At 66.1% G+C, this 225,550-nt stretch carries 203 protein-coding genes, 4 tRNA genes, 3 pseudogenes and 1 riboswitch (2 of these 211 cut by a window edge); of the genes and pseudogenes, 116 read left to right on the forward strand and 94 right to left on the reverse strand.

Annotated elements, in window-relative coordinates:
- The 6 genes from ACFQRC_RS04160 to ACFQRC_RS04185 form a co-directional block, all read left to right on the forward strand.
- A protein-coding gene (locus ACFQRC_RS04160) for a replication-associated recombination protein A (RefSeq protein WP_379958066.1) crosses the window boundary here: on the forward strand, positions 1–1,305 show its 3' portion. The gene continues 18 nt to the left of window position 1, outside the view; the window shows 1,305 of its 1,323 coding nt (coding positions 19–1,323); its start codon lies off the left edge, out of view; it ends in the stop codon at positions 1,303–1,305.
- Entirely contained in the window at positions 1,286–2,722 is a 1,437-nt protein-coding gene (locus ACFQRC_RS04165; protein ID WP_379958068.1) for a serine hydrolase domain-containing protein, read from the forward strand. Before ACFQRC_RS04160 ends, ACFQRC_RS04165 begins: the two co-directional genes overlap by 20 nt.
- A gap of 92 nt (positions 2,723–2,814) precedes the next feature.
- The gene (locus tag ACFQRC_RS04170; protein ID WP_379958069.1) at positions 2,815–4,104 is read left to right on the forward strand and encodes a mechanosensitive ion channel; all 1,290 of its coding nucleotides are present in this window, start codon (positions 2,815–2,817) and stop codon (positions 4,102–4,104) included.
- 97 nt (positions 4,105–4,201) lie between these two features.
- Positions 4,202–5,074, forward strand: a complete 873-nt coding sequence (locus ACFQRC_RS04175) for a hypothetical protein (protein ID WP_379958071.1) — start codon at positions 4,202–4,204, stop codon at positions 5,072–5,074.
- Positions 5,075–5,091: 17 nt separating this feature from the next.
- Positions 5,092–5,167 (forward strand) — tRNA-Thr (locus ACFQRC_RS04180).
- 34 nt (positions 5,168–5,201) lie between these two features.
- Positions 5,202–6,878 (forward strand): MFS transporter, encoded by a 1,677-nt coding sequence (locus tag ACFQRC_RS04185; RefSeq protein WP_379958074.1) that lies wholly within the window; start codon positions 5,202–5,204, stop codon positions 6,876–6,878.
- A 6-nt stretch (positions 6,879–6,884) separates the two neighbouring features.
- Here the strand turns inward: ACFQRC_RS04185 and ACFQRC_RS04190 are convergent, their stop codons facing one another.
- Entirely contained in the window at positions 6,885–7,379 is a 495-nt protein-coding gene (locus ACFQRC_RS04190) for a GNAT family N-acetyltransferase (protein ID WP_379958077.1), read from the reverse strand.
- A 4-nt stretch (positions 7,380–7,383) separates the two neighbouring features.
- A complete protein-coding gene (locus ACFQRC_RS04195) occupies positions 7,384–8,541 on the reverse strand; it encodes a cell wall hydrolase (RefSeq protein WP_379958080.1) in 1,158 nt (385 codons plus the stop codon).
- 233 nt (positions 8,542–8,774) lie between these two features.
- On the opposite strand from ACFQRC_RS04195, the gene ACFQRC_RS04200 reads away from it, so the two are divergent.
- Positions 8,775–9,671 (forward strand): iron-containing redox enzyme family protein, encoded by an 897-nt coding sequence (locus ACFQRC_RS04200; protein WP_379958083.1) that lies wholly within the window; start codon positions 8,775–8,777, stop codon positions 9,669–9,671.
- 38 nt (positions 9,672–9,709) lie between these two features.
- Positions 9,710–10,807: a 2OG-Fe(II) oxygenase family protein gene (locus ACFQRC_RS04205; protein WP_379958086.1), complete on the forward strand. Its 1,098-nt coding sequence runs from the start codon at positions 9,710–9,712 to the stop codon at positions 10,805–10,807.
- A gap of 52 nt (positions 10,808–10,859) precedes the next feature.
- On the opposite strand, the gene ACFQRC_RS04210 is transcribed toward ACFQRC_RS04205, so the two are convergent.
- Together ACFQRC_RS04210 and ACFQRC_RS04215 are read right to left on the reverse strand one after the other, a co-directional pair.
- Positions 10,860–11,639, reverse strand: coding sequence for a hypothetical protein (locus tag ACFQRC_RS04210; protein ID WP_379958089.1), 780 nt, complete (start codon positions 11,637–11,639; stop codon positions 10,860–10,862).
- Between the two features lie 95 nt (positions 11,640–11,734).
- A complete protein-coding gene (locus tag ACFQRC_RS04215; protein ID WP_379958091.1) occupies positions 11,735–13,024 on the reverse strand; it encodes a S8 family serine peptidase in 1,290 nt (429 codons plus the stop codon).
- A 76-nt stretch (positions 13,025–13,100) separates the two neighbouring features.
- On the opposite strand from ACFQRC_RS04215, the gene ACFQRC_RS04220 reads away from it, so the two are divergent.
- The 3 genes from ACFQRC_RS04220 to ACFQRC_RS04230 are packed head-to-tail and all read left to right on the forward strand — an operon-like array spanning position 13,101 to position 15,155.
- Positions 13,101–13,595 (forward strand): RNA polymerase sigma factor, encoded by a 495-nt coding sequence (locus ACFQRC_RS04220; protein WP_379958093.1) that lies wholly within the window; start codon positions 13,101–13,103, stop codon positions 13,593–13,595.
- Positions 13,592–14,323 (forward strand): anti-sigma factor family protein, encoded by a 732-nt coding sequence (locus tag ACFQRC_RS04225; RefSeq protein ID WP_379958095.1) that lies wholly within the window; start codon positions 13,592–13,594, stop codon positions 14,321–14,323. Before ACFQRC_RS04220 ends, ACFQRC_RS04225 begins: the two co-directional genes overlap by 4 nt.
- A gap of 55 nt (positions 14,324–14,378) precedes the next feature.
- Complete coding sequence (locus ACFQRC_RS04230) at positions 14,379–15,155, forward strand: transporter (protein ID WP_379958097.1); 777 nt, start codon at positions 14,379–14,381, stop codon at positions 15,153–15,155.
- 89 nt (positions 15,156–15,244) lie between these two features.
- Here ACFQRC_RS04230 and ACFQRC_RS04235 read toward each other — a convergent pair whose 3' ends face one another.
- Together ACFQRC_RS04235 and ACFQRC_RS04240 are read right to left on the reverse strand one after the other, a co-directional pair.
- Positions 15,245–15,985: an alpha/beta hydrolase family protein gene (locus ACFQRC_RS04235; RefSeq protein WP_379958099.1), complete on the reverse strand. Its 741-nt coding sequence runs from the start codon at positions 15,983–15,985 to the stop codon at positions 15,245–15,247.
- Positions 15,982–17,061, reverse strand: coding sequence for a DUF3182 family protein (locus tag ACFQRC_RS04240; RefSeq protein WP_379958101.1), 1,080 nt, complete (start codon positions 17,059–17,061; stop codon positions 15,982–15,984). The genes ACFQRC_RS04235 and ACFQRC_RS04240 overlap by 4 nt, the downstream gene beginning before the upstream one ends.
- A gap of 183 nt (positions 17,062–17,244) precedes the next feature.
- Between ACFQRC_RS04240 and acs the strand changes: the two genes are divergently transcribed.
- The gene (gene acs / locus ACFQRC_RS04245) at positions 17,245–19,191 is read left to right on the forward strand and encodes an acetate--CoA ligase (protein WP_379958103.1); all 1,947 of its coding nucleotides are present in this window, start codon (positions 17,245–17,247) and stop codon (positions 19,189–19,191) included.
- 254 nt (positions 19,192–19,445) lie between these two features.
- Here acs and ACFQRC_RS04250 read toward each other — a convergent pair whose 3' ends face one another.
- From ACFQRC_RS04250 to ACFQRC_RS04270, 5 genes are all read right to left on the reverse strand, one after another.
- A complete protein-coding gene (locus tag ACFQRC_RS04250) occupies positions 19,446–19,763 on the reverse strand; it encodes a helix-turn-helix domain-containing protein (RefSeq protein ID WP_379958105.1) in 318 nt (105 codons plus the stop codon).
- 147 nt (positions 19,764–19,910) lie between these two features.
- The gene (locus ACFQRC_RS04255; protein WP_379958107.1) at positions 19,911–20,651 is read right to left on the reverse strand and encodes a glutathione S-transferase family protein; all 741 of its coding nucleotides are present in this window, start codon (positions 20,649–20,651) and stop codon (positions 19,911–19,913) included.
- Positions 20,652–20,694: 43 nt separating this feature from the next.
- On the reverse strand, positions 20,695–21,093 hold the full coding sequence (locus ACFQRC_RS04260) for a hypothetical protein (protein WP_379958110.1): 399 nt from the start codon (positions 21,091–21,093) through the stop codon (positions 20,695–20,697).
- 50 nt (positions 21,094–21,143) lie between these two features.
- A complete protein-coding gene (locus ACFQRC_RS04265) occupies positions 21,144–21,926 on the reverse strand; it encodes an SDR family NAD(P)-dependent oxidoreductase (protein ID WP_379958112.1) in 783 nt (260 codons plus the stop codon).
- Between the two features lie 26 nt (positions 21,927–21,952).
- On the reverse strand, positions 21,953–23,131 hold the full coding sequence (locus ACFQRC_RS04270) for an aromatic amino acid transaminase (protein WP_379958115.1): 1,179 nt from the start codon (positions 23,129–23,131) through the stop codon (positions 21,953–21,955).
- Between the two features lie 105 nt (positions 23,132–23,236).
- Between ACFQRC_RS04270 and ACFQRC_RS04275 the strand changes: the two genes are divergently transcribed.
- Positions 23,237–23,473 carry a DUF6356 family protein gene (locus tag ACFQRC_RS04275; RefSeq protein WP_379958118.1) on the forward strand — a complete coding sequence of 79 codons (237 nt, stop codon included), beginning with the start codon at positions 23,237–23,239 and terminating at the stop codon, positions 23,471–23,473.
- 5 nt (positions 23,474–23,478) lie between these two features.
- Here the strand turns inward: ACFQRC_RS04275 and fghA are convergent, their stop codons facing one another.
- The 5 genes from fghA to pgi form a co-directional block, all read right to left on the reverse strand.
- Positions 23,479–24,321: an S-formylglutathione hydrolase gene (gene fghA / locus ACFQRC_RS04280; protein WP_379958120.1), complete on the reverse strand. Its 843-nt coding sequence runs from the start codon at positions 24,319–24,321 to the stop codon at positions 23,479–23,481.
- Between the two features lie 97 nt (positions 24,322–24,418).
- Positions 24,419–25,531: an S-(hydroxymethyl)glutathione dehydrogenase/class III alcohol dehydrogenase gene (locus ACFQRC_RS04285; protein WP_379958122.1), complete on the reverse strand. Its 1,113-nt coding sequence runs from the start codon at positions 25,529–25,531 to the stop codon at positions 24,419–24,421.
- Positions 25,532–25,768: 237 nt separating this feature from the next.
- A complete protein-coding gene (gene hmgA, locus ACFQRC_RS04290; protein WP_379958125.1) occupies positions 25,769–27,076 on the reverse strand; it encodes a homogentisate 1,2-dioxygenase in 1,308 nt (435 codons plus the stop codon).
- Between the two features lie 98 nt (positions 27,077–27,174).
- On the reverse strand, positions 27,175–28,521 hold the full coding sequence (gene gorA / locus ACFQRC_RS04295) for a glutathione-disulfide reductase (RefSeq protein ID WP_379958127.1): 1,347 nt from the start codon (positions 28,519–28,521) through the stop codon (positions 27,175–27,177).
- A gap of 81 nt (positions 28,522–28,602) precedes the next feature.
- Positions 28,603–30,105, reverse strand: a complete 1,503-nt coding sequence (gene pgi, locus ACFQRC_RS04300; RefSeq protein WP_379958129.1) for a glucose-6-phosphate isomerase — start codon at positions 30,103–30,105, stop codon at positions 28,603–28,605.
- Positions 30,106–30,251: 146 nt separating this feature from the next.
- Here pgi and lepB point away from each other — a divergent pair, with 146 nt between their 5' ends.
- The 4 genes from lepB (at position 30,252) to era (ending at position 33,077) form a co-directional block, all read left to right on the forward strand.
- Entirely contained in the window at positions 30,252–31,097 is an 846-nt protein-coding gene (gene lepB, locus ACFQRC_RS04305) for a signal peptidase I (protein ID WP_379958131.1), read from the forward strand.
- Position 31,098: 1 nt separating this feature from the next.
- Positions 31,099–31,770 carry a ribonuclease III gene (rnc, locus tag ACFQRC_RS04310; protein WP_379958134.1) on the forward strand — a complete coding sequence of 224 codons (672 nt, stop codon included), beginning with the start codon at positions 31,099–31,101 and terminating at the stop codon, positions 31,768–31,770.
- A gap of 79 nt (positions 31,771–31,849) precedes the next feature.
- Complete coding sequence (locus ACFQRC_RS04315) at positions 31,850–32,182, forward strand: GIY-YIG nuclease family protein (RefSeq protein ID WP_379958137.1); 333 nt, start codon at positions 31,850–31,852, stop codon at positions 32,180–32,182.
- The gene (era, locus tag ACFQRC_RS04320) at positions 32,175–33,077 is read left to right on the forward strand and encodes a GTPase Era (RefSeq protein WP_379958140.1); all 903 of its coding nucleotides are present in this window, start codon (positions 32,175–32,177) and stop codon (positions 33,075–33,077) included. The genes ACFQRC_RS04315 and era overlap by 8 nt, the downstream gene beginning before the upstream one ends.
- Before the next feature lie 85 nt (positions 33,078–33,162).
- Here era and ACFQRC_RS04325 read toward each other — a convergent pair whose 3' ends face one another.
- Positions 33,163–33,864 (reverse strand): NAD-dependent deacylase, encoded by a 702-nt coding sequence (locus ACFQRC_RS04325; RefSeq protein ID WP_379958142.1) that lies wholly within the window; start codon positions 33,862–33,864, stop codon positions 33,163–33,165.
- A 488-nt stretch (positions 33,865–34,352) separates the two neighbouring features.
- Between ACFQRC_RS04325 and dapB the strand changes: the two genes are divergently transcribed.
- The 3 genes from dapB (at position 34,353) to ACFQRC_RS04340 (ending at position 35,879) form a co-directional block, all read left to right on the forward strand.
- The gene (gene dapB, locus ACFQRC_RS04330; protein WP_379958145.1) at positions 34,353–35,009 is read left to right on the forward strand and encodes a 4-hydroxy-tetrahydrodipicolinate reductase; all 657 of its coding nucleotides are present in this window, start codon (positions 34,353–34,355) and stop codon (positions 35,007–35,009) included.
- 105 nt (positions 35,010–35,114) lie between these two features.
- Complete coding sequence (gene nth / locus ACFQRC_RS04335) at positions 35,115–35,825, forward strand: endonuclease III (RefSeq protein ID WP_379958148.1); 711 nt, start codon at positions 35,115–35,117, stop codon at positions 35,823–35,825.
- Positions 35,803–35,879, forward strand: a tRNA-Arg gene (locus ACFQRC_RS04340). The genes nth and ACFQRC_RS04340 overlap by 23 nt, the downstream gene beginning before the upstream one ends.
- 564 nt (positions 35,880–36,443) lie before the next feature.
- Here ACFQRC_RS04340 and ACFQRC_RS04345 read toward each other — a convergent pair.
- From ACFQRC_RS04345 to ACFQRC_RS04375, 7 genes and pseudogenes are all read right to left on the reverse strand, one after another.
- Positions 36,444–37,733: pseudogene (locus ACFQRC_RS04345) on the reverse strand (recombinase family protein); the annotation flags it as partial.
- Between the two features lie 197 nt (positions 37,734–37,930).
- On the reverse strand, positions 37,931–39,679 hold the full coding sequence (locus ACFQRC_RS04350; RefSeq protein WP_379958150.1) for a hypothetical protein: 1,749 nt from the start codon (positions 39,677–39,679) through the stop codon (positions 37,931–37,933).
- A gap of 241 nt (positions 39,680–39,920) precedes the next feature.
- Complete coding sequence (locus ACFQRC_RS04355) at positions 39,921–40,943, reverse strand: hypothetical protein (protein ID WP_379958153.1); 1,023 nt, start codon at positions 40,941–40,943, stop codon at positions 39,921–39,923.
- A gap of 1 nt (position 40,944) precedes the next feature.
- A complete protein-coding gene (locus tag ACFQRC_RS04360) occupies positions 40,945–43,260 on the reverse strand; it encodes an AAA family ATPase (protein WP_379958156.1) in 2,316 nt (771 codons plus the stop codon).
- 189 nt (positions 43,261–43,449) lie between these two features.
- Positions 43,450–43,989, reverse strand: coding sequence for a hypothetical protein (locus tag ACFQRC_RS04365; protein ID WP_379958158.1), 540 nt, complete (start codon positions 43,987–43,989; stop codon positions 43,450–43,452).
- A 13-nt stretch (positions 43,990–44,002) separates the two neighbouring features.
- Positions 44,003–44,446, reverse strand: a complete 444-nt coding sequence (locus ACFQRC_RS04370) for an antitoxin Xre-like helix-turn-helix domain-containing protein (RefSeq protein ID WP_379958161.1) — start codon at positions 44,444–44,446, stop codon at positions 44,003–44,005.
- Positions 44,430–45,137, reverse strand: a complete 708-nt coding sequence (locus ACFQRC_RS04375; protein ID WP_379958163.1) for a DNA-binding protein — start codon at positions 45,135–45,137, stop codon at positions 44,430–44,432. Before ACFQRC_RS04375 ends, ACFQRC_RS04370 begins: the two co-directional genes overlap by 17 nt.
- Before the next feature lie 217 nt (positions 45,138–45,354).
- Here ACFQRC_RS04375 and ACFQRC_RS04380 point away from each other — a divergent pair, with 217 nt between their 5' ends.
- Together ACFQRC_RS04380 and ACFQRC_RS04385 are read left to right on the forward strand one after the other, a co-directional pair.
- A complete protein-coding gene (locus ACFQRC_RS04380) occupies positions 45,355–45,759 on the forward strand; it encodes a hypothetical protein (protein WP_379958165.1) in 405 nt (134 codons plus the stop codon).
- Positions 45,744–45,947, forward strand: a complete 204-nt coding sequence (locus ACFQRC_RS04385) for an antitoxin Xre/MbcA/ParS toxin-binding domain-containing protein (protein ID WP_379958167.1) — start codon at positions 45,744–45,746, stop codon at positions 45,945–45,947. Before ACFQRC_RS04380 ends, ACFQRC_RS04385 begins: the two co-directional genes overlap by 16 nt.
- Before the next feature lie 93 nt (positions 45,948–46,040).
- On the opposite strand, the gene ACFQRC_RS04390 is transcribed toward ACFQRC_RS04385, so the two are convergent.
- From ACFQRC_RS04390 to ACFQRC_RS04405, 4 genes are read right to left on the reverse strand one after another with little or no spacing between them, the layout of a single operon-like run.
- Entirely contained in the window at positions 46,041–47,570 is a 1,530-nt protein-coding gene (locus ACFQRC_RS04390) for a hypothetical protein (RefSeq protein ID WP_379958169.1), read from the reverse strand.
- The gene (locus tag ACFQRC_RS04395; RefSeq protein WP_379958171.1) at positions 47,551–47,781 is read right to left on the reverse strand and encodes a hypothetical protein; all 231 of its coding nucleotides are present in this window, start codon (positions 47,779–47,781) and stop codon (positions 47,551–47,553) included. Before ACFQRC_RS04395 ends, ACFQRC_RS04390 begins: the two co-directional genes overlap by 20 nt.
- The gene (locus ACFQRC_RS04400) at positions 47,774–48,022 is read right to left on the reverse strand and encodes a hypothetical protein (RefSeq protein WP_379958173.1); all 249 of its coding nucleotides are present in this window, start codon (positions 48,020–48,022) and stop codon (positions 47,774–47,776) included. The genes ACFQRC_RS04395 and ACFQRC_RS04400 overlap by 8 nt, the downstream gene beginning before the upstream one ends.
- A complete protein-coding gene (locus ACFQRC_RS04405) occupies positions 48,019–48,750 on the reverse strand; it encodes a hypothetical protein (protein ID WP_379958175.1) in 732 nt (243 codons plus the stop codon). Before ACFQRC_RS04405 ends, ACFQRC_RS04400 begins: the two co-directional genes overlap by 4 nt.
- A gap of 161 nt (positions 48,751–48,911) precedes the next feature.
- On the opposite strand from ACFQRC_RS04405, the gene ACFQRC_RS04410 reads away from it, so the two are divergent.
- The 27 genes from ACFQRC_RS04410 to ACFQRC_RS04540 all read left to right on the forward strand — a co-directional run bounded on the left by ACFQRC_RS04410 (position 48,912) and on the right by ACFQRC_RS04540 (position 87,137).
- Positions 48,912–51,536, forward strand: coding sequence for a hypothetical protein (locus ACFQRC_RS04410; RefSeq protein ID WP_379958177.1), 2,625 nt, complete (start codon positions 48,912–48,914; stop codon positions 51,534–51,536).
- Between the two features lie 121 nt (positions 51,537–51,657).
- Entirely contained in the window at positions 51,658–52,410 is a 753-nt protein-coding gene (locus ACFQRC_RS04415; protein WP_379958179.1) for a ribonuclease H-like domain-containing protein, read from the forward strand.
- A 140-nt stretch (positions 52,411–52,550) separates the two neighbouring features.
- On the forward strand, positions 52,551–52,994 hold the full coding sequence (locus ACFQRC_RS04420; RefSeq protein ID WP_379958181.1) for a hypothetical protein: 444 nt from the start codon (positions 52,551–52,553) through the stop codon (positions 52,992–52,994).
- A gap of 287 nt (positions 52,995–53,281) precedes the next feature.
- Positions 53,282–54,601, forward strand: coding sequence for a DNA cytosine methyltransferase (locus ACFQRC_RS04425; protein WP_379958183.1), 1,320 nt, complete (start codon positions 53,282–53,284; stop codon positions 54,599–54,601).
- An 88-nt stretch (positions 54,602–54,689) separates the two neighbouring features.
- Positions 54,690–56,720 carry a hypothetical protein gene (locus ACFQRC_RS04430; protein WP_379958185.1) on the forward strand — a complete coding sequence of 677 codons (2,031 nt, stop codon included), beginning with the start codon at positions 54,690–54,692 and terminating at the stop codon, positions 56,718–56,720.
- Between the two features lie 68 nt (positions 56,721–56,788).
- The gene (locus tag ACFQRC_RS04435; protein ID WP_379960395.1) at positions 56,789–58,228 is read left to right on the forward strand and encodes a hypothetical protein; all 1,440 of its coding nucleotides are present in this window, start codon (positions 56,789–56,791) and stop codon (positions 58,226–58,228) included.
- The gene (locus ACFQRC_RS04440) at positions 58,225–63,690 is read left to right on the forward strand and encodes an ATP-binding protein (protein ID WP_379958187.1); all 5,466 of its coding nucleotides are present in this window, start codon (positions 58,225–58,227) and stop codon (positions 63,688–63,690) included. Before ACFQRC_RS04435 ends, ACFQRC_RS04440 begins: the two co-directional genes overlap by 4 nt.
- A 6-nt stretch (positions 63,691–63,696) precedes the next feature.
- Positions 63,697–64,143, forward strand: coding sequence for a very short patch repair endonuclease (locus ACFQRC_RS04445; RefSeq protein WP_379958189.1), 447 nt, complete (start codon positions 63,697–63,699; stop codon positions 64,141–64,143).
- A 122-nt stretch (positions 64,144–64,265) separates the two neighbouring features.
- On the forward strand, positions 64,266–69,110 hold the full coding sequence (locus ACFQRC_RS04450; protein WP_379958191.1) for a protein NO VEIN domain-containing protein: 4,845 nt from the start codon (positions 64,266–64,268) through the stop codon (positions 69,108–69,110).
- Positions 69,110–70,828 (forward strand): UvrD-helicase domain-containing protein, encoded by a 1,719-nt coding sequence (locus ACFQRC_RS04455; protein WP_379958193.1) that lies wholly within the window; start codon positions 69,110–69,112, stop codon positions 70,826–70,828. Before ACFQRC_RS04450 ends, ACFQRC_RS04455 begins: the two co-directional genes overlap by 1 nt.
- A gap of 207 nt (positions 70,829–71,035) precedes the next feature.
- Positions 71,036–71,587 carry a hypothetical protein gene (locus ACFQRC_RS04460; protein ID WP_379958195.1) on the forward strand — a complete coding sequence of 184 codons (552 nt, stop codon included), beginning with the start codon at positions 71,036–71,038 and terminating at the stop codon, positions 71,585–71,587.
- The gene (locus ACFQRC_RS04465; RefSeq protein WP_379958197.1) at positions 71,584–72,000 is read left to right on the forward strand and encodes a hypothetical protein; all 417 of its coding nucleotides are present in this window, start codon (positions 71,584–71,586) and stop codon (positions 71,998–72,000) included. The genes ACFQRC_RS04460 and ACFQRC_RS04465 overlap by 4 nt, the downstream gene beginning before the upstream one ends.
- A gap of 244 nt (positions 72,001–72,244) precedes the next feature.
- Positions 72,245–72,769 (forward strand): hypothetical protein, encoded by a 525-nt coding sequence (locus tag ACFQRC_RS04470; RefSeq protein ID WP_379958199.1) that lies wholly within the window; start codon positions 72,245–72,247, stop codon positions 72,767–72,769.
- Positions 72,770–72,819: 50 nt separating this feature from the next.
- Positions 72,820–74,250: a hypothetical protein gene (locus ACFQRC_RS04475; RefSeq protein ID WP_379958202.1), complete on the forward strand. Its 1,431-nt coding sequence runs from the start codon at positions 72,820–72,822 to the stop codon at positions 74,248–74,250.
- Positions 74,251–74,842: 592 nt separating this feature from the next.
- A complete protein-coding gene (locus ACFQRC_RS04480) occupies positions 74,843–75,016 on the forward strand; it encodes a DUF465 domain-containing protein (RefSeq protein ID WP_379958204.1) in 174 nt (57 codons plus the stop codon).
- Between the two features lie 78 nt (positions 75,017–75,094).
- Complete coding sequence (locus ACFQRC_RS04485) at positions 75,095–75,418, forward strand: hypothetical protein (protein ID WP_379958206.1); 324 nt, start codon at positions 75,095–75,097, stop codon at positions 75,416–75,418.
- Between the two features lie 292 nt (positions 75,419–75,710).
- Entirely contained in the window at positions 75,711–76,436 is a 726-nt protein-coding gene (locus tag ACFQRC_RS04490; RefSeq protein ID WP_379958208.1) for a chorismate mutase, read from the forward strand.
- Positions 76,433–77,692, forward strand: a complete 1,260-nt coding sequence (locus ACFQRC_RS04495; protein ID WP_379958210.1) for a 3-deoxy-7-phosphoheptulonate synthase — start codon at positions 76,433–76,435, stop codon at positions 77,690–77,692. The genes ACFQRC_RS04490 and ACFQRC_RS04495 overlap by 4 nt, the downstream gene beginning before the upstream one ends.
- Complete coding sequence (gene aroA / locus ACFQRC_RS04500) at positions 77,689–79,020, forward strand: 3-phosphoshikimate 1-carboxyvinyltransferase (RefSeq protein ID WP_379958212.1); 1,332 nt, start codon at positions 77,689–77,691, stop codon at positions 79,018–79,020. The genes ACFQRC_RS04495 and aroA overlap by 4 nt, the downstream gene beginning before the upstream one ends.
- Positions 79,017–79,571, forward strand: coding sequence for a prephenate dehydratase domain-containing protein (locus ACFQRC_RS04505; protein WP_379958214.1), 555 nt, complete (start codon positions 79,017–79,019; stop codon positions 79,569–79,571). Before aroA ends, ACFQRC_RS04505 begins: the two co-directional genes overlap by 4 nt.
- On the forward strand, positions 79,572–80,630 hold the full coding sequence (gene aroC, locus ACFQRC_RS04510) for a chorismate synthase (protein WP_379958216.1): 1,059 nt from the start codon (positions 79,572–79,574) through the stop codon (positions 80,628–80,630).
- Positions 80,627–81,715, forward strand: coding sequence for a 3-dehydroquinate synthase (aroB, locus tag ACFQRC_RS04515; RefSeq protein WP_379958218.1), 1,089 nt, complete (start codon positions 80,627–80,629; stop codon positions 81,713–81,715). Before aroC ends, aroB begins: the two co-directional genes overlap by 4 nt.
- 4 nt (positions 81,716–81,719) lie before the next feature.
- Positions 81,720–82,553 (forward strand): shikimate dehydrogenase family protein, encoded by an 834-nt coding sequence (locus ACFQRC_RS04520; protein ID WP_379958220.1) that lies wholly within the window; start codon positions 81,720–81,722, stop codon positions 82,551–82,553.
- A 286-nt stretch (positions 82,554–82,839) separates the two neighbouring features.
- Positions 82,840–83,700 carry a phenylalanine 4-monooxygenase gene (phhA, locus tag ACFQRC_RS04525; RefSeq protein ID WP_379958222.1) on the forward strand — a complete coding sequence of 287 codons (861 nt, stop codon included), beginning with the start codon at positions 82,840–82,842 and terminating at the stop codon, positions 83,698–83,700.
- Positions 83,701–83,962: 262 nt separating this feature from the next.
- Positions 83,963–84,979: a 3-deoxy-7-phosphoheptulonate synthase gene (gene aroF / locus ACFQRC_RS04530; RefSeq protein ID WP_379958224.1), complete on the forward strand. Its 1,017-nt coding sequence runs from the start codon at positions 83,963–83,965 to the stop codon at positions 84,977–84,979.
- Positions 84,976–86,529: an anthranilate synthase component 1 gene (locus tag ACFQRC_RS04535; protein ID WP_379958226.1), complete on the forward strand. Its 1,554-nt coding sequence runs from the start codon at positions 84,976–84,978 to the stop codon at positions 86,527–86,529. The genes aroF and ACFQRC_RS04535 overlap by 4 nt, the downstream gene beginning before the upstream one ends.
- The gene (locus tag ACFQRC_RS04540) at positions 86,526–87,137 is read left to right on the forward strand and encodes an anthranilate synthase component II (RefSeq protein WP_379958228.1); all 612 of its coding nucleotides are present in this window, start codon (positions 86,526–86,528) and stop codon (positions 87,135–87,137) included. Before ACFQRC_RS04535 ends, ACFQRC_RS04540 begins: the two co-directional genes overlap by 4 nt.
- Here the strand turns inward: ACFQRC_RS04540 and cysI are convergent.
- From cysI to ACFQRC_RS04560, 4 genes are read right to left on the reverse strand one after another with little or no spacing between them, the layout of a single operon-like run.
- The gene (gene cysI, locus ACFQRC_RS04545) at positions 87,100–88,815 is read right to left on the reverse strand and encodes an assimilatory sulfite reductase (NADPH) hemoprotein subunit (RefSeq protein WP_379958230.1); all 1,716 of its coding nucleotides are present in this window, start codon (positions 88,813–88,815) and stop codon (positions 87,100–87,102) included. The two genes, ACFQRC_RS04540 and cysI, sit on opposite strands and share 38 nt — an antisense overlap.
- Before the next feature lie 10 nt (positions 88,816–88,825).
- Positions 88,826–90,640, reverse strand: a complete 1,815-nt coding sequence (locus ACFQRC_RS04550) for an assimilatory sulfite reductase (NADPH) flavoprotein subunit (protein WP_379958232.1) — start codon at positions 90,638–90,640, stop codon at positions 88,826–88,828.
- 24 nt (positions 90,641–90,664) lie between these two features.
- The gene (gene cysG / locus ACFQRC_RS04555) at positions 90,665–92,149 is read right to left on the reverse strand and encodes a siroheme synthase CysG (protein ID WP_379958234.1); all 1,485 of its coding nucleotides are present in this window, start codon (positions 92,147–92,149) and stop codon (positions 90,665–90,667) included.
- Positions 92,146–92,877 carry a phosphoadenylyl-sulfate reductase gene (locus ACFQRC_RS04560; RefSeq protein WP_379958236.1) on the reverse strand — a complete coding sequence of 244 codons (732 nt, stop codon included), beginning with the start codon at positions 92,875–92,877 and terminating at the stop codon, positions 92,146–92,148. Before ACFQRC_RS04560 ends, cysG begins: the two co-directional genes overlap by 4 nt.
- A 191-nt stretch (positions 92,878–93,068) precedes the next feature.
- Here ACFQRC_RS04560 and ACFQRC_RS04565 point away from each other — a divergent pair, with 191 nt between their 5' ends.
- The 8 genes from ACFQRC_RS04565 (at position 93,069) to ACFQRC_RS04600 (ending at position 104,213) form a co-directional block, all read left to right on the forward strand.
- The gene (locus ACFQRC_RS04565) at positions 93,069–93,572 is read left to right on the forward strand and encodes an Lrp/AsnC family transcriptional regulator (RefSeq protein ID WP_379958238.1); all 504 of its coding nucleotides are present in this window, start codon (positions 93,069–93,071) and stop codon (positions 93,570–93,572) included.
- A gap of 88 nt (positions 93,573–93,660) precedes the next feature.
- A riboswitch (SAM-I-IV-variant riboswitch) is annotated at positions 93,661–93,769 on the forward strand.
- A 35-nt stretch (positions 93,770–93,804) separates the two neighbouring features.
- Entirely contained in the window at positions 93,805–95,577 is a 1,773-nt protein-coding gene (locus tag ACFQRC_RS04570; RefSeq protein WP_379958240.1) for a hypothetical protein, read from the forward strand.
- Positions 95,574–96,542 (forward strand): alpha/beta fold hydrolase, encoded by a 969-nt coding sequence (locus tag ACFQRC_RS04575; RefSeq protein ID WP_379958243.1) that lies wholly within the window; start codon positions 95,574–95,576, stop codon positions 96,540–96,542. Before ACFQRC_RS04570 ends, ACFQRC_RS04575 begins: the two co-directional genes overlap by 4 nt.
- Positions 96,539–97,699, forward strand: coding sequence for a trans-sulfuration enzyme family protein (locus tag ACFQRC_RS04580; RefSeq protein WP_379958246.1), 1,161 nt, complete (start codon positions 96,539–96,541; stop codon positions 97,697–97,699). Before ACFQRC_RS04575 ends, ACFQRC_RS04580 begins: the two co-directional genes overlap by 4 nt.
- A gap of 387 nt (positions 97,700–98,086) precedes the next feature.
- Positions 98,087–100,384 carry a M10 family metallopeptidase C-terminal domain-containing protein gene (locus ACFQRC_RS04585; RefSeq protein WP_379958249.1) on the forward strand — a complete coding sequence of 766 codons (2,298 nt, stop codon included), beginning with the start codon at positions 98,087–98,089 and terminating at the stop codon, positions 100,382–100,384.
- Positions 100,385–100,555: 171 nt separating this feature from the next.
- Entirely contained in the window at positions 100,556–101,725 is a 1,170-nt protein-coding gene (locus ACFQRC_RS04590; RefSeq protein ID WP_379958251.1) for an NAD(P)/FAD-dependent oxidoreductase, read from the forward strand.
- A gap of 57 nt (positions 101,726–101,782) precedes the next feature.
- A complete protein-coding gene (locus ACFQRC_RS04595; protein WP_379958253.1) occupies positions 101,783–103,819 on the forward strand; it encodes a transglycosylase domain-containing protein in 2,037 nt (678 codons plus the stop codon).
- 19 nt (positions 103,820–103,838) lie between these two features.
- Complete coding sequence (locus ACFQRC_RS04600; protein ID WP_379958255.1) at positions 103,839–104,213, forward strand: YidH family protein; 375 nt, start codon at positions 103,839–103,841, stop codon at positions 104,211–104,213.
- A 10-nt stretch (positions 104,214–104,223) separates the two neighbouring features.
- Here the strand turns inward: ACFQRC_RS04600 and ACFQRC_RS04605 are convergent, their stop codons facing one another.
- Together ACFQRC_RS04605 and ACFQRC_RS04610 are read right to left on the reverse strand one after the other, a co-directional pair.
- On the reverse strand, positions 104,224–104,421 hold the full coding sequence (locus ACFQRC_RS04605; protein WP_379958257.1) for a hypothetical protein: 198 nt from the start codon (positions 104,419–104,421) through the stop codon (positions 104,224–104,226).
- Positions 104,422–104,480: 59 nt separating this feature from the next.
- Positions 104,481–106,799: a transketolase gene (locus ACFQRC_RS04610; RefSeq protein WP_379958259.1), complete on the reverse strand. Its 2,319-nt coding sequence runs from the start codon at positions 106,797–106,799 to the stop codon at positions 104,481–104,483.
- A gap of 281 nt (positions 106,800–107,080) precedes the next feature.
- Here ACFQRC_RS04610 and ACFQRC_RS04615 point away from each other — a divergent pair, with 281 nt between their 5' ends.
- Positions 107,081–107,410 carry a DUF6968 family protein gene (locus ACFQRC_RS04615; protein ID WP_379958261.1) on the forward strand — a complete coding sequence of 110 codons (330 nt, stop codon included), beginning with the start codon at positions 107,081–107,083 and terminating at the stop codon, positions 107,408–107,410.
- A gap of 185 nt (positions 107,411–107,595) precedes the next feature.
- On the opposite strand, the gene ACFQRC_RS04620 is transcribed toward ACFQRC_RS04615, so the two are convergent.
- The 5 genes from ACFQRC_RS04620 to ACFQRC_RS04640 all read right to left on the reverse strand — a co-directional run bounded on the left by ACFQRC_RS04620 (position 107,596) and on the right by ACFQRC_RS04640 (position 112,480).
- A complete protein-coding gene (locus ACFQRC_RS04620; protein WP_379958263.1) occupies positions 107,596–108,039 on the reverse strand; it encodes a hypothetical protein in 444 nt (147 codons plus the stop codon).
- A 211-nt stretch (positions 108,040–108,250) separates the two neighbouring features.
- Entirely contained in the window at positions 108,251–108,736 is a 486-nt protein-coding gene (locus ACFQRC_RS04625) for an MgtC/SapB family protein (RefSeq protein ID WP_379958266.1), read from the reverse strand.
- 4 nt (positions 108,737–108,740) lie between these two features.
- Entirely contained in the window at positions 108,741–110,192 is a 1,452-nt protein-coding gene (locus ACFQRC_RS04630; RefSeq protein WP_379958269.1) for a dihydrolipoamide acetyltransferase family protein, read from the reverse strand.
- A 6-nt stretch (positions 110,193–110,198) separates the two neighbouring features.
- Positions 110,199–111,212: an alpha-ketoacid dehydrogenase subunit beta gene (locus ACFQRC_RS04635; protein WP_379958271.1), complete on the reverse strand. Its 1,014-nt coding sequence runs from the start codon at positions 111,210–111,212 to the stop codon at positions 110,199–110,201.
- On the reverse strand, positions 111,212–112,480 hold the full coding sequence (locus ACFQRC_RS04640) for a 3-methyl-2-oxobutanoate dehydrogenase (2-methylpropanoyl-transferring) subunit alpha (RefSeq protein ID WP_379958274.1): 1,269 nt from the start codon (positions 112,478–112,480) through the stop codon (positions 111,212–111,214). Before ACFQRC_RS04640 ends, ACFQRC_RS04635 begins: the two co-directional genes overlap by 1 nt.
- 274 nt (positions 112,481–112,754) lie before the next feature.
- On the opposite strand from ACFQRC_RS04640, the gene ACFQRC_RS04645 reads away from it, so the two are divergent.
- The gene (locus ACFQRC_RS04645) at positions 112,755–113,258 is read left to right on the forward strand and encodes a SixA phosphatase family protein (RefSeq protein ID WP_379958277.1); all 504 of its coding nucleotides are present in this window, start codon (positions 112,755–112,757) and stop codon (positions 113,256–113,258) included.
- 82 nt (positions 113,259–113,340) lie between these two features.
- Here the strand turns inward: ACFQRC_RS04645 and ACFQRC_RS04650 are convergent, their stop codons facing one another.
- From ACFQRC_RS04650 to ACFQRC_RS04705, 12 genes are all read right to left on the reverse strand, one after another.
- Positions 113,341–113,574, reverse strand: coding sequence for a hypothetical protein (locus ACFQRC_RS04650; protein ID WP_379958279.1), 234 nt, complete (start codon positions 113,572–113,574; stop codon positions 113,341–113,343).
- Between the two features lie 26 nt (positions 113,575–113,600).
- Positions 113,601–113,948, reverse strand: coding sequence for a PspC domain-containing protein (locus tag ACFQRC_RS04655; RefSeq protein ID WP_379958282.1), 348 nt, complete (start codon positions 113,946–113,948; stop codon positions 113,601–113,603).
- Positions 113,949–113,974: 26 nt separating this feature from the next.
- Positions 113,975–114,760, reverse strand: coding sequence for a PspA/IM30 family protein (locus ACFQRC_RS04660; protein ID WP_379958284.1), 786 nt, complete (start codon positions 114,758–114,760; stop codon positions 113,975–113,977).
- Positions 114,753–114,914 carry a hypothetical protein gene (locus ACFQRC_RS04665; protein ID WP_379958287.1) on the reverse strand — a complete coding sequence of 54 codons (162 nt, stop codon included), beginning with the start codon at positions 114,912–114,914 and terminating at the stop codon, positions 114,753–114,755. The genes ACFQRC_RS04660 and ACFQRC_RS04665 overlap by 8 nt, the downstream gene beginning before the upstream one ends.
- 273 nt (positions 114,915–115,187) lie before the next feature.
- On the reverse strand, positions 115,188–115,430 hold the full coding sequence (locus tag ACFQRC_RS04670; protein ID WP_379958290.1) for a hypothetical protein: 243 nt from the start codon (positions 115,428–115,430) through the stop codon (positions 115,188–115,190).
- A gap of 74 nt (positions 115,431–115,504) precedes the next feature.
- Complete coding sequence (locus ACFQRC_RS04675) at positions 115,505–115,762, reverse strand: hypothetical protein (protein WP_379958293.1); 258 nt, start codon at positions 115,760–115,762, stop codon at positions 115,505–115,507.
- A gap of 213 nt (positions 115,763–115,975) precedes the next feature.
- Entirely contained in the window at positions 115,976–117,571 is a 1,596-nt protein-coding gene (locus tag ACFQRC_RS04680) for an AMP-binding protein (RefSeq protein WP_379958295.1), read from the reverse strand.
- Between the two features lie 135 nt (positions 117,572–117,706).
- Positions 117,707–118,099 (reverse strand): RidA family protein, encoded by a 393-nt coding sequence (locus ACFQRC_RS04685; RefSeq protein WP_379958298.1) that lies wholly within the window; start codon positions 118,097–118,099, stop codon positions 117,707–117,709.
- The gene (locus ACFQRC_RS04690; protein WP_379958301.1) at positions 118,096–119,262 is read right to left on the reverse strand and encodes an acyl-CoA dehydrogenase family protein; all 1,167 of its coding nucleotides are present in this window, start codon (positions 119,260–119,262) and stop codon (positions 118,096–118,098) included. The genes ACFQRC_RS04685 and ACFQRC_RS04690 overlap by 4 nt, the downstream gene beginning before the upstream one ends.
- Positions 119,263–119,267: 5 nt before the next feature.
- Positions 119,268–120,083: an enoyl-CoA hydratase family protein gene (locus tag ACFQRC_RS04695; RefSeq protein WP_379958303.1), complete on the reverse strand. Its 816-nt coding sequence runs from the start codon at positions 120,081–120,083 to the stop codon at positions 119,268–119,270.
- Positions 120,080–120,898 (reverse strand): SDR family NAD(P)-dependent oxidoreductase, encoded by an 819-nt coding sequence (locus ACFQRC_RS04700; protein ID WP_379958305.1) that lies wholly within the window; start codon positions 120,896–120,898, stop codon positions 120,080–120,082. The genes ACFQRC_RS04695 and ACFQRC_RS04700 overlap by 4 nt, the downstream gene beginning before the upstream one ends.
- A complete protein-coding gene (locus ACFQRC_RS04705) occupies positions 120,895–123,210 on the reverse strand; it encodes a bifunctional salicylyl-CoA 5-hydroxylase/oxidoreductase (protein WP_379958307.1) in 2,316 nt (771 codons plus the stop codon). The genes ACFQRC_RS04700 and ACFQRC_RS04705 overlap by 4 nt, the downstream gene beginning before the upstream one ends.
- Before the next feature lie 164 nt (positions 123,211–123,374).
- Here ACFQRC_RS04705 and ACFQRC_RS04710 point away from each other — a divergent pair, with 164 nt between their 5' ends.
- From ACFQRC_RS04710 to ACFQRC_RS04725, 4 genes are all read left to right on the forward strand, one after another.
- Positions 123,375–126,785: a FecR domain-containing protein gene (locus ACFQRC_RS04710; protein WP_379958309.1), complete on the forward strand. Its 3,411-nt coding sequence runs from the start codon at positions 123,375–123,377 to the stop codon at positions 126,783–126,785.
- A gap of 146 nt (positions 126,786–126,931) precedes the next feature.
- The gene (locus tag ACFQRC_RS04715) at positions 126,932–128,719 is read left to right on the forward strand and encodes a CHASE2 domain-containing protein (RefSeq protein WP_379958311.1); all 1,788 of its coding nucleotides are present in this window, start codon (positions 126,932–126,934) and stop codon (positions 128,717–128,719) included.
- 415 nt (positions 128,720–129,134) lie between these two features.
- A complete protein-coding gene (locus ACFQRC_RS04720) occupies positions 129,135–130,904 on the forward strand; it encodes a hypothetical protein (RefSeq protein ID WP_379958313.1) in 1,770 nt (589 codons plus the stop codon).
- Between the two features lie 59 nt (positions 130,905–130,963).
- Positions 130,964–132,196, forward strand: coding sequence for a PepSY domain-containing protein (locus ACFQRC_RS04725; RefSeq protein WP_379958315.1), 1,233 nt, complete (start codon positions 130,964–130,966; stop codon positions 132,194–132,196).
- A gap of 13 nt (positions 132,197–132,209) precedes the next feature.
- On the opposite strand, the gene ACFQRC_RS04730 is transcribed toward ACFQRC_RS04725, so the two are convergent.
- Positions 132,210–133,127 (reverse strand): aldose 1-epimerase, encoded by a 918-nt coding sequence (locus tag ACFQRC_RS04730; protein WP_379958318.1) that lies wholly within the window; start codon positions 133,125–133,127, stop codon positions 132,210–132,212.
- 106 nt (positions 133,128–133,233) lie between these two features.
- On the opposite strand from ACFQRC_RS04730, the gene ACFQRC_RS04735 reads away from it, so the two are divergent.
- Entirely contained in the window at positions 133,234–133,554 is a 321-nt protein-coding gene (locus ACFQRC_RS04735; protein WP_379958321.1) for a hypothetical protein, read from the forward strand.
- A gap of 29 nt (positions 133,555–133,583) precedes the next feature.
- Here ACFQRC_RS04735 and dgoD read toward each other — a convergent pair whose 3' ends face one another.
- The 3 genes from dgoD to ACFQRC_RS04750 are packed head-to-tail and all read right to left on the reverse strand — an operon-like array spanning position 133,584 to position 136,955.
- Complete coding sequence (gene dgoD / locus ACFQRC_RS04740; RefSeq protein ID WP_379958323.1) at positions 133,584–134,723, reverse strand: galactonate dehydratase; 1,140 nt, start codon at positions 134,721–134,723, stop codon at positions 133,584–133,586.
- A 20-nt stretch (positions 134,724–134,743) separates the two neighbouring features.
- Positions 134,744–136,042: a family 1 glycosylhydrolase gene (locus ACFQRC_RS04745; RefSeq protein WP_379958325.1), complete on the reverse strand. Its 1,299-nt coding sequence runs from the start codon at positions 136,040–136,042 to the stop codon at positions 134,744–134,746.
- A 43-nt stretch (positions 136,043–136,085) separates the two neighbouring features.
- Positions 136,086–136,955, reverse strand: coding sequence for an SMP-30/gluconolactonase/LRE family protein (locus ACFQRC_RS04750; RefSeq protein WP_379958327.1), 870 nt, complete (start codon positions 136,953–136,955; stop codon positions 136,086–136,088).
- An 89-nt stretch (positions 136,956–137,044) separates the two neighbouring features.
- Between ACFQRC_RS04750 and ACFQRC_RS04755 the strand changes: the two genes are divergently transcribed.
- Genes ACFQRC_RS04755 through ACFQRC_RS04765 form a run of 3 tightly spaced genes read left to right on the forward strand, consistent with a single transcriptional unit; the run spans position 137,045 to position 139,490 of the window.
- Positions 137,045–137,929 (forward strand): 2-dehydro-3-deoxygalactonokinase, encoded by an 885-nt coding sequence (locus tag ACFQRC_RS04755; RefSeq protein WP_379958329.1) that lies wholly within the window; start codon positions 137,045–137,047, stop codon positions 137,927–137,929.
- A complete protein-coding gene (locus tag ACFQRC_RS04760) occupies positions 137,929–138,558 on the forward strand; it encodes a 2-dehydro-3-deoxy-6-phosphogalactonate aldolase (protein WP_379958332.1) in 630 nt (209 codons plus the stop codon). The genes ACFQRC_RS04755 and ACFQRC_RS04760 overlap by 1 nt, the downstream gene beginning before the upstream one ends.
- On the forward strand, positions 138,555–139,490 hold the full coding sequence (locus tag ACFQRC_RS04765) for a Gfo/Idh/MocA family protein (protein WP_379958335.1): 936 nt from the start codon (positions 138,555–138,557) through the stop codon (positions 139,488–139,490). The genes ACFQRC_RS04760 and ACFQRC_RS04765 overlap by 4 nt, the downstream gene beginning before the upstream one ends.
- Here the strand turns inward: ACFQRC_RS04765 and ACFQRC_RS04770 are convergent, their stop codons facing one another.
- The 4 genes from ACFQRC_RS04770 to ACFQRC_RS04785 are packed head-to-tail and all read right to left on the reverse strand — an operon-like array spanning position 139,491 to position 144,164.
- Positions 139,491–140,699 (reverse strand): ABC transporter permease, encoded by a 1,209-nt coding sequence (locus ACFQRC_RS04770; RefSeq protein ID WP_379958337.1) that lies wholly within the window; start codon positions 140,697–140,699, stop codon positions 139,491–139,493.
- A complete protein-coding gene (locus ACFQRC_RS04775; RefSeq protein WP_379958339.1) occupies positions 140,699–141,412 on the reverse strand; it encodes an ABC transporter ATP-binding protein in 714 nt (237 codons plus the stop codon). The genes ACFQRC_RS04770 and ACFQRC_RS04775 overlap by 1 nt, the downstream gene beginning before the upstream one ends.
- A complete protein-coding gene (locus ACFQRC_RS04780; protein ID WP_379958341.1) occupies positions 141,409–142,761 on the reverse strand; it encodes an efflux RND transporter periplasmic adaptor subunit in 1,353 nt (450 codons plus the stop codon). Before ACFQRC_RS04780 ends, ACFQRC_RS04775 begins: the two co-directional genes overlap by 4 nt.
- On the reverse strand, positions 142,758–144,164 hold the full coding sequence (locus ACFQRC_RS04785; protein ID WP_379958343.1) for an efflux transporter outer membrane subunit: 1,407 nt from the start codon (positions 144,162–144,164) through the stop codon (positions 142,758–142,760). The genes ACFQRC_RS04780 and ACFQRC_RS04785 overlap by 4 nt, the downstream gene beginning before the upstream one ends.
- A gap of 191 nt (positions 144,165–144,355) precedes the next feature.
- Between ACFQRC_RS04785 and ACFQRC_RS04790 the strand changes: the two genes are divergently transcribed.
- The gene (locus tag ACFQRC_RS04790; RefSeq protein ID WP_379958345.1) at positions 144,356–145,555 is read left to right on the forward strand and encodes a M24 family metallopeptidase; all 1,200 of its coding nucleotides are present in this window, start codon (positions 144,356–144,358) and stop codon (positions 145,553–145,555) included.
- Between the two features lie 3 nt (positions 145,556–145,558).
- Here ACFQRC_RS04790 and nadC read toward each other — a convergent pair whose 3' ends face one another.
- Positions 145,559–146,404: a carboxylating nicotinate-nucleotide diphosphorylase gene (gene nadC / locus ACFQRC_RS04795; protein ID WP_379958347.1), complete on the reverse strand. Its 846-nt coding sequence runs from the start codon at positions 146,402–146,404 to the stop codon at positions 145,559–145,561.
- Positions 146,405–146,499: 95 nt separating this feature from the next.
- Here nadC and ACFQRC_RS04800 point away from each other — a divergent pair, with 95 nt between their 5' ends.
- Positions 146,500–147,393, forward strand: a complete 894-nt coding sequence (locus ACFQRC_RS04800) for a pirin family protein (RefSeq protein WP_379958350.1) — start codon at positions 146,500–146,502, stop codon at positions 147,391–147,393.
- A 196-nt stretch (positions 147,394–147,589) separates the two neighbouring features.
- Here ACFQRC_RS04800 and ACFQRC_RS04805 read toward each other — a convergent pair whose 3' ends face one another.
- Positions 147,590–149,068 carry a class I adenylate-forming enzyme family protein gene (locus ACFQRC_RS04805; RefSeq protein ID WP_379958353.1) on the reverse strand — a complete coding sequence of 493 codons (1,479 nt, stop codon included), beginning with the start codon at positions 149,066–149,068 and terminating at the stop codon, positions 147,590–147,592.
- Positions 149,068–149,682 carry a TetR/AcrR family transcriptional regulator gene (locus ACFQRC_RS04810; RefSeq protein WP_379958356.1) on the reverse strand — a complete coding sequence of 205 codons (615 nt, stop codon included), beginning with the start codon at positions 149,680–149,682 and terminating at the stop codon, positions 149,068–149,070. The genes ACFQRC_RS04805 and ACFQRC_RS04810 overlap by 1 nt, the downstream gene beginning before the upstream one ends.
- 143 nt (positions 149,683–149,825) lie before the next feature.
- Between ACFQRC_RS04810 and ACFQRC_RS04815 the strand changes: the two genes are divergently transcribed.
- Genes ACFQRC_RS04815 through ACFQRC_RS04825 form a run of 3 tightly spaced genes read left to right on the forward strand, consistent with a single transcriptional unit; the run spans position 149,826 to position 154,315 of the window.
- Positions 149,826–150,662 carry an alpha/beta fold hydrolase gene (locus ACFQRC_RS04815; RefSeq protein ID WP_379958358.1) on the forward strand — a complete coding sequence of 279 codons (837 nt, stop codon included), beginning with the start codon at positions 149,826–149,828 and terminating at the stop codon, positions 150,660–150,662.
- A 13-nt stretch (positions 150,663–150,675) separates the two neighbouring features.
- Positions 150,676–153,030 carry a TonB-dependent receptor gene (locus tag ACFQRC_RS04820; RefSeq protein WP_379958361.1) on the forward strand — a complete coding sequence of 785 codons (2,355 nt, stop codon included), beginning with the start codon at positions 150,676–150,678 and terminating at the stop codon, positions 153,028–153,030.
- A 10-nt stretch (positions 153,031–153,040) separates the two neighbouring features.
- Positions 153,041–154,315, forward strand: a complete 1,275-nt coding sequence (locus ACFQRC_RS04825) for a spinster family MFS transporter (RefSeq protein WP_379958364.1) — start codon at positions 153,041–153,043, stop codon at positions 154,313–154,315.
- A gap of 1 nt (position 154,316) precedes the next feature.
- Here ACFQRC_RS04825 and ACFQRC_RS04830 read toward each other — a convergent pair whose 3' ends face one another.
- A complete protein-coding gene (locus tag ACFQRC_RS04830) occupies positions 154,317–156,422 on the reverse strand; it encodes a response regulator (protein WP_379958367.1) in 2,106 nt (701 codons plus the stop codon).
- An 8-nt stretch (positions 156,423–156,430) separates the two neighbouring features.
- Positions 156,431–162,157 carry a HAMP domain-containing protein gene (locus ACFQRC_RS04835; RefSeq protein ID WP_379958369.1) on the reverse strand — a complete coding sequence of 1,909 codons (5,727 nt, stop codon included), beginning with the start codon at positions 162,155–162,157 and terminating at the stop codon, positions 156,431–156,433.
- A gap of 222 nt (positions 162,158–162,379) precedes the next feature.
- On the opposite strand from ACFQRC_RS04835, the gene ACFQRC_RS04840 reads away from it, so the two are divergent.
- Genes ACFQRC_RS04840 through ACFQRC_RS04850 form a run of 3 tightly spaced genes read left to right on the forward strand, consistent with a single transcriptional unit; the run spans position 162,380 to position 163,293 of the window.
- On the forward strand, positions 162,380–162,751 hold the full coding sequence (locus ACFQRC_RS04840; protein WP_379958372.1) for a hypothetical protein: 372 nt from the start codon (positions 162,380–162,382) through the stop codon (positions 162,749–162,751).
- A gap of 5 nt (positions 162,752–162,756) precedes the next feature.
- Complete coding sequence (locus ACFQRC_RS04845) at positions 162,757–163,029, forward strand: DUF5985 family protein (protein ID WP_379958375.1); 273 nt, start codon at positions 162,757–162,759, stop codon at positions 163,027–163,029.
- A 3-nt stretch (positions 163,030–163,032) separates the two neighbouring features.
- Positions 163,033–163,293 (forward strand): DUF5985 family protein, encoded by a 261-nt coding sequence (locus ACFQRC_RS04850; RefSeq protein ID WP_379958378.1) that lies wholly within the window; start codon positions 163,033–163,035, stop codon positions 163,291–163,293.
- A 127-nt stretch (positions 163,294–163,420) separates the two neighbouring features.
- Here ACFQRC_RS04850 and ACFQRC_RS04855 read toward each other — a convergent pair whose 3' ends face one another.
- From ACFQRC_RS04855 to ACFQRC_RS04865, 3 genes are all read right to left on the reverse strand, one after another.
- Positions 163,421–164,137 (reverse strand): IS6 family transposase, encoded by a 717-nt coding sequence (locus ACFQRC_RS04855; protein WP_379958380.1) that lies wholly within the window; start codon positions 164,135–164,137, stop codon positions 163,421–163,423.
- A 23-nt stretch (positions 164,138–164,160) separates the two neighbouring features.
- A complete protein-coding gene (locus ACFQRC_RS04860; protein ID WP_379958383.1) occupies positions 164,161–164,457 on the reverse strand; it encodes a hypothetical protein in 297 nt (98 codons plus the stop codon).
- A gap of 356 nt (positions 164,458–164,813) precedes the next feature.
- The gene (locus ACFQRC_RS04865) at positions 164,814–165,134 is read right to left on the reverse strand and encodes a cupin (protein ID WP_379958385.1); all 321 of its coding nucleotides are present in this window, start codon (positions 165,132–165,134) and stop codon (positions 164,814–164,816) included.
- 196 nt (positions 165,135–165,330) lie between these two features.
- Here ACFQRC_RS04865 and ACFQRC_RS04870 point away from each other — a divergent pair, with 196 nt between their 5' ends.
- From ACFQRC_RS04870 to ACFQRC_RS04880, 3 genes are all read left to right on the forward strand, one after another.
- Positions 165,331–167,604: a nitric-oxide reductase large subunit gene (locus tag ACFQRC_RS04870; protein WP_379958387.1), complete on the forward strand. Its 2,274-nt coding sequence runs from the start codon at positions 165,331–165,333 to the stop codon at positions 167,602–167,604.
- Positions 167,605–167,650: 46 nt separating this feature from the next.
- Positions 167,651–168,817, forward strand: coding sequence for an NnrS family protein (locus tag ACFQRC_RS04875; RefSeq protein ID WP_379958389.1), 1,167 nt, complete (start codon positions 167,651–167,653; stop codon positions 168,815–168,817).
- Between the two features lie 120 nt (positions 168,818–168,937).
- Complete coding sequence (locus ACFQRC_RS04880) at positions 168,938–169,378, forward strand: hypothetical protein (RefSeq protein ID WP_379958391.1); 441 nt, start codon at positions 168,938–168,940, stop codon at positions 169,376–169,378.
- A 54-nt stretch (positions 169,379–169,432) separates the two neighbouring features.
- Here the strand turns inward: ACFQRC_RS04880 and fixJ are convergent, their stop codons facing one another.
- A complete protein-coding gene (gene fixJ, locus ACFQRC_RS04885) occupies positions 169,433–170,044 on the reverse strand; it encodes a response regulator FixJ (RefSeq protein ID WP_379958393.1) in 612 nt (203 codons plus the stop codon).
- Positions 170,034–171,542: a PAS domain S-box protein gene (locus ACFQRC_RS04890; protein WP_379958395.1), complete on the reverse strand. Its 1,509-nt coding sequence runs from the start codon at positions 171,540–171,542 to the stop codon at positions 170,034–170,036. Before ACFQRC_RS04890 ends, fixJ begins: the two co-directional genes overlap by 11 nt.
- A 126-nt stretch (positions 171,543–171,668) precedes the next feature.
- Between ACFQRC_RS04890 and ACFQRC_RS04895 the strand changes: the two genes are divergently transcribed.
- The 5 genes from ACFQRC_RS04895 (at position 171,669) to ACFQRC_RS04915 (ending at position 174,518) form a co-directional block, all read left to right on the forward strand.
- Positions 171,669–172,358: an alternative oxidase gene (locus tag ACFQRC_RS04895; protein WP_379958397.1), complete on the forward strand. Its 690-nt coding sequence runs from the start codon at positions 171,669–171,671 to the stop codon at positions 172,356–172,358.
- A gap of 60 nt (positions 172,359–172,418) precedes the next feature.
- Positions 172,419–172,811 (forward strand): response regulator, encoded by a 393-nt coding sequence (locus tag ACFQRC_RS04900; RefSeq protein ID WP_379958399.1) that lies wholly within the window; start codon positions 172,419–172,421, stop codon positions 172,809–172,811.
- Positions 172,808–173,332: a GNAT family N-acetyltransferase gene (locus ACFQRC_RS04905; RefSeq protein ID WP_379958401.1), complete on the forward strand. Its 525-nt coding sequence runs from the start codon at positions 172,808–172,810 to the stop codon at positions 173,330–173,332. The genes ACFQRC_RS04900 and ACFQRC_RS04905 overlap by 4 nt, the downstream gene beginning before the upstream one ends.
- Positions 173,333–173,512: 180 nt before the next feature.
- Positions 173,513–174,103 carry a hypothetical protein gene (locus tag ACFQRC_RS04910; protein WP_379958403.1) on the forward strand — a complete coding sequence of 197 codons (591 nt, stop codon included), beginning with the start codon at positions 173,513–173,515 and terminating at the stop codon, positions 174,101–174,103.
- Positions 174,104–174,200: 97 nt separating this feature from the next.
- A complete protein-coding gene (locus tag ACFQRC_RS04915) occupies positions 174,201–174,518 on the forward strand; it encodes a hypothetical protein (RefSeq protein ID WP_379958405.1) in 318 nt (105 codons plus the stop codon).
- Between the two features lie 812 nt (positions 174,519–175,330).
- Here the strand turns inward: ACFQRC_RS04915 and ACFQRC_RS04920 are convergent.
- Both ACFQRC_RS04920 and ACFQRC_RS04925 read right to left on the reverse strand, forming a co-directional pair.
- The gene (locus tag ACFQRC_RS04920) at positions 175,331–175,741 is read right to left on the reverse strand and encodes a hypothetical protein (protein WP_379958407.1); all 411 of its coding nucleotides are present in this window, start codon (positions 175,739–175,741) and stop codon (positions 175,331–175,333) included.
- Between the two features lie 149 nt (positions 175,742–175,890).
- The gene (locus ACFQRC_RS04925) at positions 175,891–176,313 is read right to left on the reverse strand and encodes a hypothetical protein (RefSeq protein ID WP_379958409.1); all 423 of its coding nucleotides are present in this window, start codon (positions 176,311–176,313) and stop codon (positions 175,891–175,893) included.
- Positions 176,314–176,535: 222 nt separating this feature from the next.
- On the opposite strand from ACFQRC_RS04925, the gene ACFQRC_RS04930 reads away from it, so the two are divergent.
- The 4 genes from ACFQRC_RS04930 to ACFQRC_RS04945 all read left to right on the forward strand — a co-directional run bounded on the left by ACFQRC_RS04930 (position 176,536) and on the right by ACFQRC_RS04945 (position 180,956).
- Positions 176,536–177,057 carry a hypothetical protein gene (locus ACFQRC_RS04930; RefSeq protein WP_379958411.1) on the forward strand — a complete coding sequence of 174 codons (522 nt, stop codon included), beginning with the start codon at positions 176,536–176,538 and terminating at the stop codon, positions 177,055–177,057.
- A gap of 855 nt (positions 177,058–177,912) precedes the next feature.
- A complete protein-coding gene (locus tag ACFQRC_RS04935) occupies positions 177,913–179,430 on the forward strand; it encodes a calcium-binding protein (RefSeq protein WP_379958413.1) in 1,518 nt (505 codons plus the stop codon).
- A 264-nt stretch (positions 179,431–179,694) separates the two neighbouring features.
- On the forward strand, positions 179,695–179,961 hold the full coding sequence (locus tag ACFQRC_RS04940; RefSeq protein ID WP_379958416.1) for a hypothetical protein: 267 nt from the start codon (positions 179,695–179,697) through the stop codon (positions 179,959–179,961).
- Positions 179,962–180,602: 641 nt separating this feature from the next.
- Complete coding sequence (locus ACFQRC_RS04945; RefSeq protein WP_379958418.1) at positions 180,603–180,956, forward strand: YbaN family protein; 354 nt, start codon at positions 180,603–180,605, stop codon at positions 180,954–180,956.
- Between the two features lie 104 nt (positions 180,957–181,060).
- On the opposite strand, the pseudogene ACFQRC_RS04950 reads toward ACFQRC_RS04945, so the two are convergent.
- Together ACFQRC_RS04950 and ACFQRC_RS04955 are read right to left on the reverse strand one after the other, a co-directional pair.
- Positions 181,061–181,858 (reverse strand): annotated as a pseudogene (locus tag ACFQRC_RS04950) (winged helix-turn-helix domain-containing protein); the annotation flags it as partial.
- A 419-nt stretch (positions 181,859–182,277) separates the two neighbouring features.
- Positions 182,278–182,367: transfer RNA gene (locus ACFQRC_RS04955), tRNA-Ser, on the reverse strand.
- Positions 182,368–182,563: 196 nt separating this feature from the next.
- Between ACFQRC_RS04955 and hspQ the strand changes: the two genes are divergently transcribed.
- The 4 genes and pseudogenes from hspQ (at position 182,564) to ACFQRC_RS04975 (ending at position 184,664) form a co-directional block, all read left to right on the forward strand.
- The gene (gene hspQ, locus ACFQRC_RS04960; protein ID WP_379958420.1) at positions 182,564–182,944 is read left to right on the forward strand and encodes a heat shock protein HspQ; all 381 of its coding nucleotides are present in this window, start codon (positions 182,564–182,566) and stop codon (positions 182,942–182,944) included.
- Between the two features lie 148 nt (positions 182,945–183,092).
- Positions 183,093–183,497 (forward strand): annotated as a pseudogene (rplU, locus tag ACFQRC_RS04965) (50S ribosomal protein L21); the annotation flags it as partial.
- 144 nt (positions 183,498–183,641) lie between these two features.
- Positions 183,642–183,917 (forward strand): 50S ribosomal protein L27, encoded by a 276-nt coding sequence (gene rpmA, locus ACFQRC_RS04970; protein WP_379958423.1) that lies wholly within the window; start codon positions 183,642–183,644, stop codon positions 183,915–183,917.
- Between the two features lie 174 nt (positions 183,918–184,091).
- Positions 184,092–184,664, forward strand: coding sequence for a GNAT family N-acetyltransferase (locus ACFQRC_RS04975; RefSeq protein WP_379958425.1), 573 nt, complete (start codon positions 184,092–184,094; stop codon positions 184,662–184,664).
- A 3-nt stretch (positions 184,665–184,667) separates the two neighbouring features.
- Here the strand turns inward: ACFQRC_RS04975 and ACFQRC_RS04980 are convergent, their stop codons facing one another.
- Positions 184,668–185,513 (reverse strand): metal-dependent hydrolase, encoded by an 846-nt coding sequence (locus ACFQRC_RS04980; protein ID WP_379958427.1) that lies wholly within the window; start codon positions 185,511–185,513, stop codon positions 184,668–184,670.
- A gap of 136 nt (positions 185,514–185,649) precedes the next feature.
- On the opposite strand from ACFQRC_RS04980, the gene ACFQRC_RS04985 reads away from it, so the two are divergent.
- Positions 185,650–186,228, forward strand: coding sequence for a TetR family transcriptional regulator (locus ACFQRC_RS04985; RefSeq protein WP_379958430.1), 579 nt, complete (start codon positions 185,650–185,652; stop codon positions 186,226–186,228).
- On the opposite strand, the gene ACFQRC_RS04990 is transcribed toward ACFQRC_RS04985, so the two are convergent.
- Together ACFQRC_RS04990 and ACFQRC_RS04995 are read right to left on the reverse strand one after the other, a co-directional pair.
- Entirely contained in the window at positions 186,225–188,015 is a 1,791-nt protein-coding gene (locus tag ACFQRC_RS04990) for an alpha/beta fold hydrolase (RefSeq protein WP_379958432.1), read from the reverse strand. The two genes, ACFQRC_RS04985 and ACFQRC_RS04990, sit on opposite strands and share 4 nt — an antisense overlap.
- Positions 188,016–188,201: 186 nt before the next feature.
- Positions 188,202–188,435: a hypothetical protein gene (locus ACFQRC_RS04995; RefSeq protein ID WP_379958434.1), complete on the reverse strand. Its 234-nt coding sequence runs from the start codon at positions 188,433–188,435 to the stop codon at positions 188,202–188,204.
- A 59-nt stretch (positions 188,436–188,494) separates the two neighbouring features.
- Between ACFQRC_RS04995 and ACFQRC_RS05000 the strand changes: the two genes are divergently transcribed.
- The gene (locus ACFQRC_RS05000; RefSeq protein ID WP_379958436.1) at positions 188,495–189,433 is read left to right on the forward strand and encodes a LysR family transcriptional regulator; all 939 of its coding nucleotides are present in this window, start codon (positions 188,495–188,497) and stop codon (positions 189,431–189,433) included.
- Between the two features lie 3 nt (positions 189,434–189,436).
- On the opposite strand, the gene ACFQRC_RS05005 is transcribed toward ACFQRC_RS05000, so the two are convergent.
- Complete coding sequence (locus ACFQRC_RS05005; RefSeq protein WP_379958438.1) at positions 189,437–190,561, reverse strand: dipeptidase; 1,125 nt, start codon at positions 190,559–190,561, stop codon at positions 189,437–189,439.
- Between the two features lie 93 nt (positions 190,562–190,654).
- Between ACFQRC_RS05005 and cgtA the strand changes: the two genes are divergently transcribed.
- Entirely contained in the window at positions 190,655–191,686 is a 1,032-nt protein-coding gene (gene cgtA / locus ACFQRC_RS05010) for an Obg family GTPase CgtA (protein WP_379958440.1), read from the forward strand.
- On the forward strand, positions 191,683–192,606 hold the full coding sequence (locus ACFQRC_RS05015; protein ID WP_379958442.1) for an NAD-dependent epimerase/dehydratase family protein: 924 nt from the start codon (positions 191,683–191,685) through the stop codon (positions 192,604–192,606). Before cgtA ends, ACFQRC_RS05015 begins: the two co-directional genes overlap by 4 nt.
- A gap of 6 nt (positions 192,607–192,612) precedes the next feature.
- Here the strand turns inward: ACFQRC_RS05015 and ACFQRC_RS05020 are convergent, their stop codons facing one another.
- On the reverse strand, positions 192,613–193,143 hold the full coding sequence (locus tag ACFQRC_RS05020; protein WP_379958444.1) for a Pycsar system effector family protein: 531 nt from the start codon (positions 193,141–193,143) through the stop codon (positions 192,613–192,615).
- Positions 193,144–193,268: 125 nt separating this feature from the next.
- Between ACFQRC_RS05020 and ACFQRC_RS05025 the strand changes: the two genes are divergently transcribed.
- From ACFQRC_RS05025 to ACFQRC_RS05035, 3 genes are read left to right on the forward strand one after another with little or no spacing between them, the layout of a single operon-like run.
- Positions 193,269–193,517: an acyl carrier protein gene (locus ACFQRC_RS05025; protein WP_379958447.1), complete on the forward strand. Its 249-nt coding sequence runs from the start codon at positions 193,269–193,271 to the stop codon at positions 193,515–193,517.
- On the forward strand, positions 193,514–194,776 hold the full coding sequence (locus ACFQRC_RS05030; RefSeq protein ID WP_379958450.1) for an aminotransferase class I/II-fold pyridoxal phosphate-dependent enzyme: 1,263 nt from the start codon (positions 193,514–193,516) through the stop codon (positions 194,774–194,776). The genes ACFQRC_RS05025 and ACFQRC_RS05030 overlap by 4 nt, the downstream gene beginning before the upstream one ends.
- Before the next feature lie 54 nt (positions 194,777–194,830).
- On the forward strand, positions 194,831–196,840 hold the full coding sequence (locus ACFQRC_RS05035; RefSeq protein ID WP_379958453.1) for an ATP-binding protein: 2,010 nt from the start codon (positions 194,831–194,833) through the stop codon (positions 196,838–196,840).
- On the opposite strand, the gene ACFQRC_RS05040 is transcribed toward ACFQRC_RS05035, so the two are convergent.
- The 3 genes from ACFQRC_RS05040 to ACFQRC_RS05050 form a co-directional block, all read right to left on the reverse strand.
- Positions 196,797–197,702, reverse strand: coding sequence for a hypothetical protein (locus ACFQRC_RS05040; protein ID WP_379958456.1), 906 nt, complete (start codon positions 197,700–197,702; stop codon positions 196,797–196,799). The two genes, ACFQRC_RS05035 and ACFQRC_RS05040, sit on opposite strands and share 44 nt — an antisense overlap.
- 97 nt (positions 197,703–197,799) lie before the next feature.
- Complete coding sequence (locus tag ACFQRC_RS05045; protein WP_379958459.1) at positions 197,800–198,789, reverse strand: diacylglycerol/lipid kinase family protein; 990 nt, start codon at positions 198,787–198,789, stop codon at positions 197,800–197,802.
- Positions 198,790–198,791: 2 nt separating this feature from the next.
- Positions 198,792–199,295 (reverse strand): DUF2141 domain-containing protein, encoded by a 504-nt coding sequence (locus tag ACFQRC_RS05050; RefSeq protein ID WP_379958462.1) that lies wholly within the window; start codon positions 199,293–199,295, stop codon positions 198,792–198,794.
- A gap of 127 nt (positions 199,296–199,422) precedes the next feature.
- On the opposite strand from ACFQRC_RS05050, the gene lptF reads away from it, so the two are divergent.
- From lptF to ACFQRC_RS05065, 3 genes are read left to right on the forward strand one after another with little or no spacing between them, the layout of a single operon-like run.
- The gene (lptF, locus tag ACFQRC_RS05055) at positions 199,423–200,637 is read left to right on the forward strand and encodes an LPS export ABC transporter permease LptF (protein ID WP_379958465.1); all 1,215 of its coding nucleotides are present in this window, start codon (positions 199,423–199,425) and stop codon (positions 200,635–200,637) included.
- Positions 200,634–201,731: an LPS export ABC transporter permease LptG gene (lptG, locus tag ACFQRC_RS05060; protein ID WP_379958467.1), complete on the forward strand. Its 1,098-nt coding sequence runs from the start codon at positions 200,634–200,636 to the stop codon at positions 201,729–201,731. Before lptF ends, lptG begins: the two co-directional genes overlap by 4 nt.
- Complete coding sequence (locus ACFQRC_RS05065; protein ID WP_379958469.1) at positions 201,728–203,227, forward strand: lipopolysaccharide biosynthesis protein; 1,500 nt, start codon at positions 201,728–201,730, stop codon at positions 203,225–203,227. The genes lptG and ACFQRC_RS05065 overlap by 4 nt, the downstream gene beginning before the upstream one ends.
- Before the next feature lie 189 nt (positions 203,228–203,416).
- On the opposite strand, the gene ACFQRC_RS05070 is transcribed toward ACFQRC_RS05065, so the two are convergent.
- Positions 203,417–206,203, reverse strand: coding sequence for a sulfatase-like hydrolase/transferase (locus ACFQRC_RS05070; protein WP_379958471.1), 2,787 nt, complete (start codon positions 206,201–206,203; stop codon positions 203,417–203,419).
- Between the two features lie 733 nt (positions 206,204–206,936).
- On the opposite strand from ACFQRC_RS05070, the gene ACFQRC_RS05075 reads away from it, so the two are divergent.
- The 5 genes from ACFQRC_RS05075 to ACFQRC_RS05095 all read left to right on the forward strand — a co-directional run bounded on the left by ACFQRC_RS05075 (position 206,937) and on the right by ACFQRC_RS05095 (position 210,192).
- Positions 206,937–207,701 carry a sterol desaturase family protein gene (locus tag ACFQRC_RS05075; protein WP_379958473.1) on the forward strand — a complete coding sequence of 255 codons (765 nt, stop codon included), beginning with the start codon at positions 206,937–206,939 and terminating at the stop codon, positions 207,699–207,701.
- Entirely contained in the window at positions 207,698–208,846 is a 1,149-nt protein-coding gene (locus ACFQRC_RS05080; protein ID WP_379958475.1) for a hypothetical protein, read from the forward strand. The genes ACFQRC_RS05075 and ACFQRC_RS05080 overlap by 4 nt, the downstream gene beginning before the upstream one ends.
- Positions 208,847–208,931: 85 nt before the next feature.
- Entirely contained in the window at positions 208,932–209,102 is a 171-nt protein-coding gene (locus tag ACFQRC_RS05085; protein WP_379958477.1) for a hypothetical protein, read from the forward strand.
- Between the two features lie 28 nt (positions 209,103–209,130).
- Positions 209,131–209,310 carry a hypothetical protein gene (locus tag ACFQRC_RS05090; RefSeq protein ID WP_379958479.1) on the forward strand — a complete coding sequence of 60 codons (180 nt, stop codon included), beginning with the start codon at positions 209,131–209,133 and terminating at the stop codon, positions 209,308–209,310.
- A gap of 138 nt (positions 209,311–209,448) precedes the next feature.
- Positions 209,449–210,192, forward strand: coding sequence for a Crp/Fnr family transcriptional regulator (locus tag ACFQRC_RS05095; protein ID WP_379958481.1), 744 nt, complete (start codon positions 209,449–209,451; stop codon positions 210,190–210,192).
- Between the two features lie 3 nt (positions 210,193–210,195).
- On the opposite strand, the gene xth is transcribed toward ACFQRC_RS05095, so the two are convergent.
- From xth to ACFQRC_RS05110, 3 genes are read right to left on the reverse strand one after another with little or no spacing between them, the layout of a single operon-like run.
- Positions 210,196–210,975 carry an exodeoxyribonuclease III gene (xth, locus tag ACFQRC_RS05100; RefSeq protein ID WP_379958483.1) on the reverse strand — a complete coding sequence of 260 codons (780 nt, stop codon included), beginning with the start codon at positions 210,973–210,975 and terminating at the stop codon, positions 210,196–210,198.
- Between the two features lie 31 nt (positions 210,976–211,006).
- The gene (locus ACFQRC_RS05105) at positions 211,007–211,342 is read right to left on the reverse strand and encodes a HesB/IscA family protein (protein ID WP_379958486.1); all 336 of its coding nucleotides are present in this window, start codon (positions 211,340–211,342) and stop codon (positions 211,007–211,009) included.
- Positions 211,343–211,378: 36 nt separating this feature from the next.
- Positions 211,379–211,525: a hypothetical protein gene (locus ACFQRC_RS05110; RefSeq protein WP_379958488.1), complete on the reverse strand. Its 147-nt coding sequence runs from the start codon at positions 211,523–211,525 to the stop codon at positions 211,379–211,381.
- Between the two features lie 125 nt (positions 211,526–211,650).
- Between ACFQRC_RS05110 and purS the strand changes: the two genes are divergently transcribed.
- The 4 genes from purS (at position 211,651) to ACFQRC_RS05130 (ending at position 213,813) form a co-directional block, all read left to right on the forward strand.
- On the forward strand, positions 211,651–211,887 hold the full coding sequence (gene purS, locus ACFQRC_RS05115; RefSeq protein WP_379958491.1) for a phosphoribosylformylglycinamidine synthase subunit PurS: 237 nt from the start codon (positions 211,651–211,653) through the stop codon (positions 211,885–211,887).
- Positions 211,888–211,900: 13 nt separating this feature from the next.
- Entirely contained in the window at positions 211,901–212,566 is a 666-nt protein-coding gene (gene purQ / locus ACFQRC_RS05120; protein ID WP_379958494.1) for a phosphoribosylformylglycinamidine synthase subunit PurQ, read from the forward strand.
- A 69-nt stretch (positions 212,567–212,635) separates the two neighbouring features.
- Positions 212,636–213,445 carry a TrmH family RNA methyltransferase gene (locus ACFQRC_RS05125; RefSeq protein ID WP_379958496.1) on the forward strand — a complete coding sequence of 270 codons (810 nt, stop codon included), beginning with the start codon at positions 212,636–212,638 and terminating at the stop codon, positions 213,443–213,445.
- Positions 213,442–213,813, forward strand: a complete 372-nt coding sequence (locus ACFQRC_RS05130) for a reverse transcriptase-like protein (RefSeq protein ID WP_379958498.1) — start codon at positions 213,442–213,444, stop codon at positions 213,811–213,813. Before ACFQRC_RS05125 ends, ACFQRC_RS05130 begins: the two co-directional genes overlap by 4 nt.
- Positions 213,814–213,829: 16 nt before the next feature.
- Here ACFQRC_RS05130 and ACFQRC_RS05135 read toward each other — a convergent pair whose 3' ends face one another.
- The 3 genes from ACFQRC_RS05135 to ACFQRC_RS05145 form a co-directional block, all read right to left on the reverse strand.
- Complete coding sequence (locus tag ACFQRC_RS05135; RefSeq protein ID WP_379958501.1) at positions 213,830–214,324, reverse strand: response regulator; 495 nt, start codon at positions 214,322–214,324, stop codon at positions 213,830–213,832.
- A gap of 2 nt (positions 214,325–214,326) precedes the next feature.
- Positions 214,327–215,328: a sensor histidine kinase gene (locus ACFQRC_RS05140; RefSeq protein WP_379958504.1), complete on the reverse strand. Its 1,002-nt coding sequence runs from the start codon at positions 215,326–215,328 to the stop codon at positions 214,327–214,329.
- Positions 215,329–215,414: 86 nt separating this feature from the next.
- Positions 215,415–216,095 carry a queuosine precursor transporter gene (locus ACFQRC_RS05145; RefSeq protein ID WP_379958506.1) on the reverse strand — a complete coding sequence of 227 codons (681 nt, stop codon included), beginning with the start codon at positions 216,093–216,095 and terminating at the stop codon, positions 215,415–215,417.
- A 114-nt stretch (positions 216,096–216,209) separates the two neighbouring features.
- Between ACFQRC_RS05145 and ACFQRC_RS05150 the strand changes: the two genes are divergently transcribed.
- A tRNA-Arg gene (locus tag ACFQRC_RS05150) sits at positions 216,210–216,286 on the forward strand.
- Positions 216,287–216,328: 42 nt separating this feature from the next.
- Positions 216,329–217,306: a glucokinase gene (locus ACFQRC_RS05155; RefSeq protein WP_379958509.1), complete on the forward strand. Its 978-nt coding sequence runs from the start codon at positions 216,329–216,331 to the stop codon at positions 217,304–217,306.
- Between the two features lie 17 nt (positions 217,307–217,323).
- On the opposite strand, the gene ACFQRC_RS05160 is transcribed toward ACFQRC_RS05155, so the two are convergent.
- On the reverse strand, positions 217,324–218,469 hold the full coding sequence (locus tag ACFQRC_RS05160; RefSeq protein ID WP_379958512.1) for a CaiB/BaiF CoA transferase family protein: 1,146 nt from the start codon (positions 218,467–218,469) through the stop codon (positions 217,324–217,326).
- 188 nt (positions 218,470–218,657) lie between these two features.
- Between ACFQRC_RS05160 and ACFQRC_RS05165 the strand changes: the two genes are divergently transcribed.
- On the forward strand, positions 218,658–219,038 hold the full coding sequence (locus ACFQRC_RS05165) for a hypothetical protein (RefSeq protein ID WP_379958514.1): 381 nt from the start codon (positions 218,658–218,660) through the stop codon (positions 219,036–219,038).
- On the opposite strand, the gene ACFQRC_RS05170 is transcribed toward ACFQRC_RS05165, so the two are convergent.
- From ACFQRC_RS05170 to ACFQRC_RS05180, 3 genes are all read right to left on the reverse strand, one after another.
- A complete protein-coding gene (locus tag ACFQRC_RS05170; RefSeq protein WP_379958516.1) occupies positions 219,035–219,283 on the reverse strand; it encodes a DUF1153 domain-containing protein in 249 nt (82 codons plus the stop codon). The genes ACFQRC_RS05165 and ACFQRC_RS05170 overlap by 4 nt on opposite strands.
- A 126-nt stretch (positions 219,284–219,409) precedes the next feature.
- A complete protein-coding gene (locus ACFQRC_RS05175; RefSeq protein ID WP_379958518.1) occupies positions 219,410–220,201 on the reverse strand; it encodes a SapC family protein in 792 nt (263 codons plus the stop codon).
- Between the two features lie 82 nt (positions 220,202–220,283).
- The gene (locus ACFQRC_RS05180; RefSeq protein ID WP_379958521.1) at positions 220,284–221,738 is read right to left on the reverse strand and encodes an FAD-binding oxidoreductase; all 1,455 of its coding nucleotides are present in this window, start codon (positions 221,736–221,738) and stop codon (positions 220,284–220,286) included.
- 100 nt (positions 221,739–221,838) lie between these two features.
- On the opposite strand from ACFQRC_RS05180, the gene ACFQRC_RS05185 reads away from it, so the two are divergent.
- Together ACFQRC_RS05185 and ACFQRC_RS05190 are read left to right on the forward strand one after the other, a co-directional pair.
- The gene (locus ACFQRC_RS05185) at positions 221,839–222,291 is read left to right on the forward strand and encodes a hypothetical protein (RefSeq protein WP_379958524.1); all 453 of its coding nucleotides are present in this window, start codon (positions 221,839–221,841) and stop codon (positions 222,289–222,291) included.
- 85 nt (positions 222,292–222,376) lie between these two features.
- Positions 222,377–223,762, forward strand: coding sequence for a DEAD/DEAH box helicase (locus tag ACFQRC_RS05190; RefSeq protein WP_379958526.1), 1,386 nt, complete (start codon positions 222,377–222,379; stop codon positions 223,760–223,762).
- A gap of 94 nt (positions 223,763–223,856) precedes the next feature.
- Here the strand turns inward: ACFQRC_RS05190 and ACFQRC_RS05195 are convergent, their stop codons facing one another.
- Complete coding sequence (locus ACFQRC_RS05195; RefSeq protein WP_379958528.1) at positions 223,857–224,255, reverse strand: GFA family protein; 399 nt, start codon at positions 224,253–224,255, stop codon at positions 223,857–223,859.
- Between the two features lie 46 nt (positions 224,256–224,301).
- Positions 224,302–224,787, reverse strand: a complete 486-nt coding sequence (locus tag ACFQRC_RS05200; protein WP_379958530.1) for an alkaline phosphatase PhoX — start codon at positions 224,785–224,787, stop codon at positions 224,302–224,304.
- Positions 224,788–224,866: 79 nt separating this feature from the next.
- Between ACFQRC_RS05200 and purC the strand changes: the two genes are divergently transcribed.
- A protein-coding gene (gene purC / locus ACFQRC_RS05205; protein ID WP_379958532.1) for a phosphoribosylaminoimidazolesuccinocarboxamide synthase crosses the window boundary here: on the forward strand, positions 224,867–225,550 show its 5' portion. The gene runs 96 nt beyond the window's last position; only the first 684 of its 780 coding nucleotides appear in the window; its start codon is at positions 224,867–224,869; the stop codon falls past the right edge of the window.

Here is a 225,550-nt window from a genome sequence, read left to right on the forward strand (position 1 = left end):
AACGAACCGGGGCAGGCGAGCCAGCCCGACGCGCCTCCGGCGAACGCGCCGCTGGCCGACCGGCTGCGGCCGCGCGCGCTCGACGAAGTCGTGGGGCAGGATCATTTGACCGGGCCGGACGGCGCGATCGGGCGTATGGTGGCGGCAGGGAAGCTCGCCTCGATGATCCTGTGGGGGCCGCCGGGCACGGGCAAGACGACGATCGCGCGCCTGCTGGCCGCCGCGGTGGGCATGCGTTTCGTGGCGATCTCGGCGGTCTTCTCCGGCGTGGCCGACCTCAAGAAGGTGTTCGCCGAGGCGAAGGAGCATACGCGCATCGGCGCGCGGACCCTGCTGTTCGTGGACGAGATCCACCGCTTCAACCGCGCCCAACAGGATGGATTCCTTCCCTTTGTCGAGGATGGGACCGTCGTTCTGGTCGGCGCGACGACCGAGAATCCGTCGTTCGAGCTCAACGCGGCCCTGCTTTCGCGCGCGCAGGTGCTGATCCTCAACCGGCTCGACGCGAAAGCGCTGTGCCAGCTTCTCGACCGCGCCGAGGCGCTGATCGAGCGGGCCCTCCCCCTCACCCCGGAGGCGCGGGACGCGCTGGTCGCGACCGCCGACGGCGACGGGCGCTTCCTCCTCAATCAGGCGGAAACCCTGTTCTCGATCGACATCGCCGAACCGCTCGATCCGGCCGGCCTCTCGGCGCTGCTCCACCGCCGGGTCGCGGTCTACGACAAGGACCGCGAAGGGCATTACAACCTCATCTCCGCGCTCCACAAGGCGATCCGCGGCTCCGATCCGCAGGCGGCGCTCTACTATCTCGCGCGGATGCTGGTCGCGGGCGAGGAGCCGCTCTATCTGCTCCGCCGCCTGGTGCGCACGGCGTCCGAGGATATCGGCCTCGCCGACCCGCAGGCTTTGGTCCAGTGCCTCGCCGCCAAGGATGCCTATGATTTCCTCGGCTCGCCGGAGGGAGAACTCGCTTTGGTCCAGGCCTGCCTCTATCTGGCGACCGCGCCCAAATCGAACGCGATCTATGCGGCTCAGAAATCGGCCTGGCGATCGGCAAGGGACACGGGCTCGCTGATGCCGCCCAAGAACATATTGAACGCGCCCACCAGGCTCATGAAGCAGGTGGGCTACGGCAAGGGATACCAATATGATCACGATGCTCCGGAGGGCTTTTCCGGCGACAATTACTGGCCCGAGGAGATGGAGCCGCAGACCTTCTACGAACCCGTCGACCGCGGCTTCGAGAAGCGCATCGCCGAGCGCATCGCCTTCTGGGAGGAACGCCGTGCCGAAATACGAAAATGAGTTCCCGGGCGAAAGCCGGGGTCCAGTCGCGCGCCGTTTCTGGACCCCGGCTTTCGCCGGGGCACTCCTGCTGGCTGTCAGCCCCGTCTCGGCGCAAAATCCGGATCGCTACACCCGCGCGCTGGCGGCGGGATACAAGGCGTCGTTCCTGTGCAGCGACCTGTTCAATGCCGGCCAGAGCGTCGAGCAGGTCGAGCGCGACGACCTCCAACGCACCTATGCGGAGCTGGAGCCGATCATGCCGACCTTGGCCGCCGACATCGACCGCGAGGCGAAAATAGTGAGCGTTGCCTTCGACGAGGCGATGCCGCCGCGCGTCGCCGCCTGGCGGCCGCATCTCGGCTGCGCCCAGCTCCCGATCGGCGCGCGTCCGGAAACCGCTTCGTTGCTGCCCCGGCTGACGGTCGACCCCGCCATCGATCGCTCGGATCGCCTGCCCTGGCCCAATGGCGACCGCGATGCGACGGCGACCGCGAAGGGAGACGCCAGGGCGCTCGACCGGGCGATCGACGCGGCATTCGACCGGCGCACCTACGGCCAGGGCAGCGAGACGACGGCGTTGCTGATCGTGCAGGACGGCAAGATCGTCACCGAACGCTATCGCGACGATTTCGACAGGCACATGTCGCAGCGCACCTGGTCGGTCGCCAAGAGCCTCGCCGCGACCATCGTCGGCGCGGCCGTCCAGCAGGGGAAGATCAACGTCGATGCGCCCGCGCCGATCCCGGAATGGCGGGCGCCCGGCGATCCGCGCGCGGCGATCACCACCGACCAATTGCTGCGCATGGCCAGCGGCCTCCATTCCGACCATGCCGGCAACCGCACCGACGCCCTCTATTTCGGCGGCACGGCGGTGACCGAGCAGGCGGTGGCCTGGCCGCTGGAGGCGCCGCCGGGAACGCGCTGGCGCTACGCCAATAACGACACTTTGCTCGCGGTGCGCGGGCTCCAAGCGACGCTCGAAGGCGAAGACAAGCTCGCCTTCCCGATGACCGGCCTGCTGTGGCGGATCGGCATGACGCGGACCGTGCCGGAGACGGACTGGGAGGGGGGCTTCATCCTGTCCAGCCAGGTCTGGACCACGGCGCGCGATCTGGCGCGGCTCGGGCTCCTTTACCTGAACGACGGCGTCTGGAACGGCGAGCGCATCCTGCCGCCCGGCTGGGGGACCTATGTCTGGCGCCTTGGCCCGGCCCAGCCACCCGCCGGCGGATATGGTTACGGCGCCGGCTTCTGGACCTTCCCCAGGGACAGCGGGCTGCCGGGAGACGCGTACATCGCGCGCGGCAATCGCGGGCAATATCTGGTGATCGCGCCGTCCCGCCGTCTCGTCATCGTCCGGCGCGGCTATGACGGGCCGGGAACGGGCTTCGATCTCGACAGCTTCACCAGGGACATCCTCGCCGCGCTTCGCTGAAGGGACAAGGAACTAGCGCGACCTCCAGGCATTTCTTACGGTAGCGGCACGACCTGCCCGACAGGCTTTTCAGGAAAGAAGGGGGAGCGACGATGTACCGGACGGAATCCGAAACGCTTTACTGGCAGGACCAGGCGATGGAGTGGCTGCCGCGCATCCTCGGCGCCATCGCCATCCTCGTCATCGCCTGGATCCTCGCCCGCGCCGCCAAATGGGCGATCGCCAAGGTCGTCGACCGGATTCCGGCGCTCAAGCGCCATCGCGAAGCGCAGCCCGGCAAGACCGTGGGCAGCCTGATCGGCGACATCGCCTTCTGGCTGATCTTGCTGGTCGGCATCCTCCTGGCGATGCAGCCGCTGGGCCTGGGCCAAGTGCTGGACCCGGTGCGCGAGCTCACCACCAATACCTTCGCCTTCATCCCGAACCTGGTCGCCGGCGGGCTGCTTTTCTTCCTCGGCCTGGTCATCGCGAGGATCGTCCAGCGCGTCGTCGAAGGATCGCTCCTCGCGGCCAATGCGGACGGCTGGCTGCGCAAGACGGGCCTGGTGGAAAATGCGGGCATGGCGCCCGCCGCCCCCGCCGATTCGCCTCCCGTTGTGAGCAGCAAGGCATCGATCAGCCGCTCCGTCGGCCTGATCGCCTTCTTCCTCGTCATCATCCCCTTCACCATCGCCGCGCTGGAGGCGCTGCGGATCGCCTCCATTTCCGGGCCGGCAACGGAAATGCTGCGCACGATCCTGGATGCTATCCCCAACGTGGTCGGGGCCGTGATCCTGCTCGCCATCGGCTATTTCGTGGGCAAGCTCGCCAAGCAGGCGATCGAACAGATATTGCCCTCACTGGGCTTCGACCGTTCGGTCGGCGCGCTCGGTTTCTCCTCCGCCAGCACGACGCCCTCGCGCACCGTCGGCACGATCGTGATGGTCGCGATCCTGATCTTCTTCGCGATCAAGGCGGCCGAATTGCTCGATTCGGCGATCATCGCGATGATGCTGGCCCAGGTGCTGGAGCTCGGCAGCCGGGTGCTGTTCGGCGCCGGCATCATCCTCGCCGGCGTCGTCATCGCCCGCATCGTCGCCAACCTGGTCAGCGGCGCCGGGACCGAGGGCTGGCTCCCCGCCATCCTCAAATGGTCGATCATCGCTTTGGCGGTCGCCATGGGCCTGCGCTTCATGGGCCTCGCCAACGAGATCGTGATCATCGCCTTCGCCTCGATCATCGGCTCGGCGGCGGTCGCCTGCGCCCTCGCCTTCGGCCTCGGCGGCCGGCCGACCGCGCACAAGCTGCTCGAGCAATGGACCGAGGGGAACCGCGCGCCCAAGCCCCCTGCCCGCCCGCGCGCGGCCAAGCCGCCGACCGACGATCAGCCGCCTCTGGTGTAGACAGAGCCGTCACCCCGGCGAAAGCCGGGGTTTCGTGGAGAAGGGCCGTGCCTTCCTGTCCTGAAATCCCGGTTTTCGCCGGGACGACGTGGGTTACATGAACCGCTTCCAGCGCTTCGCCGCGATCGACTGGTCGGGCGCCAAGGGGCGGCGGCACAAGGGCATCGCATTGGCCGTTTGCGAGGCGGGTGACGCGGCACCCCGGCTGATCGATCGCGACAGGCCATGGTCGCGCACCGAAGTGCTCGAATGGCTGCTGGCGACGGCGGACGAGGCGCCCACCCTCTACGGCTTCGATTTCAGCTATGCGCCGCCGATCGTGGAGCGGGGCGCTTATCTGCCGGGCGACGCCGCGCCCGAAGACGCCCGATCCTTCTGGGCCTATGTCGACGCTCTTTGCGACGACGAGGATCTCGGCGCCGCCAGCTTCCTCGAGACCCACCACCGCCGCCATTTCTATTTCGGCGCGGCGGATGGGGCGAAGGCGGATTATCTCCACCACCGGGTCTGCGAGCACGCCTTCAACGCCACCGGCGGCGGCAAGGCCTCGACGCTCTATGATGCCATCGGCGCGGCGCAGGTGGCCAAAGCGAGCTTCGCCGGAATGCGCCTGCTCCATAGGCTGGAGGGCAAGGTGCCGGTCTGGCCCTTCGACTTCGCTCAGGACGGGCCGATGGATGCGCTGCCCGCCTCCGGCAGCCTGGTGGTGGAAATCTACACCCGCGTCTTCATTCGCCTCGCCGGGCTCAGCGGCCGAAAGGTGCGGACCCTGGAAGCCCTCGATCAGGCGCTCGCCGGACTCGGCAGCCGCCCGACCCTCATCGCTCATCAGCCCAATGATCACGAAACGGACGTGCTCATCGCCGCGGCCGGGTTACGGCGCATCGCCGACGATCCGAATTACTGGAACCCCCATGGCCTCACTCAGCGGATCGCCCGCACCGAGGGCTGGACCTTCGGCGTCCTATGACGCATCTGGAGCCGGACGCCGGGTTAGCTCAGCTGGTAGAGCAACCGCCTTGTAAGCGGTAGGTCGTCGGTTCGAGTCCGACACCCGGCACCATCGGTCCTGCGTTCCTCCGGCAAAATGGGTGGATATGGCGACGATTCCTGGCGCGGGCGATCCGCCCACCCCCGGCGTAAAGAAGCAGAGCAAGAAGCTCGTCATCGCCGCGTCGTCGCTCGGCACCGTCTTCGAATGGTATGATTTCTACCTGTACGGCCTGCTCGCGACGATCATCTCCGCGCAATTCTTCTCGGGCGTCAACGAGACGACCGGCTTCATCTTCGCGCTCGCGGCCTTTGCGGCGGGCTTCGCGGTGCGGCCGTTCGGTGCGATCCTGTTCGGCCGGATCGGCGATCTCGTCGGCCGCAAGAATACCTTCCTCGTCACGATGGCGATCATGGGCCTGTCGACCTTCTGCGTCGGCCTGCTTCCGAGCTACGCGTCGATGGGCGTCGCCGCGCCGGTCATGCTCGTTCTGCTCCGATTGCTGCAGGGCCTGGCGCTCGGTGGCGAATATGGCGGTGCCGCGACCTATGTCGCCGAGCATGCGCCGGACGGCAAACGCGGCCTCTACACCAGCTTCATCCAGACCACCGCGACACTCGGCCTGTTCGCGGCCTTGCTTGTCGTCATCGGCATTCGCTCGGCAATGGGCGAGGAGGCGTTCGCCGACTGGGGCTGGCGGATTCCGTTCCTTGTCTCGATCCTGCTGCTCGCCGTCTCGCTGTGGATCCGGATGCAACTCGAGGAGAGTCCCGTCTTCCGCAAGATGAAGGCGGAAGGGAAGGGATCGAAGGCGCCGCTCACCGAGGCGTTCGGGCGCTGGTCCAACCTGCGCATCGTGCTCATCGCCTTGTTCGGCGCCGTCGCCGGCCAAGCGGTGGTCTGGTATACCGGCCAGTTCTACGCGCTCTTCTTCCTCGAAAAGACGCTGCGGGTGGACGGCGCCACCGCCAATATCCTGATCGCCATCGCGCTCGCCATCGCTACGCCCGCCTTCATCCTGTTCGGCTGGCTTTCCGACAGGATCGGGCGCAAACCGATCATCCTCGCCGGCTGCGCGCTCGCGGCGCTCACCTATTTCCCTTTGTTCGAAGCGCTGTCGAAGGCCGCCAATCCGGCGCTCCACGCGGCCCAGGCCAGCGCCCCGGTCCGCGTCGTCGCCGACCCGGCCGACTGCTCGCTCCAGTTCGATCCGATCGGCCGCAACCGGTTCGACGCGCGCTCCTGCGACATCGTCAAATCCTATCTCGCCAGGGCCAGCGTCTCCTACGCCAACGTCGCCGCCGCGCCGGAGGCGGTGGCCGAGCTCCATATCGGCGACACGATCATCCACAGCGCCGATGCGGCGTCGCTTCGGGGCGCCGATCGAGCGGCGGCGATCGCCGGGTTCCAAGCGGAGGCCGGGGCGGCGCTCGCCGCCGTCGGCTATCCCGACAGAGCCGATCCGGCGGCGATCGACAAGCCGCTGGTCGTGCTCATCCTGACCATCCTCGTCCTCTACGTGACGATGGTCTACGGCCCGATGGCCGCCTTGCTGGTCGAGCTGTTTCCGACCCGCATCCGCTATACGTCGATGTCGCTGCCCTACCATATCGGCAATGGCTGGTTCGGCGGCTTCCTGCCGACCACCGCCTTCGCCATGGTCGCGGCCACCGGCGACATCTATTACGGCCTCTGGTACCCCGTCGTCGTCGCCTTGCTGACCCTGGTGGTCGGGCTGTTCTTCCTGCCCGAGACCCACCGGCGAAGCCTCGAGAATGGCTGAGGAGCGTCAGCGGAGCGCCGCGAAAGCCGGCGCATAAGAGACCGGGCCTTCGCGCGCCGGAAGCGGATCGCCTCGCAGCGACAGGGCCATCAGATTGGGGCCGGCATAAGGCGAGCCGAAGCCCCGCGCGAACGCCGCGTCGAACCCGAAACGCGTATAATAAGCGGGTTCGCCCAGCACGAACACGCCTTCCCACCCACCGGCAGCGGCCAGCGCCAACCCTTGCCGAACTAGCGCATCGCCGATCCCGCGTCGCTGCCGGTCGGGCCGCACCGCCAGGGGCGCCAAGCCGAGCGCCCGAAACGGCGCCGCTACCGCCGAGAAGAGAATATGGCCGACCACTTCGCCGTCCGCCTCCACCACCAGCGACAGGGCGCAATCCCCATCGCGCCGCAACCGATCGACCAGATCCGCCTCCGCCGCGGTCGGGAAGGCCTGCTGGAGGAGAGAGCGGATCGCAGGCGGATCGGACGGCCGTTCAGGTCGAACGTCCGCCCGCATCAGCTCAGCAGCCGACCGCCTTAGGGGCCGCACCGGCGGTCTCGCCGGCCTTCTTTACCCCGTCCAGACAGGCGGGCGGGGCGGGAGCCTCGGCGGCCTTCTTGCCCAGCGGCGCCTGCTCGTCGCCGGGCCGGTCGCCGGTCATCGCCCAGCGATAGGAGGAAGCGATCGCATCGCCGTTGCGGGTTTGCTTCGCGAGGACCGTGGCGACGCCCTCGCGGCTGGCCGGCTCGTAGCGCCGGAGCACCGCGCGCTGGAAGCTGTCGACGCTCGCCGAACCGGTCTCAGCGGCCTCCGCAGCCAGGGCGTCGGTCGTTCCCGCGACCGCCTCGGGCGGCGTCGTGGTTAGCGCCGCGAGGCGCGCCGTTCGAGCCAGATCCGGTTCGGCGCCGCCATGGCGCTCGACGAAGGCGGCGGGCTTTCCCCAGCCGCCGGACCAGCGGTAGAAGATGTGCGTGCCGATCTCGGCCGCCTTGACCAGGCTGGAGCTCCAGTAAGGCACGACCCAATTGGTGTGATAATGGGTGGCCCAGCCGACCGGCGCATAGACGTTCCCGGCCAGCGCCGCCTCGGCGACCTTGCGCGCCCGCTCCCAATAGGAGGCCATCGGCGCGCGGCGGAGCGAGCCGTCGCAGGTGAAGGTGAATTGGCAGCCGGTGGTCCGTTCCGACCCCTGATAGACGACGCCGCAGACGCTGCTCGGATAGGCCGGATGCCGCACCCGGTTCAGCACCACCTGCGCCACCGCGCGCTGGCCGTCGGTCGGCTCGGTGGCGGCCTCGTAATAGATGGCGGAGGTGAGGCATTCGAGGGCGCGCGCGCGGTCGGCCTGGCTCTGGGCGCGCGACGCGAAGGCCACGGCCGCCGGATTGGGCCCGGTCGCCAGCGGGATGGCGGCGTTGAACGCGACCGCGTCGGTCGGATCGACGCGGCGGAATTCGAGCGGCTCGGCCGTCGGCAGGACCTGCTCGCGCACCGCGCTCGACAGATCGTCGGTGACGCGGGCGGCGGCACGGCCGTCTATGCCCGACATGCCGATCACGTTCAGGCCGGCGACCAGATAGAGCGCCAGCAGCGTCGCCAGCACCAGCGTCGCCGGCCAGTGCCGCCGATCCAGCGTCGGCACGCGAAAGGCCGGCAATCGCAAATTGGCTGTCAGCATAATCGCTCCAAAAATCGGACGCTCGCGGCGGCGATCCCGCTCCCCGCGGTCGCGCGCGCCTCCCGCGGCCACCTGACATGGGGAGAACGGGCACGAAATCAAACCGGGCTCAGCCGGCGCCCATAGCAGACTTTCCTGTATCCAGGCAAAACCGCGCCCTCGCGACGGGAACAGGAACATCGTTTCCATCAAGTCGTTGGTGATGCGACTCTAATTCGACGAGACCATCCTCAATGGCGACCAATGCATTCACCCGATTACCGTCGGCGGAAGCCGGCCAGTTCTTCACGGACAGCTTGCAGCGCGGGCTGGCCCACTGGAATCACGAGCGGCTCGCGCCGGGATTCCCCCACGAGGACTGGCAGAAGACGTTGGAGCGCGACGTCAGGATGCTCCGGCTGGAAGGCGGGTTCATCGAGGCCTTGCGGGACGAGGTCGCTGACGAAGCGGCGGCGGCTCCCACCGAAGTGGATGCCTTCGTCGCTTGGTTCGAGGCGCTGCGGGACACCGGACCTGGGCAAGGCGACCCGCTCTTCCCCTGGATCGCGGAGGAAGCCGGCATCGAGCCGATCAGCTGGTTCCTGGAGCAGGAAGCAGCCGGCGAAGCCGGGTTCGACGACCTGGTCGCTTATGCGCAGGTGAAGCTCCCCACCCTCCCGAAACTGGAACTCGCCCGCAATTATTGGGACGAGATGGGCCGCGGCAATCCCAAGGGGATGCACGGGCCGATGCTCGACCATCTGGTCGAGACGCTAGCGCTGAACCCTCGCGTCGATACGACATTGTGGGAAAGCCTGGCCGTCGCCAATGCCATGACCGCGATGGCGACGACGCGCCGCTACGCCTGGCATGCGGTCGGTGCGCTCGGCGTCATCGAGCTGACCGCGCCGGGGCGCTCGGCCTGCACGGCGGCCGGGCTGAGACGCCTCGGGTTCTCGGGCAAGGAGCGGCGCTATTTCGATCTGCACGCCGTGCTCGACGTCAAGCACAGCGCCGACTGGAACCGCGAGGCGCTGCGCCCGCTGGTCGAGGAAGACCCGCGCCGCGCGACCGCCATCGCCGAGGGCGCCTTGATCCGCCTGAAATGCGGCGAACGCTGCTTCGCCCGCTATCGGGAGATGCTCTGGTAATCGCTTGCCGCGCCCGCGCCGGCGGTTAATCTGCGGCGATGACCGCGAATCTCCTCCTGCCGGGCGACCATGCGCCGTGGTTCCAGGCGCCCGCTCTGTCGGGCGCGCCGCAATATGCTTTCCAGACCGTCGCCGGCCGCCATGTCGCGATGCTGTTCCTGGGCTCCGCGAGGCTTGAAGCCTGCGCGGCGGCGCTGCGCCTGGCGCTGGAACGGCGGCGCCTATTCGACGACCACAAGGCCTGCTTCTTCGGCGTGACGCTCGACCAGGACGACGCGGCCCAGGGCCGCATCGCGCAATCGCTCCCCGGCATCCGCTTCTTCCTCGATTATGACCGGAAGGTCAGCGCGGCTTATGGCGCGTTGGGCGGACGCGGCGATGGCGATGGGGTCGAATACCGGCCCCATTGGCTGATCCTCGATCGCGCGCTGCGGGTCGTCCAGCGCTTCCCGATCGACCAGGGCGGGGAGGCGCTCGACCTGCTGGAAACCCTGGTTTCGACGCCGACGGAGGACGAATGGGCGCCGGTGCTGCTGGTGCCCAACGTGTTCGAGCCCGAGCTGTGCCGCGAGCTGATCCACCTATACGAGAGCGACGGCGGTGCCGAATCGGGGTTCATGCGCGATGTCGACGGCAAGACGACCCTGATCGTCGATGCCGCCCACAAGCAAAGGCGCGACTGCATGATCGAGGACGAGGCGCTGCGCGGCCGCCTGGTCGCGCGCATGAACCGGCGGCTGAGCCCCGCCCTCGATCGCGCCTTCCGTTTCGAGGCCACCCGCATCGAGCGCTATCTGGTCGCCTGCTACACCGCCGGTGCCGGCCATTTCCGCCCCCACCGCGACAATACCACGAAGGGCACCGCGCATCGCCAGTTCGCGGTCACCATCAACCTCAACGCCGGCGACTACGACGGCGGCGACCTGCGCTTTCCCGAATATGGCGGCCGCACCTATCGCGCGCCGACCGGCGGCGCGGTCGTCTTCTCCTGCTCCCTGCTTCACGAGGCGACCCCGGTGACGCGGGGCAAGCGCTACGCCTTCCTGCCCTTCCTCTACAATGAGGAGGCGGCCCGTATCCGCGAGGCCAACAACCCGTATCTGGGCGAGGGCGTCGGCGAGTATCGCATCGGCTGAGCGCGACGGAGCGACGCCCGGAACCGTGGTTCCGAGCCTCGCCGGCGCGAACTCACTCCTCCTGCTGCCTGCCCGCTTCCCTGCGAACCTCGCCGCGGCCCATCGCCGAGACGAGAGCGTCGCCTGAAATAGTGAAATTATCCGCCGGCAGCGCCGCGACCCGATCGCCGGCCGCGACCAGCACGGTATCGACGGCGCCGTTGGCGGTGGCGCGGACCTGCTGCACAGTGCCGATCGCCCGGCCCGCGCCGTCGCGCACGACCATGCCGGGGCTCACCGAGATCGCACCGGCGGCGTTGGCGGCGGCCGACCCGGCTGCCACGAGTGAGCCGAGGCCGGTATCGCCCGCGCCTGACGCGGCGCCCGATGCGGAGCCGGACCCGTTGCCGGCCAGAGCGTTGGCGCCGCCCGCCGCGCCGCCGGCGATATTGACGGCGTTGGCGACGGTGGAATCGACCGCATCGGTGCCGATCGCCCGGGCGCCGACGCCGGCATTGCCGGAGGCACGGCCATTGGCGCGCGCGGAGGCGTTGCCGGAGCCGAGGACGGACGAGGTGGCGCCGTCCAGCGAGCCGGCGGCGGAGCCGGACGCGCGGCCGTTCGCGTCGGCACGGCCGCGACGGGTGTCGACGTTGCGATCGAGGCGGGTGGCGGTGGAGCTTCTCGCCGTGCCGCTGGTGCTGTTGCTGACGCCGCCAAGGGTGCCGCCCAAAGTGCCGCCGAGCGACCCACCGAGATTGCCGCCGAGTCCGCCGCCGCCGAGAAGCTGCGCGGAAGCCGGCGCCGCGATCAGCGCGAACGCGGCCGAGACGGTTGCGAGCTTGAGTTTCATTTTCTGTCTCCTTGCCTTTTCGATGAGGCTTGAAAGGTCCTCACCCGGGCTAACGAGACGGCTTTCCGGTTTAATCCCGTCCGGTAAGATATTTTCTAGCGGGCAGGCGTGCGGCACTCGCCGCAGACGAGGCCTCGGCCAAAGCGCTCGTCCGGACCCTTGGGACCGAGATCCTTCGCGGTCGCGTCGAGGGCGGCGAGGGAGCCGGCCTCCGACAAGCGCCCTGCGACCAGCGGCACCGCATAGGATGTACCGCGCACCTCGCCGACGCCACCCGAAACCTCGGCGGCGGCCATGTCGGCGCCGGGGGCGGCATAATCGAGATGGAGGGCGCGGCCTGCCTCGATCAGCGCCCGGTTCCTGCCGTCGACGCCGGTGACGGCGACCACGCCCTTATAGGAGGCGGGAAAAGCGGGCGGCGCGGCTGGGCCGTCATTGCCGACGGCGGCGACGATGCGGGTGCCGCGCGCGAGCACCTTCTCGACGACCCTGGCGACGAGCGGGTTGGCGGGGCCGACGAGGCTGACGCCCACCACCGGCACGTCACGCGCGGCCATGAAGGCGAGCGCCCTGGAGAGGGCCAGCGCATTGCCGCCTTTGGGATCGCGCCCGTAGACGTCGGCGACGAGCAGGTCCGCTGTGGGAGCGGCGCCCTTTATCGGGCCGGTTCCCACGGCGAGGGAAGCGACCGCCGTGCCGTGCGCGCTGGCGGCCGGAGCGCCGGCGGCGAAACCTTTCTGCTCGACGCCTCCGCCGAGCGACGGATGCGCGCCGACGCCGCCGTCGATGATGCCGATATCGGGCCGGCCGCCGCCGCCCTGCGCCAGGGCCGGCGACGCGGCCGTCATGATGGACGTGGCACCGCTCCGCATATGGATGTGGTTGGCGGTAAAGTCGCCGCCGGGCGCCACGTCCTCCAGCCGCTCCATCGCGTCCTCGATCGACAGGCCGCGCGGCGACGCAAGCGTTACCGAGCGGATGCCGAGCCCCTGAAAATCCTCATCGGCCGCGACCGAGAAGCCCGCTTTCACGGCTGCGACCAGTACCGCCGGATGGGGGTCGATCGCGATGATCTCGCCGCGCACCGCCGGCCCCGCGTCGGTCATTTCCAGGATTTCAGGATGGGAACGCACCAGATCGCGCAGCCGTCCGGCGCGGTCCTCCGCCAGCCGCCGTGCCGCGGAACCGAGACGGTCGGCCGCGCGCGTGGCGCTGTCGAGCGCGTCGATGCCGGTCCGTCCAACCCGGTCCAGCACCGGCCCGACACCTCCCGGGAGGGCGGAGCCGACTCCCCCGTCGGGCAGCAATTGCGCGCCCGCCGCGGTTGCGCCGAGGCAGGCGAGCGCGCCCAGCGCCATTGTCCTGAGCTGTTTGCCGGGCCACATAGCGGCCGCTCCTTTGCATATTTTTCCTGTCCCGGGGATTAAACGTCTCCGGACGCCCGTTTCCTCCACGACGACAATGGAGACGCCTGTTCAGGCCTTCGAACGCGAGCTGCTGACCTTGCTGCCCCGGCTCCGCCGGTTCGCCCGCTCGCTCGCCCGCGACGCGGCCGACGCCGACGATCTCAGCCAGGTGGCGCTGGAGCGGGCGTTGAAGGCGAAGGACCAGTGGCAGCAGGGAACGAGACTGGATGCCTGGATGTACCGGATTATGCGCAATTGCTGGATCGACGAGGTGCGGGCCCGCACACGCCGCGCACAGACCTTCGCGCCCGAAGAAGCGGGCGAAACCGTCGGCGTGGCGGGCGATGCGGAGATCAAGGCCGAGATGCACGACGTGGATCGCGCCATGAGCCAGCTTCCGGACGAGCAGCGCGAGGTGATCGCGCTCGTGCTGGTCGAAGGGCTCGCCTACAAGGAAGCGGCGGCGATACTCGACATACCGATGGGCACCTTGACCTCGCGGCTGACGCGCGGCCGCCAGGCGCTCGTCCGAAGGTTGGAGGCGGCATGATGAAGATCGATGACGAAAGGCTGATGGCCTATGCCGACGGCGAGCTTGATAGCGCCGAGCGCGAAGCAGTCGAGCGGGCGCTGGCGGAGGACGCCGCGCTTCGGGAGAAGCTTGCCGAGCAGAAGCGGCTTCGGGCGACATTATCGGGACATTACGGGCCGGTCGCCGCCGAAGAGGTGCCGGATCGGTTGCTGGCGATGCTCGGCGCGAGCGGCGCCGCCAGGGACGATGTCGTCTCGCTGAGCGCGGCGCGGGAAAAAGGGCACCGGCCCGTCTGGCGCAACCTCGGCACCATCGCGGCCAGCCTGGCGGTGGGGCTGCTGGCCGGACAGCTCATCCAGCTCCAGCGTGGCGGGCAGATCGCCGTGGACGGTGGCGCGCTGATCGCCCAGGACGATTTGGCCAAAGCGCTGGATACGCAGCTCGCCTCGGCCCAGGCGTCCGATGCGGCGACGCGGATCGGCGTCAGCTTCGCCGATCGGCAGGGGCGGTTCTGCCGTTCCTTCGATGCTCCCGCCTTCGCCGGCCTGGCGTGTCAGGAGGACGGGAACTGGCACGTCATGATGACCGCACCGTCCGAGGACGGCGGCACCAGCCAATATCGGCAGGCGGGCTCGTCGGTGGTCCTTCAGGCCGCGCAGGAGATGATGGCCGCAGCGCCGCTCGACCCCGAGGCCGAGCGAACGGCGATGCAGGCCGGCTGGAATAATTCCGCCGCCGGGGATTAAACCCGCCACGCCTTCCGTTCCCCTGCCGAACGACAATCACGGCGGGAGCGACCCCATGCGCAATTCATCGATCCTTTTCGCGATTTCGGCGCTGGCGCTCGCGGCTCCGGCCATGACAGAGCCGACGGTCGAGCTTTCGACCGGGCTCGACTATCGGGAGGGCGACTATGGCACCGGCGAGAGCATCGAGACCTGGGAAGTGCCGACCAGCCTGCGCGTGCAATCGGGCCAGTTCCTCTTCAGCGCCACCCTCCCCTATCTGCGCGTCGATGCGCCCGGCAACGTGGTCGGCGGAGGCGGAGGCATCCTCGGGCTGCCGATCATCGTCGATCCCACCGAGCCGCCCGGCCGCGTTCGCCGCGAGGGCATTGGCGACCTGGAACTAGGCGCCGCCTACACCGTCCCGAGCGAGGATATCGGTCTCACTTTCTCCGGACAGGTGAAGGTGCCGACCGCCTCCACCGCCAAGCGGCTCGGCACCGGCGAGTTCGACTATGCCGTGGGCGCCGAGCTCTCCAGGAGCTTCGGCCAGGTCACGCCCTTCGTCGGCGTCGGCTACACCATGCCCGGCGACCCCGAGCAATACGACCTGGGGAACAGCCTGTCCGCCCGGGCCGGCGCGGCGGTGTGGATGGACAAGCGGGTGCGCGGCCACGTCACCTACGGCTATGCCGAGAGCATCAGCCCCCTCATCCCCGACGAACAGCAGATTTCGACCGGCATCAACGCCGGACTGTCGGACCGCCTCTCGCTCGGTCTCTATGGATCGGCCGGCCTGTCGAAAGGCTCGCCCGATGTCGGCGCCGGCGTGCGGCTGGGGACGAGCTTCTAGCCGTTATTGCGAGCGAAGCGAAGCAATCCAGTTCCGGCGCCGAACAACTGGATTGCCGCGTCGCTTCTCTCCTCGAAATGACGGCGGGACTAATCCCCCATCCGCGCGCCCAGCACCATGGTGGTGACCCAGCCGTTCAGCAGCTTGTTGTATTGGGCGCGGTCCTTGTCGGTCGACAGAGCGTGGTCGGCGCCCTTGATCATCCGGTAGGTGAGCGACCGGGCGGCGCGGAACGAGGCCGTGTAGCCGCCGACGGCGGGATGCGGGACGATCTCGTCGCATTCCGACTCCACGATCAGCACGTCGCCCTCGAATTTGGAACAGGCGCGGAGCGCGCGATTGTCGCTGTGGCTCAGCCAAGTCTGGCGGTAGGTGTTGAGATCGTCGCGATCGAGCGCCGCCTTGGGAATGTCCCAATCCTCGTCGCGGTAAAGGGCGGGGACGCGCAGCGCGAGCCAATTGACCGGCCGGAGCGAAGTGAGGATCGCCGCGAGATAGCCGCCATAGCTGCTCCCCACCACGGCGATGGCCGACTTGTCGACCGCCGGCTGGCCGGCCAGGAAATCATAGGCGGCGAGGAGGTCGGCGAGGTTCTGCCCGCGCGTCACCGTCTCGCGCTGCGGCTCCGTCGCGGCATGGCCGCGCAGGTCGAAGGTGAAGCACAGACAGCCGAGCCGCGAGATCTTGCGGGCGCGGTCGAGGTCATGCTTCTGGCTTCCACCCCAGCCGTGGACGAAAAGAATGCCGGGCACGAGCTTTTCCGGTGTCAGGATCGTGCCCTCGATCGTCTGGCCCTCCACGCCGACCGTCACCCTGCCGCCTTCGTTCATGGCGCGATCACCGCATATTTGACCATCGGACCCTCCACATCGTCCGTACCCTGGAAATAGATCGTCGCGCCGGCCGGAGGCCGGCCACTCCCGCCATAGCGCTCGACCGTGGACGCGCGCGCCTGCTCCAAACCGGTGTCGGCCAGGAACGCCTCCAGCGCCGCGATCTCGGCGCCTGTCGCGCCGCCGAGGCGCCAGCTTTGCTCCAGCACGCCCGAGCAGCGGCGGTCGCGGCAGTTGATCCCCTGCGCCACGTCGTAATTGCGGCGGGACGCGAACAAGCCGGGGAAGCATTCCAGCGCCGCCGCGTCATATTGCGACGCCTGGATCACGGCGAGCCGGATCGGCTGCGGCAGGTCGAAGTCGAGCAAGGCGTCGAAGCCGCCGCGCGCGAAGAGCAGGTCGGAGCCGCCATAGACCGCCTCGCCGCGCGCATTGGGCGTCGTGCCCTGGGTGCCGACGTAGCTCACCAGCAGATCGTCCAATCGCACCTGGCCGACGCTGTAGGTTTCGACATCGGCCAGATCCTCTTCCAGCACGAGGCCGACCTCCGACAGCCCGTCCGTGTCGAGCGCGCCGAGCCTCGCGTCGAGCTCGGTCTCGTCCCGGACCGTCACTTGACCGCGCCCGGACGTCGCCAGCACCGGCTTGAGGCGCAGCGGCCCCCGCTCGAGCAGCCGGAGCGCCGCACGCCGCGCGTCGTCCAAGGTGAAGGCGGTGAATCCCTCCACGACCGCACCCTCCATGTGCCGCGCGAAATCGTGCGACCAGCCTGGCGGAGCCTCCGCGCCCGGATCGACGAGAGGGTGGGTGATGGCCTTGGTGGCGACGAAGGCATGGGGAACGACCCCGCCGAACAGATCGCCCTCGCCGGCGATGCCGAGCGCGGACGCTTCGTCGCTCAGGATCGTATCGCTGGGCACCAGATAGAGCGGCCCCGGATAATCCCGGCCCGCATCGTGCTCGCCATCGAAGCGGAAGCCCTTCAGCGCCGCCAGCCTGCGGCCGATCTCCCGGCGGGTGGCGGCGTCGTGCTGGTGGGCGAACTCGCCCCTGCCCCGGATGTGGAGCAGCACAATGCCGCCCCGGGGCCTCGCTTGTTTGCCTCTCCACCTTGAACGCATCATGCACCGTCAATCCAGCCTCTCCTCTTCATGGGGAACAGGTCTACAATGTCCGTGGGCTCGCATTTGTGCCGTGGCCTTGCCCGGAGCGAGCCGTTACTGTTCCCTCCCCACGCGCGAACGATCAGAGGCACCATGAGCGACCGCATCTCCCCGCCGGCTTCCGCCATCCAAGGCAGCCATTGCAGCCCGGAAGAATATGAGGCGCTCTATCGCCGGTCGATTGACGAGCCGGACGCATTCTGGGCGGAGCAGGCGAGGCGGCTCGACTGGGTGAAGGCGCCGACGCGGATCGATGGGTCGTCCTTCGATCCGGTCGATATTCGGTGGTATGAGGACGGGATCCTCAACCTCTGCCACAATTGCGTCGACCGGCATTTGCCGGAGCGGGGCGACCAGGTCGCATTGCTCTGGGAGGCGGACGCGCCGGGCGTGACGAAAACCCTCACCTACCGGGAGCTCCACGCCGAAATCGTCCGCATGGCGAGCGCCTTGAAGGCGCTCGGCGTCAAGAAGGGCGACCGCGTCACCCTCTATCTGCCGATGATCCTGGAGGCGGCGGTGGCGATGCTTGCCTGCGCGCGGATCGGGGCGGTGCATTCGGTCGTATTCGGCGGATTCTCGCCCGAGGCGCTGCGGGGCCGGATCGAGGATTGCGGCAGCCGGTTCGTGATCACCGCCGATGGCGGCATGCGCGGCGGCAAGCTGGTGCCCTTGAAGGCCAATGTCGATGCCGCGCTCGACGGCCCTTCGAAAGGCTCAGGACAGGCGGTCGAAGTCGATACCGTGCTCGTCATCCGCCATTGCGGCAACGATGTCGCCACCGTCGAAGGCCGCGACCGCTGGTACGACGAGGCAGCCGCGGATGCCTCCGACGACTGCCCCTGCGAGCCGATGAACGCGGAAGACCCTTTGTTCATCCTCTACACGTCCGGCTCGACCGGCAAGCCCAAGGGCGTGCTCCACACGACCGGCGGCTATGCCGTCTGGACCGCCGCCACCTTCCACTATGTCTTCGACTATCGGCCCGGCGAAATCTTCTGGTGCACGGCCGACGTCGGCTGGGTGACCGGGCACAGCTATGTCGTCTATGGTCCTCTCGCCAACGGCGCGACCAGCGTCATGTTCGAGGGCGTCCCCAATCATCCCGATTTCAGCCGCTTCTGGGACATGGTGGAGCGGCACAAGGTCAACATCTTCTACACCGCCCCCACCGCCATCCGCGCCTTGGCGCGCGAGGGAGAGGCGCCGGTCAAGCGCCACGACCGCTCCTCCATCCGTATCCTCGGCACGGTCGGCGAACCGATCAACCCGCAGGCCTGGCTCTGGTATCACAAGGTCGTCGGCGACGAACGCTGCCCGATCGTCGACACCTGGTGGCAGACGGAGACGGGCGGCATCATGATCACCACCCTCCCCGGCGCGCACGATATGAAGCCGGGATCGGCGGGCAAGCCCTTCTTCGGCGTGGTGCCGGAGCTGGTCGACGCCGACGGCGAGGTGCTGGAGGGCGCGACGGAGGGCAATCTCTGCATGGCCCGCTCCTGGCCGGGCCAGATGCGCACCGTTCACGGCGACCACGAGCGCTTCGTCCAGACCTATTTCTCGACCTACAAGGGCAAATATTTCAGCGGCGACGGCTGCCGCCGCGACGAGGACGGCTATTATTGGATTACCGGCCGCGTCGACGACGTCCTCAACGTCTCCGGCCACCGCATGGGCACCGCCGAGGTCGAGAGCGCCCTCGTCTCCCACCCGCTCGTCGCCGAGGCGGCCGTGGTCGGCTATCCCCACGACATCAAGGGCCAGGGCATCTACTGCTACGTCACCCTCATCGCAGGCGAGGAGCCGAGCGATGCGCTCGAGGCGGAGCTCCGCGCCCACGTCCGCAAGGAAATCGGCCCGATCGCGACCCCGGAAATCATCCACTTCACCCCCGCCCTCCCCAAGACGCGGAGCGGCAAGATCATGCGCCGCATTCTCCGCAAGATAGCGGAAAATGAGTTCGGCAATCTTGGGGATACGAGCACGCTGGCGGAACCGGCGCTGGTCGACTCGCTGATCGAGGGGCGGCGGCAATAAGCTCGCACATCAGGCAGCAGTGAGGCGGAAACCACAATCACTGTTTGCGATTTCTGCGCGCACGGTCTCGAGGTTCAAGCCGCCGAACCCATTGCGGGCTCGATAGGTCATCACAAGTTCGTGCTGTCCGTTTTCATCGACCGGATAGATGAGTGTCCGCACATGCTCGAACGACTCCGGCTCTCGCAGCTGTTCACGATAATATGCTACGAATTCGGACGCGGTACTCATCTCCCCGAGCCGATTGCGCGCTCCTAAACCAGCTGCACCTCCACACGCCTCCCCACCACCGCCGCCGCCCTTTGCAGCGTCTCAAGCGTGACATTGCCATTGTCGGGGTCGAGCACGCGGTCCACTTGGGTCCGGCTGGTGTGCATCAGCCGCGCGAGGCCGCTCTTGCTGAGCCCTCGCTGCCGCATCGCTTCGCCGAGCTGCCAAACAATCACTTCCGTCCTGATCGCCTTGGCCTGCGTCTCGGCAAGCACACCTTCCTCTTCCAAGAAGCCGTCGAGCGTCGGTCCGCGGTGCCGTTTTTCGCCATTTTCAGCCTCCTTCTCGCGCGCACCGGCCATTACATTGAACCGTTCGTCCTGAGCTTGTCGAGGGACTCTCCTTTCTTTGTGCGGACGAGCAAAGACAGGGTTTCGACAGGCTCAGCCTGGACGAGGGTAGGATGCGATCTAGCCATCCCGCTTTGCGTCGCTGCTTATCTACGCCGGTCAAAGCCGCATCACGCCCTTCTTCGCCTCGCGCGTCCCCAGCGTCTCCGCCGTGAGCGGAGCGCCAGCTTCGAGGAGGGCTCGGCGGCGACCCTGTGGATCGGTGCTCCGCTGGACATCCTCGAAGGGGAGGAATGTCGCGAAGCAGGCATGGGCCAACGTCCCCTCAACGAAGGCGGCGACGCGCGGCCAGCGCTCCGCGTCCGGCTCGAAACCCGCATAGGCGCCGTTGCGGAAGAAGGTGGCGATGGCGATGTCGGCGAGGCCGATCTCGGAGCCGAAGAGGAAGCCTTCTTCGGGGAGTTGGCCCTCCAGATAATTCATCTCGCGCGGCAGGTCCTCGGCCAGCGTCCGGTCGATCCGTGCCTGGTCGCCAGCCTCGCCCCAGATGATCGGCTGGACGATCTTGGGGTAGAACAGGCCCCAGATGAAGACGTCGCCAAGGCGGGTGTCGGCATATTCCTCGAACCAGCGGGCGCGGGCGCGATCCTTCACGTCCGCCGGGAACAGGGGATGGCCCGGCATGGCCTCATCCAGATAGGCGCAGATCACCGATGAATCGCTCAGGGCCAGATCGCCGTCGATGAGCACGGGGATGCGGCGCAAGGGACTCAGCCGCTCGAATTCCTCATTGCCGTAGAAGGCGGTGATCGGGTCGATCTCATAGGCAAGTCCCTTCAGCGCCAGGCAGGCGAGGACCTTGCGGACATAGGGACTGACATAGCTGCCGATGATCTTCATGCCGCGCTCCCTCAAACCCGTCGTTCCCCGGCGATGCAGCCGTTCAGATACATTCGACACAGAGCTTTCGCCGCTTTTTCAGCCGCTCCAGCCGCCGCGCCGCTTCCGCCAGGCCCTCGACGCGGGGACCCATGTTGACCGGCACGACCTGCCCTGCCCCCTTCCCGACCGGCGGCTGATAGACGTAGATCGTGCCGCCGCTCGGCTTCGCGGCGCGCTCGTACAAATTCTCCGCCCGATCGAGGTCCTCGCGCACAAAGCGCCCCTGTTCGTACAAGATGCCGAGCGCGAGCTGGGCCTGCTTGTCGCCGCCGTCGGCCCGCTGCGCGAGCGCCTGCAACGCCGGATGGGCGGCGCCCGGCTCCTGCGGGATTCCGGAAAGGCCGCCGCCCGCACAGCCGGCAAGCGCCAGCAATCCCGCCAGCAGCCAATGCCGAACCATATGGTTAAATATAATCTCCAACCTCCTGGTTCAGCATGGTGGACGCCGCCCTAGCGCGGGGTCATTCGGATGGCGCCGTCGAGCCGCACATATTCGCCGTTGAGATAGACGTTCTCCGCCATGAATACGGCCAGTCGCGCATATTCTTCAGCCTGGCCCAGCCTTTTGGGGAAAGGCACCTGCGCGCCCAGCGCGTCCTTCACATTCTGCGGCATCATCGCCACCATCGGCGTCTCGAACACGCCGGGCAGGATGGTGTTGACCCGGATGCCCTCGTTCATCAGGTCGCGGGCGATGGGAAGCGCCATGCCGAGCACGCCGGCCTTGGACGCGGAATAAGCGGCCTGGCCGATCTGCCCGTCCTGCGCCGCGACGCTCGCGGTGTTGATGATGAGGCCCTTCTCGCCATCCTCCATAGGCTCCAGGTCGGCCATGCCGGCGGCGGAGGCGGCGAGAACGCGGAACGTGCCGATCAGGTTGATCTGGATGGCGAGCTCGAACTGGTGGATCGGGTAGCGCTTGACCGCCTTGGTCTCCTTGTCGCGCCCGACCGTCTTCACGGCGTTGGCGACGCCCGCGCAATTGACGCAGATCCGCTCCTGGCCGTGGGCCTCGCGCGCTTTGGCGAAGGCGGCGTCCACTGCCTCGTTCGACGTGACGTCGGTCTCGCAGAAGATGCCGCCGATGTCGGCCGCGACTCTCTCGCCTTTCTCCACGTCGCGATCGAACAAAGCGACCTTCACGCCCTTTGCCGCCAGCGCCCGCGCGGTGGCCTCGCCAAGGCCCGACGCCGCGCCGGTCACCACCGCCGATATTGAACCATCGAGTTTCATATTCACCTCGTGCTTGTAGGAATGTTCTAGCGCGTCACCGCGGAGAGGGCGACCGCCAGCCGCTCCGCGTCGCCGGTCTTGAGCCCGGCGATGTTGATCCGGCCGGATTGGGGCATGTGGATGGCGTGGTCGCGGCCGAGGGTCACGGTCTGCTCCTCGGTGAGCGGCAGCATCGAGAAGATGCCGCGCTGCGACTGGATATGGCGGAGCATCGAGACTTCGGACGCGAAGGCGCCAAGCTCGTCGCGAAGGCCCAGAAGGCGCCGGCGCATCGCCGCCAGCTCATCCTCCCACGAAGCGCGCAGGCGTTCGTCGGCGAGGACCTGCGCGACGGTGGCGGCGCCATGAGCAGGCGGCATGGACACGAGCGAGCGGCTGATGCGCTCCATCTGGCCCTGGACACGGTCGCGCTCGCCCGAATCGACGCACAGCGCGAAGAGGATGCCGACCCGCTCGCGATAGAGGCCGAACGCCTTGGAGCAGGAGACGGCGATGAGCGCGCGCGGAAGTGTGGCCGCGGCTTCGCGGATGATTTCGAGATCCGCTTCGAGACCGTCGCCCAATCCGTAATAAGCGGCATCGATGATCGGCACCGCGCCGCGCTCGACCAGCGCCGCGAAGAGGGAGCGCCGATCGTCACGCGACAGGTCCGCGCCGGTGGGGTTGTGGCAGGGGCCGTGGAACACGAAGAGGTCGCCGGCCTGAACGCTCTCCGCGGCCTCGGTGACGGCCTCGAGGTTGATCGCCTGCCGGTCGAAGTCGAAATAGCGATGGGTGACAAGCTCCATCCCGGCGGCGCCGGCGAGCGTGGCGTGGTTGGGCCAGCTCGGCAGGCCGAGATGCATCCGCGTCGCCGGATGGGCGGCGAAGGCGGCATCGAGCGCGATCCGGAGTGCGCCTGTGCCGCCGGTGCCCTGGATGGCGGCTAGCCGGTCGAGAGCGGGATGGCCGCGTCCGAAGACCAGTTCCGTCATCCCGCCGACGAAGCGGTCGTCGCCGTGGAGCGCCTGATAGGCCTTGCTGTCCTCCTGCGCGAGAACAGCCCCTTCCGCTTCCTTCACCGCCCGCATGATCGGCGAATGGCCGGTCTCGTCGCGATAGACGCCGACCCCGAGATCGACCTTGTCTGGGCGCGGGTCCGACCGGAACCGGGCCATGACCGCGTGCAGCGGATCGGCGAGGGGTTCTGCGAACCGATCGAACATCGTAGATGGCTTTCTCTGGATAGAAGGACGGCTTTCCGCTATGGGATCGTTACGACGGCGCGGGCAAGAGGCCTTGCGCGATTACCACGACAGAGCAGGCAAAAAATGGCGCACAATCCGTTCACCCATCATCCGCGCGAGGTCGGCGAAAGCTATGGCGAGCATCTCGCCCATGCCGGGGTTTCGGGGCTGCGGCTGGTCGGCAGCGGCATCGCCTGCCTGATCCACGCGGTCTTCCCGTTCCTGTTCGTCCACACCGCCAGCGACACGGTGAAGGACATGCACCGCGGCATCGCCAAACGGGTCGATGCCCCCAATTGGGAGCGGCACCCGATCATCTGATCGGCCTACCGCGCCAATCGCTCCGCGTGCCAGCGCAGATGATCCTCCATGAAGGTGGAGATGAAATAATAGCTGTGGTCGTAGCCTTCCCGCACCCGCAGGATGAGGGGGATGCCGGCCTTGTCGCAGGCCTCGGCGAGGAGCTCGGGCCTTAGCTGTTCGGCCAGGAAATTGTCGGCAGTGCCTTGATCGACGAGTATGTCGGGCACGCGCGCGCCGTCCTCGATCAGCGCGGCGGCGTCATAGCGGCGCCAGGCCGCGCGGTCGGAGCCCAGATACCCGGTCAGCGCCTTCTCTCCCCAAGGCACCCGCGCCGGCGCGACGATCGGCGCGAAGGCGGAGACGGACTTGAAGCGACCGGGATTCTTCAAGGCGAGGGTGAGCGCGCCATGACCGCCCATCGAATGGCCGGTGATCGCCTGGCGCGCCATGTCGGCCGGGAAATGCGCGGCGATCAGTTCGGGCAGCTCGCGCGCGACATAGCTCTCCATGCGGAAGTGCTTCGACCAGGGCGCCTCGGTCGCATCCACGTAGAAGCCCGCGCCCTTGCCGAAATCATAGCCCTCGTCGTCCGGCACGTCGTCGCCGCGCGGAGACGTGTCCGGCGCCACGAAGATCAGCCCCAGCTCCGCGCAGGCGCGGCGATATTCGCCCTTCTCGGTGACGTTGGCGTGGGTGCAGGTGAGGCCGGAGAGATACCAGACCACCGGCCTCTTCTCCCCCGCCTCGGCCTGGGGCGGCACGAAGACCGAGAAGGTCATGTCCGTGCCGGTCTCGCGGGATGGGTGGCGGTAGACGCCCTGGATGCCGCCGTGGCTGCGGTTGGTCGAAACGGTCTCCAAGGTCATCATCAACTCCGTTCGCCCCTGAGCCTGTCGAAGGGCCGTCTTTCCTTGGAAGTGGAGGGCTTCGACAAGCTCAGCCCGAACGATTCTCTTCCGCCTCTCAGTAGACAACCACCGAGCGGATGCTCTCGCCGGCGTGCATCAGGTCGAAGCCCTTGTTGATCTCTTCCAGCGTCAGCACGTGGGTGATCATCGGGTCGATGGCGATCTTGCCGTTCATGTACCAGTCGACGATCTTCGGCACATCGGTCCGCCCCCTGGCGCCGCCGAACGCCGTGCCCTTCCAGACGCGGCCCGTGACGAGCTGGAACGGCCGGGTGGCGATCTCCTTGCCGGCTTCGGCGACGCCGATGATGACGCTCTCGCCCCAGCCGCGATGGCAGCATTCGAGCGCGGTCCGCATCACTTCGGTGTTGCCGGTCGCGTCGAAACTATAGTCGGCGCCGCCATCGGTCAGCTCGACGATCCTGGCGACGGTCTCCTCGCGCGACAGGCCCTTGCTGTTGAGGAAGTCGGTCATGCCGAATTGGCGGCCCCATTCCTCGCGGTCGGGATTGATGTCGACGCCGATGATCCTGTCGGCGCCGACCATCTTCGCGCCCTGGATCACGTTGAGGCCGATGCCGCCGAGGCCGAACACGACGACATTGGCGCCCGGCTCCACCTTGGCCGTGTTCACCACCGCCCCCACGCCCGTGGTGACGCCGCAGCCGATATAACAGCTCGACTGGAACGGCGCATCCTCGCGGATTTTCGCCACGGCGATCTCGGGCAGCACGGTGAAGTTCGAGAAGGTCGAGCAGCCCATATAATGGTAGATGGTCTGACCCTTGTAGCTGAACCGGCTGGTGCCGTCGGGCATCAGGCCCTTGCCCTGGGTGGCGCGGATCGCGGTGCAGAGGTTGGTCTTGCCCGAGAGGCAGGATTTACACTGGCGGCACTCGGGCGTGTAGAGCGGGATGACGTGATCGCCCGGCTTTACGCTGGCGACGCCAGTGCCGACTTCCCGAACGATGCCGGCGCCCTCGTGGCCGAGGATCGAGGGGAAGATGCCTTCGCTGTCGAAGCCGTCGAGCGTGTAGGCGTCGGTATGACAGATGCCCGTCGCCATGATCTCGACGAGGACCTCGCCCGCCTTCGGCCCCTCCAGATCGAGCTCGACGATCTCGAGCGGCTTCCTGGCTTCGAAGGCAATTGCGGCGCGGGTCTTCATGGGTGCGGGTCTCCTGATCTCGCCTGCTCCTAGCCGCTCGTCCCGAGCGAAGTCGAGGGGCGACGATCCTCCCTGTGAGCGGAGCTCATGGGGAGGGGGACCATGCGAAGCATGGTGGAGGGGTAAGAGCACCGGGTTTGGAGGATCGCGCGCGAACAGCCAGCGGTCAGTGCAGCTACCCCTCCACCACACTTCGTGTGGTCCCCCTCCCCATCGCCTGCGGCGACAGGGAGGACTTTACGGCACTCGCGCCTTCGGAAATCCGCCCCAGGCTTCGTCATAGTCGAGCTGCATCTGCTCGCACTCCAGCGCGAACTCCGTAGGCCGAAACGGCCAGCAGCTCTCGACCATGAAGGCCAAGGTGCCCTCGATCTTGTGCGGCTTCAATTCCGCCTCGCTCGCGCCTTTCCAGCTGGCCACATCGGGGCCGTGGCCGGACATCAGGTTGTGCAGGGACATGCCGCCCGGCGCGAAACCTTCGGCCTTGGCGTCGTAGGCGCCGTGGATAAGGCCCATGCACTCGCTCATCACGTTGCGGTGGAACCAGGGCGGGCGGAACGTGTCCTCCGCCACCATCCAGCGCGGCGGGAAGATGACGAAATCGGCATTGGCGCGGCCGGGCACGTCCGACGGCGAGGTGAGCACGGTGAAGATCGACGGATCGGGGTGGTCGAAGCTGACCGTGCCGATCGTGTTGAAGCGATTGAGGTCGTATTTCCACGGTGCGAGATTGCCGTGCCAGGCCACGACGTCGAGCGGGCTGTGATCGAGCGTGGTCGTCCAGAGCGAGCCCAGGTATTTCTGGACCAGCTCGAACGCGCCCTCGCGGTCCTCATAGGCCGCGACCGGCGTCTCGAAATCGCGCGCATTGGCGAGACCGTTGGAGCCGATCGGACCCAGATCGGGCAAGCGAAACAGGCTGCCGTGATTCTCGGCGACATAGCCCCTCGCTTCTCCTTCCGGCAGCAAAGCGCGGAAGCGGACGCCGCGCGGCACGAGCGCGACCTCGCCCGGCGCGATGTCGATGCGGCCGAGTTCGGTCAGCAAAGCCAGCCGGCCTTGTTGCGGGATGAAGAGCAGTTCGCCGTCGGCGTCGACGAAGAAGCGATCCTCCATGTCGCGGTTGGCGCGGTAGATGTGGACGGCGACGCCTTCTAGCGAAGCCGGATCGCGGTTGGCGACCATGGTCACCATGCCGTCGATGAGGTCGGTCGGCCCCTCCGGCATGGAAAGCGGATCCCAGCGCAGGCGATTGGGCGCCAGAGGCGCCTCCGGATTGCCGGGGGCGAAGAGCTTTGCGCCCTCATAGCGCCTGTAGGGCGGATGCTCCGCGCTCGGCCGCATCCGATAGAGCCAGGCACGGCGATTCTCATGGCGGGGCGCGGTGAAGGCGGTGCCGGACAGTTGCTCGGCATAGAGGCCGAAGGGCGGCTTCTGCGGCGAGTTGCGGCCCACGGGCAGCGCGCCCGGCGCGGCCTCGGTGGCGAAATGGCTTCCGAAGCCGCTCATGTAACCGTCAGATGGCACGATCCCGCTCCTCGTCATCCCAGCGAAAGCTGGGATCTTACTTCCTTATCACCCTCTCCCGCGAAGAGAGGGAGATTCCAGCTTTCGCTGGAATGACGGGTGAGGTCCACCCTCCCCTACCGCATCAGCACCAGTTCCTCCGCCATCGTCGGATGCAGCGCGACCACGGCGTCGAAATCGGCCTTCTTGAGTTTCGCCTTCACCGCGATGGCGGCGGCCTGGAGGATTTCCGGCGCGTCGGGGCCGATCATGTGGAGGCCGACCACCTCGTCCGTCGTCCCGTCCACCACCAATTTGTAGAGCGAGCGCTCGTTGCGCCCGGCCAGCACATTCTTCATCGACCGGAAGTCCGACGTGTAGGTTTTCACCGTCCCCAGCCGGTCCCGCGCCTGGCCTTCGGTGAGGCCGACCCCCGCAAGTGGCGGATGGCTGAACACGGCCGACGGGATATTTTCGTAATCGACGCGCGTCGGATTGTCGCCGAAGATGGTGTCGGCGAAGGCCTGCCCTTCGCGGATCGCCACCGGAGTCAGCTGAACGCGATTGGTCACGTCGCCGACCGCATGGATGCTGTCGCAGCTCGACATATTGTCCGCATCGACGACCACCGCGCCCTTGTCGTCGATCCGGACGCCCGCATTTTCGAGCCCCAGCCCGTCGGTGTTCGGCCTTCGTCCGATGGCGAACAGTACCGCATCCGCCTCGATCGGATCGCAGCCGGTCAGATAAGCGGTGAGCGTGCCGTCCTCCGCCTTCTCGATCTTCTCGAAGGCGGCGTTGAACTTGAAGTCGATGCCCTTGGTGATCGAAATCTGGAGCAGGCGGTCGCGCAGCGCCTCCTCATATCCGCGCAGGATGATGTCGGACCGGTTCACCATCGTCACCTTGCTTCCGAATTCATGGAAGATGCCGGCGAATTCGTTGGCGATATAACCGCCGCCGGCGATGACGATGCGCTTGGGCAGCGCATCCAGGTGGAACACCTCGTTGGACGTGATGCCGTGCTCGGCTCCAGGGAAGTCGGGCACGACGGGCGTTGCGCCGGTGGCGACCAATATCCTGCCGGCGGTGACGGTCCGGCCGTCGGCAAGCGCGATCTCGTGCGGCCCGGCGACGGTCGCCCGCTGCTTGATGATCTCGACCTCGTGGCGTTCCAGATTCTCGCTGTAGAGCCCTTCCAGGCGCGTCACCTCGGTCAGCACATTGTCGCGCAGAGTCGCCCAGTTGAAGCGTGTTTCCGGCACCTCCCAGCCAAAGCGGCGGGCATCCGCCAAATCCTCGGCGAAATGGGCGCCGTAGACGAGCAGCTTCTTGGGCACGCAGCCGCGAATGACGCAGGTGCCGCCGACCTTATGCTCCTCGGCGATGGCCACCTTCGCGCCATGCGCCGCCGCGACCCGGGAAGCGCGCACGCCGCCGGAGCCCGCGCCGATGACGAAGAGGTCATAGTCGTATTTTGCCATTTTCTACCTTCCGTCATTCCAGCGGAAGCTGGAATCCCTGCTAAGTCCGTCTGGACCCCAGCTTTCGCTGGGGTGACGGCATTAGTTAGCCGCTCCCAGAGCCCGTTCGATCAGTGCCTTGGTCGACGGATCGAAATCGAAACCGTCGTCGCCGTCGATCGCCTTGGCGATCTGCTTGCCCAGCTCGACGCCGAACTGGTCAAAAGGATTGATGCCGAGCAGAACCGCGTTCACGAAGACGCGGTGCTCGTAAAAGGCGATGAGCGCGCCCAGTGTCGCCGGGTCGACGCGGTCGAGCAGGATCGTCGTCGAGGGCCGGTCGCCGGGATAGCTGCGTGCCGGATCGTCCGCCTCCTTCCCCGCCATTAAGGCCGCGCCTTGCGCGAAGCAGTTGATGAGCAATTGCCGGTGATGATCGAAAGCGAGGTCATGCTCCGGCTCGATCGCGGCGATGAACTCGACGGGGACGAGGTGCGTGCCCTGGTGGAGCAGCTGGAACACGGCATGTTGCGCATCGGTGCCGACGCCGCCCCACACGATCGGCGAGGTCGCGCGGCCGACCGGCTCGCCATCCACGGTGACGCTCTTGCCGTTCGATTCCATCTCGAGCTGCTGGAGATAGGAGGGCAGCAGCCGCAGCCTTTCGTCATAAGCGAACACGGCCCGCGTCTGGGCTGCGCGGATGTTGGCGTAGTAACGGTCCACGAACGCGGCCAGCACCGGCGCGTTATCGGTGAGCGGCGCCAGGCGGAAATGGCGGTCCATCGTCGCCGCGCCTTCGAGCAACTCCTCGAACGCCTGCCAGCCAAGCGCCAGCGCGACCGGAAATCCGATCGAGGACCATAAGGAATAGCGCCCGCCCACCGTCTCGGCGAAGGGCAGGATGCGGGTCTCGTCGATGCCGAACTCGATCGCCTGGTCCGGGCTGGCAGTGAGCGCGATGACGCGGCCATAGGGATCGGCGACGCCGCCCTGCTCCATCCACAAGAGCGCCGACTGCGCGTTGAGCATCGTCTCGCTGGTGGTGAACGTCTTGGACGCGATGACCAGCAAGGTCGTCATCGGATCGAAGCGGCCGATCGCCTCCTCCAGCGCGGCGCCGTCCACGTTGGAGACGACCGCCGTCTCGTAACGATCGCTGTCGCGGCCAAGCGCGTCGATCAGGAAATCGGGGCCGAGCGCCGACCCGCCTATGCCAATATGAAGGATGTGGCGAATGGGGCCGAACGCCTCCGCTTCGATCGCGTCGATCAGCGCCCGCATCCGCGCGTGGAAGCCTCGGGCGCGGGCGACGCTCTCCGGCGCCCCCTGCCCGCGCTCCGCGCTATGCTCGGCCGCCCGCCCCTCGGTGACGTTGACTTGCTTGCCGGAGAAGAGTGCGTCGCGGGCGCCGGCGAGATCGCGCTGCTCGGCGAGGCGTTCGAACGCCGAAAGGAGCCCGTCGCTCAGGTGCGTCTTCGAGAAATCGAAGCGGATACCGGCTTCCTCGATGCCGAGGCGGGCGAGCCGGCCGGGTTCGGATTTGAACAGGGCGGTGAGCGGCTGGGTTTCGGCCTTTTCCACGTCCGCCCACGCATCTTTCATCCACTTCACTCCCTGGTCCGTCCGCGCCTATCTAGGAGCGGGAACCGCCAGTGCCTAGGCCGCGCTCGAACCATCGAGCTACGCGGGATGAAGGATCATTGTCTGATTGCTTGACCGTTCCCGCGCCTCAAGCGAAAGCAGCCCGAATGGAGAGCAGCGAAACCATGAAGCCCGCCGACAGCGCGGCTCCCCCCGCCCGTAAAAAGGAAGGCCTGAAGGAGACCACCCGCTTCCTCCTCCTCCTCTTCCTCTTCGCGCTGATGCTGAGGAGCTTCATCGTCGCCCCGTTCAGCATTCCCTCCGGGTCGATGCTGCCGACGATGATGATCGGCGATTATCTGTTCGTCGCCAAATGGCCCTATGGCTATTCGCGCTTCAGCCTGCCGTTCGGGATCGGCGGCTTCGACGGCCGCATCCTGGGCGATGCGCCGGAGCGCGGCGACATCGCCGTCTTCCGCTATCCCGGCGGAGGCGACGACGATTATGTCAAAAGGGTGATCGGCCTTCCGGGCGACACGGTTCAGATGAGGGGCGGCGCGCTCTGGCTCAACGGCGAGGAGGTTCCTCGCGTCCGCGTCGCCGACTGGCGGATGCCGGTCACGCCGAACAGCCCCTGCCGCACGGTCGATCCGGCGATGGCGCGGATCGTGACGGACGAACATGGCAGCCGTTTCTGCGCCTTCGACCGTTATCGCGAGACGCTCCCGAATGGCCGCTCCCACTATATTCTCGACCAGATGGAGGGCGTCGCCGACGAGACGCCGGTCCAGGTCGTGCCCGAGGGCCATTATTTCATGATGGGCGACAATCGCGACGACAGCCTGGACAGCCGCTTCTCGCTCGCCGAGGAGGGGGTAGGCTTTCTCCCCGCCGATTATCTGATCGGCGAAGCGCTGATCGTCTTCTTCTCCACCGACGGCTCGGCCGAGTGGCTGAAGCCCTGGACCTGGGTCTCGGCGGCGCGGTGGGACCGGATCGGGGAGACCTATTGAGGTGAGCGCCCCGGAGAATATCCTGCGCTGGATCGCCGATGCCTTGGGGCACGAACCGAAGGACGCCGCTTTGTTCACCCGCGCGCTCACCCATTCCAGCCGTGGTGACGAACATTATGAACGGATCGAGTTTCTCGGCGACCGCGTCCTCGGCCTCGTCATGGCGACCTGGCTTTACGAATTGTTCCCGGGCGAGCCCGAGGGCAAGCTCTCCCGCCGCTTCAACGCGCTCGTCTCCGGCGAGGTCTGTGCCGAAGTGGCGCGCGAGATGGGCGTCGGCGGGCAGGCGATCCTCGGCAAGCAGGCCCGCGACGACGGCGCCGCCGACAGCGACAACGTGCTGGGCGACATCGTCGAGGCGCTGATCGGCGCCCTCTATCTGGAGGAAGGACTGGAGGCCGCCACCGCCTTCGTCCGCCGCGCCTGGGGCGAGCGCGTCAGCCTCCGCGACAAGGCGCCCCAGCACCCCAAATCGGCGCTCCAGGAATGGGCCGCCGCGCACGACCGGCGCCCGCCCGTCTACCAGCTCACCGGCCGCTCCGGCCCCCACCACGCCCCGCGCTTCATGGTCGCGGTCGAAATCGCCAATGTCGGCACCGCGAGCGCCGAAGGCCTCTCCAAACAGGAAGCCGAAACCGCGGCGGCCAAGGCCTTGCTGGAGAAACTGACGTGAGCAAAAGGTGCGCCGATTTCCGCCCCCCGCTTAGCCTGAGCTTGTCGAAGGCCTGCCCTTCTTTCACGAACGAACAACAATGACATTCTGGACCTACATGCTCCATTGCAACGCAGGGCGTTTTCACGTTGGCCACACCGATGATCTCGATCGCCGCATCGCACAGCACGAAACCGGAACACTCCCGGGCTTCACCCGCGATTACCTGCCCGTGAAACTGGTTTGGTCGGAAAGCTTCCCCACCCGCTACGAAGCCCAAACGGCGGAGCGGAAACTCAAGGGGTGGAGCAGAGCAAAGAAACTTGCGCTGATACGCGGCGATTGGGACGAGATAAGCAGGCTGGCGCGTAACAAGACGGAAGAAAAGCAGGCCTTCGACAAGCTCAGGCTAAGCGGGGAATCGGATGGTTGAGGAAAGTTCAAAATGCGGCCTCATCGCCGTGGTCGGCGCGCCCAATGCGGGCAAGTCGACCCTGGTCAATGCGCTAGTCGGCCAGAAGGTCGCGATCGTCAGCCCGAAGGCGCAGACCACACGCGTCCGCCTGATGGGCGTCGCCATCGAGGGCGAGTCCCAGCTCCTGCTGGTCGACACGCCCGGCATATTCGAGGCGCGCCGCCGGCTCGACCGGGCGATGGTCTCCGCGGCCTGGGGCGGCACCTCGGACGCCGATCTCATCGCGCTGGTGATCGACGCCAAGGCCGGCCTCACCCGCAAGACCGAGGCGCTGGTCCAGAGCCTCGCCGAACGCCGCGAGCCCAAGGTGGTGATCCTCAACAAGGTCGACGTCACGCCCAAGGAGCCACTGCTCGAGCTCGCCACCCGGCTCGACGCCGCGCTGAGCCCCGAGACGATCTTCATGGTCTCCGCCACCACCGGCGACGGCCTCGCCGGCCTCAAGTCGGCGCTGGCCGCGCGGATGCCTGAAGGCCCCTGGCATTTTCCCGAGGACCAGGTCTCCGACGCCACCGACCGCATGCTCGCCGCCGAAGTCACGCGCGAGCAGCTCTACCACCAGCTCCACGCCGAGCTTCCTTATGCGAGCGCGGTCGAGACCGAGAAATATGAAGAGCGCAAGGACGGCTCGGTCGCCATCCACCAGCAGATCCTCGTCGGCCGCCCCACCCAGCGCGCCATCGTCCTGGGCAAAGGCGGCGCGCGCCTGAAGCAGATCGGCACCGCCGCGCGCGAGGAGTTGACCCAGCTCCTGGGGCGCAAGGTCCACCTCTTCCTCCACGTCAAGGTCAAGCCGGACTGGGAGGAGGACCGGGGGCTCTACCGGGAGATCGGATTGGACTGGGTGGAGTAATCCTTCGTCATCCCAGCGAAGGCTGGGATCCAGACTGTCTTCATGTCGCCGCCGCCGCTTGGATTCAGCCTTAGCTGATGACGCCTTAGGACAACACCTCCTCAACCCACGCCGGGACCAAATCCCCCGCTCGCCCAATGCGGCTTTCGTCGAAGAACAGGCTGCCCTGGCTGGGCTCCAGGTTCATCTCCAGGGTGCGGGCGCCGAGATAGCGGACGGTCTGGACGAAGCCGGCGGCGGGATAGACGGCGCCCGACGTGCCGATCGAAACGAACAGGTCCGCCTCCCTCAACGCCGCGTCGATCTCGTCCATTCGGTACGGCATCTCGCCGAACCAGACGATGTCCGGGCGCAGCAGCCCGCTCTCCCCGCAGGCGACGCAGCTGGGCCCGTCCGCCAGCGTCTGCTCCCATGCGATCCGCCCGTCGCAGGCGAGGCACCAGGCGGATTTGAGCTCGCCGTGCATATGCAGCACCCGGCGAGCCCCTGCCCGCTCGTGCAGGTCGTCGACATTCTGCGTGACGATCAAAAGCTCGCCCGGCCATTCCGCGTCGAGCCGCGCCAGCGCCTTGTGGGCGGCGTTCGGCTCAACCGTTCCCAGCTTCGCCCGCCGCGCGTCATAAAAGGCCTGGACCAAAGCCGGATCGCGCGCGAACGCCTCGGGCGTCGCCACATCCTCGACCCGATGCCCCTCCCACAGTCCATCCGGTCCTCGGAAAGTGGCGACGCCGCTTTCGGCCGAGATGCCCGCGCCGGTGAGGATGACGATGTTCCGGATGTCCCGCATACGGCTCCTTAGCCGAGGGCTGGAATGTCGGGAATGGGTGGAAAGCTGACTCTAGCTCAGGTAAGGACACAGCCGACAACGGAGAACCTCCATGCTTGTGTCGCTTGCCAATGTCGCAATCGTTCTCGGCTTCGTGCTCTGCATCGCCACCGCGCTTGTCCTTGCGTTCAAATCGAAGTCCGAACAGCCTGACGCGTAAACGCTAGAGTCAGCTTTGGTCGAACCCAGACATGCAGCTCAGCAATCGCTTCTGCTATCCAGCACGCGCGCGATTTTCATTTTCCTACATGCGGATTTTCCGCCAAGCTGCCTGCCATGCACGCTGCGATGTCAGATAGAGGGCCACTCCTTGATTGCCGTTCAATACGCCCGCCCTTGGCTCGACTGCTGAACAGGAATGTAGGGTTTGACATGGTGACCGTGAACATTGGGAACATTGGCGTGCGGGCCCCATGCTCCGCATAGGGCTTTTGGGAGCAAGCGGGCGAATGGGGCGGGCGATCGCCGGCGCACTGGAAGTGCGTCCCGATGCCGCAATCGTCGACGACGCGCCCGACGTCTTCATCGACTTTTCGGCCCCCGACGCGCTGGAGAAGCATCTCGGCGAGGCCGTCGCGGCGGGAAAGCCGATCGTGATCGGGACCACCGGGCTTACCGCCGAGCACCAGCGGATGATCGACGACGCGGCCATGCGGACAGCCGTTCTGCAAGCGGCGAACACGTCGCTCGGCGTCAACCTTCTCGCCCATCTCGTCCGCGAAACGGCGGCGCGGCTCGGCGAGGATTGGGACATCGAGATCGTCGAGATGCACCACCGCCACAAGAAGGATGCGCCGTCGGGCACCGGGCTTCTGCTCGGCAAGGCCGCCGCCGAAGGCCGCGGGGTCGACCTCGATGCCGTCGCCGATCGCGGCCGCGACGGCATGGGCGAACGCGAGCCCGGCCGCATCGGCTTCGCCTCTCTTCGCGGCGGGTCGGTGGCCGGCGACCATCAGGTGGTCTTCGCCGGCGAAGGCGAGCGGATCGAGCTCGGCCACCGCGCCGAAAGCCGCTCCATCTTCGCCCAGGGTGCGATCCGCGCCGCCCTCTGGCTCGCGGGCAAGCCCCCGGCGCGCTACACGATGAACGATGTTTTGGGACTTTGATGACCCCAGTTTCCGCTCAGGCTGAGCTTGTCGAAGCCCTGTTTTTCTCCTTGCGCCGGAAGGCAGGACAGCCCTTCGACAAGCTCAGGGTGGGCGGGTGAGGCAATGAAGGCAGCCGAAGTCGCGGAGCTCTACCGGCGCCTCGCCGATCGCATCCCCAATCCCGAGACCGAGCTCGAATATGTGAACACCTATACCCTGCTGGTGGCGGTGGTGCTGTCGGCCCAGGCGACCGACGCCGGCGTCAACATCGCGACGCGGGAGCTGTTCAGGACAGTGCAGGGCCCTGGGGCGATGCTCGCTCTCGGCGAAGAGGGCCTCAAGCGGCACATCAGGACGATCGGCCTGTTCAACACCAAGGCGAAGAACGTCATCGCGCTCTCGCGGATTCTGGTGGAGGAGCATCGCGGGGAGATTCCCGAGGACCGCGACGCCCTTCAGAAGCTGCCCGGCGTCGGCCGCAAGACGGCGAACGTCGTGATGAACACCGCGTTCGGGCACGAGACTTTCGCCGTCGACACCCACATCTTCCGCGTCTCCAACCGCACCGGCCTCGCCCCGGGCAAGAACGTGCTGGAGGTGGAGCTCAAGCTCGACAAGGTGACCCCCCCGCCTTACCGGCGCGACGCGCACCATCTGCTGATCCTGCACGGTCGCTATGTCTGCAAGGCGCGGAAGCCCGAATGCTGGCGCTGCGTCATCGCCGATATCTGCCGCTACCGCCCCAAGACCGCGCCACCCGGCGAAGCCGCCTTGCAGGCGAAGGCAAAGCCCTCTAATCGCGGCTCTCAACGCACCCGTAGCTCAGCTGGATAGAGCGCTGCCCTCCGAAGGCAGAGGCCAGAGGTTCGAATCCTCTCGGGTGCGCCATTCCCGAACAAAAGTTGGAACTCCCGTTTTGGGAGCTCCTTCCGCCGTCAGGGCATGCTCCAGCGCGAGCTTGCTGCCGCGGATCGTGATGAGGTCACGGTCGATGACGACCTCGTCGACCAGCATTTGGACGTAACCGCGCCGGACGACGGGATCGGGATCACGAAGCTTTGTCCGCACGAGAGCCGCAAACTTCTCCAAAGCCTGGGCTGTGATTTTGTGCGTCGGTGCTTTCAGCGCCGTCTCCAGCCGACGGATATCCTGCTCGATAACCTCAAGACGGGCGTTGTGCTTCGCCATGCGGCTTGTGAAGACGGGGTGATTAGCCTTGATCTCACCGCTTTCGAGAGCCTCCAGGAGGTTGTCGATGGCAGCGTTGATCCTCGTCTTCTCGGCTTTGAGAACCTTCAGTTCCTGACGACGTTCAGCGGCCGAGGCATCCGATCGATCCAGAAGCGCCCGCAGCAACTCGCGCAGACGAGCGGGTTCGAGGATCCTGTCCTCCAAGGCGCGTATGACGCCCTCGTCGACAGCCGGCATAGAGACCAGGCGCGATCCGCAGGCGGACCTCGCCTGCGTCTTCTTCTTATCGCAGAGCAGGTATCGGTATTTTCCTCGTTTAGCGCTCTCGAGGATCATGCCCGACCCGCAACCGTCGTGTCCGCATTTGGCGATCCCGGCGAGCAGCGTGGGAGAATTCACGGTTCTGGGCGCGACGACTCGCGGGCTCCGTTGGGTTAGAAGTTGCTGGACCGTGGCGAAGTCCTCGACGGAAACGATGGGCGGCACCTCGACGGCGACCCATTCGGACTGAGGTCGCGCAACGCGCTTCCTGCTGTCGCTCCGGTTGTAATAATGGGTTCCAGAGTAGGTCGTCCGCTTGAGGATCTCGTAAATAGTGCCGGTGCGCGGCGCCACGTTCCGCATCAGGATGCCTTTGTTCTTCAGATGGGTGGCAATGGCCTTCACCCCCATCGTCTTCCCGGTGATGCGTCCGAGGTAGAGGTCGAAGATGAGCTTCACGATGGGAGCTTCGATCGGATCCGGCTCAAGCTTCTTCTTGTCCTTCTTCAGCATCCGTTCGGCGACGTAGGTTCGATAACCGAAGGGCGGCCGGGATCCATTCCAGTACCCCGCCTTAGCGTTGCCGTGCATGACTCCCTTCACCGTTTCTGCGTTCGTGGCCGAGGAGAATTCATCGAAGGTCGTGAGGATGCCGCGGAGCAGCTTCGCCTGGGGACCCTCACCCACATCCTGCGTCGCGGACACAATCCGCACACCGGCATCCTCAAGCCGGCGGAAATATGACTCAAATCCATGCGCGTCGCGGAAGAACCGGGAAAAGTTGTAGATGAGGATCACGTCAAAACGTTTTGGCTTGGCCAAACAGTCGGCGATCATGTGTTGGAAGACCGGTCTCTTGTCAGTGAGCGCCGAAGCCCCGGGCTCGACATAGGTTCGGGCGAGATCGGCGCCGTGGATGGCGCACCACTGGGCGATCCGAGACGACTGCTCGTGGATGCTAATTTGGTGACCCGCCTGACGTGACGTGGACACTCGGACGTAGGCCGCGACTCTTAACGAGCCGCCTATCAGAGTTGCCCGTTCGTCGCTCATCGCCTCATTCTCCAAGCAGCTGGAGGATTTCATGCCCCAACGCGGCATGGAGCAACTCGACCTCATCCTCCAGAACGGATATAGAACAGGGAAGCAAATTGCGCATCTGAAAATCGCCAGCCGCAGGCGCACGAGTGCTCCTCCCCTGATCAAAGGAAGCTTGTTGCCCCGATTGTGATCGCTGCTTCGCCACATAGCGCGGATGCCATCGGTTGCCTCAGATTCCGCGCAACTCATGCGCCCATTTGAGAACCAGAGAAGGCTCGTATCGGGCCCATCTCAGCCATTCGCCGTCCGGAAGGTAATCCCGGAAGCCGACGTCACTCCACGAATGCGCCGTTGACACGCCTGATATGATCATTGAACTCTACGGGCGTTTTCTTCCTCAAGACACCGGCGCGCGGCGGCCGAGATCTTCAATCCGTCGGGCACGGTTATGACTCCAGAACCTCGCGCCCGTGTCCTTCCTGCTCTATCGTGAAGCGCAGCCCGCCGACGGCCCACATGGTGGGCGGCTCCGGCAGAAAATCCTCGACCTCCGGCGTGCTGAGTTTGCGGAGCGCCTGCAATAGGTCGTCGATGACAGGCGTTTCGATCCGGGCCTCCCTCACCAGGGCAGTCGCGGCGACGAGTTGGTTCCAGTTCGCGAAAATAGTGTCGACGTCACGGACGACGGTCCTGAGCGAGTGAGCGTAGTGGCGCGTGAGCACTAGCAGGCTGGCCCGGGGCCGCTCGTTCGACGGCGGTAGCCTCAGCGTCGCGCGGACCTCAGCCGTGTCGGCGTCACCGAGCCAGTCCTTCACCTTTCCGAGCCATCCTGATACCTGCTCATTGAGCCTTGCCGTGCGCGCGAGCATAGTAGCTAGGTCGGCGCCATAGGGGTCCTGGTGCTTCAGTTGAACAAGGACCACCCGGTCTGCATGCGGCTCGAAGATTACGAGGTCGAGGTCGGTCATCACCTTGCCCGCCCGCCTCAGCTTGATGTTGCCGCGGAACTCGAGCCGGGGGATCACGCCGCTGAGCACTGACTCGACCGCCCGTTGCATGACCCCCTCGCGCGCCGCTTGAGCCCGGTCGTATTCCCTCGGGTATCGCTGCTGAAGCGAGTTTAGGAGAAACACCATGACCTCGTCCGCGTGGGATCCTGCCAGGGGCCTAATCACGTGGTCGTCGGAGCATTGGATTAGGGGGGGTATTGGCGCGCCAGGACGCTCGAGCATGCCCAGGCTGCGCCGGCTCACCGATAGCGTCTCAAAGACAGCCATGGTGGTACTCTCGTCGATCTCGACGTGGCCGGTGAACCGGGCGCCGAAATCGTTGATAAAGTTCTGTAGGCCCTCGAGGAACCCGGCTGTCTCCACTGACACCGTGAGGACGTCTTCGATTCGAATAGAAGGCCTTTTGGCCATCAAAGCTGTAACGTAGGCCCGGTGCTTCATTCCGATCGAGACGATGAAGGTCGCGGCGAGTCGGTAGTGAGCGAACGTCGCGCCGCCGAAAATTGTAGAGAAGTGGAAGGTGTCGTAACCCTTTGCGAGAAGCGCCTCACTGTAGGCGAGACCAAAATAGTAGTCGTCCAGCGTGGGATGCGCCTCGTATCCGATGAAGTGCTCGCGGAACGGGTAGACGAGTTCACCGAGAAGGCGCTTAATCTCCTTGCCCACCTTCGAGCCGACGACGGTATCGTAGCGGTCGGCGAACAGAGTCCGTTCTTGTCCACGGTAAAATCGGTCGAGTTCCCTTTCATGGAGTTCGAGGTCGACGAGACGTTCCGGAAGGATGATCCGGAAGCGGCTGCTCAAGTGCTCGATTCTGCCGCCCTTCGCGATGATGCTCTGCGCGACGCGCCGTCCGTGTTCGATCGTGGCCGCCCGCGCGATGAGGCCGAGAACGGGCAGTGAGTAGGTCAGATCCCTTCGGAACGTCAGCGTCGGGGCGTCGAACCGGTCGTGAGACTGAAGCGCCAAGCCGATGACGCGTAGCGCGCCGATGCGCATCAGGTAGGAGCGCTCGCGATCCGGGTATTCTGGCAGGCCGGGAGCCGCGATGTTCTCGAAGTCAAGGTCCAGTTCGTTGATTGCAATCCTGAGCACCATGCCAAGCTTGTCCGTCGCCACCTCCGCGGCCAGGAGCCGCTCCTCATGGTTGAGCCGACGAAAGAACTCACGGGTTGGATCGGTCATCCGGGTGGCTCCCTGTGTCGGCGTTCCGCGCCAGAACTAGCGGTCTGGAAGATACTGTTTGCAGCGCGAGTCGGACGTCGTGACGAACTGCCACGTCGCGTTCGCGCTATAGTCGGTCAACTTCATCGTTTCTCGTGGAATCATGTTCTTAGTTCAGTATTGGACACCTTGAGAGGTGCCGCTGCGGCTGCACCGATTTGAGGCCTCGTGCGACCGATCCGGTGGAGAAGTGCCGAAAGCCTCAGGCGGCGAGTTCTCGCCGGAAATCCTCTAGCCAAGCCGAGACCATGGCGGAAAATGGCGCGGCCGGCTCAGCCATTGACTTGATCTCGGCGAGGGTGCGGGCGACCACCTCGCGGAGCTTCACGACAGCCAATGCGAGCTTGTCCGCGTCGGCGGGCGCTGCCGCGATGGCCTCGAGTTGATCCGCGGTCGATGACAGGCTGACCACCATGTCGGCCATGAACTCGAGCCGCCTTAGGATCCGCGTGCGCTCCTGCACCAGCGCTAAGCGATTTAGGCCGTAGACCTGGATCGACACGGCACCCCTCGCGCTAATGCCGGCGGCCCGCGCGTGCGCCTCGACGTCGCGAGTACTGGCAGACAGGAGTGGCAGAGCATCGTCGAACTCCGCTCCCGCCGCGGCCGCGAACACCAGTCCGAGCGGTCGGTCGCGATCGATGTAATAGCGGAGGTGCTTCGCCGGACTGTCTACGCACGGATCCAGCAGGAGCGCATCCTCGGCCGCTAGCGCGGTGGCGGCATCGGCCGGTGCGGGCTCCGTTATCACGCGCGTGCCGGCGACGGGGAAGCACGTCTCCTTACCGGTGTGGATCGTCTTGAACGCATTGCGCGACGCCTCGAGCGCCGCAGTGAGGCTGGCTACTGCGATTGGGGTGGGCTGCCGCCGCCGACGGTTGCAGTCGATGCAACTGGGGAGAAGGTTCGTCCACACGGCCGCCAGCCACCAATAGCCGAGATGCGCTGGCTCGCCGTCTATGCCCTTTTTCGGCCTGAAGTGCTCGATGTCCACCGGGCCTGTCACGTCGTAGCGCGTTTCGCAATAGGCGCACTTGCCATGAAATAGCGCCTCGAGCGTTGAGCGGACATCGTCGCCTTTGTAAGCGCGCGGCGACGGAGCCTTCTTAGGTAGCGGGACAGTGGTGTAGTGCTTTCGGGCCTTCGCGAGCTCCTTCCCACCGGTCGAGTTGTCGCCAGTCAGGCTCGCGGGTGCTGGCTTCGCCGAGCGCTCGACGCTTCGCACCCTAGATACGCTCCAGTGCGGCGACGATCTTGCCCCTGGTGTCTTCCCGCAGTTTCTTAAGATCCGCCGCCCTCGTGACCTCGCGCCTGCGGAGGTACTCCTCGACGGCCTCCTGGACTAAGCGCTCGACGTCCGTCGAGCCGATGGGGAGCGACTTTGCGATCTGCTCCCTGATCGAAGCCCGTATCTGCTGGAGGCGCTGCTCCTCCGGGATGGCAAGGCGCTCGCCCGTTAGGTCTCGCGCCAGCAGGTCGCCAACCGCTGCCAGCCCGCTCTCCGTCTCAGGCGCGTCCGTCGAGAACAGCTGGAAAAGGTCCGAGGTCAATAGTTGCTCGATCGTGAGGGCGCCAATCGCGGGCAGTGTCTCGAGTTGTTCGACGAACTCAGGCAGTTCACCCCGGCCGGGATCCTCGCGTTGGATCCGCCTCAGCACAGTCACCTCCCCACCGTCGAGACCCCGCAGGCAGAGCGGATCGTGAGTCGTCACGATGAAGGTGACGTTCGGAAGCGCCTTTCGAAGCCCGCCGATGATCCGCATCTTCCAACGGGGGTGCAGGTGCGCTTCGACCTCGTCGATCAGTACGACCGCGTGTGCCTTGGCGAGCGATGCGCCTCTCCGTCCTTGCGACAGCGCTAGGCGCTGCATGACGTCGCAGACCATACTCAGGACTGACCTGAAGCCTGAGGACACTGATCGAAGCGGTGTTCTGGTCTGGAGCGGTGGCAGACCTGCGCGCTCAGTCGTCATCACGATCGTGCACCGCGACGTCACGGGATCGACCTCCAGCACATCGAATTTCTGGTCCAGCGCCAGCACCTCTCTGAGAGATCTGACCACCTCGTTGAACAGCGGGGTCTCGTGAATCGACGTCAACCACCTCTCTGGGTTCGGAAGTACGTAGTTGGACTCGAAGAGCGAGCGGATGCCGGAGGCGGCCGTTGGCACCTTCGCGGAGTCGAGGTAAAGCCTGAAGGCACCGTATGCGAAGACTGGGATGCGCGCGTGCGCCGCCACATTGTCCGACATCCCCGCGTCGCCGATCTTGAGAGACGCCGACCCGCCGTCCTCGTATTCGACCGCCACCACCGCGTCGCGTTGGCCCATCGCCGTGCCTGCCCCCATGAGGCTGGGGTCGAGCATGAACTTTGCCGCCTCCTGAGACAGGTCGGTCCGTGCAACGCTGTCGCTGAGCGCCAGCGCGATCGCTTCCAGGATCGAGCTCTTTCCAGCTGCGTTCTCGCCGATGATGACCATTGCCGCGGCGGGTGCGGTCTCCTGGTCACTCCGCGCGAGTGGCCTTGGCGGCATCGTGACCTCGAGTTCCTCAATCGCCTTGAAGTTGCGGATGTGGAAGCGAACGGGCTTGGCGGTTCCGATGGGAGTACGGGCGCTGGTACTGGACTGGCCGAGGTCTTGGTCGGGCCTCTGGAACAGGTCGTCGATCGCAGCCTCCACCTGCCGACGAAAGCCCGGTCTCTTCAGGCGGTCCTCGAAGTGGCGGCCGATGCGCCAGCGCGAGAGCGTGGGGCGGCCGCCCCCCCCGCCGCCGATCTTACGCGCGATCTGGTAGAGCAGAAGGAAGCGAGCCCCACCGTGGGGACCGTCCTCGAAATTGAATGTGTCCGGTTCTGGGCCGTCCTCGCGCAGCAGGCCTTCTATCAGGCGACCCATCGATTCAGCGCGCTCGGAGCTCAAGTCGGGCCGGTCCAAGTTGAAGTGGTGGAGGGTGGCGCCGCCCCGCTGGGAAAGCGGCCGCATGCTACCGTCCGGGAGGACGGCAAGGTGCTTGCGAAGGTCCTCCTTCGCACAAGGATCGAGGAACATCTGCTTCTCAATGATCCTTCCCCGCCACGTGCCTGTAGGCTCGTTCGCATACTGATCGATTTCCTCGAATGTCGGCAGCGCGCAGCGCCGCCCGAGTATGGGGAAGATCGACGGTTCGTATGGGTGGCAATCGGAGCATATCGAATAGATGTTCTGCCATGCGTTGGCGAGCCAGGTGTAGTAGAGGTGGCTCCGGTCGGCATCGGCGCTGGGAGCCGCGGAAGATGGTCCCGCTTCCTCTGTCGGTCTGAATCGGTAAGGCCGTGTCTCGGTCTCGCGCTCGCAGAAGGCGCATCGTTTCCGGAACAGGCGCTCCAGCCCCGACCTGAGCTCTGGCTCGTCTATCGCGAGTGAACTGAAGTAGACCTTCGTCTGTTCGACACGACCGGACCGGTCTCCGAACAGCTGCTGCAGCGCCTCTCGCGCTGATGAAGTCCTGCTGTCCGAAAGGCACGCGGGCGCCGGTTCGTCAGTTCTGTCGTAGATCTGCATCGATCCTCCCCTAACGCTAAGTTTTGCCTCTATTGTGCAGAATGTGAACGGAAATCTGCGCCACACTGAACCGAGCGGCACCCACCCCGCAATCTCCGCTCGGCGCATCCGAGCTGAACCGGCATTTCATTCTCGTGCAAGGCTGAACACTCATGTCCGCTTCCAAACCATCGAAACGCAAGCGCGAGGTCAGGTCAGACGGTTGGCGACCTTAAAATCAAACCTGTGCAAAGTGCCCTTTGCCGCAAACGTGAACTCGACCTGCAGCGCCTCCGGCGGCCAGATGGAAGCGTAGGGAAAGGCGCACCCGGTCGGGCGGTCACTCTCCGCCTCGTCGCGAGCCGCATAGGGCGCCGGCGGCGGCGCATATTTCTCGTCATCGATATTTTCGACATACAGATCATATGCGAGGACCCGCGCGCCATTAGCGACCTTGTCAGCATGCGCGGGGCCGAACTGCGCCTCGATATCGGCAACGGTGCTGGACCCGACCAGCCAGTCGATGCGCATCACGCACGTATCCCAATCCATCTGCGACAGCGGGACGGCTATGTAGGCGAGGCCATCAATGATGAGGGCTATCACCTCCTCGGCCGCGCTCCCATCATGATGCTCCTCAAGCGCGAGAAGATCGTCGAGCGGGCATTCATCATCCTGGGCGATCTGCCTCAGAATGGCATTCCGAAGCGACAGGTGATTTGCGCACGTGGGGTGTTCAAAATGCTTCATGGTATTTCTCCTTTCAAAATGTGTGTTGCGCGACCCACGCGGGCAGATCGTTGAGTGACCAGGCGAACGGCTCGGGACAAATCCCCTCGCCGGCAATGGCGTCGATCTCGGCGCAGAGCGCCTTCAGCGACGCCTTGTCGGATGTGAGGCGGGCAAGCGGCGACGGGCGTCCCAATATGCCGGGGCTACGAAGGAAGGATCCCTGAGCATCGCCATCGCGGCTGAGCTCAGACAGCATGGATCGCAGATTCCATAGATATCCCGCGCGCTCGCATGTCCCGGGCGGCAGCGGCGACCGGCGGTCAGCCACGGTGGTCGACCATGTAGCTTCGGATACACCCAGTGCGTGTGCCTGTTCGGTCATGCTCAGGCTCCACGCTGCCCCGATGTCCTTCATTGTCTTCATCACGCCTGCGCGCGACAAATGCCGCCGCGGTCGATCAGCGGCCGTGGTCATCGCGTCCTCCTCGTGTAGCTGGCGGGGATGCAGGCGTGCTCGCTAGGTCGAGCTCGGGCTGGTCGGGGATCATCGGCTGAAGCCTCGACGCCAGGGTCGCCACTTGCTCGCGCAACGCCTTGATCTCGCCCTCGGCCCTGGCCGCCTCTTGAAGCGCCGCTTTCTCGGCGGTGCGCGCGTCCTGTGCGTCCTCGAATGCTGCGGCCGCGGCCGCTTTGATGCGCTCGATTTCCGCTGCGGCGCTTCGCTGAGCTTCCGCTAGTTCGACGAGCATCGCCTCCTGAGCGGCGGTCTGGCTGCGCGCATCCGCTAGGTTATGCGTCAGCCGTTCGACCTCGATGCCAAGTTCATCGGCGGCCTCAGCGGCCTCAGCGAGCTGCGACCGCAGGTCGGCCTCTTGCTCAGCCATGCGCTCACGCTCGCCGGCAAGCGCCCGATCTGCCGAGGCCTGGGCGACGATCCACAGTTCGGCAGCAAGCGCCCGAGCCCGTTCATCGATCTCTGCGGGCGGCGGCTCACTTGGGGTACGTTTCGAATTCTGTTGGCGGTTCTTCCACTGCGACATCGCTTCCTGGATGGTGGTGAAGCTACCGCGGCCGAGCTTCTTCCTCACCGCCGCCAGGGTCGGTCTCGTTCCTTCGGCATCGAGCGCATTGGCCGCGCCCCATATCTCTTCGACTGTCAGCGCCATCTTCGCTCCCCCGACTTCAAGTTCATTCAGTGAGCAGGTCCCTGCTTCGAACCTGCCCGACACGAGCGGCATCGCACTTTCACAGGTTCATCGAACGCAACTCATTGACTGGAATTTGGCGGTTGGCGCGCACGCAGCGGCTGCGCGCGGTTCCCGACGCGCTTGCAGGTCGAGCTGGGTGAAAAGTTCCTGGTCCGGATTGCAGGAAGGAAATCGCATGGGCGAAGATGGATTCGAGGAGGGCCCCCCTCTCTTCAGGACTGAGCGGCAGCTGGACGAGCTCGAAGTGTGGCTGGCCTCGCGGGCTGGCGAGACGACAATCTTCGATGTGATTTCAAGCGGCGACGGCGAACTGCTGGCCGCATACATCCTCAAGGCCTTTCGCGCTGCGGCGAGGCAAGCTGTAATTGATCATCTCGAGCACCACGCTAAGTCGACATTTGGATACGGGGGCGCGGAAGTGGATGACGCGGCCTACCGGGTCTTTTCTGGAATCACTGATGCTTGGGACCTGTCGAGGAAGGAGCGGGTAGTCCTGCTAGGGCTTGATAACGCCGTCGAAGCTGGGCCGAGTCCAGTTCGCCTTGGCGCGACCTCTCACCAGAGGTGCTCGAGCGGCTAGCCATCCTTCTTGACATATTCCAGGCGATCAACACGCTGCTGCCGATCGGGGAGCGTGCGGATGCGTGGATGCGCAAGCCCAACCGAGCACCGCTGTTCGAAGGCCGCTCGGCCATCGACATCATGCTCGATCACGGCGTCGAGGGCATGCGGAAGCTGCGCAGCTACCTCCAGAGCCAGACTTCCTGATCCAGAGCCGCAGGAGCCGGCAATATCCTCGTTCGCCGTGGTATTCGGAGGATGTTGTATGTTGTATGATACTACAGGACTTTCGCCGTGGCCTCACGCCCAGAGTCTCCATTCCGGGTGAACGTCAAGCAGGTCAAAGGTGCGGCGCTCGCAGGGAGCGGGACCGGCATGGTCCTCAATCCGCCGCTCGCCCACCTTCTTCAGGAAGAGCTTCGCCTGTTTCATGGGTTTGCGGAAATTCGAGTCCGACCCGCTCGGGCCCAGATCATCCTCCTTACCGGCCCTTCCGGCATGCTTGATGATCAGTCGCTGGTACGCGCCCGCCAGCGTCACGACACGGCCGATGTTGGCTGCTCCAGGATGAAAGGCTGGCAAACCTGGCGACTGCGGGCTGCGGTCCCCCGACGTTCCCGGCTTCGCGCGCGCCTCGATGAACAGCCGGCTTACCCGCACGGGCGTGCCACGCTTCCTGTCCCTCAGGTATCGGTCGTACATCCCGAGATAGTATTGCTCCGCTTGGACGAAGCGCAGGAGCGCGACGAGAAGGCAGGCCGACGGGTCGAGACCACTGAACCGATAATGGGTCAGCATCTCGGGGAGCTCAGTGCCTTCTTTGATCGCGGCCCGCAGAACGTCTCCCGCCGGCGATGGCGATCGTTGGAGCCCGGGGATTGCCCCGTTCAAAGCGTGCCCGAGCGGTGCGAGCTGGTCTCTCGACATAGCGCCGAGGGCGGTCGCGGCGACATTCCAGATCCGGATCGTCGGGTTCTCCTTCCTCGGATCGGAAACGGGAGCGCCCCTGCGCTTCGGCGGAGCGGGCATCCTGATATCGTCGAGGTCTGCATCGGCGAATGGGCGGAACTTCTCGAGGGCCTCGTCCAGCGCCGACGCGGAAGTCATCAGGGCCGACTTCAGCGCTGATGCGCGAATATAGCCGTACTCACCCTCAACCCGGTCCAAGAGGCCAGGGAGCGGCTCCTGCGCGCTTTCGCGAAGATAGTAGGCCAGCCGTTGAACGTCGAAAGCACACAGCGCGAGAAGTTGGCGAACAACCAGCAACACGAGCCCCTCCTCCGACCAGTCCGAGCCATAGCATCTGTCTTCGATGACCTTGAGCGCGCTGCGGTGCATCCCCGTGAAGATGAGCCCGAACAGCCGGCGCTCATCAGCTTTGGCAGAACCCTGCAGCCGCTTCAGGCTGCGAATGTGATGATGGTACTCGGCCTTGAGGGTCCCTCCGCTCAGGCGAGCAGCGTGCTTGCTACTCCACCCTGAGAAGACATCCTCGATCAGGCCTTCATCCCGGCCGACATGGATCAGCTTTTCGATGCCAACCGCCACATCGAAGTCCCGGGCCATGACTGTGTCCCAGGACAAGGGCATTATCTTCTCGGAAAGCCATCCGGGTGGGACCCTTTCGAGCGTGACTAGCCCTGGATCAAAGATGTTGGGCTCGCTCTTGCCGTCATGAAGCTCGGCCCGGAGGTCCTCGACCAAAGCAAGCTTGTTGGCTAGGGTGGGGACCCAGCCTTGGGCCACCTTCTCCAGCACCCTGCGGGTAATATCCTCCCAGTCTACGTTGTGGGATCCACGTTTTTTCCGGTCAGGCACGCGACTGTTCACCCCATTCCTTGAGTTCGCCTTCGAGCTTCAGCAGCTCTCGAAGAGCGGTGCTCTGCAGGTCCTCGTACTCCCGGATTGCGGACTCGAAGCCCGCGATCAGCTCGTCGACTTCCCTGTCTTCCGCAAGCTCCCCATCGATCTGGGCGTACAGCGACTCGCACAGCGCACGCTTCTGATCGAGATCCTTGAGCAATTCGTTGATGTTAGACATCGCTCATGATCCCATACAGGCGGCGGATCTGATCGGAGTGACGCTCCGTCACATTCCGGAACCACACGTACGCGTCTTCAGCGCTCTCCGGCTGGGGCATGGGAAGCTGCAGCCCATAGGCGAGGTGCCGGATCAGGGTCAGCTGCATGCGCGTCGGCTTTCGATGGAGGAGCTCGCCCCGGAGCCCCGAACTCAGCGTCACTTCCGGGAAGACGCGGTGCAGGCGATTGTCGTCGGTCATGAGTCATCTCCTTTCGATTCAGGATGGGAAGGTTCGTTCCAGAAGCGCGGATTGCCGCCGACTTCATTCAGCCATTCGTAGGCGGCGCCGCGGTCGACCACCTCCGGCTCGGGAGTCCGCAGCATCCGGCAGGCCTGCCGGATCAGGTAATGTTGACCGGGGGAGACGGGCTTTCGCCGCCAAGCCGAGTTCGGGTTCCGGGCTTGCGACGTATGGTTGAAGCGCGTGACCTCGTCGTCATAGAGCTTCTTGCACCACCGCCAGCGGCGGATGACGCCCCAGGCACGGCACCATTCATAGCGGTCCTCTTCGGCGAAAATCCCGCCCATCCAGTCGATCAGCGTGGCTTCGGGCTGCCGGAGCGCTTCCTCGCATAACCAGATCAGGCCGCGGGTACCGGCGCCGAACAATCCGAGCACAGCGAGGTCATCAAGTTCGCTCGGCTCGGCGCCAAGCGCGGGGAATACGGAGCCAATCCGGTAAATCGCCGGGTCGCGGCTACCCTTCTTCTTCTCGCCCCGACGTTTGCCGTCCGCGGCCGCCAAGCGCTTCAGTTCCGCAAGCTCGCCCTCGACTTCGACCAGGCTTTCGTCGCAACGGGCGACGAGCGCGTCCAGCGCCCCCGCCAAGAAGGCGAGGCGACTGACATCGGAGGTGGCCAGCGTATGCGACATGCAGACGGCGCTAGCCCCATTCAGCAGCACCCAAACGCAACTCATGCGCTGCAATTGGAAGCGGCGCTCCCCACCATCGAATTTCCGCGCATGACCTGCGCCCCACCATCCGGCGGGTGAATAGGATCAGGGTGAATAAGGGGGGTGGTGCGCGTTAAAGCGTTGTTCGCCTGACCGGCGACAACGACCCCGTCCCACCCCCCCCAGATCCGAAGGTGAAGGAGCGCGAGCGCGGCATGGGAGTGGTTCTTCGTAGCATCGAAAAGCAGCTGCCGGAGATCGCTGCCCAGTGCGCGGAGGTGCGTCGGGAGCGCAACCGCTCCGCCCGGCGCCGGCGCCGCGAAGCGCAAGGCTGGGCGATCGAGGCCCGGCGGCTCGAGGCCCAGACAAGGGCCAAGCTCATCCGGGCGGACCGGGAGCTAGAGCGGCTGCTTCGCTTCCGAATTCGGATTCGACCCGAGGATCGGCCCAAGCTGTCCGGCCGCACCGCAAGGAAGCTCTACGATCACGCCGAACGGCTGATCGGCGGGATCATCGGGACGTCCGACGTACGCGGCAGGGACGGGCTCTACAGCCTCTACTTTGGTTGGCGGTCTCGCGGCCTTGGCGCGCAAGACGGCCGGGCCTGGCGCCCTGGCGAGGCTGCACGCTTCGTTCGCTACATCACACGCGAGACTGCGCTCGAGGCTGGCGAGGATGGCTGGTTCTCCAATATTGGCGAGGACCGGGAGGAACTCGTTGCCTTCTTCCGTGCGCTCGAGAATGTCGAGAGGGCAGATCGAGACAACGCAAACGTCTATATTTCGGTCGTCGTCCCGCTACCTTACGACCTCGACGCCGCGGGCCGGCGCAGGGTGGCCGGCCTCATCACAGACGCACTGGCCGTTCGCGGCCTGCCCTTCGTGGCGGCGCTCCACTTGCCGGACCCCGGCGGTGACCAGCGCAACTTCCACCTCCATGTCCAGCTCAGCTTGCGTCCATTCGAGCGCCATGGTCCATGCGACTGGACCTTTTCGGCGGCAAAGCAGGCGCAGCTGAACACCGGCGCCGGCATCGCCCTGATGAAGCGGCACGCCATTCGGCAGATCAATCGCGTTCTCGCGCAGCAGGGGATCGAGCGGCGATACAGCCATCGGCCGCGCACCCGCCGCGGCGAAGGTTCAGGCGAGATGAAGCGTCGACGGGGTGCTACGGCGCGCGAGAAGCGCGTCGCACTGCTCGAAGATATCCATACGCACTGGGCGAGGCTGCGCGAGCACGCCCTCAGCCTCCGGGATCATCTGAGTAGTCACGCCGAGCAATCAGCCCGGCTGTCGCAGGCCAAGGCTCGCAACGAAGGTGCCCGCCTGCGTCAGGTTGGACCTGTTCTGGAGCAGCATCGTCTGGCGGCGGGCGCGCTCGCTGTCGAATGTACCCGTCTGCGCATGCGGATGCAGCTGCGCACCTCAGCCGCAAGACTGGCCGCCTCCCTGACATGGCGGCTTCCGCAGCGCCAGCGCCTCACAGCGGCCAAGTCGCGGCGAGACAGCCGCCGCCGCGTCCTGGTCGCACAGGCGCAGGGGTTGCTCTTAGCATCCGCGGCGGGGCTCACGCTGCAGCGTGACCGGCTGGATCGTCTGCGCTCCTGGTCAGAGACCCAGCACCGCCGCAGCTGGGCGAAAGGTGCCTTGGCCCAGCATCGTGCGGCTTTGGCCGTGCTCCGCTCCCGCCTCGCTCCTGCGATAAAGCTTGCGCGCACCCGTGCAAGCGCCGTGCTGCGGGGCGACGTGCAGCACGCGAAGCCGCTGCTTGCCCGCCACCGTGTAGATTGGCTGGCCGCGAACGCCCTCTACGCGGAGATCCGGCTGCGTGTGGCCATGTCGCATTTCAGGTGTGCCGTGCACTCGGTACGAGCTGGCCTCGATGGCCATGCGCAGGAGACTACGCAGCTGCGAATTCGGGCCGCCGGCCTGAAGGCGAAACGCGACCCCGCAAGGCGAGTAGCGATCCAGACCGCGGTCGCCCAGGTCGATAGTCTCGGTTTCATTTCGCTGACGCGAGCGCCAGGCGCCAACGGCGGCTTCAACTATCGCGCGATCTATGCGCCCGCCAAGTCGGAGGACCCAGACGTGGTTGAGGCCTTCGCGACCGAGAAGCCTGTCCAGGCCGCGTACGAGAGAAAGTGGAACGCGATGATCGCGGCCTTGGACTCGCATCTCGAGCAGAACCGCGAATGCCCCTTCGAGTTCGCGCCGGATCGGATCAAGCTCAACCGGGCTGGCCTGGAGCCCGATCTGTTCGCCGCAATCTTGGCGGCGAACAACGACCGGGAGATCCAGGCCATGCTGCAGCACCACGCGACGCGGTGGGTGGAGATCGAGGCTGCGCGAGCAGCGGCACGCAAGAAGAAGGCGGCTGAGCTAGCCAAGGCCCAAGTCGAACGTGCACCGCGCGTGCAGCTCGTAATCGAGCGCATCAACGCGCCAGAGCGGCCTGGCACCTTCTCCGATCGCGCCGTCGCGGCCATCCGACAGGACGTCCGCGATCTCAGTGCTGCTCTCACCTCTGGAGAGCTGGCGCTCCAGCGCGACGGCGAGAGCTTTGTCTTCCGCTCGAATACGGCGATCCTGGCGGACGCCACCGTGAGGCTGTTCAGCACAGCCGCTGGCCGCGCCGCTGTCGAGCTGCTTCACCGGGCGGTGGCCGGCCACCAGCCTCATGCCGACGACTTAGCGGTGACCTGGACGAGACGCCCTCCAGGGAACCCGGCGACGCCCGAGACGCCGCGCGCGCAGCCGAAGCCGGCCACTGATATCAGCGCCGGACCTTGGAAGAAGCCTCAGGCCGAGATTGGAGATTGACGGGCATCGAGGTGCAAACCCGTCGATGGCGACGGCCGCGGCGAGGCGCGCCGGCGCAGCCAGACAGTGGAAAGGGAGATGTTCGGATGGCTGATGAAGCCATTCAAAGAAAGGAAAACAAGTGAAAACCATAGTTCTGGACCTGGAGACGATCCCCGATGCCGCCGCGGTGCAGCGGGCGGCCATTGAGGATGACGGAGGCTTCCCGCCTTGGCCGTTGCATGCGCTCGCCTGCGCCTCGATGCTCATCGTCGAAACCAATCTCGGGGCCGCGCCCACCTTCTCAGTTGCGTCCTACTCACGGGCGACCACGTCGGAGCGCGGCATCGTTGCGGCCGTTGAACGGGTGCTCGCCGGGGCACATCGAGTGCTGACTTTCAATGGCCGTGCCTTCGACGTGCCGGTCCTGATGGTACGCGCGGGCATTACCGGCGAGGCCGTTCCGACCATTGCCAAGCTTCACGCTCAACGCAGGTTCACGGCCGGATTGCACGTTGACCTGCTCGAGGAGGCGACCAACCACGGCGCCGCCCCGAGGATCCGCCTTAACCAGCTATGCGCCGCGTTTTCGGTGCCGTCGAAGATCGACACGGAAGGAAGCGAGGTGGCGGCTCTAGTTGCCGCCGACGAATGGGACGCCGTGACTAACTATTGCGAGCAGGACGTAGTATGCACCTACTTGGCGGCGCAGCACTGGATCGCTGCCGAGCGCGGTGATCCCGCGCTGCCGCTGGAGTGCTGGAGCCATCTCGCGTGCTGGATAAGAGGCGAACAGCCCAAGCTCCAGCACCTCTTGGCTTTCGCCTCTCCTCCCGAGACGCTGCTCGGCGGGCCCGCGCTCGGCCAGGTTGAATATTCGGAGTTGGGCTGGTGACCAAAGCACGCGCCCGCAAACCCTTTGTCTGCCAGCCAATATCAATCCAGGAGCGCGGCCGTCCTGACACTCTCGACCGGTCCAGGACTGCCCTAGCCGCCGCAGCCTACATCCGGCGGACGAGGTTCGAAAAGGCAGGGATGGAACCGGTCGACTTCGCCAAAAGGGGTGAAGACCTACTGGCCGTCATTCCGATCACCCCGCCGGCCGCTTCCGGATGGGTCCATTCGCCGTTCCTGCGCTGGAAACTGTCGGACGAAGCGTCCGATCGAACGGGCAATCCCGAAGACATTCGAGCCTGGCACGTGGTGGGCGACCTGCCGAGCGCTGCGTCACGCGGAGAGTGGTTGGATGGGTGCTATTCGTTGGTCCGCCAGCACCTGCCCTCTAACGCAGTGGCAGACGTGGCGCTGCACACTCCTCGAGACGGCAAGCCCGCGCACATGCATCTAATCGTTGCAAGCCGTGTCCCTGCATGCACGCGCTACGGTGCGGTCGCGTATGACTTGTTCCATTGCTTGGATCGTGATCTGCGGGCGGGCTGGGCGGCGTGGTGCAGGCAGCTTGATCGGGTCGCTGCGTGATACACTTTACAACTAACCAGCCTAAGCTCGCGATCGACCCAACGCCGAGAATGATTGGGACCGCCAGCCGGATCCGGCCGTCATCCCTTCAAATGGCTTCTCCGAGAACGCCTCTTCGGTATGGCCCCGCCAGGGCAATGTTGCTATCGTCTAGGGGCCTGCCGCGGCGAACGCTCGTCACGGGTGGTCGCAACGACCTGGCGATTGTCGATCTATCATCAACTGAAATATAGTAATTTGCGCCTGATCCGGCGACCGGCAGGCAAAACAGGGGTGGCTAGTCGCCGATGAAGCGTTATGGGTTTGCAGATTTGTTTGCCGGGTGCGGTGGACTTTCACTTGGCTTCTCACTGGCGGGACTGAACGGTCATTTCGCGATCGAGCGCGACGAAATGGCCTTTCGCACGTTTGCCGCGAATTTCCTCGACCGGGCCAAACCAATGCCGACGTTCGATTGGCCGTCGTGGCTGGAGCAGCGCGCCTGGGGAATTGAGGAAGTGCTCGAGAAGCACAAGGCTGACCTCGTAGCAATGCGAGGGACAATCGACGTGCTGGCAGGCGGTCCTCCGTGCCAAGGCTTTAGCTTCGCCGGCAGGCGTGTCGAGGACGACCCACGAAACCTCCTCTTCGAGAAGTACGTCGAGGTCGTGGAGGCCCTGCAACCGAAGGCGCTCGTTCTCGAAAACGTCCCTGGCATGAAGGTTGCGCATGCGCGCCGCAACGTTGTCGATCTCCATGAAAAGCGATCGGACGGCCCAAGATCATTCTATGACAAGCTCGTCGCTAGCTTGTCTGAGAAGCACTACCACGTGTCGTCAATGCTCGTGGACTCGTCCCTTTACGGGGTTCCGCAGAAGCGTTCCCGGCTGATCGCCATCGGGATTCGCAAGGACCTATTCGAGTGGCTTGATGGAGGCATCAAGCGGTTTTTCGACCTGCTCGAGGAGGCGCGCGCCGCCCAGCTCCGCGAGCTGGGACTTGGGCCGGTGATCAGTTCGTCGGAAGCTCTTTCTGACCTCGAGGTTGGCGGGCGCGCGACAGTCCCTTGCGTAGATCCTGAATCCCCCCCCCGCTTCGAAGAAGCGACATACGGAGGACCCCATTCGCCGTACCAGCGCCTCATGCACGCTGGCCATTCAGGCACGATGGATAGCATGAGGCTCGCCCGACACCGCGATGATGTCCGGGAGCGCTTCGCGCGCATCCTGCAGGAATGCAGGAAGGGCGTCCGCATGGATGACGAAAGCCGCCGCACCTATGGGCTGAAGAAGCACCGCATCTATCCCATGGACGGCGCCGAGCCCGCCCCGACCGTAACGACGCTCCCCGACGACATCCTTCACTACTCGGAACCGAGAATTCTAACCGTTCGCGAGTGCGCGCGCCTGCAGTCATTCCCGGACTGGTTTGTCTTTCGCGGCAAGTACACCACCGGTGGCGAGCGCCGGACGAAGGAATGCCCTCGCTATACGCAAGTCGGAAATGCCGTGCCGCCTTACTTGGCACGCGCGCTCGGTATTGCCCTACGCCGCCTCCTAGAGGAGGTCGAGCTAACGCAATCGATTTTCGGAAACGGCGCAACGGGGGCAACCGCTGTCGCGGTATAGGGGGGCGAATACGGTGGAAAATAGCCTAGCGCCGTTTCCGGCGCAGCTGCTCAATTGGGCTGGGAACCGGTCGGGTGGCGTTCGTCGCTTGTTCGACGCGGCGAGCGGCCGCCCTGGAGAGGCGGTATTCGAAACGAACCTGCTGCACCGCCTCCAGGCTTGGAGCAACGCGGTCGTAGAGGCGCCCGGCTCAACCCCTCGCATCTTGCTGCTTGTCGGAGGGCCGGGAAACGGCAAGACGGAAGCCATCGAATCCGTCGTCGGGTGGCTGGATCGTGCACTCGATGCTAACGGCGCCGTGCCGCAGGCTCTCCGGGGCGAATTCTTCCCGCTTGGCGGCACGCCGGTGCCGCGAATTGTGCGCATCGAAGCCGGAGCGCTTGGGTCGCCACCCCGGGAACTCGTACTATCGATTGTGCAGGATGCTTCCGCCGTCGTTGACGCCTCGGGGCGTTCGGCAGCACAAGCTCTCCTTGACGAGCTCAATTCAGTCATGGGCGGCCAGTCCCAGGAGGCCTACCTCTGCTGCGTCAACCGCGGGATCCTCGACGACGCCCTGATTGAAGCAATAGACCGAGGCTTGGATGGCGTGCGCCGGCTGCTCGAAGCGGTCACGCGAGCCGTCAGCCTCTCACCAGATGCGCCTTCCTGCTGGCCGCTCGACGGTTTCCCGGAAGTCGCCGTTTGGCCGATGGACGTCGAGTCCCTGCTTTTGCCTCTCGTCGATGACGGCGAGCCGCCGGCCCGCCGTCTCCTGCTGCGTGCGCTGGAAGAGTTGGACTGGCCGCCCGCGGGCACCTGCGCAGCAGGAATTTCCTGTCCTTTTTGCGGTAGCCGCGAGCGCCTAGCCCGCGATCGAGAGCAAGCCTCGCTCCTACAAATACTTCGTTGGTTCGAAGTCGGTACGGCCAAGCGCTGGAGCTTCCGCGACCTATTCTCGCTAGTCTCGTACCTGCTCGCAGGCCACCGGGTTTCGCCTCGCGAAGCGGGCCTGACCCCCTGCGACTGGGCCGCCAAGATGGTAGAGCTCGATCAGCAAGCTCGCCGCGGCGGGCGCCCGGCCAAGGAGCAGTCCACTGCCATCTTCCGACTGGCAGCCGCCCAATATCAGCATGCGCTCTTCCACAGATGGGACGCCGCCTCAGGGTCGGCTCTCCTCAGGGACCTTAGGGACTTGGGTTACGAGGACGACAATACGGCAATGGGGCTGCAATGGTTCCTATCGTCACGCCGGTCTCCCTACCTGCCGACGATGATCAGCGACGCCCTTGACGGGATGGCGGATCTACTCGACCCGGCGCTCACCGACCCGGACACCGAGGTTCAGGCAACGCGCAACACGCGCTTTGCCTTTCGCGAGATCGATGTGCGGTTCAGCCGGTCCGTCAATGAAGGGCTGGAATACCTCCGCCGGCTTCAGGTCCTCTCTCGCACGGAGGTGGACTTGATCGAACGGCTCGGCCGCGTGGACACGGAACTTTCTGTCGCGGCCATTCGGCGCAAACGACCCACAGCCGCGACGAACGTGCAGCGTCTGGTGCGCGACTTCGCGTGCCGGCTGGCGCGACGGGCGCTGGGGGCGCGGTGTGCCGCGGTTCGAGACGCGGAGATACTCGAGCAATTCCGACGGGTGGTGGAAGACGAAGCCGGCGACGACCTGTTCGACGTTGCCACGGAGGTCGAGCAACTGCTCAACGTCAATCAGGACTTCGAGATCTCGCTGACAACGACGTTCGGACAGCCGTTACCGCCTGCAATCCGCCGCGCCACGCTCGTGGTTCCGTCGCGCTCGGTGAAGCCGGTCGAGGAAAGGGCGCCCGGTCGCCCGGCCTCCCCCATCTGTTTCCTTCTGGTGGGCGATGGGCGGTCTGGCCAGCCGATCGCGTTGACTTACGAATTGTTCAAGGCCGTGAAGGAGCTTGAGCAGGGCATGTCGGTGGCCTCCCTGCCGCGAACGGTCCTGGCATTGCTCGACACGACGCGGGCCCGCCTGTCTGGGCCAATCGTCCGTGACCGCGCCGTGCTCGACAGGGCCCGCATACGCATCGGCCGCGGCGGCACGACAGTTGTGCAACGACGTACCGGGTTTGCAACCCGCAAGGATGGTGGAGCACGATGACCCTAGAGCGGTTTCGCGACGAACCCTGGCGGACCTCGCACCAGACATACCAGGAGTCCGCCTTGGTCATGTCTCCTGCTCCCGAATACGCGAGTTCCGAGGTGATCCTGTCGTCCCTCTACCGTCATGCGGGCTTCCAGGAGGCGAGCGAACGTACCGTTCCGCAGCGAGGACGCGACCTCGATCGGCAGGTGGAGCGCTACAGGAACCAATCGCGGAGCCCGGGCGACGCGGCTCTGGACGCCGACTCATTCCACCTACTTCTGCACTCCGTGCTCGAAAGCCCGAAGCTCCCGAACCAGTCTTCAAAGCGGTTCGTGCAAGTGACGCCGCTGGTGCCGCAAGCTGCCCTGTTCTCCGGATCGGCGCGCCTTAGCAGCAATTCCTGGCCGGCGGGCGCCCTTGTCAGGCGCATGATCTGGCTAGGATCAGCGGACCAAGAACGTGCTTCCGAGACCTGGCGCTCGCTCTCTGACGCGCTTTCGGTAACTGACGACGACGACATTTTCGCGCGCTTCCTCCAGGCCGAAATCGCTGCGTGGGTCCCGGAACCCAACTGGACGGCGTTCGAGGTCGCTGGCGAAGCGATCCTTGACCCCGATGATCGTCGCGATGCCAGCTACCCCGCACGACAGTTCGTCCGGGACATCCAGTCGATCATCTCCGCGAAGAACGCTATGACCCGGCGGCAATGGACGAGCTTGCTCGAGGCCGTCGTCCGCCTCGGGGCCGTCGCTCACGTAGCCTGGCTTTGCGATGTCCACGCCCGGACCTGGGAATGCATCCGCCAGGCCGCGACTGGCGCGGCTCCGCCGACCGCGGCCGAGGTGCGCTCCCGCGTATTCCCGCCAACCTTCACGTTCCTCTCCTATGGAGATCGCGCGCTTCCCGGGATCAAGGACCGGACGTCCGCATTCCTTCAAGCCCGTCTCGGCCTGAACGCGGTCCTTTGGGCGCTGCAGGCCGAGAACGGCGAACGACCGCGGTCGCTGTCCTCGGCCGAGGGCATCGCATCGCTCTGCGAGGAAGCACATGGAAGCCGATCGGCCCTCGAAACCCGCGGGCTCATGGAAATCCTTGCCGAGGTCGGGGAGCGCGAGACGCGGGCCTTGCTATGCAAGAAGGGAATCGGCTCGAACATCATGGAATTTGCACGCCACGTCCTCGGCCAACGCCAGGCTGCCAGCCCAATATTGCGCGGCTATGACCAAGGATATGCCTTGCGAAAGCGCGGCACGAGCAACTCGAGTCCGTGGGTCGTTGGCCTTGGGCCTGTCGCCGTGCTTGCCCTCGTTCATTGCGCCCTCGCCAGCACCACGGGGCCACGATCCGTGCATCGACTGTCGCAACATCTCGCGAGATACGGCCTAGCCGTCGACCACCGGGACATTGCCACCAACGACCTCGGCCACCAGTTGCGAATGCTTGGCTTGGTACTTGATAGCCCCGACGCGGAGAGCGGAATGTTGCTTGTCCCGCCGTTCGCGACCGCCGAGATCGTGCGATGAACCTGCTGGCATCGCACATTGCCGACCTGGTGTCGGAGAAGGTCGCCCAGGCGCTCTCGGGCGGCGAAGGGGAGGTCCGCCTCATATTCCATGGTCCGCCGCTTCCGATAATGGAGGCGGTGTTCGACCGGCTGGTCGAGGGAGTCATCGCGGCGACTGGGATACCGATCCTCCTACAGCTTCCCACACTTGTCCCGGGTGAAGCAAACCCCGCCATCGGCGTGTCCGGCCGTTGCGACGACACGCACCTCCTGAACCTGCGAAACCATCCCTCGCAGCCTACTTTCATTGCGCTAGTGCCGCCTGGACAGCACAGCATGCGATCGGTGACCTCGACGACCGACGAATTTGGAGTCGCTGCCAACAACAATGGCGGCAACGTACCCTTCGAGGATTGGTGGGCCGATGGTTTCATCCAATCGCTTGCCCGCGCGGGGGCGGGCCGGGCCGGCCTGGACGCCCGGGACGAAATCGCGGAAGCCGTAACGTTGGTCGGACGAGCAGCCGCTGCCTCGGACGAGATGGATCCCGAACGCACGCTGCGCGCGGCCGCGTGGAGAGTCCTCTCCCGGCTGTTCTCTGCCGTCCCAGGGACGAGCGACTTGCTCGCGGGCCAAAGGATCAGCTTGGCATGCGGCATGCCGCCGATGGCGGACGGTTCCATATCGTCCCGCGACCAACCGTCCGCGCTGGAGAAAATTGCAGACGCGGTCGCCGACGGGTTCGGCGCGGGGGTCCGGCGCGCCCAGGAAGGGGCGTCGGACGACGACGTGGCCCATCTCGATGCGTTCCTCGCGCACATCCGCTCGGCCTGCGATCTGCCAACGGCGTTCGAAAGGGCGACGGCCGCCTTCTATTGCCCGGCGGACGACTTGGAGCTTCCCGCGGCACCGGCTTGGTGGCGTGCCTTAACGGTCGAGAAATGGTCCGAGCTGCTAACAGAAGATGCAGCCGCTACCGGCGATATAAGGATGGAGTGCTCCAACTGGCTCCTGCCGCCGGCGAAGGGAATGCCCGTGGTCGTGGAGGCGGACGTGGCGCTTTCGTTTGAGACGGCCGGTCCGGACGCGACCGGCACCGTCGTGACGCTGGAGCGCCGCCCCGGCGGCCCTGGCGGCCCCCTCGTGGGACAGGTGCAGGTCGGAGATGGCGAGTCTGTGCTCGTGGACAATGCCCCACCGCCGCACAAGTCGCCGATCCGCTACGTGGCGTCGGCCGACGGCTTCAAGCCGGGGGCAGTGAAGGTTGTCTCCCTCGCGACTTGGCAACCTGGCATCTTCGTCGCCTGCCGCCTCGCCCGAAAGCTCACGCCCCCGCGCAAGCCTTCCCGCCGCGCGCGAGGAGCCCCGGAGTGGGAAACTAGCCTCTCGGTCCCCGGGGGCGGACGGTATGAATTGCTCGTCTTCGCGTCGCCCGGCGTCAGTGTCGATCCCGTAGCGACCGGGACTTCCGACGACGCCAGCGAACGGACGGGAGGGTCGCAAGCAATCAGCGTGCGTGCCGTGCGCGACGGCTTCCTACAGCTCGAAGTAGAGGCCGACGGCAACTACCAGGTGGACCTCACCTTCAGCCGGCAGGCACCGGACGGCTCGGTTGGCCACGAGAGGTGCCGAGTCTTCGTCGTGGTCGAGGAGGTTGCGGAGCAAGGCTGCCGCAGCGAGTTCGAACGCCTGATCCGTGCCAACCGCCGCGTCATCGAGCCGGCGGATGCAAAGCCGGTAGTACAGCTCAACAGGAGCGCCCGCACATCGAGCCTCCAGGATTGGATGCTGGCTGAGGACGCCGTGGCATGCTCGTACATGCCGCTCGTCATCGCTGACGACTACGTTGATGCATGGGTGCAGCCGGAGTGGGGCGTCGGAAACGGGCCCATCCTATCAACCGGCCGGTTCCTCCAAGATCCACGTCCCACCCCTTCGGAGTTCCAGCCCCCAGAGGGGTTCGTGGAGGCACGGCAAGCGATTGCTGCGCGCATACGCGGCGATGGCGACCAGACTGGCCTCTGTGAATCAGCGGAGTTCGGGAAATGGGTCGCAAACGACGAGGGCTTTGGCGCGCTTGTCGAGCGCTATCTCGATTCATACCAAGCGTGGCTCGCCGCGGAACCGGACGTGGCCTGTTGGGTCGACGTTGTCGCGGTCGCCTCGCTGGAAAGCGACCGGCGCACAATTTCGCGCGTGCCGGATGCCGTGCTCCTGTCCCCCCTGCACCCCGCACGGATCGCCTGGCATGCCGTCGCGCAAGGCGTCCTATATGAGGCGGACACAAGCGGTCGTCCCTGTCCGGCAGTAAGCGTCCTCGACCCGGACTGCGTGCCGGATCTCTTGACCTTGTCGTTGCGCTCGCCGGGCGGAATTGAGAAGGTCGACTTCCTCGCGGTCGAGAATGGCACCGACTACTGGTCCGTAATGTGGAACGGCGATCGGTTGGGACGCTTGCCCGCACGTTCCCGGGAGGCGCCGTTCGGCGAGGGCTTTGGAATTTCGGTCGGCGGCATTTCGGTCGGATTCAGCGCTGCACAGGTTGCGCGTGCGCTCGAAGACGTGTCCGGCTTGCTTTCCGCAAAGCCTGTCGTCGGCGTGGTGGTGGCAAGCGCAGGAGGAACGACCGACGCTTGCAATGAAGGGCTAATTAGCTGGAGCTCCGAGCGCTTCCGCCAGGCGGAGGGACGGACATCGCGCCAATCCGTCGGACCTCGGTTCGTCGACATATTCGACCATCGCGATGTCGGATCACGCCCAGACGACGCTACCATCGCGAACCTTGCCGAAGACACTCGGAACAGCGTTCGCTGGTTCGAGGGGCAGCCTTCGCGCGCCAAGCCCGACCTGGGCATCATTGCCCAGCTTGACATGTCCGAGCCAAGCGGAGCTGAGGTCGAGGGCCGCTCGCCGCTTGGACACGGGGCGCTCTTGCGACACCGCGTCAGGCGCCAGCTTCCAGGCGCTTTCCTTAGCGAAACCAGGCAGTCGGCGCCGGCCGCTCCTTCCGGCGACGTGCTCGCGGACAAGGTCGCGGCTTGCATTGGCACGATGGAAAGCCTCGGGGAGCGTCGCACCGGGATGCGGTTCGCGCCAAACGTCAACGCCGTCCGGGACATGCTGGAAACGCGCAGCACCGACTTTGTGGCGGTATCCTCGTCGGCGATCGATCCCGCCTGCTTCCTTGGCGGATGGCTGGAAGACGCGTACCTATGGGACTACGACATGCCGTCCTATTCCCATCGTGCCGGCGACACGAATGGATACTATCTTCTGTCGAAGGTAAAGCAGGCGGATCGGGAGGCCCTAGCCCGCGCGCTCGACCGGCTGCCTGGATGCTCCGACATCGAAGCGGATCGCGTGCAGGACGTACTCCTCGAAATCGCGCGGCGCGGCATCCCGACGATCCGGGGCCTCGCCGGGGACAACGCAGGTGCCACGGGGGACCTGGGTATGTTCGTCGCGGTGCGGCTGCTCCAAGACCGCTTTCGGGTCTCCAACATTGGGGAGAGCTTACTTCCCGTGGTAGCGGGCACGGAGGGAGATGCTTCCGTTTGCATCATTGTGCCCGTGGACCCGTTCCGTGGGTACCTGAACGACCTCGCAAGGACGTTGAGACAGGACCGCAAGGACACGACCCTTTCACGGCCGGACCTCCTAGTCATCGGGATTAGGCTGGTCGGAGGCGCTGTGCGTGTCCATCTCACACCAATCGAGGTCAAGTGCCGCACGGGCTCTGTCTTCCCCGCTTCGGACGTCAACGACGCGCTCGAGCAAGCTCGGACATTCGCTCGCCTCCTGGGAAGCATGCTGCCACACGAAGGCCAGCCAAAGGCGTGGGCGCTTGGCTTCCAGCACTTGCTGCTATCCATCATCGGATTTGGCATGCGCGTCTATTCGCAGCATCCCGACGTAAAGGGCCGGGAAACGCAATGGTCCGCAATCCATGAGCGCGTGGCGGCCGCGATCCTCGATCCAGCTCCCTCTGTCACGGTCGACCAGCGCGGCCGCTTGATCATCGTGGACGATAGCCCTCGAAGCGGCGCGCGGGACCGGGACGGGGACGGATTCGACGAAACGGTGACTATCGGCTCGAGCGACGCTGGGCTCGTCGTGGCAGGTGATCCGCTAGCCTTCTACGACAGCGTGCGCGCGAAGATCGGCGATTGGGGGGTGTTCCCAGCGGGCGACGAAACCGCCGCCGAGCCCCCAGCCGAGGTAATTCCTGCCCCGGTTCCTGCGGACATCCCTTCAGGGCAGGCAGTGGGCCCAAGAGACGGGCCTCAAGCGCCGGTCGAGGCGGTGGCCGCAGAGCCGGTCGACACGGCGCTGTCGGCAGCCGAGGTCGACGGGCAAGGGGTCGTGTTGCAGATCGGCGCGGCCGTCGATGGCTTCCAGCCCAAGCCGGTGACGCTGAACATCTCGGATACGCGTCTTAACCAGCTCAACATGGGCGTGGTAGGCGACCTTGGGACTGGCAAGACCCAGCTCCTGAAGTCGCTAATCCTGCAGATCTCTTCCGCGGCGCAAGCGAACCGCGGGATCAAGCCTCGCTTCCTAATCTTCGACTACAAGCGGGACTACAGCAATCCGGAGTTCGTGGAGGCTACCGGCGCTCGCGTCGTGCGACCGCACCGCCTCCCGCTCAACTTGTTTGACACCCGCACGATCGGCGATGCCGCAGCCCCCTGGCTCGATCGATTCAGGTTCTTCGCCGACGTCCTTGACAAGATCTATTCGGGCATTGGTCCCGTCCAGCGCGACAAGCTCAAGAGAGCGGTCAAATCGGCCTACGAGAGCTGCCTGCCCGGTCACCAGCCAACGCTGTACGACGTGCACTCCGCCTATGCCGAACTGCTCGACGGAAAGTCGGATTCGCCGATGGCTATCATCGATGATCTGGTGGACATGGAAGTCTTTGCCGTAAGCACGAGCGAGACGCAGCCTTTTGACGAGTTCCTGGATGGCGTCGTGGTCATTTCTCTGGACGCTCTCGGCCAGGACGACCGCAGCAAGAACATGCTAGTGGCGGTCATGCTCAACATGTTCTATGAAAACATGCTGCGAACACCGAAGCGCCCGTTCATCGGGACGGACCCGAAGCTTCGCGCCATCGACTCATACTTGCTAGTCGACGAGGCGGACAACATTATGCGGTACGAATTCGACGTTCTACGCAAATTGTTACTCCAAGGACGCGAGTTTGGCACCGGCGTCATCCTGGCATCTCAATACCTTCGACATTTCAAGGTCAACGCCACGGACTACCGGGAGCCGCTGCTGACGTGGTTCATTCACAAAGTGCCGAACATCACGCCGGTGGAACTCGCCGCGCTTGGCCTGCCTGGCGCCGCGGCTGAGCTAGCGGAGCGCATCAAGTCACTTCAGGTGCACCAATGCATGTACAAGTCTTTCGACATGCCCGGCGACATCGTGCGGGGACTTCCCTTCTTCGAGCTGACAGCCGGTAATCCGGGCTAGCAACCGGTGGTTGACACGCTGACTCCAGCAGAACGCTCGGAGCGGATGCGGCGCATCCGCTCATCGAACACCAAGCCTGAGGTACTCCTTCGCTCGGCCCTGCATGCGCGTGGCCTGCGATTTCGGCTGCACCGGCGGCAACTACCGGGCAAGCCAGACGTCGTCCTGCCGAGGCACCGGGTTGCGGTTTTCGTGCACGGCTGCTTCTGGCACCGACACGAAGGATGCAAGGTCGCCACGACGCCGAAGTCCAACACGCAATTTTGGGTCGACAAGTTCGATCGCAATGTCGCGCGCGATAAGCGTGTTCGATCCGAACTCGAGGCTGCAGGGTGGCGCGTCATTGTTTCGTGGGAATGCGAAGTCGACACGCCTGCGAAGGCCGCGGCCACTGCAGAGCGCCTCGAGACTATCATTCGCGAGGAGCCGCGAGATCTTTCGCGGAATGCCTGATCTTACCTCGGCCGCCTGCTCGGGACCGTGTGCATAACGAGGAGGCTAGCGCCCGAACGGCATCTAACGATTGCGCCGCGGTGGATGTTGAGTAACCTCCGGTGCAACAGGGGGGGCTAAGGATGGCGACGGCTTTAATTGAAGAGGAGTTCCCAGACCTTAGTTACGAAGCGGATCTCTGCGGAAATATCGAACAGGCTCTGAAGGCGCTGCAGGGTTATGGTATCATGGCCCTGGAGCTTATCCAGAACGCCGACGACGCGGGCGCCACAACGCTCCGCATCGACGCCCGGGACGAGGCTCTCGCTGTCACGAACAACGAGAGTTTCAGTCGCTGTAGCCTTGCGAAAAAGGAGTGCGACTGGTCCACTGGAGACGTCGAAGCTTCGGACGGGCGCCGCACCTGCAACTTCCATGCGATTACCAGGATGGGTGGTCGCAGCAAGCTCGGTTCCGAAGACCAGATCGGACGCTTTGGCATTGGATTCGTTTCGGTCTACCAGATCACCGACACGCCGATCGTGCGATCGGTCGGGGTCGAGTACACTCTCAACCCGCGAGAAGGACGGGCGCGCCGGCGGGCGATCGCGGCCGTCAGCGGCACAGAGTTCATCCTGCCGTGGGCCTTCGGGAATTCACCGATCCGGGAGGCGATCCACCAGAACGTTGTTCCTCACGACGTCGCAGAGAAACTGGTCGACGCAGTTTCCGCGATCCTTCCTGGGAGCGTGCTCTTTCTGCGGCACCTCAAGCGCATTGAGGTTTGTCGGGCGGGTCAACTGAAGGCGTCCGTCGACATCAACAGGACGGCGGACGGCGTCGATCTCCTCATCGGCCCCGGCAATGCCGTCCAGCGATGGGTCGTGCAGTCCCGCGATGCGCAGAATGTTGTCGAGGCTCAGAAGCTGAAAGAGCGGTTTCCGGGCCTCCACGATCTCAAACGGTCCACCACGGTGAGCGTGGCGGTGCCTGTCGACTTCGATGTCGACGAGGGCCTGCTGTACGCATACCTGCCCACGAAAAAGGCGACCGGGCTGCCACTCCACGTCAATGCCGACTTCTTCCCTCATGCGAGCAGACAGGAAATCGTCCTAGGGTCTGAGAGCCAAGAGTCCTTCTGGAACGAGGCCATGCTCGCCGGTGCCGCGGAGATCATCGGCGAGCGTTTCGAGCTGCTTAAGACGACCCTGGGGCATCGGCGCCTTTGGAAGCTCGGCGAGGCCTCGCGCGTGCTAGCCTTGAAGGACCCCGCGTTCGCCGGCTTCTGGAACGTCTTCGCCGCGACAGCGAAGTCATGCGAGAGCGTGTGGACGTTCGAAAGGGGCTGGGATAGGCCGGCGGTCGTGCGCTCCGCTTCTTTGGCTATGAGCGAAGCAGAGCAGGCTGGCCTCGCAAGTTTCGGCCTCAAAATGCTTCATCCGTCGCTTCGCGAGTACCTGAACGCCCTCAGCGTCGCCGGCGTGATGCCGCTGAAGGTCGCCGACGTCGCAATCGCCCTGACGAAGACTGGCAGGGAGGCGATCAATGCGGACAATCCAAATCTGCGGCTACTCTGGTCGGCCTTAAACGGCATGCTCGAGCCGCCGCGCGGAGGTCTTCTGGCCTCGGTCGCGAATCCGGCTGCGCCGCTCGCCGGCATTCCGTTCCTGCTCGACTGGTCGGGAGAGCCGTTGAGCCCAGGGGGAGCATGGCGGCTGCCCGATAATATCCCCGCCGTCCTGCTCGAGACAGTCGCGCCGGATCTCGCGGTGGTCCACCCGGACGTTCTTCGGCACCAAAACCTCCTGAAGCAGATCGACCGATTCAACCTCGATGCCTTTGCTCAGCTGCTAGTGCGGATGGTTCCCGATGAGGAGGCGGCGATCCTTCAGTTCGGAGCTGACGTGGATCGACTCCAGAAGGTCTATAAGCTGCTGACGCTGCTCTGGGAGCCGCAGCAACCGACACAGGCTCAGGACATCCTGTGGAACGTTCCGTTCCTACGCAAGGCGGATGGACAATTTACCACGCCTGCCCGCGCATTGCTCCCAGGAGAGTTCCGCGATCCGACCGGCTGGTTCGAATTCGTGGATGTCGCTCCGTTTCCTGTGGGCATGAACAAGTTTGCCGAGGATGTGCTCGGTATTGGGGTGATGGATTTCCCAGAATTCGTCTCAGGGCACCTAGCGGACGCGATTGGGCGCGGGGTGACGCTCGAGCAGTATCGGGTCCTGCTGGCGGAGATCGCCGACCACCGGCATCAGTTGGACGACATCCTAGACGTCCTCCGCAGTGTGCCTTTCGTTCGAAATCGTGCGGGAGAGTTTGTCCTCCCCAGCGCGTGCTATTTCTGGGACGCCGCATTCGAGGCCATGCTCGGGCGCGCTCCCGCCCGATGGGTCGACCATGCATGGCTGCCGACTGACACGGAACGGCAGAAGAAGCTCAGAGACTTCTATGAAACGAAGCTCCGAATGCCAACTCGCGTCGCGGCGGAACACATCGTCGACCGTGTCGCCCGGATCGCCATCGAGTCGACGCCCGATCTTGCGAAGAAAGAGCTCACTCCGATTTTCCGCCATCTGATCGACGTCTGGCCCCGGCTCGACGGCGCCTATCGGGATGAGCTGGCGGAGCTGGCTGACATAGCTTTCTTGCCGGGGCAGCTCGACGGAAGACCCGATGAGGAGAGCCTCTACAGCCCCGACGAGGTCTATAGGGCCGGCCGGGCGCCTGGCTTCAGCACCCAGGTTCCCGTCGTCGACCTGGCGCCGCTCCGCGAGAACCGCAGGGTCGTAAACGAGCTGCTCGAGCTGCTCGGCGTGCAGGAGGAGCCTGAAACCTCCGTAGTCGTCGATCATCTCCTCGCCTGCATGGAGTCCGCTAGGGACCCGCACCCGCTCACCTATCAGATCCTTGGCGAGCGTTGCGAAGACGGCGACGGGCTCCACGAGATCGACCGTCTGCAGGATCTCCCCTGCATCTATGATCCCTCGCTGGGCTACCTGAAAGCCAGTCGGGTATTTTGGTCCGACCCGCCGATTTCTCGCTATTGGCAACGGGCGCACGCCAAAATGTCGGAGCGGCAAACCCTGTTCAATCGTCTGGGTGTTGCCATCGCCCCAGGCCCCGCCAACTACGCCGAACTTGCCCTAGAGGTTGCGTCAGCACCGGCTTCTGGACCCGAGCTCGCGATACACATGCGCTGCATGCGCTTCCTTGCGGACGCGCTATGGAATGGCTCGGAAGGTGCCTTCGAAGCGGTGGACAAGATGGCGGGTGAGGAATCGCTCCTCACGATCTCCGGCACTCCCATCTGGCCCAGCGATGCGCTCTGGATGGACTCGGAGCAGCACCTCACGCCCTTCCGTGGCGATCTCGACGACATCGTAGTGCTGCCGCCTGCGGACTGCGACGTCGCTGCGCTGCGCAAGCTATTTCGTCGACTTGGCACGCCGGCGCTGTCCGAGAAGGCCCGTCTGGAGCTTGCTCGTGATCCGGGCGCGTCGGTGGAGCAGCACGCGACTGACGTGCTACGCGAGCGTGCGTCCTTGCTGCTGCGACTTGCGCCGACCGCGGAGGCTCGGATTGAGCTGCGCCGCCTGCTGGACCAAGTCTGGGTCCGACTAGCGCCAAACCTCCTCACCCGTGCCGAACTCATCCGAAACGGCGTCAACCACGGCTCCGATGCGGTCGAGGCCGATGCCTTTGTCGATCGCACGGAGCCTGGCATCTACCTCGCCGGCACGCGGGTAAAGTGGGTCGTGCTGGCGCGGAATGTGTTTGACGCCGTCGCGCCGCTCTGCCCGACACACGACATGCGCTCCCTGGCGGGCACGGCGATGAACATCCTACAGGCGTCGAGTCTCGAGGAGGCGCAGGAGATCATGGACGATCTCCACTACTCTGAGCGTGTCGCCGAAGAGGAGGCCGCGGGCGGTGAGGAGGCATCGCCCGACGTCGACGACTGGTGGTCGGAAGGTGAAGAGGCCGACGCCGAGGATGACGTCAGCTCGCCCGCGCAAGCCGATGGGTCGAAAAGCCCGATCGAAGCGGACGATGGGAGCGCACAATCCGACCCGTTCGCGCGCAGTGCGAAAACCGGGCGGCCGACGGACGGACCGAATACCACGACCTCAGCGGACGGAGCCGGGGCCGGCGGAGACAACGACGATCCCTATAAGTCGAAGGCCAGCAGCGGCGGCATCGGAGATGAGCCGAACGCCGGATCGGGCGCGGGCTCCGACGCAAAAGAGGGATCAGGCAGCTGGGAGCGGGGTGGCGGCCCCGCTCCCGACCCAGCCACCACCGGGAACAATGACCCGAAGTCGCGGGCCGAGCGGACCGAACGGCGGAAGAAGCGTCAATCGCGCCTGCTTTCCTACGTCGTCAGCGAGGACTATGAGTCCGTCACCCGTGACGAGGAAGAGGGTGGGGACGAGGACGACGACCGCACCGATGAGACCGGAATTGCCGCTGTGACCGCGGTCCTTACTTATGAGAGGCACCACGAGCGCGTTCCGGAGGAGATGCCGCACTACAATCCGGGCTACGACGTCATCTCGACCGATGCGGCTGGAAACCGTCGTCTGATTGAGGTGAAGGGAATTGACGGCGAGTGGAACCAGGTGGGCGTGAAGCTGAGCCGAAGGCAATTCCGGTTTGCTCAGGAGCATCCGGAGGAGTTCTGGCTCTACGTCGTCGAGCATGCGCTCGACCCGCAGAAGAGGCTCGTGCGGCCGCTGCGGAATCCCTTCACCAGGGTCGACGGCTACCTATTTGACCATGAGTGGCGGAAGGCATGCGAAGCGGTAGCGAGTTCGAAGGAGATGCTCGTGCGCGTCGGCGCGACTGTCGAGGACTGGCGCTGGGGGCGTGGGGTCATCATCGAACTCATGGGGCGGGGCCTCGCCCAGCAGTCGAAGGTCAGGTTCCCTATCCACGGCGTCAAGGCTATCCCAGTCAGCAAACTGAACATCGTCGATTGATGGCGGCCTGCTACCCTCCAATCGACCGTGCCAGCTCCCAATCGGGGGCAGAGCTACGCCTCTACCGTACGCTCGGTGAGCAGCTCGGTCCGCAGTTCACGGTGCTCCACTCGGTTGCGTGGATCGCCAAGCCCCAGGACGGCGCGCCCCGCGATGGCGAGACGGACCTGCTGGTGCTCCATCCGGTGCTGGGGGCACTCGTCATTGAGGTGAAAGGCGGTCGTATCGAGCTCGACTACCGCCAGGCACGGTGGACTTCGACGGATCGGCACGGCCAGGAACATCCGATCAAGAACCCGTTCGATCAGGCCAAGGTCGGGAAGTATGGGCTCCTCCAGAAGCTCAGGGAGAGCCAGGTATGGCAGCGGCTGCAGATCCATCGCTTTAACATCGGGCACGCTGCTTTCTTTCCGGACATCGGGAACGGTCGGAACCTGCGTGGACCCGACGCTCCCCCCGAGATCATCGGCGACAGCGAGGACATGGCCGATCTGGAGCGGTGGGTCACCGATGCGCTCAACTACTGGCGCGACACGGAGAGGGGAGGTCTCGACGAACTGGGCGCACGTGGCGTCGATCACATCGTTTCGATGTTCGCTAGGACCGTTTCCACGCGGGCGCTGCTGTCCGCAAGGATCAGGAGCGAGGAGGCGCGGCGGATTGAGCTCACCGAGCGTCAGGCGATTGTCCTCGACATGTTGCGTCGGCAGAACCGGGTGATGATCGCGGGCGGGGCGGGCACAGGCAAGACGCTGCTCGCGCGCGAGAAGGCGGTTCGGCTGGCGCAGGAAGGGATGCGCACCCTTCTCATGTGCTTCAACCGCGGACTTGCGGACCATCTTCGGGAGCAGTCGGCCGGCGTCGAGAACCTCGACGTCGCCAGCTTCCACCAAGTCTGCCACCGTTGGCTTGAACGCGCCCGGAAGGAGCTAGGCGAGGATTGCTTGGCCGAAGCCAGATCGAGGCATCCTGCGGCCGACGAATACCACCAGCTGATGCCGATTGCCCTTGCAGACGCGATCTACGGGCTCGGGCCCTCATACGACGCCATCATCGTCGACGAGGCGCAGGACTTCGGCGACGAATACTGGATGCCAGTCGAAATGCTCCTAAACAACGTCGAGAACGGCCTCCTCTACGTGTTCCTCGACGAAAATCAGGATGTCTATTCCCGATCCGGGGAGATCCCAATCAAGGGAGAATCCGTGGTGCTCGACCGGAATTGCCGCACCAGTGCCGCCATCCACCGCGCAGCATACCGGCACTATCGTGGTGCCGAGGTTCTGACATCCGACATAGAGGGCGTGCCCGTGGAGACGGTCACCGCGGGCGACATCGATCGGCAGGCGAAGTCCATCAGCGCGATCGTCACCCGTCTGGTGGCCGAGGAGCGCGTCGCGCCGCACCACATCGCCGTCCTTGTCTGCGACCATGGGGGGAAGCTCGATTACGAGCGCGCTCTGAGGAAGCACCCCTTCCCCAAGGCGGTCACGCTGGATCATCTTGAAGGTTACCGGGAAGGCTCGGTCACCGTTGATACTGTTCGCAGGTTCAAGGGCCTCGAACGTCAGGTGATCATCCTTTGGGGGTTCGATCACGCCGATCCGGAATTGGATCGCGAGACCATCTACGTCGGTATGTCACGGGCGACGTCTGCGCTGTACCTCGTCGGCACGCGCGAGGCGTGCGCGAGAATAGTCGGAACAGGGCCTGCCTGAACGGCCGTGCCCGCGTCAGAGCTGTTCAGGAAAACCGGCCATCAAGCGGATCGCCTCTAGGGCGAAAACTGTATCCCAAGTGGCTGCCTCATAGAGGAAAGAGCCAACACCGTCGATCATGTAGCTCCGCCAAGCTTGCTCCACGGGATGCTGTATTAGGCTGCCGGCACTTTGCCCGGCGCCCTCAGCTGAGCTAGGTTGGCGCCCATGCCGCAACTGAACCTGAACCTCACCCTCCAGTTGTCCGACGACGAGGCGGCCGCGATCGCCGATGCGCTCGGCTGCTCAGTGGCCGATCTCGCGCAGCATCTCGGGCCCTACGCGCCGGCGGCGCTTCGGGAGTATGCGGAGATGCTCGCTGGGCAGGCTATGACGAGCGTTACCGACCTGCGCGAGCGCCGACTTGTTGCGATGCTCCTCGCCTTGCCCGACATTCCAAGTGACGAGCGGATCGCCCGGCTCTTCAATTTGACGAGCGCCCAAGGCCGAGCGCTGCTGCGCACCACCCTTTCACGGCATCGGAACCGCCTCAAGAGCACGATGGACGTCGCGGCGCGGCGCTTCATCGCAGCGTGCCAAGGCGCGCCGGGCGCCGAGCGCGAGGCGCGGTTCCCAAATGCGGTCGTCGTCGACATGCTCAATGCACAGCTCGCCGCCGCCAGCGCGCCGCGCAGCCCAATCCGTCGCAAGGCCGGTACCTTCGACACCTATGTCGTTTCGAACGGCGCGTTTATCGAGCTGCAGGCGCTCTATCCATGAGCACTACCGAGCATCTCCCCGACGCGATCTCTGCGGCGAGCCTCGTCCTCGCCGTACTCGCGGCGCTCTACACCCTGTGGTTGCCCAACGTGTTGGCGGCGCTCGCAGTCACACCGGAGACCGATCCGGACGACCGCGGACCGCAGCGGGCTCAGGTGCGGATCGCGCTGCTCACCAAGGCGTTGCCGCTCACCTTCGCGACATCGGCTGCTGCGCTGATTCTGCTGCCGCGCGGCATCGCGATTCTTGCCGAAGTATGGGCCCACTGGCGCGACTCGAGCTTCGACGACGTCAAGGCCTTCTACGTTCTCACGCTTTCGCTCATGCTGCTACTGGCGATCGTCTCGGCAACGCAAGTCGTCGGGCTTCTTGCGAAGCGCGCCGAAATCGGCCCGCGACCCAAGCAGCCCTAACCTGCGACCGAGAGCGACCACTGAGCCTGCTCGGCAAACCATGGCCGAGATTTCGGGCCTTCGGACTGTCTAGGATTGGATAGCCCTCCGGTAAGCTCTCGCTCACGGTTGATCACCACCAAGCCTGTTCCGTGCGCGGAGGTTCCTGTTTCCTCGCAGAGGGGGGAATGATTACCGACCGCCGGTGTCTTGAAAGCACCTTCATGGGTCACAATATGTATTTTTGTGACCCATGGAGGGATGGATGGAGAAGACTGAGATACTGAAGGCGCGCGTCAGCGAGGCCTTGCAGCGGGACTTTCTCGAGATCTGCACCGCGATGGGCAAACCGCCGGCCGCGCAGCTGCGCGCACTTATCGATGACTTTGTCGCCGCAAGGCGAGATCTCTTGGAGGACGATGTGAAAATCTATCTGGACCAGCCCGACACCTATATGCACGGCGCCTATCGCGCTCGCATCACGTTGCCGCCTGCCGACGCTGCCGCGTTCAAGGGCGTGCCAATCGCCTTTCCACTGCCTAGGCTGCCTAAGCGCCGCGTCCATGCCGACGACGGCTTCTTCGTCGCCGCCAGCAACTGGGATGGCACCGGCTCGGGCTTCGACGGCGTTCTCGTCGACGGCGTGTGGCAGGGCCATATCTACAGTAACGGGATCGACGAGGACGAAAACCCCACGCCCATCGAAGACGTCGCCGAAGCGCTCAGGGAGGCCGTGACCAAGCGGATCGCTGTGCTGCGCCGCGGCGGCGGTCGCCCCTCGGCACACTGATCATGGTCTCGGACTTGCCCGTATCCTCAGCCCCTGAGGGTCCCGGGGACATGCTCCCGGTCCCGCGCGGATTGTTCGATGTCTATGCGCTGGCGCTGCCGCGCGGCCATGGCTTCGGCGAGTGGCTGCCGTTCGAAGCGTGGCAGAGTCCGGACGAAAATTCATTCGCGATCATGACGCGGCACGCTGAAGACGATAGCATCGGCCTGATTATCATGCGGCGGCGCGAGGACTCGGTCTGGACGGTCCTCCGTGAGGATCATGTACTGGGAAGCGTCGAGGCGGCGCGCGAGCGAGCACAGGCTGCCCTTGAGAACGGCGCGCCGCTGGAGCCGCTGCCTTCCGGGGTGCAGCGCCGCACGCCCTTGCACGATCTTGAAGGGCGCGAGCCGAGCAAGATCTTCAGCATGCTGTTTCAGCCGTCGCACCAAAATGTCGCTTGGCTACTCAACCAACTCTATCTTGCGCTGCCGCGGCCCGACCGGAACTGGGCGGCCGACTGCCAGACCGAGAATTTCCACACCCGGCTTTGGGAGGCGCAGCTGCTGGCGAGCTTTCGCGAACAGGGCATTCTGGTCACCCAGCCGTTCGAGTCGCCCGATTTCCGGATCGAAAACCGCGAGGGCCGCGCGGCGTGGGTCGAGGCGGTGACCGCCAATCCGCCGGTCCGTTTCGAGCCGGTCGGCGCGCGCCCGACCCGCCAGCCCGCCGAACCCGCCGAGCTGTTCTTCGGGGCAGCGGCGCTGCGCTTTGCCAAGACGATCGGCAACAAGCTCCAGCGCAATTATGCCGACCTCGAGCATGTCCAGGGCATGCCGTTCGCGATCGCGCTTGCAGATTTCCACGCGCCATCGTCGATGATGTGGAGCCGCGAGGCACTGATGGGATATCTCTACGGCATCAGCGCCGAGAAGATCGAAATCGATGGCGAACTCGTCGCGGTCGGCGGCGAAGCGACGCGGCTGCTCGGCGCGTCGGGTTTTCCGGCCGGGTTGTTCCGCACCGACGCCCAGAGCGAGCTGTCGGCGATCATCTTCACCAATGCCTGCACGCTCAGCAAGTTCAATCGGCTCGCCATCACCGCGGGCATGCCCACCCACGGACGGCGCTATGTCCGCTATGGCAAGATGTTCGACCCCGGCCCCCACGCGCTCGACGGCCGTCCCTTCTGCCTCGACGTGACGAGCGAGGAATATCGCGGCCTCTGGCCACAGGGTTATGAGCCCTGGTGCGCCGAGCTGGAAGTGTTCCACAATCCGTTCGCACGGCATCCGCTTCCGCACGCATTGTTGCCCGAGGCGACCCATTGGTTCGAGCAGGACGGCGCGATCGACAAACACGCTCATTACCCCAACTCGATCCTGTGGTCGGGCACGCTCATCCTCGATCCCCGTGACCCGATGCCGACCTATGAGACGATTCCGGCCTTCGTCGAGTACCTCGCGCGCCGCCGGATGACCCAGATGAAGAAGCCGGACTGAGATCACGTCGTCGAACTCGAAAGGATCGCCGCCGGCTCGGGTCGGGTCAGCGAGCATCTTATCAGCTCGACGATCGCCACTTAGCCGACATGTGCATCTCTTGCGCGGATCAATCACCACCAAACGGGGCGACTGGAATTCTGCAGCTGATCGCTGATCTCTGCGGGAGCCATCAAACGCGCGGGCTGCCCTGAACGACAGCTACCCTCATGCGAGGCCTGAAAGCCGCCATGCCCCAAAAGGCGCAGCGTGAGCCATTCAGGAGGCGCTTTAGCGGGGCCTTAGGTGCGCCCTCAACACGGCTCCCCGCCCGCCGCGGCCTGAGCTCCTGCAGGTAGCCGCTCTACGACTTCCCATGCGCCCGAGTTCCGTTTTTTGTCATGCTTGGCGCGCCATTCTTCAGATTGGACCCGGGGTTGAAGCCCGCGTGTCCCGTCCATACATCGGTAGAGCGGACCGGGCCCCTCTGGCGGCCGTCCTTGGGACGGTTGTGATGTCGGACCGCATCGGGTTAGCTCGATGCAGGTTCGGATGGCCAATTCCCTCCTTCTCGTAGCCGACCGGTCGATGCAACATCGATAGGAAAGAGGCTATGAACCCGTTTATCTACAGGCTGACCGTCGTCCACCACAAGCTGGACGGCGAGATCAGGCGCGAGCTCAAGAAGCGCGTCCCCGACAGCTTCCGGCTGCTCCGTCTGAAGAAGCTGAAGCTTGCCGTGAAGGATCGCCTGCACGGGCACCTGCTCAAGCCTCAAATGGCCTGACCGCCAAGCCGCTCCGGCTTCAAACCTGTTCCAATGCCGCCCGCCTTCTTCGGCCGGCGAGAGGAGAGATGAAGCAAGATGATGAAAATGATTTTCGCTGCCGTCGCGCTCGTCCCCCTCGCCGCCTGCGACGATGGCGGCGTGATTGACCAGACCATTCAGCAGGGCGTCCGGCAAAGTGCCGTCGAAGCCTGCACGGCATGGGTTCCCCAATCGGAAATCGCGATGGCGGCAGGGATCGACGGACAGCAACTATGCGCCTGCGCGGTTGATGAGGTGCTGGAAGGCAAGACCGTATCCGAGCTGCCGGAGCTGCGTCCGGACAGCGCGGAGTTTCGCGCTGCCGTAGCGCAATGTATCGGGAATATCCAACCAAGCGCCCCGGAACCTGAAACGAGCTGACCGCGCGAGGTCCGCAGGAAACGTCTTGACAGGCGCGGCTTCGGTCGCCAGCCTTTACGCCGTGGCCTAGCGCGCCACCCACGGGAGCTTCAGGCATGCGTACAGGACAGGACATTCGTCGCCCCTCCTCGCCGACGGCCGCTCCCTATTATTTTAGCTCGTTTATGGGCCGGTACGCCCGCTGAGGCGTATCGGAGTCGACCCCAGCCTTCCTGAAAATTCGAGCTGAAACGCCGCCCGCCGTCACCCCCGCGCCCTCGCGCGCGGTTCGGCCCCGGCGAAGAGACATGACATGCTACACAGTCAAGGCCTTCCAAGGCTTGTCCACGATTCCGCGCCCCTCCAGCCGACGCTGGAGGGACTGAGACACGAGATAGATCAGCTGGACGACGCTCTCCTCGACCTGATCGAGCGGAGGATCGCCGCCTCCGGCGCGATCGCGCGACTGAAGCAATCGACGTCGGAAGGACGCCTGAACCTTCGCCCGCGACGGCAGGCGGCGATCGTCGAACGGCTGGCGACGCGGGCGCGCCACACCACTCCGGAGCTCATCGCCCATGTCTGGCGCGAACTGATGTCTCACAGCCTCCAGGCGCAGGTCCGTACCGAATTCGTCATCTGCGCCTCGCGCCAGCCCGAGGCGCTGCGCGAGCGGGTTCGCGAGCGGTTCGGTTCGGCCGCGTCGATCCGGTGCGTCTCGAGCCCGGCCGACGCGCTCGACGCAGCCCGGCAATGCGAAGCGGTGGCGGTGATCGAGCATGACCCGAACAGCGACTGGTGGATCGCGCTCCGAAACTCGGATCTGCTGGCCTTCGACAGGTTCGCGGAGAACGGGCGGCTGCTGGCGATCATCGTCGGGCGGGTGGCCGATGATGACGTCAACGATGGGCCGCTTCTTGTGGTCCTGGATGAGGAGGAGATTGGCGCGCGCAGGCCTCGCGGCCATTCGATCGAGACGCTTTCCTCACAGGGGGAATTGCGGCTCTGCCTCGTTTCGAATGCGGAGGCGGTCCGATGAGCTGGAACCCTGGCAGCTGGCGCCATCGCCCCGCCGCGCAATTGCCCGCTTATCCCGACCCGGCGGCGCTCGGCCGGGTCGAGGCCCGCCTCGGCGCGTCGGCGCCGCTCGTCTGCGTCGCCGACATCCTCCATCTTCAGGCCCAGCTCGCGCACGTCTCATCCGGCCGCGCCTTCCTGCTGCAGGGTGGCGATTGCGCGGAAAGCTTCGCGGAATTCGGCTCGGACAAGGTGAGGATGACCTTCAACCTGCTGCTGCTCATGGGTGCGCTGCTTCGCGCCAGGAGCGGCCGCGAGATCGTCCACCTCGCCCGCATCGCCGGCCAGTTCGCCAAGCCGCGCTCTTCCGACACCGAGACGGCCGACGGCGTGACGCTTCCCAGCTATCGGGGAGACGCGGTCAACGCGCCGGCATTCGACGTCGCCAGCCGCACGCCCGACCCTCGGCGCCTCCTCGACGCGCATCGCCAGGCCCAGGTCACCATCGAATTGCTCAAGGCCTATGCCGCAGCCGCTTATGCCGACCTGCCGACGATCCGCCGCGCCGTCGGCGACGACGAAGCTGGTCGGCCGGTAGCCATGTTCACCAGCCATGAAGCCTTGCTGCTCAACTACGAACAGGCGCTCACTCGGTTCGACGAGGTCAGCGAGCGCTGGTGGGCGATGTCGGGGCACATGATCTGGCTCGGCGACCGAACGCGGCAGCTGGACGGCGCCCATGTCGAATATGCGAGCGGCGTCGCGAATCCGGTCGGCCTCAAATGCGGCCCGAGCCTCGGAGCCGACGAGATGCTGCGCCTGATCGACCGGCTCGATCCGGACAACAAGCCGGGAAGGTTGGTCCTGATCGGACGGTTCGGCGCCGCCCATGTGCGGCGCCACCTGCCGGCGCTGATGCGCGCGACCCGACGAGAGGGCCGTACCGCCATCTGGTCGATCGACCCGATGCACGGCAACACGCGCAGCCTGCGCGGATACAAGACGCGGCTCCTGCCCGACATCGTCGCGGAGACCGCGGCCTTCGTTGAAGTGGCGGAGGCGGAGAACGTTCATGCCGGGGGCATCCACCTGGAAATGACCGGGGCCGACGTGACCGAATGTCTCGGCGGAAGCCTTCCCATGTCCGAGGCGGATCTGCCGCGCCGCTACCTCACCCATTGCGACCCGCGCCTCAACCAGACGCAGGCGCTGGATATCGCCGCCGAGGTCGCAGGCCTGATCGGGAGGCGGACGCTGATCACGTCCGATGCGGCATGAGCATGGCGGCGACGCCCCTTCTTCGGAATCGGGCCGAGGCGTTCCCCTCGCCGGCTCTGCGCGGTGCGATCGAGGTCCCCGGGGACAAGTCGATGTCCCACCGCGCCCTCATCCTGGGGGCTCTCGCGGATGGGACGACGCGGATCGCCGGGCTGCTCGAAGGCCGGGACGTGCTCCACACGGCGGAGGCTGTACGCCGTTTCGGCGCCACCGCCGAGCGCATCGCTCCCGGCGCCTGGCATGTTACGGGCACGCGCTGGCGCTCACCCGTTATTCCGGTCGATTGCGGCAATTCGGGAACCGGGGTCCGACTGCTCATGGGCGCCGCCGCCGGCTTTTCGCTGGCGGCCCTGTTCACCGGCGACCGTTCGCTGAGCAAGCGCCCCATGGAGCGCGTCCTCGATCCGCTGCGCGCGATGGGCGCCGGCTTCGACGCCAGCGAAGGAGGGCGGCTCCCGGTCCGGCTGCGGGGCGGAACGCTCGGCGGCCTATGCTTTCGAAACGAAAGGGCGTCGGCGCAAGTGAAGTCCGCCATATTGCTCGCCGGCCTTCAGGCCCAGGGCGAGGTCGAGGTGGTGGAGCCCGTGCCGACCCGCGATCATATGGAGAATATGCTGCGCGCCTTCGGGTGCGAGGTCGAGATATGCGACGAGGCGGATGGCCGCCACATCCGGCTGGGCGGTCGGCGCGCTCTCGCCGCGACATCGGTTCGGATCCCGGGCGACCCCTCTTCCGCCGCCTTCCCGCTCGTCGCCGGCCTTCTCGTTCCGGGATCGGAGATCATCCTGCGATCGGTGATGGTCAATCCGCTCCGCGCCGGCCTGTTCGCGACCCTGGCCGAAATGGGAGCCGACCTCCGGCTCGACGATGCGCGGTCCATGTCCGGCGAGCAGGTCGCGGACATCAAAGTTCGCTTCGGTCCCCTCCACGGCGTCGTCGTCCCGGCGGAGCGGGCGCCGTCGATGATCGACGAATATCCGATCCTCGCCGTCGCCGCCGCGTTCGCGACCGGCCGGACGGTCATGCACGGACTGGCCGAGCTTCGCGTCAAGGAGAGCGACCGTCTCGCCGCGATCGTCGCCGGACTTCGCGCCTGTGGCGTCGATGCCTGGGACGAAGGCGACACGCTCATCCTCGAGGGCTGTGGCGGACCGCCTCCGGGCGGGGCCGATGTCGCCGCTCACGACGACCACCGCATCGCGATGAGCTTCCTCGTGCTGGGGCTGGCCAGCCAAAACCCCGTCTCGGTGGATTCCGCGGGGATGATCGCCACCAGCTTTCCCGGCTTCGCGATGCTGATGAGGTCGCTGGGCGCGCGGATTTCATGAGCCGGACCATCATCGCCTATCCGGGCCAGCCGGGAGCCTTCAGCCACCAGGCGTGCCTGGTCTTCCGCCCGTCCAGCGAGCCGGTCGCGCTGGCGAGCTTCGGCGCCGTCGTCGCCGCCGTGAATGGCGGCGAGACGGACCTCGGCATCCTGCCGGTCGAGAACAGCGCCGCCGGACCCGTGGCGGAAGTCCATCAGCTTCTCGCGGACGGCGGCCTCGCGACCGTCTCCGAACATGTTCTTCCGGTGCGTATGCATCTCCTCGCTCTTCGGGGCAGCCGGCTCGCGGACATCCGGATCGTCATCAGTCATCCCATGGCGCTTGCCCAGTGCGCCGGGACGCTCCGCTCACTCGCGCTTTCGGGCGAGGCAGCCGCCAACACCGCGGTCGCCGCGAAGAGGTTGGCGGCCACCACCGACCGCCACGTCGCCGTCCTGGCCTCCGAGGCCGCCGCGGAGGCTTACGGTTTGACGATCCTGCGCCGCGATGTGCATGACCAGCCGGACAACGCCACGCGCTTCCGCGTGGTGGGGCGTCCTGGTGAGGCCTGAATGAGCTACAATAGTTTCGGCCGCGTGCTGCGCTTCTCGACCTGGGGCGAGAGCCATGGGCCGGCGATCGGCGCTGTCGTCGACGGCTGCCCGCCGGGGCTCGAACTATCGGAGACCGACATCCAGCCGTGGCTCGATCGGCGCCGGCCCGGCACGTCGCGCTTCACCACCCAGCGGCGCGAGCCCGACGCGGTGCGCATCCTCTCCGGCCTGTTCGAAGGCCGCACCACCGGCACGCCGATAAGCCTGATGATCGACAATGTCGACCAGCGGTCGAAGGATTATGGCGACATCGCCGGCGCCTACCGCCCCGGCCACGCCGATCACGCCTATGACGCCAAATACGGCCTGCGCGACTGGCGCGGCGGAGGACGCAGCTCGGCCCGCGAAACGGCGGCGCGTGTGGCCGCCGGCGCGGTCGCGCGCCTCGTCATCCCGGAGGTCTCGATCCGCGCCTATGTCGTCGAGATCGGCGGCGATCCGATCGACCCGGATGCCTTCGACGACTCCGCTATCGACGCGAACCCCTTCTTCTGCCCGGACGCGGCTGCGGTCGCGCGCTGGGAGCGGCTGATCGACGACGTTCGCAAGGCTGGCTCCTCGGTCGGTGCGGTCGTCGAATGCGTCGCGACCGGCGTTCCGGCCGGCTGGGGCGCGCCGGTCTATGCCAAGCTCGATGCGGAGCTTGCCGCCGCCTGCATGTCGATCAACGCCGTCAAGGGCGTGGAGATCGGCGACGGCTTCGCGGCGGCGCGGGCGCGCGGCGAGGACAATGCCGATCCGATGCGCGCGGGCCCGACCTTCCTCGCCAACCATGCCGGCGGAGTGGCGGGCGGCATTTCCACCGGCCAGCCGGTGGTCGTCCGGGTCGCGTTCAAGCCGACCAGCTCGATCCTGACACCCGTGCCCACGATAGACCGAGAGGGCGCGGAGACCGAGATCAGCACCAAGGGGCGCCACGACCCTTGCGTCGGCATACGCGGCGTGGCCGTCGTCGAGGCGATGATGGCTTTGGTCCTCGCCGACCAGAAGCTGCTCCACCGGGCGCAATGCGGATGACCAGGGTCATTGTCGCGCTCGGCGAGCGAAGCTACGACGTCGTCATCGAGGAGGGCGCGCTGGACCGCGCCAGTGCGCATCTGGCGCCGTTCGCGCGCGATGGCCGTCTGATCGTGGTGAGCGACGAGACGGTCTGGGCCACCCAGGGGGTTCGGCTGACGCGCGGTCTCGGCGCCATCGAGGCGGTGCCGATCCTCGTCGCGCCGGGCGAAGCGAGCAAGAGTTGGGACACGCTCGCTCATGTCGTCGATCGCCTTATCGCGCTGGGCATCGAGCGGCGCGACCATGTCGTCGCCTTCGGCGGCGGCGTGATCGGCGATCTCGCGGGATTCGCCGCTTCGATCGTCAACCGCGGCTGCGGCTTCGTCCAGATACCGACCAGCCTCCTCGCTCAGGTCGACAGCTCGGTCGGCGGCAAGACCGCGATCAACGTGCCGGCCGGCAAGAATCTGGTCGGCGCCTTCCACCAGCCGGCCTTCGTGCTGATTGACCCCAATGTCCTCGCCACGCTCGACCCGCGCCAGCTGCGCGCCGGCTATGCCGAAATCGTCAAATATGCGCTGATCCAGGATGCCGGTTTCTTCGCCTGGCTGGAGGAGAATGGCGCGTCTCTACTCGCCCGCAACCCCGGCGCCCTCCATCATGCCATCGCGACAAGCGTCGCGGGCAAGGCGCGCATCGTCGCGGAGGACGAGCGGGAGACGGCGGGCAAGCGCGCGCTCCTCAACCTCGGCCACACATTCGGCCATGCGCTGGAGGCCGAGACGGGCTTTTCCGACCGCCTCCTCCATGGCGAAGCGGTCGCGGCGGGCATCGTCCTCGCCTTCGATTTCTCGGCCCACAAGGGCCTCTGCCCGGCAGGCGACGCGGAACGGGTCCGCGCGCACCTCGCGGCGGTCGGGCTTCCGACCGACATCCGGGACCTCGGCACCGGCGGACGGCGGCTCGTGGGCCAGATGATGCACGACAAGAAGAAGGAGGGCGGCCGCCTGCCCTTCATCCTCGCCCGCGGGATCGGCCGCGCCTTCCTCGACAGAAAAGTCGACCTGGATGAGGTCGAAGCCTTCCTCGACCGGCGGACCTGACGCCATGGGCAGGCCCTTCGCCGAGGTCATTGGCGATCCCGTCGCCCATTCCCGATCGCCGATGATCCACAAAGCGTGGCTGGCCGATCTCGGTATCGACGGCGATTACGGCGCCGCTCGCGTGACCCCGTCCCAGCTCGCCGATTATCTCGCCGGCCGCCGCGCCGATCCGGACTGGCGCGGATGCAACGTCACCCTGCCGCACAAGCAGGCCGTGCTTCCCCTGCTCGACCATGTCGATCCGAACGCCCGCCGGATCGGCGCCGTCAATTGCGTCTATCGGGGCGCCCAGGGGCTTCACGGGTGCAACAGCGATGTCGGCGGCGTCGCGGCCGCCCTCGATTGCGTCGATCTCAGGGGCGGCAGGGCGGCATTGATCGGCGCGGGCGGGGCGGCGCGGGCTGCGCTCGATTACCTCGCGGGACGGGAGGTGGACCGCATCGCGCTCCTCGTCCGCGATCCGGCGAAAGCGGAGGATCTTCGATCGGCGGTCGCCGGAGCGCGCGTCGAGCTTTGGCCGATGGACCGCTGCGACGGCGCCATGTCGGGTGCCCGCCTGTTGATCAACGCCAGCCCGATGGGAATGGAGGGGGCCCCCGCCATGCCGCCATCCCTGCTCGCCTGCGTCGCCGCCCACGCCCCCGGCACGACCCTGTTCGACATGGTCTACAATCCGCTGGAGACCGGCTTCCTCGCCGCCGGGCGCGCCAATGGCGCCGCCGTCGTCGACGGGCTCGCCATGCTGATCGGCCAGGCGCGGGCGGCGTTTCAACTCTTCTTCGGGCGCCCTCCCCCGGAGGATGCCGAAGCGCGCATTCGTGCCCTTCTGACCACATAAAGGCTTCATTCATCCGCCATCCGGCAGATTGTGGAGCGAACAAGTTGACACGAAATGGAAAGCCGGGTTCAAGAACCGCGATGACGCGCAACGCCGCCTTCGGCCTTCAGGCTCCCGCGACCGCATCCCGCGGCGGCGCCGGCCGCGCGTCCGCCGTCTATTTTACCTATTATCGCACCGCACGGGCGGAAACCGACTGACGCGCGCATTCTCCAGGCACGCAGATTTCGAACCCCGCCCGGTCCTCCAGGCGGGGTTTTTTCTTATGGAAGAAGGAACCACGACGATGTTGCAGACAGAGACGAGCCAGCGCGAGAAGCACGGCGCCCTAGCCTCGCCGACGCCGCCCCTCGGCGCCGCGGCCGACTGGACGGTGCCGCAGCGGTGGGAGGAGCTGACGGCCGAGGATCATTGGGTGTGGGACACATTGTTCGCGCGCCAGCAGACCCTGCTCCACGGCCGCGCGGTCGATGCGTTCGGCCAGGGGCTTGACGTCCTCCACCTCTCCCGCCCCGGCGTGCCCAATTTCGACGAGCTGAACGAGAAGCTCCAGGCCCGCACCGGCTGGACCGTCGTCGCCGTGCCCGGCCTCGTCCCCGACGACGTCTTTTTCCGGCACCTCAGCGAACGCCGCTTCCCGGCCGGCAATTTCATCCGCGCCGCCGACCAGCTCGATTATCTGGAGGAGCCGGACGTCTTCCACGACGTGTTTGGCCATGTCCCCCTCCTCGCCCAGCCCGACGTCGCCGATTTCATGCAGGCGCTCGGCCATCTCGGCCTGCAGGCGCTAGACAAGGGCGCGCTGCACCGCCTCGCCCGCCTCTATTGGTACACGGTCGAGTTCGGCCTCGCCCGCGAGAATGGCGCGCTGAAGATCTACGGCGCCGGCATCCTGTCGAGCTTTGGCGAGTCCCATTATTCGCTGGAGAGCGCCAGGCCGCACCGGCTCGATTTCGACCTCCGGCGTGTGCTCCGCACCGAATACAAGACCGATTCCTTCCAGCTTAGCTATTTCGTCATCGAGCATTTCGAGGACGTGCTGAAGCTGGTCCTCCGGAACGATCTTTCCGCGCTCTATGAGGAGCTGGACCGCCTGCCGGACCTCAGCCCCTGCACCGTCGAGGACCGGGATCTGCTTGCGGCGTGACGAGACGGCTTGACCGGGGATGCCGCGCTCGCCTAGCTCTGGGGCGATGACGACGCACGGCATCCTCGCTGTCTCCGTCGCGGCTCCGGCCGCCGCGATCGCGCGCGTCCCGGCCAATTGGTGGCGCTGGCTCTTCCTCGAAGCCGAAGGCGCGCCTGCCTAGATTGACTCCGTCTCTCGTCCGAGAGGCTTCCGATCGAACCAACCAGGCCCGCCTTTGGCGGGCTTTTTTTCGTCTCCCTCACATCCGGACCACAGGCTCATGATCATCGTCCTCAAACCCGACGCCCCCGCCGACACCGCCGACGAGATGCTCGCACGTATCTCCAAAGCGGGTCTCAAGCCGCTGCACATGCCGGGAGCCGAGCGCGTGGTCCTCGGCGCGCTCGGCGACGAGCGCGTCCTCGCCGAGCTTCACCTCGAAAGCCATCCGGCGGTCGAATCGGTGAAGCCGATCCTCGCCCCCTACAAGCTGGTCAGCCGCGAGCTTCACCCGCACGACAGCGTCGTCCGCATCGGCGCCATGGCGATCGGCGGGTCAGCTTTCCAGGTCATCGCCGGCCCCTGCGCGGTGGAGACGCACGAGCAGACCCGCGCCAGCGCGCTCGCCGCCAAAGCGGCCGGCGCGTCCGCGATCCGCGCCGGCGCGTACAAGCCGCGCACCAGCCCCTACGGCTTTTCCGGCCACGGTCCCGAAGGACTGAGAATTCTCCGCCAGGTCGGCGACGAGCTGGGCCTGCCCGTCGTCACCGAGGTGATGGACACGGCCGACGTCGAGGTCGTCGCGGCCCATGCCGACGCGCTCCAGATCGGCGCGCGCAACATGCAGAATTTCGCTTTGCTCCGCGCCGTCGGCCAGTGCGGCAAGCCGGTACTGCTGAAGCGCGGCATGTCCGCGAAAATCGAGGAGCTGCTGCTCGCCGCCGAATATCTGCTCGCCGCTGGCAATGACCAGGTGGTGCTCTGCGAGCGCGGCATCCGCACCTTCGAGACCGCGACCCGCAACACCCTCGACCTCAACGCCATCCCCTATATCAAACAGCGCTCCCATCTGCCGGTCGTCGTCGACCCGTCACACGGCACCGGCATTCGCGACCTGGTCCAGCCGATGGCGCTCGCCGCCGCCGCCTGCGGGGCTGACGGGTTGCTGATCGAGGTCCATGAGAACCCGGCCGCCGCCCTCTCCGACGGCGCCCAGTCGCTCTATCCGGATCAGTTCCAGGCGCTGATGGAGGCGCTGGCGCCGGTCGTCCGCGCGGTCGGGAGGCGGCTCGGATGACGCCGCCGCAGCTCCGCCAAGGCCAGGTGCGAGCCCTCCACCGCAGCCTGCCGGGCAGGCCGGACCCGCTCGCCCTCTATGCCACGCTGGCGGACGGGGGACGCCGCGCCGACACGGCCCTGCTGGAGCGGTCGGAAGGACCGAGCCTGCTGCTCGACCAGGCGGCGGTGCGATTCGAATGCCGAGGCCGAAACGTCCGCGCCGAGGCTCTCTCCGAATCCGGCCGACGGGTGCTGCGGACGATCGCGGCGCGGATGCCGGACCGCATCACCGCGACGACGGCCGTCCGGCTGGAGCTGACCTTTCCGGAGCCGGAGGGCGAGGACGCGGAACGGCGGCTGATGGCGCCGTCGCCGCTCGACGTTCTGCGCGCCATCCTCGGCTTCGACAATCTGTCCGGGGAGGAGGCGTTCACCCTCGCCTGCCTCGGTATCGTTGCCTTCGATCATGTCGACATGTTCGAGAGCCTGCCGGCCAATCGCGGAGACCCGCTCGGCTTTCCCGACTACGTCTTCTGGCTGGCGGAATCGCTGATTCTGTTCGAGCCCGGCGCCGCGGCCCGGGCGATCTGCGCCGCGTTCGGGGACGACGATCCGGAGGTGGCCCGCCGCGCCTATTTCGGCGCCGCCGAGCGCCTGTCCGCTCTCGTCGCGCGCTGCGCCGGAACTCTCGGCCCCATCGAGGACGAGATGCCACCGGCCTCCGCCGACCCGATCGAAGTCGATCTGGACGACGATGCTTTCGCCGCGATCGTCGCGCGGCTGAAGGGCCATATCGCAGAGGGCGACGTGTACCAGATCGTGCCGTCGCGGGCGTTCCGCGCGCCCTGCTCCGATCCGCTCGCCGCCTTCGCCGCGCTGAGGCGGCTCGACCCCAGCCCCTACCGCTTCTTCGTCGCGGCGCCGCGCCACGTCCTGTTCGGCGCCTCGCCGGAAACGTCGGTGCGGCTGTTCCGGCGGGACGGGTGGAGGACGGTCGAGGTGAAGCCGATCGCCGGCACCCGCGCGCGCGGCGCGACCGGCGACGAGGACGACCGGATGGAGGCAGAGATGCGGCTCGACGCCAAGGAGACGGCCGAGCACATGATGCTGGTCGACCTTGCCCGCAACGACGTCGCCCGGATCAGCATCGCCGGCACGAGGCGCGTCGCCCGGCTGATGACGGTGGAGCGCTACGCGAGGGTGATGCACCTCGTCTCGTCGGTCACGGGGGTGCTGAAGATCGGCCTCGACGCCTTCCACGCGCTCCAGGCCTGCCTCAACGTCGGCACCCTCACCGGCGCGCCCAAGCTACGGGCGATGGAGCTGCTCCGCGAGACCGAGGCCACGAAGCGGGGCCCCTATGGCGGCGCGGTCGGCTGGATCAACGGCGACGGCGACATGGACACGGGCGTCGTCATCCGCTCCGCCGTCGTCCAGGATGGCACCGCCTTTGTCCGCGCCGGCGCCGGCGTCGTCCACGATTCCGATCCGCGCGCCGAAGCCGAGGAGACCCGCCGCAAGGCCTCCGCGCTGCTCTCAGTGCTCACCACCACGGGCGCCGCCGTATGACCCGCGACATAGTCTTCATCGACAATCTGGATTCCTTCACCTTCAATCTGGTCGAGGCGTTCGAGCGGCTGGAGTGCCGTGTGAAGGTGCTGCGCAACAGAGTCGATCCGGCCCAGGCCTTCAAAATGGCACTGGAGCGCGAGGCGCTGATCGTCCTCTCGCCGGGGCCGGGGAGACCGGAGGATGCCGGCTGCTGTCTCGATCTCATCGCCTTGGCGAAATATCGCGTGCCGCTGCTCGGCATCTGCCTCGGCCACCAGGCCATCGTTCTGGAAGCCGGCGGACGGGTAACGCGCGCGCCCGATCCGGTCCATGGCAAGGCGAGCCTCCTGGGGCATGACGGCACCGGACCTTTCCGGAGCCTCCAGGGCCGTCTCCCGGTCGGTCGCTATCACAGCCTCTGCACCCCGGAACCGCCCGCCCGTTTCCATGTCCATGCGAGAATAGGCGGCATGGCGATGGCGATCAGTGACCCGGAGGCGCTGCAGACGGGGCTGCAATTCCACCCCGAATCCATCCTGACGCGCGGGGGCGATACGATGCTCGCCAATATATTGGCGAACGCCCGAGCTATGCCGCGGCCGGAGTCGCTGCCCGACTGCGCATGACGAAATCGCCAAAGCGCTCGTCGGTTTCGCGTTCGCGCGCATAGCGGCCGAGGAGATCCCCGAGCGTATCGAGGATGGCGACCTCGCCTATATTCTCCCGGATGAGCGTGTTGAGCCGTTCGCCGTGAAAGCCGCCGCCCACATAGAGATTGTACTTGCCGGGCGCCCGCCCGGTGAGGGCGATTTCCGCGACATAGGGCCGCGAGCAGCCGTTCGGGCAACCGCTCATCCGGATCGTGATCGGCTCGTCGAGAAGGCCGTTGGCTTCAAGGATGGCTTCGATCCGGGTGATGAGGTCCGGCAAATAGCGCTCGGCCTCGGCCATGGCGAGACCGCAGGTCGGCAACGCCACGCAGGCGATCGAATTGAGCCGGAGTCCGCTTGTCCGGTTGCTGTCGCCCAGGCCGTGCTCGGCCAGCAGCGCGTCGATCTCGCTGCGCGCTTCCGGCTCCACATCGGCGATGACGAGGCTCTGGTTCGGCGTCAGGCGGAACGCCCCCTTGTGGATGCGCGCAATCGCGCGGAGGCCGTCCATGGTCGCCCGGCCCGCCAGGTTCGAGACCCGCCCGTTCTGGATGAACAGGCCGTAGTTGAAGCGGCCGGCCCCATTTTCGCTCCAGCCGAAACGGTCGCCGTTGGAGGTGAGGCTGAACGGCCTCGCCGCCTCGAACGCGAAGCCCATGCGAGTCTCGATCTCGCTCCTGATGAAATTGAGGCCCTTGTCGTCGATCGTATATTTGAACCGCGCCCGCGCCCGGTCGGCGCGGTTGCCGTAATCGCGCTGGACCGACATCACCGCATCCGTCGTCGCGACGAGGCGATCCTTGGGTATGAAGCCGATCACGTCGCCGAGGCGGGGATAGGTATTCGGCTGATTGTCGGTGCGCCCCATGCCGCCGCCGATCGCGACGTTGAAGCCGTGGATGCCGTTCGGCCCGGATATGGCGATAAAGCCCAGATCCTGCGTGTAGACGTCGATGTCGTTCGACGGCGGGACAACGAAGCCGATCTTGAACTTCCGGGGCATGTAGGTGCGCCCGTAAAAGGGCTCCTCGGGCTCGGAAGCGGCGACCCGCTCCTCGCCGTACCAGATTTCGTGATAGCCGCGCGTCTTGGGAATGACGTGGTCGCTCACCTGCTTCGAGAGCGCGGCCACTTCGGCATGGAGGGCCGAGTCCGATACATTGGCGGTGGACATGACGCCGCGCGCATCGTCTCCGCACGCCGCGATCGTATCGAGCAACACCTCGTGCAGCCCCTGGATGGTCGGACGGATATCCTCCTTCAGAACCCAGTGGAACTGGAATGTCTGGCGCGTGGTGAGGCGGAGCGTATTGCCGCCATGCGCCCGCGCCAGCGCGTCGAGCTTCAACCACTGCTCGGGCGTGCACACGCCGCCGGGAAGGCGCACGCGTATCATGAAGGTGAAAGCGGGCTCCAGCTTCTGCCGCCGGCGCTCGTCGCGGAGGTCGCGGTCGTCCTGCTGATAGATTCCGTGGAACTTCATCAGCTTGTTGTCTTCAAAGCGGACGCCGCCGCTGAGGCGGTCGAGCAGACCCAGGGCGATGGTGCCGCGGAGCTGATCGCTGTCATGCTTCAGCCGCTCGTCGGGGCCGAGCTTGTCGAGCGGCTGCGACAGGTCCTTGCTGCGGTCGATTATCGCGGTCTGGATATTCATGGGTCTCTTCTCAATAAACGTCGCGCTGGTAGCGATGCTCGGCCTGGAGCTTGCGGACATAATCCTCGGCCGCCTGGCGCCCGAGGCCGCCCTCGCTTTCAATGATTGCCGTCAGCGCCTCGTTCACGTCCGGCGCCATCGCGGCGGCATCGCCGCAGACATAGAGGTGCGCGCCTTCCTCCAGCCAGGCGAAGAGATCGGCCGCCCTCTCCCTCATCCGGTCCTGGACATAGACCTTGCCGCCGGGGTCGCGCGAGAAGGCCACGTCCATGCGTGTGAGTAAGCCGCTCTTCAGATGGTCCTGCCATTCCGCCTGATAGAGGAAGTCACTGCGGAAATTGCGCTCGCCGAAGAACAGCCAGGAACGGCCGCCGGCGCCTCGCGCCTCGCGCTCCTGGAGAAAGGCGCGATAGGGCGCCACGCCGGTGCCGGCGCCGATCATTATGACCGGCACATCGTCCGCCGGGAGCCGGAAATGCGGATTGCTCTGGACGTAGACGGGCGAGGTCGATCCCATCTCCCCCCGGTCGGCGAGATGCGCGGACGCGACGCCGGCGCGGCCCGTCCCGTGCAGGCTGTAGCGAACCGGCGAGAGCGTCAGATGCACCTCGTCCGGCGCGAAGGCGAGGCTCGACGCGATCGAATAGAGCCTCGGCTGGAGCGGTCGCAATCCAGCAAGAAACGCGTCCGGTTCGAGTCCCGAGACCGGGAAGCGCCGCATGATATCGATCACATGATGGTCGCGGAGGAACGCGACCCTCTCGGCGCCGCGATCCTCGTCCAGAAGCTGCCCGAGCTCCGCCGATCCGCTGATCCTCGCCCATTGCTCGATGAAGCGCGGGGAGGCCTGGCCGATCTCATAGCGATCCCGCAGCGCCTCGCCGAACGTCACGGTCTCGCCTTTGACGCTGACCGTCGCCTCTTCGGCAATGCCCGCCATGGCGAGCAGTTCCGCGACGACGCCCGCATCGTTCGATGCCGCTACGCCGAGAGCGTCGCCCGGTTCGTAGATCAGGCCCGACCCGCCGAGGTCCAGCTCGATATGCCGGGTCTCCTTGGACGATTCCCGGCCGACGATGGCGATATTCTCCAGGACCGTGGCGGCGAACGGGTTGCGCTTGTCGTGGACCGCCTTGGTCGGGAACACGGACGGCGCGGGGGCGGCGGCGCCGGTCGGCTTCTCGGCGGACAGCATTTCGACCATGGCCGTCCTCCAGCCTTCGGCAGGATCGTCATAGTCGATGTCGCAATCAACCCGGTCGCGCAGCCGCTTGCCGCCGAGTTCCTCCAGCCGCCTGTCGAGGCGCTTGCCGGCCTCGCAGTAAAATTCATAGGTGGAATCGCCGAGCGCGAGCACGGCGAAGCGCAGCCCGTCCAGTTTCGGCGCCCTGCCGCTCTCGACATAGTCGAAGAAGCCGGTCGCCGGCTGCGGCGGATCGCCCTCGCCATAGGTGCTGACGACGATCAGCAGATCCTGCTCGTCCTTCAGCCGGCGCGGCTTGTAGTGCGCCATGTCGACCAGCTCCGGCGCGAGGCCTCGCGTCCTGGCTGTTTCGGCCAGCGCCTTGGCGACCTCGGTGGCGTTGCCCGTTTCGGTTCCGCAGAGGATGGTGAGCGTGCGTCCGCCCGAAGCTGGCGCCATCGCCGCGACCGGGGGCGCGAGGGATTCCACGGAAACACCCCGCAACATTCCCGCGTCGAGCCCCGCGAAATAGCCGCTTATCCAGCGCGCCTGCGCCGGGGTCAGCGTGGCGCCGAGCGCCTCGACCTGCCGCCACTGGTCGAGCGTGAGCGCGCCTTCCGCCGCCAGGATCATATGGCCCATCGGTTCGTCCCTTGCTGTTTCATCTCACGACGCCGCGACGGTTTTTCTGAACGGAATGACGCTGGAGCCGCCCGCCGATCGCGGACGGGCGACGCGGCCGATGACGACGATCACCGGCGCGCCGGGGGTCAAGGTTTCCGCGAGGGCGGGAATGTCGGATAGCGGACCCGAAACCTGCTGCTGGTCCGGGCGGGTGGCGGAGGCGATGGCGACCGCCGGCGTATCGGCCGCGAGCCCCGCCGCGAGCGCGCGCTCCACGAACCGCGCCAGCGTCTTGCGCGGCATGTAGACGATCGTGGTGGCCTTTGCGTCGGCGATGGCCGTCCAGTCGATATCGTCCGGCAGCGCGCCGTCCGAGCCGTGGCCGGTGACGAACTGGACACGCCGCGCCTGCTCGCGTTCCGTCAGCGAGAAACCGAGCGCGGCCGCGGCGCCCTGCGCCGCCGAGATGCCGGGGATGATCGACACATCGACGCCCGCTTCCAGACATGCATCGACTTCCTCGGTCGCGCGTCCGAAAATCAGGGGGTCGCCGCCCTTCAGGCGCACTACCCTCTCGCCGGCCAAAGCCAGTTCGACGATGCGCCGGTTGATGTCGGCCTGCTTGCACGAGGGGCCGTGGCCGGATTTCCCGACCGCCACCCGTCGCGCCTCGCGGCGCGCCAGTTCCAGTATGTCGGCGCCGACCAGATCGTCGTGGAGGATGATCGTCGCCGATTGCAGCGCCCGTACGGCCTTCAGGGTCAACAGCTCCGCATCGCCCGGCCCCGCGCCGACCAGGGTGACGCTGCCGCTCCGCCGCTTGGGGTCCGCCCCGTTCAGAAGGTCACCGAAATCGCGGTCCGTCGGGGCACGATCGACATGAGCCCAGGCGCGCTCGGTGAACCGCTCCCAGAAGCCGCGGCGATCCGCGAAGGCTTCGATCCTCCGCTTGACCTGCGGCCGCCACTCCCGCGCCGCTTTGGCCCAGGCGGAGAGGCCGAGCGGAAGGACGCTTTCGATGCGGGCGCGGATCGACTGGCCGAGCATCGGCGCGCCGCCATCCGTCGAAATGGCGAGGACGACCGGCGAGCGGTTGACGATGGTTCCGAACTGGAAATCGCACAGCTCGGTTTGATCGATGATGTTGACCGGCGCCCCCGCCTTGCGCGCGGCGGCGACGAAGCGGAGCGCCTCGTCCCGCTCGGCGAGGTCGGCGATCGCGAGCGTTGCGCCCTCGATGTCCGACGGGCGCCAGCGCCGCGGCAGCACCCTTACCCTGCCCGCGACGGGTTGGGCGGCAAGACCATCGAACAGCTTCGCCCCGACCTGATGCCCGGCCAACACGAGCACATCCGCCCCCGCCGCCGAGAGCAGCTCCGCCTTCCACAGCGCACCCTGCGACCCGCCGGCGACGACCGCCTTGCGGCCTTCGATCCTGTGAAAGACGGGCAGAGTAGCGAGGGGCGCGATCCGCGCCGGAACCGCCATCGGCACGCGCTCCGCCGCGGCGCCGGGCCCGGCCGTCATGCTGCTTCCCGATCGCGCGCGAGCCGGCCGCCGGCCACGACATGCAGACCGCATTCCTTCGCCTTGTCGGTTTCCCACCACCAGCGGCCGGCCCGTTCCGGCTCGCCGGGCTTCAGCGCCCGGGTGCAGGGCTCGCAGCCGATCGAGAGGAAGCCCTGCGCGTGGAGCGGATTGATCGGCACGCCCTCGGACCGGACGAACCTGACCACCCGGTCGCGCGACCAGTCGAACAATGGCGCGACCTTGACCAGCGCGCGCTCGGCATCCCAAGTCGCCAGGTCGACGCCACCGCGCTGTCCGGACTGGTCGGCACGCAGCCCCGTCACCCAGGCCCGGGCGCCGTCGAGGGCGCGGCCCAGCGGCTCGACCTTGCGGACATGGCAGCAGCCGAGTCGGGCCTCCTTGGAGTAATAGAATCCATTGATGCCCGCATCCGCAACCTGCGCCGCCAGCGCCGCTTGCTCGGGATGATAGGAGCGTATGCGGACGCCGTAGCGCTCCTCGGTTTCGGCCCACAGCTTGTAGGTGGAGGGGAAGAGGCGCCCGGTGTCGAGCGTGACCACCTCGATATCCAGGCGCCTCTCGAAGATCAGATGGGAGAGCGCCTGATCCTCGATGCCGAAGCTGGTGGTGAAGACGATGCGGCCCGGCACCGTCTGGCGGAGCGCGATCAGCCGTTCGGCGGGGTCGATGCCGGAGATTTGAGCGACATTGTTCAAAGCCGCCAAATTAGAAGTTTCTTCTACTATCACTTGCGGCTCCGCACAATTCAGCTATGGTTTCCAGGCTCGCACTTTCTCCTGTCTTCCACCAAATACGCGGCATTTACGGGCGATCAATCGCACCCGCGAGATAAAACGTTTTTTGCATCGCAACATGACATCACAGCAATATAATTCTAATTTTTGGAGTAGAGTGAGTGGATCATACCGATCTCAAGATTCTGGCCATCCTGCAGGAGGACGCGTCGGTTTCGGTGGCGGAGGTCGCGAATCGGGTGAACCTGTCGCAGACGCCATGCTGGCGGCGGATCCAGCGCCTGGAGGAATCGGGCGTCATCCAGCGCCGCGTGGCTTTGCTCGATCCGCGGGCGATCGGGCTCGATCTGACCATCTTCGTCGAGATCGAAACCGGCGACCATAGCGACGAGTGGCTGAAAGGTTTCGCGGACACGGTATCCGCGATGCCGGAGGTGATGGACATCTACCGCATGGCCGGCGATGTCGACTATCTGCTCCGCGTCACGGCGGCCAACATGGCCGCGTTCGACGATTTCTACCGGAGGCTCATCAAGGCCGTCCCGTTGAAGAACGTGACGTCGCGCTTCGCCATGGAACGGGTGAAGGCGACCACGGCCTATCCGCTGCCGAGGCTGGACGACGGGCGCGGTCTGGGCCGAAAGCGGAACGCGGAAGCGGGATAGCCCTACATCCAGCAAAAAAGCCTTGCGCGCATTCGCGAAATCCATAGGAGTGCGAGCCGAACTCCCGGCGCGCATGCGGCGGAAGCTCGAATTGCATCAAGAGTGAGCCGGTTCGGCTCACGCCAACCTGCCTTCCCGGGCAAGGTGGCGGTCCCCACGGGGACGATGCGGCCGGACCGGCAACGAAGCGGGTAGCGAGCAGCATCGTTCTTCGAGCGTCGAAGGAAGAAGGATGAAGCTGTCAATTTCCCATGATCCGCGTAGCGATGGACAGGGCGACGGAGCGATCGCGGAGCCACTCTACGTCCTGAAGTTCGGCGGCTCCGTGCTGCGCGCGATCGAGGATCTTCCGGCGGTCGCCGGCGAGCTCTACCGGCAGCGCCGCGCCGGCCGGCGCATCGTCGCGGTCGTCTCCGCCCTCGCCGGGGAAACCGACCGGCTCTTCGCCGAAGCCGCTCTTGTTGCGGGGGCCGTGAGCTGCCGCGGCGTGCCCGACCTCGTCTCGCTCGGCGAGGAAAGGACTGCGGCCCTGCTCCGTCTCGCCTGCGACCTGATCGGCCTGCCCGCGGAAATCTGCCGTGCCGAGGAGCTCGGCCTCAGGACCGAAGGGGAGCCGCTGGAATCGCATCCGGCCGGCCTGGATCATTCGGCCATCGAGGCGAAGCTCGCGGCGACCGGGCTCGTCATCGTCCCCGGCTTCGTCGGCATCGGCGCGAACGGGCAGCGCAGCCTGCTGGGTCGCGGCGGCTCCGACTTTTCGGCCGTATTCCTCGGCGGCGAGCTGGGCGCCGACCGGGTGCGCCTCTACAAGGACGTAGACGGCGTCTTCGACCGCGATCCCGCCCGCGACGCGGACGCCAGGCGGTTCACGCACATAAGCTGGGAGGATGCGCTGGAAGTCGCCCGGCCGCTCATTCAGCCGCAATCGGTGGTATATGCGGCGGGCAAGGCTCTCCCGATCGAGGTGGAAGCGATCGGCAGCAGCTATCCGACCTGCGTCGGGCCTGTCAGTTCCGAAGCCCGGCCGCTCAGCCCCGGCCGTCCGCTCAGGCTCGGCGTCGCCGGCTATGGAATCGTCGGCCAGGCGCTTGCCGCGCGGCTGCGCCACGATCCTCGTTTCGAGATCGCCGCGATCCTCGTCCGCGATCCGCGGCGCGAACGCGCCGTCCCGCCGCCCTGCTCGCTGACGACGGATGTCGGCGCGTTCGTGAGCGCGAAGTTCGACATCTTCATCGACGCCCTCTCCTGCGATCACACGGGCGCCGCGCTGTGCCGGACCTTGTTGACGCGCGGCATCCATGTCGTCAGCGCCAGCAAGCGCGTCATCAGCGGGCACCATGGACCGCTGAGCCAAGCGGCGGCGGCGAGCGATGCGCATCTTCTTTATTCGGCGACGGTCGGCGGCGGCGCGCCGGTGCTGGAGACGGTCGCGCGCGCCGCCGCGCAAGGCCCGATCGGCGAGATTGCCTGCATCCTCAACGGCACGGTCAATTTCATCCTCGATCGGCTGGCCGACGGCGTCCCGGCCGACGTCGCGCTCCGCGAAGCCCGCGATTGCGGTTTCGCCGAAGAGGATTGCGAGGCGGATCTGAACGGCGCCGATACTGCCGCCAAGCTGCGCATCGTTGCCCGCGAGGCGTTCGGAATTGACGAGACGGCGCTGGACGTGACCGTCGAAAGGCTGGATGCGGAGGCGTTCACGCGCATCGGCGCGAGCGGCGAAAGGTGGGTCCAGGTGGCGCGGCTGAAGCAGCAATCCGGAAGTCTCGAGGCGAGCGTGCGGCTCCGTCCGCTGAGCGCGGTCGATGGGCTCCGGCCGGTCTCGCGGGAGTGGAATTTCGCGGTCATCACCCTTATCGACGGACGCACCCTTAGCTGCTCGGGGCGGGGCGCGGGCGGCCCCGCCACCGCCGAAGCGATCGTCGCCGATCTCTACGATATTGTCCGCAGGCGCGACCAGGCCGCGCCAGGCACTGAAGCCCCGTCGAGGATCGCCGCGTCATGAACGCAGAGGCGCTGCGCCGGCCGGATCCACACGCGCCTCTGGTCGCGATCGAACTGGACGTTCCCCTGCCGCCCGCGCAGCGCCGCTTCGGCGCGACCATGCGGGCGACGCTGACCGGGCCGGAGGATGGGCCGGTTATCGCCGTGCTCGGCGGCATCTCGGGCAACCGCATCGTGTGCGGCCCTTCGAGCTGGTGGCCGGGCTTTGTCGGCAACGATGGCGCGGTCGCTCCCCGCGCGCACAGGGTGCTCGGTATCGACTTCATCGCCGACGAGGACGGCCGCGCCGCGCCGACCACCCTCGACCAGGCCGCCGCCCTTTGCGCCGCCCTGGACCATCTCGGCATAGCCAAGGCGCATGCGATCGTCGGCGCTTCCTATGGCGGCATGGTCGCGCTCAGCCTCGGCCAGCATTTCGCCGATCGGGTGGATCGCCTCGTCGTCGTCTCGGCCGGATCGGACGCGCACCCGGCGGCGACCGCGCTTCGCCAATTGCAGCGCCGCGTCGTCGCGCTCGGGGTGGAGAATGGCGCCGCCGCCGAGGCGCTGTCGATCGCGCGCGGTATGGCGATGCTCAGCTACCGCACCAGCGAGGAATTCGGCCGGCGCTTCCAGGGCGGCCTCGACGGCGAAGACCCGCTCGGGCCGACCGCGCCGGGCGACTATTTGCGCGCGCGCGGAACCGCGTTCCAGTCGGTCATGTCGCCGGGGCGCTTCCTCAGCCTGTCCGCGTCGATCGACCGCCATCGCGTCGATCCCGGCGCAATCAAGGCGCCGGTTCTGCTGATCGGCGCGGAATCGGACCAGCTCGTGCCGCCCGCGCAGATGGAGGCGCTCGCCGCAGCGCTCGGCGGCCCGGCGGAGCTCCACATTCTCCCCTCCCTCTACGGCCACGACATGTTCCTCAAGGATGCCGCGCGGGTCGCGGACCTGGCGCGGCCCTTCCTGCAAGGACCAGCATCATGACGAAACGGCGCGAAGCATCGACGGTGGTCGCTTCGGCGGGGATCGGGTCGGACCCCGTCTATGGCAGCCTGACGCCGCCCTTGTTCGCCTCCGACACCTTCCGCTGGCCCGATGCGGAGGAGAAACCGGCCTACGATTATTCCCGGACGGTCAATCCCAACCGCGACATGCTGGCCGAAGCGCTGGCGGAGCTGGAGGGCGCGGCCGGCGGCGTGGTCACCAATTCGGGCCAGTCGGCGGCGCTGCTCGCCTTGCTGCTCCTCCCGGCCGGATCTTTGGTCGTGGCGCCGCACGATTGTTATGGCGGCACCTACCGGCTCATCAAGGGCTTCGAGGAGCAGGGCCGGCTCACCGCCCGCTTCGTCGACATGCTCGACGATGATGCGTTCGACAACGCAATGACCGATGGTCCCGCGCTCGTCTGGATCGAAAGCCCGAGCAACCCCCTTCTTCGCATCACCGACATCGCCGACCGGGCGGCGCGGGCGAAACAGGCAGGCGCGCTGACGATTGCCGACAACACCCTGCTCACACCATGCCGCCAGCGGCCGCTGGCGCTGGGCTGCGATCTCGTCATGCATTCCACGACCAAGGCCTTGAACGGACATGGCGACCTGTTCGGTGGCGCACTGCTCGCGACCGATCCGAACCTCGTCGATAAATTGCATTGGTGGGCCAACGCCGCCGGCCTCGCCTGCTCGGCCCATGACGCCTGGCAGACCCTGCGCGGGCTGCGCACGTTGCCGCTACGCGTCGATCGCCAGGAAAGCACCGCCAGCCGCATCGCTGAGTGGCTATCGACCCATCCACGAGTCGGCGACCTCCATTATCCCGGACTGCCGTCGCATCCCGGCCACGCCCTCGCCGCCCGTCAGCAGGACGGCCCTGGTTCCATGATCGGTTTCCGGATCAAAGACGGCGATGCCGCCGCCGCTCGGTTCGTCGCAGGCCTGGAACTGGTCACCCTCGCTTCATCGCTTGGCGGTTTCGCCAGCCTGATCTGCAAACCAGCATCCATGACCCATCGCGGAATGCCGCCCGAAGCACAGAAATCCGCGGGGATTCACCGAGATTTGCTCCGGCTTTCGGTAGGACTCGAAGAGCCGGCCGACATCATCGCGGACCTCCAGCGCGGCTTTGAAGCCCCCGTTCCGTAACGGCACGGGTGCTTCAACCGCCGGAACCAAAGTTTCTTCTACAGGTTTGTTGCTCCTGACTGGCTGAATTCTTCCGGCCAGGTGCAGGAGGACTCGAATTGACTCGGGCGACTGTGGACTTGGTGTCGGACGATCAACAAAGCGGCTCCTCGCCGCTCGTCGCCGGCGCGGGACCTTGGGCCGTCCCCTCATCAGTCGATCCCCTCCACATTCCGAGTAATCGCAGCGTACCGGACAGACGGACGAGGAGCAGGATTTACCTCCTTTGATCGGAGGCTCCGCTTCCCCGAACCTGACTGACGGACAGCCACGGACCCGATCCGCGGTGCCCGGCCGTCCGTGGCTGCCTGTTCGTTCCCCAAATAATCATTCAAGGAGAGGCAGGAAATGTGTTGGGTCTGTGACAGCAAATCGTCGGTCGCCGAGACGTATTGGGCGAACAAGCTCGGGCTCATGGCCCATTTCGGCGAAAGTAGCGACAAATGGTCGGACGCCCTTCCCTTCGACGGTGTCGGCGACAAATTGGGCAGTCCCGCCCTTGACCTGCTGATCACCGTCGACACCATCCCCGGCGACACCGGGACCACCGCGACCATCGAAGTCAATGGCGAGCATATCATCTCGACCATCGATACGATCGGCGACGAGGACTATTTCCAGGTCGAATTCGAGGCCGGCAAGACCTATGAGATCGGCCAATATGCCTATATCGGCGGCCCGAGCGGCCTCCCGCTTTCGGACGCCTATATCGAAATCTACGACTCGGCCGGCAATCTGATCGTCTCCGCCGACGGTGGCGGCCCCAACACGCCCTCCGGCCTCGACGCGCTGCTCAGCTTCACCGCGGAGACGGACGGGACCTATTTCATCAACGCGCGCTCATACGACAATCTGGCGGAGAACGGCACGACCGGAGATGAAGTCGGCGATTACGAGCTGTTCGTCGATCTCGCCCCCGAGGGCGAATATGTCTACAAGCCTTATTACGACGTCGACAATCCGCTCTACGCGCTCGACTGGGGAACCCAGGTCGATGGCTCATCGCGCAATCCGGACGGCGAGGAAGGGCCGCGTGAGACCGGCAACGACTTCACCGGCGCCGCCTACAATCCCTACGGGATCGAGGGCAAAACCGTCATCACATATTACTTCGCCAAGCAGGGCGACGTCTTCATCAGCGAAGATCCGGCCAATCCGGGCTTGGAGAACATCGTCGCAGCCGGCATGCGCGACTTCGAGATCTCGGCCTTCGAGAGTGCGATGGGCGAATTCTCGGAAGTCGCCGACGTTGTGTATGTCGAGGTGGATAATCGCAATGAAGCGGACTTCATCTACATCACCTATGATGGCACGCCCAATGTCGGTGTGCTGGGCCGGATGAGCCCGCCCGACACGCAGAATGAAGGCCAGGCCGAGTTCAACCGCAATGGTCCGGGCTGGAACGCGCAGAATCTCGTGAAGGGCGGATTCTCCTGGGTGACCCTGACCCACGAGCTCGGCCACGGCATGGGCATGGCCCACCCGCACGACAATGGCGGCCGCTCGGGCATCATGCGGGGCGTCGAGGCGGAAGGCACGGCGTTCGACTATACGACCGGCGACTTCGACCTCAACCAGGGCATCTTCACGATGATGTCCTATGAGGATGGCTGGCAGACCTCGCCCTATGGCAACGCCCCGACGCAATCAGGCTACGGCTATAATGGCAGCCTGGCCGCGTTCGACATCGCCGTGATCCAGGACAAATATGGCGTCAACGAGGATACGGCGACCGGCGACGACGTCTATCGGATGAAGGACGTCAATGCGAGCGGCACCTATTATGAGTCGATCTGGGATGCGGCCGGGATCGACGTCATCTCCTATGGCGGTGCGCGCAATTCGGTGATCGACCTGCGCGATGCCACGCTCGCTTATGAGGCCGGCGGCGGCGGACGCGTGTCCTACGCTCACGGCATCTTCGGCGGATTCACGATCGCGAACAGCGTCACGATCGAGAATGCCAGGAGCGGCGCGGGCAATGACGTGCTGATCGGCAATAACGTCCGCAACGTCCTCATCGCCAACGACGGGAACGACACGCTCAACGGAATGGGCGGCGCCGACGGCCTCTATGGCGGCAATGGCGGTGATGCGCTGTTCGGCGCCAGCGGGCACGACGTGCTGTACGGCGGCGCGAACAACGACTCCCTGTTCGGCCAGAACGGCGACGATCGCCTGACCGGCGAGGACGGCAATGACACCGTACTCGGCGGCGGCGGCAATGATCGCGTCGCCGGCGGAAGCGGGAACGACGTCCTGTCGGGCAATATCGGCGACGACGCCCTTCTTGGAGAATTGGGCCGAGACGTCATAGCCGGCGGGTCCGGCGCCGACATCTTCTTCTTCGGCGACGGCGACAGCAGCTCCGTGCGGGCGGAAGGAGATGTGATCCTCGACTTCAGCAGCTCGAGCGGCGACCAGATCCACCTCGGCCGGATGGATGCCGACAGCGCGACCGGCGCGGACGACGCCTTCAGCTTCATCGGGACCGACGCCTTCTCGGGCAGCTCCGGTGAGCTGCGCTACGAAGTGATCGGCGGCAATGCCTTCGTCCAGGGCGATACGGATGGAGACGGGACGGCCGACTTCTTCATCCGGGTGGACGATGTAACGATGATGGCGGCGTCGGACTTCGCGCTCTAAGCCATCCGCGACCCCTGCCCCGCCGCGGTGGATGCGGCGTCGGCTTTTGGAAATGTCCGCTCTACCCTCGCGAAGGGCGGACATTTTTCATTGGGCCGGTACGCCGTCGCGGGTGGCGAGTGCCGGCCCCAGCCCCTATAGACCGCCGCCGGGGAAATCCGCGGAGGCGCAATGAGCAATGCCGACTTCATCGTGATCGGCGCCGGCGTGGCGGGCCTGTCGGCGGCGGCGCGGCTGGCCCGCCACGGGCGGGTCGCGGTCGTCGAGGCCGAGGATGCGATCGGCTATCATTCCTCGGGCAGAAGCGCGACATTCTCCCATTACGGCATCGGCGATGAGACGGTGCGCGGGCTCACCGCCTACAGCCGTCGGTTCTTCGAAGAGGCAGCCGCGGACTTCTCTCCCGTCCCGTTGAGCCGGCGCGCGGCGGCCCTGTTTATCGCCACCGAAGAGATGCTCGACCCGTTGGACCGCCTCCATCAAGCCATGGCGCGGTTCACCGACGATCTGAGGTTGATCGATGCACCCGGCATGAAGACGATGGTGCCTATCCTCAAGACGGGGCGGGACGGAGCGGTCGGGGGCGTCGTCGATCCGGACGGGCTGCGGCTCGACGCCGATGCGCTGCTCCAGGGCTATGCCCGGGCGGTGCGCGGCGCCGGCGGCACCGTCCACCTCGGCCATCGCATCTCGACGATCGAGAGGCAAAGCGCGGACTGGCGCGTCCGCTCGGAAGCCGGGGAGGAATGGCGCGCGCCCATCCTCGTCAACGCCGCTGGCGCCTGGGCCGATGCGGTCGCCGCCACCGCCGGGGTCCGGCCGCTCCGGCTTGAGCCCAAGCGGCGCACGATCATCGTGATCGACCCGCCGCCCGAGGCGGACGTTCGCGGCTGGCCGTTCGTCAAGACGGTCGTCGACGATTTCTATCTGTTGCCCGAAGCCGGCAAGCTGATCGCCTCTCCCGTCGACGAGGTACCGAGCGAACCCTCCGACTGCCAGCCGGAAGACTATGACATCGCGCTCGCCGCATCGAAGGTGGAGCAATATACGATTCTCCCCGTCCGACGGATCGCGCACAGCTGGGCGGGCCTCCGCTCCTTCGTCGCCGATCGAGTCCCCACGGCCGGCTTCGCCGCCGACGCTCCGGGCTTCTTCTGGCTGGCGGGACAGGGCGGCTACGGTCTCCAGACCGCGCCCGCCATGGCCGAAATCGCAGAGGCGCTGGTGACGGGTGGAAACTGGCCCTCGGGTCTGGCGGAGTTGGAAGTGACCGCTGCCACCATCCTGCCGGAGCGCCTCGATACGCAACAAATCAATTCACCCTCCGTTCGGCTGGGATAAGCAAGGGTAAGCCATGCGTTTCCAGTCCCGCCGCCTTTTCACCCCGAGTTCCGCCTGATGCTGCTCGACGATCAGCCGCTCGCGCCGCAAATGGAGCCCGTCGGGCAGGCCGTCCCGGCGCCTGCCGAGGAGGGCCGGAACGGATCGCGGCGGCGGTGGCGGGTCGCCGCCATCCTGCTCGCCGCATTGCTCCTCCTCGCCGGCTATCTCGCGGTCACGGCGCCGCTTTCCAAGTCGCTTCAGCCGATCACGGCGCCGGCCCTGACCCTGCTTTCGGCCGACGGCACGCCCATCGCCCGCCGCGGCGCGATCACCGACGCGCCGGTGACGGTCGAGGCGCTTCCCGACCATGTGGCAAATGCCTTCCTCGCCATCGAGGACCGCCGCTTCTACGACCATAGCGGCATCGACCCCTGGGGGATCGTCCGCGCCGCCGCGCGCAACGCTTTGGCGGGAGGAGTGGTCGAGGGCGGCAGCACCATCACCCAGCAACTCGCCAAGCTCGCTTTCCTGAGCTCCGACCAGACCGCGACCCGCAAGCTCCGCGAGGCGCTGATCGCGGTCTGGCTGGAGGCGTGGCTGAGCAAGGAGGAGATTCTCTCCCGCTACCTTTCCAGCGTCTATTTCGGCGACAATGTCTATGGTCTGCGCGCCGCCGCCCACCATTATTTCGATCGCCCCCCGGAAGAGCTGACTGCCGGCCAGGCGGCGATGCTGGCGGGCTTGATGAAGGCGCCGTCCCGCCTCAACCCGACCAGCAACATGGAAGGCGCGCGGGCGCGGACCCGAACCGTCCTGGGCGCGATGGTCGAGGCCGGCTTGCTGACCGAGGCCGAGGCGGCGGACGTGCCGCCGGTGAAGCTCGATCTCGGCCCGGCCAAGGACCTCCCCAAGGGCAGCTATTTCGCCGACTGGGTCTTCCCCCAGGCCCGCGCCGCCGTCGAATGGGGCTATGGCGAGCAGACGATCGAGACGACTCTCGACGACGACCTCCAGCGCCAGGCGGTGAACGCCATCCGCCGCGCCAATCTGGGCGGCGCGCAGGTCGCTTTGGTGGCGATGCGGCCGGATGGGCGGGTCGTCGCGATGATCGGCGGCAAGAATTACGGCAAGAGCCCGTTCAACCGCGCCACCCAGGCCGTCCGTCAGCCCGGCTCTTCCTTCAAGCTCTTCGTTTATCTGGCGGCGCTGAGGGCCGGCATGAATCCGGAATCCACGATCCTGGATGAACCCGTCACCATCGACGGCTGGTCGCCGGAAAATAGCGACGCGCGCTATCGCGGTTCCGTCACCTTGCGCGAGGCCTTCGCCCGATCGAGCAACGTCGCCGCCGTGCGACTGCAGGAGACTGTCGGCCGCGAGAATGTCATCGCGGCCGCGCGCGACCTCGGCATCTCGACGGAATTGAAGCCCACCCCCAGCCTCGCTTTGGGAACATCGGGGACCAGGCTGATCGAGCTGGTCGCCGCTTATGCCGCGGTCGCGAACGGCAATTACCCGGTGCGGCCGCATGGCCTTCCGGCCGCCGAGCAAGGCTGGTTCGATTCGCTGCGGGCGAGGATCAGGAAGTTCAATGCGCGGTCGACCTGGCCGATGCTGCTCGATCTCCTGTGGGCCGCCGCCAACGAAGGAACGGGACGCGCGGCGGTGCTCCGCACCGAGACGTTCGGCAAGACCGGGACGACGCAGGACAATCGCGACGCCATCTTCATCGGCTTCGCCGGCGATCTGGTGACCGGGATCTGGATCGGCAATGACGACAATAGTCCGCTGAAGGGCATTCACGGCGGCGGCATGCCGGCGCGCATCTGGCGCGACTTCATGTCCCGCGCGATCGAGACCGAGCCGGAACGGCGCGCGGCGCCGCGCCAGGCTCCGCCGCGTCGGGTCGCGCCGCCGCCCGTCACCATCCCGATCGATCCCGGGATCCAGATGGACATCGACATCGGCAACGAGGCGGTGGTCATCCGGGCCGATCCTTTCCCGCAGGACGAGGATCGCGAACCGATCGACATCCCGATCATCGCGCCGCCTCCGCCGCCGGGCGAAGACGAAGCCCCGCCGGCGGGCGACCAGCCCGAAGCGGCGCGCTGAGCGGCGCGGGAGGAGAGTCATGGCCGACGACGCGCGGGAAAAGCTAGCCGAGACCCGGACCGACATGGCCGAGGACCGGACGATCCTCGCCAACGAGCGAACCTTCGCGGGATGGATGCGCACCGGTCTCGCCGCCGTCGGCATCGGGCTGGGCTTCAACGCCCTGTTTCAGCGGATCGAGCCGGCCTGGGTGCCCAAGGCGATCGCGACTATCATCCTGGCGATCGGCATCTTCATCTTCGTGTCGGCCGAGCGGCGCGCCTGTTCGGTCATCGAGCGGCTTGAGACCCACGCGGTGAAGACCGCGCGCAAGATGAACCTCCGGCTGATCGCCGGCGGCATGGTGATCGCGGCGATGGCGCTGATCGCCGCGATCTGGACGCTGGAATCGTGACCGGCGGCTATCAGTATTTGGGGCGGTGAGTCTTACGGTTGTCGTAATATTTCTTGGCAAGATAGCCGCCGCCGATGGCGAGGCCGAGCGGCCCGAAGGCGCGGCGGATAACGGTAGGTGCCAGCGCGCCGATCAGCATCCCCTTGGCGCCTTGATGGCGGCCGGCCATTCTCTTGCCGACGGCGGCGCCGATAATTCTGCCGATCATATGTGTCTCCTTAAATCCAAAGCGTTTTGGATATAGCGAAAGACAGGCGTCAAGGTTCCTCAATCGAGGAACAGTTCGGCCGCCGCTTCGACGATCGCGTCCACGTCCAGGCGGTAATGGCGGTAAAGGTCTTCAAGGCTGCCGGTCTGGCCGAAGCGGTCGAGGCCGAGGGGGCTGATACGGTGGCCGAGGACGCCGCCGAGCCAGGAGAGCGCGGCGGGGGAGCCGTCGAGCAGGGTGACGAGGCCGGCGTCGCGCGAGAGCGGCGCGAGCAGGGTTTCGACGTGGCTCGGCTCCGCGCCCTTCCCCGCCCAGCGGCCGCTGCGACGCGCGCTCCAGCCGCGATGGAGCAGGTCGGGCGAGGTGATGGCGAGCAGGCCGAGGCCGGGGACATCGTCCTTCAGCGCCTCCCAGGCGGCGAGCGCCTCGGGAGCGATGGCGCCGCAATAAACGAGCGCCGCCTCGGCGCCCGGCGCGGGCTCGCGAAGCCAGTAGCCGCCTTGGATCGCACCGGCCTTCCAGCTGTCGTCGGTCCGCTCAACCTGGCGGATGGTGCGCGTGGTGAGGCGGAGATAGACGCTCTCGCCGTCATCGGCCTGCATGAGGCGGAAACCTTCCTCCATCAGCAGAGCCAGCTCATCGACGAAGGCCGGCTCGTAATGCCTGAGGCCCGGCTGGCCCAAGGCGATGAGCGGCGGATTGATCGACTGGTGGGCGCCGCCCTCCGGCCCCAGGGTCACGCCCGACGGTGTTGCGACCAGCATGAAGCGGGCATCCTGATAGCAAGCGTAATTGAGCGCATCGAGGCCGCGGGCGATGAACGGATCATAGACGGTGCCGATCGGGAACAGGCGCTCGCCGAAGACATCGCCGGCGAGACCCAATGCGGCCAGCATCAGGAACAGATTATTCTCGGCAATGCCAAGCTCGATATGCTGGCCGGCCTGGTGCCCGCCCCATTTCTGGGCCGAGGGAATCTTGGCGGCGGCAAAGACGTCGGCGAGTTCCGAGCGCCGGAACAGCCCGCGCTGGTTGACCCAGGCGCCGAGGTTGGTCGAGACGGTGACGTCCGGCGAGGTGGTGACGATCCGGTCGGCCAAGGCTCCGCCGGCGCGGCTGAGGTCAAGCAGGATCTTGCCGAACGCCGCCTGGGTCGATTGCTCGTCGCCCGCAGGGGCGGGAATAAAGGGGACTTCGGCCACATTCCATGGCCTCTCGCGCTTGACCTTCGCGACCCCGCTTCTCTCGACCAGCATCCGCGCGGCTTCGGCGCTGTTGTCGCCAAGGCCGGCATAAGGCTCCCATTCCTCGCCTTGCGCGATCCCCATCTTTTCACGCAACGCCGCGATCTGGCCGGGATTCATCAGGCCGGCATGATTGTCCTTGTGCCCCGCGAAGGGCAGGCCCTGGCCCTTGATCGTGTAGGCGATGAACAGCGTCGGCACATCGTCTTGCGCCGTGTCGAACGCCTCGACCAAAGCCTCCATGTCGTGGCCGCCCAGATTGGTCATCAAGGCCGCCAGCGCGTCGTCGTCGCGCGCGTCGAGGATCGGCGCGCAAGCCGGCGCGTCCTTCAGCAGCCGCTCGCGCCAGGCCGCGCCGCCGAGATAGGTGAGCGCCGCATAATCGGCGTTGCCGCACTCGTCGATCCAGCGCTTGAGCGCCTCGCCGCCCTCTTCCGTGAAGGCGGCCTCGAGCCGCTTGCCATATTTGAGCGTCACTACCCGCCAGCCGCAGCTCGCGAAAATCTCGTCGAAGCGGCTGAACATCCGGTCGGCCGTGGTCGCGTCGAGCGACTGGCGGTTATAGTCGACGATCCACCAGCAATTGCGGATGTCATGCTTGTAGGCCTCGATCAGACATTCGTAGATATTGCCTTCGTCGAGCTCGGCATCGCCCATCAAGGCCACCATCCGGCCCGCTTCCTCCGGCTGCATCAGCCCATGGGCGAGGAGATAATCCTGGATCAAGCTGGCGAAAGCGGTAATCGCGACGCCCAGGCCGACCGAGCCGGTCGAGAAATCGACGGGGATGCGGTCCTTGGTCCGGCTCGGATAGCTCTGCATCCCGCCGAAGCCGCGGAAATTCTCGAGCTGCTCGCGGGATTGCGACCCGAGCAGATAATGGATGGCGTGCAGCACCGGCCCGGCATGGGGCTTGACCGCGACCTTGTCGTTGGGGCCGAGCGCGTGGAAATAGAGCGCCGCCATGATCGCCGTCATCGACGCGCATGACGCCTGGTGGCCGCCGACCTTGAGCCCGTCGGTCGATTCGCGCAGATGATTGGCATTGTGGATCGTCCATGCCGACAGCCAGCGCAGGCGGTCGTCCAGAAGGCGAAGGGCGTCGAGATCGGCGGATCGGGTTCGGTTCAGCATGTCGGCCCCGGCTCGTAACAGCGAACGCCCCGATTTCCACCGCCAAAGTTCCCAATGTTCCCGGTGACAGGCGTCTTTTTCGGCAAGTCGCGCGCGAAGAGGGGCGCCGGCCGCCGGCGACCGGATCGGGAAAGGAGCGGCGGTGCCGGGTTGGGTGGGAAGCGCATGGCCGATCGTATCGCGGACGCACGGGTGTAGGAAAGTGGGTAGAGTGAATGGCTGCATTGACATAGCGCACATTCGGCGGCGCGCTCATAATCAGTCAGCAGGTTGCAGGAGGATTGCGTGAGCGGATTATTCGTGGAGCGCTCGTTCGAGGCTCCACATGGAAAAGTGCTGGCCCGCTTCGAACAGCCCGCCTCGCCCCCGGCGGGGAATACCGCTGTCGCTGGCGGATCATTGGGCTGGGCCAAGACCGCAGTAGAGATGCTGCGGGGATCGACAGTGTTCAAGCGCTGATGCTCGCCATGAGAACCGTTCACGCGGAACTCTCCGAAAGCCATGAATACAAGGCTGGCAAGCTCACTTACCTCGATCAGACCGACCTCGATCTGCCGCCGATGTGGGGCAGCGGATCGCTGTATGATGCAGGGCCGTCACCATCTGACTGAATGTCCGCGTCCCAGCCGTTCCAGACGCTCAACAGCTGACGTTCGATTTGGTGGAGGAGCCTGTTGCGCTGGAGCGATGTTCCGTCAGACGATGACGAACTGGATCAGAAGTTTCGAGGCAGGTTGCCGGATAGCGCCTGACACTCCGAATGTCGGCTTTCCACCGTGGGAAACGGCCATTCAGCTTATAGCTCCGGCGCATCGGATAGCCAGCCGCGACGGCGGGCGTGAATCGCGATCCAGGCAAGCAGGATCGCGCCGGCGCTGACCATGATCGGTACGGCGATACCGAAAATCTCCAGGGCGCCGCTGAAGAGGACGATCCAGCCTTCGAGCAAAAGCAAGGCGACGAGAGAGACGATGAACATGGGCGCCGCCCAGCCCTTTCGCAGCACCAGGCCGAGGCTTGCGAACAAACCGGCGAACGTGCCGATCGCGAACGCTCCGGTGATCCAGCCCGGGATCGAGGAGGCCGCCGCGCGCTCGGCTTCGGAAAGCCCCGCCATAGGATCACCGAAAACACCCACCGAACTCAGATACATCGCGACGCCGAACGCATTCCAAAGGACGGCGACCAGCCCGACGATCCGGAACCAGGGCGGTGGCGATGGGGGCAATGCAGCGGCCATGATGTTCCCTCCCTGCTGTGAGTATTAATGCTCTCCTTTGGCGTCGCAAGGCAAGCCTACATGCTGCGGCAAGGGTCCGAGTTCGACCCATTGCGCAGTCCCGCCCCCGCCAAACGGACGCTCCGGCACAGGTGCGCGAAAGCAAGCACGCGCTTCGCGCGTACCCACCCCCGGCCCCTCCCTTCCAGGGAGGGGAGAGCAAAGAGAGCGCTTATTCTTCGGGCGCGTGGAGGGTCTTGTCGCCCGCGATCTCGGCCTCCCTTTCGGGGTCCTTGAGCGGCGAGAGCAGCCACAAGGTGACCACCGTCACGAGCGAGAGCATCACGGCGACATCGTAGCTGCCGAGCCCCGCCGCTACCCCGATCGCGCCGGTGACCCAGAGGCTGGCGGCCGTCGCGGTGCCCTTGACCGAATCCTGGAGGCGGAGGATGGCGCCGCCGCCGATGAAGCCCATGCCGGTGATGAGGCCCTCGATGATCCGCGCCATCGCCTCAGGGCTGGACGCGGTGAGGGATTCGGCCGCCTGGATGAAGCCGCAGGTCGCCACGGCGACCAGCGGGAAGGTGCGCAGCCCCGCGCTCCTTTCCTCCTGCTCGCGGTTCCAGCCGATCGGAAAAGCGAGCGCGTAAGCGATGGCAAGCGCGGCCAGGTGCGGCAGGATATTGAAATTGTCCGACCCCAGGAGCTGCTCGATCATTCCCTCAGCTCAGCGACAGCAGCTTCAGCGGGCTTTCCAGCAGCTTCTTCAAGGCCTGGATGAAGCTCGCCGCGTCCCAGCCGTCGACGACGCGGTGGTCGCAGGACAGGCTGAGGTTCATCATCTTGCGGATTTCGAGATCGCCGTCGATCACGACCGGCATTTCCTTGACCTTGTTGACGGCGATGATCGCGACTTCCGGGCGGTTGATGACCGGGGTGGAGACGAGACCGCCCATCGGGCCGAGGCTGGAGATGGTGATGGTCGAGCCGGAAAGCTCCTCGCGCGTCGCCTTGCCGGCGCGGGTGGCCTCGGCGAGGCGGGCGATTTCGCGCGCCAGATCCCAGACGGTCCGGTCCTGCGAGTCGCGGATGACGGCGACGGAGAGGCCGTTGTCGGTCTGCGTCGCCATGCCCATGTGGACGGCGCCCGAGCGGTTGATGACGTTCGCCTCGTCGTCATAGCGCGCGTTGAGCATCGGGAAGTCCGGCAGCGTCCGGCACATGCCCGTGATGAGGAAGGGCAGCAAAGTAAGCTTGGGGTTCGAGCCGCGATCCGCGTTCATCATCGCGCGGGTCTGCTCCAGCGCGGTGACATTGACTTCGTCGACATAGGTGAAATGCGGGATGTGGCGCTTGGCCGCCTGCATATTCTCGGCGATCTTGCGGCGCAGGCCGACGACCTTGATGGCTTCGTCCTGGCGGCGGACGGCGCCCGCGCGGGAGACGGAGCCCCCGTTGTAGAGCAAATAGGAATCGAGGTCGGCGTGGCGGATGCGGTCGCCGGCGGCGTGCACCTGCCCCAAGTCGATGCCGAGGTCGCGGGCGCGCTGGCGGACGGCGGGGGACGCGAGGACGTGCCTCTTTCCCGCTCCGTTCGTGTCGAGCGAAGTCGAGACATCCTGTCGATGGGAGCCGAGACCTTCACCGCTTCCCGCCCTCGTCTGCGCTCGGGGGGGTGTCTCGACTTCGCTCGACACGAACGGATCTTCGTTTCTACGCTCTTCGTCCCGCCTCTCGCTTTGGCGGCGGTCGGGTTCGCCGCGGTTCGTCTCCCGCCGCTCCCCTTGACGGCGGTCGTCGCCGCGCCGCTCGTCGCCCTCGCGATAGGCGATCTCGGTGGTCGGGACGGCTTCTTCCAGCCCTTCGGTCGTATCGACCAGGCCGTCGGCGAGCGGAGCTTCTTCGCCCGTCTCCGCCGCCGCGGCGCTGTCGGCGTCGGTCTCGAACTCGACCAGCACCGCGCCGATCGCGATCTGGTCGCCGACCTCGCCCGCGATCCGCACCACCGTGCCGGCGACGGGAGACTCCATCTCCACCGTCGCCTTGTCGGTCATCATGTCGGCGAGCTGCTGGTCTTCCTCGACCCTGTCGCCGACCTTGACGTGCAAGGCGACGATCTCGGCCTCGGCGATGCCTTCGCCGATATCGGGAAGCTTGAATTCGAAGCGGGCCATGGCCGATCAGTCCTCCAATGCTTTCTTGAGCGCCAGCCCCAGGCGGACCGGCCCCGGAAAATAGGCCCATTCGAGCGAATGCGGATAGGGGGTGTCGAAGCCGGTGACGCGCTGCACCGGGGCTTCGAGATGGTAGAAGCAGCGCTCCTGGACCAGCGCGGAGAGCTCGGCCCCGAAGCCGGCGGTGCGGGTCGCTTCGTGGAAGACGACGCAGCGCCCCGTCTTCTTCACGCTTGCCTCGACCGTCTCGATGTCGACGGGGACGATGGTGCGAAGGTCGATCACCTCGGCGTCGATGCCCTCCGCCTCGGCGGTAGCGAGCGCGACATGCACCATCGTGCCGTAAGCGAGAATGGTGACGTCGCCGCCCTCGCGCACGACCGCCGCCTTGCCGAGAGGGACGGTGTAATGACCCTCGGGCACTTCGGCCGCCGGGTGCTTCGCCCAGGGCGTGACGGGGCGCTCATAATAGCCGTCGAACGGGCCGTTATAGATGCGCTTGGGCTCGAAGAAGATGACCGGGTCCGGATCCTCGATCGCGGCGATGAGCAGGCCCTTGGCGTCATAGGGGTTGGACGGGATGACCGTCTTGATGCCGCAGATATGGGCGAACAGGGCCTCGGGGCTCTGGCTGTGGGTCTGGCCGCCGAAGATGCCGCCGCCATAAGGCGAGCGCACGACGATCGGCAAAGTCCATTCGCCGGCCGTGCGGTAGCGCATCCGCCCGGCTTCGGAGACGATCTGGTCGAAAGCGGGATAGATGTAATCGGCGAACTGAATTTCGGCGATGGGCCTCAAACCATAAGCGGCCATGCCGATGGCGACGCCCATGATGCCGCCCTCGGCGATCGGGGTGTCGAACACGCGGGCCCGGCCATATTTCTTCTGGAGATGGGCGGTGGCGCGGAAGACGCCGCCGAAATAGCCGACGTCCTCGCCCATCACCACGGTGTCGGGATCGCGCTCCATCATCACGTCGTGGGCGCTGTTGATCGCCTCGATCATGTTCATCACGGGCATTACTTCTTCGCCTCCGCCTCGGCGAGCGCCTGGTCGCGCTGCTCCCTGAGGTGCCAAGGCATTTCCTCGAACACATCGTCGAACATGGACGCGATGTCCTGCGCGGCGGCATTGCCCAATGTGCCGAGCTTCTCGGCCTCCTTCTGCGCGGCGCGCACCTCGGCGCCCAATTCGGCGAGCAATTGCTCGTGACGCTCGTCATCCCATTCGCCGAGGCCGATCAGGTGGCGCTTCAGCCGCTCCAGCGGGTCACCCAACGGCCAGGCCGCGCCGGCATTTTGCGGGCGATAGGCCGACGGGTCGTCCGAGGTCGAATGGCCTTCGACGCGGTAGGTGAAGAGCTCGATCAGGGTTGGGCCGAGATTGGAGCGGGCGCGGTCGGCGGCCCAGCGCGTCGCGGCATAGACGGCGAGCGGATCGTTGCCATCGACGCGGAGGCCCGGAATGCCATAGCCGATCGCGCGGGCGGCGAAGGTGGTGAGCTCGGCGCCGGCGATGCCGGAGAAAGTCGAGATCGCCCATTGGTTGTTGACGACGTTGAGGACGACCGGCGCGCGATAGACGGCGGCGAAGGTGACGGCGTTGTGGAAGTCGCCTTCGGCCGTCGCTCCGTCGCCGATCCAGCCGGCGGCGATGCGGCTGTCGCCCTTGATCGCCGACGCCATCGCCCAGCCGACGGCCTGCGGATATTGGGTGCCGAGATTGCCCGAGATCGAGAAGAAGCCGTGGTCGCGGTCCGAATACATTATGGGGAGCTGGCGGCCCTTCAGCTTGTCGCCGCTGTTGGAATAGACCTGGCACATCATCTCGGTCAGCGGATAATCGCGCGCCACCAGCAGGCCCTGCTGGCGGTAGGTCGGGAAGCACATGTCGTCGCGGTCGAGCGCATGGGCGGCGGCGACGGCCACCGCCTCCTCGCCGGTGGATTTCATGTAGAAGCTAGTCTTGCCCTGGCGCTGGGCGCGGTACATGCGGTCGTCGTAGACGCGGACCATCGCCATGTCGCGCAGCATCCGGCGCAGGGTGTCGGCATCGAGGCGCGGATCCCAGGGGCCGACAGCCTTGCCGTCGTCGTCGAGGACGCGGACCAGGGAATAAGCGAGATCGCGCATGTCGGCCGGCGCCGTCGAGACATCCGGGCGCGGCACCGAGCCGGCGGCGGGGATGGCGACATGGCTGAAATCCACCGCGTCGCCGGGCCGCGCGTCGGGCTCGGGGACATGGAGGGCGAGCGCCGGACGGTTGCGACGCTCCTCTGATTCTAGCATCCCTGGCACCCTGTCCTTCTCGCGCGGACGCCCGTTCCCCAAGCCCGCATAGCCTTGATGTGAAGGACCATGCCGGAAAAGGCGGGTCCCGTCGACGGCCGCCCTCTAACCAATTTTTCCGGGCGATGCACCCTTTGTGACGAGCGGTTGCCCCGGAACCGGATTTGCGCGACGAAGCCGGTTGTTCCCCGGCGAAAGCCGGGGTCCAACAGCGGAGTCAGAACTGGACCCCGGCCTTCGCCGGGGAACAATATCCGCAGCAGGAGCTTCGCCGATGACCTTCGCTCGATCCGCCCTCGCCGCCTTACTCCTCCTGGCCCTGGCGGCCTGCGCCTATATGGCGCCGATCCAGGCCCCTTCCACTTATTATGTGGTGCGCCATCTTCACACGCCCGAAGGCGCCGCCGATCCGGATTTGACCGAGGAAGGGCAAAGGCATGCGCAATTGCTTGCCGACTGGTTCGAGGGGCAGGAGGCGCCGGCGACGATCTTCGTCAGCACCACCAGGCGCGCCCAGCAGACCGCCGCGCCGCTGGCGGCGAAGCTCGGGATCACGCCCCGGCTCTACGACCCGCGCGACACGCCGGGTCTCATCGCCGAAGTGATGAAGGAGCCGCCGCCGGTGCTGATCGTCGGCCACAGCAACACCGTGCCGGAGATCGTCGCGGCGCTGGGCGGCGAGCGGCCGGGGCCGCTGGTCCATGAGGATTTCGGCGACGTGTGGAAGATTTCGGGTTCGCGGCGGACGACGACGCGGAGCAAGCTGGGGACGCCGTAAGACGGGGGCGCTTGTTCCCCGGCGCAGGACTGGGTCCGGCTTCGACCGCCGGACTGGACCCCGGCTTTCGCCGGGGAACAGGTCACAGGTCGACGCAGGCGGCGATCGATTCGAGCTTGCGGATGCGCTCCTTGAGGTCGGCCATCTCGATCCGCTCGAAGGCGGGGGACCGCGCCTCGGACTGGCGGTTGCCGGCCACTTCCATCCGCTTCAGATCGAGCCAGCCCTGCCAGCCCTTGAGACCGGCCAGCAGCGCGATGGACAAGGCCACCAGGCCGAAGCTCGCCAGCGCGACCCATGTCAGCGGTTCGCTCATGTTCAATCCTCCCTCAGCTTGGCGCCTCAGCGCAGTTCCTCGATCTCGCGCGCCAGGCGGTCGTTGGAATTGACGACGTGGGTTTCGACCTCGGCCATGCGACGGTCGATGTCGCGCATGCTGGCGTTGAGCTCGTAAGTGGAGGTGCGCGGCAGACGGTAGCCCCGATCCAGATCGGCGCCATAAGGCCTCGGCTTGGCGAGCCAGGCGGCGACGCCATAGGCGATCAATGTCCACGGGAAGCCTCCGAGCAACGTCGCCGCCACCGCTCCGATGCGGAGCCATTTGGCGTTCCAGCCGGTATAATCGGCGATGCCGGCGAGCACGCCCATGACCATGCCGTTGCCGCGGTCGAGATAGAATTTCCTGCGCATGTCGATGTTCCTTCCTGCCCTGATGTCTAGGTCCGCGCGCCGGCGCGGGCGGCTTTCATGGATGCGAGCTCCGCCTCGACCCTCTCGGCCGTCCGCAGCTCCGCGATTTCTTCCTCCAGCCCCTTGGCCGGTGCGGCGAGGAGGCTCGCTGCGGCGCGGCCCTCGGCCATGTCGACGCGGCGCTCCAGCAGATCGAAGCGGGCGAACGCCTCCTCGACCCGGGGACCGGCGACCATCTCGCGGAGCCGGGCGCGCTGCTGGGCGCTTTCCAGCCGGGTGACGAACGACTTGCGCCGGCTTCGGGCTTCGCGCAGCCTGGCCTCGAGCCGGGCGACGTCCATGTCGGACGCCTGGAGCGTTGCGTCGAGCGCGGCGATCGCGGCGGCGAGCTGGGCGGCCGTGTCGGCGGCCTTCTGCTTCTCGGCGAGGGCGGCGCGGGCCAGATCCTCGCGGTCCTTCGACAGCGCCAGCCCGGCTTTCTCGGCCCAGCTCTCCTGGAGCATATCGAGCCGGGCGACGCGGCGGTGCATCTCCTTGCGATCGGCCACGATCCGGGCCGCCGAGGCGCGGGCCTCGATCAGCGTCTCTTCCATCTCGGCGATGACCAGGCGGATCATCTTGGCGGGGTCCTCCGCCTGGTCGAGAAGATCGGTCACGTTGGCGGCGATGATGTCGCGGGTCCGGGCGGCGATCCCGCTCCGGCGCGGGGCGGCGCGGGGCGGGCGGGGTGCGTGGCGGGGCGTCGGCCGGGGCGGAATGGGGGTCAATTCCTCCCGGCCGACGATGACCAGATCAGGCGCGGCGTCAGGCATTGGCCTGATCCGCGACCTGAGCCTGGGCATATTGAGCGGGCGCGGTCTCGACGGCGCGGGCCGGGCCGACGGCGGCGCCGACGGTGACGCTGGTGAGAATGAGAGCCGCCATCATGGCAGCGGCGCTGCGCTGGATTTTCTCGAGGTCAAACATTGACGGTCTCCTGAACCTTGGCTTTCCCCCACCGCATTCCGGCGGGATGAACACAAGATTACAAGAGCCGTGCCAAAGCAGGAGAATGGCGGAAATCCGAGGAAAATTCAGCGGAACTGGCGCAGGAGCACCTTGGCGCGCGCCAGGAGTTGGTGAAATTCCCCGGTATTTGGGACAGGGAGGGCGAGAAACCGTCATTCCAGCGAAAGTTGGAATCTCGTTTGTCCTTGAAGAAGGAGATTCCAGCTTTCGCTGGAATGACGGGACCCTCCCCTACTTTCCCCTGTTGTCCTCGATCTCGTCGTCGCCGGTCTCGCCGGCGGGCGCGTTGGCGTTTTCGCCGACCTTGTCCTCTCCGAGACGGCCGTGACCATGATAGGCCATGTCGCTCTGGCCGCCATGGCCCATATATCCGCCTTGGCTGGGCTTCCTGCCCTTGTGCGGATTGGGATAGGCGCCGCCTCCGGATTCGCCCGCGCCGCCCTCGCCATGAAGCTTGTCGTTCCTGTCGGTCATCATCGATCCTCGTGCCGTGCCGAAGGGCTCAACACTTCAGCAGGAGTCCCCGTTCCAGCCACGCGCACGAGCGCCTAGGCTTGCGCGCGACGGTCGATCCGTCGGCGCTCGTGCCCCGGCTTTCGCTTTGGCGCGGTGGCGTCGAGGATCTTGGCGCCGGCCATGAACACCGCGCCGGTGCAGGCCGCGAAGAAGACCCAGCCGAGGAAGCCGGGATAGACCTCCATATAATGGTAGCCGCGGCTAACGGCGCCGACGGCGATCGCGTAGATGACGGCGAAGGCCTCGAACCGGGTCTTGATGACGAACAAACGGGCCAGTTTCTTGAGCATCGTCGCCAAACCTCGCAAGAAGCGGGCCAGCGGCGGAAACACGGGCCTCGCGAGGGTCAAACGTTAAGAGTTTGTAAACCGTTCCGACGCCGGAGCGACTTTCGTGGTTAACGGGAGGGTCAATCGCACTGTCCGTCATTGCGAGCGAAGCGAAGCAATCCGGTGGGCGAGGATGGATTGCCGCGTCGCTACGCTCCTCGCAATGACGGAAGGCTATGTTTCTCGCAGCGCGTAGCGCTGGAGCTTGCCGGTGGTGGTCTTGGGGAGGGCGTCGGCGAACTCGACCTCGCGCGGATATTTATAGGGGGCGATGGCGGCCTTGACGTGGGCTTGCAGTTCGGCCGCCAGCGCCTCGCCCGGCGCATGGCCGGGGGCGGGGACGACGAAGGCCTTCACCTTCTGGCCCCGCTCCTCGCAGGGGACGCCGATCACCGCGCATTCCTGGACCGCCGGATGGGAGAGGAGCGCATTCTCCACCTCGGGCGCGGCGATGTTGTAGCCGGACGAGATGATCATGTCGTCGGAGCGGGCGAGGTACCAGAAATAGCCGTCTTCGTCCTGGCGGTAGGTGTCGCCGGTCACGTTCCAGCCGTTCACCACATAATCGGCCTGGCGCGGGTCGTCGAAATAGCGGCAGCCGGTGGGGCCCTTGACGGCGAGACGGCCGGTGCCCGTCGCCAGAGGGCGGTCGTCATCGTCCAGGACGGTAGCGGCATAGCCGGGAACGGCGCGGCCGGTGGCGCCGGGGCGGATGGCCTCGCCACTCGCGGAGATGAAGATGTGCATCATCTCGGTCGCGCCGATGCCGTCGACGATGGCGAGGCCGATCGCCTCCTTCCAGGCGCGCCAGGTAGCGGCGGGGAGATGCTCGCCGGCGGAGACGCAGGTGTGGAGGCTATTCCCCGGGGAACGCTCTCTCATCAGCCCCAATATCGCCTTGTAGGCGGTGGGGGCGGTGGCGAGGGTGGTGATCTTGTGACGCTCGATCGCGTCGAGCAGAGCGGCGGGGCTGGGCGCCTCGATGGTCACGGCGGTGCCGCCGGAGCGGAAGGGGAAGATAAGGAGCTGCCCGAGGCCGAAGGTGAAGGCGATCGGCGCGGAGCAGGCCCAGCGGTCGCCGGGCTTCGGCTTCAATATATTGGCGGCAAAGGCGTCGGCGCAGGCGAGGATGTCGCGGTGATAGTGGACGCATCCCTTGGGCTTCCCCGTGGTGCCGGAGGTGAAGGCGATAAGGGCGGGATCGTCCCGGCGGGTGTCGACGGGCGTGAAGCCGGGGGCGACCTGCTTGAGCCGCGCCTCCAGCGCGCCGGCACCGCTGTCGCCGACATAGGTCAGGAGCGAGCGGACGAGGCCGGTCTTCTCGGCGGCGGGGGTGTAGTCCTCCAGGCAGCGCGCGTCGACGATGGCGTGGCTGATTTGGGCGCGTTCCAGGATCGTCGCGATCTCGCCGGAACGGAGGATGGGCATGGTGGCGACGACCACGCCGCCGGCCTTCAAGATGCCGAGCCAGCAGGCGAACAACATGGCGTTGTTGGGCCCGCGCAGGAAGACTCGGTTGCCGGGGACGAGCCCCTCCTCCTCGACCAGCAGCCGGGCGATGCGGTCGGAGAGATCGCGCATGTCGCCGTAGGTCCAGGCTCCCGCGTCGTTTAGGACGGCAAGGGCGGCGGAGTTCGCCTTGTCGATGAGTTCGACGGCGGCGTTGAGGCGCTCCGGGTAGCGGAGTTCGGGGAGATCGAAGAGGAATTCCGGCTGCGCCCCCTGGGGCGGGAGGCGGTCGCGGACGAAGGTGTCGTGTTCGATGGTCATGCCTCTTTCCCCCCGCTCATCCTGAGGAGCCATTGAGCCTGTCGAAATGGCATCTCGAAGGACGTGCTTCGAGACGGGACGTCGGCAAGCTCAGCCGCTCCTCAGCATGAGCGGATTTGGGCAGATTCGGTAATGTCATTCCGGCACCACAGCCGTCGTTTCGATCTCGATGAGGGCATCGCGCTCGATCAGCCCGGCGACCTGGACGACGGCCATGGTCGGATAATGGCGGCCCATCAGCTCGCGGTAGACGGCGCCGATGTCGGCGAGGGCGGCGGCATAGGCGTCGCGGTCGGTGATGTACCAGGTCATGCGCACGACATGCTCGGGGCCGGCGCCGTCTTCGGCGAGGATGGCGAGCGTGTTGCTCAGCACCTGGCGGAACTGGCCGGGAATATCCCTGGCCACGAACCGCTCGGTCTCGTCCCAGCCGATGACTCCGGCGGTGAACACCATGCGGCCGCGCGCGGAAATGCCGTTGCTGTAGCCCTTCGGCCGGGGCCAACCGGGCGGGAGAAGGGTCTTCATGATCGGTAGCCTTTGAGATGGTGGCGGGCGATGACGATCTTCTGCACCTCCGACGCGCCCTCATAGATGCGGAGCGCGCGGATCTCGCGATAGAGGCGCTCGACCGGCACGCCGACGGTAACGCCGAGGCCGCCGAACAGCTGCACCGCCTTGTCGATGACGCTCTGCGCGCTGTCGGTGGCGTGGAGCTTGGCGAGCGCCGCCTCGCGGCTGTTGCGCGCGCCCTTCACGTCGCGGAGCCAGGCGGCGCGGTAGATGAGCAAGGCCGAGGTGTCGATGTCGAGCACCATCTCGGCAAGCTTCGACTGGGTGATCGGATTGTCGGCGAGCGTGCCGTGGCCGAGGCGGCGGGTGAGGGCGCGCTTCGTGGCCTCGTCGAGGGCGCGGCGGGCGAAGCCCAAGGCGGCGGCGCCGACGGTGGTACGGAAGACGTCGAGCGTCGCCATCGCCTGCGCGAAGCCCTGCCCCCGCGCGCCGAGCAGGGCCGAGGCGGGGAGCGTCATGTCCGAGAAGCGGAGCGTGGCGAGCGGGTGCGGGGCGATGACCTGGATGCGCTCGCTGTCGTCGAGGCCTTCCGTCCCGGCGTCGACGATGAACGCGGAAAGGCCCTTCGCGCCCGGCGCCTCGCCGGTGCGGGCGAAGAGGACGTAGAAATCGGCGATGCCGCCGTTAGAGATATAGGTTTTGGCGCCGGTGACGACGTAGCCGCCGTCCGCCTCATCGACGGCAGTTTCTATGGAGGCGACATCCGAGCCCGAACCGGGCTCGGTGAGGGCGAAAGCGGCGATCTTGTCGCCGCGCGCGACGGCGGGAAGATAGGCTTGCTTCTGCGTCTCGGTGCCGAACAGGGTGATGGCGCCCGAGCCGAGCCCCTGCATAGCGAAGGCGAAATCGGCCAGGCCGGAGTGCCGGGCCAGCGTCTCGCGGATGAGGGCGAGCGAGCGCACATCGAGTCTGTCGTGGACGCCGCCATGGGCTGCGGGGACGCAGTAGCGCAGCCACCCGCCTTCCCCCAGCTTGCGCACCAGCGTGCGGCAGGCGGTATCGGTGTCGTCTTCCTCGTCGTCCGACAGATGCTGTCTGCACCACGCCTCCAACTCCTCGGCCAGACGCCGGTGACCGTCTTCGAAAAAAGGCCAGTCGAGGAAGGAGCGGTCAGCCATCGCGCTCAGTCACCCTTGAATTCCGGCGTCTTCCTGGCCGCGAAGGCTTCGAAGGCGCGGCGGAAGTCGTTGGTGGCCATGCAGATGGCCTGGGCCTGGGCTTCCATCTCGATCGCCGTCTCTAGGCTCACCGCCCATTCGGAGTTGAGCTGGGTCTTGGTGATGCCGTGGGCGAAAGTGGGGCCGCGGGCCAGGCCGCGGGCCAAGGTCCGGGCTTCGTCCAACAGGCTTCCTTGTTCAACCAGGCGGTTGTGGAAGCCCCAGCGTTCGCCTTCCTCGGCGCTCATCACACGGCCGGTGAAGAGCAACTCCGATGCCCTCCCCTGGCCGATAAGGCGCGGCAGGATGGCGCAGGCGCCCATGTCGCAGCCGGCGAGGCCGACGCGGGTGAACAGGAAGGCGGTCTTGGTCTCCGGCGTGGCGAGGCGGATGTCGGAAGCCATGGCAAGGATCGCGCCGGCGCCGACGCAGACGCCGTCCAATGCGGCGACGATCGGCTGCGGGCAGGCGCGCATCGCTTTCACCAGATCGCCGGTCATGCGGGTGAAGCGGAGCAGGCCCGGCATCTCCATTTCAGTCAGCGGGCCGATGATCTCGTGGACGTCGCCGCCGGAGCTGAAATTGCCGCCGGCGCCGGTCACGACCACCGTCTTCACCTCGGGCGTGTAGACGAGTGCGCGGAACGCGTCGCGCAGCTCGGCATAGCTTTCGAAGGTGAGCGGGTTCTTGCGCTCCGGGCGGTTCAAGGTGACGGTCGCGACGCCATCGGAAAAATCCCAGCGGAAATGGCCGGGGGCGAAGGTTTCGGGATCCAGCTTCATATCTCTCCACCCGCGACGGCGATCGCCTGGCCGGTGATCGTCCGGCTCTCGGCAAGGCAAAGCCACAGCACCGCATTGGCGACCTCGACCGGATCGACGAGCCGGCCCTGCGGGTTGAACTTCGCCAGCGTCGCGCGCGCCGCCATCTCGTCGCGCCCGGTCTTCTCGCGCAGCTTGGCGACGGCGTCGGCGATGATCGCCGTGTCGGTGAAGCCGGGGCAGACGGCGTTGACCGTGACATTCGTCTTCGCCAGCTCCGCCGCCAGCGCGCGGGTGAGGCCCACGGCGCCATGCTTGGCCGCGACATAGGGTGCGGAATAGGCATAGCCCTTGACGCCCGCGGTCGAGGCGATGGTGACGATGCGGCCCGCTCCGGCTTCCAGCAGGTCGGGCAAGGCCGCCTGGCAGCATAATAGCAAGGCGTCGAGGTTGACCGCCATAGTGCGTCGCCAAAGGTCCTCGGTAACCTTGGCGAAGGGCGCGGATTCGACGGCACCGGCATTGTTGACGAGGATGGTGATGGGTCCTTGCGCGGCGCGGCCTGCGGCGAAGGCGGCTTCGACCTGGGCGCGGTCGGTGACGTCGGCGGGGACGACGGCAATGTTCGCCGGCGCAAGCCCGGGTCCAGATACGGACTCGGCCTGGGCCCCGGCTTTCGCCGGGGAGCCGAGCTGCGTTGCCACCTCCTCAAGCGGCTCGCGCCTGCGCCCTACCAAAGTCAGCTTCGCCCCCTCCCCCGCCAGCGCGCGGGCGATGGCGGCGCCGATGCCGGTGCCGCCGCCGGTGACGAGGGCGTGGTGGCCTTGCAGTCTCACGCCTTCAGCTCCGCTTCGCGCGCCATGTTGCGGGCGAGCTGGCTCATGCCGCCGAGATAGGGCGGCGGGACGTGGACGCCGCGATAATCCTGTTGGGCGGCTGCGCGCAAAGTCCACATCGGATCGACGAGGTGCGGGCGCGCCAGCGCAACCAAATCGGCGCGGCCAGCGGCGAGGATAGAGTTTACGTGGTCGGTCTCGTAGATGTTGCCGACCGCCATCGTCGACACGCGGGCTTCGTTGCGGATCTGGTCGGCGAAGGGGGTCTGGAACATGCGGCCGTAGATGGGCTTGCACTCCGCCCAGGTCTGGCCGGCGGAGACGTCGATGAGATCGGCGCCTTCTTCCCAGAAGGCGCGGGCGATCTCCACCGCCTCGTCGGGGGTGACACCCAGTTCGCCCATCCAGTCGTTCGCGGAGATGCGAACCGACATCGGCTTGTCCGCCGGCCAGGCGGCGCGCATCGCGCGGAACACTTCGAGCGGGAAGCGGAGACGGTTTTCGAGGCTGCCGCCATATTCGTCGGTACGCTTGTTGTGGAGCGGCGTGATGAAACTCGACAGGAGATAGCCGTGGGCGGCATGGAGCTCGACCATGTCGAAGCCGGCCTCCAGCCCCATCTCCACCGCGGCCACGAACTGGTCCCGCACCGCGTCCATGTCAGCGCGCGTCATGGGGATCGGTATCTGGTTGTCGGGGCTCCAGGGAACGTCGGAGGCGGCCATGACGGGCCAGTTGCCGCTCTCCAGCGGCACGTCATAGCCTTCCCAGCCGACCTTCGTTGAACCTTTCGGTCCGCTATGGCCGAGCTGGAGGCAGCATTTCGCCTTGCCGTGGCCGTGGACGAAATCGACGATGCGCTTCCACGCCGCGACATGCTCCGGCGCGTACATTCCGGTGCAGCCAGGCGTGATGCGGCCCTCGGGCGAGACGCAGGTCATCTCGGTATAGACAAGCCCCGCCCCGCCCTGGGCCCGAGTGCCGTAGTGGACCAGGTGGAAATCGTTCGGAACGCCGTCTTGCGCCGAATACATCGCCATCGGCGACACGACGACGCGGTTGGAAAGCTCCATCTCGCGCAGGCGGTAGGGCGCGAACATCGGCGGGGCGGGGTCGTTGACGGGGGTGCCGACCGCCATGGACTGGAACCAGCGCTCGACGCCTTCGAGCCATGGCTTGTCGCGCAGGCGCAGATTCTCGTGGCTGACGCGCTGGGAGCGGGTGAGCAGCGAATAAGCGAACTGGATCGGCTCGAAATGGAGGTAACGGCCCAAGGTCTCGAACCATTCGGTCGAATTGCGCGCCGAATTCTGGAGCTTCAGCACCTCCAGATTCCGCTCGGCCTGATATTCCTCCAGCGCCTTGTCGCGTGAGAGGCCCGGGCGGTTCAGCACCTCGGCGAGCTTGATCGCATCCTCCAGCGCGAGCTTGGTGCCCGAGCCGATCGAGAAATGGGCGGTGTGGGCGGCGTCGCCGAGCAGGATGAGGTTCCGGTAGGACCAGCTATCGCAGATGATGCGGCGGAACTGGAGCCATGCTTCGGGGCCCTTCAAATGGGCCGCGTTGGACATGAGGCTGTGGCCGTCCAGATATTGGGCGAAGATGCGCTCGCACAATGCGATCGCCTCCGGCTGGTCCATCCGATCCAGCCCGAGCTTCTCCCACGTCTCCGGATCCATCTCGACGATGAAGGTCGAGAGACCCGCCTGCCCCGGACCCGATCCGGGGTCGTCGAAGCGGTAGGCGTGGGCCCATATCCAGCCGGCCTCGGTTTCCTCGAAGGCGAAGGTGAAGGCGTCGAACACCTTGTTCGTGCCGAACCAGAAGAACTTGTTGCGCCGCGTCTGGATATCGACGCCGAAATGCTCTTCGTAGCGGGTGCGGATGCGGCTGTTGGCGCCGTCGGCGGCGATGACGAGGTCGTAGCCCTTCCAATCATCAAGGTCTGCGCTCGCCTCATGCTCGAAATGAAGGTTCACGCCTAGCTCGCGGGCGCGCTCTTGCAGGATGTTCAGCAGGCGCTTGCGGCCGATGCCGATGAAGCCGTGGCCCGACGAACGAATGCACTCCCCATGGATATGGACGTCGATATCGTCCCAATGGGCGAACTCGTCGCGGATCGTGGCGCCGCTCGCCGGGTCGTTCGCCATCAGATTCTCGACCGTCTGATCGGAGAATACCACGCCCCAGCCGAACGTGTCGTCTGCCCGGTTGCGCTCGAACAGGTCGACCTCGTGCGAGGGGTCCCGCAGCTTCATCGAAATGGCGAAATAAAGCCCGGCCGGTCCCCCGCCCAGGCACGCGATGCGCATCCGTGTCTCCCGCCTTTGGCTTCGACCTAAAAGCCCAGCGGCGGGGACGCAAGGGCGGCTTCGTCGCGCGGGTCGCCTGCCTCGTCAGAAAAACCTTTGCCTCTCCGATGCGACAGTCCATGCTTCGGACAGGTCGCAGGCTCGTCGGGGGGCGGGACATTGATATGAAGAGCGGGTTGAAAGCCGGCGTCGCCTTGGCCGCCATGATCGCCGGTGTCGCCGCGGAGGGCGCGCCGGTTCAGCGCGCCGCGCCGGTTTCGGGCAGGATCGTCGCCACCAAGGCCGGGGAAACGGCGGTGCTGGTGCCGGAGAATCGCGCCCGTCGCGCGGAGGCGAGGCAGGACCTCAAGGCCGGCGACGTGCTCAGGACCAATGCGGGCGGCACGCTCGCGATCGTCTTCGCCGACCAGACGCAGATCCGGCTTGGCCGCAACGCGGTGCTGGTCGTGAAGCAGGTGACCCGCGGCTCGCCGTCCTCGCTCCAATTGCAGCGCGGATCGATGTGGGCGCGGAGCCCGCGCGGGCGCTCCAACCTGTCGGTCGAGACGCCGTCGGCGACGGCGGCGATCCGCGGCACCGAATGGTCGCTCACCGCCGACGATGACAGTAGCTCGCTCAGCGTCTTTTCCGGCGAGGTCGAATTCATGAACCCGCAAGGGAGCCTGTCGGTCACGGGCGGTCAGGCGGCGCGGGCGCTGATCGGGCAGGCGCCGACCCGCGTCGTGCTCGTCAACCCGTCGGGCCGCGAGCAGATGCTCTATTTCGTGACGCTGGAGGATGGGCTCAATCTCTTCGGCGCCGTCACTCCCGCATTGTCGGACGCGCACCAGGCAGCGCTTGCCGGCCGGTGGGACGAGGCGGAAGAGCTTTATGCGTCGATCGCCGCTAGGTCGGACGGCCGCGCGAAGGCGATCGCCGACCATGGCCGCCACATCGCGGCGATGCAGCTCGGGCGCGCCGGGACGCCGCCCGCGCTCGATCCCGCCGAACCGGCATCCTATGTCGGCGGCGCCTTTCTCGCCACCTATGTCGGCGACCTCGACGGCGCGCTCGGGATTATCGACGAGGGCCTCTCCCGCCATCCCGGAGAGGCGGGACTCTACGAGCTGAAGGCGCGGGTGGCGCTGCTGCGCGGCGACGGAGCGATGGCGAGCGCGGCCGTGGCCGAAGCGCTGGCGCGCGACCCCGAGGACGCGGCCGCGCTCGCCCTGCGCGCCGAGATCAAGGCGGATTATCTGGGCCAGCCTTATTCCGCCCTGGACGACGCCGAGCAGGCGGTGCGGATCGATCCGACCCGGGGCGAATCCTTCGAGACTCTGAGCGCCATACGCCTGGAGCGAAACGCCGACCGCGAGGCGGCGCGGGCGTTGCGCCAAGCGATCGAGCGGGAGCCGCGCAAGGCCGCGCTTCGCGCCCATCACGCCGCCGCCCTCCTCCTCCAGAACCGGGTCGAGGCGGCCAAGCGCGAGATCGATCTCGCGCTGGAGATCGATCCTTCGCTCTCCATCGCGCGCACCGTGCTCGCGCAATATTATGTGCAGACCGGCCAGCCGGACAAGGCGCTGGAGGAAGTGCTCGCCGCGTCGGCCGACAACCCGTCTTACTCGCGCGCCCTCATCAAGCTGGCCGAGGTCTATTACCGCCAGGGCGACAGGGCGGCGGCCGAGCAGCAGCTCGATGCCGCCGACCGGCTCGACCCGAACAGTCCGCTGGTGCCGCTCGCCCGCGCCGCCATCGCGCTCCATTCCTATGCCGCCGCCGACGCCATCCGCGCCGCGCGCGAGGCGCTGCGCCGGTTCCAGGCGCGCGGCGGCGTCTATTCGAACCTGTCGGAGAACCGCACGACGGGAAGCTACGTCTCCCAGTCGTTCCGGTTCCTCGATCTGGAGGGTTGGGGCCGCTATTATGGCGACCGGGTGTTCGACGCCTTCACCCCTTCCTCTTATTTCGACCAGGCGCTCAACCAGACCGCCTCGCCTTTCGTCACGCAGGCCGACCCGTTCGACGTGGCGGATAGCGGGCGCAGCTTCGATTCGCAGAATGCGGAGGATCTGGAGCAGATATCGAGCTATTTGCAGGGGCTGACGCTCGATCCCCTGAGCATTTCGGGCTCAGAGGTCGATCTCCAGTTCACCAACGAGAAGTTCATCGAGGCGAAGATCGGCGGATCGGGCCTGATCGCCAGCGACTTCGCGAGGCTTACCCAGAATGCCAGCGTCTATGGCCTCACCCACGCGCCGCTGCCCCTCGCCTTCAGCGTCAATGTCGAGCGCGCGGACTTCGACAACCGGCTGATCGATTTCGCCGCTTTGAAGGAGGAGAGGGTGGAGATCTATGCGGGCGCCGAAATCACGCCCTACGACCGCGTCGTCGCCTTCGTCGGCGGCGAGAGCAGTTTCAAGGATTTCCGCGGCTTCGATCCCGCGGAAGGAATCCGCGCGACGGAGAAGGAGGACATTCGCCTCAACTTCGGATTCTACACCCACGAATTCGGCGCGCGCGACGAGCTCACCATCGGCGGCGGCTTCGGCAGCCTCGACACGATCAACAATTTCGAGACGGATGAGCCCCAGGCCCGGGGCCGTACCGAGCAGCTGGCCGACATCGAAACCCTGATGGCGAGCTACGCCAGGAGCTTCGGCCGGCTCGACCTGGAAGCGGGCATCGAAACCATCGAATATGACACGATCAACCGCGAGACATTGTTCGGCGATCCGGACCAGGTGGTGGAGATCCCGGTCACGCTTACCCAGCGCCGCATCTATGTGGACGGCCGGTTCGCGCCGCGCGGACCGTTCATCGTCCAGGCACAGCTGGCCGGCGTCCGCGACGGCATTGGCATCCCCGGCTTCGGCGGCGTCCACCAGAATAATTGGGATTATCGTTTCGGAATCGCCTACGAGCCGGCAAAGGGACACTGGCTGCGCGCCGCCGCCACCCGGCGAAGCAGCAGCGCCGTGCCGCTGACCCTGGCGCCGACCACCTCGATCGGCCTTAAGGAGAATATCGCGCCGAGCCAGTTCGGTGGCCAGTTCGACACCTATATCGCCCGCTGGGACGCCGAATGGAGCGCGCGCCTGTTCACGGCGGCCGAATATCAGCATCAGAATTTCGAGAATCTGAGCTACGATTCGCCGGACCAGGCGGCGGCCATCGAGGTCGGCCGGGCGCGGGTGGACCGGGCGAGCTTCGCCGTCAATTATTGGGCCGGCGGCAATATCGGCATCAATGCAAGCTATGCCTATGCCGAAAGCGAGCAGCGCGACCCACCGCTGCGGGGCCTGCCCATCTTCTACCTCCCGACGCATGTCGCGCGCGCGGGCGTCGCTTGGACCAGCGAGGAGCGGATAGCGGCGCGGCTCAGCGGGGTCTATGTCGCCGGATCGACCGATGCGCTGGCGCGGGACGTGCCCGATTATTTCATCGCGGACGCCGAAATCGCCTGGGAGCCGTTCGGCAAGAGAACGGCGGTGAAGCTGGTCCTGTCCAATATTTTCGACGCGGAGGCGGCGAACACGGTGGGCATCCCGGGGCGGCCGCGCACCCTGTTCGCGTCGCTGAACCTGCGGTTCTGAGAGCGACGGACCGTGACCAAACATCACCCGTTCGTGTCGAGCGAAGTCGAGACACCCTTTCGAGCGGAGCCGAGAATGAATGCCTCGGCTTCGCTCGGCTGGGCCCCTCGACTTCGCTCGGGGCGAACGGTTTACGGATTCTGACCATGTTCGCGCGGCGGATCGGTGAGCGGGGGTCGCGGGTCGCCATCGCCGCCGCGATCCTCGCTCTCCTGCTGCTCGCCAAGGCGCTGCCAGCGTGGGAGGCCCTTTCCGGCAGCGCGTTCGACATTCTTTCGACCGCCGGGCAGCCCGTTCCCGAGGAGCCGGTGGCCGTCATCGTGGCGATCGACGAACCGAGCTTTTCCGCGATCGGCCAGCCCTGGCCCTGGCCGCGCGACCTCCACGCCCGGCTCATCCGCTCGCTGAGGGCCGCGGGCGCGGAGGCGATTGTTTTCGACATCGTCTTCGCCGAGCCTTCCGATCCGGCGGCCGACGCGGCGCTGGCGGAGGCGGCCGATGCGCGGACGGTGTTCGCCGCCGACGAAACCCTGCTGGAGACGCCGCACGCCACCAGTCTCGTCAGGACCGAGCCGTTCCCGGAGCTGCTGGCCGACGGCGCCAGAGCGGGCGTGACCGCGGTGAGCCTCGACGGCGACGGCGTCGCCCGCCGCATCTCGCGATATCCCGACAGCCTGCCGCGCCGGATGCTGGAGGCGGCGGGAAGAAGGGCGGCCGAAACGGATCCCGGCGCCGAGCGGCTGATCCAATATTTCGGTCCATCCGGAAGCTACCCCCGCCTCTCTTATTATCAAGCGCTGGAGCCGAGAAAATATCTGCCGCCGGATTTCCTTCGCGGCCGCAACGTCATCATCGGCTACGCGGTCCAGGCGACAGCCGATGTGGGCGCCGGCACGGACATGTTCGAGACCGCCTATACGCGGATCAATGGCCAGCTGACGCCGGGCGTGGAAATCCAGGCGACGGTGGCGGACAATTTGCTCCACGGCCTGTCCGTCCGCCCCGCCGCGGACTGGATCGCCCTCCTGCTCCTCATCATGGGCGGCGCGCTCGGCTATGTCGTCGCCGCGCCCGCCGGGCTGGTGCGAAGGCTGACAATTGCGCTCGCAGCCGCTTTCTGCCTGGTCGTGCTGTCCTGGATCGCGCTTCGCTTCGGCCGCCTATGGGTATCGCCCGGCGAGCCCGTCATCGCCCTCGCCGCCGTCTTCGCCGGCCTCGGCGTCCGCGACTTCGCGGTCGAGCGGCGGCGGCGGCGGGAGATACAGGGGGCCTTCTCCCAATATGTCTCCCCCGCCATGGTCGAGCGGCTGGCGGCGAATCCGGAGCTGCTGAAGCTCGGCGGGGAGCGCAAGGTGATGACCATCCTGTTCGCCGACATACGTGGCTTCACCACGATATCGGAGGCGATGAAGGGCGACCCCGAAGGGCTGACGCGGGTCGTCAACGACATACTGACGCCGCTTTCCGACATCGTCATCGCCCATGGCGGGACCATCGACAAATATATGGGCGATTGCGTGATGGCCTTCTGGAACGCGCCGCTCGACGATCCCGACCATGCGGCCAACGGCGTCCGCGCGGGCATCGCGATGGTCGAGGCCCTGCCGGCGATCAACCAGGCGGTGCAGGCGCGGCTGCCGGAGCGTCACGGGGAGAAGCCGACCGTCCGGATCGGCGTCGGCGTCAATTCCGGCGAATGCGTGGTCGGCAACATGGGCTCGGCCCAGCGCTTCGATTATTCGGTGCTGGGCGACGCCGTGAACGTCGCGTCGCGCATCGAGGGGCTGTCGAAGGATTATGGCGTGCCGATGATCGTCGGCGAGGCGGCCGTTGCGCTGGCCGGCGACGCCTTCGATTTCGTCGAGCTCGACCGGATCGCGGTGCGCGGCAAGAGCGAGCCGCTGGCCATTCACGCCGTCAAGGGCCTTGCTTGACGGTATTGCGGGGAAGCCATCCCTTGCCGTCAGGCCGGCCGCTTAACTTCTTTCCCAAATCAACAAGTTGAGTTATCGTCGCGACTCGCAAAGTCGGGGGGCAGTAGAGTGAAAGACAGCGCCTACGTTCCGGCCCGGTCACAGCTTCGGCCATGAATCCCGTTTTTCGCGAGGCGAGTGAAACGGGCCGGTCGGGGACTGCCCAAGAGGGATATGATGTCGGCGCTCCCCAGTCATTAGCCCGCTCCTGTCATGAGCGACCATCAAACGCACAAGACGAGTGGCCAGCCGGATACGGTCGCTCCTGATCGAGCACGGCCGATAAGGATATCGGCGGCGGTCTTCGGCGCCGGACGCAAGAAGAGGGGTGACGATGCTTTCTCCGCCTACCCAATTGAAGGCTCCTTCACCGCTCGTGCGGCGCGCACTGGCCTTTTTGTGGTTCGGCCTTCTCGCCCTCGGCATCGTCGGCCAGGTCGGGGGATTGTGGCGCGGCCACAGCTACGTCACCGAAACGCTGCCCGCCTTCGCCATGGTCGGACTTTCGGTCGAGCAGGATGTCGAGGATGACGAGGGTTATATCTATGACGCGGTGAGCCCGGCCTCGGCCGAGACGCGGCGGCTCGGCATTCCCGCCGCCGGCTGGATCTACCAGGTGGACGGCGTCGCCACGACCGAGGTCGAGACGGAAAAGCTGGCGGAGCTGCTGGCCGGCGAGATCGGGACCAGCGTCCTGGTCGATATCGAGGCGCCGGACGGGACCGAGAAACAACACCGGCTGACCCGCTCCCAGGCCAACCGCGACGAAGCCTATTCCGAAGACGATCAATGGCTGACCCTGGGCTCGGTCATCCTCTTCGCTTTGCTGGCGATCCCCTATGCCGGGGCGGCGGCATTGCTCTGGCGGCGCCAGCCGGATCGGCCCGTCTCGATCATGCTGTCCTTCGCATTCCTCGCCTTCGCCGGATGGGGCTTCGGACCGATGCTGTTCTGGGAGTGGACCGGCCGGCTGGAGGTCTGGGCGGCGATCACGATGCTGTGGATATGCCTTCTGACCGCCGCGCTTCCCGCCTTTCCCGACGGGCGCTTCCAGCCGCGCTGGACGCGCTGGCTGCTGGTCGTCGGGCCGGTCGTGGCCGTGCTCATCCCGATGCCCTTCATCGGCGAGGAAGTGCTCCTTTCCCTGTTGACCCTGCTGTTCCTCACCATGCTCGTCATGCTGACCTTCCCGGCGCGGCGGTTCCGGCGCATGCCGCCCGGGCTCGAGCGCCAGCAGATGAAATGGGCGGCGCTGGGACTGCTCGGCGGCCCGGCGCTCTGGGTGTCGGCGGCGGTCCTCGGGGTCGTGGCCGCCACGTTGCCGCTGGGCGATTTCGCCGAGGGCCTTGCCGGAATCGTCTTCCTGCTCGTCTATCTCGGCTTCGTCCTGATCCCGGTGGGGATCATCATTTCGCTGTTGCGCTATCGCCTCAACGATGCCGATGCGGCGATCGGCAAGTCGGCGGGCTATGCGGCGATCACCTTGATGGTCGGGGCGGTGTGGGCGATCACGACGACCTGGGCGAACGGATTCATCGCCAGCAACCTGGGCGTCGTCAACACCGCCGTCGCCCCCGGGGTAAGCGCCGTCATCGCCGCCGCCGTCTTCGCGCCGCTCAACAAGAAGATCATGGGATCGATGGAACGCAAGTTCCAGCGCGCGCTGGTGCGGTTGCGGTCCCTGCCCGGCCGGCTGGCCAAATGGCAACAGGGCGACGACCCGGTCCACGTTGCCGAACGGGCGCTCGACGCCATCGTCGATGGCGTGCAGGCGAGAAAAGCGGCCCTGATAGGGATCATCGCCGACAGCCGACGGGTGCTCGCCACATACAATGTCGAGACCGACGCCTTGTGCGCCGAGCTTGATGCGCGGGACGGGGAAGCGGACGGCGGATCGTTCGCGCTCAGCGTGCCGCTCGTCGACGGGGACGAGCCGGTCGGGCTGCTTCTGCTCGGGGAACGAAGCGACGGCGCCCCCTACAGCAAGGACGAGCGCGCCGCGATCGCGCTCGTTCGCGAGCCGCTGACCGACGCCATACGGATCACCGCGCGCCGAGCCGAGAAGGACGCGGCTTTCATGACCATATTGTCGGCGATGGAGGAACGGGTGACGAGGATCGAAGGGCCGCAACGGCGGCTCGGCTGAGCAGGTACGAGTAAGCGTCAGGAAGGGGTTGGACCAGTCTGTCAGCAAGGACATGCGACATGAAGAAAACGACATTGCTCATTTCGGCGGCGATCATGCTTTCGGCCGCTCCCTTATTCGCCGCCCCCCATGCGAGGCTGGTGCTTCCGGCCGCGAAAGCGCCCGCCAATTCGATACTGAGCCCGGGCGCGGTGGCGGCCATTCTCCAAACCAAGGGCTATCGCGTCCAGTCGATGGCGCGGAAGGGCACGGCTTACTCGATCAAGGCCACCGGCAAGCACGGCAACAAGGTGCAGATGCTGGTCGACGGGCGAAGCGGCGAGATCGTCGGCCTGTCCGTCCTCGACGCGGCGACGAACCTCATCCAGGCGGTCGCGGACGCGCTCAAATCGAACAGGACGAAAAGGCATGTCGACGACCGTCATCCGTTCGGCGTGGTGGTGCCGGACCGCTACGCGCGCGACTGGGCGGTGATACCCGCTTCGGCATGGGCGAGCGGCGGACAGCGATTCATCCCGGCCCAGCGGAGCGCCTCGCCCTATCGCTACGCGGTGCCGCACCGGAGTGTCCGCCCCGGCAAGAACGGCCGCACCCACAGCACCATCCCGGCCGAAAGGATGCGCGAGCCGGTCTACGCCGTCTATGAAGCCGACGGCGCGCTGATCGATGCGGCGAACGAGGCCGACGAGCGGGCGATGCACGCCGAGATCGAAGCCGAGGATGCGCGGATGCAGTCGGAGGATCTCGCCGCCGAGAACGCCTATCTCGCCGGCCAGGTGGACGAAGCCTATGCCGATGCGTCGGAGGCCGAGGATGCGGCCTATAATGCCGAGCTCGCCGCGGAAGCCCGCGCGGAGGAAGCGGCGGGCGCGGAAGATCGCGCCGCAGCCGCCGAGGCCGAGCTCGACGCGCGCGATGCCGTCGACGCCGCCAACGAGGCCGACGCCGGCGATGATGTCGATGCAGATGACGAAGCCGTCGACGAAGCCGACGCCGACGCCGACGCCGACGACAGCTATGACGATGCCGGCGTCGCGGACGAAGCCGACGTCGAAGATTCCTATGACGAGCCCGAGGAAGACCGCGCCGACGAGGAGGTCTACGACGATGAGCCGCAAGATGTCGATGCCGCGGAAGAGGAAGCCTATGACGAGCCGGAAGACGATGGCGCCTATGAGGACGATTCCTACGACGAGCCCGAGGACGATGGCGGCTACGAGGATGATGGCGGAGATTATGACGATGGCGGCGACGGGGACGACGGTGGCTATGACGAGCCCGAGCGCCTCTAGCCGCTGACCCGTTTCAGGCCGGGCAGACGGAGAGGCGGGAGTCCAGCGCCATCTCCTCGCCCGGCCCGATGATGGCGAGCCCGAGCTCTGTCCACATTTCCTCGGGCTCGTTCAGTGCCGCGTTGGCGTGGGTGACGGGCTCGGCGACGAACAATCCGCCCGCCGGCGGCGAATAGAGCTGGAAGAAGCGGGCGGTCGGCGACGACAGCTCGATCGCGAACGACAGGCCCGGATCCGTAATCCGGGCGCTGCCGCTCCAGCCGCCGAACCCGTTGTCGAGATCCTGGCCGCAGACGAAGCGGTCGCGAAGGTCGTAGCGGCCGGTGGCGGGCACCTTGCCCACCGGGAGCACGCGGCCGTCGATCGTCCAGGCGCACTCTACCCGGGTGTCGAGCCGTGTCTCCGGCGTGCAGGGAAAATAGGGATGCTGGCCAAGGCCGCAGGGCATCGGCTCGCCCGACAGGTTGCGGCAGGACAGGCGCAGCGAAAGCCCGTCTTCGTCGAGCCGGAAATGCTGGCGCGCCTCATAGGCCCACGGCCATTCCCCGGCGGCATGGCGATAGACCAAGGTCGCGCGGTCGGATTCATGTTCCTCGGCCGTCCAGGCGGCGAGCCAGCCCTGGCCATGGAGCGGACTCGGGTCGCCCTCCATATTCGGGACGAGTGTGACTTCGCGGCCACGGAAGCGGAAGCAGCCGTTCCTGACGCGGTTGGAATAAGGAACGAGCGGGAAGCTGGCGGCCTCAAGGATGCTCGACGGGACGGCCTCCGCGCCGCGAAGGATCGGGGTTTTTCCTTTTTCGTCCGAGAGATAGTTGAACGCAGCGATACACCCCCCGACTTGCGGCGCCAGCCGGAGGTCGAGCCGCCCGCGAACGAGTTTCAGCAGGCCTCGTTCGCCGTCAGGCTGAATGTCATCAGTCGTTGACATTCATGTTTCCGAAATTCTCCTGTGGGTAAATCCAAGTTAAATGTTGCTTCGGGATTCCGGCGCAAGTTAATTTGAACGCAGGGGAATGAGTGGGACGGGGAATGTGATGAGTAGAATGGTCAAGGATTTTATCGAGATTGCCGATCATGCATCTCTCGACGAATTGATCGAGAGGCTGACGGCGGTGCGGGACAGCCTTCCGGCGGAAGCCGGCGCGCAGCTGCGGCTGCAGGGCTGCGACGTCTTCGGACGGAGCCTGTCCATCGCGTACTTCCGGCCGCAGACGGCGGAGGAGGCGGAGTGCGAGGCGCGCTACGCCGACGCCTACCGCCGGTCGCGCGAACGCGATCTGGAGCGTCTCCAGGAGGAGCTGGGCGTCGTCTGCAAGCCGCCCCGGCGCGGCGGCCAATTGCGGGCCGTGGCGTAAGCCTCTCCCCTCCCGGCAAGGGAGGGGCGTCACCATTCGGCGAAGCTTCCGTCGCGGAGGCGCCAGATCGGGTTGCGCCAGCGGTGGCGGTCCTTGTGCGCCTCGCGCACCGCCGCTTCGTCGACATCGACGCCGAGGCCGGGCCCTTCCGGAATCGGCAGGTAACCGTCGACCGCGGTCAGCGCCTCCTTGTTGGCGCAGAAATTCAGCAGATCGTGGCCGACATTATAGTGGATGCCGAGCGACATCTCCTGAAGCGCCACATTGGGGGTGCAGCCGGCGAGCTGGAGGCAGGCGGCGAGCGCGAGCGGCCCAAGCGGGCAATGCGGCGCGACGGCGACGTCATAGGCCTCGGCCATCGCCGCGATCCGGCGGCATTCCGATAGGCCGCCGGCGTGGCTCAAGTCGGGCTGGATGATATCGACCGCGCCCGAGGCGAGGAATGGCTTGAAATCCCAGCGCGAATAGAGCCGCTCGCCCAAGGCGATCGGCGTGCTGGTGAGGGCAGCGATCTGGGCCAGACCTTCCGGATTTTCCGAGAGCAGAGGCTCCTCGATGAAGAGCAGGCCCAGCGGTTCGAGCGCCTTGCCGAGCTGCTTGGCCATCGGCTTGTGCACCCGGCCGTGGAAATCGAGGCCGACGTCCATCCCTTCCGCTTGCGCCGCGCGGACGCGCTCGACCACCGCGTCGAACAATTTCGGCGTACCAAGCCAGTCGAGCTCCGCGGTGGCGTTCATCTTGACCGCCGAGAAGCCCTGCTCGCGCCGGGCGCGCGCCGCCTCACCGATCTCGTGCGGCCGGTCGCCGCCGATCCAGGCATAAGCGCGAATGCGGTCGCGCACCTTGCCGCCGAGCAATTGCCAGGCGGGCACTCCGAGCACCCTGCCCTTCAAATCCCACAGCGCCTGGTCGAGTCCCGAGAGCGCCGACATCAGCACCGCGCCGCCCCGATAGAAGCCGCCGCGATAGGCGACCTGCCAGATGTCCTCGATTCGGAAAGCGTCGTGGCCGACGAAGCGGTCGCGCAGCGCCTCGAACGCGCCGCCCACCGCCTCGGCATGGCCTTCGAGGCTGGCCTCGCCCCAGCCAACCGCGCCGTCCTCGCCCTCGACGCGGACGAACAGCCAGCGGGGCGGGACGTAGAAGGTCTCGATACGGCCGATCTTCACTGCAAACCTCCTGAACGCATCTACTCGCTGGCTTCGACATTCGCGGGTTGCGCCGAAGGCTGCCCTTTCATCGAGGCCGCATCCGCCTCCTGCCGGCGCGACTCCTCGCCGCCCCATTGCGAGGGCGGCACGATCGGCACCACCAGGCACACGCTCTGCGCGGGCAGCACGTCCCGCCAGGACTGGATAAGCTCTTTATAGGCCCGGCCGACCGCGCGGATATTGCGGTCCAGGTCGTAGAGGCCGAGCGGATTGACCCGGCCATTCTGCTCGCGCAGCGCCGTGTCCCAGTCGACCTGATCGGTCAGCGAATACCAGGTGAAACCGACGGTCGGGATACCGACATTGCGCAAGCGCAGCACGTTCGCCCATTCCTTCCACAGCCACTGGACCGATTCATCGCCGTTCGGCCCTTCGTTGAGGTTGGTTTCCGTGTGCATCACCGGCAGGCCGTAGCGGCCGTAATATTGGCGGGTGATCTCGCTATAGCCGAACACCTCACCCGACGACTCGGTATGGCCGTTGGCGTGCACGCGATGCTCGTTGGTGCGGTAATAATCGTTGCCCAGGATGCAATGCTGCTTGAGCCGGTTGTGGAGGAAAAAATCATATTCCTCCTTGGTCATGCCGTTGCCGAGCAGATATTCGTACATCTCGCTGTCGACGCGGCGGCCATAATTGAGATCGAGCGAGAGGAAACGCTGCGAGTTCATCACCTCGGCCGGACCGATGGCGGCCGGGCTGTCGGCGTGGAAATATTCCGAGGATTCGCTCTGGATGAAGATCGCATTCGGGCGTCGCTTCAATATCTCCTTCATCGCGAGCACGTTGGCCTTCACGATATGCTTGAGCGCGGTGACGAAGGAGCGCTCGCTGGTCAGTTGCTCGTTCCACCAGCCATATCGGGCCGAGAAGGTCGCGCAGATGAACATCTCGTTGACCGGCGTGTAGAGCTGGACCCAGGGGTAACGCTCGGCGAAGGCGGCGGCATAGGTCGCGAACAGCTGCGGGAAGTCGGGATTCTGGAAATTCCCGATCCAGTCCGGGACGCCGAAATGGCAAAGGTCCATGATCGGCGTGATATCGCGGCGCTTGAGATCGTTCAGCGTGAGGTCGGCGAATTCCCAATCGTAACGATCGGGGCCGAGGAAGGTTCGGTGGATCGGCGGGCCGTAGCGGAGGAAATGGATATCCATCTCCTCGACCAGGTCGAAATCCTCGCGCCAGCGTTCGTAATGGAAGCAGGCTTCCATCTGGTCGACGCGGGTGCGGCCGTTGTTGATGGTCGGGATGCTGTTCTCGATCCCGGTGCAGAACATGAAATTGGCGATCGGAACCTCCCTTGCGCGGGCGCGGCGATGGTCAGCCGGCGAAAGGCGCTTCGGCCAGCCCGGACACGCCTGCCTCCAACACAAAGAGTCCGCCCGCATAAGGTTGCATCGCGAGCGACTTTTCATCGAGGCCGATGCGCGCGGAGGTAACGAACAAACGGTCCAGGTCCGCGCCGCCGAAGGCGCAGCTGGTCGGCCGCTGGACGGGCATCCGCATTGTGCGGATACATTCGCCCGCGGGGGAGAAGCGGCGGAGGCACCAGCCGTCCCAGAAAGCGACCCACAGGCAGCCCTCGGCATCGACGGTCATGCCGTCGGGAGAGCCGTCGCCTTCGCCGAAGCGGGCGAAGACGCGCTTGTTCGACACCTCGCCGTCGTCCGAGAGATCGAAGGCATAGATGGTCTGGCGGGCGGAGTCATTGTGGTAGATCAACCGCCCGTCGGGGCTGAAGGCGGGGCCGTTGGTCACCTTGTAACCGTCGTCGATGCGCGCCCAGCCAAGGTCCGGATCGAGCCGGTAAAGCGCGCCCGAAAATTGCTTTTCCGCATCGTCCATCGTGCCGGCCCAGAAACGGCCCCGCCGGTCGGTCTTGCCGTCGTTGAAGCGATTTCCCGGGCGGTCAGGCTCGGGATCGGCAAAGGGCTCGAACCGCTCCTGCTCCAGGTCGACGAAGGCGAGGCCCCGCTCGCTTCCGGCCACGAACCCGCCTTTCGCACGCGGCGCCAGCGAGGCGATGCGGAACGGGGTGTCCCAACTCGTCAACGCCCCCTCTTTGCTCCTCCGAAAGACCAGGCGTCCCTTGACGTCGACCCAGTAAAGCGCCTGCTCGCGCGCCACCCACAATGGCCCCTCGCCAAGCACGGCCTTGCAATCGGCGACGCAGACGGGTTCTTCGGCCATGATTCTCCCCTTTCGCGCGACAACGCGCTGACATGGATTTGGGACCCAGGACGGATTGACGCGTTAAGCTTCGAGGATGCGAGGAACGGATGCGCTGGGCTGAGGGATTCATCGCCGTCGATTGGGGGACGACCAACCGCCGCGGCTATCTGATCGCGCCGGACGGCCGCCTCGTTGACGAGATGGAGGACGACCAGGGCATCCTTTCCGTGCCGCCAGGCGGTTTCCCGGAGGCGGTGGCGCAATTGCGAAGCCGGCTCGGCGACCGGCCGATGCTGATGGCGGGCATGGTCGGATCGAACCGGGGCTGGGTGGAGGCATCCTACGTCCCCTGCCCCGCCGGCCTGAGGGAGATCGCCGACAGCCTGCGCTGGGCCGAGCCCGGATGGATCGCGATCATCCCCGGCGTGTCGTACGCCAGCGGCCCGGCGGCGGACGTAATGCGGGGCGAGGAGGTGCAGATATTGGGCGCCGTCGCGCAATCCATGGTGGGTGCCGACGCGCTGGTCTGCCATCCCGGCACGCACAATAAATGGGTTCGGCTGAAGGAGGGACGGATCACGTCGTTCAGGACCGTTATGACGGGCGAATTGTTCAGCCTGATGAAGGAGCACAGCATCCTCTCCGAGCTGCTGTCGCGGCCGGTGGAAATAGGCGAGGCGTTCGCCGCCGGCGTCCGGCGCGGGCTCGACCAGGACGATCTGACGGCAGAATTATTCTCGGTGCGGGCGCGCGTCCTGCTCGGCAAGGCGGAGCGCGGCGACGCCGCTTCTTATGCGAGCGGGCTGCTGATCGGGACCGATCTTCGGATCGGGCTTCGCGGCGCGCCGGACGGCGAAATCGCGGTGATGGGAAGGCCGGAACTGACCAGGCTGTTCGCTGCCGCGCTGGAGATGGCCGGGCGCGAGCCGCGCGAGATCGATGGGGAAGAAGCGTTCCTGGCGGGCGCGCGACAATTGGCGGAGCTGATTTGATGACGGCATCGGAAGACCTGCGCGGGCGCCTCGACGAATGCCGTTTGGTGGCGATCGTTCGCGGCATAAGACCGGAAGAGGCGGGAGACATCGGCGAAGCGCTGATCGCCGCCGGCATCCGGATTATCGAGGTGCCGCTGAACTCGCCCGAACCTTTCAAGAGCATCCGCCGCCTGGCCATGGCCGTTGGAGACCGGGCACTGATCGGCGCCGGGACCGTGCTCGACCCGATCGACGTGGCGCGGGTCGCGGAGGCCGGCGGCAGGCTGATCGTCTCGCCCAATACGGACGTGGCGGTGATCGAGGCGACGGTGAGCGCGGGCCTTGCGTCCTCGCCCGGTTACTTCACGCCGTCGGAGGCCTTCACCGCGATCAAGGCGGGCGCCGATGCGCTCAAGCTGTTCCCGGCCGAAGGCGCGTCGCCGGCATTGGTGAAGGCGCAGCGGGCGGTGCTGCCGAAGGACGTGCCTTTGCTTGTCGTCGGCGGGGTCACGCCGGCGTCGATGGGGCCGTGGCTGGACGCCGGCGCCGACGGCTTCGGGCTCGGCTCCGGTATCTACAAGCCCGGGCAGTCGGCGGAGCAGGTCGGCGAGCAGGCGCGCCCCTATGTCGCGGGCCTGGGGCGATGAAGCCGCTCCGGATCGCGATCGTCGGCTATGGCAAGATCGCGCGGGACCAGCATGGTCCGGCCATCGCCGGTCTCCCTCGTTTCGCGCTGGCGGCGACGGTCAGCCGTCAGCGGAGCGGCATCGACGGCGTCCCGGCCTTCGCCAGCCACAAGGAAATGTTGCGCGAGATGGACGATCTCGACGCCGTCGCGATCACCACGCCGCCGTCGGCGCGCTACGCCATCGCCCGCGACTGCATCGCGGCGGGGCTGCACGTGCTGCTCGAAAAGCCGCCGACGGTAACCTTGAGCGAGATCGAGGACATGGCCTGTCTCGCCGAAAGCGAGGCGGTGACGCTCTTCGCCACCTGGCATGCGCGGTACAATTCGGCCGTAGCGGCGGCGGCGGCCGCGCTCGCGGGCGAGCGGATCGCGAGCATGGAGATCGTCTGGCGCGAGGACGCGCGCAAATGGCATCCCGGCCAGCAATGGATCTGGGAGCCGGGCGGCTTCGGCGTTTTCGACCCCGGCATCAACGCCTTGTCGATCGCGACGGCGATCTTCCCGGGTCCACTGTTCGTGCGCCAGGCGGAACTGCTTTACCCGGAGAACAAGCAGACGCCGATCGCGGCCAATCTGAGCCTGGCCAGCCCTTCGGCCGGCGGCGACATGCCCGTCGCTCTCGACTGGCGCCACGGCGACCGCGAAGCCTGGACCATCACGGTCCGCACCGAGACGGGGACCGAGATTGAGCTGAGCGAAGGCGGATCGCGCCTCCTCATCGACGGCGCGCCGGTGGCGGCGAAAGGGGCCGGTGAATATCCGGCCATCTACCAACGCTTCCTGGACCTGATCGACGCTCGGCAATCGGATATCGACGCGCGGCCGTTGCGCCTCGTCGCCGATGCCTTTCTGGTGGGAAAGCGGACCATCGTCGAAAGCTTCGCCGACTGACTATTCGTGGCGGAGCGCGTCGATCGGATTGAGCGACGCCGCCCGCCGCGCCGGAAAATAGCCGAAGACAATTCCGATCAGCGCCGAGAAGAAGAAGGCGACGAGGTTGATCTGCGGATCGAAGATGAAGGGCACCTGGATGAGCGGCGCCGCGACCATCGTCGCGACCAAAGCGAGAGCGAGGCCGATCAGTCCGCCCAGGCAGGCGAGCGCGACCGCCTCCACCAGAAACTGGAGCAGGACCTCGCGCGCGACCGCGCCGATGGCGAGGCGGATGCCGATCTCGCGGGTGCGCTCGGTGACCGAGACGAGCATGATGTTCATGATGCCGATGCCGCCGACCAGCAGGCTCACCGCCGCCACCGCGCCCATCACCGTGGTGAGGATGCGCGTGGTGCCGGAGAGGGTCTCGGCGATCTGCGCGGTGTCGGTGACCCGGAAATCATCCTCGCGCGGGTTGGAGACGTTGCGCCGCTCGCGCAGCAGGCTCTCGATCGAGCGCTGGACGGTGGCGGTCTCATAGCGCGGGTCGACGGAGACCATGATCGAACGCAGGTCGCGATTGCCGGTGAAACGGCGCTGCACCGCCTTGACCGGCATGATGACGGTATCGTCCTGATCGTTGCCGAAGCCGCCCTGGCCCCGCGCCGCCAGGGTGCCGATCACCTCACAGCTGACGTCCCCGATGCGGAAGCGCTCGCCGATCGGGTCGTCGCGCTGGAACAGGTTCTGGCGGACGGTATCGCCGATGATGCAGACGGAGCGGCCACTTTCCTCCTCGGCCGGGGTGAAGGTGCGGCCCGAGGCGAGCTGCCATTGCTGGGCCACGAGAAAGTCGTTGGTCGTGCCGTTGATCGTCGTCGACCAGTTGGCCGCGTTGCGGATTGCGGTCGCGCTGTGCTGGGCCTGGGGCGCGACGGCGGCGACGCCGGCGACCTGCTCCATGATCGCCTCGACATCCTCCAGGTCGAAATCGGGCGGGCGCGGTCCGCCGCCACCGCGGCCGAAGCCTTGGCCCGGGCGGATCGAGAGGATGTTGGATCCGAGGCTGCTTATCTGATCCGACACCGCCTGCGTGGCGCCGTTGCCGAGCGTCACCATCGTGACCACCGCGGCGACGCCGATGACGATGCCGAGGATGGTGAGGAACGAGCGCAGCAAATGACGCCGGATTTCGCGGATGGCGAGGACGAGGGTGGTGGCGAACATCAGGCCGCGCCCACCAAGGCGGGGCGGTGGTGACCCTCGATCCGCTCGACCAGCCCGTCCTTGAAGTGGATGATGGTGCGCGCGAAATCGGCCATCTCCGCCTCGTGGGTGACCATCAAAACGGTGATGCCGGTCTGGTTGAGCTCGGTCAGCAGCTTCATGATCTCGACCGAACGTTCGCTGTCGAGATTGCCGGTCGGCTCGTCGGCGAGCAGTACGTCGGGGCTGGTGACGATGGCGCGGGCAATGGCGACGCGCTGCTGCTGGCCGCCGGAAAGCTCGGCCGGCGTATGGTCCCACCAATCGGCGAGCCCCACCTTGTCGAGCGCGGCCATGCCGGCCTTGTGCCGCGCCGTCTTGTCCTCGCCGCGATAGAGCAAAGGCAGCTCGACATTCTCGAGCGCGGTAGTGCGGGCGAGCAGGTTGAAGCCTTGGAAGACGAAGCCGAGGTAGCGCCGCCGGAGCAGCGCCCGCTGGTCCCGGTCGAGACGTTCGACATGGTGGCCCTTGAACAGGAAGTCGCCGCTGGTCGGGACGTCGAGGCAGCCCAATATGTTCATCGTCGTCGACTTGCCCGAGCCGGACGGCCCCATCACCGCCACGAAGTCGCCCCGGTCGATGTCGAGGTCGACGCCCTTCAAGGCCTGAAAGGCTGTCGGGCCGCTGCCGAACGTCTTGGTGACGTTTCGAAGCGAGATCAGCCGCTCGCTCATTCCGCGGCCGCCAGCCTGCCCGTTATCACCTTCATGCCCGGCTCCAGCCCCTCGCCGCGCACGGCGGTCTGGCTGCCGTTGGTGGCGCCGGTCGTGACCTGGATCGGCCGGGGCTGCCCGTCCTCGCCGAGAACATGGACGGTCTGGCGGCTGCCGCGGCCGATCGAGACTTCCCGATCGCCGCCCCTGCCGCCGCGACGGCCGCGCTGCGGCACCAGGACGCTGGTGACGCCGCCTTTCTCGTTCGCGCCCGCCCGCGCCTCGCGCTCCGGCGAGAAGCGGAGCGCCGCGTTCGGAACGAGCAGCTGGTTCCTCTGCTCGGCGGTGACGATGTCGGCGGTCGCGGTCATGCCCGGCCGCAGGATGAGGTCCGGATTCTCGACCGACAGGACCGCCGTATAGGCGACGACGGCGCCCGCGGACGCGGTCGCGGTCGCGTCGGCCCCGGCATTGGCCCCGACATCGACCCGCACGATCCGGGCCGGGAAGGTCCGGCCGGGGAAGGCGTCGACCGTGAAGGTGGCGCGCTGCCCGTCCTTCACCTGGCCGACATCGGCCTCGTCGACCTTCACCTCGAGCTGCATCTGGGCAAGATCCTCGGCGATGGTGAAGAGCACCGGCGCCTGGAAGGAGGCGGCCACGGTTTGGCCGGGGTCGATCTGGCGAGCGAGGACAACGCCGGTCACGGGCGAATAGATGGTCGCCTTGGAAAGGTTGGTCTGGGCCGAGGACAAGGCGGCGCGCGCCTGCGACACCTGTGCCTGCGCGGCGCGGACGCCGGCGGCGGCGCGCTGATTCTCGGCGCGGCCCGTGTCGAGCTCGGTTTGCGAGGGCACCTTGCCGCCGGACAGGCGATAGACTTCCTCCAGCCGGTTGAGGTTCGCCCGCGCCTGCACCGCCGACGCCTGGGCCTGGGCGACCTGGGCCTGGGCCGAGGCCAGAGCCGCCTCATTCTGGACGATCGTGTCGCGGAGCCGCGCGGTGTCGAGCCGGGCGAGCGGCTGGCCCCGCACCACACGGTCATTATTGTCGACATAGACGTCGGTGACGAGGCCCGATTGCTCCGAGCCGACCTCGACCTTGTTGGTGGGCTGCAAATTGCCGGTCGCCGAGATGGTGACGGTAAGCTCGCCGCGCCGCACATCCTCGGTGACGTAGCCGCCCGCGCTCTCGCTGGCGAAACATTGCGAGAGCAGGAGGATCCCGAGCAGCACCGCCACCGCCAGGCCAATCTGAATGCCGCGCTTCCGCCACGGCCGCTCGGCTTCGGCGCCGAGGAAGGCGTCGAGTTCCGCCTGGGTCGCACTGCTCTCCGCCGTCTCCGGCTTCGGATGGGTCACGTCGTTCATGCAGCGGTTCCGGTGTCGGGAGCGAGGGGATCCCAGCCGCCGCCGAGGGCGCGGTAGAGCTGGACGAGGGCGAGCGCCTGTTCGGCGCGGCTCGAATCGACGCCGTCGCGGGCGGAAAGGAGCGAGCGCTCGGCTTCCAGCAGGGTCTGGAAATCGGTGAGGCCGGCGCGATACTGGCTGCGGGCGAGGATGGCGGTGTTGTTGGCGGCGTCGAGCGCGATGGCGAATTGTTGCTGCCGTTCTTTCGCCGCGTCGAGCGCGACCAGGCCATTCTCGACATCCTCCAGCGCGACCAGCACCGACTGCCGGTAGGTGGCGAGCGCGGCGTCGGTCGCGGCCTCCTGGGAGCGGACCTGCGACCGCAGCCGCCCGCCGTCGAACAAAGTCTGGCTGAGCCCGCCGAAGATGCCGCCGGCGATCGCGTCGACCAGGCCACCGATCGACAGAGCCGAGGCGCCGATATCGCCGGTAAGACGGAGCGCCGGATAGAGTTCGGCCTGGGCGACGCCGATCCGCGCGGTCTGCGCCGCCAGCGTCCGTTCGGCGGCGCGCACGTCGGGGCGCTGGCGGAGGGTGTCGGCGGGAATGCCGACGGCGATCGTGTCGGGACCGGCCGGGATCGGCCGGGGCGCGGCCAGCGAAGCGGTGAGCGCGCCGGGCGCCTGGCCGGTCAGCACCGCCAGGCGATAGGCAGCGGCGGCAAAATCGCTTTCGATCCCCGGAATGGAGGCGGCAGTCTGCGCCCTCTGTGCGCGCGCCTGCTCCGAATCGAGCGAGGAGACGAGCCCGGCCTGGACGCGCCAGCCGGCAATCTCCAGATTCTCGTCGGCGATGCGCAAGGTATCGCGCGCCGTCTCGAGGCGCTGCTGGGCGAGCCGCGCCTGAATGTAGTTGGTGGCGACTTCGCCGACGATCGCGACCTGCACCGCGGCGAGATCGAAGACGGCGCCTTCGGCATCGGCGCGCGACGCCTCGACGCCGCGGCTGATCCCGCCGAACAGATCGACCTCCCAACTCGCGTCGGCGCCGAGCGAGAGGTTGGTCCGGCTATTGCCGTCGCTGTCCAGATCCTGGCCGGCGCCGGCCGAGGCGCCGACATTGGGCAACCGGCCGGCGCGCGCCTGCACCACCGCTTCCCGGGCCTGACGGAGCCGGGCGGACGCGACGGCGAGATCGAGGTTGGACGCGACCGCCTGCTCGACCAGCCGGTTCAGCATCGGATCGTCGAAGACCGTCCACCATTGCGCCAGTTCCTCCGCCGATCCGGCAAGGCCCTGCTCGGCATGATAGGCGCCCGGAACACCCAGCGCGCCGGCTCCGGGCGCGGCATAATCCGGCCCCACGGTCGTGCAGGCCGAAATCGGCATCGCCAGCAGCAACAGGATGAGGGACGGCTTCTTCATGACAAAGACCCTTGGCATCGCGCGCTGAACTCCCGATGAAGCCGGAATGATGAAGAGCGCGGCAGCGACCAGAAAGCTCCGGCGACTTCGGTAGCTGAGTTGGGCGGCGATGCCGATACCGCTTTAGCCGTGTCTGGCGATGCGCCGCCATGCGACCTATCAGCCCGATAATTCACGATATGGAGAATCAGATGATGCGCGGAATAAGCGGTTCGACCGCGGCGGCTGAGCTTGAAGGGTTGCGCCCGTGGGCCGATCAGGCTGGGCCAATCTCCGTCCGCGAGCGGGAAAGGCGGATCGAGCAGGCCCGCCGTCTGATGGCGGCAAGCGGCGCCGATGCCTTGCTGATCGGCGCGGGCGCGAGCCTTCGCTATTTCGCGGGCGTTCCGTGGGGGGCGAGCGAGCGGCTCGTGGCGATGCTGCTGCCGCGCGCCGGAGATCCGATCATGATCTGTCCCAATTTCGAGCTCGGCACGCTCGAGGCCGATCTCGTCGTCCCCGCCGATATTCGTCTGTGGGAAGAGGATGAGAGCCCGTCCGCGCTGGTCGCGGACGCGTTGCGGGAGCTTGGCGCCGCCACGCTGGCGGTCGATCCGGCCATGGCCTTCCTGCTGGTCGACCGCATCCGCAAGGCCGCGCCGGGGGTGGCGCTGGTGGATGGCCCCGCCATTGTCGATGGCTGCCGGATGGTGAAGTCGCCGGCCGAGCTGGCGCTGATGCGGCAGGCCAAGGCGATGACGCTCGAGGTCCAGCGCCGCGCCGCGCTCATCCTGCGCGAGGGCATCACCGCCACCGAGGTCCGTCGCTTCATCGACGAGGCGCATCGGGCGCTGGGCGCGTCGGGCAGCAGCTTCTGCATCGTCCAATTCGGCCGCTCGACCGCCTTCCCGCACGGCCTTCCGGGCGAAAGCGTCCTCCATGAAGGCGACATGGTGCTGATCGACACGGGCTGCCTGGTCGAAGGCTATCATAGCGACATCACCCGCTCCTACGTGTTCGGTGCGGCCGACGACGAGCAACGCGGCATCTGGTCGCTGGAGCAGGAGGCGCAGCAGGCGGCGTTCGACGCGGCGCGTCCCGGCGTGCCGTGCGAAGACGTGGACGCCGCGGCGCGGCGCGTGCTGGAGCGCGCGGGCCTCGGCCCCGGCTACCGGCTGCCGGGCCTGCCCCATCGCACCGGTCACGGCATCGGCCTGTCGATCCACGAGCCGGCCTATCTGGTGAAGGGCGACCGGACGCCGCTGGCGCCGGGCATGTGCTTCTCGAACGAGCCGATGATCGTCGTTCCCGACCGCTTCGGAATAAGGCTGGAGGACCATTTCCACGTCACCGAGGAGGGCGCGGCCTGGTTCACCGAGCCTTCTCCGTCGATCGATGCGCCGTTCGGCTGACGCTCAGCCGTAATCGAGGCCGATATCGGCCGCCGGCGCCGATTGGGTGATGCGGCCGACCGAGACGTAGGTGACGCCGCTCTCGGCGATGGCGCGGATCGTGTCGAGCCGGACTCCGCCCGAGGCTTCGGTGGGCACGCGGCCGGCGACGAGCGCCACCGCCTCGAGCAATGTGTCCGGGCCCATATTGTCGAGCAGCAGCCGGTCGGCGCCGGCGGCGAGCGCGGGTTCGATCTGGTCGATCCGGTCGACCTCGACCTGGACGGGAAGCGCCAGCCCCGCCGCCTTCGCCGCGCGCACCGCCGTCGCGACGCCGCCGGCGACGGCGATATGATTGTCCTTGATGAGCAATCCGTCGTCGAGCCGCATCCGGTGGTTCTCGGCCCCGCCCATGCGGGTGGCATATTTCTCCAGCACCCTGAGGCCCGGGAGGGTCTTGCGCGTGTCGAGAAGGATGCAGCCGGTGCCGGCGATGGCGTCGACATAGGCCCGGGTCATGGTGGCGATGCCGGTGAGGTGCTGGACGCTGTTGAGCGCGGATCGCTCGGCCGAGAGCAACGCGCGGGCATTGCCCGAAAGCCGCATCAGCGCGGTGCCGGCGGACACGCGCGTTCCGTCCGCGACCAGTTGTTCGACGAAGACCTCGGGATCGAGCGCCTGGAAGAAGAGGGTCGCCATAGGCAGGCCGGCGACGGTCACCGCGTCGCGGCTCGCCATTACCGCGTCGAATCGCGCGTCGGCCGGGATCGTGGCCGCGGAGGTGACGTCGCCGCCTTCCCCCAGATCCTCGACCAGCACCTGGCGGACGAACGCGCCCAGATCGACGCCCGAAACGAAGGCTTCCGTCATGACTTCCCATCCGCTGCCCGATGAACGAAAGTGCCGGTACCACCCAGCGCCCGATCCGCAAGCCGATTGTGGGCGCGGCCAACAGGAGAGAGCGCATGATCGACCTTGTCATAGACCAGAGGCGCAAGGATCTGGGCGGGTTCGAGGTCGGGCGCGTGCTTCCTTTCGCCAAGCGGCGGATGGTCGGGCCATTCATCTTCTTCGACCATATGGGTCCGGTCGAGCTGGCGGCGGGGATTCCCCGCTCGGTCGATGTCCGGCCGCATCCGCATATCGGCCTTTCCACCGTCACCTATCTGTTCGAGGGCGAGATCATGCACCGCGACAGCGTCGGCTCGGAGCAGCCGATCCGGCCGGGCGAGGTCAATTGGATGACGGCGGGGCGCGGCATCACCCATAGCGAGCGGTTCGAGAAGGCGCGGGCGAAAGGCGGGCCGATGCACGGCATCCAGGCCTGGGTGGCGTTGCCGGAGGCGGACGAGGAGAGCGATCCCGGCTTCTGGCATCATGGCGCGACCGACCTGCCCGTGATCGAGGAGGATGGTCTGTGGGCGCGGGTGATCGCGGGCGACGCCTTCGGCCTCTCCGCCGATGTCCGTACCCATTCGCCCATGTCCTACGTCCATTGCGCGCTCCAGCCCGGCGCCCGCGTCACCGTCCCCGCCGACCATCCCGAGCGCGCCGCTTATGTCGCCATCGGGACGGTAGAGGTGCAGGGTGGCCGATTTTCGGAAGGACAGATGCTGATCTTCGCGCAGGGCGGCGCCGTCGATATCCGGGCGGTGACCCCGGCGACCTTGATGCTGCTCGGCGGCGAGCCGGTGGGTCCGCGTTTCATCGAATGGAATTTCGTGTCCTCGTCGAAGGAGCGGCTGGAGCAGGCCAAGGCCGACTGGCGCGCCGGACGCATGAAGCTCCCCGACCTCGACGACGGCGAATTCATCCCGCTTCCAGGAGATCCTCCGCCGCCCGCCAACCCGATGTCGTGAGTTTTAGTTTCGCGAAGAGACGCAGAGAGGCGCACTCAAGCAACCAACGGTTTGTCACTCCCCGTTCGCCCTGAGCTGTCGAAGGGCCTTTCTCCTTTCCGAAGTTGGGAGGAAAATTAAGGGGCTTCGACAAGCTCAGCCCGAACGGTCGCGGCTCACTGCGACCTCTCTGCCCCTCTGCGTCTCTCCGCGCACCCTATTCCGCTACGGATAAAGCGTGCTTTCTGATCTTCCCCGCCGCGGTTCGGGGGAAGTCCGAGACATATTCGAAGCTTCTTGGCACCTTGTATGCGGCCAGGCGGGCGCGGCAGAAAGCATGAAGTTCCTCCGGCGTGGGCGTCGAACCGGACGTGGTGAGGATGAAGGCCCTGGCGACCTCCCCCCAGCGCGGATCGGGCGCCGGCACCACCGCGGCCTCGGCGATGGCGGGATGAGCGGCGAGCACCTTCTCGACCTCGGCCGGATAGACGTTCTCGCCGCCCGAGATGAACATCTCCTTCCGGCGGCCGACGATATAATGGAGCCCATCGCCGTCGCGGCGGGCGAGATCGCCGGAGCGGAGCCAGCCGTCGGCGGTGAAGGCGGCGCGGGTCGCCGCTTCGTCTCCCCAATAGCCGGGCGTCACGCCGGGGCCCGAAAAGAGCAGATCGCCGACCTCGCCGTCGGCCACGTCGCGACCCTCTTCATCGACGATCCTGGCGTTGCACAATGTTCGCGCCCTGCCGACCGACCCGATCCGGTCCCACGCGTCGGCGGGATCGGCGAGAAAGGCCGTCGGCCCGGTCTCGGTCATCCCCATGCCGTTGCAGATGCGGACGCCGAGTGCGCGATAATGTTCGACCAGCGCATCGGGCAACGGCGCGCCGCCGCAGCCCCAGTGACGGACATGATCGAGCGGTGCTGCGGCGAAGCGCGGATGGTCGAGCAGCGCCTGGTAAACGGTCGGCACGGCAAAGAAGGTGTCCAGCCGCCGCCCTTCCAGCAGCCGCACCACCGGCTCCGCGTCGAAGACGCCGACGACGATCACGCGCCCGCCCGCGATCAGGGTCGGCAGGCTGTGCAGGTTGATCCCGGCGGTATGAAACAAAGGCAGGAAATTGGCCGTCGCGTCGGTCGAGGTCAGGCCGATCGCCGAACCGATATTGACGTAATTCGCCATCGCCATGCGGAAATTGTAGATCACGCCCTTGGGCCGCCCGGTCGTGCCGGACGTGTAGATGAGATACCAGATGTCCTCCGCCGGCCATTGGCCGCGCCATCGGCCGGCGGGGGCCCGCGCCACCAGGGCTTCATAATCGCGATCGAGGCCGATCGTGGGGAGCGCCAAAGCGTCGGCGGCCGCTTCGTCCTCCACGCCGGCGAAGAGGAGGGCGGGCGCGCAATCGTCGATGAGCTCGGCCAGTTCCGAAGGCGGCATCCGCCAGTTGAGCGGGACCAGGATCGCGCCCAGCTTGGCGCAGCCGAACAATATTTCGAAGAAGGCGATGCGATTGCGGCACAGGATGGCGACCCGGTCGCCCTCGCCCACCCCGCGCTCCGCCATCAGCGACGCCGCCTGCCCGGCGCGGCGATCGAGCTCCGCATAAGTGAGAAGGCGTCCGCTTTCCTCCAGCGCCACCTTGTCCGAGGAGAGTTCGCCGCGCCTGGCGATGAGGTCGGGGATGTCGGCCAGCATCAGCCGCGCTTCCTCAGGCCCTCCGACACCAGCCCGATGGCGATGTCGGCGATCTCGCCGGGCGACAAATCCTCCTCCCATATGCCGTAGCGCATGCCAAGGAAGACGCTCATTCCAATGAGGGCCCAGGCGCGCGGCTCATCCTCCCCGGCCACGATCTCGCCGCGCCGGGAGGCGGCCGCGAGGTTGCGGCGATAACCCTCGACGAAGGTCCGGTAATGTTCGCGATAGACGTCGTCGGCGACGAACTGGGCCTCCTCGATGATCCGGTAGAGCTCGCGATGCTTGCGGACGAAGGCGATGAAGGATTCCAGGCCCATCCTCTCGGCGGCGATCCGGTCGGGCGCATCCTTGACCGCTTCGGCGACATGGGCGCGTGTCGCGCGGCTCATGTCGCGGACGAGGGCGCGGAACACCTCCTCCTTGCTCTCGAAATAGGTGTAGAAGGTGCCGAGCGCGACGCCGGCGCGCTGGGTGATGCCGGTGATCGCGGCGTCGTGGTAGCCGCGCTCGCCGAATTCGAGCGCCGCCGCTTCCAGGACGCGGCGCAAGGTCTTGCGGCCGCGTTCGGTGCGCGGTGTCTTGTCGGCCGCGGCCAGCCTCAACTCCGACATGATTCCTCCCCTCCGGAGAACTTGAACCGAGTTTCACCTTTCCGCAAGCACCCCGGTAACTTGAACATTGACTCAACTTTCAGCTCATGGCATTCAGCAGGGAGGTAAGCCTCCACGATAGAGTGCGCCTGGGAGGGGTTTCGTTGCCGCATTACACCGCATTGGATGGCGCTCGCATCGCCTATGACGACATGGGCGAGGGACGGCCCTTGCTGCTGCTCCACGGGCTGATGGCGCATCGCGGCTTTTTCGAGGCCCAGCGCGACCTTGCCGGCCAGTTTCGCCTGATCGGCATCGATCTTCGTGGACACGGCGAATCGCGAGAGGCCGGCGAGGCTCCGACGGTGGATCGAATCGCCGCGGACGTAAGAGGGGTGGTCGAAGCGCTCGACCTGCGGGACGCGATCGGAATCGGCTGGTCGCTTGGCGCCTCGGTGCTCTGGCGGATGCTCGACGGGCCCGCTTCGGCCCGCTTCGCGGGCGCCGTCGTCGTCGACATGACGCCGCGGGTGATGAACGACGGCGACTGGCGGCTCGGCCTTTCCGCCGAGGCGTGCGAGGCCCGGCGGCGGGCGATCGAGGAGGATTTCCACAGCTTCGCGACCCAGGCCGGCGAGGCGATCTTCGCGCCCCGCGAGGGTGCCGAATTCGACGCCCGGGCACGCTGGGCCGGGGAGGAATTCGCCAGGAACGACCCGGCGGCGATCAGCGCCTTGTGGCGTTCGCTGATGGCCCAGGATTTCCGGCCGACGCTCGGCCGCATCGACCAGCCGACCCTGATCGCGCACGGGGCCCACAGCCATCTTTATGGATCGGACACCGCCGATTTCCTCGGCGCCGCCATTCCCCGTTCGAAGATCGTGCAATTCGACCAATCGGGCCACAGCCCGCACATCGAGCAACCCGAGCTTTTCAACCGCGCCCTGCGCGATTTCGCGGCCAGCCTTCCGCGCGTCCGCAGCAATTCGATGACAGCATAACAGGAGGATCACCATGGCTCGCAAGACGAAACTGCTCACCGCCCTCGGCATCGGCACCGCTTTCGCGGCTCTTGCCGGTCCCGCTTTCGCCCAGGACGCCGTGGCCACGCAGGAGGCGGGCGACGAATTGGTCTCCGCCGAGGAAGTGACCGAGACGACCGGCGACATCGTCGTGACGGCGCGGCGGCGCGAGGAGAATCTGCGCGACGTCCCGATCGCCGTCACCGCTTATTCGGGCGAGGCGCTCGAGGCGCAGGGCGCGATGGACATCACCGACATCGCCGACACCACGCCCAACGTCACGCTCGAAGCCTCGCGCGGCACCAATTCAACGCTCACCGCCTTCATCCGCGGCGTCGGCCAGCAGGATCCGGTCGCCGGTTTCGAGGCCGGCGTCGGCATCTATCTCGACGACGTCTATCTCAACCGGCCGCAGGCGGCGCTTCTCGACATTTACGAGGTCGAGCGGATCGAAATCCTGCGCGGGCCGCAAGGCACGCTCTACGGCCGCAACACGATCGGCGGCGCGGTCAAATATGTGACCAAGGGTCTGCCCGACGAACCGAGTTTCCGCGTCCGCGCCACGGTCGGCACCTACGATCAGGCCGACCTCGTTATCGGCGCCGCCGGGCCGCTCAGCGACAATGTCCGCGTCGGGGCAACTTTCGCGCGGCTCAGCCGCGGCGGCTTCGGCGACAATCTCACCACCGGCCTCGAAAACTACAATCGCGACATCTGGGCCGGCCGCGTCGCCGCCGAGATCGACGCCGGCGACGCCATCTCGTTCCGGGTCTCGGGCGACTATACCGAGGACCGGAGCGATCCGCGCGGCGGCCACCGGCTGATTCCGGGGCTGATCTCGGGAACGCCCGTGCTGGACGACGTATTCGATTCGCGCGGCGGGCTGCTCGATCCCAAGCAGAAGGTGAAAGCCGGCGGCGTCAACTTCCACGCCGACTTCGAGATGACCGACCACCTGACGCTCCGCAGCATCTCCGCCTATCGCGCCGACGAAAGCGGCTCGCCGATCGATTTCGACTCGCTCCCCGCGGTCGATGTGGACGTTCCCGCCGTCTACAAGAACGACCAGATTTCGCAGGAAGTCCAGCTCGTCTACGACGACGGGACGCTGGCCGGGCTGTTCGGGGCCTATTTCCTCGATGCCAATGCCGAAACCAACTTCGACGTCCGCCTTCCCGGCACGGTGACCGCGCTCACCTTCGGCGACGTCGATACCGAGACCTTCGCCATCTTCGCCGACGCCACCTACGACCTCAGCGACCAGTTCAGCGTCTCGCTCGGCGGCCGTTACACCTGGGACCAGCGGACATCGGACGTTCTCCGCCAGGTGTTCATCGGCGGTGGCTCTCCCTTCTTCGGCGGCGGCGGAACCCTGATCGCGCTCCAGTCCGATTTCACCGGGACCGCCAATTTCGAGGAATTCACGCCGCGCGCCTCGGTCAGCTTCAAGCCGACGCCGGACCACAATATCTACGCAAGCTATTCCAAGGGCTTCAAGGGCGGAGGTTTCGACCCGCGCGGGGTCAGCACCGCCGCGCCGGACCTCGACGGTGACGGCGTTCGTGAGCCCGACGAGATTTACGACTTCATGTCGTTCGAGCCGGAGACGGTGGACAGCTACGAGATCGGCTGGAAGGCGTCGCTGCTCGACCGCCGCGTCAACTTCAGCCTCGCCGCCTTCCACGCCGATTATACCAACGTGCAGGTGCCGGGATCGGTCGGCGTCGTCCTCAATGGCCAGCAGACCTTCATCGGCGTCACCACCAACGCCGGCGCGGCGCGTTTCCAGGGCATCGAGTTCGAAGGCAATGCCCGCGTCGCCGAGGATTTCGGAACACCCGGCGACTCGTTCAACTTCGCCTGGTCGCTCGGCTACATCAACGCGGACTACAAGAAGTTCATCGACGCGCGCGGCATCGACGTGGCCGACCGCCGCAACATCCAGAACACGCCCAAATGGACGGCGAGCGGCACCATCAACTACGGAACGCCGGTCGGGGGCGGTATGCTGAACCTCATCAGCACCCTCTCCTACCGGAGCAAGGTCGGCCAGTTCGAAGTCCCGACGGCGATGCTCGACCAGCCGGGCTTCGCCTTGTGGGACGCCAGCATCGTCTGGCGGGCGGATAACGACAAATGGTCGATCGGCCTCCATGGCAAGAACCTGACCGACAAGGAATATATCGTCTCGGGCTATAACTTCCTGCGGCAGAATCCGGACACCGGCGCGTTCATCCTGCCCGACGGGACGCCGGGCCTCAGCCCGACTTTGGGTGGCGAAGGCGTGCTGACGGCCTATTACGGCAACCCGCGGCAGGTGTATCTGACCGTCGGCTTGAACTTCTAAGGGGAAAAACATGGCGGGGAGCAGGGACGTGGCGGGAACGAGCGGGCGCCGCGTGCTCGCCATCCTGCTCCTCGCCTATATCTTCAACTTCATCGACCGCCAGATCATCGGCGTGCTCGCCGTGCCGATCAAGGCCGAGCTCGGCCTTTCCGATGGGCAGCTCGGTCTGATGGGCGGGATTGCGTTCGCGCTTTTCTACAGCGGACTCGCCGTGCCCATCGCCTGGCTCGCCGACCGCCGCAGCCGGGTCAACATCATCGCCTGCTCGGTCGCTTTGTGGAGCGCGTTCACCGCCGCCTGCGGCTTCGCGCAGAATTTCTGGCACCTGTTCCTCGCGCGGATGGGGGTCGGCATCGGCGAGGCGGGCGGCGTCGCGCCCTCTTACGCGCTCATCTCGGATTTCTACCCCAAAGAGCGGCGCGCGCGGGCGCTGGCACTCTTCTCGCTCGGCATTCCCATCGGCTCGGCGCTCGGCGTTTTCTTCGGCGGCTGGATCGCCAGCAATCTCGACTGGCGCTCGGCCTTCATCATCGTCGGCGTCGCGGGGCTGCCGGCCGCCTTGCTGGTCAAGCTCTGCATCCCCGAGCCGGTACGCGGCGGATTCGACACGGCCGACGGCCAGCCGAGCGAGCCCGCGCCGCCGTTTCCCGTCGTGGCGGCAAGACTCACATCGACGCCGAGCTTCTGGCTCCTCTCCTTCGGCGCGGCGTCGGGTTCGATCCTCGGCTACGGCCTCATCTTCTGGCTGCCGAGCTTCTTCAGCCGCAGCTACGGGCTTTCGCTTACCGAGGTTGGCTGGTTCTACGGTTCGATCGTGCTGGTCGGCGGCATGGCCGGAACGTGGCTCGGCGGCTGGTTCGCCGACCGGACGGGCCCCGCCAATCCCGGCGCTTATGCGCGCATTCCGGCGATCTGCTTCCTGATCGCCGCCCCGATCTTCGCCGCGGGCCTGTTCGCGCCGTCGCTGGCGGTCGGCTGGGTGCTGTTCGCGATAGGGCAGATGCTGGCGCTCGCCTGGCTCGGCCCGATCATCGCCGCCGTGCAGCATATCGTCCCGCCCAACATGCGCGCCACCGCGTCGGCGAGCTTCCTGTTCATCAACAACCTGATCGGGATCGGCTTCGGCATCTTCTTCCTCGGCTTCATGTCCGACGCCATGAACGCGACCTATGGCGACGACGCGCTCAAATATTCGATCCTCTACGGGCTCGGCTTCTACCTCTTGAGCTCCGCCCTCTATTTCCTCGCCGCCCGCCGCCTGAAGCGGGATTGGCACGAAGGCTGATTTATTCCGCGGCCGAGGCGCAAGGGCGGCGGAAGAGACCATTGATCGCCTGATTCATCTGCTCGGGCGTGAACGGCTTGTTCAACACGGGTACGTTCTCGGGCCGTCGGGCGATGGACTGGGCGTCGGCATAGCCAGTGACGATGATGCCGGGCAAACCGGGCCGCAGCTTGCGCGCGCCCTCGACCACGTCGATCCCCGAGACCAGGGGCATCGCATAATCGCAGATGATGAGGTCGAACGCGTCCGGGTCGTCGCCGAGCAGAGCGAGCAGCTCCGGGCCGTCCGACGCCTCGGTGACCTTGTGCCCGAGATCGCCGAGAATTCCCGCCGTCGCCATACGCACCCCATTATGGTCGTCGACGAGGAGGATGTTGAGCGAGCGCGCCTGCCCGTCGCGCGGGGCAATTTCCGGCGCGGTCGCCGGGGCGGCCGCGTCCTTCGAGCTTTCGGGCGCGCGCGGCAGCCAGATTTCCACGCGCGTGCCCCCGCCGACTTCGCTTTCGATGTCGATCGCCCCGCCCGATTGCTTGGCGAAACCATAGACCATGGAAAGCCCCAGGCCGGTGCCCTTGCCGATATCCTTGGTGGTGAAGAAGGGCTCGAGCACCTGCTCCATTATTTCGGGCGCGATTCCGCAGCCGGTATCGGTGACCGCGATCAACACATAATCGCCGGCGGGAATGCCGAGATCGTTGTCCATGCTGACCAGCCGGTTTTCCCCGGCAACGCAGATCTCGCCCCCCTCGGGCATCGCGTCGCGGGCATTGATGATGAGGTTCATCAGCGCGAGCTCGAGCTGGGCCTCGTCCGCATAGGCGCACCACAAGTCGTCCCCAGTCCGCCAGTCCAGCCGTACGAGGCCGCCCAAGGTGTGCGCCAGAAGGTCGCTGACCGTCTCCGACAATTTGCCGATGTCGATGCGGGCGGGTTCGAGCTGCTGACGGCGCGCGAAGGCGAGCAGCCGCCTTACCAGTTCCGATCCCTGCTCGGCGGCGTGACGGGTCATCGCCAGGATCTTGCGCTGCTCCCCGTCGAGCGCGACGCGGCGCTCGATCAGGCCGAGCCCGCCCAGGACGGCGGCAAGAAGGTTGTTGAAATCGTGCGCGATGCCGCCGGTCAGCTTGCCGATCGCGTCCATCTTGCGCGCCTGGACGAGCTGGCTCTCCAGGTCGCGGCGGTCGGTGACGTCGAGCAAGGTGCCGGCGAATTCAGTCGGCGCGCCATGGGCGTCGCGGAGCAGAACCGCCTGGTCGAGGAAATGCTTGTACTGGCCATCGGCGCATTTCCAGCGATATTCGAGAGCCATGGACCCGGTCGTGGATCGCGCTTCCAGCGCCGCCACGACGCGCGCCCGATCGTTTTCGTGCAGCCGCTCGATCCACAGGTCCGGCTGGGCCTTGAGCGCCTCGAATTCAAACCCCGTCACCGCCGCGAAATTGCCGCTGACGAACCGCGGGATGCGCGGATTGGCGCCGAACGGCTCCAGATAGAGGATGATCGGCAGCGACCGGATGATGGCCGCCTCGCGCTGCTCGACGAGGCGCAGCTCCTGCTCGGCGCGCAGCCGCTCGGCATTGGCGCGGAGGTTGGCGTCGAGGAGCGCCTGTTCCTGCCTGGCCTTGCGCTGAATCTCGCGCGTCATCACGAACAGGTCGACGAACACCGCCACCTTGGACTGGAGGACGATCGGCTCGACCGGCTTGAACACATAATCCACCGCGCCCATCGAATAGCCGCGGATGAGGTGCTCGGTCTCCTTGTTGACCGCTGACAGGAAGACGATCGGAATGCGCTTGGTCTGCTCGCGCGAACGGATGATCTGGGCGGTCTCGTAGCCGTCCATGCCCGGCATATAGACATCGAGCAGGATCACTGCGAACTCGCCTTTGAGCAGCTGCCGCAGCGCCTCCTCACCCGATGAAGCGACGACGACGTCGGCGACGTCCTCCAGCACGGTGCGGATGGCGAGCAGGTTGCGCTCGTCGTCGTCGACGACCAGCACCCGCGCGCGCGGCAGCGGCTTGGCCTCCAGCGGAACCTCGCGCAGGGCCTCCGCGTCGATGGCGGAGGACGCCTTCGCGCCTCTCCGGACGGGTCGCGCCATCGTCACCCTTATTCCGCCGCTCTCTGGGCCGCGCCGGGCGCGGCCGACGCCGCCCGGTCGCGCGAGCGCGCCACCCAGACGCGGAGCAGCGCCAGCAGCAGCTCGATGTCGACCGGCTTGGCGATATAATCGGAAGCGCCGGCGTCGAGGCACTTCTGGCGGTCGCCCTTCATCGCCTTGGCGGTGACGGCGACGAGCGGCACGTCGGCCAGCGCGGGCCGGTCGCGGATCTGCCGCATCGTCTCATATCCGTCCATCTCGGGCATCATGATGTCGATCAGCGCGACATCCACGCCGGGTGTCCGTTCCAGGATTGCGATACCCTCCCTGCCACGCTCCGCATGGAGCACTTCCACGTCATAGCTCTCCAGGACGCTCGTAAGGGAGTAGATGTTCCGAATATCGTCATCGACGATGAGAACCTTGGCGCCGGCCAACTCGGGTACGCCGCGCGTGGCCGGCGCGGCCTCGATGCCCCCCATCGACCGCTTCGCGCGCCGAAGCAGCGGCGCCAGGCGCGGCGTCAGCGAGTCGGTTCCGTCGACGACAATGACGTGGCGCGGCCCTGCCACCGGCTCGACCGCCGCCCTGATCCTGTCGCCATCGTCGCTGGCGACGATGACCAGCGGCGCCGTGCTGGAACTCCCCTGCAGGGCCTTGAGCTCGCGCAGCGCCTGATCGCCGGTGGCGGCCGCGATCAATATGCCGTCGAACTCGCTGATGTCCGGCTTGGCCTTGGCGATGCCCGAGGCGGTTTCGACTTCGATGAGCGGGTCGGCGATCGCCGCGGCGATCCGCTTGCGCTCGGCGCTGTCGCCGCCCGCGACCAGCACGCGCCGCTCGGTCCGCTCGATCTGTCCGGCGATGCCGTAGAAGACCCGCCCCAGCTCCGCATGGTCGGCCGGTTTGGCGGTGATGCCCAAAGCGCCCATGCCGGCCGCGGCCGACGCCTGGTCCGCGCCCGAAATGACGTGGATCGGGATGTGGCGGGTTTGGGGGCCGTGCTTCAGCAGGTCGAGCAAAACGAAACCGTCAATGTCCGAAAGGCCAAGATCGAGCGTGATCGCGTCCGGCTGGAGCTTGCGCGCCAGGGCCAGCGTGCCCGCCCCCGCGGTCGAGACCACCCCCTTCAGCCCCGCCTCGTGGGCGAGCTCGAGGAGGATCGCGGCGAAGGTCGTGTCGTCCTCGACGATGAGCACGAAGGGATCGTCGCCGAGCATCTCGCGGTCGTCGATCACCTCGGCGTCCGCGGCGATGCCGGCCGGGATCATGGCGCCGCTATTGTCGTAGCGCGCGGGCGTCCCGGCGGGAATGGCGGCCGCGTTGGGCGAGGTTTCCAGCGGCACGAACAAAGTGAAGGTCGAGCCCTGCCCCGGCTTCGATTGGACGCGCAGCTCGCCGCCCAGAAGGCGCGCGATCTCGCGGCTGATCGACAGGCCGAGGCCGGTGCCGCCATATTTGCGGCTGGTCGTGCCGTCGGCCTGCTGAAAGGCTTCGAAGATCAGCTTCTGCTTGTCGTCCGGGATGCCAATGCCGGTGTCGGTGACGGCGATCGCGATGACGCCCTTGGCCGTCCGCAGCGCCGGATGGTTGAGGCTCCAGCCGCTCTCGGCGCAGCTCACGCTCAGGGTCACGCCGCCATGGGCGGTGAACTTGAACGCGTTGGAAAGGAGGTTGAGCACGACCTGCTGGAGCCTCTTCTCGTCGGTCCGGATCGTCGCCGGCAGCTTGGCGTCGAAATCGACCTCGAAGGCCAGCCCCTTGTCGGCGGCGAGCTGGCGGAACGTACGGTCCATATGCTGGCGAAGGCCGCTCATCGGCATGTCGCCGAGCTCGATCGAAACCGTGCCCGATTCGATCTTCGACAGGTCGAGAATGTCGTTGATGAGGCTCAGCAGGTCCGAGCCCGCCGAGTGGATGGTGCGCGCGAACTCGGTCTGCTTCTCGTTGAGATTGCCCTGCGGGTTGTCGGCGAGCAGCTTCGACAGGATGAGCAGGGAGTTGAGCGGCGTCCTCAGCTCGTGGCTCATATTGGCAAGGAATTCGGACTTGTACTTCGACGTGACGGTCAGCTGCTCGGCCTTTTCCTCGATCGCGCGCCGAGCCATGTCGATCTCGAAATTCTTGGCCTCGACCTGGCGTTTCTCATTCTCGAGCAGCTGCGCCTTCTCCTGAAGCTCCTCGTTGGTGTTGTGCAATTCCTCCTGCTTGGTGGTGAGCTCGCTCTGGCGCGTCTGCAGCTCCTGGGTCAGTAGCTGCGACTGCTTGAGCAGGCCCTCGGTCCGCATCGTCGCGGCGATGGTGTTGAGCACGATGCCGACCGATTCCATCAACTGGTCGAGGAAGCTCTGGTGGGTCTCGTTGAACTCGTTGAACGAGGCCAGTTCGATTACCGCCTTCACATCGTCCTCGAACAAGGCGGGCATGATGTTGACGTTGGCCGGCTTGGCATGACCGAGCCCGGAGCCGATGCGGATGAAATCGCCGGGCACGTTTTGGAGGAGCATGGCCCTTTTGTCGGCCGCGCATTGGCCGACCAGCCCCTCGCGCAGCTTGAAGGCGGGTTTCAGCTCATCCATGCTCTCCGCGCCGTAGCTGGCGACGAGATCGAGGACGGTGTCGTTCTCGTCGCGGCGCGTGACGTAAAAGACGCCGTATTGGGCGTTCACCAGCGGCGCCAGCTCGGACATGATGAGGTTGGAGACGGTGGCGAGATCGCGCTCGCCCTGAAGCATCCGGCTGAAGCGCGCGAGGTTGGTCTTGAGCCAGTCCTGCTCCGCATTCTTCAAGGTCTGTTCCTTGAGGTTGCGGATCATCTCGTTGATATTGTCCTTCAAGGAGGCCATCTCGCCCGACGCCTCGACCGCGATCGAGCGGGTCAAGTCGCCCTTGGTCACCGCGGTCGCCACGTCGGCGATCGAGCGGACCTGGTTGGTGAGATTGGCAGCGAGCTGGTTGACGTTATCGGTCAAATCGCGCCACAGCCCGGCGGCGCCCGGCACGCGCGCCTGGCCGCCCAGCCGGCCTTCGATGCCGACCTCGCGGGCCATGTTGGTGACCTGATCGCCGAAGGTCGACAGCGTCTCGATCATGAAGTTGATGGTCTCGGCGAGCGCGGCGATCTCGCCCTTGGCGTCGACGGTCAGCTTGCGCTTCAGATTGCCCTGCGCGACCGCGGTGACGACGTCGGCGATGCCGCGCACCTGGTTGGTGAGGTTGGTCGCCATCAGATTAACGTTATCCGTGAGATCCTTCCACGTGCCGCCGACGCCGGGCACCTGCGCCTGACCGCCGAGCTTGCCCTCGGTGCCGACCTCGCGCGCCACGCGGGTGACTTCCGACGCGAAGCCGTTGAGCTGATCGACCATCGTGTTGATCGTGTCCTTCAGCTCCAGGATCTCGCCCTTCACGTCGACGGTGATCTTCTTCGACAGATCGCCCCTCGCCACGGCGGTGGTCACGTCGGCGATGTTGCGGACCTGGCCGGTCAGATTGTCGGCCATCAGATTGACGTTGTCGGTGAGGTCCGCCCAGGTGCCGGCGACTCCGCGCACCTGCGCCTGGCCGCCCAACTTCCCCTCGGTGCCGACCTCGCGGGCGACGCGGGTCACTTCGGACGCGAAGCCGTTGAGCTGGTCGACCATCGTGTTGATCGTATTCTTGAGCTCGAGAATCTCGCCCTTCACGTCGACGGTGATCTTCTTCGACAGATCGCCCAGCGCCACCGCGGTCGTGACTTCGGCGATGTTGCGGACCTGGCCGGTGAGGTTGGCGGCGAGCTCGTTCACATTGTCGGTCAGATCCTTCCAGGTGCCGCCGACGCCCTCGACCTTGGCCTGGCCGCCCAATTTGCCGTCCGACCCCACCTCGCGCGCCACGCGGGTCACTTCCGAGGCGAAGCTGTTGAGCTGGTCGACCATCGTGTTGATGGTATTCTTCAGCTCCAGGATTTCACCCTTCACCTCGACGGTGATCTTCTTGGAAAGATCGCCGCGCGCCACGGCGGTGGTCACCTCGGCGATGTTGCGGACCTGGCCCGTCAGATTGCCGGCCATGGCGTTCACATTGTCGGTCAGATCCTTCCAAGTGCCGGCGACGCCCTCGACCTGCGCCTGGCCGCCCAATTTGCCGTCGGTTCCGACCTCGCGCGCGACGCGGGTCACTTCCGAGGCGAAGCTGTTGAGCTGGTCCACCATCACGTTGATCGTGTCCTTGAGCTCCAATATCTCGCCCTTCACCTCGACGGTGATCTTCTTGGAAAGATCGCCGCGCGCCACCGCGGTGGTCACCTCGGCGATATTGCGCACCTGGCCGGTGAGATTGTCGGCCATCAGATTCACATTGTCGGTCAGGTCGGCCCAGGTGCCCGCGACGCCGGGCACCGTCGCCTGACCGCCGAGCTTTCCGTCCGTGCCGACCTCGCGCGCCACGCGCGTCACTTCCGAGGCGAAGCCGTTCAGCTGGTCGACCATGACGTTGATCGTGTTCTTGAGCTCGAGGATCTCGCCCTTCACGTCGACGGTGATCTTCTTGGAAAGGTCGCCGCTCGCCACGGCGGTGGTCACCTCGGCGATGTTGCGCACCTGGCCGGTCAGATTGTCGGCCATCAGATTGACGTTGTCGGTCAGATCCTTCCACGTGCCGGCGACGCCGGGCACCTGCGCCTGCCCGCCCAATTTGCCCTCGGTGCCGACCTCGCGGGCGACGCGCGTCACTTCGGAGGCGAAGCTGTTGAGCTGGTCGACCATGACGTTGATCGTGTTCTTGAGCTCGAGAATCTCGCCCTTCACGTCGACGGTGATCTTCTTGGAAAGGTCGCCGCTCGCCACCGCCGTCGTCACCTCGGCGATGTTGCGGACCTGGCCGGTCAGGTTCTCGGCCATCGAATTCACATTGTCGGTCAGGTCCTTCCAGGTGCCGGCGACGCCTTCGACCTTGGCCTGGCCGCCCAATTTGCCTTCGGTGCCGACCTCGCGCGCGACGCGCGTCACCTCCGAGGCGAACGAATTGAGCTGATCGACCATGACGTTGATGGTGTTCTTGAGCTCCAGGATTTCGCCCTTCACCTCGACCGTGATCTTCTTGGAAAGGTCTCCGCTCGCCACCGCGGTCGTCACTTCGGCGATGTTGCGGACCTGGCTGGTGAGGTTGGTCGCCATCGCGTTGACGTTGTCGGTCAGATCCTTCCACGTGCCGGCGACCCCCTTCACCGTCGCCTGACCGCCCAATTTACCCTCGGTGCCGACCTCGCGCGCGACGCGCGTCACTTCCGAGGCGAAGGAGGCGAGCTGCTCGACCATCGTGTTGACGACCTTGCCGATTCGCAGGAACTCGCCGCGGAGCGGCCGGCCGTCGATCTCGACCGTCATCGTTTGCGACAGGTCGCCCTTGGCCACCGCGCCGATGACGCGGGAAACCTCGGCGGTCGGCTGCACCATGTCCTCGATCAGATCATTGACCGCGCGCAGCTTGGCGTCCCAGCCGCCCGTCGCTCCCCGCACACGGCCGCGCTGGCCGATTTTGCCTTCCTTGCCGACCACCTTCGACAGGCGTTCCAGCTCTTCGGTCATCTGACTCTCGATCGTGACGACCTCATTGAAAAGGCTCGCGATCTCGCCGTCGAGGCCGGGATGGTCCTCGGGCAGGCGGACGCTGAAATCGCCCCGCCGAAAGCTTCGCAGCGCACTGACGAGCTGACGACGGTCGAGAAAATCGCGCGGGGTTTCAACGTTCACTTTGCGCTCCTGACTACTCTCCCCCCACCCGAATCCGAAAGCCGGCCCCCCGGCCGGCGCCGCCACCATAGCAGAGTAAGCGATTTACAAACCCGCAAAATCATATCCTTCGCTTATCATCCTTCGGGGGTTGTCATGGGCGGCTCGCGGACTAGAAGGCGCCTTGCCGGACGCAAACCGCGTCGGCGCGCCCGCCGGAGCCACAAGGAACGACCCAGCACGATGCCGTCGAGACAGGAAGTCACCAGCTTCATCCGGGCGACCTTTCGGTCGGTCTGGTCGCTGGAGCTGCTCCTGTTCCTCAAGAATCACGGCGATCGCAGCCTGTCGCGGTTTGAAATGGTCGCGGGCCTGAGGGGCAGCGACATCGTCGTCTCGCAAAGCGTCGATGCGCTGGTCGCCGCCGGCCTCGTCGCCACCGACACCGACGACGCTGCCCGATACAGCCCCGCATCCCCCGATCTGCGCCGTCTCGTCGAGGGCGCGGAGCGGATGTATGCAAAGAGTCCCGACGCGGTCAGAAGAATGATAATATCGTCGGCGAATGGGGGACTGACGGCGTTCGCGGACGCCTTCAGGCTGAGAAAGGAATAGGGGGCGTGCAGGAATTCTTTCCCGCTGCGGTCTATCTGCTCTGCTTCGCGACGAGCAGCGCCTGCGCCTATCTGCTCGCGCGCAGCTACAAGCGCACCGCCGCGCGGCTGCTGCTGTGGAGCGCGCTCTGCTTCGTGCTGCTGGCGGCGAACAATGCGCTTGTAGTGCTCGACCTGCTCGTCATCCAGAGCGTCGATTTCCGCTACTGGCGGCTGTGGACCTCGCTGGCCGCGGTGGGGGTTCTCCTGTTCGGCTTCATCTGGGACCTGGAGGACTAGGCGATGATGCTGCTGAATTTCCTCGGAGGCGCGCTCACCTTCGGCTTCCTGGTCGCCGGCCTGTTCTTCCTGCGTTTCTGGAAGCGGACCCATGACGGCCTGTTCGTCGCCTTCGCGCTGGCCTTCTGGCTGCTCGGCCTCACCCAGGCGCTGCTCACCTTGTCGAACATTCCGGTCGAGGAGCGCAGCTGGCTCTACCTCCTCCGCCTCGCCGCCTTCGCGCTTATTCTGGTCTCGATCTGGTTCAAGAACCGCCGGAGCTGACACGCCTTCGCCAGGCTAGGGCGGGTTCGCGCCGCGGAGCGCCGAGCGCGCGAAGGTGAGTGGCGGTGCTGTCAGTCTAATCGCAACTCGTCTCCGATAGACGCGGTTCTGGCTTTGTGAGCAGGTCTCAGGCCATGAGCGACTGCCACTCGGCCGGTGCGGCCGAGCGGCGTGCTTTATAGGTCTGGCGGTCAACGAGGTGGCGTTCCTGGGAGAAGTGGTTGTGCATGCTGGCATGGACCGAGGCGAACTTCTGTAACGTCTTCATTCGGCGGAACTGCTGCATCGCCCGCTCTCGTCGTCGGAACGGCAGGTGGCTGTTCTCGACCCGGTTGTTGGCCCAGCGACCGACCTCCCGCTTCTCCTCGCAGCCAAGCTCGGACATGGCTGCCTTGTACGAACGCAATCCGTCGGTGGTGATCGCCTCAGGCGAGCCGTGGCGCCTCATCGCCTTCTTCATGAACCTGAGAGCTGCCGTCTTGTCCCTGGTCCTGGTGATGTAGCTCTCGAGCACCTCGCCTTCATGATCGACGGCGCGCCAGAGGTAGACCATCTCCCCGTTAAGCTTCACGTACATCTCGTCGAGGTGCCACTTCCAGTGGCGGAAGCCGCGCATCCGGCTCACCCGCTGCCGGCGAATGTCCGCGGCGAACAATGGCCCGAACCGGTTCCACCAGTGCCGCACCGTCTCATGGCAGATGTCGATGCCGCGCTCGAACAGCAGATCCTCCACGTTCCTCAGCGACAGCGGGAACCGGACATACATCATCACCACCAGGCGGATCACCTCAGGTGACGAGTTGAAGTAGCGAAACGGGCTGGCTGGTTTCTTTGGACAAGGCATTCCCCTGCCCTGCCCTCAACTCCTTACCAGCTGGTGCATTTGCTCTGACAGCGCCCGTCGAGATGCCACTTCCAGTGGTGGAAGCCCCGCATCCGGCTCACCCGCTGCCGGCGAATGTCGGCTGCGAACATCGGCCCGAACCGGTTCCACCAGTGCCGCACCGTCTCATGGCAAATGTCGATGCCGCGCTCGAACAGCAGGTCCTCCACGTTCCTCAGCGACAGCGGGAAGCGCACATACATCATCACCACCAGGCGGATCACCTCAGGTGACGAGTTGAAATAGCGGAAGGGGCTGGCTGGCTTCTTCGGACGAGGCATTCCCCTGCCCTGCCCTCAACTCGTTACCAGTTAGTGCATTTACTCTGACAGCGCCGACCCACCCGATCAATGCGTCCCGATGCGCCGCCAGCTTGCCTCTGCCCCGCGGCCGGCCCTGCCGCGCCGGCGCCAAAGTCCCCGTCTCGGCCATCCGCCGCGCCAGCCGTACGCTCGTGCTCGCACTGACCCCGAACCGCCGCGCCGCACCGCGCCGTGAGCCGCCGCCCACGATCTCACCATAAACCCGCTCACGAAGATCTTCGGAATGCGCTCTGCCCATGATCCACCTCCAACAACCGTGAATCACAAATCAGAGCCGCTGTGAATCCTTCGATTCAGATTTCAGGCTTGATGCTCTAATCGTCGAAGAATATGGTTAGGAGCAGGCTTGAGTCCTCGAGGCCTTGGATCGAATGTGGCGCGCCTCGATCCAGGAAAAGCCAATCGCCGGCGCAAAGTTCGACGGACGGGTTCAAAACCACTCGCCCTTCCAGACAATGAAGCGTGAGATAGCCTGGCACTTCATGAGACGGAATCGTCGTTCCGGCAGGCACGATCAGGCGCACGGCTTCGAAGCGGTCGGATTTGACCAGCGCTGAGGTTTTGGTGTTCCCTAGCTCTTCGCCCAGCGGTCGAAGGTTCACGACTTCGCCCGGTTTTGCATGCGGTAACGCCATATTGGGTTTCCCTCCAGAGTCCGTTCGGGCGCGACGTTCGCCCTGAGAACGACGCGTCCGTCTGACGCGCCTTCTCAGCATCTTGCGCTAATGTGCGCACCTCCGGGTTTCTACCTAGGGGGAACCCCTGAATGTTGCGGCTGCCGCCGGTCCTCTACTCATCGCTGAATCATCCAGCACGGGGTCCGAGCAACAAATGGCATATTCGAAGAAATTGTGGCTGTGGCTCGGTGGTATATTTATCGTCTCGTTCGCGATCCTTGGGCTGATCGGACGGGAAATCTACGTCCAGGTGCCTCCCGTGCCCGCGAAAGTGGTGACGGCGAGCGGCGAGACCGTCTTCACCCGGGCCGATATCCAGACCGGACGCGAGGTCTGGCAGACGTTGGGCGGGATGCAATTGGGCTCGATCTGGGGCCATGGGGGTTATGTCGCGCCCGACTGGGGCACCGACTGGCTCCACCGCGAAGCCACCACGCTGCTCGATATCTGGGCGCGCCGCGATGGCGCGAAGGATTTCGCGAGCCTCGATCCGGAGGCGCAGGCAGCGCTGAAGGAGCGGTTGAAGCGCGACCTTCGCACCAACAGCTATGACGCGACGACGGACACGATCACCGTTTCCGACGCGCGCGCCGAGGCGATGGCGGTGGTCGGCGATCATTATGCGACGCTGTTCAGCAGCGATCCGTCACTAAAGGCGCTGCGCGTCCAATATGCGATTCCCGAACGGTCGATCATCGATGCGCGGCAGCGCGAGCAACTCGGCGCCTTCTTCTTCTGGACCGCTTGGACGAGCGTGACGGAACGACCCGGCGCCGAGATAACCTACACCAACAACTGGCCGCACGAGCCGCTGGTCGGCAACACGCCTTCGGCGTCGCTCGGCATGTGGTCGATTGCCAGCGTCCTTTTCCTGATCGCCGGCATCGGTTGGCTGCTCTGGTATCAGGCGCGGCGGGGCCATGAGGAACATGCGGTCGTCCCGGCGACCGATCCTTTCCTAGCGATGAAGCCAACCGCGTCGATGAAGGCGACGACGAAGTATTTCGTCACCGTGATTGCCATGTTTCTCGCGCAGGTGCTGCTTGGCGCGATCACCGCGCACTATGCGGTCGAGGGTCAGGAATTCTACGGTTACAATATTTCCGAGGTTATTCCCTATGCGCTGACGCGCACATGGCACACGCAGCTCGGCATCTTCTGGATCGCGGTCGCATGGTTGGCGACCGGGCTTTACGTCGCGCCGATGCTGTCCAACCATGAGCCAAAATACCAGAAGCTCGGCGTCAATCTGCTCTACGGCGCGCTTCTCGTCGTCGTGATCGGCTCGTTCGTGGGTGAATGGATGGCGATCCAGCAGAAGCTCGGCCACGGCGTGAGCTTCTGGTTCGGCCATATGGGCTATGAGTATGTCGACCTCGGCCGCTTCTGGGCGATCCTGCTGTTCATCGGGCTGATGATCTGGCTGACCCTGGTGGGCCGCGCCTTGTGGCCGGCGCTCAAAGCCAAGAGCGACAATCGTGGGCTGATCGGCATGGTCTTCCTCTCGACCGTCTGCATCGGGCTGTTCTTCGGCGCGGCGCTCACCTGGGGCCGCCACAGCCCGCTCTCGATGATCGAATATTTCCGCTGGTGGGTCGTCCACCTCTGGGTCGAAGGCTTCTTCGAGGTATTCGCCACTGCGGTGATCGCGCTGCTCTTCGCCGGGCTGGGGCTGGTGCGCGCGCGGGCTGCGAACGTCGCGGTGATCTTCTCGACCGCTGTGTTCCTCGTCGGCGGCATCCTCGGTACCCTCCACCACCTATATTTCTCTGGCACGCCGACGGCCGTCATCGCCTGGGGCGCGATGTTCTCCGCGCTCGAGGTGGTGCCGCTATCGGTGCTCGGGGTGGAGGCGTTCCACAACTACCGCATGACCAAGTCGGCGCCGTGGGTGGAGACCTACAAGTGGCCGATCTTGTTCTTCGTGGCGGTCTCGTTCTGGAATCTCATTGGAGCGGGCGTGCTCGGCTTCGCGATAAACCCGCCGATCTCGCTTTATTATATCCAGGGTCTCAACATGACGCCCGCGCATGCTCATGCCGCATTGTTCGGGGTCTACGGGATGCTCGGCATCGGCCTGATGCTGTTCTGCCTGCGCACCGCCTACCGGGCGAACGTCTGGTCGGAACGGCTGCTGAAGTCGACTTTCTGGGCTCTCAATATCGGGCTGGCCGGCATGGTCTTCCTGAGCCTTGTCCCGGCGGGCATCTACCAGGCCTATCACAGCGTCACGACAAGCTTCTGGTATGCGCGGTCGCCTGAGATCATCCACGGCACGGTTATGGAGACGCTGGTGTGGATGCGGGTGCCGGGCGACATCGTGTTCAGCATCGGCGCGGTGACCCTGGCGCTGTTCGCGCTGCGGCTGCTGATCGGACGCGGCAAGGATCAGGTCGGGATCGATGCGATCCTCGTGCCGGCGGAGTGAGGTTCGCATGGACATGAAAGCGGACCTCTCGCGCGAAGATCGCCTGATGCGGCTCCCGCCGATCATGCGCGGCGGATTTCGGCCCTTCTTTCTGGGCGGAGCGCTGTGGGCGCTGATCGTGGTCGGACTGTGGATAGGCGCGCTGTCCGGCGCCGTGACGCTGCCGACGGCGTTCGATCCGCTGGCCTGGCACCGGCACGAAATGCTGTTCGGCTATCTCGGGGCGGTCATCGCGGGCTTCCTGATGACCGCTATTCCCAACTGGACCGGACGGCTGCCGATCGCGGGGAGCAGGCTGGCGGCGCTGGCGGGCCTGTGGCTCGCCGCGCGTCTCGCGGTCCTCTTCTCGGGGGTCGTCGGGTCGGCCATCGCGCTGGCGCTCGACGTCGGCTTTCTGCTGGTCCTCGCCGCGGTCTGCGCGCGCGAAGTGATCGCTGCCAAGAACCGCAATTTTCCGATCGTCATGATCATCCTGCTGTTCGCGATCGCGAACGCGATCGACCATGCCGAGGCGCTTGGCTTCGTCGTCGGCACGGGGCTCGGCTGGCGGGCTGGCTTCGCGCTGGTGCTGATGCTGATCACGGTGATCGGCGGTCGGATCATCCCATCGTTCACACGCAACTGGCTGAGCAAGCAGGGCCTGAAAACAGGACTGCCCGGCCAGCCGGATCTGTTCGACAAACTGTGTCTGGCCGCCACCGCCATCGCGCTCGCCGGCTGGGCTATAGTTCCCGATGCGACGTCGGTCGCCGTTCTCCTGATTGCCGCCGGGGCCGTCCAGGCGGTGCGTCTTGGCCGCTGGTCCGGGCACAGGACGCTCAGCGATCCGCTCGTCCTGATCCTTCATGTAGCCTACGCTTGGCTGTCGCTCGGCCTGCTGCTGCTGGGGACGAGCATCCTTGTTCCCGCCGTTCCCGCGACTTCGGGGCTGCACGCGCTCGCGGCCGGTGCGATGGCCTCGATGACGCTGGCGGTGATGACCCGAGCGACGCTCGGCCATACCGGGCGCATCCTGCGCGCAGACCTCCCGACCGTCGCGATCTTCGTGCTCGTCACGCTTGGCGCCGCCGTTCGTGTCGCGGCGCCGTTGCTGCCGCTCGACTATATGCGCTCGATCCAGCTGGCGGGGCTGCTGTGGGGCGGCGCTTTCCTGCTGTTCGTGCTCGCCTACGGCCCCAGGCTGGTTGGGCCGCGCCCCGATGGGCGAGCGTGACCAGCCAGCGCCCCTTCCGGGATTCTACTTAGGGGAAATATCCGAATTCCGGCGCTCCGGCCTCTTCCCTAGCATCGCTCCATCAACCCGGCCGACCGGCCGCCCGAGGGAGGAATTCAGATGCGCCATGAACGGATCGCTAAGAGAGAAGGCTTCACTGAGGTCGATATCGCGGCTGTCTGGCCCGTTACGGCCCAGATCGCGCCGCTTCCTTTTCCCGACATCGAGCGGCCCGGCCACGACGAGGTTTTCATGTCGGCCCCCGCCGCCCCGGACGTGCCCGGCACGGTGGGCATAATGATCGTCACCGCCTATGCGGCGATGATCGCGGCGCTCGCGTTCACCGCCGGCGGGTCGCGCGACGCGAACTTCATGATCGCAATCAGCGCACTCTTCATCGTGATGTTTTTCACCGTCCCGCGCATCATCCTCGGGATGGAGCCGAAAGGCGGCATTCGGCCAAGCTTCGATCATTTCATGGAGCATGGCATGACACATATACCGGCCACAGCAGCGGCAAGGCGGCGCTCGTTCAGATCCTGCTCGTTCCGGTGTTCCTGACGCTGGCGGCGCTGGCCATGGGGATCATGGCCGCCATCATATTCTGATCGGCTCTCAGGCCAACCTTGCGATCATAATCATCCTGACCAGCTCCGAAAGGCTTCCCGCCTGCATCTTAGTCATGATGTTGGCGCGATAGACTTCGACGGTGCGGGCGCTGATGCCGAGATCATAGGCAATGATCTTGTTGGGACGGCCCTCGACGAGTCCTTCGAGAACATCGCGCTCGCGCTGGGAGAGGGTAGCTTTACGATCGAGATATTGATCGCGCTCCGCCTGGACCTGATCCCGGTCGCTCCGCCGGGCCAGCGCCGAGCGGATCGCGGCGAGAATCGTTTCGTCGCTGAACGGCTTCTCGATGAAGTCCGCGACGCCCGCCTTCATCGCCTGGATGGCCAGCGGAACGTCCGCGTGGCCGGTGATCACGATGATCGGATCGGTCACGCCGAGCGCCTTCAGCCTGCCGATCAGGTCGACCCCACTCATCTCGGGCATCCGGATGTCGGTGACGATGCAGCCATGATCGAGCGTCGGTACCGCCTTCAGGAATTCGATCGCGGACTCGTAGGATCGGACCTTGAGGCCCGCACAATCGATCAAGAACGCAAGCGAGTGGCGCGCCGATTCGTCATCGTCGATCACATGCACCATCGGCTCAGCCGCCATCGAACAATTCCTCCTTTGCAACGCGCCCTAGGGTGAAGCGGAAAGCGGCGCCGCTGCCGTCATTCGCCTCCACCCAGATCCTGCCGCCATGCGCCTCGACGATCGTGCGCGAGATCGAAAGCCCGACACCCATGCCGGTGCGCTTGGTCGTGATGAACGGCTGGAAAAGGCGATCGGCGACATCAAGGCTGATTCCCGGCCCGGTGTCGGCGACACTCACCAGCGCCATGTCGTCTTCGATCGCACCGATCGTCACGAGCAGATCGCGCCTGGAGCCCTCCGCCATCGCGTCGATGGCATTGCGGATCAGGTTCACCACGACCTGCTGGATCTGCACCTTGTCGGCGAGGACCAGGTCGACGTCGGCGGCGAAATCGAAGCGGACGCGAATGCCAAGCTCCTTCGCGCCGACGAGGGCGAGGGCGCTCGCTTCCTCGATCAGCTTTGGCAGGCTCTCAACACGGCGCTCGGATTCGCCGCGAGCGACGAAGTCTCGCAGCCGGCGGATAATCTCGCCGGCCCGAAGGGCTTCGTTCGCGGCGCGGTCGACGGCGTCCGCGACGCGATCGTGCGGTACGTCGTCGCGCGCGAGCAGCATCTTGCTGCCCTTGAGATAGTTGGCGATCGCTGACAGCGGTTGGTTGAGCTCGTGGGCGAGCGACGACGCCATTTCGCCGAGCGCGGTGAGGCGGGACACATGAACCAGTTCGGTCTGCAACTCCTGAAGCCGCGTCTCCGTCTGCTGCCGTTCGCTGAGGTCGCGGACGAACCCGGTAAAAAAGCCGCCCTCCACGCCGCGCACTTCGCCGACGGACAATTCCATCGGGAAGGTCGAGCCGTCCTTGCGCTCTCCGACGACGACGCGGCCAATGCCGATGATCCGCCGCTCGCCCGTGCGATGGTAACGCTCTAGATAGCCGTCATGGCCTTCGCGGTAGGGCGACGGCATCAGCATGCTGACATTCTTCCCCGCCACCTCGGCGGCGGTCCAGCCGAACAGGCGTTCGGCGGCATGGCTGAAATCACGAATAATCCCCGCGCCGTCGATCACGACCATCGCGTCCGGTATGGTCTCGAGGATCGACCTTAAATGCGCCTCGCGCCGGGCGAGATCCTTGTTGACCGACTCGGCGAGGCTTCGCGCGCGCTGAAACCACTCGCCACCGATCGTCACCGCCGTCCCGACGAACAGAAAGATCGCGGCGGCGACGAGATTGCCGAGCGTGATCTCTCCCGTCAGCGCATCGACCGCGAGGCCTGCCGTCCCGCCAAGAAGCGTAGTGAAGAGCCCCGGCCAGAGGCCGGAGAGCGCAGCTGCGAGAACCACCGCCGGCACGAACAGGATGAAGGTCGCCCGCTGGTCGAGCAACGGGTCTAGGCTCCACTGGACGAACATCGCCGCGACCACCGCAGCCAGCGCCAGCGCGTAGGCGGTGCCCTGGTCGACGCTAATCGACGGGACCGGGACATGGTTCAAGTTTGGGCTGCGGCGATCCATGTTCTCTTCTTAAGAGGCTCGCGTCGCGGACGCGACCTCCGTGATTCTACTTAGGGTGAAGACCCGAATTTCGGCCGATGGCTTCCCACCTTAGAGCGGTTCCAAGACCAAGGAGGAGATTTCATCGTGACTGCCCCATTCATCGATCTCAGCGTCCATCATGCGCCGAAGGGCTTTTCCGATCGCGTGGCGCTCGGCTTCACGAAGGTTCTGCGCTGGACCGCCGACACCTTCTTCGCCGAGCGTTATGGCCACCGCGCCGTCGTGCTGGAAACCGTCGCCGCCGTGCCCGGCATGGTCGGCGCAACGATCAACCATCTCGCCTGTCTCCGCCGCATGTGTGACGACAAGGGCTGGATCAAGACGCTCATGGACGAAGCCGAAAACGAGCGCATGCATCTGATGACCTTCATCGAGATCAGCAAACCGACCTGGTTCGAGCGCGCGGTCATCATCGGCGTCCAGTGGGTGTTCTACCTGTTCTTCTTCGCCCTCTACCTGATGAGTTCGAAGACCGCGCATCGCGTCGTCGGCTACTTCGAGGAAGAGGCGGTGATCAGCTACACCCACTATCTCGCCGAGATCGACGAAGGGAGATCGGCCAACGTGCCGGCCCCGGCCATCGCCAAGCGATATTGGGCGCTCCCCGACAACGCCACTTTGCGTGACGTGGTTCTGGTGGTGCGGGCCGACGAAGCCCACCACCGCGACGTCAACCATGGCTTCGCCAACGTGATTGCCGGGCTTCCGCAAACCGCCGTGGCGCCTTGCCCGGTGCATGTTCCCCTCGAGCCGATCTGGAAACAGGCAGCCTGACTAACCGGACTGAGGCGGCGGGCCGGACCCGCCGCTTCGCCGCCCTTCACAGGACCCATGATGTCATCTGCTTCGAAGATACTGCTCGTCGACGACGACCCAGGGGTCCGCGCATCGCTCAAATTCTCGCTTGAGCTCGAAGGATTCGCGGTCGATCCGTTCGAAAGCGGCGAAGCGCTGGCGGACATGCCAGACTTTCCCGACGCGGCTTGCCTGGTTCTGGACTATCGTCTTCCCGGTATGGATGGACTGTCGCTCCTGGCGCTCCTCCGCCGACGCGGCAGCGCTCTACCGGCCATCATCATCACTGGTAGCGTGTCGAGGGGCATTCGCGCGCAAGCGGCCCGGGCCGGCGCCATGCTCATCGAGAAGCCTCTCCTCTGCGACGCACTCACTGCGGCGATTAGACTGCTTGTTCAGAACCCCGTTACCCCCACCGGAGAAATGAAATGATCGACCAAGACTGGAGTCGCGATCTCACGACCCGCACCGGATTCCGTTTCCACGTGCGCCCGGTGGAGCCCCAGGACGAGCTCGCGCTGGCGGAGTTCTTCACCCATGTGAGCCAGGACGATTTGCGCTTTCGGTTTCTCACGGGGCTCAACGAGGTCGGGCATGACCGTCTCGTCGCAATGACGCAGGTGGATCATCGCCAGAAAGAGAATTTCCTGGCCATCGCCGACGATGGCGTGACGGTGATCGCGAGCGCGATGCTGGCCTGCGATGCCGAACTCGAAACGGGCGAGGTCGCGATCGCCATCCGTTCGGGCTACAAGCGGCGCGGCGTCAGCTGGGAATTGCTCGAGCATATCGCCCGCTACGCGGAGGCGAAGGGCGTCACGACGCTGCAATCGATCGAGAGCCGCGCCAACCATGCCGCCATCGAGCTGGAACGCGAGATGGGGTTTACGGCAAAAGGCTGCCCAGGCGATTCCACGCTCGTCCTGTTGCGGCGGACATTGGTGTTGGCTTGATCGCTCAGGCTGTTTGAGTCCGCCGTAGTTGAAATAGCGGAACGGGCTGGCTGGTTTCTTGGTGCGGGGCATTGCTCCGCCCTGCCCTCAACTCCTTACCAGCCGGTGCATTTGCACTGACAGCGCCATTGCGGACATTCCAGCGTTTCGGCAGGTTCGACTGGCACCCCGGAGGATGACATGAAGCTGCCAATCAGGAACCGCACCTCGGACCCGCTAACTCTGTTCATCGAGCCCTACTGTGACCAGCACGAGATACCGCCGGGCGGTGATGCCATCGTGACCCTCGCGGACATGGAGCCCCGCTCGCTCGATTTCCACCCGGAGAACTGGGTGTCGCTGTGGGATGAAGGTGCAAATGAAGCGATAGTGGAAGTTATCACGAAGGAGCAGAACGTCGTCATCGACGCACTCGCCTTCGCGCGCAGGTGGCTTTATCGGTTTGGCGGACGAGGCGAAGCGGCTGCGAAAGACTTAGACGCTGCTGTTGAACGCGAGGAAAAAATAATCGGCTACGTCCGTGCCCGCTTCACCGCCTACCAAGCCTTCCGTGATGGCTTCCGGTCAAAGGAGGCCCAATCGGATGGAGCCGTGCTTCCCCAATGGACGGGCAGCAAGGCTCTCGCAGCCGCATACCGGGCAGGGGGTGCGGCAGCCTATTTCAACCAGCGGACCCGCTGTGAGCCGGCACTGATTGATTTGGGGGAGCCCCCTTTTGACACTGATGTCGCGAGGCGCACGTTCGACGAGGCGGATGCAGTCATCGGCTGATGCGGCAATGTCTGCTTTCCAACCTAATCAGACGTTGGCGCTGAAGGTCTGAAAACGACCCATTGCGGACATCCGCCGCCAGCAATAGCAAACAGCAATGAGATGGCTCGCCGCATTACTGGCATCAGGGTTGCTCGCGGCGGCGCTCTACTTCCTTGCCGTGCGTGACCGAACCTTCCAAAGCTATAGCGGCGCCGAGGTGGGCATGGAGGTGGAAACCGCTCTGAGCCGCCTTGGAAGTAGTGGATACATAATGGTGTTTGGCTCTTCCGCGAGCATGGATCACCAGTGCTCGCACATGGACAGATACCTTTTGGTGCGAGGGGTCGACCCGACATATTCCCTCACGATTTCAGCGGACAGCACCTGCAAAGTCAGTGAAATCAAGCGCACGCTGCGAGGCGGTGAGCTTTGACTGCTACCGAAGGACCGCTTTCCGCCCATTGCGGACACTCAGCGGGCCACCTGCTGGTAGCTGATCTTAATCCCTGACACTTCCTCCTCCTGCTCAAAGAGGCGGGACTTGGCAGCGTAGCGTATCAGCAAGTGATCTGGCGCAAGCCATCTCATCTCTGCCCAGGGTCCTCCCCAGTCACCTGCTGCGGCGGCACCATGATCGTCGTCTGCGCGAAATGTGTTGCCGCCGCCAGAGGGTGCATCTCCCTTCTCTAACACAGAGATTTGTGTCGAGAAGCCGGTGGTAGCGCCGCAGTCTCGTTGAAACATCGTCGCGCTATGCAGCCCGTCTGGAGCATCGGCGCGGCTGATCGGGCTGTTCGTGCAGCCCTCCGAGCAACCGCTCAGAGCAACCAGTCCCGCCGCTACTATGCCAACCCGAAACACAACGTCAGGTGTAGCCGGTGCGGCTCTATGGTCAATGTCCGCTTTCCACCCAAGGCGGACGTTCGGACAGTGTGCAAAAGTAAGCAAGCGCTCGCGCACCCACCCCCTAACCCCTCCCTTGCAGGGAGGGAAAGCGAAGGGGGCGATCATTCTTCGGGCGCTTGAGCGGCCTTGTCGTCTCGCGTGATTTGTGACTCCCTTTCGGGATCCTTGACACAACAAATTCCGGGGACGCAACAAATTCCGGGGACGCAATACTTAATTTGGCCCTAACAAATTCCGGGGACGCAATACTTAATTTGGCCCTGAAGGCTCCCGGTGCGATAGCGGGGGCGGACCGGAATTACGTATTGTGTTCCTCGAAACATGGAGCTGCCGGCGGGTTTAGGCTAATTTGGGCGATACACTGAATCGAATGTCCCGTGCGTAAATCGAGCCACCGCCACCGCAAACATCATCGAAACCAATTTCGAAGTCTCCGGCAATTGCTGCCGTGTCGCTGGGCGGATGATGCTCCGGAAGCACCTTGCGAATCCCGAGTTCCAAGATCGTGGGATTGGAATGGCAAGACATGACAGTTCCACTGACGCCAAGCAGATGCACGGTCACCTTCGCGTGGCGATCCAGAACAAAGTAACCTTTATCGTCGATCTCATCCGTCATGCGGAAAGCTTCAATCTCGATGATGCCATCGCCGCGCGAGAAACCCATGAAGGTGATCGTAGCGTCGTGGAACGACGGGAAAAATCCGAACCATGCAGTCACTTCCTGCGCACCTTCGAGGCTTTCGACCAAGGCGTGGTCCACCTGCCAAGAGGCAGTCTGAGAAGGCGAATACGGCATCGGCAAACCAGTAAGGAAATTGGCACGGACGTCAAACCGGATGCATTGGAGTTCGCTAATCGAGCCGTTGTGGTCGTACCGCAAATGTCCGCTTTCCACCCTTAGCGGACCTTGATGCTCTCGATGTTTCTGGCGGCTTCGACTGCATTGGGGATCACCCACCGCTCATCGTCCCACTCGAATATCTCACCCTCGTAGATCGTCTCGTCCGGATAGCGCAGAGTATAGCTGCAAGAAACTTCCCGACGCCCGAGGGTCCGTGCCTGCCCGCAAAAGACGTTTGTGATGGATGAAGGGAGCAGCCGGTCGACGGTGATGCTATGCTCACTTGCCTCCTCGCGGGCCTGAGGATCGCTGGCGATTGCCACATCACGAGCGCGGATGGCCGAAAGGAGTTCCTCGTCCGAGGGGCATAAATCGGATGAGATGCAACGACTTAAGCTTGTGAGTACGACGAGGTAGGCAAGCACAGGCAAAGCTCCTTTAGACAGACCAAGAATATCCCGGGCAAGGTCGGATTCCACTTAGCTCCCGCCCTACCATAGCGGGCGAGGTCAACCCCGATAGGGTTAAGATGCGATGGCGAAATGAAGCCCCGCGCGACCGCAGCGGGAGGCGAGCGATGCCATCGCGAACGTCGACGCGTCTCGACGGGGTCTCTCCCGATGTCCATGAATGTCCACAATCCACCCGTTGCGGAAATTCGACCAGCAAGGCACGTTGCCGGTTTCTAACGAGGGATGTTCATGACTGCGCCCCGCCAGTTTGTAGCCGCGGTCTCCGTGCCCGAGCGACGGCGTTTATCACTGACCCATACTGGCGTTGACCGCAGCAGCTACGGGTCATTTGAATGGCTAGGTTGGGAGTTGGTGATCGAGCGGCTCAGCAATACCGGCCAAGACTTCGCCGAATGGGATGTATGGGAGGAGACGATGCTTCAAATCCTCCGCTACGAAGAGGACTACGCAGAAGAGCCCGTCGTTTGGCGCGCCCTCGACACCAATCGAGAAGTGGACCTACGCTTACTCCAGCCGACCTACGATGCAAGCATGCGCTTCGCCACGGCCTTGAAGACCGCCGTCGCCCCCAATGGCGACAAGCGCCTTTGCTTCAACCGCTACGATGATGGCCGCTACCGCTTTACGCTTGAGGAGCGGCTCCGGGATGCGGACCTTGAGGCATGGGTGCCCAAGGACTGGTCCAGCGAACATTCGCACCTTGAGGCCGCTGAACGCGCGGCGCGAAGAAGATTCGACTGGCTCGAATGATGAGCCGATGAATGTCCTCTTTCCTTCCTCTCCGCAGCGTGCGCATTCGACCCATTGCGGGCATTGAAGGTCGCCTGATAGGCTCCAGGCATGACGGACCAACCTAACCAAGTGGCTCGCGACGAGTGGCAGACGCGCCTTTACGAAGCCACCCACAGACTAAGCGTGGCCCTGCGAGAGCTGCACGACACGAACCCTTGGCCCGACCACCCGGCGCTGGAGCAGGCCGTCAGCACCCTTGCGACCGAGCTATGGGACCGCTGCTTCCCTCTGACCGAAATAAGGGCGGCCTTCGAAGCAGCGGCTGCCGATCTGCCCCGTTATGCTGCGGGCCAAGAGGTCCGACCCTAAGTTTATTTTCGGTCCATTGCAGACATTGAGCCGCAGACGTGAAGAGCGAAGCGCCTGTAATCCTATCCTCAGCGAGAGGATTTATTGCTCTCTGGATCTTCTCGCCCGCTACACCTCGCCACCGGCTTCGCCCGCCCTCATGCCCTCGAAGGGAGGACTGGCGCTGGCACATCTGTGCCTGACCCCTTGCGGCATCCAGCAACTCTCAGAGAAGAAATAAACAGGTTAGCGGAACTTGGAAGGAGATTACGCGCTTTACAACGAGCTCTACAAATTATTTGTATGGAGAGCCAAAATCAGAGCTAAATAAATCAGAACTAATTCCGACTCGCAGGCGTTGTTTATTAGTAAGTCATCCCCATATTGAATACTTAATCCGCTATCGGCTAGACGGAAATTTCACGATGCCTGACTGAAAAAACGGCGCGGCGCTCCCGCGAGTTCGTTGCGTATGCGATACGGATTGCATGCAAATCCTTGCCGCTCCGCTTAGGAGATAATGACATGGCGATCCTGACCGTTGGCCCCAATTCCACTTTCGACTCCATTGCCGACGCCATGACGGCTGCCGGACCGGGCGACACAATCCGCCTTGAGGATGGTTATTCTGACGAGCTGGCAGTTGTCACGCATAGCGGGATGATCATCACCGGCGGTTCGGATTCGACCAATATCGTCCTGCGTCTGGCGGTCGGGATTCCCGCCGTGTCTCTCGGGGGTGAAGCGCCGATACGCCTGTTCGACGCTCGCGACGGAAACGACATTGTTGGCAATGACGGCGACAACATGATTCAGGTCAGCGCGGGCGCGGATGCCGCCAGCGGGGGTCTGGGCCACGACCGGCTGGTCGTTGATTATCGTCTGGCGACTGGCGCCGTGACTGGGGACTCCACCTCCAGTTTTGCCGAGGCCGGCGGCGGCGGTCGGATGGTAACCGTCAATGGCGGGTTTGAAGATTTCACGATTTGGACGGGCTCCGGTGCCGATACGCTTACCACCGGGGATGGTGACGACATCATCCGTGCCGGGGACGGCGCCAACACCATCACCGCCGGACAGGGTGAAAATCTTATCATCGGTGGGAGCGGGACGGACACGGTCACCGCCCTCGACGGCGGCAATGTCGTGAACGCCGGTGACGGCGAAAATACCGTCACCACCGGCGCGGGCGGGGACGTTATCCAGACCGGAGTTGACGGCGATACGATCGTAGCTGGCGCCGGCAACGATCGCGTGACCGCTCGCGGCGGTGCCGACACGATCTCTGCGGGGGCAGGCGACGATCTCCTGATTGTAGACTATTCGAACGCGTTGACCGCAGTGACGGGCGGCGTCGAAAACGGTGGCATGTCCGGCTATGGCGGTCACATCGCGGATCTCGCCGGCGCAACGCTGGATTTTACCGGTGTCGAGCGATTTTGGATTCAGACCGGGTCGGGCAACGACAGTATCCGCACCGGCGACCGGAATGACAGGCTGAGCGGCGGGAGGGGAGGCGATCGCCTCGATGCGGGCGGCGGCGTCGATCAGCTTGCCGGGGAGGCTGGAGATGACGTTTTGCTGGGCCGCGAGGGCCGCGACGTGCTGGCCGGGAATGGCGGCGACGACCGGCTGTTGGGCGGCAGCGGGAATGATCGCCTGGCCGGCGGTCTCGGCGACGATCGACTCTTCGGCGGGACCGGGGAGGACCTGCTCCATGGTGGCGCCGGAAACGACAGATTCGTCTTCAACGAAGGGCTGGGCAGCCAGCAGGACCGCATCGCCGATTTCGAGGAAGCTGGCGATAATGACACCTTCCTGCTGGACGATGCGATCTTCACTGCCTTGTCCGAGGGACGGCTCGACGCCGGCCAATTCCATCTTGGCACCAGCGCCCGCGATGCAGGCGACCGGATAATTTTCGACGATGCGACGGGAGCCTTGTACTACGACGCGGACGGGACGGGCGCGATCGCGGCAGTCCATTTCGCGACGGTCGATCCCCATGCGAGCGTCACCTATACCGATTTCCAGATTATCTAACCCCTGCGCGGCGCCGATGTAGGCAAATTGCCTCGTCGGCGCACGCCCAAGACAGCGGCCAACACCTTTGGATGACCTCGTCGGCAAACCGCGATCGTGACGGGCAACTGGTGCTTACCCAACGACTGAATATTATCCGTCTGCTTCCGGGAGGATCCGCTGAGGACCGCGTCAATGCCCGCTTTCCACCCTTTCCGGACATTCGGCCGAATGTCGCCTTTCGACCCATTGCGGACATTGGCCGGCTCTTGCAGGATGGCCGAAATGGAGCCGGACACATTCTTGGAAGAGGGCGCTCGCGTCCTCGCAGAGAAGCTGGAGCCGCTTGGCTACGAGTTCGCCATTATCCAGCCGCCATTGACGGGAAGCGGTGGGCCATTCGCGTGGGCCGCCTTCAAGCATGGCAGTCGCGAGATACAGCTTTGGGCTCGTTTCCACCGGCTCGGCAGCGTCCGCTACCGGCTGGGAAACCATGAGTTCACGCATCAGGATTACATGCGGGCTTTGGGACGGGAGAGGACCGCTCATTAGCCCGGATTTGACGACGGAGATCCGTTGGGCGGTTTCAAGAGATTGCGCCACGACCTGAGCTATTGCGATGAGTTCCTGAGCGGAGACGCTGCCTCTGTCGTGGAAAGAGTTCGGGCGCTGCCAACCGGAAAATCAGGTTTTCAGGCCCTGGGCTCCTAACGTCCGCTTTCCACCCTTTCCAGACGTTCGGCCGAATGTCGCCGTTCGACCCATTGCGGACATCAACGCATCGGCGCATTATTGAAGAATGACTAGTCGCCAAGCCGACGCGGAGTGGGTGCCGAGGCAGAAGATCGCCTACGCCTGCTTTGACTGCCGCAAATCTTGGAAACATAGCCCCTCCGTAGAAGCAGTCTGTCCTCAGTGCGCCCGACCTCTCAAAGAGATGGGGCGGTCCTTCAAAGCGCCGCGACAGAGCGATCAGAAGCAATGGGAGAAGGTGCAGCGTCTCTGGGAGGGGGGCTTTCGGTTCAGCAGTCTTGGTAACGGTAATGACGGTGAGCGATTTCCTGAAAAGCTGCGCGAGGTGGATGACTTTATCAGGCGTAATCCAACCCATCCATGGCGCGTGAATGGCTGAGAGCGCAACGTCCGCTTGCCACCCATTGCAGACATTCGGCACCGTCCCGCATTGTTAGACCGTGCTCAAACCCATTTCCTCCTTTCTAGGAATCATGAGCCTCGCTCTGGGAGCCGTCGGGCTGTTCTTGCCGCTGCTCCCCACGGTACCCTTCGTTCTCTTGGCCGCCTTCTTCCTTTCAAAGGGCAGCCCTCGGCTGGAACGGTGGCTCCTTAGGCACCGTCAATTCGGCCCACCGATCAGAGCCTGGCGAGATAGCGGGAGCATCAGCCCTGCTGGCAAGCGTGGTGCCTATGCCACCTTTGCCCTCAGCGCCCTTGCCGGAATTCTACTTCTTGCGGCGCCGTGGGGCCTGCTCCCGCTTGCCGCAGCGGTGGCCGGAAGCGCCTGGATCTACAGACGCCCCGAGCAGTAAGCACCGACCGCTGGGTGGGTCTGGAGGAAGTTGCGAAGCGCGTGACGACTTGACCAAAGCAACTTGGCCAAACGCACCTGTCACCTGTTCCCGACGCGGCAGACCTAATCCTGATGCTGGACGCTCTCCAGCTTGAGCCACTGCGCCATCAATCTGAGCTCCCCCTCAAGTCGTTCCCCGGTCTCGGCTGCCGCGTCGGGCTCGAACGTTGTGGAACGCACCACAAGCCTGGACCGCTGGCGATCGGCCTTGAGGTCGACCCGCGCAACAATGCGATCGTCCATCAGGAACGGCAGGACGTAATAGCCGTGCACGCGCTTCTCCGCCGGCGTGTAGATTTCGATGCGATAACGGAACCCGAACAGGCGCTCGGTGCGAGAGCGCTCCCAGACCAACGGGTCGAATGGGGCGAGCAACGCCTGACCTCGTATGCGACGCGGTCGCCGCGCGTCGCGATGAAGGAACGTCGATTGCCTCCATCCAGCTACCTGGACGGGCAACAGCACTCCTTCTTCGACCAGCTCGGCGATTGCCGAGCGGGTGCTGTCGAGGCTGAGCCGGAAATAGTCCCGAAGGTCGGAAGCCGTGGCGATACCCAGAGCCCGGGCAGCTCTCTCAACCAATTCCCGCTGGGCATCCGGTGCAGCCGGCGTGGGGAGCGCCATGATGTCATTGGGGATCACTCGCTCGGTGAGGTCGTAGACGCGCTCGAAGCTGCCGCGGCGCGTTCGCGTGGTGATATGCCCAGCCCAGAACAGCCATTCGAGCGCAAGCTTGGTATCGCCCCATTCCCACCAACCGGCGCGGCTTTTGTTCTGCTCGAAGTCGGAAGCTGCCATCGGCCCCTCGGCACGGATGCGTGACATCGCCGCTTCCGCCTCCGTGCGGCGCTCCGCTGCGAACGCGCGGGCCCGCCCTAAGTCCCATGATCGCTCCTAGGAAGCTACCTGCTATCAATGCGAAACTCCCTGTTCCATGCAATTGGCGCCCTGTTCTGCGGGATTTGTCTCCCTGTTTTAGCGGATAACAGGAAAGTGGATTGGGTGCGATTAAGCATCGGAAAACAGGAGCTAAAATGATCACGCGTCGTTCCAAGACGTTCGATGCACCCTGTTTTGGAGCCTAATTCGGTGAAGTTTCCCTGTTACGGCGCAAAGTCACCCGTGCATCAGCCGGCGAGAGACAACTGGCGACGGGTCTCCAAAATTGCGCCTGAATTATGCGAAGCGAGCTCGGTGAAGATCGGAATCTGCACGAATTAAGGCCCACTTACAGGAGGTTGTCCATCGCAGGGTGCTCAGAGACAAGTGCTGGGGGTGAATGGCGGAGAGGGTGGGATTCGAACCCACGGTACCGTTACCGGCACAACGGTTTTCGAGACCGTCCCAATCGACCACTCTGGCACCTCTCCGCGAGACGAGGGGACACCCCGCTTGATGGGGCCGATCGACAGGGGCCGCGCTCTAGCCCAAGGATCGCGGCTTGCCAAGCCTGTCCGGGCGCCTGTCCCGCGTCCGACCGCAAGCCGGCCCCCGGCGCCCTTCCGGGTCACCCCGCGCGCGCTGCTCGCTTGCCTATCGACGGGCAAGGCCTACATGGGAGAGATGATGCCGAGACACGAATCCCTCCTTACCGACCTCGCCGCCGCCGCCAAGGCGCCCCCGGTGACCCATGCCGACTTCGCGATCGGCGACGTGGTCAAGCACCGGCTGTTCGAGTTTCGCGGAGTCATATTCGATGTCGATCCCATCTTCGCCAATAGCGAGGAATGGTATGAATCGATCCCCGAGGACGTGCGGCCGGACAGGGACCAGCCTTTCTACCACCTCCTCGCCGAAAATGCGGAATCGAGCTACGTCGCTTATGTCAGCCAGCAGAATCTGGTGCCCGACGACAGCGACGAGCCGGTCCACCATCCGGCGATCGCCGGCATCTTCGACGCTTATGCCGATGGCCGCTACCGCCTGAAGCGCGAGCACCGGCATTAAGTGGGCCGGCCGCGCGAACGCCGATTTGCGGCCCCGCTCGGTTGACAGACCACCCCCCCTTATGTAGCAGCCCGGTTTCCCGCGCGGGGCCTTTGGCCTCACGGCCATTTCCCATGCGGTCAATATTCTAGGGTAATTGGAACAAGCCATGTTCGCAGTCGTGCGCACGGGCGGCAAGCAATATCGCGTCGCCGCCGGAGACAAGATCGTAGTCGAGAAGATCGCGGGCGAAGCCGGCGACACCATTCGCTTAAGCGACGTCCTGCTCGCGGGCGAAGGCGCGGAGCTGAAGTCGACCGACGGCCTCGCCGTTTCGGCCGAGATCATCGCCCAGGCCAAGGGCGACAAGGTCATCGTCTTCAAGAAGCGCCGCCGCCACAATTACCGCCGCAAGGCCGGTCATCGCCAGCAGCACACGATCCTGAGGATCACCGCGATCGGCGACGAGAAGGCCGCGAAGAAGCCTGCGAAGAAGGAAGCGGCCGAGGCCGCTCCGGCTCCGGAGGCCAAGGAAGCCGCTCCCAAGGCGGCTCCGGCCAAGAAGGAAGCCGCGGCCGCGAAGCCCAAGGCGAAGGCCGAAGCTCCGGCCAAGCCCGAGCCGGCCGAGCCGGTGAAGAAGGCGGCGACCAAAAAGGCATCGACCAAGAAGCCCGCCGCTGATAAGAACGCGTAAAGAGATCGAAGGTAGTATTACGTCATGGCACATAAAAAAGCAGGTGGTAGCTCCCGCAACGGCCGCGACAGCGCGGGCCGGCGGCTGGGCGTGAAGAAGTTCGGCGGCGAAAGCGTCGTCGGCGGCAACATCATCGTGCGCCAGCGCGGCACCAAATATTATCCGGGCACCAACGTCGGCATGGGCAAGGACCATACCCTCTTTGCGCTTACCGACGGTCGGGTCTCGTTCCGCGACGGGAAACTCGGCCGCAAATTCGTATGCGTCGACATGCATATTAGCGCGCAAGCGGCGGAATAAAGGACGATCGATAACGGGTCGTCCTTCAAGGGGCGGCCCCAGGTTCTCACAACAGAACCGTTTTCGAGGGAGAGGGGCAGCCCCCTTCTCCCTTTTTTGTTTCTCCCTCGAAACTGTCGCCGGCCTGTCACCCGAAAGGGGCAAGGGCTCCGCGAAAAGAAGAGAGGAAGAGGCATGTTCGCGAGAACCGAGAGATTGCTGCTGCGGCCCGGCTGGGCCGAGGATGCGCCGGCTTTGGCCCGCGCGATCGGCGAGGAAGCGATCGTCCGCAACCTCGCGAGCGCGCCCTGGCCCTACGATCTCGGCCACGCCCGCGCCTTTCTCGACACCGAGCGGCGCCCGGATGAAGCGAGCTTCCTGGTCTTCCGCCGCACCGCCGGCGCGCCGCGGCTGATCGGCTCGGCCGGTCTCGGCCGCAATCCCGACGGCGCGATCGAGCTCGGCTACTGGATCTCGCGGCCGCACTGGGGCTTGGGCTACGCGACCGAGGCGGGCCGCGCGATCGTCGCCATCGCCCGCGACGCGCTCAGGCTGAAGCGGATCAGCGCCGGTCACTTCCTCGACAATCCCGCGTCCGGCCGGGTGCTGGAGAAGCTCGGCTTCACGCCGACCGGCGCCGTCGCCGACCGCTACAGCTGCGGCCGCCGCGAAGCCGCGCCCAGCAAGCTGTTCGCGCTCGATCTGTGCGCGGAGCGGAGCGAGGCTGTGCCGTTCGACCCCTGCCTGGAAATGGCGGCCGCCGCGTAGATACTAGGCCGCCACGACCCGTGCCGATCGCGCTTTCTCTTCCTGCTCGATCAGCGCGCGGTCGTCGTGGTTCCAGGGGTGGAAGCCGGGCAGGAAGAAGCTCGCCCAGACGGCGAAGACCTTGCGGAACATGCCCGGCCGCACCCAGGCAAACCAGAACAAAAGCGACCAGGCGCGGGGTCCGGTGATCCCGTCCTGGCGCAGCAGCTCCAGCGAGCCCATCGTCCGGTCGACGATGAAATTGCGGGTGACGAGCAGCATCACCTTGGCCTTGACCTTCCAGCGCTTGGAACGCGGCCAGTCGCGGGTGGCGTGGAGCCATGTGTCGTAGGCCACCCCCTTATGCTCGATCTCCTCGGTAGCATGCCAGCGCCACATCGCCGCGGTCTCCGCGTCCGCGCCGGCGAGGTGGCGCGGATCGGCGAGCAATTCGTGGGCGAGGATCGCGGTGAAATGTTCGAGCGCCATCGTCGCGGCGAGGCTGGCGACCGGCGCGCGGGCGCGGACCAGGTCGAGCCGCCATTCGACCCTCTGTTCCAGCTTCGACAGTTCGTAGCCGGCCTCCAGCCCGCGCTTGTTGAAGGCAACATGCTCGCGGCTGTGCATCACTTCCTGGGTAGTGAACGCCTTGATCTCGGCGGCGAGCTTCGGGTCCGCGCCCTCGCGGAACAGCCGCACGCTCTCGACGAAGAAGGCCTCGCCCCTAGGGAAGGTCGCGGACAATGCGTTGTAGAGCGCGGTCGCGACCGGATCGCCGCCATTCCACCAGCGATCGGTGCGGCTGCCGCGTCCGAAGCGCCGGTCGCGCGGCGTGATCGTCAGATCGGAGGGTGTCGCTTCGCGTCCCATGGCTCTCGTTTCCTTCATCGTCATCCCGGCAAAGGCCGGGATCCAGGGCGCCGGCTCCGCCGTTTTTCGCTGGACTCTGCGTTCATGGATGCCGGATCAAGCCCGGCATGGCGATCTTCAGCACGTACTTACACCAATGTCAATAACACGTGAACGCCTCAGCCCCGAGGAAAGCCGGTCGGCCGCCCTGGAGGCGGCGCGGCGGCTGCTGATCGAATCGGGGCCGCAGGCGGTGACGCTGAAGGCGGTGGGCTCGAAGATCGGCAAGACCCACGCCAATCTGCTCCACCATTTCGGCTCGGCGGCAGGGCTGCAATCGGAGCTCGCGCGCTACATCGGCGAGAGGGTCACCGCCGGCATCGCCGAGGCGGTCCAGCGCGCGCGCCAGGGCGAAGCCGATCCCCGCGAGATCGTCGACCGGACCTTCGACGCCTTCGGCCGCGAAGGCGCCGGCGCGCTCGCCGCCTGGATGATCCTTTCCGGCAACCGCGACGCGCTCGATCCGATCCTCGAATCGATCCACCATCTGGTCGACCAGCTTGGCCGGGGCCATGAAGACCGGCCGGTGCACGAAACGACCTTGTGGCTGGTGCTGGCCGCCTTGGGCGATTCGCTGCTCGGCGCGGCGATGGCCGACGCGCTCGGCCTCCCGCGAGACAAAGCGCGCGCCCTGGCCCGCGAGCAATTGATCGCGGCGGCGGACGCGAAAGCCTAGCCGCGCATCTTCACATAGGAGCCCGGCGCCGCTTCGATGATCGGCAGCTTGCCGCCGCCCGGCTCGCGCGCGGGCGCCTTGTCCGCCTTGCCGCCGTCGGTGAGCCAGGCTTGCCAGTGCGGCCACCATGAGCCGTCCTGCTTCGCCGCTCCCGCGAACCAATCCTCCGCGCTTTCGGGCATCTCCCCATTGGTCCAAAAACCGTGCTTGTTCGCGGACGGCGGGTTGATGACGCCCGCATTGTGGCCCGACCCGCCGAGCAGGAAGTCGACCGGCCCGCCGAAGCTCCGCGCCCCGTCATAGGTCGCCTGCCAGGCCGAGACATGATCGTCCTTGAGCGAAATCGCGAGCAGCGGCGTCTTCACCGCGCCCAGATCGAGCGGCACCCCGTCCAGGATCACGCCGCCCGGTTCGACCAGCTTGTTGTCGCGCAGCAATTGCCGCGCCCAATCGAGCAGGAACGCGCGGGGGATATGCGCGCCGTCGGCGAACCAGTGGAGGATGTCGGACGGCGGCGCCTCCCGGTCGAGGAGATAATGGCTGACTACCGACGACCAGATGAGATCGTTGGCCCGGACCGCGCTGAACAGGGCCTGCAGGTCCTGCGCGGCCATATAGCCCTTCTGCTCCAGATGGCGTTCCATCGCGGCCAGCTGCTCGGGCTCGCGGAAGGTCGCCCACTGGCCGAGGTCGGAAAAGTCGAACAATGTGCCGATGGTCGTCGCGGAGGCGACGCGGTCGCCCTCCCCCTTGCCGGCGAGGTAAGCGAGCGCCATCGCCACCAATGTCCCGCCCATGCAGAAGCCGAACATGTCGACGCTCGTCTCGTCGGTCGCCTGCTCGATCGCATCGAGCGCGGCGACGGGGCCGGCCTTGATATAGGCGGCCATGTCCTTGTCGGCGAGCTCGGGCCCCGGATTGACCCAGGAAATTACGAACACGCTGTGGCCCTGCTCGACCAGCCAGCGGATCAGGCTCGATTTCGGCTGGAGGTCGAGCAGATAATATTTATTCACCAGCGGAGGCACGTAGAGGATCGGCCGCTTCCAGACCTCTTTCGTCGTCGGCGCATATTGGATGAGCTGCATCAGCGCGTTCTGGTAGACGACGCTGCCGGGCGTGCCCGCCAGATCCTTGCCGAGCTCAAATTCATGACCTGTGCGGCGCTGGACGATGCCCGGCTGCGCCGCCGCGTCCGCGATCAAATTGGCGAGACCCGACAGCAGGCTCATCGACCCGGTCTCGATCGCGCGGCGGATCGCCTCGGGGTTGGTGAAGGCGAAATTGGCCGGCGAGAGCGCATTGAGATATTGCGTCGTGAAGAATTCGAGGCGGGTGCGGGTGGCCTCGTCCAGCCCCTCGGCGCCGCGCACCATCTCGACCGCGCGATTGCTGGCGAGAAGATAGGCCTGCTTCAGATAGTCGAAGACCGGCTCGTCGGACCAGGCCGGATCGTTGAATCGCCGGTCGCCGCGCTCGGGGACGATCGCCGGCTCCGCGCCGCCGCCGGCCGCGCGCGAGGTCACCGAGCCGATCAGCTTCATCCAGTCGGACGCCATGTCCTGCTGCGCCTTGAGCATCTCGGCCGGATTGGCCCACAGCCATTGGCCGAAGGCGGCGAAAGCGCGCGCCGGCGCCGCCGCGTCATAAGGGGGCGCGGCGGCGGCCGGTGCGGCGGACGCGCGCGCGAGATCGACCGCCCCCGCGACGATCCTCGACCAGGCCTGCGCCAGCTCGGCGGGATTGGGGACGGCGAGGGCCGTTTTCCAAAGGGATGGTTCGCTCATGCGCGCTTCTCGGTTGTCCATGAAACCGCTCATCCTGAGTAGGGACTGAGCCTGGCGAAGGCCCGTTATCGAAGGACCGGCTGGCGTACGTCCTTTGAGACGCCGCTTCGTCAAGCTCAGCGGCTCCTCAGGATGAGCGAGTGAGATTGATCCTGCTCAGCCAAGTCCGCCCTAGCGCACTGTTCCTCAGAGCGCGAGCAACTCCTCCACCGCCGAGCAATCGCGCGGAGAGACGAACAGGAAGGCCATCGCCCTGTCGGGGTTGCGGGTCGCCCAGCCCGGCTCGGGATCGGCGACCTCGGCATGGGCCGGCAACATCGGCGAAGGTTCGGCGCGGGGCGCGGTGGCCGGCGCGATGGTCGCCTCAACGGCACTATCCACGTCGGCCGCGAACGCAGCCGACAGCATGTCGAATGTCATCGTCGATTCCTCTTGAAGGTGATGCGGCCCTCTCTCATAGTGGCGCCGGCAAATCCATTGTGGTTGTTCCGCAACCGCTGTGCGAAAGTTCACAGACGCTGGCCGATTTCGACTGGAACAATTTGCGGAGCTTCCTCGCGATCGCGCGCAGCGGCCGGCTGACCGTCGCCGCCGCCCGTCTCCATCTCGATCACACCACTTTGTCGCGCCGCCTGGCCTCGCTCGAACAGGCGCTCCAGACCCGGCTCTTCGATCGCTGCCCGTCGGGCTATTTGCTGACCGAGGCGGGCCGCCGGCTGCTGCCGATCGCGGAGCGGATGGAGAGCCTGGCCATCGGCGCCGGCGACGCGGTCGGCGGTACCGCCCGGTCCGTCGAGGGAATCGTCCGGGTCGGCTCGCCGGAGGGCTTTGGCAGCTATTTCCTTGCGTCCCGGGTGGGCCGCCTCGCCGACCTTCATCCCCGGCTCAACCTGCAACTGATCGCGGCATCGGCGGTGTTCAGCTTGGCAAAGCGCGACGCCGACATCGTCATCGCCGTCAGCCGCCCTCCGGCCGGCCGGCTGGTCGCGAGCAAGCTGACCGACTATGATCTCGCCCTCTACGCCGCGCCCTCCTATCTCGCCGCGCATCCACCGATCGCCTCGTCCGCCGATCTGCCGAGCCATCGCTTCGTCAGCTATATCGACGACCTTCTGAATTTTCCCGAGCTCGACGTCCTCCAGCATGTCGCCCCGGCCGGAGCGACCTCGCTCGAAAGCAGCAATCTGGTGGCGCAGCTCAAGGCGACCCTTGCGGGCGCCGGCCTTTGCGTGCTGCCCGCTTTCCTCGGCGAGCAGGAGCCGGGCCTGGTCCGGGTGCTCCCGGGAGAGGTGCGGCTCAGCCGCTCGCTATGGCTGATCGTCCACCAGGATCTGAGCGAGCTCGCCCGGATCAAGGCGGTCGTCGCCTTCATCAAGGACGAAGTGCGCGCCGACCGGGACATCTTCCGGCTTGATTGAGTCCTAACCCCAAACCTCCGCGAACAGCCGCGCGAAATTTCCGCCGACGATCTTCTCGACGCGGGCGGTCGAATGGCCGCGCTTCAGGAGGTCGTCGGCCAGCGTCTCGAACCGGCGTGGCGTATTATATTCAGGCGCGAACAGCATCACGTCGGGATCCTCACCCGGGGCTGCGATGCCGGCCGCGCGGCGCTGCTCGGTGACTTCCGCCAGATGTTTGCGATAGGCGTCGAGATGGATCACCGGTGGAATAGCGCCATCGGTGCCGAGACCGACATGGTCCTCGCCCGCGACCTTCACCGCATGTTCGATATGGCGGATCACGTCGGCCGAAGTCTGCTGCCCGCTCGCCCGCAAATAGGGCATGAAATAGATGCCCATCACCCCGCCTTTGTCGGCGAGCGCGCGCAGCTCCCGGTCGGCGGTGTTGCGGGGATGATCGTGCAGAGCGCGGCAGCCGCTGTGGGTGATGGCGCAGGGGGCTTTGGAAGCGACAAGGCCGTCGGCCTGCGTGCGAGGACCGGCATGGCTCAGATCGACCAGCATCCGCCGCGTGTTGAGCGCGGCGACGAGGTCGCGGCCGAGCAGGCTCAAGCCGCCGTCATTGGGCTCCAGGCAGCCGTCGCCCATCAGGTTGCGGCGGTTATAGGTCGGCTGAACGACGCGGACGCCGAGATTGTCGAACGTCTCCAGCCGGTCGAGATCGCCCTCCAGCATGGTCGTATCCTGAAAGCCGTAGATGACGCCGACACGGCCGCTTGCCTTCGCCTCGCGGAGGTTGGCGGCGGCGCGCACCTGGAGCAGGGCCTCGGGATGGGTAGCGATCTCGCGGTCGTAATAAGAGATCGCGCCGACCGTTTCCTCGAACATGCCGGGGCCGTTGCCGACTCCGCCGACGGTCATCACCACCCCGGTGACCCCCGAAGCCTTCAAGTCCGCCAGGAAGCGCGGGAGCAAGGGCAAACCGGGCGCGTCGTTGGGGTCGAACGGCACGAGGCTCCCGCACGCATCGATCACCGTGGCGCGGTCGTAAAGCGTCGCAGCCTGGGGCGTGGCGCTCCGGACGGCCGCGAACGGCGCCAGCATGGCGGCAGCGGCGGCTCCCTTGATCAGCGTGCGTCTGTCCATTCGTTTGCCTCCCTGCCCCCATTTTGTGCCCCGTCCGGCGGGATAAGGAAACATCGGACTCAACAAATGGCCGAATCGCTGTAAAGGCCGCCCATGCATTTCCTCGATCAGGCCAAGATCTTCGTCCGCTCCGGCGCCGGCGGCCCCGGCGCCGTCAGCTTCCGGCGTGAGAAATATATCGAATATGGCGGCCCCAACGGCGGCAATGGCGGCAAGGGCGGCGACATCATCTTCGAGGCCGTGGAGGGGCTCAACACCCTCATCGACTTTCGCTACACCCAGCATTTCAAGGCACCGCGTGGGCGTGGTGGAGCCGGACAGAACCAGACCGGCGCCGGCGGCGACGATCTCGTCATCAAGGTGCCGGTGGGGACGCAGATATTGTCGGAGGACAAGGAACATGTCCTCGCCGATTTCACCGAGGCGGGGCAGAAGATAATCCTTCTGCGCGGTGGCGATGGCGGCCGCGGCAATGCCAGCTACAAGACGTCGACCAACCGCGCCCCGCGCCAGCACGGCACCGGCTGGCCCGCCGAAGAGATGTGGGTGTGGCTGCGGTTGAAGCTGCTCGCCGACGTGGGCCTGGTCGGCCTGCCCAATGCCGGCAAGTCGACCCTGCTCAACGCCGTCACCAACGCCAATGCCAAGGTCGGCGCCTATCCGTTCACCACCATCCATCCGCAGCTGGGCGTGGTCCAGCACCGTTCGCGCGAGTTCGTCATGGCCGACATTCCCGGCCTGATCGAGGGCGCGGCGGAAGGCGCCGGGATCGGCGACCGCTTCCTTGGCCATGTCGAGCGCTGCCGGGTGCTGCTCCACCTCGTCGATGCGAACAGCGAGGATGTGGCGGAAGCCTATCGCATTGTCCGCGGCGAACTCGACGCTTATGGCGCGGGGCTGGAGGACAAGCCGGAGATCGTCGCGCTCAACAAGGCGGATACGCTCGACGACGAATTGCTCGACGCGCTGACGGCCGAGCTGGAGGCCGAATGCGGGCAGAAGCCCTTCCGCCTGTCCGGCGCGACCGGCGACGGGGCCGCGCCTGTGCTGGACGCGATCGTCGGCCACCTCGCCGCACAGGCCGACGTTGGCGAGGAGCATGAGGGCGACTGGTCGCCGCTATGACGCACGGAAATAGCCGCACGCTGGCCGTCACCGGCGGCACGGGCTTCGTCGGCCGGCATCTGCTCAGGATGGCGCTCGCCGAGGGCCATGACGTCCGCGCCCTCACCCGCGGCTGGAAGCCGCCCGAGACCGGGATCGCCTGGGTCGACGGCGCGCTCGACCGCCCCGACAGCCTCGCCAAGCTCGCCGCCGACGCCGATGCGGTGATCCATATCGCCGGCCTCATTCTCGGCGACAGGAAGGCGTTCGACCAGGTCAATGTCGGCGGCACCGCGGCCATGATCGACGCGGCGCGCAAGGCCGGCGTCAGGCGCTTCATCCACATCTCCTCGCTCGCCGCGCGCGAGCCGGACCTTTCTTCCTACGGCTGGTCGAAGGCGAAATCGGAGCGGCTGGTCGCCGCGTCGGGCTTGGAATGGACGATCATCCGTCCGCCGGCCGTTTACGGACCCGGCGACCGCGAAACGCTGGAGCTGTTCAGCATGGCCCGGCGCGGCTTCGTCGCCCTGCCGCCGGCCGGCCGCTTCTCGCTGCTCCACGTGGAGGATTTGTGCCGACTTATCCTCGCCGTGATCGACGAGCCCGACACGGTGGCGGAAACCTACGAGCCGGACGACGGCGTCGAGAATGGCTGGGACCATCGTCATTTCGCGCGCTCGCTCGGTCGCGTATTCCAGAAGCGGGTGATGACGTTGTCGATGCCGAAAGCGGCGCTGAAGGCGGCGTCGCGCGTCGACCGGCTGTTCCGCCGCGACCGCGCCAAGCTCACCGCCGACCGCGTCGGTTATTTCTGCCACCCCGATTGGGTGGTGCGCGCCGAGCACCGTCCCCCCGCCGGCTTGTGGGGCCCGCGCGTTCGGACCCAGGCCGGCCTCAAGCAGACCGCCGACTGGTACCGCGCCGAGGGCTGGCTCCCCTAATGCCTCTCAGAACGGCCCGTGAATCGCATATTGGACGATGAAGGCGATGAAGCTGGCGATCAGGCCGGCGAGGAAGATGCGATAGGCATAGCCCAAAAGCCGGTACTTCTTGCGGGCGAGGACGATGCCGTTCTGATAGATGTCGCGCGCCATCGTGCGGTAGATGGCGTCCTCGCTGCGCAGCCGCCCGGTCAGCTGCTCCAGATAATCGTCCTCCTCGAGCTGGGTGAACGATCCGAAGAAGAGCAGGTTGACGCCGCCGGCGCGCTTGTAGCGCGTGGCCGGCAGCACCGCGAGTACCGCGCAGACCGCCGAGAAGAAGGCCGAGGCGCCGAGGATCAGCAGCGGAATCGGCACCATCGATCCGCGCGACTGGCCGATGGTGATGGTGAAGATGACGAAGGTCGCCGCCATCAGGATGCTCGCCTTCTGATCGGCCATGGCCGAAAGCTGGAGATGGGCGAGCTGGGTCGTCCGCACCAGATGGACGGCGTTGGCTGGATACTTCACCTCTTCGGTACGCTGATCTTCCGCCATTCTTCCCTCCGGCGACGACAGGCGACCATCGCACGACGGCCTCGCCCTTGCCAAGCATCCCGCGAAAGCCCGATTTCGGCCCTATTCGCTTGGCAGGGGGTGGCAACGGACATAAAGGGGCGCGCATGACCGACAGAGACGAGACCTTCGCCAAGGTGGCCGAATTGATCGCGCCCTTCAACAAGAAGGGCGTCGCGCTCGCCGAGACGACGACCTTCGCGGGCGACCTCGAATGGGACAGCCTGACCGTAATGGACTTCGTCGCCGCGATCGAGGACGAGTTCGACATCCTCATCACCATGAACCAGCAGGCCGAGATCGAGACCGTCGGGCAGCTCGTCGACGCCGTCGAAGAGCTCAAGAACGACGGATGACCGAGGCCGCCCGCACGCCGCACGATCCCGCCCGCGAGACCGCTGTCGGGACCGCCGCCGGAGACCTTTTCTCCAAGTTCGACCCGCTCATCGCCGAGCGCCAGGCGCTGCTCGACACCGGCGTGCGCGATCCGTTCGCGATCGTGATGGACGAGGTGCTCTCCCCCACCCTGGCGATGATCCAGGGCAAGGAGACGATCCTGCTCGGCACCTATAATTATATGGGCATGACCTTCGATCCCGACGTGATCGCGGCGGGCAAGAAGGCGCTCGACGATTATGGCTCGGGCACCACCGGCAGCCGCGTCCTCAATGGCACGTACCAGGGCCACAAGGAATGCGAGGACGCGCTCAAGGAATTTTACGGCACGAAATACGCCATGGTCTTCTCGACCGGCTACCAGGCCAATCTCGGCCTCATGTCGACCATCGCCGGCAAGGACGATTACATCATCCTCGACGCCGACAGCCATGCGTCCATCTATGACGGCTGCGCGCTCGGCAACGCCAACATCGTCCGTTTTCGCCACAACAATGTCGAGGATCTCGACAAGCGCCTCGGCCGGCTCCCCTCCGAAGGCGGCCGCCTGGTCGTGCTCGAAGGCGTCTATTCGATGCTCGGCGATATCGCGCCCCTGAAGGAGATGGTGGCGGTCGCGCGAAAGCATGGCGCCATGATCGCGGTCGACGAGGCGCACGGCATGGGCTTCTTCGGCGCCAACGGGCGAGGCGTGTTCGAGGAGGCCGGCGTCGAGGCGGACGTCGATTTCGTCGTCGGCACCTTCTCCAAATCGGTCGGCACGGTCGGCGGGTTCATCGTCTCGAACCATCCCAAGTTCGAGGTGCTGCGCCTCGTCTGCCGCCCCTATGTCTTCACCGCCTCTTTGCCGCCCTCGGTGGTGGCGACGGCGGCGACCTCGATCCGCAAGCTGATGCATGCCGGCGACAAGCGGGCGCATCTGTGGGAAAACAGCAAGCGCCTGCACAAGGGGCTGCGCGATCTCGGCTTCGACATCGCCACCAGGGAAGCCGAATCCGCGATCATCGCCATCCTCCTTCCCGATCAGGAGAAAGCGGTCGGCATGTGGCAGGCGCTGCTTGAGCAAGGCGTCTACGTCAACATGGCCCGCCCCCCCGCGACCCCGGCCGGCATGTATCTGCTGCGCTGCTCGCTCTGCGCCGAGCATACAAGCGACCAGGTCGGCCGCATCCTCGCCATGTTCGCGACCGCCGGTCGCGCCACCGGCTGCATCGCCTGAGCCTTCCCAAGTCGCTTCCAACACGCCGGGCCATCCTTTAGGATGGCAGGCACGATGGCGATGGAAGACATGGACGCCGCGCCGGACAAAGAGCATTCCGGCTCGTGGCGGCGCGGCTGGGCGAGCGCCGGCGCGATCGTCGCGACCATCGCGCTCATCCTGCTCGTCGTCATGGTCACCCTCTCCAACCGCGCCCGCGACGAGGCGCTGCGGTGGGAGCGCCACACCTATGACGTGATGCTGCTCACCCGCACCGTCGATGCCACGATGGCGCGATCCGAGGCGGCGCTCGGGCGCTTCGTCCTCGACGAGGAACAGGCCACCGGCTCGCTTTACTATAATGAATGGCGCCGCGCGGGTCGCCAGATCGGCCAGCTGCGCCGGCTGGTGCGCGAGCCGGAGCAGCGGCAGCGGGTCGAGGAGCTGAGGGCGCTCTACGACGAGCGCGGCGCGGAGCTGGCGGCGGCGGCGAGCCGAGCCGCCACCAAGCGCGACAGCGGCGGCGTCCCGCTCTTCTACCAAGCCGGCCGTTCGCCCACCGGCCCCGCCTTGCGCGCCAAGCTCGACGAGATCGCCACCAACGAGCAGCAAAGGTTGCGCGAACGAATGGCCGAGACGCGGATGTTCGACGAGGAAGCGGACAAGTTCACCGAATGGCTCGGCTGGCTGGGCGTGCTGATCGGCATCGGCGCGATCGTCCTCGGCCTGCTCGCCTATCGCGCGATCAGCGAACGCCTCGTCGCCCGGGAGGAAGCGGATACCGAATCGAACCGGGCCATGGCGCTCGAACGCGCGGTCCAGGAGCGCACCCGCGAGCTGCGCGACGCCAATGAGCGGCTCCGCGCCGAAGGCGTCGAGCGCGCCGCCGCCGAGGCCCAGCTCCGCCAGGTCCAGAAGATGGAGGCCGTAGGGCAATTGACCGGCGGCATCGCGCACGATTTCAACAATATGCTCGCGGTCGTCGTCGGCGGTCTCGATCTCGCCAGGCGCAAGCTGCGCGGCCCGAGGCGCGAGGTCGAGCTCCACCTCGACAACGCCATGGAAGGCGCGACCCGCGCCGCCGCCCTCACCCGCCGCCTGCTCGCCTTCGCCCGTTCCGAGCCGCTGCTGCCGCAAGGCATCGCGCCCGCCGCTTTGGTCGAGAACATGCTCGACCTGGTCGACCGCTCGATCGGCGAGCGGATCGCCGTCCAGACGCGCTTCGCCGAGGAACCCTGGCGGGTCTGGGCCGACCCCAACCAGCTCGAAAACGCCATCCTCAACCTGTGCGTCAACGCGCGCGACGCGATGCACGGACAGGGCGAGCTGACCATCGCCATCGAGAATGTCGGCCTGGCCGCTGGCGAGGCCGGAGAGCTGGACGCCGGCGATTATGTCCGCATCAGCGTCTCCGACACCGGCACCGGCATCGCGCCCGAGCATCTCGAGCGCGTGTTTGAGCCCTTCTTCACCACCAAGCCGGTCGGCAAGGGCACCGGCCTCGGCCTCAGCCAGATATTCGGCTTCGCCCGTCAGTCGGGCGGCGACGTCACCATCCAGTCCGCCGAAAATGCCGGCACCATTGTGTCGCTCTATCTGCCGCGTTCGCTCCGCGCCGAAAAGGAGCTCGCCATCGGCGACGGGCTTCCCGTCGAATCCGGGCAACCGCCGGCCGCGCCCGTGGGCACCTCGATCCTGGTCGTCGAGGACGATCCGCGCGTCAGCCGTTCCACCGTCAGCGCGCTGGAGGAATTGGGCTACGCCCCGACCGCCTGCGCGAGCGGCGAGGAAGCGCTCGCCTTGCTGGAGCAGGAGCCCGGCATCCAGCTGGTCATCACCGACGTGATGATGCCCGAAATGACCGGCCCCGAGCTGGTCCGCATCGTCTCCGAACGTTATCCGGGCATGGCCGTGCTGTTCGTCACCGGTTTCGTCGGCGAGACCGGCGAGACCAACGAGCTGGCCGGCCACGACATATTGCGCAAGCCGTTCACCGTCGCCGCTTTGTCGGACGCCGTCGCCGCCGCCCTCGCCCACCGCCTCAGCGGATCGCCCCGCGCCGCAGCAAGCGCGGCAGCAGGGTGAGCGCGCCGAGCAACGGCCAGCGCCGCTGCCACGACTTGATCCGGATGTCCGTGCCGGCGTGGCGGTTGATCTTCCAGGCGATGTAATCGACCCCTCCGGCGAAGGTCAGGCTCGCCTTCGCCAGCCGCGCCACGCTGAGCAGCTTGCCTTTGCGCTGGCTGCGCCGCCAGCGCCGCCGCGCCGCGTCGATCGGCGGCAAGGCGATGACCTGCTCGTCGATAATCATCTCCCCAAACCGCCGGTAGCGATCCGGATCGCCATCGACGAGGGAGTGCGCCCGACCGTCGCGCTCCGCCCGCAGCTCCGCGCCATAGGTCAGCCGAAAGCCTTCGCGGAACACCGCCAGCGGCTCGTCGCGCTCCCCCGCCGGCATTGCGGGCCGCGTCAGCGCGAACAAGGTCGGCGCCGCCTCGGCCACGCTGGCGACCGTCCGTTCCCGCGCGGCTCCATCCGCGGTCCAAACCAGCCGCGCCGGCTGGGCGAACCGCGCCCAGACCGAGACGCTTCGCGCGCGCTCGCTGCATTCACGCGCGAAATCCGCTTCGCTCAGCACCGCATATTTGGCGGCGAGGCCGTCATGCTCGAACGGGAACACATTGGGCGGCAGCAGGCGATTGGCCCGCGCCAGCCAGCTCTTCCCATAAGCGTCGGCGTAGCGCGATACGATCAGGTAGAAATCGAGCATCTGCCCGTCGAGATCGGCGGTGCGAAGGCACGATCCGTAGAAAAGAACCGCCCGTGCACCTTGCGGATATTCCGCTGCGACCGCCGCCGCCATGGCCGCCACGCGCGGGTCGACCGGCACGGCCAGCTCGGCGGCGACGAGATGATGAAGTGCGGAGGATGAAGCGATCAATTTCACACCGTCATTCCAGCGGAAGCTGGAATCTCCCTGCCTGTCTGCCAATCTTCAATACAGGAGATTCCAGCTTTCGCTGGAATGACGAGAAACAATATTGTTACGCCGCCAGCCGCAGGAACGGCACCGGCGCGGTCGGCTTGAGCACGATCGGTCGATCGGTTCGCGCCTCGAACAGCTCGCCGTCGAGGATGACGCTCGAACGGTCGCTTTCGATGCGGATCTCGTCGCCGCGCTCGAGATGGACGCCCGAGACGCCGACCCGGCCGAGCCGCCCCCTCAGCGCGGCGAGCAGGACGTGGAACAAGGTCGAGCGGCCGCGCTCGATTACCATCAGCTGCATCGCCCCGACGGGAGAATCGGCGCCGGGCATGGTGCGGTTGAGCAAAAGGCGCTGGAGCGTCGTCACCATCAGCAGGGCGAAATGGCCCTGCATCTCGCCATGCTTCAATACTGAGACCTTCACCCGCGACGGCCTTGGCGGAAGGAACGCGGCCCGGAGGCCGAAGACGATCGATACCATCACCGCCAGCATGGTGAGCGCGTGGCTGATCCCGTTGGGCAGGCCCAAAGGATAGATTTTGTGGCGGCAGTAAAGGATGATGTCGGCAAGGCCCGCGCCGCCCAGGAACATGCCGAGTACCGCCTTGCCGCCGACGCTGCCGTCGGAGAGCTGGATGAGCTCGCGGCTGACGATGTGCGGCGCCATGTCGCTGCGGGCGAGCTCCAGCACCCTCTTCAGCGCCACCAAAGGGTCGCCGCCCGAGCCGAGGTCGAGCGCGATGAGGTTGGTCTTGCCGTTGGGCAGCACCGCCACCGGCGGCGGGCCGTCCGGATAATGGGCGCCGGAGAAATGGCCGCCGCGATAGATTTCGGTCAGCGCCGCCTGGACCGTGCCGTCGCCGCCATTGATGACCAGCACCTTGGGATTGACCCGGGCGATGGTCCTCAATGCCGCGCCGATCTGGTTGACATGCTCCACCTCATAGTGGAAAATGTCCTTCTGCTCGGCGCAAAAGCTCCTCACGCTGGGAAGCACCGACCGGTTTCCGGTCGATCTCGGGTTGGAGAGGAGGGCGACGCGGGCCATGGTCAGCTGCGCTTGATCGGTCCGACGGAAAGGCCCTGCTTGTAGTTGAGGATGACGTTCACCGGCCGCACGCTGTTGCCGATGGGGATCGTCACTTCATTATATTTGGGCTTCAGGTCGAAAAGCGAGATGTTCGGGTTGCGCGAGAAGCCGCCGCCGTCGCTCATCCCGGATTTGCCGTTGCCGTCGACGTCGTGGCGGACGGCGATCGCATAATTGCCCGCCTTGGGGACGGCGACGCAGACCCGCATCGCGCCCGAACCGGTCACCGGCAGGTCGATGCGGCGCAGCCACTTGCCCTTGACGAGGAAGTCGGAATTGCCCGGATAGAGCTGGACGCGAAGGTTGCCGCCGCGGGTCTTGAAGCCGCTGACGCTGACAAGCACGGCCGGAGAGCTCGCGCCGGTCTTGCACGACGCCGCGTCGGGGCCGAGCGCGGCCTGGGCCGCGGCGGGCGCCGCGAAGGCCAAGGCGCCGGCGGCGATGGAGGACATCAGTTTGAACATGACCAGTTCGCTCCTGGAAGCTATAGCCATGCGCGTCACGCGGGCATGGCCGGGTTGTCTCAAGCCCCCTTGCGCTTCGGAATCGAATATTCATGCGGCCAAAATATGGTCATGGGGCGTCTAAAAGTTGAGCATCGGCACGCTAACCGACCGGTATCTGGCCAGATTGATCGCGGTTCCGCTGATCGCGACCCTGGTCCTGTCGGCGATGCTGCTGCTGCTCGAGAAGATGCTGCGCCTGTTCGACTTCGTCGTCAGCGAGGGCGGGCCGGTCGGCGTCGTCTGGAAGATGCTCGCCAACATGATCCCCGAATATCTGGGGCTCGGCATCCCGATCGGCCTGATGCTGGGCATATTGCTCGCCTTCCGCCGGCTCGCGCTCTCCTCGGAGCTCGACACGTTGCGCGCGGTCGGCTTGAGCTACGGCCGGCTGCTGCGCGTGCCCTATCTCTACGCGGCGGCCCTGCTCCTCCTCAATCTCGGCATCGTCGGCTTCCTCCAGCCTTACGCCACCTACGCCTATGAAGGGCTCCAGTTCGAGCTCCGTTCCGGCGCGCTCGGCGCCTCGATCAAGGTCGGCGAGTTCAACCGGCTGGGCGAGCGCATGACCCTGCGCGTCGAGCGCAGCGACAATGAGGGGCGCGACCTTTCGGGCGTGTTCGTCCGCGCCGAGACCCGCGACGGCCGCACCCTGGCGGTGACCGCCGACAAGGGCACCTTCCTCGCCACCGACGATGCCGACACGATCATCCTCCGGCTGACGGAAGGGCGGCTGGTCCACGACGCGCCCGGCTACCGCGCGCCGCGCGTGCTGACCTTCGCCCGCCACGACCTTCCGATCGACCTCCCCGCGATCGAGAGCTTCCGCGGGCGCGGCGACGACAATGACGAGCTTACCCTCCCAGAGCTGGTGCGGATCGGCGGCAGCGACGCGGTGCCCGAGGAATTGCGCGACCGGACCCGCGCCAATTTCCACTTCCGCATGGTCGAGGTGGTGATGATGCTGCTGCTGCCGCTGGTCGCGGTGGCGCTGGCGGTGCCGCCCAAGCGCAGCACGTCGGGCCTCGGCATCTTCGTCTCGATCGTGATGGTGGTGACCTATCACAAGATCAACCAATATGCCGAGCAGATGGGGGCGCAGGGGCGGATCGATCCCGTGATCGCGCTCTGGACCCCGTTCGCGATATTCGCCGCGCTCATCGTCTGGATGTACTGGACGCTCGCCCACAAGCCAGGCGGCCAGCCGATCGGGGCGCTGGAGCGCGTCTTCGCCAAGCTCGGCAAGGCGGTGCGGCGGATGCTCGGCATCGGCCGGCGGCGCGGCGCGGTGGCGGCCGAATGATCAACATCCACTTCTTCCCCTCGCGGCGGATCGCGCTCTACATGGCGAAGACCTTCGTGCTGCGCAGCATGGCCGTGCTCGTCGCCTTGGTGCTCATCCTCCAGACGCTCGACCTGCTGGGCGAATCCGGCAAGATATTGCGCCAGGCCGGCAATGGCGACAGCGACCTCTGGTATTACGTCTCGCTGCGCTTCCCCCAATTGGTGGCGCGCTTCCTGCCTTTCTCGGTGCTCCTGGGAACCCTCATCACGCTTGCGACGATGAACCAGAATAGCGAGATCGTCAGCATGAAGGCGGCCGGCATCTCGGCCCATCAGATCATCGCGCCCTTGGTGCTGGCGAGCTTCGCCATCGCCGCTTTGGCCTTCCTCTTTTCCGAGACGATCGTCACCCGCGCGACCGCCAAGCTCAACGACTGGCAGGCGGTCGACTATGGCCCGCTCGCGCCCGGCGACGGCGTCGCCGCCAACGCCTGGGTGCGCGCCGGCGACGACCTCATCCGCGCCGGGCAGGTGACCGGCGCCGGCGCCGGCACCCGCCTCCACGACGTCAGCCTCTACGACCGGGCGGGCGGAAGGCTGGTGGCGATCGTCACCGCCGAGCGCGCCCGACCGGCCGAGGGCGGATGGCGGCTGGATGAGGTCGAGCGTTTCGACGTCGTCACCACCGCCACCACCAGCGCGCCGTCGCTGGTCGCCGCCCGCGGCGTCACGCCGGACCAGTTCACCCTGGCCGACGTCAGGGCCGACGAGCAGGATATCGTCGCGCTCTCGCGCTCGATCGACGATCTCGAAGCCGCCGGGTTTCCGACCGACGCGCTGAAGGCCGGGCTGTGGCACAAGATATCGGGTCCGCTGTCGGCGGTGCTGATGCCGCTGCTCGCGGCGGTGGCGGCGTTCGGCCTCGCCCGGTCGGGCCAGCTCTTCGTCCGCGCGGTGATCGGCATGGGGCTTGGGTTCGCTTATTTCGTGGTCGACAATTTCGCCCTCGCGATGGGCAATCTCGGCGCCTATCCGCCTCTGCTCGCCGCCTGGGCGCCGTTCGCTTTGTTCCTGCTCATCGGCGAGACGGTGCTGATCCGGACCGAGGAATGACGGATATCACCCGGGGCGATGTCGCGCGCGGCGCCGGGCTCGCCGGCTTCGCCCGGGCCGGCGCCCTCATCGAGGCGCTCGCCCAGCCGCTCTTCATCTGGCTGTTCGGCCTCGCCACCTACGGCCTCTATGTGGTGTTGTGGGGCGCGATCAACTTCGTCTCCAACCTCGTCGACCTGTCGATGACGAGCGCGCTCCAGCGGATCGTCCCCGCCGCCGATTCGAACGAAGCCGCCCACGCGGCGGTGAAGCTGGCGCTTTTCGTCTCGATCCTCCCGGCCGCTTTCATCGCCGGCCTTGTGTCGCTCAACGCCGAGGCGGTCGCCGCTTTGGTCTCCGCCGCGCCCGAGGACCGCGCCACTCTGCCCCAGGCGATCCGCCTGTTTGCCTGGGCCTTGCCCTTGTGGACCTTCGTCGAGGTCGCCACCTCCGCCGCCCGCGCCCGCCGCGCCTTCGGCCCCGAGATACGCCTGCGCATCTTCTGGGAGCAGATCGCGCGCATCCTGTTCGCCTTGCTCTTCTTCGCCGCCGGTTTCCGCAACATCGGGCTGATGGCCGCGCATCTCGCGTCGCTCGCGCTCACCGCCGCTTTGTGCGTGCCCCTGCTCGGGCGCTATTACGACCTCCGCCTGATCCTTAGCGCCCGCATCGGCGGGGGCATGGCGCGTCTGTTGCTCGGCACCGGCCTCGCCTTGCTCCCCGCCAACCTCTCCCGCCGCCTGCTGATCGACGCGCCGCCGGTCATTCTCAACCTGATGCTGCCGGGCACGCGCGGCGCGGTGGCGGCCGGCCTGTTCGAGATCGCGCGCAAGATCTCGACCGTCCCGCTCGTCGTGCGCCAGGCCTTCCAATATGTGATGGCGCCTTTGTCCTCGGCCCAGGCGCGGGCCGACCGGGCGGCGATCGGCCCGCTCTACCGCTTCGCCAGCCGCGTCTCGACCGCTCTGGTCGTGCCGCTGGCCGGCCTGCTCGTCTTCGCCGGCGCCGACATATTGAGCGTCTACCGCCCGGAAGCGGCGGCCGCCCTCCCCTTGCTCTACGTGCTGGTAACGGCGCGCGCGGCCGAGGCCGTGGTCGGCCCGGCGACTCCGATCGTCGAGATGACCGGCCACCGCATCCTGCCTCTGGTCAACAGCCTCGCCGGGGTCGCGCTCTGGGCCGCCCTCGCCGCCTGGCTGGTGCCCGGCATGGGCGCGCTCGGCATGGCCTTCGCGGTCGGCGCGGCGACCATCGCCGTCGCCTACGCCGCGACCCTGGAGCTGCGCCTGAGCGACAACCTCACCCCCTTCGACCGCAAGCTCTTCTTCGGCCTCGCCGTCGCGCTGGCGGGCGTGGGGCTGATGGCGCTGGCCGAAAACTGGACCCGAGGCCCTTTGCGCTTCGCCCTGGTCCTGGCATTGTGGATGGCGACCAGCTGGTCCGCCCTCCGCCTCGGCCTCCAACGCGCCGACCGCGAAGCGCTGGGGGGATTCGCGCGGTGGATGCGGCTGGTGTGAAGGCGAGGCTGCGGACGAAGGCCGACCGCCTGAAGTGATGTGCTCCAATTAGGTATTGCGTCCCTGGAATTCTCGCGTCCCTGGAATTCTCTCGCTTCTGAGTAGGTTTCGCGATCATCGTCCCCGGAACCTGCCATCGCAACGAATGCGGGTGGCTTAGCGGGCGTCCAGGACGCGGTGCGGGCCGCGCTAGAGCACGAAGTCCGCGTTCACCGGCACAAGCACATTCTCCAGCCGGATCGAGAAGTCGGCCGCGCCGTCCCCATCGGTGTCACCCTCGATGAAGGTCGAGCCATCCGCGCTCTCATAGCGCAATTGACCTGCATTCCCGTCGAAGGCGCGATCACCGATGAAGCGGAAGCGCTGGTTGCCGGCCGCGCCGGCGTCGGCGTCTAATCCCTTCAGATTGACCCGGTCGCCCTCCACCGTGCTGAAATCGAGGATGATGTCGGCGCCAGCGCGCTCGGCCGCGCTATCGCCTTCGCCGAACATGAACATATCGCGGCCGGTGCCGCCGGAGAGCTTATCACGCCCGCCGCCACCAGTCAGCCGGTCGTCATCGCCGCCTCCTTCGATCAGGTCCGCACCGTCGTTCCCGACCAGCCGGTCGTTGCCCGCCGCTCCCACGATATGGTCGTCGCCATCGTTGCCCTGGATGAAATCCAGTCCGTCGCCACCGTCCAGGGCGTCGTTCCCCGCCATGCCCATCAGCCGGTCATTTCCGGCGCCACCATCGACGACATCGTCGTCCTGCCCCCCGTTGAGCATGTCGGCGCCGCCCAGGCCCGAAAGTTCGTCGATCCCCGATCGCCCCATGATCCGATTGGCGACGGCCGATCCCGACACGCCGTCGTCGAACGCCGAGCCTTCTACGTCCTCGACCCGAACGACCCGTGAGACCGCGTCAGCGATGGCGCTCTTGTCGACCAGGTCGACGGAGACGGCCAGGGCCGAGGCCGCGAACGAGACGAGGTCGCTTCCCTCACCCCCGTCCAGCGTGTCCGCGCCTCCCCCGCCAGCGAGGACATCATCGCCGGCGCCAGCCTTGATGACGTTGTCGAACTGGTCGCCGGCAAGGGTGTCGGCGAAGGCGGAGCCGGACAGGTTTTCGAAATTGAGCAAGCTGTCGGTGCCCGCGCCGATCGTGTCCTGCGGCCCTTCAACGGCCAGGCTGAGCGTGACGCCGGCGGCCGCGCCTTCATAGGAAGCGGTGTCGGTGTCCCAACCGCCATCCAAGTCGTCGTTGCCAGCCCCGCCCTCTACTCGGTCTGTGCCTTCGCTGGCGAAGATGACATCGTTGCCGGCGCCGCCCCAAAGGAGGTCGCGACCGAACGCACCCTGGACGTAATCGTCCCCGGCGCCACCGTCGGCAGTACCGGGCCCCCAGACGCGAATGAAATCGTTACCGCCCAGACCCTCGACCAGTCCGCTGCCGAGCATGAAGTTGTCGAGCGAATTGCCGATCAACACCTTGTCGCCGTCGCCGCCCCGCTTGAGCTGCAAATTCTCGACATGGTCGGGAAGGGTGAAGCTCTCCGACGTATAGACGGTGTCGATCCCGCCGCCTTCCGCTTCGACGATCGTGGCCGCGCCGTCGCCGATGAAATAAATGTCGTCGCCGTCGCCGCCCGCGACCTGCCCGGCGCCTGGCCGAAGCACGAAGCTCTCGGCGCCGGCGGTACCGTCGGCCGTCTGGCCAGGCTCGATCCACAGCCAGCCGTCGGCGACCAGCTCGGACTGCAACCGCGTGTCGAGCATGTCCCGCACCGTCTCCCATGCCGGATCGTCGGCGAGGTTCGTCCACTGGTGCGGATCGTTGACGAGGTCGTACAGCTCGGCCGATCCGTCCTCGTAGCGGATGAAGCGATAGGCATTGTCGCGGATCGCCGCGCTGCCATACATCGTGGTGATCGCTACGCCGTCGTCGGTCAGCGTCGGATCCTCGATGAAGTCGCGCAGCGACCGCCCTGACAGCCCCTCGGGCGCCTCAAGCCCCATCAGGTCGAGGACCGTCGGCATCATATCGACCAGCTCGACCGCCTGGCCGACCCTCTGGCCGTCATCTTCCTGCCCGGGCAGCGCCAGCACGAATGGCGCGCGCGCTGCTTCTTCCCACAGGGTGAACTTGTGCCAGTTATCCTTGTCGCCGAGATGATAGCCATGGTCGGTCCACAGCAGGATAGCGGTATCGTCCATCTGGCCATTGGCTTCGAGCGTGTCGATCACTCGGCCGAGCATAGCGTCGGCGAAGGAAATGCTGGCGAAATAGCCCTGAAGCGCCATCTTCCACGCATCGGCCGTGATCACCTGATCGTGGAGATGGTCGTAGACCAGTTCCCGCATGAATGCCGGCACGTCGGAGAGGTCGCCGGCAAGCACCTCCGGTAGCTCGATCTGGTCGAGTGGATATAGGTCGAAAAACTCCTGGGGAACGACCCAGCCGAGATGCGGCTTGGCGATGCCGAGAAAGATCGCGAATGGATCGTCGCCGGCAGCGTTGAGCTGGGCGATGGCATGGTCGGTCGCAAGGTAATCGCCTTGCTGCTCCAGCGGCAGCGACGAGGGGTGCGGGTCCGAAACACCGGAATCTTCGTAGAGTCCACCCTCTGTGCGATACCGGAAATCTGCGACAGCGGCCGAGACGCCATCCGGCATCTCGTGCTGGTGGAATATCTTGCCGATGACGCTTGTCTGGAAGCCCGCGCTCTTCAGGACGCCCGGGAGGGTCTGCCCGGGCGCGACATGCTCGTACCAGAACTCGTAATTGTGGTGAACCGCGGTGAGGCCCGGGTTGAGCCCGCTCAGCGCCGAAGTCCGGGAGGCATTACAGACCGCGATCTGAGCGTAGGCGTTCTCGAACGTCGTACCCATCGCCATGATGCGGTCGATGTTCGGCGTCTGGATCAGTCCCGGATAGGTCGACTTGATGAACGCGAAGGCGTTCAGGTCGTCGAAGGTCACTGACAGGAAATTCATCGCGGCGACACTATAGCAGCCCGCCAGCATAGGCCAGACTACGCCCTAGGTGCGAGAGGTGTTCGAGAGACACAATACTTAATTCGCCCGCGACGGGGCATTCGGCGCGGCGCGTTCAGGCAGGATCCTGCTCGGCCCCCGATCCCGAACCTCAATATAGAAGGCGGGGCCGCGCGGGAAACGCCTTTCCTACAATCCCCGGTTCATGGTCCAATCCCCGGATGGAGAAGCACGATCATGGCCTGGCCCGCTTCGCCCCGGCGCGGCGGGCGGACGGTCGACCAGCCGGCGACACGCTCCGACCTCGTCTTCTCAGGCACTTGCCTTCGCGCGCATCGAATCCGTCATCGCATCGGCACGCAAGCCGCTGCCCCACCACATTTTTCCGCGCGGAGGGCCGCAAAAAGCCGCCTCACTCCAGAAACTTCGTGAACTTCGACGCAAATCCGCGCCTTTTTCCGGCCGTTCCCGCCCAAACCGTGCCCTCGACCGCCAGTCCGGAAGCGCGGGAACGCGAAAAATCGCGCGACGGACGGGCCGATCCGCGCCCGGCCTTGCCGCGAATGCGCGCCGGTCGACCGCGAATCGGGGCGGCGGCTTTCGCGCGCCGCGCCCCTGTCCAAAAACCGCCTTATTGCCAATTCATGACGGGGACAGATAGAGAGTGGCAGTGCCGCGTCGGCGCCCATTCGACGGCAAATTCCCAGTTCGACGACAAATTCGAGGTACCAAGGTGAAAATCGCAACGTCCACGCGTCCGGATTTCTGGAACCGTTCGCATCATCTCGATCGGATGACGCTGAAGGAGCTGGTCGTCGCTTATGCGCAATATCCGGCGATCATCGCTTATGGGCTGCTGTCGCTGGCCGCGCTCGGCCTCTATGCGTGGCGGCCGGCGCCGCTCGTGCCGACGCTCGCCGCCGTCGCCGTCTCGGCGCTGGTCTACCCGCTGGTCTGGTATGTGCTCCACCGTTGGGTGCTGCACAGCCGCTGGATGTTCAAGGTGCCGCTGCTCGCCGCGACCTGGAAGCGCATCCATTACGATCATCACCAGGATCCCAATCATCTGGAAGTGCTGTTCGGCGCGCTCCACACGACGTTGCCGACCATCGCCATCGCCACCGCCCCGATCGGCTATGCTATCGGTGGCTTCGGCGGCGCCTGCATCGCCTTCGCGACGGGCCTGCTGACGACCTGCCTCTACGAATTCGTCCACTGCATTCAGCACCTCGCCTACAAGCCCAAATCGAAATGGGTGGCGGAGATGAAGAAGCGGCACATGGCCCATCATTTCCACGACGAGAACGGCAATTACGGGATCACCACCTTCTTCTGGGACAAATTGTTCGGCACCTTCTACGATCGCGCCGAGCGCCCGGATAAGAGCCCGACCGTGTTCAACTTGGGCTACACGCCCGAGGTGGCGGAGAAGTGGCCCAGGGTCGCCGAGCTTTCCGGCGGCGTGGCCGAAGGGCATCCGCGCCAGCGCGAGCGGTGACGACCACGATCCGCCGGGTCGAGGGCGCGGCCGACCTCAAGGCGTTCGTCGATCACCAATGGACCGCCAATGCCGGTGATCCGCATTGGGTGCCGCCGCTCAAGAGCGAGGTCCACGGCCTGCTCGATCCGCGCGCCAATCCCTGGTTCGATCATGCCGAGGCGGCCTTGTTCCTCGCCGAGCGCGACGGCCGGATCGTCGGCCGCGTCTCGGCGCAGGTCGACCGGCTGGTGCTGGCCATGCCCGCCGACCAGGGCGGCGGCGCGGGGACCGGCCATTGGGGCATGTTCGAGGCCGCCGACGCCGAGGCTGCCGCGGCGCTGCTGGGGGCGGCGGAGGACTGGCTGAGGGCGCGCGGCATGACGCGGGCGATGGGGCCGTTCAGCCTGTCGATTTGGGACGAGCCCGGCCTGCTGGTCAAGGGCCACGACCACGCGCCGACGGTGATGATGGGCCATCACAAGGCGGCCTACCAGGAGTGGGTCGAGGCGGCCGGATATGGCGGCGCCAAGGATCTCTACACCTACGAGCTCGACATCACCCAGACGATGCCGCCGCTCGTCCAGCGGATCATCGCGATGGGCGAGAAGAACCCGCGCATCCGCGTCCGCAAGGTCGACAAGAGCCGGTTCGACGCGGAGGCGGCGATCATCCTCGGCCTGCTCAACGACGCCTGGGGCCGCAACTGGGGCTTCGTGCCGCTGACCGACGCCGAGATCGCTTATGCCGGCAAGAAGCTGAAGCCGATCGTGTTTGAGGATTTGATCCGCATCGCCGAGCTGGACGGCGAGCCGGTCGCGTTCATGATCACTTTGCCCGACCTCAACGAATTCACCCGCGACCTCGACGGACGCCTGTTTCCGTTCGGCTGGGCGAAATTGCTGTGGCGCCTGAGGAATCCGAGGGTGCGGACGATGCGGGTGCCGCTGATGGGCGTCGCATCCCGGCTGCAATCGACGCGGCTGGCGAGCCAGCTCGCTTTCATGCTGATCGAATATATCCGCCGCGCGTCGATCGAGCGCTACGGCGCGACGCGTGGCGAGATCGGCTGGATCCTCGACGACAATCTGGGCATGCGCGCCATCGCCGAGACGATCGAGAGCCACGTCAACCGGGTGTACCGGCTCTACGAAAAGCCGCTGTGACGCTTCGCCCGGCCGCTAACCCAGGTTGTCGACGGCCCGGTGAAACGCCTCTATCCATTGGAAAATAAAGTGGATGGAGAGGGTGATGGGTTCAGATGACGCCGCCTATTTCGCGAGCCGCGCCGAGGCCGAGCGGGCGCTGGCCGAAAGCGCGGCGCACCCGAACGCGGTGGAGGCCCATCGTCGGCTCGCCGCCTCCTATCTCCAGCGCCCCCAAAGCGGGGTAGCGCCCCCTCCCCTCGCCGACGAAGGATAAGGCGGTCTCGTTCCGGTCGCGACGTGGCATGGAGAAGGAGCTGGAATATCTCACCCGGCGGCTGTTCGAGGAACGCGGCGCCGCGGCGAGCGCGCGCTCTCGCGAAGCCAAGGAACGGCACCTCTTGCGCGCCGGCGAATATGCGATGAAGGTCCGCGGCCTGGAAACCGGCGCCGGAACGGCAAGCGAGCCGCCGCCGCGACCCTAACCCATGTTGGCCGGGCGCCCCAATAATGATTAGAGCCCCCTCCCTAAATGGTTTAAGGTGAAACCATCACCGGCCCTATCTTGGCTTGCTGGTGGCTGAGAGACCGTTTGCGCTCCCGCCTGTGGAGAGCCTTGCGTCATGCCGTTTCCGGATACCCTGATGCCGATGGTGACGAAGCTCCAGATGTGGACGCGGCTGGACGATGCGGATCGCGACGCGGTGCTGGCATTGCCGCACCGGCTGCGCGCGCTTCGGGCGCACGAGTTCATCGTCCGCGATGGCGACGAGCCGAGGCATTCGTGCCTGATCCTTTCCGGCTACGCCATCCGCCACAAGCTGACCGGAAGCGGCGGACGGCAGATCATGTCGATCCACATGAAGGGAGACATAGTCGATCTCCAGAACTCGCTGCTGCGCAGCGCCGATCATAATGTGCAGACGCTGAACGATGTCGAAGCGGCGTTCATCCCGATCGCGGCGATCGAGGAGATCGCCGTCGGGCGCCCGAATTTGGGCAAGGCGATGTGGAACGAGACTTTGGTCGACGGCGCGATCTTCCGGGAATGGACGCTCAACATCGGGCGCCGCGACGCCCGAACGCGAATGGGCCATATGCTGTGCGAGTTTGCCCTGCGGCTGGAAACGGTCGGGCTCGGCGAGCAATGCCAATATGAGCTGCCGATGACGCAGGAACAGCTCGCCGACGCGCTCGGCCTCACCTCGGTCCACGTCAACCGGACGCTGAAGGCGCTTGCCGCGGAGGGTCTGATCGAACGGACCAACCGGTCGGTGCGGATACCGGACTGGAAGAAGCTGGCGGAGATCGCCGACTTCGACAGCCGCTACCTCCATCTCGACCAGCGCCTGCCCGCGGCGACCTGAAGCTCAATCCTCCAGCATCACCCAGGTCGGAGCGTGGTCCGACGCTTTCTCGCGGCCGCGATAGTCCTTGTCGACGCCGGCATCGAGCAGGCGGTCGGCGGCTTGGGGGCTGAGCAGCAGATGGTCGATGCGAAAGCCGGCGTCGCGCTGCCAGCAGCCGGCGGTATAATCCCAGAACGTATAGACGGCGCCTTCGGGATGGCGGACGCGGATGGCGTCGGCATAGCCCAGATGGACGATCCGGCGGAGCGCGGCGCGGCTTTCGGGCTGCATCAGCGCGTCGTTCGCCATGGCGCGAACCGAAAAGACGTCATCGTGGCCGGGGGTGGGAATGACGTTGTAATCGCCGGCCAGCACGACCGGCACTTCCTCGGCGAGCACCTCGGCCGCGTGGGCGCGGAGCCGGTCTAGCCAGGCGAGCTTGTAGTCGAACTTGGGGCCGGGCCGGGGATTGCCGTTGGGCAGATAGATCGAGCCGATCACAATTCCGGCGACTTCGGCCTCGATATAGCGGCTATGGGTGTCGTCGGGATCGCCGGGGAGGCCCGTCCGGCGCAGCGTCGGCTCGGCGCCGCGGGCGAGGATGGCGACGCCGTTGAAGCCCTTCTGGCCGTGCCAGACGGTGCCGTAGCCGGCGGCTTCGACATCGGCCGCCGGGAAGGAATCGTCGGCGCATTTCAGCTCCTGCAGACAGAGCGCGTCGGGCTTCTGCTCGTCCAGATATTCGAGCAGCCGCGGCAGCCGGGCGCGGATGCCGTTCACATTATAGGTGACGATCTTCATCGCACTGGCTTAGCGGGCCGCGCCCGGCGCGTCACACCGAAAAGCTGGTGCCGCAGCCGCAGCCGGAGGCGGCGTTGGGGTTGGTGACCTGGAAGGAGGCGCCGCCCAGCGATTCGACATAATCGACCGCGCAGCCGCGGACGAGGTCGAGGCTGATCTCGTCGACCACCAAGGTAACGCCATCGCGCGAGGCGGCGGTGTCGCCAGTCTCGACCGCCTCGGCCAGGCCGAAGCGATATTGGAAGCCCGCGCAGCCGCCGCCGTCGACGGCGAGGCGCAGGATCGCAGGCTTGCCCTGGCGCGCGGCGATGGCCGCCACCCGCGCGGCGGCCGAGGGTGTGAGGTCGATTTCGGGGGCTTCGTTCATGGTCGGGAGATAGGCGCGGGGTCGCCGCCGGACAAGCTATCGGGTCCGATAGCCGCAGATGATGCCGAACAGGAAGGACATGAACAAGGCGAGCTGCACCTGTCCGCTGGGGTCGCTCCAGCCCATCAGCTTCGCGCCGAACGCGAACAGGCCGATGAACATTCCCAGCGCCAAGCCCATCATGGGCCTTCTCCTAAAGCGAACTGCCCACCTTCATGCCACGGCGAGGTAAATCCAAAGTGAAAACTTGTGCGGCGGACGCCGCTTCGCCATAGGAGCGCCAACCCGAAATTCGTGGAGCCGAAGCGATGAAGACCCGCGTTTACGTCACGCTCAAGAACGGCGTCCTCGACCCGCAGGGCAAGGCCATCCACCATGCGCTGGAAGGCCTGGGCTTCGCCGGCGTCAACGATGTGCGCGCCGGCAAGCTGATCGAGCTCGACCTTGAAGAGGGCGTGAGCGAGGACGATGTCGAGGCAATGTGCCGCAAATTGCTCGCCAACACCGTGATCGAGAATTTCCGCATCGAGCGGCAGGCCGCGTAGAGGAACCTTCGAGATGAAGAGCGCCGTCATCGTCTTCCCCGGCTCCAATTGCGACCGCGACCTCGCCGTGGCGATCCGCGAGGTGAGCGGCGAGGCGCCGCTCATGGTCTGGCACCGGGAAACCGAGCTGCCCGAAGGGCTGGACCTGATCGCGGTGCCGGGCGGCTTTTCCTATGGCGACTATCTCCGCTCCGGCGCGATGGCGGCGCAATCGCCGGTGATGCGGGCGGTGAAGGAGACGGCCGAGCGAGGCGTATCGGTGCTCGGCATCTGCAACGGCTTCCAGATATTGACCGAGACCGGGCTGTTGCCGGGCGCGCTGATGCGCAACGCCGGAATCAGCTTCGTCTGCCGCGACGTGCCGCTCAAGGTCGAGAACAGCCAGTCCGCATTCACCAGCCGCTACCAGGCGGGCGAGAAGATCGTCATCCCCGTCGCCCATCATGACGGCAATTACACCGCCGACGAGGACACGCTCGACCGGCTTGAAGGGGAAGGCCGGGTCGTATTCCGCTATCGCGCCGAGACCAACGGATCGGCGCGCGCCATTGCCGGCATCGTCAACGAGGCCGGCAACGTGCTCGGCATGATGCCGCATCCCGAGCGGATGATCGAGCCGGCCCATGGCGGCAGCGACGGCCGGCGGCTTTTCGAGGGCCTGATCGAATCGCTGGCCTGAGCAAGCGGGCGGCAGCCGCCTCCGGCTCGCTCTGGCTCGTCCCTGGCGGTCTGCTGTAGGGCATTCGCCATGCCGGCCGTCATTCCCGTTTCCGATCCCGCCGATCCCCGCATCCTTGCCTATCGCGACATACGCGAGCGCGACTTGGTCGGACGCGACGGCATGTTCGTCGCGGAGGGCAAGGTGGTGCTGGAGAAATTGCTCGCCTGCACGAGATTTCGTCCGCTGTCGCTGCTGATAGCCGCGCACCGGATCGAGGTGCTGGCATCCTTGCTGGCGGATGTGCCGGAGGGCGTACCGGTTTTCGCGGCGGAACAAGCGGTGCTCGACGGCATCGCCGGCTTCCCGCTCCACCGCGGCATACTCGCCATCGGCCGGCGCACCGATACGCCCGATGCCGACGCCCTGCTCGGCCGCCTGCCCCCGCAGGCCACCATCATCCTGCTCTCGGCGATCGCCAATCACGACAATATCGGCGGCATCTTCCGCAACGCCGCCGCGTTCGGCACCGACGCGATCCTGCTCGACAGCGATTGTTGCGACCCGCTCTACCGCAAGGCGATCCGCGTCTCGGTCGGCGCCGCCTTGCTGGTCCCCTTCGCCCGGCTCGCGCGCGGCGAGGACATGCTCGCGCTCCTGGACCGCCACGCAATCGCGCCTCTCGCGCTGAGCCCGGCCGGTACGACGCGCCTCGCGGACTTCGCGCCGGGGCCGCGCACGGCCGTCCTTCTCGGGGCAGAAGGCCCCGGTCTTTCGCCTCATCTGCTCGCGCGGACCAGCAGCGTGCGCATTCCGATGGCGCCGGGGTTCGATTCCCTCAACGTCGCCACCACCAGCGGCATCGTCCTTCACCATCTCGCCGCGGCGCGGGCGGCGTGAAGATCTTCTTCGACGGCGGCTGCCGGCCCAATCCGGGCGCCATGGAAGTCGCCGTGGTCGCGCGGGGGCAAGTCTATCGCGGGACCGGGCTGGGCTACGGCTCGAGCAGCGAGGCCGAGTGGGCCGCCTTGCTCCACGCTCTGGAAATCGCGCGGGCCCTGGGCGAGACCGACATCGTCCTGCTCGGCGATTCGGCGACGATCGTCCGTCAGGCCAATGGCGAGTGGACGTGCCGGAACGCGGAGCTCCGGCCCTATCTCGCCAGCTTCAGGGAACAGGCGCCGCATTTCCGGCGGCTGCGCGTCCGGCACATCCGCCGCGCCCAGAACCTCGCCGGAATCGCGCTCGAAAGAGCTCGAACCTATTGAAGCGGGAGCAGCAGCCCTAATCGAGGGGCGACGTCGCCGCCACGATGGCTTTTGCCAGAGCGACAGTGGGAACCGGCTTGCCGAGCAGCATGGCGCCGGGCACGGCGTCCAGCGCGCGGTCACGGGTTTCCCGGTCGGCATAGGCGCTGATGAAGAGGATGGCGACGGACGAACCGTGGCGCAGCCGGCGCGCGGTTTCGATGCCGTCTATGCCGCCGCCCAGATTGATGTCCATGAGGACGAGGTCGGGCGGCATGTCGCCGATGCCGGCCAAGGCGGCCTCGCCGCTCGCATAGATGCCGACCACATAATGGCCGAGATCCTCGGCCATCGATTCCAGCGACCAGGCGACCATAAGTTCGTCCTCGACGATGGCGATCCGCCGGCCCGGCGCGACACCGGGGCCACGACCGGCGTCGGACCGGGCGGCGTCGGCCGCACCCGCGAAAGCGGTCGTCATGCCTTCCTTATTCGGGTGCATCGCCATGGCCGGGGAGACTGCATCGATCATGGTTAATTTCCCGTTCGCGCCGGCCCGGCCGGAAATTCGAGCGTGAAGGCGAGGCCGTCCGCCTGCCATTGCGTTTGCGTCTCGGCGCCAAGCTCGTGACCGGCGCTGAGCGCGATCATCTTGAGGCCGAAGCCGTCGCGCGTCGGCGGAACGATGCCGGAGAGACCCGATTCCTTCCAGCGCAGCAGCAATCGCCCGCCGACCTCGGGCTCGCTCCAGCTCCAGTCGAGCGCGATGCGGCCGTCCGGTTGAGACAGAGCGCCATATTTGGCGGCGTTGCTGACCAGCTCGTGCAGGATCATGCTGAGGCTCAGGACCTGCTTCGCGCCAAGCTCGACCGCCGGACCGCCGAACGACGCACGCCGATCGTGTGCCAGCGCATAGGGGCCGAGCAGGGCTTCCGCGAGATCGGCCAGCCGCGCGCCTTCCCAATCGTCCGCGGTGAGCATTTCGTGGGCGCGGGCGAGCGCCTCCAGGCGCCCTGAGAAACTGGCGCTGAACGTCTCCATCGACGGCGAGGCGCGCGCGGTCTGGTGGGCGATCCCCGCGACCACGGCGAGCATGTTCTTCACCCGGTGGTTCAATTCGGCCAGCAGCAATGCCTGCCGCCGCTGCGCCTCGTGGCGCTCGCTGATGTCGCGCAGGAAGCCGAGGAAGACCGGCTCGTCAAACTGGCGGGTCAAAGTGATCGACAGCTCGATGGGAAGCTCTCGCCCGTCGCGACGGAGCGCCGTGATCTCGATATGGCGGTCGAGCACGGGCCCCTGCCCGGTCGCGAGGTAATGCTGAAGGCCGCGCTCATGCGCCTCGCGATGCTGGGGAGGGATGATGACCTCGCTCATCCTGCGGCCGATGGCTTCGTCGAAGGACCAGCCGAAGATGCGGTGCGCGACGTCGTTCCAGCCCGCGATGGTGCCGTCGAGCCTCATCACCACGACAGCGTCCAGCGCCGTCCTGAGGATCGCGCCAAGCTCGGGACGCTTGAGGTCTTTCGCGACAGCCATCGTGGCGCCTTACCGTCAACGGCGAGGCCGCGCCAGCGGTCGAGAGCGGCCGGGCCATGTCACAGACGTCCTTCCGACAGTGATCGTCACACCCTCACGCGGAAGGGCGTGAAATCGGTATCGGTGTCATAGGCGTCGATGCCTTCGCGGCGCTTGAGCCAACCGACCACGGCGTAGGTGACGGGGGTGAGCAAGGCCTCCCAGGCGACCTTGAGGGCAAATTGGGTGAGAAGCACCAGCAGCAAGGTGCCGGTGTCCCACACCCCATAGAAAGCGAGCGGGTAGAAAATCAGGCTGTCCACCCCCTGCCCGACGAAGGTCGATCCGATCGTGCGGGTCCACAAATGCCGTCCCTTCGTCCAGACCTTCATCCGGGCGAGGACGTAGCTGTTGGCGAACTCGCCGGCCCAGAAGGCGACGATCGAGGCGAATACGATGCGCGGCACTTGCCCGAACACCGCTTCATAGGCCGCCTGCCCCTCCCACGTAGTCGCCGGCGGCAGCGCCACCACCACCCAGGCCATGAACGCCATGAACAGCAAAGCGCCAAACCCCGCCCAGATGCAGCGCCGGGCGCGGGCATAGCCATAGACTTCGGTCAGCACGTCGCCGAGCACATAGGAGATGGGGAAGAATAATATGCCTGCGCCGAACGGCCAGTCGCCGATGCCGGGCAGGTCCACCGTCGCGACCTTGCCGGCGCCGAGCACGTTGGAGAGCAGCAGGATGGTGACGAAGGCCGCCATCACGAAATCGAAATAGCGCAAGCGCCTCGGCTCCGGCCCCGCGCCCCCGGCCTCGCTGATCTCTCCGCCATCCATGCCGCGCCACGATTAGCGCGGTTCCGCTGCGCTGCAAAGCGCGCTAAAGCGGCCTCGCGCGCGCCCGTAGCTCAGCTGGATAGAGCACGAGACTTCTAATCTTGAGGCCGCAGGTTCGACTCCTGCCGGGCGCGCCAAGGCTGCTCGCGGCGGCGGCGGGCAGGCGTGAGGGAGCAAATATGGGCGACATGAGCGAGATCGTCGCCGCCGATATCGGCGGCACCCATGCCCGCTTCGCCATCGCCGGGATCGACGATCGCCGCGTCGTCTCGCTTGGCGAGACATTCACCTTCAGCACCGCCGATCACGCCGACTTCGAAGCCGCGTGGGAGGCGTTCGGGCAGGCATTGGGCCGGGCGCTGCCCGATCGGGCCGGCATCGCGGTGGCGGGCGCGCCTGAAGGCGACAGGCTGAAGCTCACCAACAATCCGTGGGTCATCCATCCTGGCCGGTTCGGCGAGCGGCTCGGTCTCGCCTCCTACAGGCTGGTCAATGATTTCGGCGCCGTCGGCCACGCCGTCGCCCAGCTCGACGAGACCTGGTTCCGCCATCTGTGCGGCCCCGAAAGGCCGCTTCCGGCCGAGGGCGTCATCAGCATCGTCGGGCCCGGCACGGGCCTTGGCGTGGGGCAGCTCGTCCGGCGAGGGGGAGGCTATCTCGTCGTCGAGACCGAGGGCGGTCACAGCGACTTCGCGCCGCTCGACAGCGTCGAAGACGGCCTCCTCGCCCATCTGCGTCGCCGCTACGGTCGCGTCTCCGTCGAGCGGATCGCCTCAGGGCCCGGCCTCCCCAGCATCCACGAGGCGCTCGCCGCGCGCGATGGGGAGACGATTCCCGAACAAAGCGAGCGCGAATTGTGGCGCGCGGCGATGGCGGGCGAGGATCGCCTCGCGAGCGCCGCGCTCGAACGTTTCTTCCTGTCGCTGGGAGCCATTGCCGGCGATATCGCGCTCACCCAGGGCGCCGCGGGCGTGGTGATCGCGGGCGGCCTCGGCCTGCGCCTGGCCGACCATTTCGCCGGGTCGGGTTTCCGGGAGCGCTTCGTCGCCAAGGGGCGTTTCGCCGGACGGATGAAGGCTATTCCCGTCAAGCTCATCACTTATCCGGAGCCTGGCCTGTTCGGCGCCGCCGCCGCGTTCGCCGAGCGATATCGCTGAACCAGGCTCCCGGCGCTTCAGCCGATGGAGCCGGCGGCCTTCAGCGCGGCAATGCGGCCTTCGTCATAGCCGATGTCGCGCAATATCCCGGAGGCGTCCGTTTCAGGATCGAGCATCTCAGGAGTCGCGGTTTCGGTTCGGCTGTAGCGCGGCGCGGGCGCGGGCTGGACCGTGCCGTCGACCTCGATGAAGGTTCCCCGCGCGATATTGTGCGGATGGGCCGGCGCCTCGGCCATCGACAATATGGGCGCGAAGCAGGCGTCGCGATGCTCCAGGAGTTCGCACCATTGGTCGCGGGTGCGCGTTTTGAATAAGGCGGCGAGCTTGCCCCGCAGCCTGTCCCAACTCCCGGGATCGAACTGCGCTTCGAAATCGGGGTCGGCGTCGAGCCCGAGGCGCCGGCCCAGCAAATCGTAGAATTGGGGCTCGATCGCACCGATCGCCACATATTTCCCGTCGGCCGTCTCGTAGCTGTCGTAGAAATGGGCGCCGCCGTCGAGCAGGTTGACGCCGCGCTCGTCGCGCCACATCCCCTGCCCCAGGAACGACCAGGCCATGCTCATCAGCAGCGCCGAGCCGTCGGTCATCGCGCAGTCGATCACCTGGCCCTCGCCGGTTCGCTGGGCGTGAAGGAGGGCGCTCGCCATTCCAAATGCCAGCATCATCCCGCCGCCGCCGAAATCGCCGACGAGGTTGATCGGCGGCGTCGGCTTCCCGCCCGCCGGGCCGAAGGCATGGAGCGCGCCGGACAGCGCGATATAATTGATGTCGTGGCCGGCGACCCGGGCATAAGGGCCTTTCTGCCCCCAGCCGGTCATGCGGCCATAGACGAGCCTGGGATTGTCGCCCAGCAAGGTGTCGGGACCGAGCCCCAGCCGCTCCATCACGCCCGGACGAAGCCCCTCGACCAGCCCGTCGGCGGACGCTGCGAGATCGCGCGCCACCGCGATCCCCTCCGGCGATTTCAGGTCGAGGGCGATGTGCCGGCGGGATCGCAACAGCACGTCGCGCCGCGGATCGCCCGCCCGACCGGGCCGGGCGCCGCCGGGGCGGTCGATTCGGATCACCTCGGCGCCATGATCGGCCAGCATCATGCAGCAGAACGGGCCGGGGCCGATGCCCGCCATCTCGACGATTCGGAGACCCTGGAGCGGACCCGCCATCAGGCCCGGCGCGATGCGCTGCCGAACGGATCGCCGGGACGAGACAAAGCGATTCTGGAACGGCGGTCGATCATGAGGATCGAGGCTCGCACATAAGGCGGCGATCCCCAAGCCCCGCCGTGGTTAAGCCAATCTTTACCAATCCCCTTTACCACACCCCACCGTGGGAATTCAGGGGGATCAGAATCATGATTATCGAACTATTGGGCCTCGTCGCCGCCAGCACCGTCCTTCCGGACATCGACCGCTCTGCGCTCGACCGGCAAGCCCGTGCCGAAGCGGCGCGCCCGGCGCCGATCCGCGCCATCGCAAGCAAGGCCTCGACGCCGGCGCCGCGCAAGGCCATCGCCCGGCAGACTCCCGCCGCGCCGGTGGGAAAGCGCTTCCGGCTCGACGACATCAACGAGCATAGCGCCGTTTGCCGCGCCGCCGGCGCCTCGGGCGATCCGCTGGGCTTCATCGAGGCCTTCGGCAACGGCTATTTCCTGTCGCGGGGCGAAACGGCCGCGCTCGCCGAGGGCTGCGCCGTCTATTTCGCGCGAGCCCTGTCGGGCCGCGCCAGCCGCTAATCGCTCTCGTCCGGTGTCTTCCGGCGCCGGACGTCGAGCCCGAAGGCCTGCAGGGCGCGCTGCCAGGTGGCGAGCGCGTCGGCGCTGAGGCCGTAGCGGCGGCACGCCTCGTCCGCGGTCAGCCGCCCTTCAGCGACGTCGGCGATCGCCTCAACCTTGTGCCAGCTCTCCTGGGCGCGCTCCTCCGCCGCCAGCGGGGCGGCCGCCTTTGGGGCCGCGCGCTTCTTGTCGAACAGGACGATCATATCAGCCTCTCGCGCTACGATCCCCCCGTGGGAAACCATTCGCCGCCGATACGGTTAATAAAAAGTTAAAATCCGGCCCGCGCGCGACCGAACCGCCCTCTCCTGCGACGAAGCCGCGCTTCGAGATCAGGCGTCGGCGGTGGCCGGCGCCGGGGTCGGCAGTTGCGGACCCTTGCCCTGCGCCACCTGCTTGGCGAACAGGTCGCGGATCAGCGGCAGCGAGAAGAGGTGGGCGACGACCAGCGGCAACATGCCGTTCTGGTTCATCTTGCGGAGCTCGTCGCCGCGAAGCTCGCGCAGCTTCTCCTCGGACACCATCTGGAAGCCGCGATAGATATAGGGCTGGTCGGCGCCGGTCGCCTGGATCGAGACCTCGCCGTCGATCAGCAGGCCGGCCTCCTTCAATTCCTTCATGAAGGCGTTGGTGCGCTGGGCCGAGACCTCGAACTCCTCGCAGAATTTGAGGATCTGGTTGGTCGTTTCGCTGGGCTGGCCGTCCGCGAACAGCGGCGTGCCTTCCTCATAATCGCCGACCAGGCCGCTCTGCGGGTCGAAGCAGAGCGACAGTTCCTGCGCGTCGTTGCGAAGACGCGCCAGCATGAACGGGTAGCGGCGGATATAGGCGGGAACATAGGTGTCGCCGGCCACGCGGCCGCTCTCGTCGACGAACACGTTGACGCCTTCGTTCAGCCCCATAAGCGCCAGCGGCACCGGATTTTCGCCGACCGAGAAGACGATCGGATAGGAACGCTGGCAGGCGACGAACTCGTCGACCGTGATCGGAATCGCATGGGCCTTGGCGAGGAATTCGGCGCTGTCCGCCGGACGCGACTTGAACGCGCCGTGCTGGGTGCTCGAAAGCGGCTCGAGCGCATTGTAGAAGAGCGGCAATTGATTGGTCGGCGCGGCGGTCGCCATGATGATTCTCCAGGAGAGGTGATGAAGGCGACCGCTGCCGGCCGCTGAATTTCAGCGCCACCGTCTATGGAGGAAGCACGATTTAGGCAAGGCTCTCCTGAGCCGCATCAAGCGGCGGGACGAGCTTTCCCGGATTCATTATGTTCTTGGGGTCGAGCGCGTTCTTGATCGCCCGCATCGCTGCGAGGCGGGTCGGATCGCCAAGGCGGGCGAGTTCGGCCAGCCGCATCTGGCCGATGCCGTGCTCGGCCGAGATCGAACCGCCGGCGGCGGTGATGAGATCGTGGACGAAGGCGGTGACCGCCGGCGCCTCGCCCCCCAGCCAGGCTTCGTCCGCGTCCAGCGGCGCGCGCACGTTGAAATGGACGTTGCCGTCGCCGAGATGGCCGAAGGCGAAGGGCCGCGTGCCGGGGAAGCGGGCTTCCACGGCGGACGCGGCCTCCACCATGAAGTCCGGCATCGCCGCGACCTCTACCGAGAGATCGTGCTTGGCGGCGGGGCCGTCCTTCTTCTCGGCCTCGGAGATGCTATCGCGGATGCGCCAGAAAGCCTCGGCCTGCGCCTCGCTGGCGGCGACCACGGCATCTTCGGCGACGCCGATCTTGAGCGCCGCGCGCAGCGCCCGCCCGAGTTCCTTCTCCGGATCGGGAGCGACCATCGGCGCCACCGCCTCGATGAGGACATGCCAGTCGTGGCCGCCCTCGAGCGGCGCGCGAGTGCCGGCGACATGGCGCAGGACGAGGTCCAGCGCCTCGCGCGGCACCAATTCGAAGCTCTCGACCGCGTCGCCGACCGCATTGTCGAGGAGGCGGAGCAAGGCGAGCGCCTTTCGCGGCGATTCGAGCCCCACCCACGCGACCGAGCGGGAGCCGATCGCGGGCACGAGCTTCAGGCTCGCGGCGGTGACGATGCCGAGCGTGCCTTCGGCGCCGATCAGAAGCTGGCGGATGTCGTAGCCGCGATTATCCTTCTTGAGCGATGCGAGGCCATTGAAGACGGAGCCGTCGGGCAGCACCGCCTCGATCCCTTCGACGAGGCCGCGCATGGTGCCGAAGCGCAGCACCTGCGTGCCGCCCGCATTGGTGGAGACGAGTCCGCCGATCGTCGCCGAGCCGCGCGCCCCGAGGGTGAGCGGGAAGCGCCGGCCAACCTCCGCGGCGGCATCGTGGAGATGGGCGAGGATCAGCCCGGCCTCGGCCACGGCGACGTTGGCGTCGGCGGAGATCGAGCGCAGCCGGTTCATCCTCCTCATCGAGAGCAACAGCGCCTCGCCCGTCGCGTCCGGGGTCGCGCCGCCGGCCATCGAGCTGTTCCCGCCCTGCGGCACCAGCGCCACCCCTTCCCTGGCGCACAGGCGGACGATGTCGGAAACCTCCTCGACGCCGGCGGGGGACAGCATCGCGGCGGCCCTGCCCCGGTAAAGCCGCCGCCAGTCGGTGAGCCACGGGGCGAGGTCGGCGGGCTCGGTCGTGAACCCCCGGGGCCCGAGCCGGTCCATGAGCGTGGCGAGCAAGGCGGGCGAAGGAGGGTTGGACATGGCGTGCGCGCCCGATAGTAACGGCGGCGGGAGGATGCGGCAAAATTAATCGCTCGTTCAAGCGCGGCGGTGGAAGGCGACCGGCGATGGAGCCTTCACCTTGATCGACTGGAGCGCGGTGGCGTTGCTGCTGGCGAGCCTTGGCGGCGGCGACGCGCCCGTCGGCGCGCACGAGCCGTTGCAGCTGGCCCAGGTCTCGATTCGCCAGCAGATCATCATCCGGGTGCCGGTGCGCAGCCGCAAGGTCGCTCCCCCCAAGCCTTCGCCGGTCGAGTGGAAGGAGAGCCGCGGGCCGCGCTGCGTCGCCGCCGGCACGATCGCGGGCGCCTCGCTGCTCGGCCAAAGCAGCGTCGATCTGCTGCTGCGCGACAATAGCCGCGTCCGCGCCAAGCTTGAGAATGCCTGCCCCGCGCTCGATTATTATTACGGATTCTATATCAGCCCCAATCCCGACGGCCAGATTTGCGCCGACCGCGACGTGATCCGGTCACGCATGGGCGGGCAATGCGAGATCGAGGCGTTCAGGAGGCTGCGCCCGGCGCCCCGGGACTGAGCTTCCCTTGACATTTACCATCGGCTGCGCACAAGCGACGGCGAAGCGGCTTCACTGCAAAAGCGCGATTTTTTCCGGAACCCACATGACCTTCGCCGACCTCGGCCTTTCAGACGAATTGCTCCGCGCGGTGACGGAATCGGGCTATGACGAGCCGACGCCGATCCAGCGCGGCGCCATCCCCTCGGTGTTGATGGGGAAGGACATCATCGGCATCGCCCAGACCGGGACCGGCAAGACGGCGGGCTTCGTACTGCCGATGATCGACATTCTCGCCGAAGGCCGCAGCCGCGCCCGGATGCCGCGCTCCCTGATCCTCGAGCCGACCCGTGAGTTGGCCGCGCAGGTCGCCGAAAATTTCGAGAAATACGGCAAATATCACAAGCTTTCGATGGCTTTGCTCATCGGCGGCGTCAGCATGGGCGACCAGCAGAAGGCGCTCGAAAAGGGCGTCGACGTGCTGATCGCGACCCCGGGCCGGCTGATGGACCTGTTCGGCCGCGGCAAGATTTTGCTGACCGACTGCAATCTGCTCGTCATCGACGAGGCCGACCGGATGCTCGACATGGGGTTCATCCCGGACATCGAGGAGATCTGCACCAAGCTGCCGGCCAAGCGGCAGACCCTGCTCTTTTCCGCCACCATGCCGGCGCCGATCAAGAAGCTGGCCGACAAGTTCCTGACCGGCCCCAAGACGATCGAGGTGTCGCGCCCGGCCTCGTCCAACCTGCTGATCGACCAGCGGCTCCTCCGCGTCGACGCGCGCAAGAAGCGCGACACGCTCGCCGGCCTGCTCCGCCGCGACGAGGTGACGACGGCGATCGTATTCTCCAACCGCAAGACGACGGTGCGCGAGCTCACCACCAGCCTGAGGCGCGGCGGCTTCAAGGCGGGGCCGATCCACGGCGACATGGAGCAGCCCGAGCGGATCAAGGAGCTCGACCGCTTCAAGGCCGGCGAGATCAACATCCTCGTCGCCTCCGACGTCGCCGCCCGCGGCCTCGACATCAAGGGCGTCAGCCACGTCTTCAATTTCGACGTTCCCTGGCAGCCCGACGATTATATCCACCGCATCGGCCGGACCGGCCGCGCCGGCAAGACCGGCACCGCGATCACGCTCGCCACCAGCGCCGACGCCGATGCGATCGCCGCGATCGAGAAGCTCATCGGATCGAAGATTCCGGCGATGGACGGCTCCGCGCCTCCGACCCCGGCGGAGCCGGCGGACGAGAAGCCTTCCCGTAAGCCCCGCGCCAAGAAGTCGGCCGAGCCCCAGAGCCGCAACAAGGCCAGCGAAGAGCGCGAGCCGAAGCGCGAATCCGAACCCGTGCGGGAGGATAGGCCTCGTACCGAAAGGCCTCGCAACGAGAAGCCCCGCGCCGCCGAACCTCGTGACCAGGAGCCGGCGCTGGTCGATGAAGGCTGGAACGGCCCGGTGCCCAGCTTCCTCGGCCAAGGTTTCGGCGGCTAGAACGTTTTCGAACTGGCTGGAACAGCCAGCGGCTCGGAAAACGCGGCTCGGAGGACCTGGAGCGATTCGACCTTGGTCGAACTCGCTCCAAAAGCTATTCCTTGCTGAGTGGCTGCCGGGTCTCGATGCGCAGCCAGGGATGGCGGCGCTCGTCATAGACGGAGACGAGAGGTTCCGGAAAGCCCGGATCGGCGAAGGCGCCGACCGGAATCGTCACCATCCCCGGCCGCAGTTCGATCTGATAATGAACGGTGGCGCCGCACCGGGGGCAGAAATGGAAGCGTGCCCAATTGCCTTCGTCCGAGATACGGTGGAACCACGCGCTCTTTCCCTCCACCCGCACCTGATCCTCGCGAAAGGTCGCGTTGAAGCTGAAGGCGCTACCCGAGCGGCGCTGGCAATCGAGGCAATGACAAATCGAACGCCTCTCCGGCTCGCCCGCGCAGGTCGCGGTCAAGGCGCCGCACGAGCAGCGGGCAATCCTCGTCTTCATATTTCCTCCTTACTGGAAGCCCAGGTTAGGAGAAGTCTCCGCCAAGCTAAAGCCCGACGACCCCGCCATCATCCTTGGTGATTACGATCGTCGCGGGGCGCGGCCGCGAGGAAGCGGCGCCATCAATCTGGCTGGCGGGCCAGGCGCGGGCGCCATCGGTCTCCTCGCCCGGATGCTGGATGTTGACGAAGAGGGTGCGCCCATCGGGCGTAGAATCCACCCCCGTAATCTCGCATTCCTTGGGACCGACGAAGGAGCGCCGCAGGGCCCGTAGACGATATAGCGCGGGTCGCCGCTGTCGACCGCGTCGCTCAGCAGGTCCGCCTGATCGGCGGCGGTATCGATATAATCGGCCGCGTCGAACGGCCGCGCCATGATTGCCATTTTCCCGATTCCTTCCTTCATTCAGCGGCCCCTCCCCGCTTATTGCAGCGCGGCCACCATGTCTTTGTCGACGATAAGCCACCTCGCGCCCGGCTAGGTCGCCGCCTTCAACCAGTGCGAGCGCGCTGATTGCGCGCACCCGCCCCATCCACTATAGGCCGCTCGTCCGCCTCGGCCGCGCCAATCGCCGCGCCGGGGCCTTTGTCTTTTCCCTGGAGCTTTCGCCCATGTCCCGCCGCCGCCAGATCTACGAAGGCAAGGCCAAGATCCTCTACGAGGGTCCGGAGCCCGGCACCTTGATCCAATATTTCAAGGACGACGCGACCGCCTTCAACGCCCAGAAGAAGGGCACGATCGCCGGCAAGGGCGTGCTCAACAACCGCATCTCCGAGCATATCTTCACTCTGCTCGGCACGATCGGCATCCCGCACCATTTCATCCGCCGCCTCAACATGCGCGAACAGCTCATTCGCCAGGTCGAGATCGTGCCGATCGAGGTGGTGGTGCGCAACGTCGCCGCCGGCACTTTGTCGAAGCGGCTCGGCATCGAGGAAGGGACGCAGCTCCCGCGCACGATCATCGAATATTATTACAAGGACGACGCGCTGGGCGATCCGCTGATCGCCGACGAACATATCGCCTGCTTCGGCTGGGCGAGCCAGGAAGAGATGAACGACATGGCCGACATGGCGGTGCGCATCAACGACTTCCTCGCCGGTCTGTTCGCCGGCATCGGCATCCGGCTGGTCGACTTCAAGCTGGAGTTCGGCCGCATCTGGGAGAATGATTTCTCGCGCGTCATCCTCGCCGACGAGATCAGCCCCGACGGCTGCCGCCTGTGGGACATGACGACCAACGAGAAGCTCGACAAGGACCGCTTCCGCCGCGATTTGGGCGGCGAGGCCGAAGCC

It is taken from the genome of Enterovirga sp. GCM10030262, assembly GCF_042666435.1.
Lineage (GTDB): Bacteria > Pseudomonadota > Alphaproteobacteria > Sphingomonadales > Sphingomonadaceae > Allosphingosinicella.

Bases quoted from the DNA above. Each gene is read 5' to 3' on its own strand.
- ACFQRC_RS04705 (WP_379958307.1), bottom strand. From the start codon at position 123,210: ATGCGCATCGCGTGCCTGGGCGGGGGACCGGCCGGGCTTTATTTCGCC.
- ACFQRC_RS04620 (WP_379958263.1), bottom strand. From the start codon at position 108,039: ATGGCCGCTGCATTGCCCCCATCGCCACCGCCCTGGTTCCGGATCGTC.
- ACFQRC_RS04840 (WP_379958372.1), top strand. From the start codon at position 162,380: ATGCCGTCGAGACAGGAAGTCACCAGCTTCATCCGGGCGACCTTTCGG.
- purS (WP_379958491.1), top strand. From the start codon at position 211,651: ATGAAGACCCGCGTTTACGTCACGCTCAAGAACGGCGTCCTCGACCCG.
- ACFQRC_RS04480 (WP_379958204.1), top strand. From the start codon at position 74,843: ATGAACCCGTTTATCTACAGGCTGACCGTCGTCCACCACAAGCTGGAC.
- ACFQRC_RS04900 (WP_379958399.1), top strand. From the start codon at position 172,419: ATGTCATCTGCTTCGAAGATACTGCTCGTCGACGACGACCCAGGGGTC.
- ACFQRC_RS04265 (WP_379958112.1), bottom strand. From the start codon at position 21,926: ATGAAACTCGATGGTTCAATATCGGCGGTGGTGACCGGCGCGGCGTCG.
- nth (WP_379958148.1), top strand. From the start codon at position 35,115: ATGAAGGCAGCCGAAGTCGCGGAGCTCTACCGGCGCCTCGCCGATCGC.
- ACFQRC_RS04995 (WP_379958434.1), bottom strand. From the start codon at position 188,435: ATGACATTCGACATGCTGTCGGCTGCGTTCGCGGCCGACGTGGATAGT.
- ACFQRC_RS04170 (WP_379958069.1), top strand. From the start codon at position 2,815: ATGTACCGGACGGAATCCGAAACGCTTTACTGGCAGGACCAGGCGATG.
- ACFQRC_RS04650 (WP_379958279.1), bottom strand. From the start codon at position 113,574: ATGAGCGAACCGCTGACATGGGTCGCGCTGGCGAGCTTCGGCCTGGTG.
- ACFQRC_RS04520 (WP_379958220.1), top strand. From the start codon at position 81,720: ATGGGCAGGCCCTTCGCCGAGGTCATTGGCGATCCCGTCGCCCATTCC.
- ACFQRC_RS04200 (WP_379958083.1), top strand. From the start codon at position 8,775: ATGGCGACCAATGCATTCACCCGATTACCGTCGGCGGAAGCCGGCCAG.
- ACFQRC_RS04380 (WP_379958165.1), top strand. From the start codon at position 45,355: ATGGGCGAAGATGGATTCGAGGAGGGCCCCCCTCTCTTCAGGACTGAG.
- ACFQRC_RS04715 (WP_379958311.1), top strand. From the start codon at position 126,932: ATGTTCGCGCGGCGGATCGGTGAGCGGGGGTCGCGGGTCGCCATCGCC.
- ACFQRC_RS04915 (WP_379958405.1), top strand. From the start codon at position 174,201: ATGAGATGGCTCGCCGCATTACTGGCATCAGGGTTGCTCGCGGCGGCG.
- ACFQRC_RS05195 (WP_379958528.1), bottom strand. From the start codon at position 224,255: ATGAAGACGAGGATTGCCCGCTGCTCGTGCGGCGCCTTGACCGCGACC.
- ACFQRC_RS05155 (WP_379958509.1), top strand. From the start codon at position 216,329: ATGGGCGACATGAGCGAGATCGTCGCCGCCGATATCGGCGGCACCCAT.
- ACFQRC_RS04185 (WP_379958074.1), top strand. From the start codon at position 5,202: ATGGCGACGATTCCTGGCGCGGGCGATCCGCCCACCCCCGGCGTAAAG.
- ACFQRC_RS04605 (WP_379958257.1), bottom strand. From the start codon at position 104,421: ATGATCGGCAGAATTATCGGCGCCGCCGTCGGCAAGAGAATGGCCGGC.
- acs (WP_379958103.1), top strand. From the start codon at position 17,245: ATGAGCGACCGCATCTCCCCGCCGGCTTCCGCCATCCAAGGCAGCCAT.
- ACFQRC_RS04285 (WP_379958122.1), bottom strand. From the start codon at position 25,531: ATGAAGACCCGCGCCGCAATTGCCTTCGAAGCCAGGAAGCCGCTCGAG.
- ACFQRC_RS04860 (WP_379958383.1), bottom strand. From the start codon at position 164,457: ATGCCTCGTCCGAAGAAGCCAGCCAGCCCCTTCCGCTATTTCAACTCG.
- ACFQRC_RS04570 (WP_379958240.1), top strand. From the start codon at position 93,805: ATGAAGCTGTCAATTTCCCATGATCCGCGTAGCGATGGACAGGGCGAC.
- ACFQRC_RS04875 (WP_379958389.1), top strand. From the start codon at position 167,651: ATGCGGCTCCCGCCGATCATGCGCGGCGGATTTCGGCCCTTCTTTCTG.
- gorA (WP_379958127.1), bottom strand. From the start codon at position 28,521: ATGGCAAAATACGACTATGACCTCTTCGTCATCGGCGCGGGCTCCGGC.
- pgi (WP_379958129.1), bottom strand. From the start codon at position 30,105: ATGAAAGATGCGTGGGCGGACGTGGAAAAGGCCGAAACCCAGCCGCTC.
- ACFQRC_RS04450 (WP_379958191.1), top strand. From the start codon at position 64,266: ATGGCGACGGCTTTAATTGAAGAGGAGTTCCCAGACCTTAGTTACGAA.
- ACFQRC_RS04250 (WP_379958105.1), bottom strand. From the start codon at position 19,763: ATGGCCGGTGCGCGCGAGAAGGAGGCTGAAAATGGCGAAAAACGGCAC.
- xth (WP_379958483.1), bottom strand. From the start codon at position 210,975: ATGAAGATCGTCACCTATAATGTGAACGGCATCCGCGCCCGGCTGCCG.
- ACFQRC_RS04645 (WP_379958277.1), top strand. From the start codon at position 112,755: ATGACCTTCGCTCGATCCGCCCTCGCCGCCTTACTCCTCCTGGCCCTG.
- ACFQRC_RS04690 (WP_379958301.1), bottom strand. From the start codon at position 119,262: ATGGCTGACCGCTCCTTCCTCGACTGGCCTTTTTTCGAAGACGGTCAC.
- ACFQRC_RS05070 (WP_379958471.1), bottom strand. From the start codon at position 206,203: ATGAATTTCCTGTCAGTGACCTTCGACGACCTGAACGCCTTCGCGTTC.
- cysI (WP_379958230.1), bottom strand. From the start codon at position 88,815: ATGAATATCCAGACCGCGATAATCGACCGCAGCAAGGACCTGTCGCAG.
- ACFQRC_RS04745 (WP_379958325.1), bottom strand. From the start codon at position 136,042: ATGTTCTGCACCGGGATCGAGAACAGCATCCCGACCATCAACAACGGC.
- ACFQRC_RS04370 (WP_379958161.1), bottom strand. From the start codon at position 44,446: ATGACCACGGCCGCTGATCGACCGCGGCGGCATTTGTCGCGCGCAGGC.
- ACFQRC_RS04215 (WP_379958091.1), bottom strand. From the start codon at position 13,024: ATGTGGCCCGGCAAACAGCTCAGGACAATGGCGCTGGGCGCGCTCGCC.
- ACFQRC_RS04465 (WP_379958197.1), top strand. From the start codon at position 71,584: ATGAGCACTACCGAGCATCTCCCCGACGCGATCTCTGCGGCGAGCCTC.
- ACFQRC_RS04710 (WP_379958309.1), top strand. From the start codon at position 123,375: ATGAAGAGCGGGTTGAAAGCCGGCGTCGCCTTGGCCGCCATGATCGCC.
- ACFQRC_RS04765 (WP_379958335.1), top strand. From the start codon at position 138,555: ATGAAGCCGCTCCGGATCGCGATCGTCGGCTATGGCAAGATCGCGCGG.
- ACFQRC_RS04865 (WP_379958385.1), bottom strand. From the start codon at position 165,134: ATGGCGTTACCGCATGCAAAACCGGGCGAAGTCGTGAACCTTCGACCG.
- ACFQRC_RS04485 (WP_379958206.1), top strand. From the start codon at position 75,095: ATGATGAAAATGATTTTCGCTGCCGTCGCGCTCGTCCCCCTCGCCGCC.
- ACFQRC_RS04505 (WP_379958214.1), top strand. From the start codon at position 79,017: ATGAGCCGGACCATCATCGCCTATCCGGGCCAGCCGGGAGCCTTCAGC.
- ACFQRC_RS05180 (WP_379958521.1), bottom strand. From the start codon at position 221,738: ATGTCCAACCCTCCTTCGCCCGCCTTGCTCGCCACGCTCATGGACCGG.
- ACFQRC_RS04595 (WP_379958253.1), top strand. From the start codon at position 101,783: ATGCTGCTCGACGATCAGCCGCTCGCGCCGCAAATGGAGCCCGTCGGG.
- lptG (WP_379958467.1), top strand. From the start codon at position 200,634: ATGATCAACATCCACTTCTTCCCCTCGCGGCGGATCGCGCTCTACATG.
- ACFQRC_RS04655 (WP_379958282.1), bottom strand. From the start codon at position 113,948: ATGCGCAGGAAATTCTATCTCGACCGCGGCAACGGCATGGTCATGGGC.
- fghA (WP_379958120.1), bottom strand. From the start codon at position 24,321: ATGACCTTGGAGACCGTTTCGACCAACCGCAGCCACGGCGGCATCCAG.
- ACFQRC_RS04905 (WP_379958401.1), top strand. From the start codon at position 172,808: ATGATCGACCAAGACTGGAGTCGCGATCTCACGACCCGCACCGGATTC.
- ACFQRC_RS04775 (WP_379958339.1), bottom strand. From the start codon at position 141,412: ATGAGCGAGCGGCTGATCTCGCTTCGAAACGTCACCAAGACGTTCGGC.
- ACFQRC_RS05005 (WP_379958438.1), bottom strand. From the start codon at position 190,561: ATGGACAGACGCACGCTGATCAAGGGAGCCGCCGCTGCCGCCATGCTG.
- ACFQRC_RS05190 (WP_379958526.1), top strand. From the start codon at position 222,377: ATGACCTTCGCCGACCTCGGCCTTTCAGACGAATTGCTCCGCGCGGTG.
- phhA (WP_379958222.1), top strand. From the start codon at position 82,840: ATGTTGCAGACAGAGACGAGCCAGCGCGAGAAGCACGGCGCCCTAGCC.
- ACFQRC_RS05030 (WP_379958450.1), top strand. From the start codon at position 193,514: ATGACCGAGGCCGCCCGCACGCCGCACGATCCCGCCCGCGAGACCGCT.
- ACFQRC_RS04635 (WP_379958271.1), bottom strand. From the start codon at position 111,212: ATGCCCGTGATGAACATGATCGAGGCGATCAACAGCGCCCACGACGTG.
- ACFQRC_RS04190 (WP_379958077.1), bottom strand. From the start codon at position 7,379: ATGCGGGCGGACGTTCGACCTGAACGGCCGTCCGATCCGCCTGCGATC.
- ACFQRC_RS04975 (WP_379958425.1), top strand. From the start codon at position 184,092: ATGTTCGCGAGAACCGAGAGATTGCTGCTGCGGCCCGGCTGGGCCGAG.
- ACFQRC_RS04420 (WP_379958181.1), top strand. From the start codon at position 52,551: ATGGAACCGGTCGACTTCGCCAAAAGGGGTGAAGACCTACTGGCCGTC.
- ACFQRC_RS04325 (WP_379958142.1), bottom strand. From the start codon at position 33,864: ATGCGGGACATCCGGAACATCGTCATCCTCACCGGCGCGGGCATCTCG.
- ACFQRC_RS04175 (WP_379958071.1), top strand. From the start codon at position 4,202: ATGAACCGCTTCCAGCGCTTCGCCGCGATCGACTGGTCGGGCGCCAAG.
- ACFQRC_RS05160 (WP_379958512.1), bottom strand. From the start codon at position 218,469: ATGGCGGGTCCGCTCCAGGGTCTCCGAATCGTCGAGATGGCGGGCATC.
- aroB (WP_379958218.1), top strand. From the start codon at position 80,627: ATGACCAGGGTCATTGTCGCGCTCGGCGAGCGAAGCTACGACGTCGTC.
- ACFQRC_RS04360 (WP_379958156.1), bottom strand. From the start codon at position 43,260: ATGCAGATCTACGACAGAACTGACGAACCGGCGCCCGCGTGCCTTTCG.
- ACFQRC_RS04475 (WP_379958202.1), top strand. From the start codon at position 72,820: ATGCTCCCGGTCCCGCGCGGATTGTTCGATGTCTATGCGCTGGCGCTG.
- aroC (WP_379958216.1), top strand. From the start codon at position 79,572: ATGAGCTACAATAGTTTCGGCCGCGTGCTGCGCTTCTCGACCTGGGGC.
- ACFQRC_RS04610 (WP_379958259.1), bottom strand. From the start codon at position 106,799: ATGCTGAACCGAACCCGATCCGCCGATCTCGACGCCCTTCGCCTTCTG.
- ACFQRC_RS05105 (WP_379958486.1), bottom strand. From the start codon at position 211,342: ATGAACGAAGCCCCCGAAATCGACCTCACACCCTCGGCCGCCGCGCGG.
- ACFQRC_RS05170 (WP_379958516.1), bottom strand. From the start codon at position 219,283: ATGATCGTCCTGTTCGACAAGAAGCGCGCGGCCCCAAAGGCGGCCGCC.
- ACFQRC_RS04550 (WP_379958232.1), bottom strand. From the start codon at position 90,640: ATGGGCCATATGATCCTGGCGGCGGAAGGCGCGCTCACGCTCGACCAG.
- ACFQRC_RS04435 (WP_379960395.1), top strand. From the start codon at position 56,789: ATGTCTCCTGCTCCCGAATACGCGAGTTCCGAGGTGATCCTGTCGTCC.
- ACFQRC_RS04220 (WP_379958093.1), top strand. From the start codon at position 13,101: ATGGAGACGCCTGTTCAGGCCTTCGAACGCGAGCTGCTGACCTTGCTG.
- ACFQRC_RS04350 (WP_379958150.1), bottom strand. From the start codon at position 39,679: ATGACCGATCCAACCCGTGAGTTCTTTCGTCGGCTCAACCATGAGGAG.
- ACFQRC_RS04750 (WP_379958327.1), bottom strand. From the start codon at position 136,955: ATGGCCGAAGAACCCGTCTGCGTCGCCGATTGCAAGGCCGTGCTTGGC.
- ACFQRC_RS04755 (WP_379958329.1), top strand. From the start codon at position 137,045: ATGCGCTGGGCTGAGGGATTCATCGCCGTCGATTGGGGGACGACCAAC.
- ACFQRC_RS04810 (WP_379958356.1), bottom strand. From the start codon at position 149,682: ATGTCGGAGTTGAGGCTGGCCGCGGCCGACAAGACACCGCGCACCGAA.
- ACFQRC_RS04910 (WP_379958403.1), top strand. From the start codon at position 173,513: ATGAAGCTGCCAATCAGGAACCGCACCTCGGACCCGCTAACTCTGTTC.
- ACFQRC_RS05175 (WP_379958518.1), bottom strand. From the start codon at position 220,201: ATGGCGACCGCCGCGCCGACCAATCAATTGCCGCTCTTCTACAATGCG.
- ACFQRC_RS04890 (WP_379958395.1), bottom strand. From the start codon at position 171,542: ATGGATCGCCGCAGCCCAAACTTGAACCATGTCCCGGTCCCGTCGATT.
- ACFQRC_RS04880 (WP_379958391.1), top strand. From the start codon at position 168,938: ATGCGCCATGAACGGATCGCTAAGAGAGAAGGCTTCACTGAGGTCGAT.
- ACFQRC_RS04670 (WP_379958290.1), bottom strand. From the start codon at position 115,430: ATGACCGACAGGAACGACAAGCTTCATGGCGAGGGCGGCGCGGGCGAA.
- ACFQRC_RS05200 (WP_379958530.1), bottom strand. From the start codon at position 224,787: ATGGGGCGGGTGCGCGCAATCAGCGCGCTCGCACTGGTTGAAGGCGGC.
- ACFQRC_RS04785 (WP_379958343.1), bottom strand. From the start codon at position 144,164: ATGAAGAAGCCGTCCCTCATCCTGTTGCTGCTGGCGATGCCGATTTCG.
- rpmA (WP_379958423.1), top strand. From the start codon at position 183,642: ATGGCACATAAAAAAGCAGGTGGTAGCTCCCGCAACGGCCGCGACAGC.
- ACFQRC_RS05135 (WP_379958501.1), bottom strand. From the start codon at position 214,324: ATGATCGATGCAGTCTCCCCGGCCATGGCGATGCACCCGAATAAGGAA.
- ACFQRC_RS05065 (WP_379958469.1), top strand. From the start codon at position 201,728: ATGACGGATATCACCCGGGGCGATGTCGCGCGCGGCGCCGGGCTCGCC.
- ACFQRC_RS04850 (WP_379958378.1), top strand. From the start codon at position 163,033: ATGATGCTGCTGAATTTCCTCGGAGGCGCGCTCACCTTCGGCTTCCTG.
- ACFQRC_RS04730 (WP_379958318.1), bottom strand. From the start codon at position 133,127: ATGTCAACGACTGATGACATTCAGCCTGACGGCGAACGAGGCCTGCTG.
- ACFQRC_RS04205 (WP_379958086.1), top strand. From the start codon at position 9,710: ATGACCGCGAATCTCCTCCTGCCGGGCGACCATGCGCCGTGGTTCCAG.
- ACFQRC_RS05165 (WP_379958514.1), top strand. From the start codon at position 218,658: ATGATTATCGAACTATTGGGCCTCGTCGCCGCCAGCACCGTCCTTCCG.
- ACFQRC_RS04230 (WP_379958097.1), top strand. From the start codon at position 14,379: ATGCGCAATTCATCGATCCTTTTCGCGATTTCGGCGCTGGCGCTCGCG.
- cgtA (WP_379958440.1), top strand. From the start codon at position 190,655: ATGCATTTCCTCGATCAGGCCAAGATCTTCGTCCGCTCCGGCGCCGGC.
- ACFQRC_RS04425 (WP_379958183.1), top strand. From the start codon at position 53,282: ATGAAGCGTTATGGGTTTGCAGATTTGTTTGCCGGGTGCGGTGGACTT.
- ACFQRC_RS04225 (WP_379958095.1), top strand. From the start codon at position 13,592: ATGATGAAGATCGATGACGAAAGGCTGATGGCCTATGCCGACGGCGAG.
- ACFQRC_RS04980 (WP_379958427.1), bottom strand. From the start codon at position 185,513: ATGGGACGCGAAGCGACACCCTCCGATCTGACGATCACGCCGCGCGAC.
- dapB (WP_379958145.1), top strand. From the start codon at position 34,353: ATGGGGCGGGCGATCGCCGGCGCACTGGAAGTGCGTCCCGATGCCGCA.
- ACFQRC_RS05095 (WP_379958481.1), top strand. From the start codon at position 209,449: ATGCCGTTTCCGGATACCCTGATGCCGATGGTGACGAAGCTCCAGATG.
- ACFQRC_RS04260 (WP_379958110.1), bottom strand. From the start codon at position 21,093: ATGGTTCGGCATTGGCTGCTGGCGGGATTGCTGGCGCTTGCCGGCTGT.
- ACFQRC_RS04210 (WP_379958089.1), bottom strand. From the start codon at position 11,639: ATGAAACTCAAGCTCGCAACCGTCTCGGCCGCGTTCGCGCTGATCGCG.
- ACFQRC_RS04375 (WP_379958163.1), bottom strand. From the start codon at position 45,137: ATGGCGCTGACAGTCGAAGAGATATGGGGCGCGGCCAATGCGCTCGAT.
- era (WP_379958140.1), top strand. From the start codon at position 32,175: ATGGTTGAGGAAAGTTCAAAATGCGGCCTCATCGCCGTGGTCGGCGCG.
- ACFQRC_RS04540 (WP_379958228.1), top strand. From the start codon at position 86,526: ATGACCCGCGACATAGTCTTCATCGACAATCTGGATTCCTTCACCTTC.
- ACFQRC_RS04935 (WP_379958413.1), top strand. From the start codon at position 177,913: ATGGCGATCCTGACCGTTGGCCCCAATTCCACTTTCGACTCCATTGCC.
- ACFQRC_RS04760 (WP_379958332.1), top strand. From the start codon at position 137,929: ATGACGGCATCGGAAGACCTGCGCGGGCGCCTCGACGAATGCCGTTTG.
- ACFQRC_RS04455 (WP_379958193.1), top strand. From the start codon at position 69,110: ATGGCGGCCTGCTACCCTCCAATCGACCGTGCCAGCTCCCAATCGGGG.
- ACFQRC_RS04855 (WP_379958380.1), bottom strand. From the start codon at position 164,137: ATGCCTTGTCCAAAGAAACCAGCCAGCCCGTTTCGCTACTTCAACTCG.
- ACFQRC_RS05110 (WP_379958488.1), bottom strand. From the start codon at position 211,525: ATGATGGGCTTGGCGCTGGGAATGTTCATCGGCCTGTTCGCGTTCGGC.
- ACFQRC_RS04490 (WP_379958208.1), top strand. From the start codon at position 75,711: ATGCTACACAGTCAAGGCCTTCCAAGGCTTGTCCACGATTCCGCGCCC.
- ACFQRC_RS04600 (WP_379958255.1), top strand. From the start codon at position 103,839: ATGGCCGACGACGCGCGGGAAAAGCTAGCCGAGACCCGGACCGACATG.
- ACFQRC_RS04315 (WP_379958137.1), top strand. From the start codon at position 31,850: ATGACATTCTGGACCTACATGCTCCATTGCAACGCAGGGCGTTTTCAC.
- ACFQRC_RS05050 (WP_379958462.1), bottom strand. From the start codon at position 199,295: ATGTTCAAACTGATGTCCTCCATCGCCGCCGGCGCCTTGGCCTTCGCG.
- ACFQRC_RS04640 (WP_379958274.1), bottom strand. From the start codon at position 112,480: ATGCTAGAATCAGAGGAGCGTCGCAACCGTCCGGCGCTCGCCCTCCAT.
- ACFQRC_RS04195 (WP_379958080.1), bottom strand. From the start codon at position 8,541: ATGCTGACAGCCAATTTGCGATTGCCGGCCTTTCGCGTGCCGACGCTG.
- ACFQRC_RS04800 (WP_379958350.1), top strand. From the start codon at position 146,500: ATGATCGACCTTGTCATAGACCAGAGGCGCAAGGATCTGGGCGGGTTC.
- ACFQRC_RS04725 (WP_379958315.1), top strand. From the start codon at position 130,964: ATGAAGAAAACGACATTGCTCATTTCGGCGGCGATCATGCTTTCGGCC.
- ACFQRC_RS04400 (WP_379958173.1), bottom strand. From the start codon at position 48,022: ATGACCGACGACAATCGCCTGCACCGCGTCTTCCCGGAAGTGACGCTG.
- ACFQRC_RS04685 (WP_379958298.1), bottom strand. From the start codon at position 118,099: ATGAAGACCCTTCTCCCGCCCGGTTGGCCCCGGCCGAAGGGCTACAGC.
- lepB (WP_379958131.1), top strand. From the start codon at position 30,252: ATGGAGAGCAGCGAAACCATGAAGCCCGCCGACAGCGCGGCTCCCCCC.
- ACFQRC_RS04440 (WP_379958187.1), top strand. From the start codon at position 58,225: ATGAACCTGCTGGCATCGCACATTGCCGACCTGGTGTCGGAGAAGGTC.
- ACFQRC_RS04790 (WP_379958345.1), top strand. From the start codon at position 144,356: ATGATGCGCGGAATAAGCGGTTCGACCGCGGCGGCTGAGCTTGAAGGG.
- ACFQRC_RS04820 (WP_379958361.1), top strand. From the start codon at position 150,676: ATGGCTCGCAAGACGAAACTGCTCACCGCCCTCGGCATCGGCACCGCT.
- ACFQRC_RS04735 (WP_379958321.1), top strand. From the start codon at position 133,234: ATGAGTAGAATGGTCAAGGATTTTATCGAGATTGCCGATCATGCATCT.
- ACFQRC_RS05025 (WP_379958447.1), top strand. From the start codon at position 193,269: ATGACCGACAGAGACGAGACCTTCGCCAAGGTGGCCGAATTGATCGCG.
- ACFQRC_RS04365 (WP_379958158.1), bottom strand. From the start codon at position 43,989: ATGAAGCATTTTGAACACCCCACGTGCGCAAATCACCTGTCGCTTCGG.
- purQ (WP_379958494.1), top strand. From the start codon at position 211,901: ATGAAGAGCGCCGTCATCGTCTTCCCCGGCTCCAATTGCGACCGCGAC.
- ACFQRC_RS04805 (WP_379958353.1), bottom strand. From the start codon at position 149,068: ATGCTGGCCGACATCCCCGACCTCATCGCCAGGCGCGGCGAACTCTCC.
- ACFQRC_RS04990 (WP_379958432.1), bottom strand. From the start codon at position 188,015: ATGAGCGAACCATCCCTTTGGAAAACGGCCCTCGCCGTCCCCAATCCC.
- ACFQRC_RS05125 (WP_379958496.1), top strand. From the start codon at position 212,636: ATGCCGGCCGTCATTCCCGTTTCCGATCCCGCCGATCCCCGCATCCTT.
- ACFQRC_RS04495 (WP_379958210.1), top strand. From the start codon at position 76,433: ATGAGCTGGAACCCTGGCAGCTGGCGCCATCGCCCCGCCGCGCAATTG.
- ACFQRC_RS04575 (WP_379958243.1), top strand. From the start codon at position 95,574: ATGAACGCAGAGGCGCTGCGCCGGCCGGATCCACACGCGCCTCTGGTC.
- ACFQRC_RS04460 (WP_379958195.1), top strand. From the start codon at position 71,036: ATGCCGCAACTGAACCTGAACCTCACCCTCCAGTTGTCCGACGACGAG.
- ACFQRC_RS04930 (WP_379958411.1), top strand. From the start codon at position 176,536: ATGACTGCGCCCCGCCAGTTTGTAGCCGCGGTCTCCGTGCCCGAGCGA.
- ACFQRC_RS04470 (WP_379958199.1), top strand. From the start codon at position 72,245: ATGGAGAAGACTGAGATACTGAAGGCGCGCGTCAGCGAGGCCTTGCAG.
- ACFQRC_RS04590 (WP_379958251.1), top strand. From the start codon at position 100,556: ATGAGCAATGCCGACTTCATCGTGATCGGCGCCGGCGTGGCGGGCCTG.
- ACFQRC_RS05090 (WP_379958479.1), top strand. From the start codon at position 209,131: ATGGAGAAGGAGCTGGAATATCTCACCCGGCGGCTGTTCGAGGAACGC.
- ACFQRC_RS05020 (WP_379958444.1), bottom strand. From the start codon at position 193,143: ATGGCGGAAGATCAGCGTACCGAAGAGGTGAAGTATCCAGCCAACGCC.
- ACFQRC_RS04585 (WP_379958249.1), top strand. From the start codon at position 98,087: ATGTGTTGGGTCTGTGACAGCAAATCGTCGGTCGCCGAGACGTATTGG.
- ACFQRC_RS05045 (WP_379958459.1), bottom strand. From the start codon at position 198,789: ATGGCCCGCGTCGCCCTCCTCTCCAACCCGAGATCGACCGGAAACCGG.
- ACFQRC_RS04780 (WP_379958341.1), bottom strand. From the start codon at position 142,761: ATGAACGACGTGACCCATCCGAAGCCGGAGACGGCGGAGAGCAGTGCG.
- ACFQRC_RS05015 (WP_379958442.1), top strand. From the start codon at position 191,683: ATGACGCACGGAAATAGCCGCACGCTGGCCGTCACCGGCGGCACGGGC.
- ACFQRC_RS04675 (WP_379958293.1), bottom strand. From the start codon at position 115,762: ATGCTCAAGAAACTGGCCCGTTTGTTCGTCATCAAGACCCGGTTCGAG.
- ACFQRC_RS04660 (WP_379958284.1), bottom strand. From the start codon at position 114,760: ATGCCTGACGCCGCGCCTGATCTGGTCATCGTCGGCCGGGAGGAATTG.
- ACFQRC_RS04630 (WP_379958269.1), bottom strand. From the start codon at position 110,192: ATGGCCCGCTTCGAATTCAAGCTTCCCGATATCGGCGAAGGCATCGCC.
- ACFQRC_RS04940 (WP_379958416.1), top strand. From the start codon at position 179,695: ATGGAGCCGGACACATTCTTGGAAGAGGGCGCTCGCGTCCTCGCAGAG.
- ACFQRC_RS05085 (WP_379958477.1), top strand. From the start codon at position 208,932: ATGGGTTCAGATGACGCCGCCTATTTCGCGAGCCGCGCCGAGGCCGAG.
- ACFQRC_RS05140 (WP_379958504.1), bottom strand. From the start codon at position 215,328: ATGGCTGTCGCGAAAGACCTCAAGCGTCCCGAGCTTGGCGCGATCCTC.
- ACFQRC_RS04255 (WP_379958107.1), bottom strand. From the start codon at position 20,651: ATGAAGATCATCGGCAGCTATGTCAGTCCCTATGTCCGCAAGGTCCTC.
- aroA (WP_379958212.1), top strand. From the start codon at position 77,689: ATGAGCATGGCGGCGACGCCCCTTCTTCGGAATCGGGCCGAGGCGTTC.
- ACFQRC_RS04830 (WP_379958367.1), bottom strand. From the start codon at position 156,422: ATGGCGCGACCCGTCCGGAGAGGCGCGAAGGCGTCCTCCGCCATCGAC.
- ACFQRC_RS04665 (WP_379958287.1), bottom strand. From the start codon at position 114,914: ATGTTTGACCTCGAGAAAATCCAGCGCAGCGCCGCTGCCATGATGGCG.
- ACFQRC_RS04270 (WP_379958115.1), bottom strand. From the start codon at position 23,131: ATGTTCGATCGGTTCGCAGAACCCCTCGCCGATCCGCTGCACGCGGTC.
- ACFQRC_RS05035 (WP_379958453.1), top strand. From the start codon at position 194,831: ATGGCGATGGAAGACATGGACGCCGCGCCGGACAAAGAGCATTCCGGC.
- ACFQRC_RS04535 (WP_379958226.1), top strand. From the start codon at position 84,976: ATGACGCCGCCGCAGCTCCGCCAAGGCCAGGTGCGAGCCCTCCACCGC.
- ACFQRC_RS04695 (WP_379958303.1), bottom strand. From the start codon at position 120,083: ATGAAGCTGGATCCCGAAACCTTCGCCCCCGGCCATTTCCGCTGGGAT.
- ACFQRC_RS04680 (WP_379958295.1), bottom strand. From the start codon at position 117,571: ATGACCATCGAACACGACACCTTCGTCCGCGACCGCCTCCCGCCCCAG.
- ACFQRC_RS04625 (WP_379958266.1), bottom strand. From the start codon at position 108,736: ATGATCGAGCAGCTCCTGGGGTCGGACAATTTCAATATCCTGCCGCAC.
- nadC (WP_379958347.1), bottom strand. From the start codon at position 146,404: ATGACGGAAGCCTTCGTTTCGGGCGTCGATCTGGGCGCGTTCGTCCGC.
- ACFQRC_RS04580 (WP_379958246.1), top strand. From the start codon at position 96,539: ATGACGAAACGGCGCGAAGCATCGACGGTGGTCGCTTCGGCGGGGATC.
- ACFQRC_RS04870 (WP_379958387.1), top strand. From the start codon at position 165,331: ATGGCATATTCGAAGAAATTGTGGCTGTGGCTCGGTGGTATATTTATC.
- fixJ (WP_379958393.1), bottom strand. From the start codon at position 170,044: ATGGCGGCTGAGCCGATGGTGCATGTGATCGACGATGACGAATCGGCG.
- ACFQRC_RS04275 (WP_379958118.1), top strand. From the start codon at position 23,237: ATGGCGCACAATCCGTTCACCCATCATCCGCGCGAGGTCGGCGAAAGC.
- cysG (WP_379958234.1), bottom strand. From the start codon at position 92,149: ATGACGGCCGGGCCCGGCGCCGCGGCGGAGCGCGTGCCGATGGCGGTT.
- ACFQRC_RS04825 (WP_379958364.1), top strand. From the start codon at position 153,041: ATGGCGGGGAGCAGGGACGTGGCGGGAACGAGCGGGCGCCGCGTGCTC.
- ACFQRC_RS04395 (WP_379958171.1), bottom strand. From the start codon at position 47,781: ATGTCTAACATCAACGAATTGCTCAAGGATCTCGATCAGAAGCGTGCG.
- ACFQRC_RS04770 (WP_379958337.1), bottom strand. From the start codon at position 140,699: ATGTTCGCCACCACCCTCGTCCTCGCCATCCGCGAAATCCGGCGTCAT.
- ACFQRC_RS04235 (WP_379958099.1), bottom strand. From the start codon at position 15,985: ATGAACGAAGGCGGCAGGGTGACGGTCGGCGTGGAGGGCCAGACGATC.
- ACFQRC_RS04985 (WP_379958430.1), top strand. From the start codon at position 185,650: ATGTCAATAACACGTGAACGCCTCAGCCCCGAGGAAAGCCGGTCGGCC.
- hspQ (WP_379958420.1), top strand. From the start codon at position 182,564: ATGCCGAGACACGAATCCCTCCTTACCGACCTCGCCGCCGCCGCCAAG.
- aroF (WP_379958224.1), top strand. From the start codon at position 83,963: ATGATCATCGTCCTCAAACCCGACGCCCCCGCCGACACCGCCGACGAG.
- hmgA (WP_379958125.1), bottom strand. From the start codon at position 27,076: ATGACGAGGAGCGGGATCGTGCCATCTGACGGTTACATGAGCGGCTTC.